Below are 230686 nucleotides of genomic sequence, written 5' to 3'. Positions count from 1 at the left end.
GGATCTTCGCTCTCATACTCGCAAAGCACTGTGGTAACACGCTGCTGCAAAACGTCGTTGCCAACAGCCCAACGATAAGCTTCGTCAATCTCTTCGCTAGAGCAAAGAGTAGAGAAAATAGAGGAGTAGGAGCGAGCGTGAATCGACTGCATAAAAGCAATATTCGTGTAAATAGCCTGCTCGTGCTCCGTGCGAGCGTGCTCAATTTGGCAAAGCTCGCCAATAGTTGCCTGGCTGGTATCGAGTAAAGTCAAGCCTGTAAAAACGCGAGTAGTGGTCTTGCGCTCAAGATCGGTGAGGGAACGCCAAGAAGGAATATCGTTGCTCAGCGGAACCTTTTCTGGAAGCCAGAAGTTAGCAATAAGGCGATTCCAAACGTCCAAATCCTTGTCGTCAACAATATTATTCCAATTAACTGGGCGTACGCGCGATCCGTGATGGTAGCGGTACTGAGATGGTGTGATAGAAGCTGCCATCATAGCGTCATCTGCGATTACGCGATTTGTGCCGAAAGGCTTATCGAGGCTACTTCTAAGCTCGGTTGGGCTGAGTTCTGTCATTATTACTCCTGATTCTGTGTTTACGTTTTATAAAATTTTTAAGTTTTTGATTTGGCGTGCGAAAAATTCACAGCGTTACGACTTACAGCGTGCAGCTTACGCAACCTTCGATTTCCGTACCTTCCAAAGCCTTCTGGCGAATACGAATGTAGTAAAGAGTCTTAATGCCCTTACGCCATGCGTAAATCTGAGCCTTGTTCAAATCGCGAGTAGTCGTAGTGTCTGGGAAGAACAAAGTAAGCGACAATCCTTGATCCACATGCTGAGTTGCTTCGGCATAAGTGTCAATAATTGCCTTCCAGCCAATCTCATAGGCGTCCTTAAAGTACTGCATATTGTCGTTCGTCATGTATGCAGCAGGGTAGTAGACGCGTCCAACCTTGCCTTCTTTGCGAATCTCAATGCGAGAAGCAATCGGGTGGATTGAACTTGTGGAATGGTTGATGTACGAGATTGAGCCAGTTGGAGGAACAGCTTGCAAATACTCGTTATAAATGCCGTCGCGCAAAATCTCGTCGCGCAACTGCTCCCAATCGCTGACGGTTGGAATCGCAACGTTAAAACGGGCAAACAAATCGCGAACTTTTTGAGTTTTAGGCTCAAGCGAGCGGCTGCCATCTGTGTACTTATCGAAGTAGTTGCCTTTTCCTGCAGGCTTAGCGTAAGCGCTCGTCTTAAAGTTTGCAAAAGCGTGGCCGCGCTCTACAGCCAAAGCGTGAGAAGCCTTATAAGCGTGGTAAGCAACCGTCATAAAGTACATGTCTGTAAAGTCAAGAGCTTCCTCGCTTCCGTACTGCATGTGTTCACGCGCAAGGAAACCGTGCAAATTCATTTGACCCAAGCCAATAGCGTGACCTTCCGCGTTACCGCGACGAATCGAAGGCACAGAATCAATAGAAGTATGCTCCGAAACAGAAGTGAGCGCACGCACAGCCAAATCAACGCTTGTGCCCAAGTCGCCATCCATTGTCTTAGCAATATTAAGAGAGCCAAGATTGCAAGAAATATCGCGACCGACGTGGCTATAAGACAAGTCGGCGTTATAAGTGCTTGCTTCCTGAGTTTGCAAAATCTCTGAGCACAAGTTGCTCATAGTAATGCGACCCTCAATAGGATTCGTGCGATTCACAGTATCCTCAAACAAAATGTAAGGATAGCCAGACTCGAACTGAATTTCTGCAATCGTCATAAAGAATTCGCGAGCGTCGATGTACTTCTTGTGAATGCGAGGATTTGCAACCATCTCATCGTAATGCTCGGTAACAGAAATATCTGCAAAAGGCTTGCCATATTCGCGCTCAACATCGTAAGGACTAAACAAAGCCATCTTTTCCTTACGCTTAGCAAGCTCGAAAGTAATATCTGGAATCACAACACCCAAAGAAAGCGACTTAATGCGAATCTTCTCGTCTGCGTTCTCGCGCTTAGTATCGAGGAAACGCATAATATCTGGGTGATGCGCGCTAATATACACTGCACCTGCACCCTGTCGAGCGCCAAGCTGATTAGCGTAAGAGAATGAATCTTCCAAAAGCTTCATAACAGGCACAACGCCACTCGACTGATTCTCGATTCGCTTAATAGGAGCGCCAAGTTCGCGCAAATTCGTAAGAAGCAGAGCCACGCCGCCGCCACGCTTAGAAAGCTGCAAAGCAGAATTAATTCCGCGCGCAATAGACTCCATGTTATCTTCCAAACGCACGAGGAAGCAGCTCACAGCTTCGCCGCGCTGAGCTTTACCAAGATTCAAGAACGTTGGGGTGGCTGGCTGGAAGCGGCCTGCAAGCATTTCGTCTAAGTAGTTGGTCGCTGCTTTTTCGTCACCATCTGCAAGTTCCAATGCAACAGCAGCTGCGCGCTGAGCGAAGTTTTCCAAATACTGCTTGCCGTCGAAAGTCTTCAAAGCGTAAGAAGTGTAGAACTTAAAAGCACCCAAGAATGTGCCAAAAGTGTGGTGGGCAGCTTCCGCATGCTCGTAGAACTTATCGAGAAACTCGTCGCTGTACTTTCCGAACACATTGCTGTTGTAGTAGTAGTTGTCAACCAAATAGTTCAAGCGCTCGCGAGTTGAAGCAAACTTCATGCTGTGTTCTTGCACGTAACCCGAAACGTAAAGCTTTTCTGCTTCCTGATCTTTATCAAACTGAATGCCTTTTTCTGGGTCAAAAAGACCGAGCATAGCGTTAAGAACGTGGTAGTCGCGACTGTTGCGAATGCGCTCTGCTGTTGTGCTGGCAGTTGTGCTTGCAGAATCAGTGTGATCAAGATTAAGCGAAGTAGATTCGCTCATCGGATCCGTGCTATTCATGGGGTTTGTTCCTTTCTTCATGCGTTATTTTTGCTTTTTTAAACGCTTTTTGTTTTGTTTCTTTTACTTGTTTCGTTTGTTTCGTTTGTTTTGTTTATTTTGTTTCTTCTGTTTCTTTGAGTTGTTTTAAAAATCTCGGTATGCCCTGCGCTACTTTTTCTATATCTTCTGCAGTTCCCGTAAGTTCAAACGAGTACATATTTGGGATTCCGCACTTTCCTGCAATTTGATCACCTGCAGCGCAATATGCTTCTCCAAAATTCGTATTTCCGGAAGAAATTACTCCGCGAATAAACGAACGATTTTCGCGATTATTTAAGAATTTGCGAACTTGCATCGGTATTGCTTTCGCAATATTTCCACCGCCGTAAGTTGGAACAATCAAAACGTACGGTTCGCGCACGTTTAATTCCGGCTCTTTAGGACGAAGCGGTATGCGATATACGTTCACGTTATTGCTTGGAAAATCGCAATTTTGCACAAATCTTAACGTGTTTTCCGAAACTGAGGAAAAGTAGACTACAGCTCCGATTGATTCGCCTTGTGCGCTAGATTCTGGTTCGCTTTGTTGTGTTATATTTTCTTGCTCACACATTTCTTATGCTTCTTTTGCTGTCTCTGCGGAAGTTCCGAGTTTATCCGCAATTTGCGCAATTAAATCTGGACGGTACCCACTCCAGGATGCGTCGGGAGCAATGACTACTGGAGCTTGACGGTATCCTGCATTTTTTAGCTGTTCGAGTGATTCGGGGCTTTTTGACAAGTCTACAGTTTCGAAGTTCACGCCAAGTTTTGTGAACTGTCGCTTAGTTGCATCACACTGTGGGCAATGAGGTTTAGTAAACACTGTGATAGTCATTTCAATCTCCTCTGGTGATGGGGAATTTTACAATTCCGTGTTGTATCGACAAAAGCCAAGTAGTTAGCTTACTCTGAATAAGCACTATTTATAGTGGTGTGTCGACTGTGTAAACACTATATATAGTTATTATTAAAATAGCTAAAAATAGCGTGTTTGTAAGCGTGTCGTGTTTTATGAAGTAAATATGAGCTTAGTTTTAACGATTAAAAATGTAATTTATTTCACAAAATTTATATTTAAAACTACTTAACTTGCATATTGTTAAGCCTTGTGCATATCCGCCTATAAAATTATTAAGTGCGTTTCTTGAAGGGGCGTAACGCAAAATAAAAAATTGTGTATTTTGTAGATAATGCAGATTGCTTGGGTGCGCAAAGCATGCGTGCAAATAACAAAACAAGTACAAGATAAGAGGTGTCATTATGACTCAAGCTCAGGCAAATATTGGTGTTGTTGGTTTGGCTGCCATGGGTTCGAATTTAGCGCGTAATCTTGCGCATCATGGAAATACAGTAGCTGTTTACAATCGTCATTATTCGCGCACTGAAACTTTAATGAATGAGCATGGCAGTGAAGGTGCTTTTGTGCCTTCAAAAACTGTTGAAGAATTTGTGGCTTCTCTAAAGCGTCCGCGCACCGCAATCATTATGGTAAAAGCTGGTGCTCCTACGGATGCTGTTATTGAAGAACTTGCAAATGCTATGGAGCCTGGAGATATTATCGTCGACGGCGGAAACTCTTATTTTGAAGATACGATTCGCAGAGAGCGTGACATTCGCGCGCGTGGTCTTCATTACGTTGGTTGCGGTGTTTCTGGTGGCGAAGAAGGTGCTTTGCGTGGTCCTTCGATGATGCCTGGTGGCACTGAGGAATCTTGGAAGACTCTTGGTCCTATTTTGAAGTCTATTGCTGCTGTTGCTGAAGGTGAGCCTTGCGTAACGCATATTGGTACCGATGGTGCTGGTCATTTTGTGAAGATGGTTCACAATGGCATCGAGTACTCGGATATGCAGCTTATTGCCGAAAGCTACGATTTAATGCTTCGCGGTTTGGGCATGAAGTCCGACGAAATCGCGGATGTGTTTAGCGAGTGGAATAAGGGCGAGCTTGATTCTTATTTGATTGAGATTACTGCGGATGTGCTTCGCCAGAAGGATGCTAAGACTGGTAAGCCTTTGGTTGAGATGATGGTGGATCATGCTGGCATGAAGGGCACTGGTACTTGGACTGTACAATCTGCGCTTTCGCTTGGCATACCAGTTACGGGTATCGCTGAAGCCGTGTTTGCTCGCGGACTTTCCAGTCAGGTTGCTTTGCGAGAAGCTGCCGAAAGTCAAGGTTTGACTGGTCCGGATGTGCATTTTGATTTGAACGATGCTGAGCGTAAGGCGTTTATTGAGGATATTCGCCAAGCTTTGTACGCTTCTAAGATTGTTTCTTATGCTCAGGGCTTCGATGAGATTGCGGCTGCTGCAATTGAGCATGATTGGAAGATTGACCAGGCTGCAGTTGCTCGTATTTGGCGAGGCGGCTGCATTATTCGCGCTCAGTTCTTGAACCGCGTTTCCGAGGCTTTTGAGTCCGGTGAAGCAAGCGTTTCTTTGCTTTTTGCACCGTACTTTAAGGCTGCAATTGAAAAGTCTCAAGCTGCTTGGCGTAGGGTTATTGCGCGTGCGGTGGAGCATGGTGTGCCTGTGCCAGCATTCTCTAGCTTGCTTGCATACTACGATGGTTTGCGTTCTAAGCGTTTGCCGGCTTCGCTTATTCAGGCTCAGCGTGATTTCTTCGGTGCTCATACTTACGGTCGTATTGACGAGCCAGGCGTATTCCACACTTTGTGGGCAGATCCTAATCGCCCAGAAGTAAAGCAAGATTAGTGCATGTAAAAGTGTATATATAAAATTTAAAATGTCAATTATGTAAAAAGCGTCACATGCGTTGTTATTCTGCATGCGACGCTTTCTTTTTACAATACAGAAGCCATGTAGTACGGTAGGTAAAGCAGTTTGCCTTCGCGCTTAATTTCTCCGTGGTGAAGCACGATTCCTTCGCTGCTGGTTTTACTAAAAGCTTCCATAAAGTTTGTAATTGACTTTACATTTTTACTGCTGCCAGATTTTACTTCTATCGGAATAATCTTGTTATTTTTTCTTAAGAGAAAATCTATTTCCATTACTGTCTTTTTGGTATTGGTATTTGTTTTTTTGTAAAAATACGCGTTGTGTCCATTTGCTTTTAGGCACTGTGAGACAATATTTTCTATTATCATTCCTTCATTAATGTGTAATTTGTCTAGCAGAATTGCCTTATAAAGTTCGTTTTCTAGGTAAGGCTTATCTTTGTATGCTAACGAAGTTAAGAGTCCTGTATCCATCATGTAGCATTTGAAAGAAGGATTGATAGTAGATAGATTCAAAGCTACACTCGGATCTTCAACGCTGTTTGCAATGTTTACTATCATCGCTTCTTCAAGCCAGCGTATTGGATCCCTATACTCTTTAATGCGCGCGTTGGAATCTACGTGAGATAGCATGTAACGTTTGTCATGTTTGGAAAGCTCTGCTGGAATTCTATCGAAAAAATTAGTTACGTAACTAGGGTTTTCTTCTTCCTGGTCTTGCATATCTTGCTTATAAAGATTGATTATTTGTTGTTTAGCAAAGTCAACCTTCGCAAAATCTTTTGTATCAACATATGCTTGAACAGCTTGTGGCATTCCTCCAACCAACATGTACTCTCTAAAAGACTTCATTATGCTCTGGTGCATACTGCCCATAGGTTTAAGTGATTCAAAGTGATCTTTAATAGTAGGGAAAATCATGTTGTTATTGTTCGCTAATAAATACTCTTCATAGTCAAGTGGAAGTACTTCTAGCGTGTACTCTTCTGAGGGTATGAGAATATCCTTGCTTTTCTTTGTAATAGAAGCAAGTGAGCCTGTTTCAATGTAATCATAGCGAGCGTCTTCAAGCAGAGTTTTTATTGCTTGCCGAGCTTGCGGAAATAGTTGTATTTCGTCAAGTATTATAAGAGATTCTCGCTTATAAAGTCTGGTATTATAAGCTAACTGTATTGTGTTAAATAGAGTATCTAAATCTCTTAGACTGTTTATAAAAAGTTGCTTAATGTCTTCTTCGGTTTGATCGAAACGAATAAGAATATAAGACTTATACTCTTCTTTGCCAAGTTTTTCAGCTAATGTTGTTTTGCCAACTCGTCTTGCTCCTTTAAGAAAAAGCGCATAATTTGGCGCATATTCATGCTTCCATTTCAGCATTTCTTTGTATATTTTTCTATCAAACATGCGATTTTTGTGCTCTTTCTTTTATTACAAATTTGCGCTTGATTTGTTCAAGTGTTGCCGAGTGCGGTTTTCCTTGTAATTTCAACGGTTTTATAAAGATTTTCCCAAATGCGACATATTTTGTCAAGCAGATTTTCCCAAATGCGCCATGTTTTTAGGGGTCGATTTTCCCAAATGCGCCATGTTTTGAACACGCTATTTTCGCATTTGCGCCAATTTGTGTAGCGCATTTAATCTTTGACTTGCTGAATATTATGCATATTGCTAGAAAACTATGCAGTTATTCAATAGCAGCTTGCAAAGTTTCTGCGGTGGTTAGCCAAGAGATTTCGTCTGTTCCGTTTGCAAAAGACGCAGGATATTCAGGATTATTAGCTCCCGAAAGTGAATTCATTAAAGCAGCGCCCTTTTCTGCTCCGGCAGTCAAAAACCAAGTGCAGTGACTGTGAGCTAATACAGGAACAGTAAGAGTTAAGCGCATAGGCGGCAACTTAGGGGAGTGATTTACTCCAACAACAATGCGATCGCGATTATTAACCTGCGGTAATCCTGGGAAAAGTGAAGCCATATGCGCATCCGGCCCCATACCGAGAATTGCTAAATCAAACACTGGCTCTTTGCCAAGTATGCTCACAATTTCTTCCTCATAGTCGCGCGCTGCAGCATCTAAAATAGCGTCATTTTCAGCGTCGCTGGCTGCTGCAATTTCCTCCGCATTACGCTCATCTGCAGGCATTTCGTGAATATGAGATTCTGCCAAAGCTTTGTTAGAAGTAAGTAAGTTAAGAAACATTTCGCGAGCCTTGCGTGCATTGCGATCCTCGCTATCATAAGCTACGAAACGCTCATCTGCCCACCAAATATGCACTAAATTCCAATTAATTGCTGGTAAAAGTGGATTGCTAGCAAGCATTTGGAACATGCGTATTGAATCTGTGCCACCAGTAAGAAGTAAATGGAATGGTTTATTGAGATTTTGCACATCATTCTGTGATTCCATAATAAGAGTCACCAAGCGTTGGGCTGCAACAGCTGCAAGCACATCGCGATTATCGTATCCGTAAATACTTGCGTTATGCGCAAAAGTAACTTCATTATTTGTCATAGTTGTTCCTTTTATGCCATTGAAAATGTTTCACGAATTGTTTCACGTAATGATTCACGCATTTTCTGCAGGATTATCTCGCACCAACTGCGCGTAAATTTCGTCAGGATCAATGCGTCGCAATTCTTCGCTTAAGCAATCATCCAGAGTGCGAATAGGAAGCGCAATAGGTTGTGCAGCCTGTCCAGGCAGACTAATCAAAGCTTGATCTCCGCCAGCAGGGCGAGTGAGTGACAATGTGCCATCCTCGCGTTCTAAAGTTACGGAAGTAATAGCTTGAGCTTCAGGATTTTCAACTATTTCTACAGGAACATGCAAGCTACTCTTAAGCCAAGCTGCCAGTAAGTGCAAAGATACGTAATGAGTAGGACCCACAATCTTCGCGCTAAGAATAGGCAAATGTGGAGGTTGATCGAGCATAGAAGCAAGTAACGCGCGCCAAGGAGTTAAACGCGTCCAAGACAAATCTGCATCTTGCGGAGACCAGTTTTTGCGCAAGTTTTGCACAGTTTTAAGAGTATCGTCTGCTCGCTGTGCGTCAGTAATTCTGCTACTTGCCATAGCTCCAAGCAAATCGTGAGCAGGATCTTCAGGAGCGTTTGTTGGCCACCATGCAACAATCGGCGCATCTGGCACGAGTAGTGGAATAACAAGCGTATCCGGATGACGAACTAAACCGTTGTGCGGATACAAAATAATAATTTCACCAGCTCCAGCATCTGCGCCAAAACGCACTTGAGCATCAAGATTTGGCACAACTTCACCGCGCTCAGCAGCGTGTTCGCTAGACCAATCTCGAACCATTGCAATAACTCGGCAAGGATGCTCGCGACTAGCTGCGTTTGCTGCATCAAGTGCATGCTCTAATTCTTTAAGAGTTGTATCAATAAGCAAAGTGAGCACTCGACCAGTAGCGGATTCGCCGCGCTCTTCGTGCAATTCGTCGATTTTTGCTGCAATTTTGCTTGTATTGGTATCAGGAAGGTTGATAATCATGGCAATCTCCAATGGCGATTATCTCGAGCAAGCATAGCATCAGCTTCTGCTGGACCCCACGTTCCAGCGCGATACGGTTGCGGTTGTGTGCCAAGCGAACTCCAGAATTCCTCAATAGGGTCAAGAATTTTCCAACTTAAATCTACTTCTTGCGTAGTTGGGAATAGCGGTGGTTCGCCAAGAAGTACGTCAAGAATTAATCGCTCGTAAGCTTCAGGGGAACTTTCAGTAAAAGAGCGTCCGTAACTAAAGTCCATAGAAACGTCTCGAACTTCCATAGCTGTGCCGCCAGGAACTTTTGCGCCGAAACGCATAGTAACGCCCTCATCCGGCTGAACTCGAATCACAATAGCGTTACTGCCAAGTTCGCGCACAGCAGTAGACTCAAACGGCAAATGCGGAGCGCGCTTAAAAATAACAGCAATTTCCGTAACGCGCTTGCCTAAACGTTTTCCGGTTCGCAAGTAGAACGGAACTCCAGCCCAACGGCGAGTATCAACGTCAAGTCGCACTGCAGCGTACGTTTCAGTAGTGCTTTGAGGATCAATGCCTTGTTCTTCCAAGTATCCAACAGCTTTGTAAGAGCCCTGCCATCCTGCTGCATACTGTCCTCGAGCAGTGTTGGCAGCCAAGTCTTGAGGTAGTCGGATTGCAGATAATACTTTTGTTTTTTCAGCAGTCAAATCGCTAGCGCGGAAGCTTACAGGCTCTTCCATAGCAGTAAGAGCCATAAGTTGAAGCAAATGGTTCTGAATCACGTCACGAGCAGCACCGATTCCGTCGTAGTATCCGGCTCTTCCGCCAATGCCAATATCTTCAGCCATCGTAATTTGCACGTGATCGACGTAATTTGCGTTCCAGATCGGCTCATACATTGCGTTAGCAAAGCGGAAAGCCAGCAAGTTTTGCACAGTTTCCTTGCCTAAATAATGGTCAATTCGGAATACAGAATTAGGATCAAAAACTTCAGAAACGACGCGATCCAATTCTCGTGCGCTCGCTAAATCGTGGCCAAAAGGTTTTTCAATAATTACGCGTCGCCAAGCATGCTCAGAAGAGTGCGAAAGACCTGATGCTGCAAGCTGTTGGGCAACAACTGGGAAGCTGGAAGGCGGAATAGACATGTAAAAAGCGTGATTTCCGCGAGTACCTCTGTCTCGATCAAGTTCGTTCACTGTTTTGCTTAAACGCTCAAATGCGGACGCATCATCAAAGGTGCCGCGTACGAAACGTATGCCTTTAGCGAGATTAATCCAAGTTGACTCACGAAATGGCGTTCTGCAATGCTGCTCAATATTTTCGCGCACAAAGTTTACGAAATGTTCATCCGTCCAATCGCGTCTCGCAAAACCAGTTAAACCAAATCCTGGAGGCAAAAGTCCGCGATTAGCTAAATCATATACTGCTGGCATAAGTTTTTTGCGTGCTAAATCGCCAGTAATGCCAAAAATTACTAGGCTGCACGGACCCGCAATGCGAGCTAAACGCAAATCACGCGGATCGCGCAAAGGATTCGTCCAAGTAGATACGCTTTCCCTAGCGTCTTGCGAATCACGTAGTGTCCTCAACTCAGTCATAGATACTATCGTAATATTTCGTAGCTATTTTCACCACGCAAAACGCAATTTATTATGCTTAATAACAGTATTAAAAAGTTTTAGCGCGTTATAACTCTAATTTTCAGCCGCCGCATACAGCTAAACGAATCATCTTCGCGTATTGTGGACCGCCGATTGGAGTTAAGTGAACTCCATCGTCAGTCAAATATTCCGAGTGACCATTACTCAAACCATGCCAGTCTATAATGCCAACATTATGATGAGTTGCTGCGAACTTGCGTAAGCTATCGTTCGTTGCATCCTGCCAAGGTTGCGGAACTCGTGTGGTAACGAAATAAACAGGTCTACCTTTTGCGACATCAACCATGTGTTGAAGCACGCTATCGTCATGAGGAGGACCGTTGGTTCCAAGAGCGAAAATCACCACATCTCCAGCGTGTTTTACCGAAATATCTTTCTCGTATTCATCAGCTCCGTGGAAAATTTGTCTACTCACTTTTCCATCTATATAAGCGTTAGGCATAACTTGCATCAAATATGGTTTAGCGCCTTCAGTAATAGAATCTCCAACCATAGTTAAGTTTACGGAACAAGTATTGCGTCGTTTGTCGATCCGCGTATGAGTAGTAACAAGATTTCGTGGAACTTTTTCTGCAATAGGGAAGAGAATGCGATACTTCGATGGTGTAGGTGGAAGAGACTGTTTTACTACATTCTTTTGCACACCTTTTGGAACTGCTTTTTCTTTTGTTTCTTGCTTAGAATTAGTTTTGTCAAAAGCAGTAGGTTTTTTATTTGACGATGAAGATTGCTCTACTTGTGCTGTCAATTCTGGGCGAAGCTGCATTGACCTATGCTTAGCTATATCCTGCCAATTTACTGGCAAGATAATTAACGACACAATAATTATGCAGCACAAAGTTAGTGAGACAGAGCGAATAAGCTTAAATAATTGTTGATCTTGTATTGGCTTTTCAAATAATTGATACAAGCATTCTGCAAGTACAACTATTACTAGTGCTTGCAAGACTTGCTCTCCTGTAGATACAGCAGTTGTTCTATTTGCTGGGTTGAATAATTCAAGAACAGGGAAGTGAACTAAATAAATTGCAAAAGAGCGTCTGCCGATATAAGCGAGCGGAGCCCATGCAAATATTCTCGAGCAAATATTATCAGTTTGCGTGCACGACCACAGTATTAGTGTGCAAGCGGCTGCTGTTATTGTGTATCCGCCAAAAACAAATACTGAAGATGTGCCTTCTGCATACACAAAGCAGTAGCACAACACAATTGTTGCCAACAGTCCAATGCAAGATCTCTGCCATGCATGAAGTGGATTATAAAAAACAGTTTTTGGCTTATTGAATGCGTTATTTGGAAGTTCTTGTATATCTGGAGCTACGCTATTATCTGATAAATCAATTTGTAATCCTTCGCGCAAGTCAGCAGGTATTCCATCTTCAATAAACTCTTTTTCTTTATTTGCGCAGGATTTATCTGATTTTTTCGTTAGTGCTGAATTATCTACACTACTGTCTAACTTAACTGATGAAGCTAAGCTGACCGATATGTTCTTTTTGCCCATTAGCAAATGTAATGCATGAATAAGCCACGCGTGGAATGAATGTTTTGCAAACCAAGCACCGTACATTGCTAGCATTGCACCCATTAAGAATTCTGATGCTCTCGTATCTAGAGAATAGTAGACGCGAGCTGGAGTTGTGTAATTGTTAAATAAGTAGGCAAAAGTAAAAGTAAGAATAGAAGAAAGTATGGCTAAACCTGCTGTGATATACATGCGTATTAGCTTGCTACGCACGAATTTAATAAGTGCAGCAAGGATAATAGGCCATATAACAAAAGCCTGCATTAAAAGTCCGAGATACCAAAGATGTTTGATAGGAGAAGGTAGTCCGGACTGTTCAAAATATGAAAGTTTACGGGCAACATACATTATATTGCTAAAGAATCCGGAGCCTGAAAGAGCATCCGCTTGTAACTTTGGTAGTAGACTTGGCGAAAAAAGCCACATAATTGGTGCTGTTATAGCGATAATTCCAAGTGTTGGCGGCCAAATTCTTTTTACGCGCTTTAGTAAATACTCCCAGTAATGCCTGATTCCTTGAGTATTTTTATTATTATCTTCGATATTTTTTGCATTTTTTGCGTTTTCATCTGCGTTTAAATAGCGCAGAACTGATCTCGTGCAAAAATATCCTGCCAATACCAAAAACAGTGTTACTCCAAGGAATCCTCCCATAAGAAGGCTTGGACGCATATGAAAGCATACAATACCAATAATTGCTAGAGCTCTTAAACCGTCTATTGCTTTATTTCGCTTCGAAACAGTATTTGTAGGTAAAGTAGATGATTGTTTATTTTCAGCTTTTGCGCTATTAATAGTTTTTTCTACGGTAATAGTTTTTTCTACGGTATTATTTGCGTTTGCTGAAAGATTAGTTGAGGTCGTTTTACTAGCATTTTTTTCTGTAGGAACCTTCTTTGTTTTGAAGGATTGACCTGCTTGTGAAGCAGTGGAAGTGTTCACGCATCTCTTTTTTGTCATCTTGCCTACGCTTCGGTAACCATACTGGTATGTATGCAACATATCGTGTGTAAAACGTAGCAATAGTAACTGTGTATTGAGACACTTTTATAGCTTAAAGCGTGTCTTGTTGCTATGCCTAGGATGTGCTAGAAATATGTGATTTTATGCTACTTCTGTAAGTGATACAAAACGTTTATTATTTAACGAAATTTGTTAACAAAATTTTGTTTTATATGCTCTATTGCTGTCGTTCGTCGGTGCGCGCTAAAGTGAGATAGAACAGTTATATGAATTGTTATTAAAGTTATCAAAGGAGCCAATATGGCAGAAACTTTTAACGTTGTGGTAGAGATTCCACGCGGTTCTAAGAACAAGTATGAAGTGGATCACGAAACTGGTCGCGTATTCTTGGATCGCACCCTTTTCACAGCTATGGGTTATCCAGATGATTACGGTTATATTGATGGCACTTTGGGCGAAGATGGCGATCCACTCGACGCTCTTGTTATGATTCCAAATTCTGTGTTCCCAGGATGCGTTGTTGAGTGCCGCGCTGTTGGCTTGTATCACATGGTTGACGAAGCCGGTGGAGACGACAAGGTTTTGTGTGTTCCAGCGGACGTTCGTTTCGACGACATCAAGGATATCGATGACGTGAACGAGTATCACAAGGCTGAAATCAAGCACTTCTTCGAGCAGTACAAGGCTTTGGAACCAGGTAAGGAAGTTCTTCCTGGTGACTTCTGGGCTGGCGTTGAGCAGGCTGAGAAGGAGATCGTTGCAGCTCGCAAGCGCTTGGAAGAAAGCGAAAAATAAGTTTCGCTTTTAATGAGTAAAACAATAAAAATTAAAAGTTAATAAATAAAACGTCGAAGACACATACTGTGTTTTCGACGTTTTTATGTAAGTGCGTGCTGCTTTCAGAAGTAAATTAAAACGTAACGTTGCATACGCTTTTAATAATTTTAAGCAGCTACTAGCATTCCAAGGCCTGCAATATACACGAGTATCCCTGAAAGCATTATTGGCAATATAGAAATAGCGATATCGTGTGAAACTATTCCAGTTTCGTATTCTTCATAATTGTTGCGAACCCATAAATATGAAAGTCCTGATAGCGCGATTAGCATAAATATGCACAGTACTATAACGAGTATTCCACCGTCTAAATTGCGAAGCGATGGCATAAAGCTAATAATTGACGGCAAAAATAGCCAACCCGGAAGTGCTGCACAAGCAATACTTGCAGTAAGCGTGTGCGAAAGATTTCGTACTAAATTTGTGCGATTCTCGCGCAGCATTTGCCTCAAGAATGTTACAAATGTTGCTGCTACAAGAATTAGAGCAAAAGATACAGCCCAGCGTTCGTAAGGGTGAATTGCAGCAATGAACTTACTCATTGACACAGTTTCGTTATCAATAATGACGCTTTTTGGTAGCCATCCCTTTAATACTCCGGTTGCAAACCATGTAGAAGCAATTCCTGCGCATAATGCAATAGCTCGGTCAATTACATTTCCGTGCAGTGGCCACAACGCTATAAATGTAAGCATTATGATAAGGCATAATATAAGTGTTATTTTTGCTGTTGCGATTGGCAATATTGCTGCAATTGCGAGAAGTACTACAACAAAAATTTGGCTTACAAACATCGCTAATGCGTTCATGCTAGGTATACGGGTATGTTTTTGAACATTTACGCAAGAATTATCATTTTTCTGCATCTTGTCATTGCAGATACGTGTTTCATTGCTCATACACACTCCCTAGTGCCGTAATTTTATATTTATAAAGCGTAATATGTCCGTAAAACATTAACAAATTACTTTGTTTATTTACTAATGTAGCCTATAACCTGCACTGCGCTTTATTGTGTTGATATTTTTTATCTTTGGAAAATGCAAGTGTTGCGCTTATCGCTATTTTTCGCAGTATGGTTTACAATTCCTGTAAAGGCTGAATTTGCTACTACATCAATTGTTTGTTGGAGGCATCATATGACTGATATCACATTGATGACTTCGTGTGCTTCTCCCTCTTCAGTTTTACCTTCACTTACTTTGTTATCTCATAAAGTGCGTTTACTTTCTTTGGATACGTCAAGTTTGGCAAAACTGCCCGCACAAACCATTCTTTTGCTTGATGCGCGTGAGGATTTAGCTCTCGCTAAATCAATGTGTTCTTCTCTGCGTGTTGCAAATATTACGGTTCCTGTCATATTAGTTATAACTGAGGGTGGTTTTACTGTAGTAAATCCTTCGTGGAACATTTCTGATGTTGTGCTGACTAATGCTTCTCCTGCAGAAGTAGAAGGTCGTTTGCGTTTGGCTTCTTTGCAACACGGATCTTCTGATGATTTATTTGTGCATTCGCAAGGCTCTGAAATTGATGATTCTTTCAATTCAGACAATGGAACTATGCGTTCTGGAGATCTCGTTGTAGATATGCGTAGCTACACAGTGAGTTTGCATGGTCATCCTGTTGATTTAGCTTATAAAGAATTTGAATTGCTGAAATACTTTGTGCAGCATCCGCGCAGGGTGTTTACTCGCACTCATTTGTTGCAAGAAGTATGGGGCTACGACTACTACGGTGGCACTCGTACTGTAGATGTCCATATTCGTAGGCTCCGTGCAAAACTTGGTGTTGAATATGAACATTTGATTGGCACAGTGCGTAATGTTGGCTATCGCTTCGATCCTTCGGAATCAGATGAGAATAGCGAGATTTCCGAAAGCAGCATTGAAGATGATTCTGAAAATGATGCAGATAAGCAGTCTGCGCAATAATGATTTATCAAAGTTCTAATATGCGAGAATCAAAACAAGCGAAATTAGCTCGTATTTATGCAGAGTACGATTTATTGTGCAAAGAAATACCGGAACCTAAGTGTGCATTAAATTTCAAAAATCCATTTGAGCTACTAATTGCTACTGTATTAAGCGCGCAAACTACAGATAAGCGTGTGAATATCGTGACGCCTGAACTCTTTTCTATTTTCCCCAACGCGAGTTCTTTAGCTGCTGCTCCTGTATCTCAAGTTGAGTCAATTATTTACCCTCTCGGATTTTATAGAGTAAAAGCACAGAACATTATTTCATTATCTGCATGTTTGCTTAATAATTTTTCTGGTATAGTGCCATCAAATATGGAAGCTTTAATATCGTTGCCAGGTGTTGGTCGTAAAACTGCCAATGTCGTTCTTGGCAACGCATTTGGATTACCGGGGTTTCCTGTAGATACTCACGTAATACGTGTTACAGGTCGTCTTGGTTGGCGTAAGGTTCAGAATCGTCCAAATCCTGTTGCTATTGAGCGCGAAATAACTGCTTATTTTGCTCCTAAAGAGTGGACTAATCTCTCTCATAGACTTATTTTGCATGGCAGAAAAATTTGCACTGCTCGGAATCCAAAATGTGTTTCATGCCCTTTAAATACAACATGTCCGTCGGCAATTATTTAAAGCGTGTTGTTCTCAATTCAGATATTGATATAGACTGTAGGTTATGTCAAGAACAGGCAAATATGCGTGTCACGCTTCCAGGTCATATCATACTCGTACTAGTGCAGACTGGATACCATGGGTTGTGTTTGTGGTTGTGTCTGTAATAATGAGCGGCATTTTGTGGTGTGGATGGCAAATGTACCAGGGTCATTCGCCTTTTGCTGCAATAATGCATCCAGCTAGTAACTCAGTGCTAAAAGTTGGTCTACGTACTGCTCCTGAATCTCTTGATATTAGAAACGACGACAGTGACGCTTTACAGCAAGCTTTAATTGGTAATGTTTACGAAACTCTTGTTAAACGTGGCGATGATAATAGTTTGCAACCAGGTCTCGCGAAGTCATGGGATATTTCGAAAGACGGCTTAACATATCGTTTTAATTTGCGTCAAGGTGTGCATTTCTCTAACGGTAGTGAGATGACTTCAAATTCCGTATTACAATCTTTGAAACAAGGCATCACAAATAATTATCCTGGTTATAGTGCACTTACAAATATTAAAACTGTTAATAATCCGGATGATTACACTTTAGTAATTACACTTAATAATCCAGATGCTTTACTTCTACGTCGTCTTGCTGGACGTGTTGGCATTGTCTATGACACAAAATCGATGATCGACTATGCAAGTGCTGCTCTTGGCACAGGTCCTTTCACTGTAAGTGACTACAATAAAGGCAATTCTTTAGTATTACTTCGCAACGATAAATATTGGGGAACCCCTGCTTCTTGTGCAAGTATTACTTTGCAATATTTCAATAGCGATACTGCTCTAGCTGAGGCAATGGAAAAGGGCAATATTCAAATGGCAGTTCCGCTTGAAGGTAACGAAAATAAGCGTCTTGCTGCTGTTGCTAATACGCAAATGGTAGAGGGTCAGAGCACAAGAGTGCGATTTATTGCAATAAATACAACAGTTTCGTCGATTTTCTGCGATGAGCAGGCTCGTAAAGCTGCGAGATACGCTTTGAATGCGCAAACTGTACTTGCAGCTGATGGCAATGGTGGTGTTCCAGTAGGAGGACCTATTGACCCTCTTTCAACTGGTTATGAAGATTTAAATGGATTGTATCCTTATAATCCAGGCAAAGCTGCTCCTTTGTTCCATTACTTTAGCGCAAGCTATTTAGGAACTATTAATTTTCTTGTTCCACAGGGCGAAGGTGGAGTTGGGGGCGAGCTTTCAAAACAGATTAGTTCCGTGAGCGGTTTTAAGGTCAATCTTGAAGAAGTTGATCAACAAACTATGCGTAAGCGTATTAGTGAAGGTAAGTATGATCTTGCGCTTACTACGAGCAATCGTACTTTAGATGAAGGCATGTTTGCAGAAAGCGGTTCTCCGTTCGTTTTGCAAGACGCGCGTGCTCAACAAGCTTGGACCGATGCGGTTCATTCTAAGAATGCAAACGAATATGAGGCAAATGCTCGTGCATATGCGCGCGAAGTAAGCAATAATGCTGCAGCTCACTGGTTATATGCTCGAAAGAGCATTATGGCTGTAAAGTCTAATGTAAGCGGCTATACGAAAAATATGACGGATCAGCTTCTGCCATTGCAGAGCATAGTGGTGAAATAGAAAAGCGTAAGATTTGCGTTGTCGCGCTGAGTTTCTAATATTCAGTTCATGAGTGAACAGGATAATAACGCAGTAAAACACGCACATTTAACACCATTGCCTAACAAGGTTGGTGTTGATGGTCTTGAAGACAAGTGGCGTAGTAATTGGGACGAAGCTAAGACTTACGCATTCCATAATTCTCGCGACCGTAAGGCCGTATATTCTATCGATACTCCACCTCCAACCGTTAGTGGTCACTTGCACGTAGGTCACGTATTCTCTTACACGCATACGGATGTCATTGCGCGATATAAGCGCATGCAAGGCTTTGACGTGTTCTACCCAATGGGTTGGGACGATAACGGCTTGCCAACAGAGCGCCGAGTACAAAATTATTACGGCGTTAGAGTGGATACTTCGTTGAAGTATGACCCTGATTTTAAGCCGCCTTTTGAAGGTACTGAAGGTAAGAAGATTGAGGCAAAAGATCAGGTTCCTGTAAGCCGACAGAACTTTATTGAACTTTGCGAACGCTTAACTTCTCAGGACGAGAAGCTTTTTGAAGCTTTGTGGCGTAGGCTTGGTCTTTCTGTGGACTGGTCGCAAACTTACCACACTATTGGTGAGCAGTCTCGCCGAGTTGCACAAAAAGCATTCTTGCGCAATCTTGCTCGCGGAGAAGCGTATCAGAAAGATGCTCCAGGTTTGTGGGATGTTACATTCCAGACTGCTGTTGCTCAGGCTGAGCTTGAATCGCGCGAATATCCTGGTTTCTACCATAAGATTGCGTTCCGTTTTGAAGATGGTACGCCAATTTATATTGAAACTACGCGCCCAGAATTGCTTGCTGCATGCACCTCTTTGATTGCAAATCCAGAAGATGAGCGTTATAAGAAGTACTTTGGTCAGGAAGTTTATTCTCCACTGTTTAAGGTGAAAGTTCCAATTTTGGCGCATTCTGCTGCTCAAATGGACAAGGGTGCAGGCATTGCAATGTGCTGCACTTTCGGTGATGTAACCGACGTTGAGTGGTGGCGTGACTTGAATCTTCCAACTCGACCAATCATTCAGCGCAACGGCCGCATTGTGATGACCACTCCTGATTGGATTACGGACGAGTCCGGCCGCGAAATGTTCGAGAAAATTGCCGGTAAAACCACGTTCTCCGCTCGCAAGGAAGTTGTTGAAGCTTTGCAAGCAGCTGGAGATATGGAAGGCGATCCAAAGCCAACAAAGCGTATGACGAACTTCTACGAAAAGGGTGATAAGCCTTTGGAAATCGTCACTTCTCGTCAGTGGTACTTAAAGAACGGTGGCACGGACGAAAAGTTGAATGCTGAGCTTATTGAGCGCGGCAAGGAACTTAATTTCCATCCGGACTTTATGCGCGTGCGCTATGAGAATTGGGTTCACGGCTTGAATGGTGACTGGCTTATTTCTCGCCAGCGCTTCTTCGGCGTGCCATTCCCACTTTGGTATCCAGTAAACGAAAATGGGGAAGTGGATTACGAGCATCCTTTGACTCCTAGCGAAGACCGTTTGCCAATCGATCCAACTATCGATGTTCCAGAAGGATTCGACGAGTCTCAGCGCGACCAGCCAAACGGCTTTACTGCTGAGCAAGACATTATGGACACTTGGGCAACATCTTCCTTAACTCCGCAAATTGTGACCCGTTGGGAAGAGCCTGGTGAGGAAAATCAAGCTTTGTTTAAGGCTACTTTCCCAATGGATTTGCGTCCACAAGGTCAGGATATTATTCGTACTTGGCTGTTTAGTACGGTTGATCGTGCGCATCTTGAAAATGGCTGCTTGCCTTGGAAGCATGCTGCGCTTTCTGGTTGGATTCTTGATCCTGACCATAAGAAGATGTCTAAATCTAAGGGCAATGTGGTTGTGCCAAATAAACCAATCGAAGAGTTTGGCGCGGATGCTGTGCGCTACTGGGCAACTTCTGCAAAACTTGGCTTGGATGCAACTTACGACGAAGGTCAAATGAAGATTGGTCGACGTTTAGCGATTAAGCTTTTGAATGCTACGAAGTTTGCGCTCGCAATTGGTCGCGAAGATGATGAGCATCAGGTTCTTGAGTCTGCCAGCGCGGATTGGGATTTTGCAGATGTTACGGAAGTTTTGGATCGCTCTGTTATGGCAAAGCTTGCATCCGTTATTCGTACTGCGACTGATGCGCTTGAATCTTACGAGCATTCTAAGGCTTTGGAAGCAATCGAAACATTCTTCTGGGAGTTCTGTGACGATTACATTGAGCTTGCAAAGAATCGTGCTTACGGTACTGCAGAATCCACTGGACGCACTCCAAGTGAAGCTGCTGTGAAGTCTGCTCGCACAACTCTTGGTCTTGCACTCGATGCTTTGGCTCGCTTGCTTGCTCCTTACTTGCCTTACGCTACTGAAGAAGTGTGGAGCTGGATGCATGACGGCGAAGGATCCGTGCATCGTGCTAGCTGGCCATGCGCTAAGGCGTATGAGTCTGCTGCAAACGGAGTTTCTGCAGACACTTTGGCTTACGCGGGTGAAGCTTTGGCTACTTTGCGCAAGATTAAGTCTGAAGCAAAAGTTTCTATGAAGACTCCTATTTTGCAAGTAACTTTGAACGTTGCAGAAAACGCTTACAAGGCTGTTGAGGAGACTTTGGATGACGTTGCTGAAGCTGGTCGCGTTACTGGAGAAGTAAAACTTAACGCTGTTAAGGCTGCAGTTGCTGGAGATTCTTCTGCTTCTGAATCTGAATCTGCTTCTGATTCTGCAGAATCTGATGCAGCTAACGTAAACGTTTCAGTTGCTCAAAGCGAACTCGGCGAAGCTCCTGCAAAAAAGAAGTAGTTGCAAGTAATCGAAAATAATGAATCGCAAAACAAAAGCGCTGGAAGTCAATCTTCGACTCCAGCGCTTTTTGTGTATTTAAAAACTAAGCATAATCACTTATTATAAATCCTGCTGCGATGGTCAATATCCACAACAAAAACGGTCAGTACATTATTTTCAATTGCACAAATTATTCTGTAATCCCTTACTCTATATCTCCAAAATCCCGAATAGTTGCCAGTTAGTGCCTTGCCTCTGATTCGAGGATTGTCGAGATTGCTAATTTCGCGAAGCTCCTTAACGATTTGCTTAGCAATCGTTTTGTCAATTTTCCCTAGCTGTTTTTCAGCTCTTTTAGATAAATTAATCTTCCAAATCAAGGCGCTTCACCACGTCGTCGAGTGGGGATGTTTCTAATTCTCCACGTTTGTATGCTTCAATATCTGCCATTAGACCATATTCATGTTCAAGTTCATCAATTTGAGCTTCTAGTGCTTGATTCATGTAAAATGAACGGGTGCGGTGAGTGGTTTTAGCGAGCTGATCATAACGATCTAAAACGTTAGAGGGTACTCTTAATCCTGTAATTGTTGCGACCATTTTTAATCTCCAATGTAAAACGTGTAAAACATATATTACCTTACACTCAGAATAATGCAATCCAATGGGTTGTAATCGCGAAGCATCGCGCGGTAACGCTAGACTGTAAACCATGAATCCAGAAAGCTTAAGTGAATTAATTGAAAAAATTGCTAAAGATTTAGTAGCAAGTGGTAAAGCTGGCAATCTAACAGAAGATTTGATTCCTGCTGCCGAAAAACTTGCAGTTATGCGACCAAAAGATCGTGCACACGGCGATTGGGCTACGAACGTTGCTATGCAACTCGCTAAAAAAGCTGGTATGAAGCCTCGCGATTTAGCAGAACTTTTTGCTGAGCGTTTGCAAGAAGCGGAAGGTATTGCGCGCGTAGAAGTGGCAGGTCCTGGTTTTATTAACATAACGCTTGATTCTGCTTCTGCGGCGGCGGTCGTAGACGAAGTCTTAAAGCAGGGTGCGGCTTTTGGCAAGAATACGCATTTGAGCGGCAAAACTTTGAATCTTGAGTTTGTATCCGCAAACCCAACTGGTCCAATCCACATTGGTGGAACTCGCTGGGCTGCAGTTGGCGATTCTATGGCTCGAGTTTTGGAAGCGAACGGCGCAAAAGTTGTGCGCGAATACTACTTCAACGATCACGGTGAGCAAATCAACCGTTTTGCAAAGTCTTTAGTTGCTGCAGCTCATGGCGAAGAAACGCCTGCAGACGGCTACAAAGGCGCGTATATTAACGAAATTGCGGACTCTGTTATAAAAGAAGCGAATGCGGACGGCGTTGATGTTCTTTCATTGCCGCGAATTGATCTTGGAAAAGACGAGGAAGGATTGCCTCTTGGCGAAGGCGATTCCGAGCAGCGCGAAGAGTTCCGCAAGCGCGCAGTTCCAATGATGTTTGCGGAAATTCGTAAGTCTATGCGCGATTTTCGTGTTAGTTTCGACGTGTGGTTCCACGAAAACAGCCTGTACGAGGATGGCGAAGTTGAGCGCGCTATTGCAGACTTGCGTGAGCGTGGAGATATTTTCGAAAAAGACGGCGCAACTTGGTTTGAATCCACTAAGCATGGCGACGACAAGGATCGCGTAATTATTAAGTCCGACGGAAACTACGCTTACTTTGCTGCTGATATTGCGTACTATCGCAACAAGCGTCACCGCGAGCAGAATCCTGCAGACGTAGCAATCTACATGCTCGGCGCGGATCATCACGGATATATTGGCCGAATGATGGCAATGTGCGCGGCTTTTGGCGACAAGCCGGGCGAAAACATGCAGATTCTTATTGGTCAGCTTGTAAACGTTATGAAGGACGGAAAACCTGTGCGCATGAGCAAGCGTGCTGGAAACGTTATTACGATTGACGATTTAGTTGATGCAATTGGCGTTGACGCTTCGCGCTACTCGCTTGCTCGCACCGACTACAACACAAGCGTTGATATTGATTTGGATTTGCTTGCTTCTCACAGCAACGATAATCCTGTGTACTACGTGCAATACGCTCACGCACGCAGCTGCAATGTGGCTCGCAATGCGGCTGACGCTGGAATTACGCAAGATGGCGCTGATTTAAGCTTGCTTAATACCGAGGCTGACGGCGAAGTGTTGGCTGCTTTGGCTCAATGGCCTGCTGCTTTGGCTCAAGCTGGCGATTTGCGCGCTCCTCACAGAGTTGCGCATTACCTTGAGGATTTGGCAGCAAGTTACCACAAGTGGTACAACCTTGAGCGTGTTGTACCAATGGAGTTAACTGACCCTGAAAATCGTTTGCCAGAAGCCGAGCGTGAAGCTCAGCGCATTGCAAAGTGCCCAGAGCCAGCTCGTGCTGCAGCTCGCTTAAAGCTTAACGCTGCTGTGCGCACAGTTATTGCAACTGGTCTTGATTTGCTTGGAGTTTCTGCTCCAGAAAAGATGTGATTTTGCTTATTTTATATAAGATTTAGAGCAAAGCTATAGAGCATTTTTGATTACATAGGACGTTGGTAGCTTGCCAGCGTCCTTTTTTATTTTTTATTAGAGACACGCACGAATTATAAGTTTCTATCGATTAAGTACATGCAATTTATTAATATACCCTCTAATATTATTTTTGCTTTAAATCCACAAAATTACAAGGTAAGAGATTTAGCTGAATAGTATGTAAATACAAATTTATCCTTATGGGAGGTGTAAGCATGAGCGTCACAACACAAAGTGTCAGCACAGATAGTGCCCCGAAAAAAAGGAACTTGACCATTATTGAGTCCGCGTACGTGGCGGTCATGTTGTTTGGTATGTTCTTTGGCGCAGGAAACCTGATTTTCCCTGTGTTCCTTGGAGCTAATGCAGGAACTAATTTCGTGCCTGCAACAATTGGCTTTATTGTTACTGGCGTTGGTTTGCCATTGCTTGGTGTTACGGCTCTTGCAATGAGTCGCGCAAACGGTCTTTTTGAACTTTCTAGTAAGCCGAGCAAAAAATACGGCATGTTCTTTACTTGTGTGCTGTATTTAACAATCGGACCATTCTTTGCAATTCCTCGCTGCGCAACAACTTCGTACACTGTTGGTTTGGAGCGCGTTATTCCACAAGACGGAAACGGTCAATTGTATTTGTTCTTGTTCTCTGTGGTTTTCTTCGCGTTAGCATTCTTCTTTGCTATGAAGCCTAGCGGAATACTTACATGGGTTGGTAAAGTTCTTACGCCGATATTCTTGGTTTTCTTAGGTATTCTGGTATTTACTGCACTGTTTTCTCCTGTAAGCGGCGCTTCTGCGGATGCTGCTCCTATAGGGAAGTATGTTAATGAATCATTCTTTACAGGATTCTTAGATGGCTACAATACAATGGATGCTTTAGCTAGCTTGGCTTTTGGCATTATAGTTGTTAGTACTATTCGATCCTTTGGCGTAAAAGATCCTAAAGATGTGGCAGTGAATACTGTGCGATCTGGATTCTTTAGCTGCTTGCTTATGGCGTTGATTTACGTCGCAATTGTTGTTGTCGGTGTGCGTAGCCGTGCACTGTTTAAGCCTGCTGAAAACGGTGGCGTAACTTTGGCGCAAGTTGCACGCTACCATCTTGGAAACGTTGGTTTGCTTGTTCTTGCTGCAACTGTTACTCTTGCATGCTTAAAGACGGCAGTTGGTTTAATTGTAAGCTGCTCGGAAACTTTCTCTAAGTTATTCCCTAAGGGTCCTAGCTATCGCGTTTGGTCTGTGTTGATTACGCTTGTTTCGTTTGGCCTTGCAAACTTTGGTTTGAGCACAATCATCGAATATGCAGTTCCAGTATTGATGTTCTTGTATCCACTGTCAATCGTATTGATTCTTTTGGCTTTGTGCGGTCGACTTTTTGGAAATTCCAAAGTCGTGTACGCTTGGACGCTTGGTTTTACTGGTGTTGCAGCGGTATATGATTTTTTGAATAGTTTGCCACAAGCTTTACGCAGTGCATTGCATATGAACGATATGTTGGTGGTTGTTCAAAACTGGCTACCGTTCTCAGAATTTGGCATGGCTTGGGTTTGCCCTGCTGTTGTTGGATTTGTTGTTGGTTATGTCCGCATGGTTTTATTTGAAAACAAGGACATGGAAGAGGTGGCTCGTCTAGCTGCTGGTCCAGATCTTGAAGGCAGTGTTGCTAGCGACGATTATTATTCTTCAAGCGATGCTGAGTTTAAGGAGCCTGCTGACTTCGCTGTATCCGCTAAGTCTACTGTTGACGAACCTAATTTTAGTGAGCAATCCTAAAGTTTTGTAGCGTCGCGTAGACGTCATAATAATCGCCATATTTTGATGCGTATTTTACGTAACAAGATATGGCGATTTTATGCGACTTGCTAATTGAGGCTTGCGACTTGCGCCTAGAAGTTGCCGCCGTTCCAACCCCAGTCAGTAGTTGCAGTGTAACGAATATAAGTGCGATCCTGTGGAATCCCAAGCTCTCGCTCTAAAGCTGCCATAATCTGCTCAGTTAACTTTTCCCAAGCAGACCCTGGCACGCTGGAACCAAACACGTTCACCTCAACGTAAGCTGCAGGCTTAGCATTGTCTCCTGCAAAATAAATCGGCATATTGTCCTCGAATGGGCACATGAGCCAATGCTCGCTTTTTCCTGGAACTGCGCTAATTGCTTTGCCATAAGCAGCTTTTAATGCGTCGCGCTGGGTAGGTGTTGTGCTTACAGAAACATGAGTATGAATAACTGGCATAATCGCTCCTTTGCTAAATTTAGTAAGCTTTATTACGTAACAATTATATGTTATTTGTTAGCAGCCGCGTGTTTAATGGATATTATGAAAAAGCTTATTGAACAGGTTGTAAAGTTTGGAATTGTGGGCGTTATTGCCCTTATTATTGACGTTGCGCTACTCAATTTATTAATGCTTGCGCACTTAAATAATGTGGTTGCGGGTACGATTTCTTTCGTAATTTCACTTATCTTCAACTATATTGCCAGTATGAAATACGTCTTTAAACATCGTGAAGATATGGCAAAGTGGATGGAGCTTCTGATTTTTGTTATTTCCGCAGTCATAGGTTTGCTTATAAATGATTTGATTATTTGGGCTAGTACGTTAGGAATGGTTGAAAGCTTACGCGGATCTGCAGTATACGTTTTGCGCACAAATATAGGAAAACTTGTAGCTACTGTTGTTGTTGCTGTGTGGAATTTTGTTATACGAAAGTGGCTGCTCGATGATACTAAATCTCAACAGCCTGGGTATGTTGCGCAAGAAGATACGAGTTTTGCTCACCGTTTGGGAATGTGGTCGCTTAATCATACAAAAAATCGCAAGTAATTGATTTAATCTTTTAAACAGAAAGTAGAACGCAATGCCAGCTACGACAATTCATTTTGTGCGTCATGGAGAAGTTGATAATCCAAATCACGTGTTGTATGAGCGTCTTTCTGGATTTCATCTTTCTGCTCGCGGAGTGAGAATGGCGCAAGCTACAGCAAAATATATTGCCACTGTTCCGCAAATGCGCGGAATTACTGCAATTTATTCGTCTCCTCTTGAGCGAACACGTGAAACAGCGCGTGAAATCGAAAATGCTTTGCGCAATATTGCAGATTCTGCCTATGTAAAAGCGCACTATGACGAAGATTCTGCGCAATCTCAAGAAAGCGACATTATTTTAGATAAACGCTTAATTGAAGCTGGAAATAATTTCCGCGGGAAACGCATAGGTTACGGTGAAGGCGCACTGTGGAAAAACAACAATTGGAAGCTTGTTGCGAATTTGTGGAAGCCAAGTTGGGGAGAAAGCTACAGAAGTATTGCCACTAGAGTTGGCGATTTTGTGCGCGAGCAGGTTCGTAAGCATCCGGGTGAGCAAATCGTTGCAGTTACTCATGAGTCGCCAATCTGGTCTTATAGACACCTACTGGAAACCGGCCACGCTGAACATAATATGCTTCTTCGTCACACGGCTTTAGCTTCGATTACTTCTATTACTTACGATTGCGAGACTTTGCGTGTGCTTTCAATTACGTATGTTGATCCTGCTGGGCGAGTGAAGTAAGTAACATATAATGCGAAGGAGCATTGAAATGGTTAGTTCTGTTGATTCTGTCAAAGATTCTGAAGATATTAAAAATAATGAAAAAAGTATGCTAATGCTGAATGATGCAGCGCAATCTGCCGCAAAACTAACGGAATTATGGCCATTGACGGAAGCGCGACACTTAGATAACGACGCAAAATATGCGGAAAATCTTGAGGTGCGCTCAATGCGAGCAATAGCACGAATACTCACGAATCTTGATGTTACTGTGCCGGATGCTGAATTTGTGTATGAAGGTGCGGATGAAATTCCTGGACGTCCGCAAGAAATAGTAGACGCGCTACTTGCTGCCGCCGATGCTTACGACAATATGGATTCATGCTATGAGCCTAACTATGATGAAGCAGAAGAAGCAATACTAGAAAATAGTAATAATATAAATTCTATTTTTAGTAAGATTGCATCTCATTCTGCCGAAGATTCTAATGCAATAAATGCAGCAGCCGATACGTTAAATGTTGAAGGTAATTGGAGTATTAACGATATTGACTTTGCAATTAATTATGCGAAACAAATGGTTTCTTGTTATGAAAATAAATCATTGGAAATGCAAAAAATTATTGTAGTTTTAAGCTTATTAACAAATCTAATTAAAAAAACTAACGAGATTTGCGAAACTTTACCAATCTTCTTATATATTAACGAAATATGTGAGTGTGCTGGTTTGCCGCGAATGATGTTCAAGGATGCTCAATGGCGTGAGATTGTTGATTGTGTGCGCAATTCTAGCGATAAGTGTAATTGTGATATAAGTGGCGATATAAGTGCGTTGGTCAATTTTATTTCGCCGCTGCTTATTTCAGAGTGGGGAAAGCATCGTGAAGACGTGCTGTGGGATCCTGAAGTTGCGAAGAAGCTCGCAAAAGAAGAGGATGATAGAAAGTCCCGCGAGGCTCTTGCTGCGAAGTTTGCGCACGTTGAGGGTAATAAAGAATCTACGCAGGCACTTGATTAGTTTTTAGGTTGACTTATGTTTGATGCGAATGCTGCACGTCCGTAACGCGCGGCACAATGGAACCTATGACTGATATCGAGGAAACTCAAGAAGTTGCTAATAATGCAACAAAATCCGCAAAGCCTGAACTTCCAAAGAATGTTCGCGTGCGTTTTTGCCCTTCGCCAACCGGTACACCTCACGTAGGTATGGTTCGTACCGCGCTATTTAACTGGGCGGAGGCTCGCCATACTCACGGCAAATTGCTTTTCCGTATTGAAGATACCGATAATGAGCGCGATAGTGAGGAAAGCTACCAGCAGATTATTGAGGCTCTTCGTTGGCTCAATATTGATTGGGACGAGGGCATTGATGTTGGCGGAGATAACGGACCGTATCGCCAGTCCCAGCGCATGGAAATTTATAAAGACGTAGCACAAAAGCTTTTTGAAGCAGGATACGCTTATGAATCCTTCTCTACTCCTGAAGAAATTAAGGAGCGTAATATTGCTGCTGGCCGTCCTGCTGAATTTGGTTACGATGGCTACGATCGCAATCTTACGGAAGAACAGAAGCAAGCTTTCCGCGACGAAGGTCGCAAACCTGCACTTCGCTTGAAGATGCCAAATGAAGACATTACTTTTAACGATTTAATTCGTGGTGAAATTACTTTTAAAGCCGGATCTGTTCCAGATTATGTGATTGTGCGTCCGAATGGCGATCCACTTTATACGCTTACGAACCCTGTTGACGATGCGTTAATGGATGTGAATGTGGTTTTGCGCGGTGAGGATATTTTGAGCTCCACACCTCGTCAGATTGTGCTGTACCGTTATCTTATGGAGATGGGTATTGCTAAGGAAACTCCGCTTTACGGACATATGCCTTACGTTATGGGCGAAGGTAAGAAGAAGCTTTCTAAGAGAGACCCTGAGTCCAACTTGTTCTTGCATAGGGATAACGGATTTATTCCAGAAGGCTTGCTGAATTACTTGGCTTTGCTTGGATGGTCTATTGCGCCTGATCGTGACGTGTTCACTATGGACGAGATGGTTGAAAAGTTCGATGTGCGCGACGTTAAGGCAAATCCTGCACACTTTGACTTGGATAAAGCAATTTCGATTAACGCTGAGCATATTCGCATGCTTGAGCCTCAAGATTTCTTGAACCGTTCTGTGCCTTACTTGCATAAGGATGGCGTAGTTAGTGCGGATAATTGGGATGCGTTAACTGACCGCGAGCGTGAAGTACTCACCGCTGCTGCACCTCTTGTACAGCCTCGCGTGCGTTTGCTTGGCGAGGTCGCTGGAATGGTTGGCAGCCTGTTAAGTGAAGATGGCTACATTGCTCCAGATGACGACGCTCGTAAGCAGTTGAAGGAATCTGCAGGAGAGGTTCTTGACGCTGCGCTCGCTGCCTTGAAGGACGTTGATGCTGCTGATTGGCATACTGATTCCTTGCACGAGCTTTTGAACAAGAAGCTTGTTGAGGAAGCTGGCTACAAGCCGCGCTTGGCGTTTGGCCCTGTGCGAGTTGCACTTTCTGGTCGTCGCGTTTCGCCTCCACTGTTTGAGTCCATGGAAATCGTGGGCAAAGACGTGACTTTGGCGCGTTTGGCTGGTTTACGCGAGCATTTGTAAATCACCAATAATTTATAAGCGCAAATAAAATTTGAATAAGGCGGAAGTGTGGCACTATTGCTGCATTTCCGCCTTTTTATTTGTTTTATGCTTAATATATTTTCGACACGCCGCGGTTGCAAGTATTTGCTTTATGTTGTAAAGTCGCTATTTGTTGCGTCAAGAGGCGTAGCTGATAAATGAAAGCCCCCGTCGTCTAGCGGTCTAGGACTACGCCCTCTCACGGCGCCAACACCGGTTCAAATCCGGTCGGGGGTACGAAGACGGAACGGTTCCAAGAGCCGCGAAGCTTGTCAATTGGGGTATGGTGTAATTGGCAACACAGGTGATTCTGGTTCATCCATTCTTGGTTCGAGTCCAGGTACCCCAGCGAATAGCTCTCGTAGAACGAGGGCTTTTTTGTTATCTATCTGTATTACTGCGATTTGTCTCAGCGCGCGACCTTTTCTGTACATGGCTGTAAAGTTTCTGCCGCTTGTTGGCGTGAAAGCGGCAGTTTCTTTACATACATGCTCAGTTTTTGCCGTTTACTCCCGTTTACCACGCTTGCCGCACGCTTCTTATGTAGCCTTAAAATCAAAAACCCCAGTGCGTGACCGGGGTTAGAGAAAGAAGAGAAGAAGAGAGGTTAAGTTATTAAAGTCAAATTCAACTACTTGCTTGTAGTTTATTTCCTTTTGATGTATATATAATAACCACCTTATGCTGAGTGCAGTAATGCGATTACCTGTGAATTGTCTGTGAATTTGTAACTATTTTACTGAAATTGCACGTTTTTATCGCCTTTAGGTTATTTATTATCAGTATTTGCTTAATTTAGTATTTTTGAATGTAAATAATTTATGTAAACTTGCGCACAAAATTGAGTGAGTCGCGGCATATCTGCCGTATGCTTAAAGTATGACTGATTCTGCACAATCTGAAGCTCATGTATCTGCGGCACTTCCTTTATCTGTTTCGGCGCGTTTAGGACGTTTGCAGTTCCATCTTTCTGGTAAATTCCGGGTGCTTCAGTGTGCAGATGTTCAAGATGGGTTACGTATTTCACAAGATACTATTCGACTTATTGCTTCTGCTTGCGATGCTGTGCGACCAGATCTTGTAGTTTTTACTGGAAACCAGATTGCAGGTTATGAAAGAGTATTTGCAAAAACTTTTCAGCGTAGACGCTGGCAGGAATCTTCCAATATTTCAGCTTCTGATAAGAAGCAATTGGTTGATAAGGTGCACGAATTTGTTGCTAAGTTAATGAAGCCACTAGAAGATCGCAGTATTCCGTGGGTTGTTACTTATGGGAATCATGATTTCCAGTGCGGTCTGAGTAATGAAGAGCTTGATAAGATATATCAAGATTTTCCATGTTGCATGAATCGCAGTGCTTCTAATGTATCTTCTGCAAGTGCTATGCAATCGACAAAATGTGTGTTGCCAAAGCAGATTATTTTTACATGTGAGCCTGGTACTTTTGCCTTGCCTGTTATGGATGAAAAGCATGAAAAGGTTGTTTTTTCAATAGTTTTAGTTGATTCTGGAGATTATGCTAAATCCGGCGGATATGGTAGCCCTTCTAAAAAAACTATTGAGTTTATTTCTGGTCTTCCTTCTTATTTGCCTGAGCATATTTGCGTTTTTCAGCATTTTCCATTGCCGCAATATTATCGTGTTCTTCGTGAAGTTCCGCAAGAACTTGCTGCGCGCGAACATGCTATTGAAGGGTATCGTACTTTTGCTGGTCGCTATTATGCTCTTGACGAAAAACATGTTCTGCCCGATGGGTATTTAGGTGAAGGAATCAGCTGCCCTGACGTCGATAGTGGTGAATACGCTGCTTTGCTTGATGCAGGAGCTTTTGCGCTAATTGCCGGTCACGATCACCGCAATTCTTTCGCAGCTAAAGATCACGAGAGTAATATGCTATTTGTTGCCACTCCTACATGTGGTTTTGGATCTTACGGCCCTGAACCTGCTAAAAGAGGCGTGCGCTTGCTCGAATTTGATATTCGTCACCCGTTTGAACCGCGTACGCAAATGCTTGAATTTGGGAATCTTGTTGGCAAACCTTCTTCCAAAAAAGCCTATACTTATGCTCTTACAGCTGAATCTGAGCATGAATTGCCAGAAGTGGATTTATTACGTAAACCATCATTACTTACTAGATTGATTCGTCGATGGCGTCAACGATCTACGCGCTAATTTAATCAGTTTTAATAGATTGCATGAGCGCGTTGGCAAATATGCCGGTATTATAGTGAATAGTGTTTTAGCGCGAACGAAAGAGGTAAATGTGTCCGCACACAATACGGCTGAACAGAACAACAATAGTGGCATTGACGCTGCAGATGTGTTGCATGTAGAAGGTGGTAAGCCGCTTAATGGCACTATTAAAGTGCGTGGCGCAAAAAACTTTGTTAGCAAGGCTATGGTTGCAGCTTTGTTGGCACCTGGCAAGTCTGTTCTAAAAAACGTTCCTGAAATTCGCGATGTTCATGTAGTTTCTGATTTGTTGCGTTTGCATGGTGTTGACGTTGAAGTTAATGGACCTGAAGGCATTGTGACAATTGATGCCACAAAAGTGCAGCTCGCAGATGTAGCTGACGTCGACACTCTTTCTGGTTCGTCTCGTATTCCAATTCTTTTCTCTGGTCCTCTTCTTCATCGTCTTGGAGAAGCGTTTATTCCTGCGCTTGGAGGATGCAATATTGGTGGCCGTCCAATTGATTTTCATCTTGAGACGTTGCGTAAACTTGGTGCAAATGTAGATAAAGATCACGAAGATGGTATTCATATTACTGCACCTAATGGCTTACATGGCACTAAAATTCATTTGCCTTATCCTTCTGTCGGCGCAACCGAACAGACTTTGCTTGCAGCGGTTCTTGCAGAAGGTCGTACAGAGCTTTCCGGAGCTGCAATTGAGCCAGAAATTATGGATTTGGTAGCCGTTTTGCAAAAGATGGGTGCGATTATTTCTGTAGATGTTGACCGTACTTTCCGTATTGAGGGAGTAAAAGAGCTTCAAGGATACACTCATACGTCATTAACTGATCGCATCGAAGCAGCTTCTTGGGCTTCTGCTGCTCTTGCAACACACGGAGATGTGTTTATTAAGGGCGCAACTCAGCCAGAAATGATGACTTTCTTAAATGTGTTCCGTAAAGTTGGCGGACAATTTGATGTTACAGATAAAGGAATTCGTTTCTGGCATCCGGGTGGGGATTTGCATCCGGTTGCTATTGAAACCGATGTACATCCTGGTTTTATGACTGATTGGCAGCAGCCTCTTGTCGTTGCGCTTACTCAAGCGAAGGGCTTGAGTATTGTGCATGAAACTGTTTATGAAAATCGTTTTGGTTTCACGAAGCCACTTGTGCAAATGGGAGCTATGATTCAGCTTTATCGTGAATGCTTAGGTTCGCTTCCTTGCAGATTCCAGCAGCGCAATTACAAGCATTCTGCAGTGATTTTCGGACCTACTCCGTTGACAGGTCAAGATATTGATGTACCTGATTTGCGCGGAGGCTTTAGCCATTTGATTGCAGCTCTTACTGCTCAAGGTCCGTCGAATGTGCGTGGAATTTCGCTAATTGATCGAGGATATGCAGATTTTAGAGGCAAACTTTTAGCATTGGGTGCTAATATCGACTGATATATTCTTCTACTTCTTCTACAAAACGTGAGTTTTGTAGGTTTATAAGCTTTTATCCACAATGCTATAAAAAGCTTTTTTACGCATAAATTTATCGGTACAGTAGTCGCAACTGTAATTCAATTACTCAAAAAATTAACTGAAATATTTGATGAGTAGTTGGAGTTTTCAATATTGCGGAGGCGTAACGATGGTTTGTGTAGGCGGACGCTATCAGCTGCTTGGTGAGCTGGGGCGTGGTGGCACTTCAACAGTGTTTCTTGCTGTTGACACCGTTTTGCACAAGCAATGGGCTGTTAAAGAAACGCTTCTGCAAGGAGATGAAGAGTATCAACAACATATTATTCAATCCTTACGCGCTGAAGCGAATGTTTTAAAGGAATGCGATCATCCAGCTATTCCGCGAATTGTTGATTTTTTTGAAGAAAATGGTAGAGCTTATGCTGTTCGCGATTATGTAAAGGGACGTTCTTTAAAATCTATTGTAGAAGAATCTGGATTGCAAAATGTTGAAACTGTTCTTGATTTAGGTATGCAACTTTGCTCAATACTTTCTTATTTACATTCGCATTATCCGCCAATTATATACGGTGATCTTAAGCCTTCTCAGGTTATGATTTCAGAAGATGGCACAGTCCGTTTGATTGATTTTGGTGCTGCAACGCAATTATATGCAAACGGGGGAGTGCTTGATTTGCGCACAATAGACCAGTGCGACGCGCGATTTGCTACTAATATTTTTACCGCTCCTGAAATTTTGAACGAAAACTCTGCAGCAACTACTTCAAGCGATGTGTATTCGATTGGAATGACATTGCGTTACGCATTATTACCAACTGAAGTGCCTAAAACAAACGTGCAATCTGCTGTACTATTGCCTCATGAGAATCGTGAAGTAGTAGAACAATTAGTGTCTGTGCTCGCAATAGCTACAGCTACTAAACCATCTCATAGATATAAAGATTGCGACGAAATGTTTTCTGCACTGGAAGCGTGTGAGCATACAGAAAAGCATTCGCAACAATGCGACACTTCTACGAATGTATTGCGACGCAAACAATGCAAAAATAGTTCTAAGCCTAGAAAAAAGCGCTATGCAATTACGGCATTAATTGTTGTAGTGCTAGTTTTTATAGTAATTTTATTCAACTGCTTAGGTTTATTTGTTGGGAATGCTTTTGTAAATCGAAATAAGCAATCTTTTGATGGTGAGCCAAGTAGTAAAAGAATTGAGGAAATACGCAAAAATAATAAAAGCTACGATTCTTACATGCAATTAGCTGAGCGCGAAAGCAATTCGGATATTGCGTGTCGCTATATTTCTCATGCAATGCAAGTGCAAAATAGTATGATCAAGAAGAAATATATAAGCAAAATATCATTTAAACCTCTCCAAATTTTATTGCAAATTCAACTTGCAGATCAGCAATGGAGTGCCAACGAAGAGCAATGTTTTGTTGGTTTGATTAATAAATACGAGCAAAACTTGCGTCCTGTAAATAAAGATTGGTTGAATATTTCTATAGAAATAGGCAAAGCGTATTGGTACTATTTTGCAGGATTTTCTGGAAAAGTTTCACAAACAGAACGATTATCTCGTATACGAGTAGCAAAAGTATGGTTCCAAGAGGCTCAAAAATATGAAAAAGATGCGAATAAAGCGTCTTCGCAAGCTGTAGAAACTAATTCTGATGGCATATCGCATACTGCTTCAAATCAAAAAATGTTAAGCGCGTACATCGCTATTTCTGACGCTTATGCGCAACTTGTTGATGTTTCTAAAGATTGTGCAAGCGTAGAAACGTATAAAAATTATGTGAATCAATTACAGCAGCTAATGCAAATTGTTGAGAAAGATCACGGAGACGTTTTATTTGTGGATACTGGAGAACTAGTTTTGCAATCAATTCATTCGTGGTTGCCGATGTTCCTAGAAAGCGGAGCCAGTAAACAAGAGATTCAGCAAATGTGCGACAAGGCAGAATATCTTCTTAAACAAGCGCATGCGTCAAATGATGAGGCTGTAAGTAGAAAGAAAAACGCAATCGATAGCGTCAAAAAAGTTCAAGACGAAATTAATCTAGCTTTTTTGCAAAAGAAATAAAAGAAATAAAAGGAATAATAAAAAGGAGGGAATAAATGTGTAAACAAAGAAATTTGGGGGATCTGTGGTTTTTCAAGCGATTTAAATGCGGCTGCGCTCGCATTGGCGTTTATATTGGGATTATTGTATTTATTAGTGCTGCTATAGTTGTTGCATTATTGCCACTTAATTCTATTGCGTATGCGAAAAGCAGCTATAACGCAGCCAAAGGATTGCATATAGCAAATGTTTCTGTTATGACAAAACAGAAAACTGTTCGCACTCAAGGCGAGTACATGTTTACTAAACGTGCTGCTTCGCTACTTATAACTTTTGATGGATTGGACGCTTCGGAAATTAGGAACGCGCATAAAGCTACTGTTAGCGTTGGAAGATATCAAATAGTGAGTGCCAAAGTTGATTTAGCTAAGATTGAGGCGGTGTCGTCGCTAGTTAATATTCGTTATAAGATCCGACCTCGAGTATTAGGAATAGTAAGAGTTGAATTGCAAAAAGAAGGAATATACGATTTGCAAGATATCTCTATAAGACTTGCTGCTGTAACAATGCATCCTAAACGCATATGGGGAGGAGTTGACTCTAATTCTCATGTTTCAAAGCAAACTAACTATATTTCTAATGAAAGTAAACTTTCTGGCAACAAATTGCGCTCTCGTAAGCCAATATTAAGTATTCCTGATTCAGTTTTGAATGCTTCAGATTTAACAAAAGATAATTCTTATAGCAAGCGTCCAAGATATATTGTTATTGACAAAACTGCTCCTCGCTTGAGTGTTAGTTATGACAACAACGCATCGTATGAAGGCAAATATTTTCGTAATAATCGAGCTTCAAGAATATTAATACAGGATGATTCGTTCGTTTTCTCGTATTTGCTTCACGATTCTTATCCTATTGCGAAAGTTTTTGCTGATGGTAAGCAGGTTATGGTACTTACAGCTAAAAGCTTTAAAAACGATGGTGTGCATACAAACGTGTGGTATGCTGATGTTTCTTTTTCGGGGGATGCTTCTTGGGATGTTCGCTATTGTGTTGAAGATTTATCGGGTAATGCGAGTTCTTCTATCAGTAATAAATTCATTATTGATACGCTTTCGCCAACTGTTTCTATTACTGGAGTGCAACAAGGCGGAGCGTATTCTCATGCTGTAGTTCCAACATTAGTTATAAAAGATCGTTGGCTAAAACCTGCAAGCGTAACGTATTCGCTGAGAAGAATGCGATATGCTAAGGAATTGCGTTCTTTTGTGTCTAGAAAAGCTGATTCGCAAAGCGTAAGTGTGCAATACGCAGGTTTTTATAATGGAATTCAAGACGATGACGTATATCAGCTTCAGTGGAGTGCTAAAGATTTAGTAGATCATGTTATTTCTGGTAAGTTGCAATTTTCTATAAATAGAAGCGGTTCCTCATTTAGTATAGATAGTTCCACTAAAGCAATGAATCGTAAACAATTGCAAAATGCTAAAGATATTCATATTGAAGAACTCAATCCTAGCGGACTGGCAAGTCCTGCAAAAATTAGTGTTATGCAAGACGGTGTAGAGAAGATTTTATCAAAACAGGATTTTTCTGTAAACAGTCGCACAGATCGTGGCTGGCAACGATTGACTTACACTATTTTTAAACGGAATTTTGCCGATAACGCTCATTATCGTGTGCGCATTATGTCAGTAGACAAGGCAGGCAATCATTCTTGTAGCGAAAATGCAGTTAGCAAAAAAGAAGGAATGTTGCAATTTGCACCAGCTTCCGTGCAATTTACAGTAGATAATCTTGCTCCAATCACAACAGTGTTTGATATGCAAAATAATTCTACTTATCGCACTAATAAAGAAGGAAAAACTTTACGCATTAGTGCAAAAGATAACATAGCATTGCAATATGTAACGATCGATGTTGATGGTAAAACAAATCGTATTTGGAGCGGTAAAGATGTGAATAAATCAGTTTTATCTACAAAACTAAAACCAGACGGTTTTACTCACGACGTATTAGTAAAAGCTGCAGATTATGCGGGAAATATAACAACTTTGCAATATAAAAATGTAAAAATTGTTTCTATTGCAAATAAGCTTGTAAAAAAATCTGAAGCAGATAAAAAATCTAAAAATAGCGAGAGTAAAGATGCTGATAGTTCTGATGATGGTTTAGATGATGATTCCGACAATAGCTCCGATAACGATGATTGGATAGCTCGTTCGCAAGTGAAAAAATCGGAAAAATCTTTTGAAAATGCTGATTCCTTTAAGCGAAAATCGGTAAATTATATAGAAATTGTGGCTTATATTGGCACTGGAATTATAGCAATTCTTTGTGCTGCATTAGGAATTAGCATTATTTTTAAAAAGAAAATTAGCAATCAGTAAACTATTCTAATTAGTTTTGCTAGATTTGACAGGCATTGTGCGAGAAAAATAAAAAGCCCACTGCGGTGGAATGAATGCAGTGGGCTCAGTGGAGCTAATGGTAATCGAAACCACGACCTCTTCGATGCGAACGAAGCGCTCTACCAACTGAGCTATAGCCCCAATGTCTAAGACAAATCATCTTACGACAACTCTGCACACTGTACTACAAAGCTTGTATAAAAACAACATTTCTTGTAGTGCAGCGTGCTTGAGTGTCGTAAGTTAAAATACTAGTTTATTTGTTTTCTTTATTAAGTTTTGCTGCTTTCTTTGCTTTGTGCGCTTTGTATAAACCAATAAAAGTTGGCACAAGCGAGATAAGCAAAATTGCAACAATTACTAATTCAAAATTCTTCTGTACGAAATCAATCTTGCCGAAGAAATATCCAAGAAATGTGAAAAGCGACGACCAAACGAGACCGCCTAGTACAGAAAATGGTGTGAAGCGTATCCAACGCATTCCAGAAATTCCGGAGATGAACGGCATAAAAGTGCGTATGAATGGGAAGAATCTACCCAAGAATACTGCCAGCGGACCCCATTTATCAATCATTTTTTCGGTTTTTGCAACTCGTTCTGGAGTGAGCGCTTTTACTTTCCCGGATTCTACAATCTTTCGTCCGAAGAAATGACCAATAAAGTAATTGCACTGATCGCCAATAATTGGGGCTAGCCACACTACGGCAAGTAATAGTGGAAGTGGAAGCGCGCTATGACCTGTTTGAGCGTCAGGAGCTGCAAAAAACCCTGCTGCGAAAAGAAGTGAATCTCCTGGAAGGAATGGGAAGAATACTACGCCTGTTTCAATAAAAACAATGAGAAAAATAAGGCCTAATGCTGGAGCTGTGCCCATTGCAATCCAACTTGCAATAGCTGAGCGTGGATCCTTGAGTAGGTTAACAATAAAATGAATAAATCCCATAATGTCCTGTCATAAATTTTGCGTATTTAGTGACGCTTGTTAATTAAAAATCAAGCGAAACAACTGTTATTTTGAGCCTAGCAGTCGCCATAAACGGTTGACACTTTTTGTGCACACGCTATCAGTTAATTGCGTTATAACATACAATAATAGTTAGTAATGTAATGTTGCATGGTTAAAACTTGAGAAATTGCTTGGCAATTAAAGATTGGCAGGAGAAGTAACGTATGAAGTTAAATGATGAGCATGATGGTGAATATCCACAAAGTTTTGCTCCGCTAAAGCCTAGGAAACGTTCTGCTCGTGTAATCAATGCTAATGAAGTTTTAAAAAAGAATGATGATTCGAAAAGCAAAATTCCTGACGAATATGTAAACATTGGTTTGCCGGAAACAGACTTGTCGATTGCTGATTTTTCTCGTAAGCATTCTAATCCAAAGAATTGGTGGATTTATTTTGGCGTTCTGCTTGTCGCTATTGTTATTCCGTATTGGATTGGTCGCACTATGGCAGCTCGTCATACTTCGTGGGTTATTTCGCATTGCTCTGGATTATCTTCGCAAGGTGTTGTTTTTATTTCGTGGGTAATCACAGTGTCTGCTTTTACAAGTCTTGCTATGGCGTTGATTGACACTCATCGTTGGATTTGGCGGATAATGTTTGCTGTTTTTCTGGCTTTAGAACAACTTATTGCCGGATTATGCATGCTAAACATGAGCTTCTGGTATTCGACGTATGTGGTCTATGGTCATGCTTCAGGTTTAGCGAATGCGGCAAATCTTGGCATTATTTCTGCAGGTATTGGAGTAGCTGTATTTGCTGTCATTTTTGTTGGTTTGCTTGTCATTGTTCCTAAAACCTCGGCTTTGAATGTTCTTACGCGTAGTTGGGCGTCGTTCATAATGTTTTATGCAATTGAGGTTTTGGCAATTCTAGTTGTGTTATTTGGTGGCTTTATGACCGCAATGTAATATTTGGATTTTGCGAAAATAAGTTGTTTGCAAGTGGTTGTATGATAGAGACTTGGCGTGTAACGCCCGCGGATTGAGAGCGCTACAGCAGAAGGTTGTGGCACCGCGCAGTGATATTAAGGAGGACGCCGTGGCATTAACGGCTGAAGATAAGAAGAACATTATCAACGAATACGCGACGCACGAGGGTGACACGGGTTCCCCAGAAGTGCAGGTCGCTTTGCTTAGCAAGCGTATTGCTGACCTTACTGAGCACTTGAAGGAGCACAAGCACGATCATCATTCTCGTCGTGGCTTGTTGCTCATGGTTGGTGATCGTCGTCGTCTTCTCGATTACTTGAAGCGTGTTGACATCAACCGTTATCGTTCTTTGATTGAACGACTTGGCTTGCGTCGATAGTCTTGTAGCCCGGGCTTAGCTCGGGCTTTTGTATTCTTTGTGCTGTACGCAGGTACGTGTACGCATAAAAATTGTTCACATATTCACAGATTTGGGGTAAGTGTTGTGAACAATATTTAAAATTTATAACTAAAAAGAATTAACGAATAATTCAAAAAATAATTAAAGATTGATGTATAACTGAATACGGATGATTGAAGTAACCGAAACAAAAAACACTACGAAATATTGACGTAACGCAAGTGTTGCAAAGAGTGCAAATATTCGCATATAAGTAATAATGCGAAGTCGTCAATGTTATTACGCATGTTGGTTGATTAGGTAAGTTAAGAAAAGGAGGAACCCGTGGAGGGTCCCGAAATTAAGGCTGTAGAAGCCGTTATTGATAATGGTTCATTTGGTAAGCGTACGCTACGCTTTGAAACTGGTCGACTTGCTCAGCAAGCAGATGGTGCTGTTGCCGCATATTTGGATGACGATTCCATGATTTTGTCGACGACGACTGCAGGATCTAGTCCGAAGGAAAATTACGACTTCTTCCCATTAACTGTTGATGTGGAAGAAAAAATGTATGCTGCTGGAAAGATTCCAGGTTCGTTCTTCCGCCGTGAAGGTCGTCCTTCTAACGAAGCAACGTTGGCATGCCGTATTATTGATCGCCCGTTGCGTCCGTTGTTCCCACACACTTTACGTAACGAAGTGCAAGTTGTTGAAACAATTTTGGCAATTAATCCAGATGATGCTTACGATGTTATTGCTTTGAATGCGGCGTCTGCATCTACTATGATTTCTGGTTTGCCATTTGAGGGCCCAGTTTCTGGCGTTCGTTTGGCTTTGATTGATGGCCAGTGGGTTGCTTTCCCACGTTGGAGTGAGCGCGAGCGTGCAGTATTTGAGATTGTTGTGGCTGGTCGTGTGATTGAAAATGGCGATGTTGCTATTGCAATGATTGAGGCTGGTGCTGGTAAGAATGCTTGGAATTTGATTTACAATGATGGTCAAACCAAGCCAGATGAGCAAGTTGTAGCCGGAGGTTTGGAAGCTGCAAAGCCATTTATTAAGGTTATTTGCGATGCTCAAAATGAGTTGAAGCGTATTGCAGCTAAGGAAACTAAGGAATTCCAACTCTTCCCAGAATATACTGACGAACTTTATGCTCGTATTGACGAGATTGCTCATGCTGATTTAAATGAAGCTCTTTCTATTGCTGAAAAGCTTCCTCGTCAAGATCGTATCGCTGAAATTAAAGAAGGCGTGCGTGCTGCAATCGCAGAAGAATTCACTGATATGGACGAAGCCGAAAAGGAAAAGGAACTCGGCAATGCGTTTAAAGAATTGCAGCGTCAAATTGTTCGCCGTCGTATTTTGACTGAAGATTATCGTATTGATGGCCGCGGTTTGCGCGATATTCGTACGCTTTCTGCAGAAGTTGATGTTGTGCCTCGCGTACACGGTTCTGCACTCTTCCAGCGTGGTGAAACCCAGATTTTGGGTGTGACTACTTTGAATATGCTTAAGATGGAGCAGCAGGTTGATGCGCTTTCTGGTCCACAGACTAAGCGTTATATGCACAACTACGAAATGCCTCCATACTCCACTGGTGAAACTGGTCGCGTTGGTTCTCCAAAGCGTCGTGAAATTGGTCACGGTGCTTTAGCTGAGAAGGCTTTGGTTCCAGTATTGCCTGGACGCGAAGAGTTCCCATACGCTATTCGTCAGGTGTCTGAAGCTATTGGTTCTAACGGTTCTACTTCTATGGGTTCCGTTTGTGCTTCTACGCTTTCTTTGCTTGCTGCTGGCGTGCCTTTGAAAGCTCCAGTTGCTGGTATTGCTATGGGCTTAGTTTCTGGCGATGTCGATGGAAAGCATATCTTTAAGACTTTGACTGATATTCTTGGTGCAGAAGATGCATTTGGTGATATGGACTTCAAGGTTGCTGGTACTTCTGAATTCATCACTGCTTTGCAGCTCGATACGAAGCTTGACGGTATTCCAGCTGATATTTTGGCTGCCGCTTTGCAGCAGGCACATGAAGCTCGTACAACGATTCTTGAAGTTATTAACGAGTGCATTGATTGCCCAGCTGAGATGAGCCCATTTGCTCCACGCATTATTACAACCACAATTCCTGTAGACAAGATTGGTGAAGTAATCGGGCCTAAGGGCAAGATGATTAACCAAATTCAGGAAGAAACTGGTGCTGAAATCGCTATTGAAGATGACGGTACTGTTTACATTTCTTCTGAAGGCGGCGAAGCTGCTGAGAAAGCTAAGGGAATCATCGACTCTATTGCAAATCCTCGCGTGCCAAAAGCTGGTGAAACTTTCACAGGCAAGGTTGTTAAGACCACAAGCTTTGGAGCTTTTGTGAATTTGACTCCTGGAATTGACGGTTTGCTTCACATTTCACAGATTCGCAATTTAGCAAATGGTGAGCGCATTGACACTGTTGAAGATGTGCTGAAGGAAGGCGATAATGTTGAAGTTATCGTACAAAGCGTAGATGAGCGTGGCAAAATTTCTTTGGCTATTCCAGGTTTTGAGGATCAAGAATCTTCTGCTCCAGCAGTGCGTGAAAATCGTTCCCGCGGTTCTCGCGACGATCGCGATTCTCGTGACTCTCGTGGCGATTACCGTCGTTCTCGCCGTGACGATCGCGATAATCATGACCGTGCGGATCGTGCAGATCGCGATGAGCGTCCTCGTCGCCGCATGCGCGATGATCGTGACGATCGAAATCGCATGGATCGAAATGACCGATACATGGATCGCGATAACCGTTATGATGACCGCAGCACTCGTCGCGACGACCGTCGTGCAGATCGTGATGACCGTTACAGCGATAACGATTTTGATGATCGTCCTCGTCGCCGTGTGCGCGATGACCGTGACAATCGTTACGAAAATCGTGACGACCGTGAAGAGCGTGCAGACCGTGACGACCGTGAAGATCGTTCAAATCGTCGAGATTCAGAAAATCGTCGCGTATCTGATAGAAAGCCGCGTTATGCAGCTGATGACGATCACTATGACGAGTATCGTTCGGCTCGTGAAGAGCGCGCAGAGCGTCCTCGTCGCCGCGTGCGTCGCGATTTTGATCCATTTGAGGAAGATTAATTGCGCAAATAGTATTAAAGCAAAATTATTGCTAGATACTAAATAAAAATAAATATTCGTAGAAATGCCTTCAAGCTGCGTTTGCGTTTGGAGGCATTTCTTTTAGATAGCTATTTAAATGTTTTATGTAATCTGTGCAATAAAATAAAATATAAAAAGTAGTAAAATATTGTGACTGCGTAAAGTAGCGTAATGCAATAATAAATACTTACGAAAAATATAAAACTTACAAAATAGGGATGAAATATGGTTATGCATCGCGCATTAGGTTCGTTTGATACAACCGCTATTGGTTTTGGCGAAATGCCATTGACAATAGAAAACAATCTTGGCCACGATATGGGAATTGAAACAATTCACGCAGCTCTTGATGCAGGTTGTACGCATATTGACACAGCTTGGGCATATTACTGCTCTGGTGGTGAAGAACAAACTGGCGAAAAGCTTGTTCGTGAGGCTTTAGAAAGCTGGAAAGGCGACAAATCTTCTATTTTGGTTGCTACTAAAGTCGGTCACTTCCGTAACTTTACTGACGGGCGACCAACGTGGGGTAAGGATGGTAAGCCAGAGCATTTGATTGCGCATGCCAAAGAGTCTGCAATGGCTCTAGGCGTTGACACTATTGACTTGCTTTACTTCCACAGGCCAGATCCAGAAGTTCCATACAATGAGTCTATTGAAGCAATGCAAGAGTTGCTTGATGAAGGTGTGGCTCGAGAAATCGGTATTTCTAACGCTTCTGTGGAACAAATCGATATTGCGCGCAACATTTTAGGAGAAAAGCTAGTAGCAGTACAAAATCAATATTCTCCAGTTCATTTAGAGAATGAAGATACGTTGCAATATTGCGAAAAGCTTGGAATTGCTTTTGTTTGCTGGAGTCCATTAGGTGGATTCCGTCATCCTTATGACGAGCATCTTTTCGATCCATTCCGCAAAGTTGCTGAAGATCATAACGTAAGTTATCAGCAAGTAGTTTTGGCTTGGGAGCTCGCTAAAGGCGATCACATATTTGTCATTCCTGGAGCTCACAGACCAGCTACAATTTTAGATAGTTTGAAAGCTTCCGATTTGCAATTAAGCAATGAAGAATTGGCTTATTTAGGCTGAAAGAAAACAATAAAATGCAAGAAACAAGCGTAACTGGTATGCCATTGCCTCACGAAGATGAGGATGGTACGCCAATTCCTGTAACCATTCCAGTGCCGTTAGGGTCTCGCACTCATGCAGTTTTTACTACTAGACTGGGTGGAATTTCTGAAGGTTCATTTGCTTCACTTAATTTAGGCGGACGCGCAGGAGATAGTGAGGAGGCTGTAGCAAGCAATCGCGCAGCTTTACAAAAAGCTTTGCAAGCTGACTTGTCGCTTGTTGCTCAAGTTCATAGCAGAGAAGTATTTGACGCAGATAGTGTAGTAGATTCATGGAATACTTCTTACGGCTTTGATGCAACAGGTTTTGCGGATTCGCAATTGAGAATTGAAGCAGATGCGCAAGTTTCAACTGCGTGCTCGCTTGCATTAGGAATGTTTGCTGCAGATTGTTTGCCAGTTTTACTTGCGGACGACGAAGCTGGAGTAATCGCTGCAGCGCATTGTGGACGAAAAGGATTGATGGCTGGAGTGCTTGATGCTGTCATCGAAGCAATGTGCGAAAAGGGAGCTGAGCGTTCTCGTATAGAAGCAGTGCTCGGTCCGTGTATTTGTGGAGATTGCTACGAAGTTGGTGAGAGTATTGCGCGCGATTTTGAAAAACGTTATCCGCAAACTGTAACAAAAACGCGTTTCGGTGGAATTGGTATTGATATTGCTGAAGCTGCACGCATTGATTTAGCGCTCGCAGGAGTTGCGAATATTGTTGACGCTTTGCCAAGAGTTACTGCAGCTACGCAATATTTGCAGGAAGATGAGGAATTGCGCACGATTTGCGAAGTAGATGGGGAAGGCGAGTCTTTGCCGGAACGTTTGCAAAATTTGCAAAACCCAATGTGCACTTTGGAAAATCCGCTATGGTATTCTCATCGACGTGCTAGTTTAGCTGGAAAATCGCATGAAGGTAGACTTCTTGCTTTAGTAATTCGCGACAAATAATCGCATATGCTATATAAACATTACTGTATTTGAGCTAGGTAGTAAGTGCAGTTGTGTGAGCTTAGCAAAAACGTGCGCAACACACGAGTGTTTTTTGCTTGTAAGTGATAGCGTTGATTCTGATGGTGTAGCACAGCGTTTTGTGCAGCTGTGTGGGGGCTTGTGAAAGGAATATTATGGTGGCTGATTTATTTCCAACCGCGTTGCGTGGGTACGATAAAGACAAGGTAAATGAAGCATTTGCAAACTATGAGCGTACTATTTCTCGTCTGCGTGAACAAGTGCGTTCAAGCGATGAATCAATTTTGCAATTACAAGCGCAATTGCAAGAAGAAAAAAATAATGTAAAACGTGCAAAAAGCGGAAATACTTTTGCATCCTTAGGTGCAAATGCGCAACAATTGCTGGCATCTGCAGAGCAGACTAGTTCTCAATTGCTTGAGCGCGCTAAGCAAGATGCTGCATCAATTAAAAAGAATGCACAAGCACAAGCTGGAACTTTGCTGAACAATGCAAAACTGGATGCTGCACATTTAATGCAAGAAGCACAAACTAAAGCAGACACAATGCTTTCCAATGCCACGCAAAAGTCGACACAACTTATGCAAGCTGCACAAGAAGATTCTGCACGTTTGCGCGATACTACTGCTAAAGATGTGCAAGCTCAAAAAGACGCTGCAGAATTAGCTTTACAAAACACTCAAGAAGAACATACGAAGCGCATGGCTTCTGAGCGCGCTCAGCAAGAAAGCAGCATTTCGCAACTTAAGTCGGAAGCTGCGCAAAAAATTGCTGAGCAGCGTGCGGCTGCAAACGAAGAGATTGCACGTGCTAAAGCTGAAACAAACGATCAGATTGAATCTGCTCTTGCAGAAGCAAATAAAAAGCTTGCTGATATGCGCGAACACGCTTCGAAGATGATGGCTGACGCACAGCGCAAAGCTGGCGAAATTACGGATGCTGCTGCTGCTAAAGCTCAAGAAATTGCAGATGATGCTCAAGTTGAACGCACGCGTACGTTAAGCCAAGTTAGTGCAGAAGTTGAGCAGATTCGAGCAGATATTGCTGCTCAACAGGAGGAAGCTACAAAGAAAGTCAATGCCTTGCTTTCTGGTTTGAAAGAGAAAGAAAGAGCAGCTCAGGAAGAAGCAGATGCTTTGGTTGATCGCGCAAAAACTGTTCATCAAGAAGCTGACGAATATGCAGCGCAAACGCATCAGGCTGCGGATAGTCAGGCTGCTGATATTGTGCGCAAAGCTATGCAGGAGGCAACTGCTCAGGTTGAAGAGCGTAGAGCTGCAGCGCAGCAAGAGCTTGATGGCATGACGACTCGATTAACCCAATTGCAGCATCGTGAGGCAACTATTACGCAGCGCGTTACGGAATTGCGTTCGCTGTTTGCGAATGCTTTCTCTGGATTTGATTTTGGGGATGCTCAACAAAACCAACAAGTTGCGCAAGCTTCTGACGATAATGAGGATTCGTCGGATGCTCAATCTTCTGCAGATGCGAAGCAGGCTCAGCGAGATGTTCAAGCTGCGTTGGCTGAATCTGAAGAAGCTAACGAGTCTCAAGAAGACCAAGACACAGATAACCAATAAAGAAAATATTGTAAAATTTGTAGATTGGCTTAAACATCGTACGCTAGAATGTGCTGGTATTTGAATAAATATTTGAAATAAATATTGATAATTAACAGGAAAGGTAGCATTGTGACTGAAATCACTGCTCTAACTGATGAAAAATTACAAGGTTTGCGTGAGGATTTTGACGCAAATCCTTTAAACCGTTTAGCTATGAATGGTGTGACTGCTGCTGGTATTGATAAAGTCGCGCGTAATTATGATCGTGCGCGCTTATTGCAGCGTCGTTTTTCTACCATTGTTGACAACGGAGATGCAACACATCAGGATCGTTCTGGCCGTTGCTGGCTGTTTAGCTCGTTGAACGTGGCTCGTTTCATTGCGAAGAAATCTCTTGGATTGAAGGAATTTGAGTTTTCTCAAAACTACGCAATGTACTACGACAAGCTTGAGCGAATTAACTACTTCTTGAAGGATGTTGCTGCTTTGGTGCGTGCAGGTGAGCCTTCAGATTCTCGCTTGATTCAGCATTTGTTGCATGACGTTATGGGCGATGGCGGCCAGTGGACCATGGCTATGAACGTTTACAAGAAGTATGGTGCTGTTCCTAAGGATTTGTTCCCAGAAACTGCTTCTTCTAAGAATACTGGTGCTATGAATACGCAGTTGCGTGCGCTTTTGCATACTGCTGTTGCTCATATGTATGTGAATGCCACTGAAATTGATGAGATTATTGCGGATGCTACTGCTGCAGGTCACAGGATTTTGACAATTCACTTGGGTGAGCCACCTAAGAGCTTCGATTGGGAGTGGACTGATAGCGACGGCAAGTTCCATCGCGATGGTGAGATTACGCCAGTTGAGTTCTGGAAGAAGTATGTGAATGCTGGTCTTGAGGATTATGTGTGCTTGGTTGACGATCCTCGCGCTGAACATCCTAAGGGCAAGAAGATTGCTATTGAGCACTTGGGTAATGTTGCTGGCGGAGACGCAACCGAGTATTTGAACGTGCCAAACCAGTTTATGAAGGATTGCGTGCGTAAGATTTTGGTTGAGAAGGGCATTCCAGTGTGGTTTGGTGCCGATTGCCATCCTATGATGGATCGCGAGAATGGCGCTTGGGCTACTGATTTGTTCGAGTATGGTCGCGTTTATGGCGTTGATTTTGATTTGGATAAGGAAGCGCGTGTGCGTTTTGCTGATTCTGCAATGAATCACGCTATGGCTTTTGCTGGTGTGGATGTTGCTGATGATGGTACGACTACTCGTCGTTGGCGCGTAGAGAACTCTTGGGGCACTGATATTGCAGATAAGGGTTACTTTACGATGAGTGACGATTGGTTCACTGAGTACGTGTATGAAGTTGCAGTGCCGAAGAATCTGCTTCCGGAAGAATATCGCAAAGCCCTAGAAGAACCAGCAATCGTATTACCGGCGTGGGATCCAATGGGCGCATTAGCATAGCTTGAAATCATTAGGATTTCAAGCTAACCTAATGTGCCGAGCTTGCTCAAAGTTGAAAGCACGGTGTGCTTTCAACGCAAGCTCGGCGGTGTACGCATCTTTATTTCAAGATGCGTACACCGACCCCACCAAGTTAGGTTGATTCTCTCCTCGCACCCACCGATCACACCAAGCACAGTTTTTATAGGATGGTGACAAATGGCTTCTACAGCTGAGCAGCGTACTTCTCGCGCGGTAAAGAAGGAAGTTGAGGAGGGGCGTAACCCTCTTAATTCTGCGAAGTTTCAGCGCTGGGAAGACCAGGTTGGCGTGGATCGCATAATAAACCGCCGCGTGCTTGAGCTGGAGCCTTTGCCAACTCCTGCTCAGGTGCTTGGTGAGTTACCATTGTCGCCGTATGCGCAGGATATTGTTGCTGAGTCGCGCGATGAGATTCGTAGCTGTTTGAATGGCGAAGATGATCGCTTGTTGGTTATTGTTGGCCCATGTTCTGTGCATGATCCTAAGGCTGCTCTTGATTATGCGAGTCGTTTAGCTAAGTTGCGTTCGGAGCTTGAAGATGAGCTTCTTATTGTTATGCGCGTGTATTTTGAAAAGCCGCGCACAGCTCTTGGCTGGAAGGGTTTGATTAACGACCCGGATATTGACGGAACGCATGATATTCATAAGGGTTTGTTGCTTGCGCGTAAGACTTTGCTCGGCGTGTTGGATGCTGGTTTGGCTGCTGCTACTGAATTTTTGGAGCCGACCAGCCCTCAGTTTATTGCGGATGCTGTGAGCTGGGGTGCGATTGGTGCGCGTAATACTGAGTCTCAGATTCATCGTCAGCTTGCTAGTGGTCTTTCTATGCCGGTTGGTTTTAAGAATGCTACGGATGGTTCTGTTTCTGCGGCTGTAAATGGCTGCTTAGCTGCGAGCCAACATCATACGTTCTTTGGTATTGATCATCTTGGTCGCGCTTGTGCTGTGCAGACTCTTGGCAACCCTGATTGTCACGTGGTTTTGCGCGGATCTAGTAAGGGGCCGAATTATGATGCTGCGTCGGTTGCTTCTGCTGTGGCTTCAATTCGTTTGCGTTTGGGCACTGGTTGTATGGCTTCGCACGGCGTGGTTGTGGATTGCTCGCATGGTAATTCTGGCAAGGATGAGCGTCGCCAGATTGAGGTTGTGCGTGAGATTGCGGATCGTTTGGCTGCGGGTGAGCAGGGCATTAAGGGCGTGATGATGGAGAGCTTCTTACAGGGTGGTAATCAGGATCCTGCTCCTCTTAGCGAACTTGAATATGGGAAGTCTATTACGGATCGTTGCATTTCTTGGGAAGATACTGCCAATTTGCTAAGAATTTTAGATAAATCTGTAGCAACTCGCCGTAGAGCTTAGAGCTTAGAGATTGTAGTAAGATAATCTCAATTAATTTCTACTTGGCTTATATTCCTTACTGTATTTGCCGCCTATTTTTGCATTATATTTTGCGTACAAGGGAGTGTGTTGAAATGTATAACGAAGACTTGAATAAAGCGAATAATGGGAATAATGCGAATAAAGGTTTTGCGTGTAAAGCGTTTCCGATTGTGAAATATGTGCTGTTTGCTTTGATTGCCACTGGCGTTATTTTACTTGCTTTTGCGTGGTATCGTGGCACTCATAGCGCAGGGTACACGTTTGTTACTGATTCTGCACTGTGGTTTAGCGTTTTTATGCCGTTTGTAACTGGAATTGTTTTGCTTGTTTTTGCTAACGGATGGCGTCGCATTGTTGGCACTTTAGTTTGTGTATTGCTTATAGCTGGATTTTTCGCTTTTCTTGCTCTGCAGAATCAAATTATTGCGTTTTTCAATGTTCCTGTTGTGAATCCTTGGTTTGATTTTACGTGCGAAGCATTGCTGAAGATTGCGACTTTAACTTTTGTTATTATGACTTTAGTATGCGTGTTTTTGGTTAAGAATAACGATAAATGCGTAAGTGGCGAAGTAAAAAAAGGATGATTCTTAATGTCTAATACTGAGAAAATTACTAAAGTCGCTGTTGTTGGTGCTTTAGAGGAAGAAGTTGCGCATATTGCCAGTGCGCTTGAAAACGTGACTCACGATCACTCTGCAAGTCTTGATGTATCTTGCGGCACTCTTGACTCGGCGAATGGCAGTAAAATCGAAGTCGCGGCTACTGTTGGCGGAATGGGTCTGGTTAATGCTGCTGCAACTGTGCAATATCTTATTGACGCATACAATCCTCAAGCCGTAATTTTTTCTGGTATTGCAGGAAATCTTAATAAAAATTTGCATACGAACGATGTTGTTCTTGGAAAAACTGTAAAATATCTCGATACCGATATGCGCTTAATCGGTCAATGGAAGCCATTTGCAAGCGAATTTCATTCGGATGATTATCTTCTTAAAGTAGCTAGTAAAGTGCTTACCGATATGAAAATCACGCATATCGCTGGCACTATTGCATCCGGCGGATATTTTGTTGATTCGCCAGAAAAAGTAGCGGAGGTAATTGCAGCTACTCAAGCGGATGCTGTGGAAATGGAAGGCGCAGCAGTCTTGCATGTGGCTGCTCGTAACGACGTTCCTGCACTTGTTGTGCGCGCAATGAGCGATAATGCGGATACAAAATACGAGGATTTTCACACTTTTGATATTTCCGAGTATGCGGACACTGCTGCAAAAATTACGGTAAATATTCTTCGCAATTTGTAGCATTTCGACACGCTGATGTGGTCGCCGACCTTCATTTTGCTTAAGTCGCGTTAAATATAGCGCCAAATACCGCCATTTTTGGTACCCACTTTATTTTTGCCGGTGAGGTTTTACCCACCTGTTTACGATGGTTGCGTTAATAAAAAAAGATAGGGATTAATTAAGAAAATGCGCCCAATTCGCAATACGGCTATAGGAACGCGAAAATGTGGTGGGGCGCAAGGCAATTCTTCGCGAAAGGAAAGAAGAATATGCGTAACGATATGAATAAGTCAAATATGAATAAATTTAATACGACTAAAAGCGCACTTAAGTTCCGCAGTATTGCTGCGGCGGCGCTAACTTTCGGCTTGTGTGCAACCTGCTCTGCTTGCGGAGACAATGTTCCTGCTGATAATTCCAATGCGTCAGGTTCGCAAAACACTAAGATCTCCGGCAATTTCCAAGGCTCGGGTGCTTCTTCCCAGCAGGTTGCAATGGAAGCGTGGATTGCAGGATTCCAATCTAAAAATCCGGGTGCAAAAATTGCTTACAATCCTACTGGTTCTGGTGCTGGCGTTACCACTTTTATGACTGGTGCCACGGCTTGGGCTGGTTCAGACAAAGCATTGAGTAACGACGAAGTTGAAAAGTCTAAGTCGGTTTGTGCTCATGGAACTACGGCTTTCGATGTGCCTGTGTATGTTTCACCAATTGCGATTATTTTCAACCTTAAAGGTGTTTCGGATGTTGGCAAGCATATTAATTTGGACGCTTCGACGATTGCTAAAATTTTCGACGGAAAAATTACGCGCTGGAATGATGAGGATATCAAGAAACAGAATCCTAAGCTAAAGCTTCCAGACACCCCGATTACTGTTGTTCACCGCTCCGATAAGTCCGGTACAACGCAGAATTTCTTAAGCTACGTGAAGGATGCAGCCCCGGACGATTGGAAATATGATCTTTCTGAAAACTGGCCGAATAGTGTCGGTCAAGGTGCAAAGGGCACTTCGGGCGTTGTATCTACTATTCGCATGGCAAATGGTGCGATTGGTTACGCTGATTTTTCACAGGTCGGTAAGCTCGGTACTGTTGCAGTGAAGGTGGGGGATACTTACAATGAGATTTCTCCGGAAGCTGCTTCTAAAACTTTAGCTGATTCTGAAATTGACGCAGACGCTTCTGCAAAATATCCTAATCGCGTTGTTATGAAAATTAATCACAATACGCAATCTAAGGGTGCTTATCCAATTGTGTTAGTTTCTTACGATATTGCTTGCCCGGTTTATAAAGATGCTGGAACTGCTCGATTTGTGAAGTCTTGGCTTAGCTACGTAACTAGCGCGGAAGGGCAGAATGCTGCTTCTTCTGCTGCTGGAACGGCTCCACTTCCACAAAATTTGGTAAGCAAAATTAACGCATCGATTAAGTCTGTTAAAACAGGAAAGTAAAAACTTTACAAACTGATATTATGAACGTATCGGTTATAAAGGAGAATGATTGAGTTCTACGAAAAATGCGAAAGCAGTTGCGAATAGTGCAAACGAAACTGCTCAAATTTCTGAGAGCAATAGCAAAAATTATGTTGGCACTCATCTTGTAGACCGTCTTTTTAAAGGCGTGGCTGCAGGCTGTGGCATGCTAATTTTGCTTGTTCTTACAGCAGTTGCAGTATTTCTGCTGTTTCGTGCTTTGCCGTTATTAAGTGGAAATCACGATCAAGTAAGTCATGTGTTTGCTGATTTTACTGGTGGTAAAGCGCATGATTTTATAAGCTATGTGGCTCCGCTTATTTTTGGCACAGTGCTTATGTCTGCGCTCGCACTGCTGTTCGCATTTTTTGTGGCAATTGGTATTGCTCTGTTTATTTCGTATTATGCGCCTAAAAAAATTGTTCCGCTTTTAAGTGGAGTAATTGATTTGCTTGCGGCGATTCCGTCCGTAATCTATGGTTTATGGGGTGGATTGGTTTTGGTTCCAGCTATGTATCCTTTCTGGGATTGGGTTTCTAAACTTTTTGGCTGGATTCCGCTATTTTCTGGTCCGGCGGCTAATCCTTCTCGTTCTGCTGCTACGGTTGCATTAGTTTTGGCTGTGATGATTTTGCCGATTATTACTTCTATGGCTCGCGATATTTTTCAGCAGGCTCCGCGTTTGCAGCAAGAAGGTGCGCTCGCGCTTGGCGCTACAAAGTGGGAGATGATTAGATTAGCGGTTCTGCCGTTTGCAAAGTCTGGTATTGTGTCGGCTTCTATGCTTGGGCTGGGCCGTGCTTTGGGTGAAACGATGGCAGTTTTGATGATTTTGTCTCCTGGATTTACTTTTGGTATCAATATTTTCAAGGCTTCTCAAAATCAAACTATTGCCGCAAACATTGCAGCGCAGTATCCGGAAGCGAACGGACTTGGCGTAAGTGCGCTTATTGCAACCGGCTTAGTTTTGTTCGTTATTTCTTTTGCAGTCAACTTTATTGCTCGCAAAATTACCGGAAAGGCGGGCGCATAAATGGAGCATCAAATTAATAAATCTAACGAAGGTGCTGAAGTCTTCGCAGAAAATTGCGTAGAAAATCGCGCAGAAAATTCTGCGGCTTCGGTTATTGACTTCAACAAATTCCGCCCAACTCGCTCACACATAGCTGCGCGCAAACGTAAAGACATGCTTATGCGCGTGCTGATTTTCTTGTCTTTTGTTGTGGCACTTATTCCGCTTATTTCTTTGCTTTTAACAACCATTATCAATGGTATTAAGCGTTTAAATTTTGATTTTCTCACTCATAACATGACTTACGTTGTGGGCGGAAATGCTACTGGAACTGGCGGTTACGGCGGAATTTTGCACGCGATTATTGGAACTCTTGAAATAACGCTAGGAGCTATGGTTATTTCAATTCCGATTGGTTTAATGTGTGCTGTTTATTTGGTTGAGTATGCTCGCGGAAACAAAATTTCGCGCATAATTAATCTGCTTGTTGACGTTATGAGTGGTATTCCGTCTATTGTTGCTGGATTGTTTGCATTTTCTATGTTTGCTCTTCTTGCTGGTCCTGGCACAATCAATGGTTTTGAAGGATCTGTGGCTCTTTCGCTTCTTATGATTCCAACAGTTGTGAAGTCTTCTCAAGAAATGCTAAAAATCGTGCCTAACGATTTGCGCGAGGCGTCTCTTGCTTTGGGAGTTACTCAGCAGCGCACAATTACAAAAATCGTTTTGCGCACTGCTCTTCCGGGAATTGTGTCTGGCTGTATTCTTGCGGTTGCGCGCGTTATTGGCGAAACTGCACCACTTCTTATGGCTTCAGGCTTTATTGCTTCCACGAATCTCAATTTATTTGATGGGCAAATGACGACTTTGCCGGTGTACGTTTACCAAGAATATTCCAAACTTTCTGCGAATTGTCCAGCTAATGCGCCGGCTTCTTGCGTAACGTCAATTCCAATGGAGCGCTCGTGGGCTGCAGCTTTAACGCTTATTGTGTTGGTGTTGTTGCTAAATATTTTGGGGCGAGTTGTAGCTCGAGTGTTTTCTGTAAAGGCGAAATAAAGCGAAGTAAATCTTAAATAAAGTGAGTTAAAGCAAAGCGAATTAAATTTTTAGAAAGTGAGCATAAAATGGGTCAACGAATTGATGTGAAGCATCTTAATATTTACTATGGTGATTTTCTTGCTGTAGAAGATGTGAATATTAATATTGAGCCAAATAAAGTGACGGCTTTTATCGGACCTTCCGGATGTGGAAAATCAACAGTTTTGCGCACTTTAGACCGCATGCACGAAATCACTCCTGGCGCGCGAGTAGAAGGTCAAGTGCTTCTTGAAGGCCGCGATTTATACGGTAAAGACGTGGATCCTGTGGCTGTCCGCCGCGATGTTGGCATGGTTTTCCAGCGTCCAAATCCTTTCCCAACAATGTCTATTCGAGAAAACGTGCTCGCTGGAGTTCGTTTGAATAATCGCAAAATTGCTAAGAGTGATGCTGACGATTTAGTTGAGTGGGCTTTACGAGGCGCGAACTTGTGGAATGAAGTTAAGGATCGCTTAGATAAGCCGGGTATTGGTCTTTCTGGCGGTCAGCAGCAGCGACTTTGCATTGCTAGGGCTGTGGCTGTGCATCCGCAAGTTTTACTTATGGACGAGCCTTGCTCAGCTCTTGACCCTATTTCTACGTTGGCTGTAGAAGATTTGATTAATGAGCTTAAGCGTGACTACACGATTGTGATCGTGACTCATAATATGCAACAGGCTGCGCGTGTTGCGGATTACACGGCATTCTTTAATTTGAAAGCTGTAGGTCAGCCGGGGCATTTGGAATACTTTGCAGACACGACTACTATGTTCAACAATCCGCGCAACGCTGAAGCTGAGCGTTATATTTCCGGTCGTTTTGGCTGATTTGTTATATACTTCTTTGATTTCGGTGTATTTCCTTGGTCAGCACGTGCGCGTAAGGTCAGAGCTGTTCGGTTGTTCAAAGGTTTCGTAATTTTCATAATTTTATGTGAGATTTTGTGATGCCTTCGTTCATTCGACGAGTCGCAGTAACCTCTGCGTGAATGCCCAAATGTAATTGCGTACGCGATTGCTCAAGTGCTTTCGCCGCGCTTTTCTGGTCTTTTGCGCTTGTAAACCAAGGAACAGAGAGTATATGGAAAAGTTCTTCCATCTCAAAGAAAACGGCACGAATGTATCAACGGAGATCACTGCAGGTCTCACTACATTCTTCGCAATGTCGTATATTATCGTCGTAAATCCAATGATTTTAAGCCAAACTGGCATGCCTAAAGGTGGCGTTTTCCTCGCTACAATCATCGCAGCAATCATTGGTACCCTTGTTATGGGCTTGTTTGCTAACGTACCTTACGCACAGGCTGCTGGCATGGGTCTTAACGCATTCTTTACTTACACAGTTTGCTTCGGCCTGCATTTTACTTGGCAAGAGGCCATGTGCATGGTGTTCTTGTGCGGTTTAATTAACATTATTATTACCGTTACCAAGATTCGTAAAATGATTATTCGTGCCATCCCGACTTCGCTTCAACAAGCAATCGGCGGTGGCATTGGTTTATTTGTGGCCTATGTGGGCATGATGAGTGTTGGCTTGATTACTTTTACTTCCAAGGATCCTGCCGCCGCTGCAAAGAGTAAACCAACTGCTGCTATTCCAGGTCTTGCTGTTATGAATAACCCTGTGCTTTGGTTATTCCTTATTGGACTTCTTTTTGCTATTGTTCTTACAGTTCTTAAAGTTCGCGCAAGCTTGCTTATTACAATTATTGCAACTTCTTTAATTGGTATTCCTTTGGGATTGACTTCTTTGAACAATGCAGTGTCTGTTACTGATGCTTTTGCTCAGCTTCCAACTACTTTCGGTGCTATTTTTAGCGATAAGGGTTTTGCATCTTTGTTTGCTGATCCTGCTCGTTTGCCGCTTGTGTTGGTAACTATTTTCGCATTCTCAATGTCGGATACTTTTGACACTCTCGGCACCTTTATTGGTACTGGCCGTCGTACAGGTATCTTCTCTGAGGCTGACGAAAAGGCTCTTGAAAACGGCTCCGGATTTAGCTCCAAGATGGATCGCGCATTGTTTGCTGATTCTATTGCTACTTCTGTTGGCGCAATTTGCGGTACTTCTAACACCACTACTTATGTAGAATCTGCTGCTGGTATTGGTGCCGGTGGTCGCACTGGTTTGACTTCCGTAGTTGTATCTATTTGCTTCGCGCTTTCTATTGTTCTTGCGCCTTTTGCTTCTGCAGTTCCTGCTGCAGCAACTGCAGGCGTGCTTGTTGTTGTTGGTTGCATGATGGCAAGCTCCTTGAAGGAAATTGCTTGGGACGATATTTCCGAAGCAATTCCTGCATTCTTTGCTGCCGTATTTATGGCGTTCTCTTACTCCATTTCTTACGGCATCGCTGCAGGCTTCATCATGTACTGCTTAGTTATGACTTGCAAGAAGCGTGCTAAGGAAGTTCATCCAATGCTTTGGATTGTTTCCTTGCTGTTCTTGCTTGATTTCGTTGCTAATGCAGTGCTGTAAAATGTGCATTTAATGTAAGGGTGCATTTTGCAAGTAGTGAACTTGTGAAACATAAAATATAAAAGTAAAAATTAAAAAATTCGAGGGTATGTAAATTACATGCCCTCTTTTTTATTTCTATAGTATTTCTCTTGACATTGTCCTAACGGCGTATTAGACTTGCCCAACGTAAACCACAGACCGTTGGCGGAATTAAAAATTCCTGAAATTGATGTGTCAGGCCAGCACAGGTTGAGCGATGATTTATAGCGAATTTCGTTATGAGTCGAAAATTTAAGCACATTTTAGTGTTTTTATGTTGCTCTGCCAGTGCGCAGGGCTTTTTTATTGCCCTGTTTATTACGCTTGATGCATTTCTTTCACCTACGGCCAATTTAGGAAGGAACGCCATGAAGAGGCCCGAAAAGGAAGCGGTAGTTGCCGAGCTTACGAAACTTTTCCGTAATGCAGACGCTATCTACCTCACCGAGTACCGCGGGCTTACCGTTCCGCAGATTTCTACTCTGCGCGAAAAGCTAGGCCGCGATACTTCCTACTCTGTGGCTAAGAACACGCTTGCTCGTATTGCTGCTAAGGAAGCGGGCATTGAAGGTCTCGACGAGCTTCTCGCCGGTCCAACTGCAGTCACCTTCGTTAAGGGTGATTTCATTGAGGCTGCTAAGACCTTGCGTGATTTTGCCAAAGAGAATAAAGCCCTCGTAATCAAGGGCGGTTTCGCAGATGGAACCGTTTACGATGCCGAAGGTGCAAAGCAGCTCGCCGACTTGAAGTCGCGTCCACAGTTGCTTTCCGAAATGGCCGGCGCGCTCAAGGGCACCATGTCCAAGGCCGCTTACCTGTTCAACGCATTGCCAACCAAGGCAGTTCGTACAATCGACGCTTTGCGCGAGAAGCAGGAAAAGGCCGCTTGATTCCCTTGCAGCTTGCTGCATGAGACCAACCAAATGTAAAAATGTTATGGTCGTAAGGCATAAGGTATGCCCGGCCAAGTAAGAAAGGAAGCCAATTATGGCTAAGCTCACTAACGAAGAGCTTCTTGAAGCTTTCGGTGAAATGACCCTCGTTGAGCTCTCTGAGTTCGTCAAGGCATTCGAAGATAAGTTTGATGTCGAAGCTGCTGCTCCTGTAGCCGCTGTTGCCGCTGCTCCAGCTGCTGCTGGTGCTGCTGAGGAAGAGAAGGACGAGTTTGACGTCGTTCTCACCGCTGCTGGCGATAAGAAGATTGCAGTCATCAAGGCTGTGCGTGCTTTGACCAGCCTCGGCTTGGCTGAAGCTAAGGCTCTCGTGGATGGCGCTCCAAAGGCTGTTCTTGAGAAGGCTAAGAAGGAAGACGCTGAGAAGGCTAAGGCTGCCCTCGAAGAGGCTGGCGCTTCCGTTGAACTTAAGTAGTTCTAACTTTTTGTTGCTTTGCGCGTAACGCAGTTTTATGCGTGCGTGCATAGTGAAAATTAGGCGGTAGGATTATTCCTGCCGCCTTTTTGTTGCGCTGCGACCTTTTCTTTACTTGCGCGTAAAGTTTCTGCCGCGCGTGTTATGCGAAGGTTGATGACAAGGCTAACGACAAGAAGGCTGATAAGAAGGCTGAAGCTAAGAAGGCTGATAAGAAGAAGGCTGCTCCATTGGCTAAGACCGGTGCTGCTGTAGCTTTGGCTGCTGTTGCTGCTTCTGTGCTTGCTGGCATGGGTGCTGCTCTTCGCAAGATCCGTCACTAAGCTGAAATCTGATTCAGCGATGAATCATTTGTGCTTTAGCTTACTGGTTGATCGTTGAATCGGTTTTACTGTGAATTACTTAGTCTAGTGTGCTGAAAGGTGCGCTAGACTAAGTGCTTTTGTAAAAAATTTTGTGCTCTGCACGCTGTGTAGATCTTTTAGTTTTATACAGCAATTAATTGGTTTGCGTTTGCTTGTTGATATGGTTTGCCAAATTTCCTTTTTTACTATTGATTCAGGCTTCGTTAACCGATTAATGCTGAGCACTTTGCGTTGTTGCTTTCCGCTAGGGACGGTTGGTAATATCGCAAGTTTCGAGGCTCGGAAGTTTCTTCCGAGCCTTTTGTTATTTCCATTTGCATAAAGATTTTAAAAATTATTGCAAATAAAATTCTTTGCAAAAGTTCTAGTAAAATTCCTTATAAATTTTCTTGTAAAATCTTCAAATATGAATATGTGATATTTTTATGCTTAAAATCAACAAATACTAGCGCAATATACACAAAGCATGACACAATAGTAAGTAATATGTTTTTTGAAGGGAGCAGATCACGTGAGTGAGCGACAAACCGTGCAGCGCTGGATGATTACAGTTGGTGGTGTCGAGCAGGCACGTGTGGGTGCAGGTCAGTCTGTAGAGATTGGTCGAAAGCCTATACGCCCGTTGCGTGAAGATGGTTTCGCGCGCGTCGACATAGTGGATAATAAACGTTCTATGTCAAAGAGGCATGCGCTGCTAATTGTAGACATGCGAGGCGTGGCAACAATACGAGATTTGCATTCAACTAACGGTACATATTTAGTCAGCGCAAATGGTGATTTGCTGCGTCTAGAGCCTGATGTTGATTTTCAGCTTCCAGATAACTTAATGCGCATGCAATTCGGTGATGTTCCTGTTGATTTTGTGCGTGTAGAAGAAGAATCTGCTGAAGTTGAAAAAGATAACGCAGTGCGTAATCTGTTCTCTTATGCTACAGATGAATCGCATGATGAGCCTGCAGCTTCAGATTTATCAGTAGATCAAATTCTTGATTTGCGCGCTGGTGAGCCAACAGGTGTTTTCCATGCTCAATCAGTTTCGCATCCTGGATTGTCTTGGAAACAAGGCATGCAGAATCATACTCAGCTCAATGATGATTCGCAAACAGATGTTGCTCCAATCAATCATGATGTAACTTTGCCTGTTATGCGAGAACAGCAGGAGGCTCCTGTAGAGCCGCGTAATTTATTTGCAGATGCGCAAGCGATTCAGCAAGAAAGTTCAACTAAAGAAGAACCTTCGCAACAAGATTCTGTGATTTCTTCGGTTTCTGCAGTTGATCAAGCTGATTCAGTTGCTCAGGTTTCTCCGGTTGCTCAAGCTTCTCCGGTTACGCCAGTTAATCCGGAAACAAATGTATTGCAAAACGAAAGTTCTCAAGAATTTCTAGTATCTCCATTAAATTCAACTGAAACTTTTGCTGAAAATATTGCCAATACTTCAGCTTTTAATGGTGCAAATACAGGTTCTAATAATCTCGATATTAACAGTTTTGGCTCTACGAATCTCGGTACTACAAATCTCGACTCTAATAATCTCGATATTAACAATTCTGATGCGGAGTACACACCTGCATTTGAGCCAGGCTCCGTATTTGAAAAAGTATCAAAAGGCGAATTTGACTCTCAAGAAAATGTAGTGGAAGCCGGCGGATTTACGTCAAAAGAAGCTGAAGAAAGTAGTGATTTTTCAAAGCAATTTGAGATGGCGCAATATTCGCAGTTGCTTCCGTTTTTGGCTGCAAACACTGGGTTATATGATGACTTATACGCGTGGCTCGCAGCTCAAGGTAATTCTGAAGTAGATGCTGCACTAGCTAGAAACAGCGGTTATAGTGCATATCGCAAAGCTATTGAACAGTAAGCAAGTAGGGTGGGAATATGAGTGATACAAACAACGTGGAGCAGGATTCGTCAGAGCAAGTTTTTACTGATACAGTAGTTGAAAATACTACGTCAGAAGATGATTCTTTAGAAAAATCTGGCTCTAACAATACCAACAGCGCTCGTACTAACGCTTTACAACATATAGTTGGGTGGAAGCAGCAATATCAGGCTCAGCTATCTCCTTCTCCACTAGAAGATATAACGCAACTTGCTGCACAATTAGAGTTGACGCATGCTCATCCTTCCGGAATTGCGCAACTTTTTGCAAGCGGAAAAGTAACATTAAAATCTTTATTCCGAGACGCTGGAATGTTGCGGGCTGCTGGGCGAAGGCTAGATCGAGTTTTTGAAGATAGAGACGCAAAAGCACACGAAAGTGGCGTTTCCGAACTTTCTTTAATAGTTGGTGTTGCATCGTGGAATGGCAACCATGTGCCTGTTCTTACGTATCCTGTGAAAGTTGTTCGTGACACTAATCAAGATGAGACCTCCGCCACTATTTATTTCTCTGGAAGTGTTGGGCTGAACAATTCGCTTGTGTCGCGTTTAAGTGAGCGTGGTGTTCAACTTAGGGAAGATGTTTTATTCGACGGATCTCAATATGAAAGTGGAACGCCAGAAACTTCTGTAGTGTTTGATGCTATTTGTAAGCAAGCTCGCTCAGCTTTTACAGATTTTGATATTGAGCGCGATATTATACTTGGCTGCTTTACAGATGCTGGTTCGCGTTTTGTAGCAGAAAGTGAACAAATTATTAACGCTTTGCAATCTGGCAATGTTGGAAATGCGATGATTGACGCTATGGCTGGCGATGATCGAACTATTCATAAGCTTCAGTCTGCAAATAAGCTAGAATATAGTCCTTTCGACGCAGATCCTCATAGCGAATGCGAAGTTGGTGAAGTAGATAACGTTGTGCGTTATGCAGCGGAGCTTGTTGCTTCTGGAAATTCTCTGTTCGTGGATATTGATTCGGGCTCAGATTCAGCTGCGATTGCTGCTGCGATTGCTTCTCGTTCTGTGATTGCAGGACATTCTGTGTTGTATGTGCCTAATGTTGTTGAGCAGCAGAGGCGTTTCCGTTACACGTTGAATACGCATGAAATTTCCTCATTAGCATTAGACGTTGCGGATGGTCATATTGCTAAGCATGTCGATGCGCAGTTGATTGCAGCAGTTGGTGCTAGACATAGTATTGCGACTTCACGATTTGAGCAGGTTGCAGATGAGTTGGTTGGAGTGCGTTCTCGCCTTACTCGTTATTTAGGCGATCTTCATGGTATCAACGAAACTTGGGGAGTATCTGCATATCAAACAATCCAGAATCTTGCAGCAATTGCAATGTCTCCAACCCATCCGTCTACGCATGTGCGTTTAGATGTTTCTGCAGCGCACGCCATGACCGGTCATATTGAAGAGTGGTCGAAAAAATTCCACCAAGCCGATGAGCTTGGAGAGTTTAGGATAAATCCTGAAGATACTCCTTGGTTTGGCGCGTCGATATTTGACGAAAATGAAGCTATATCTGTATATCAGCGTGTTGTAGACGTGCTTCTTAAGCTTCTTCCAGCAACTCGAGAACAAGTTAAAAGCACTGTGCAAAGCTGTGGTTTCCCTGTGCCAACAACAGCTCGTGAGTGGAGTCGTCAAGTTACAGTTCTCAAAAATTTGCGACGTGTACTTGACGTATTCCAGCCTGAAATTTTTGAGCGCGATTTAGATGCAATGATTGAAGCGAGTAAGCCGAAAGTTCAGCGTAAAGCCGAAGGCACAATTATGGGCTTCTGGGAACGTAGACATCATGTTCGAGAAGCGCGCAGCTTGCTAAGAGTTGGAGCTAAAGTCGATGATTTGCATGAGGCATTAAAGATTGTTGCGCAGCAAGCAGCTCAGTGGCGTACCTTCGTGCCTCACGGCGGATGGCCTGTTTTGCCGCCAAAATTGGATGATATTGTAAATACTCAAGAATTATTAGCAAGGCATTTAGTTGCTCTTGATGCAGTGTTAGCAACAACTCTTAAGGGCGCAGATCTTGAAAATATTGAATTTGCGCAGCTTGAAGCTCGTTTGCAAGATTTGCATGACGACAGAGCATCTCTAGATACTCTCCCTGGTCGTTGCAATTTGGAGCGTGAGTTCAGCAAAGCGGGCTTATCTGATTTAGTTAGCGATTTGCGTCGTCGCAACGTTACAGGTAATGCAATTGACGGTGAGTTGCAATTGGCTTGGTGGACTACTGTTTTTGAAGATATCGTTAATTCTTCTGCAATTATTTCTCACCAAGATGGCTCCGCAATGCAAGATGTCTCTGATCGATTCGTGCAAGTTGATACAGAACATGTGCGTTCAATCGGTCCAATGGTTCAGCAAGAAGCTATGAGGCATTTGTGCGATTTATTGTTCTCGCACACGCAAGAAGCTAATCAGTTACATACTATGCTTGCAGGAAACCGTTCTGGAATTACTTTTAATAAATTATTGCGCAATTATGCGGAACTTGTGTTGGCTGCGAAACCAATACTTGTAGCTATGCCATCTACTCTTACTATGATGACTCCGTTGAGACCTATTGCAGATACTGTAATAATTGATTCAGCATCTCATATATCAAATATTGAGTTGCTATCTATTTTGTCTCGTGCTCGTCAAGTAGTAGTTTTAGCGCATAAGCAAACAGTAAGTTCTGAAAGTTTGCGTTCGCTTATTTCATTACTACCATCTGTAACAGTAGTTTCTAGAGCAACAAGGCGCTCGCTTCGTTTAGCGCGATTCTTGGAAGAACATGGTTACGGAAAGTTGCGTCATGACGTTCCTGTTGAACGTTTGCAAGGTAAAGTTCGTTTGCATCAAATTGAAGCAACTGGAGTTCCAGTAATGTCTTCTGGGCTTATTGAAAGCAGCCAGCGTGAAATTGATGAAGTAGTTGAGCTTATTCGTCAGCGCGCGAATACGTTTACGGTTGTTCCTTCAAGCTATGTGCTTGTCGTAGTTACGTTGACAAACGTGTTCCGCAGTCGTTTAGGAGCAGAGTTGAAGTCTTTGTCTATTAAAGACGAAAACATGGCTAGATTCTTGCGACATGTGAGACTTTTGGGCGTTAATGAAGCTTCTGGAGCAATAGCAACAGATGTAATTATGTCGCTTTGCTATGCAAAAACATCTCATGGCAGACTTCTTCAGCAGTTTGGATTGCTTGAAGAAGAAGGTGGAAGCAGTATGCTTCTTGACGCTTTGGCTCTAGCTCGTCGTCATCTAGATATTGTTAGTGCGTTTACATCTAAAGATATGGAAGATGAGCGTTTGCACCAAGATGGTCCAAAGCTTTTGAAGAACCTTTTGCAATGGGCTGAGAAGTTAAGTGATAAGCCGCTTCGTCCAGAAGATGCCAACGATGTTGAAGCGCAAATTGCTGCAGAAGCTGCACAAAGAAATGTGCTATTTACTGATTTAGCTGAGCGTATTCGCTCGCGTGGATTAAAAGTTGCAGTCAACTATGGCTTCGATAATGGCGTTAGAATTCCTCTAGTAGTTGGACTTGCGGACAAGTCATTTGCTGTTGCTGTGCTTACGGATGATGCGCAATTTATGAGCGTGCAATCAACTCGTGAACGTCATCGCATGATTATTCAGGATTTGGAATCCTTGGGCTGGTCAGTTATGACAGTGTGGAGCGTTGGAGCTTTTGTCAATCCTGAAAAAGAGGTTGACCGTGTTGTTTCTCGTCTCGGGGAATTGTATGGTGACAACGAATGAGTAAATACGATCCCAATAGAAGATCTCCCCGCAGGTCAGTTAGGGTTGTTCGTGAAGGCTCGGAGCTTTTTGATGCAGATGGCGTTAAACTCGAGCCTTCTGACGAGCTTACTTTGCAACAGCGTAATCAAGACGACGATAATCGTATTTTAAGCGAATTGCCGCCTCACTGGGCGGTGTTTTCCGAGCGTATTAGTTGAGCTTGAAATACGCGAGAAGTAGCAGAATGATTTATTCTTGTTGCTGCTTGTTGCTGACTGGTCATTATCGCTAATTGCTAATAATTACCGCTGATTTCTACTAATCGTGTACGTATTCCATGACGGCAATCTCATTGTGACAATTTCATGGCAACAATTGCCAAAGAGGGGTTTGCAGACTGAGCTTGTAATAATCGCAACGCATCTGCAGCAGGCATAGCAAGAGTGGTAGTATTTTGCTGATTTTGTGAAACTTGGGTGCTTTGAGTTATTTGCATTACCGTAACATTATGAACTACGCTAACATAGTGTTCATCAATTTCTGAAATATTGTTTTCTTCAATATCCTGGTTTTTGTTTTTATCGTTATTTTCTATAGTGCTGCTTTTAGATTTTTCGTTGTTGTGACTTTCTGCATTTTTAGAGTTAGAAATTTCTTCATCTTGTACCGGCTTGCTAAAAGCTAGATCAATTTTTTCGCCAGGAAGCAGTGTGTGATCTGCACTAGCTAAATGAATGGTAATAGAAGTGAATCCTTCTGGAATGCGCGGAATTTTACTCAATAGTGTTTGCAAAATTGGCATGCCTTTACGTATTTCGCATGTTGCAATAATAGAAGCATTCGCGCTTATATTATTAGATAGCGCTTGATTAAATACTTTATGCTTAGGCACTCGAACGTATGCAATATCGTTTACGCTAACGCGTGAACCTTGCTGAATATTGTGTTTAGCTACTGCTATAACTTGAGTTTCTTGTGAGTCAATAATAGTTGACACAACGAGTAAAGCCATCATTCCAGCACATAGCACAATAATGATTTTCCGCACGAAAGCGCGTTGCCTTCGCTGCAATAACGCACTATTTTTTACGTTATTTTGAGATTTAAATAAAGAAAAATTTATGCTCATACCTGCATTTTGAAATATAAAAAATGCAAGAGCAAGAAAAATTGCGCGCTGTGGATAAAACCTATTAGCGCGCAATATTTAAACAATAATTAATATTTATAACTTTACAAAATCATTTATCGGTTCGATAAAAGCCTTTGCCTTTAAAGTTGATTGGAGGAGCAGAGTACACTTTGTGCACTGCATCTTTTCCGCACTGAGGGCAAATGGTAATAGGGTCATCTGAAAATGATTGATGTTCTGAAAAATCGTATCCGCATTGCTTGCAACGATAATGATAAGTAGGCAAAAGTCCCTCCGAAGTTACACGAGCACGTAAGTAGAAACTTACTGTTCCTTCACATATCCTAGTACATACTATGACAGTTATTATAGGTGTTAAATTTGCTTAGTGAATGATTGCGGCACAGCATATTGTGTGATGTCGTGCGCAATAATCCCACATTTTGGCGACACGCCGAAATGTTTATGTTGCTACACATCCTATGACTTCTTTATATTAATAGTTATGGGTTATGAATCGGTGAGTGCGGTACTCGTATTAGTCATCCTCGTAGCCTTATGGTTCGGGTGGTTGCCTAAACGCACGGTTAACGGCATGAAGTCTATGCTTGAACATCGCGAGGATAGGTTTTCACCAACACTTCATCTTGTAGGTGAGTGGAGTACTGCGCGCATTTGCGACGGTACTAGTATGTTGGCAAAAGGGGCTTGTATGCAACCGACACAACAAAAACGAACATTAACTCCTGAATATATTGCGCGCATTCGCGCTGCTAGGCGTGCTGCAATACGCCGTCGTTGTGTGTTGGTAGTTGCGCTTGCTGCCTTGACTTTTGTCGTATTCTTAGCAGGATGCTCTGGTATATTTTCTCCAGTTTTTGCTCTTATTCCTGGAGCTATATTGGCAGTAGTGCTTTATTTTGGAGCTCGTGCTTCTAAGCATGCTCGTGCTTGGGAGGCGCGTATTGCAACAATGCGCGCTGCTTCGAAATGCAAAGCTGAGGATGAGCTGTGCGAACGCCATAATAGTGCTGTTATACGCCAGTTGAAAGATTATTCTTCTGCATCTGATTCTGATTTTAATGGAGAAATCAACAGTAGTGATGCGATTTCTCAAAACGACAGTGCTGAATATTCTGTATCTCAGACTGTAGTGCCTGTTCGAAATGATGCGTCTCGTGACAATACTGAAACTTCGGTTATGGAGCAGAGCGAAATTCGTGTTGCGTTACATCGTGCGGAGCAAGAGCGCAATGCAGCGTTGCGTGAGCGTTTGTATAAAGAAGAATCTGAATCTAAAGAGTCTAATATCGTTGAGGCGGAAAATAAAGACGCATACGATTCTTCTAACGCTTTTGTGGCTTCGGAGCAAAACTATCAGTCTAATCAAGATTTAATTTCGTTCTCGCTTGATTCACAAACTAAGTCTGATTCAGGTAATGCTAATTTAGCATCTCGTACTCCAGAAAGTTTGGAAATTAAGTCAACTAAGCAAGTAGTTAAAGCTGTACCAGTTGCTAATGTTGATAATGCCGATGACGCTGCTAATTTTGCTGCTACAAACTCTTCTCAGTTCCACGAAAAAGAAAAAGTAAGCGAAGTGGATGCTCCAGAGAGTTCTGAGGACTCACTCGGCGTGGCAAATTTGCATGATGTTCTTGCTCGTCGAAATGCATGATTTAAGAGTTTTCTAAAAATTTTCTTAAAAGATTAGCACTCGAGTTGTTAGAGTGCTAAATTCGCGGTATTATGAGGCATAGAACGTAAGTGCGGTTGCGGACGTGATCGTCAGCCTCGTCGGATTGTTTCTTGCGTACGAAATAGTATCTCTTATGAAAGGGGTGGCAACAGTGTCGATTAAGCTCACACCGTTGGAGGATAAGATTATTGTTAAGCAAGCTCAAGCGGAAACTCAGACTGCTTCTGGCTTGTATATTCCAGATAATGCCAAGGAAAAGCCACAGCAGGGTGAAGTTCTTGCCGTAGGTCCTGGTCGTCGCGACGATAAGGGCGAGCGCATTCCTATGGATGTTAAGGTTGGAGACAAGGTTCTTTATTCCAAGTACGGCGGAACTGAAGTGCATTATGAAGGTGAGGACTACTTAATCGTGTCTTCGCGTGATGTGCTTGCAATTCTTGGCTAGTATTTAGCCGGTTGAAACAATAAAACTTACGCTGGAAATGACGGAAACGTTGTTCCCAGCGTTTTTTATTGCGGTACGTAAGAATGTCTGTGGAATATTTGGATAGGCGGCAGAAACTTTACGCGGTTGTAAGGTTTTGGTCGGATTTTTGCTATTGCACAGTTAAGGCATGTGTGGAGTATGATGGAGAAGTATGACATACAAACACCGCAATATTGTAGATACAATTCCTAGCTACAAGCAGGGTAAGCCAGCTCCTAAATTGGACGGCATTCGTGCGTATAAGATTTCTAGTAACGAAAATCCTTATGAGCCTTTGCAAAGCGTAAAAGAAGCGATTTCAAATCGCGCTCTTAATGTAATAAACCGTTATCCTAATATGCGTGGCACAGAAGTTGTTGAAGAACTTGCCAAGCGTTTTGGTGTGACTGCAGACGAAGTCGTGCTTGGTTGCGGCTCTACGGAAGTTATTACGCAGCTTGTTGACTTGGTTGCAGGTCCGGGAGATGAGGTCATATATCCTTGGAGAAGCTTTGAAGCTTATCCGATTATTGTGACTGGAGCTGGTGCTACAAGCGTTCAGATTCCTAACCGTGCTGATGGTTCCCATGATGTTGACGCTATGATTGCGGCTATTAGCGATCGCACGCGTTTGGTTATTTTGAATAATCCTAATAATCCAACTTCTGCTTCACTTAGCGAGGAGGAAGCTCGCAAGGTATTAGATGCTGTGCCAAGCGACGTTCTTGTACTTATTGACGAAGCTTATGTGCAGTTTAACACAGCAAAAGGCACTGCAAATGGCATAAAACTGTACCATGAGTATCCAAATGTAGTTGTTGCTCAAACGTTCTCCAAGGCTTATGGATTGGCAGGTTTGCGCATTGGTTATGGTATTGCTCCGGCTGAAGTCGTAGACGGTATGCGTAAAGTTGCTGTGCCATTTGGAGTGTCTCAAATAGCGCAGGTCGCAGCTTTGGCTTCTTTGGAAGATGACGCAAGCAAGGAGATGAGTACTCGTGTTGCATCTCTTGTTGCTGAGCGTGAGCGCATTCTTGAAGCTTTGCGCGAGCAAGGTTGGAATATTGAAGATGCGTATGCAAACTTCTTCTGGATGCCATTTGGGGCAGATACCGAGCGGGCAACAGAACATTTTATTGCTGCAGGATTGTCTGTTCGCGCTTTTGCTAGTGAAGGTATTCGCATTAGTATCGGCGAGCGCGAGGCTAATGACAGGGTTTTGACAGTTTGCGAAAATTTAAAAAAAGAAGGTTTTTCGCTAAATAACTAGCTTTTTGCATAAAAGTTTTGCTTTCGGCGTGTCTTAATCTTGCATTAGTCGCGATTTCGTGGCAAAATAACAAAGTTGCCGTTTGAAGTTCACTTCTTACGGAGACAGCTGGCGGGTTTCCCAAGTGGTCAAAGGGAGCTGACTGTAAATCAGCCGCTTCGTGCTTCAGTGGTTCGAATCCACTACCCGCCACGCCTCGATAGCTCAGTGGTAGAGCACTTCCTTGGTAAGGAAGAGGTCGTGAGTCCGATTCTCACTCGAGGCTCTCTGGCGGGGTAGCTCAGCTGGCTAGAGCGTACGACTCATAATCGTAAGGTCAAGAGTTCGAGTCTCTTCCTCGCTACAACGGCCAGTAGGAGACTGGCTGGCCAATAATGAATTGTAGAGGTGAACGAAATGGCAAGCAAGAGCGCCGACATCCGTCCGGGCATTACGATGGCATGCACGGAGTGCAAAGAGCGTAATTACATCACGACGAAGAATCGTCGCAATACGCCTGATCGTCTTGAGTTGAACAAGTTCTGCCCACGCTGTGGCAAGCATACGCTTCATCGCGAGACTCGCTGAATCTTCAGCTTACTGCGCTCACGATTTTGGCTTGTTTAAGCTTATTGCTAGTTGCGCAGATTTTATGCTTATTACCCCGCTTAATGCGGGGTTTTTGTTATTTATTGCTGTTAATATTTAAACCATGAGTATGCAAGCATCTTTAGTAAATAATCCATCCTTTGCAGATATAACAACTGTTGGCGTAGGTGGCAAAATTGCGCGTTTTATAGAGCCAAAAAGTCGCGTTGCTGTTATTGAAGCGGTAGAAGATGCTGATGAGCTTGGTCTGCCTTTATGCGTTATCGGTGGCGGCTCTAATATGCTTGTTAGCGATGAGAACTTCAATGGCGTTGTTGTGCGAGATGCTAGACGTGATATTCATGTGCTTGATGAAGCAGCACCTTCAGAAGATGGCATTGATTTGCAAAGTGGTGCTCATTTAGTGCATATCAATGCTGAAGCTGGTTGTAATTGGGATGATTTTGTTTCCCATACAATTTCTCTTGGCTTAGAGGGTGTAGAAGGTCTTTCTGGCATACCTGGCACTGTTGGGGCTTCTGTTGTGCAAAATATTGGCGCTTATGGTCAAGAAGTATCTCAAAGTGTTACTTCCGTAGAAGTCTGGGACCGCAAAACAAAATCAACTATGGAGTTGCAGAAGGATGCTTTAAATTTTGGGTATCGCACTTCATTGCTTAAAAAAAGCATGTACTCTTCAGTAGGAGTTCCTGCGGACTCGTATTTTCCTACTCCTCGTTACGTTGTGCTGTCTGTTACTTTTTGTTTGAAACATAATTCAACCGGCATTGTCTCTCATTCGCAATTAGCTAATGCTTTGCACGTAGAATTGGGTGAGCGCATGCAAACAGCAGCAATACGTCGTGAAGTTTTGCGCGTTCGTGCCTCTAAAGGCATGCTTGAGGATGCTTCTCGTTACGATAAGCTGTGGATGCGTGGTACAAAGTGTGCTGAAGGTGTTGAATTTGCTTTGCGATTGCAAAGTGAAGACTATGTTACTGGCGAATTTTTAGAGGGCGATAATATTTACAGTGATCGTCATAGTTGCGGTAGTTTCTTTATGAATCCAATACTTAGTACTAGTGAAGCCGATACTTTGCCAGAAGATGCTCCTAAATTTGATGCAATTATGCAAGATGGATCGCATGGTATAAAGACTTCTGCAGCTTGGCTTATTGACCATGCTGGATTCCATAAGGGTTTTAGGCTTATAGAAAATGGGAAACCTTCGCCTGCGGGGCTTTCTTCATTGCATACTTTGGCACTTACCAATCGTAATAATGCTTCTTGTGACGATATTGCAAATTTGGCAAAAACTATTATCCGTGGTGTGCAAAGTAAGTTTGGTGTAACGCTTATTCCTGAACCTGTTGTAATAAATATTTCTATAAACTGAAAATTTTACGAATATGATGCGTTTTATGCAGTAATATATAAGTTTATTATTTAAATTTTCACAAATAATAAAGGAACACACGGTAAAACTACCATGTAAGCAATGTTTTGTGTAATATTTACCTACATTATCTATATAAATTTTTTATTTAATTACATTTACAGGAATAAATAAAGAAAATTAAGTAGAAATTTTATATAGGTGAAGTCGCAACTGTTTCGCAAATTTGTCGATGCGCTTCTGATTGCGGCATACCTTTATACCTATACCTCAACGAAAGTGCGTTTATTATGCAAATATGGAGAAAAAAGTCTGTTGAACAGACTATCGCTGAGACTATGGATGGTGAACGCCATCTTAAACGTACATTAAATGCTTGGGATTTGGCAGTTATGGGTGTTGCTGTCGCTGTTGGTGCCGGTATTTTCTCTGTTGGTGCTCAGGCTGCAGCATTTCATGCTGGTCCTGCTGTAATTATTAGCTTTATTATTGCAGGCATTGTATGCGGTTCTGCTGCAATGTGTTACGCAGAATTTGCTTCTATGATTCCAGTTGCTGGATCTGCTTATACGTTTACATATACTACAGTTGGTGAGCTTATTGCTTGGATTATTGGCTGGGATATGATCCTAGAAATGCTGATGGCTGGCTCAGTAATTTCAAAGTATTGGGGCGTTTATCTTAATGATTTAATGAAGCTTTTCGGTTTGAATATGACCACAAGTTTTAACTTAGGTGGTTTCACTATTGATGTTGCTCCGATTATAATCGTTGCATTCTTTACAACTATGCTTGTCCTTGGAACTAAGCTTTCTGCACGCTTCGACGGCGCTTTAACAATCTTGAAGATTGGTATCGTTCTATTCGTGGTTGTTGTGGGCTTCTTCTACATCAAAGCTTCCAACTTTACGCCATTTGTGCCACCTGCAACCGACGCTGCAAGTGTAAAGGGAATAGAAGTCTCTGGGGTTATGGCACAGCCTTTGTGGCAGTGGGTAACAGGCATGCAGCCAGCTGTTTATGGCGTTCCAGGTATTCTTTCCGGCGCGGCTCTCGTGTTCTTCGCATTCATCGGTTTTGATGTTGTTGCAACAACAGCAGAAGAAACTAAGGATCCGCACAAGAACATTCCACGAGGTATTGGTCTTGGATTGTTTATTGTTACTGTTCTTTACATCCTCGTCGCAGTTGTAACAACTGGTATGGTTTCCTACAAGGATTTGGCAAAGCAAGCCGCTCCTTCGCTTTCTACAAGTTTCGAACTTGTGGGTGCTACTTGGGCTGCAAAGATTATTTCCCTCGGTATTGTTATTGGTTTAACAACCGTTGTGATGGTGCTTTTGCTCGGTCTTACGCGCATTATCTTCGCTGTGAGCCGCGATGGCTTGCTTCCACGTAGCTTCTCTAAGGTAAGCAAGCGTGGTATTCCTGCAAGACTTCAGATTGTTGCTGGTATTGTTGTGGCAGTCGTTGCTTCCACTCTCGATATTGGCATTCTTTCCGACATGGTGAACATTGGTACGCTTTCTGCATTCCTGCTTGTTTCTGCTGGTGTGCCGATTATGCGTATGCGCAGACCAGATTTGCACCGTTCATTTAGCGTTCCTGGCAATCCATGGCTTCCGCTGTTTGCAGCGCTTTCTACATTCTGGCTCATGCTTAACTTGTCTGTATTGACTTGGATTCGTTTTGCAGTGTGGCTGGCAATAGGCTTTGCGGTGTACTTCGGCTACTCTTACCGCAATTCTTTGCTTGGCAGGCAGTTGCGTAAAGCTAAGCAGCTCGGTGTTCCGGTTGAAACTTTGTTTGCTCAAGATGCTGCTGCTGCAGAGAAGGTAGCTGAAGGAGAAACAGAGGAGCAGGCTCGTGCAGAAGCTCAAGCTGAGGCGACTGCTGCAGCCTCGCAAGATAGTTATAATTAATAAATTATTTATTTAGCAAGAAGTCGGCATACGGTTATATCGCATGCCGACTTTTTGTGTCATAGACTTTTCAAAAATGTTCTATAATAGAAAAGTTGCATAAAAGCAGAAAGGAGGGCGTTATGCCATATGTAATCGCAGAGCCTTGCGTTGATGTAAAAGATAAAGCGTGTGTAGATGAATGCCCTGTAGACTGCATTTATGAAGGCGATCGAACGCTTTATATTAACCCAAACGAGTGTGTGGATTGTGGAGCTTGTGAACCGGCTTGCCCAGTAGAAGCTATTTTTTATGAAGATGATTTGCCAGAAGACTGGGAGTGGTATCGCGATGCTGCGGTTGATTATTTCGACAAGCTCGGAGATTTGGGAGGAGCTACAGATGCTGGAGCTTCCGGATGGGATGAAGCTCGCGTTGCAGCCTTGCCTCCGCGTTCAGATAAAGCAAGTAATTAATTATTTGCAAAGTATTATTTAATGTGGCGCGAGTTTACAATCCAATGTGGGCAGCGTTGTTGCCGTATTTTTTGCGAACGGCATCTAAAGCGTGTTCTGCGTGACGCAATCTAGTATTTTTATTCATTGTGGACATGATGTTTTGTGTAGGATTTTTAGATTCGCGAGTATTTTCCTCCAGAATATCGTTTAGAGAAGGCTGAAGTGAAACTTTGTTTGCTGGCACAAGATTATTCGCTGTAACACCAGCTAAACGAACTGGGCTTAAAAGCTTTGTGTTATTGCCTCCAAGAATGTAATTATGCACAGTTGGATTAGCTTTAGAAAGCAAAACAACGACATGTTCGTAAAACTCGTGTGTTGAATCAGTTGCGTTTTGCAAAGTAGAAGATCTAGTAACATAATGCAAGTCGCCAAAGCGTAGTTTTAACGTTATAGTGCGTGCCATAAGTTTTCTGTTTCGCAACTGTTGAGTTACTTCGCTGCAGCATTGCTGTAGTAATTGTTTAACAGCATTCTCGTTCGTGGTATCTGTATCAAGAGTTCGCTCAGTTCCAATGGATTTTTCAGGGGCATGTGCAGTCACAGTGCGCTCGTCTATGCCCCTAACTGATTGATATATCATTCTTGCTAAGATTTGCGAACCCGTTATGCGAGTAAGCGTTGCTTCGTCAACATTTTTAAGCGACGCAACAGTAGATAAGCCCCAATCCTCAAGCTTATGTATTAAAGATGAGCCAATTCCTGGTATTGCGCGCAATGGCATTATTGACACAAAATCTTCATTACATTTTTGCGGAATAAGAAGTATTCCATTAGGTTTTGCATTAGTTGAAGCCATCTTTGCAATAAGTTTATTGCTGGCAATGCCAACCGAGCATGTAATATGATACTTTTCAAATACTTCTTTTCGTACCCAAGTTCCAATATTTACAGGCGATTTCCACTGTAATAAAGCCGATTTAACATTCATATAGCATTCGTCAACAGAAACTTTTTCAACTTGATTAGTAATATGCAAAAAAATATTTTCAAAAATACTTTTGGAAACGCTTGAATAGTAAGGAATGTCAACTGGCAAGAAAACTCCTTGTGGACAAAGATTTCTAGCTTTAACAACGGGCATAGCGGAATTAACGCCGTAAGCGCGCGCTTCGTAGCTTGCTGCAGAAACAACAGCGCGATTGCCTGTGCCGATAATAAGCGGCTTTCCTTTAAGCTCCGGGTGTCTTGCAACTTCTAAAGAAGCATAAAATGCATCCATGTCGACGTGAAGTATGTTACAACCTGAGGTGTCGTGTCCCCAATCACGTTTCGCTGCTTGTACTCTCGGTGCTGTACTCATAAGTTTATAATAGAACAAACGTTCGATTTTATGGAAAAAATTTGTGGATTAAACTAATGTTTTTGTAAAAAAGCGTATGTCGGATCAATATTCATGTAGGGTTGTTGCTATGAAGCAATTTGTCGTCAATCTTTTACATCGCATGCCTGTGCTGCTTATTATCGTCATTGAGGCTTCAATGGTGTATACAGCAACTTCTGTTGCAAAAGTAGCTTTTAGCCAATTGGATCCTCTGTATGCAGTGTGGTATCGCGTAGGATTTATGACATTGTTGCTTTTGGCTTGGAGAAGACCATTTTCTCGCAGCAAACGTAGTCTTTTGCCAAAAACGCTACGAGAATGGGGGATTGTTGCAGCTGTTGGCGTGTCGTTAGTTGCTATGAACACTATGTTCTATGTTGCTATTAGTTGCATGGCTGTTGGTGTTGCAGTGACTATAGAATTCATAGGTCCTTTGCTTGTGGCTGTTATTGCAGGTCATGAATGGCGAGAGCGTGTGGGAATTGTGATTGCTGTTTGTGGCATTATGCTGTTGGCTAGCGCTTCTATACATAGTTCAGTAAGCCCGCATTTTCTAATTGGGTTATTCGCCATTCTTGTTGGCGGTTCAATGTGGGGCCTATATATTGTTTCAGGTCGCATGTTGGCAAAAAGTTCACACGCTATTGATCGTGTAAGTGTTGCAGCTCTTATTGGTTGGCTGCTGCAGTCTGTTGTTCTTGCTGTTCCTGCAGTGCAGCATGTTATTTCGCCTAAACCAGAAGCTACTTGGGCTGCTCGCCCTGGTGGTTCTTTTGCTTTACTTGCGTTAATGTTGGTTATTGCAATATGTGCTTCTTTCTTCCCAACTTTGCTTGATCAGGTTTTATTGAAACGTGTTACTTCTGCAAAATACTCTGTTATACAAGCGTTGTATCCTGCAATCGCAGTTATTATTGGAATGGGATTTGGTGAAATTCCAACATTGACTGATATTGCAGGAATAATTCTTGTTATGTTTGCTGTAGTTGTAACGTTTTCTGGAGATCACAATCCTGTGTAGCACTGGATATTGTTATATTAAATGTTATCTTAAAGTGTGTCGTCAAGCTTGTTTACAGTCCTTAAGAGGTGCTATAGTGTCAATCTGTTGCTGTTATGTACAGTAAACAAGTGGAGTCATGCCTGAGTGGCCGATAGGGGCACCCTGCTAAGGTGTTAGTCGCGTAAGCGGCTCGAGAGTTCGAATCTCTCTGACTCCGCGAATCACTCCGGATTGCTTTTTGCAGTCCGGAGTTTTTGTTTTTTAAAAATCTCCACATGAAAAAATTGGGTAAGCGGCGGGTAAGCGGCGGGTAAACGACAAAAATTTAGGCAAGAGATTTAAGCAAAATTGTGGATTTGTGCATAACTTTTATCCAAATACTACCTTTTAACCACAATACTAAAAAAATATTTACGCAAATCTTTTCTAAAGTCATAGTTGATGCCATGAGCGCTTACTCTAGTGCTCAATGCAAATAGAAAATTATTCTCATAATTCGCTATTGCATTAAGGGTTGGGTTAAAGGAGATTTTTATGGAAACATATTTTGGGAAGCATACTAGTTTTAGTTGTGCGAATAAATTGCGAAACCTCATGAAACAAAAAAATATTCGCAAAATGTTGGCATTGTTTACTTCCGCAGTACTAGTTCCTTCGGTGCTTTGTTCGCAAATTGCTATGGGATCTGTCGATAAATTAACGGGTTATTATTACAAAAAGTCGAATACTGTTGAATGGCTAAGCGAAAAGATTGCAAGGCTAAGGCTCGGTCCTGTTACGGATAAGTGGGAAGGTAGAAAGAATTCTATTTTTTGCATGGAATCTTCCGTGTTTATAGATTACAAAGGCAATATTAAGCAGATGAATGGTGAAGATTATCGTATTGCTGCAAATATTATTAAAACGCACAACAACAATGACGATGATTTAACTCAGGCTGCTTTGGCGTTTATGATTCATAATCATTTTGATATTAATCAAGATAGATGGAAGGAGGCTGTTGAAAACGGATTTGTAGACGTTGAAACAGAAACTTTAAGGAATAAGGCAGATAAGTTGTGGCAGCAGGGTGTTAAAGAAACTCCGGTTAAGACTGTGCTAAAAAATGATTACACTAAGGGCAAGCGCGTTGGCGTAATGCATATTAGTCTGCAAAATTCTAATGGAGATTCTTTAGGAGGAGTACCTATTAAAGTAAAATCCTCAAATAATCTTATTAAATTTGCTAACGGATCTGCATCTTTTGAAGGAAAATCTAAAAAAGAAGGTTTAGATATTACTTGGAACGCACTTGATGCTGGAAACGCTCGAATTGAAGTTTCTTTTAACGCTCCAAAAGCTGAACGTTTATTCTCTCCAAATGGTCAAGATGTGATTAGATCTTTTGAAAATACATGGTATTCACAAGAGTTTCCGTTTAGTGTAGAAAAAACTTTCCAGCCGTTACTTAAGTCGAAAATATCAAAGCATGAGCTGCGTGCAGGAGAGCAGGTAGATAGTACTGTAACTAGCAGTGTTGCAGGAAATGATTCTTGGCCAGAAAATGTTCGTCTTCGCGCGCAAGGCTACTATTTTGTAGGTTCAGCTGAAGATATTTTGCATATTCAACAGCGAAATAGTGGTGAATCTGCTAAAGAGTACTTGAATCGCATGCGTTCTATGCCTAATTTGCGCCAAGTTGCTGCGGCTAAAGCTAATTTCTCTAATTCTGGCGAAACTATAACTGCAGTAGCAAAACGCGCTAATGGCGATATTACAGCATCTGATCTTGATAAAGCAGAAGCTTATAAAGTAAATGATTTAGAAGCAGGTTTGTTTGGCACATGGGTTTGGATTATTTCTCGCGATTCTCAGAATAAATCTGACCGAGAGTTTCTGAAAGATGATGTTGTGCAGCTATTTGGTTCTACAGACACTACGGCTGTTCATCAAGCAACTGTGAGCTCAGATATTGTTGCTAAGCAGCAAACTGTTGGGCTTAATACGGAAATTGTTAATGAGATTACTGTAAGAGGTCTTCCTGAAACTTACGGATCTTTTAAGGGAAATAACAGTTACGGCTTTAATGAAGATAAAAAAGCGCATATTCGCGTTTGGTGGGCTGGTGCAGGTAGCGAAAATCCTACTAAAAAAGACAACGAAAATTATATGCCGGGATCTAAAGGCGAGCCGTCTTATCAAGAGCCAAAAGAAGATAGTCATCATCGTTTGATTGCTAAGTGGGATGTTCCTGCAGTTAATGGCGTGTACAAGATTGGCAACGGAAATATTACGCTTAGACCTATTGCTGGAACTGATAGGTCTACTACTGAGCCGAAAGTTTTGGAAAATAACGTGCATATTCGCGCTAATAAAAATAGTGAGTCAGGATGGTATGTGTTTGTTTATGATTTTCCTGGTTCTTCACGCGCTTTAGCTCATAAATCCGCGTATGACGGATTGTGGAGTCGTGCCTTAGTTGAACCGGATGTTTTAACTACCCCTGTATCTGTTACAACTAGAGTAAGCGATGAAAAAGTTAAGGCTGGTGAAAAGTTTCACGATAATGCTCGTATTACTGGCACGTTGCCAAAAGGAAGTTACGTAGTGTTTAGTGCATACGAGTATGAAGATGGTAAGGGGAATAAGAGTGATTCTAGTGGAGCTAAATGTAGCGATGCTAAGAATGGTGATGCTAAGAATGGCGACGTTAAGAAGGGCAGTGATTCTGAAGCTAAGGAGATTAAGGAAGCTAAGGAAACTAAAGAGACTAAGGAAACTGTAATATCTGCTGAAATTGAGAAAAAAATGCCTCAATCTCGCGTAAATATTACAAATAAACAAGCTGAAGAAAGTAAAAAGTCTTCTATTTCTGTAAGTTCTGCAGATATTACATTAGATCATGAAGGAACTGTTTATTGGAAAGCTGAAGTTTACGATGCTCAGGGTAATCCTTTAGCAACTCACGCATTGGGTGTAGAAGGAGAGACTGTGCAAGTTTCCGGCGGCGAGGATCGTTCTAAGAATGATGAAAATGAGGAGAATAATAAAGAAAACAAAGAAAATGTAGAAGAAAATCATAGTAAAACTGGCAGTGATGAAACGGCTAGCAGTGATGATTCAACTGATTCGAAAAATGATGTGAATGATAATGCTTCCAATCAACACGACAGCACAAATAGCAACGAAAATGCTAATAAGAATTATGTTAATCGAAGTAATACAATTCCAACATCGCTTGCTGTTACTGGTGCTTCTTCAGTAACTGTGATACTTCTGGCTGTTATTACGTTAACCTTTGCTTCAGGTTTATCGTTAGGTCGTTTTTCATCTATAGTTCCTAAGCATGGGAGAATGTCTGGTGGAGCGCGACATGGCGGGATTCCTCCAATGAGGCGTCGGTTAGTGAAATAGCGCATTTTTAATGTAGAATATTTGGCGCGTTAGTCTATTGAGATTTTTTTGAAGTAGATTAACGCGTCATTTTGCAATAAATAATACGATGATGCATAATATAGATACAACGATTTATTGTATTAATTTATATATGATGTTATAACCTTTATGTGGTTGTGTAATTGATAAATCGGAGTAACGATGAAAAATTATGATATTGATAAAGAAAAACTGATAGTACGCATGCATCGAGTACAAGGTCAGCTTGCAGCAGTCAATACTATGATTGAAAACGATGCGAAGTGTCAAGATGTTCTTATGCAGCTTTCCGCTGCAACTGCTGCTTTACATTCTTTAGCAGTGATAGTGGCAAGGGAACATGTCAATAAAGAAATACATGAATCTGTAAAAATTGGTACCGAAGAAGGTGCCGATGCAGCAATGGAAGATATTTCTGGTATCATTGACAGGTTATTGCGTTACGAAAAAGCGTAGTATTGGGTAGTATCTAGTGACTAATTCGCATAATATTCTGCACACTGTTCGTCAATTGCAATCGCAGCCTTTCGAGGCTTCTTTCGTAGAGAAAAAATCAGAGTTTATTGGATGTATTTGTCATATTGATAATCTTGACGATGCTGTGGAATTTATGCAATCAGTGCGTTTTAAGAATCCTAAAGCTCGTCATGTTGCTTATGCTGCAATTTGTGGCTCGTCGAAAGCTCAATTGCATGAGCGCATGAGTGACGATGGTGAGCCAACTGGAACAGCAGGAAAACCAATATTAGATGTACTCAGATCGTCAAATTTAACAGATTGTGTAGTAACAGTAACGCGATATTTTGGTGGTATTTTGCTTGGAGCTGGTGGTCTAACCAGAGCTTATGCGCGTGCAGCAAGTATGGCAGTAGAATCTGCGCAAATAGTTGATATTATTACGTGCACTCGTTTTACTTGCAAGTTGCAATATCAACAATTGCGAATGTTGCAGCATATTGTAAGCCAAATGGAAGGCATAATTGACAACGAAATTTATGGTGCTGAAATTTCTCTTAATATTGCTATTCCAACTTTAAAATCACAAGAATTTCTTGATATGGTTCAGAATACTTTTTCTGGAAGCGTTGTGCCGAAAGCAGATGGTACTCTAAGTAATAAGCTGATAGATACTAAGCGTTAAAGGTGATTTCATGGAAAAGACTAATGAAAAAACAAACACTATTGATGATTCATCTTATGAACCTTTAACTGCTGTATATGAGCATTTACGACATAGCGAAGATTCAGCTGAGCTTCATGAATTTGCTAGGAGAGAATTACCGGATCGATCAGACCAAGCGGCATTTTCTAGAGCCACCTCCTTGCTTGAAGCAGTTGCAGGTAATATCAATACTCCAGAAGAAGACCGTATTTATTTAGCTACAGAAATGCCTTTCCCAAACATATTAGTGAAACTTTCTGAAGATTCTGCTGATAAAGTACGTTTGGCTGTTGCTGAAAATAAAAATGCTAAAAATTGGTTAGTTGGAAGACTTACTAAAGATTCATGTAACGCAGTTCGAAATGCTGCATTATGCAATCCAAAAGCTTCTTGGAAAATGCGTTTAGAGGGTGCGCAATCGGATGGCATAAGTGCTGAAACATTGAAATATCTCGCCTCTCTTGGTGTTAGTGCAGAAGAAAACGCTCCAATTGTATTAGCTTCCATGGTACGAAGAGCTGTTGCGCTAAATCCTGGTGTTCCACAAAATGTGCTGCAAGAACTATGCAACGATAAATCTGAAGATGTATCATCAGCGGCGCGCAGTCGTTGCTAACGCGAATAATGGAGCGTATGGATAATACAACAGATGAAGAAGTAGCAATGAAGCCATTACACCGTCTTGCTGAATTAATGGGCGTTGGCGTGAGTTTTATTGGTTCGGATAATCAAAAACACGAGATTCAAGATAACGTATTAGTTTCTGTCTTAAGCGCATTAGGCGTAGACGCTTCCACAAATGAGACAATAGAAAGATCTACAAACGACGTTTTAGCGTATCGACACGGACGCATTATTGCGCCAACTATTTTGCACACTGTTGGCAAATGTGATGAAGTTACAGTTAATACGGGAATATTAGAATACCCAGTTGCAACATTGACATTGGAAAATGGTGAACAATATAAAGGCGATTTAACTATTGTTCCTAACGAAAATGATGTTGCATACCCTGTAAATGGAAAATTTGTTGCAACATCTCTTATAAAAATTCCTGAAGATGTGCCAATGGGTTATCACACATTGCGTGTGACAGTTGGTGAGAGACAAGAAGAAGCAACACTTATTAGTGCTCCAGAAAGCATTGATACGCTGAATTCCTTAGAGCCCAATGGAGAACAGCTTTGGGGATGGATGGCACAACTTTACTCAATCCGTTCTTCAAAGTCTTGGGGTGTTGGTGATTTTGCTGATTTGGCGACTCTTCTTACTGAAGCTAAGCAAAAAACTGGCGCTGACTTTGTGTTAATAAACCCAATGCATGCAGGTGAGCCTATAACTCCGCTTACTCCATCCCCATACCTGCCGGTTGCTCGAGGAATGGTAAACGTAACGTATATTCGCCCAGAAAGTATTCCTGAGTACGAAACGTTAAACGATAAAACTCGCAAAGAAATTGAAAAGCTTCATGGACAGGTTGAGCCGCTTAACAATGACGCGCAAATAATAGACCGTGATTCCATGTGGCGTGTAAAAATGCGTGCATTGTGGCTGATTTTCAAGGCTGGTATGTCTGAAGATCGCGCTCGCATTTTTAATGAGTTTAAGCATGAGATGGGTGACAGGCTTGAATCTTATGCCACTTGGTGCTTGTGCTACGACAAGTGGGGTGCTCCAAAGGGTGACGATTGCTGGGAGAAAACTCTTACTAAGGATTCTGATCAAGTTCGCGAATTAGCTAATCGTTTCCCAGATACTCTTGAGTTTTATCGTTGGCTTGAGTGGGTTGCTTTTACGCAATTGCATGATGCTCAAGTTGCTGCACGTAAAGCTGGTATGAAAATCGGCATCATGTCTGATATGGCTGTTGGCGTGCATCCTGCAGGATCTGAAGTTTGGTGGAATCCGGAGAGATTTGCTAACGGAGCTACTGTTGGCGCTCCACCTGATTACTTCAATCAGCAAGGTCAAGATTGGTCTCAGCCACCTTTGCACCCATTTGAGCTTGAGCGGACTGGTTTTAAAACATACCGAGATATGGTTCATGGAATGTTTGCTTCAGCAGGTGCTGTTCGCATTGACCATATTCTTGGACTTTTCCGCTTATGGTGGATTCCAGAAGGTTCAGCTCCAAGTGGCGGTGCTTATGTTTACTACGATGCTGATATTATGCTTGGCATTTTGGCAATTGAAGCCGCTCGTGCTCACGGTGTAGTTGTTGGCGAAGATTTGGGTGTTTTGCCTGCAAATGCTTTGGAAGTGTTGCGCAAGAAGGCTGTGCTTGGTTGCACGGTTGAATGGTTCGAAGAGCGTGACGGCGAATTCCGTACTCCAGACAAGTGGCGCGAAATGACGCTTGCATCTGTAAATACGCATGATTTGCCTCCTGCTGCCGGTTATTTGCGCTATGAGCAAGTTAATATTCGTGAGCGTTTGCACTTGCTTACTGGTTCTGTTGAAGAATTCCGCGCTGGAGCTGAGGCAGAGCATCGCGCTATGATGCGAATGTTGGTCAAAGGTGGTTATTTGGATGCTCAGTTGCTTGAGGATGAGGATGCTCATACTCAGGAGATTGTTGAAGCATTGTACCGCGCTTTGAAGGCTGCTCCTTCCAAATTGTTGGCTGCTTCTTTGGTCGATGCAGTTGGAGAGTGTCGTGTGCAAAATCAGCCTGGAACGAATGACGAGTATCCGAATTGGCGTATTCCATTAGCTGATGGTGAAGGCAATCCTGTGTCCTTGGATAATATGTTTGATTTGCCTCGAGTGCAGTCGCTTTCTGCGATTATGAATGCATAACATTTTGTGATTTATTTTGTTTGACAATTTGTTTAGCAATTTGTTTTGTATTCGTCTCAGCCTTATATAAAATATACATTTGCAAGTAGTCGCCACTTGGCGATATACTTGCAGATTGTTGTGTTTCCCTAAGGGGTCCTTCAAAGCGCTTTTCCCACTCGCCATCGAGGACTTTCAGGGAGCCCACGGATTATGAGTAAAATATTTTCTATAAACCAAGAAGATATACGCTCGAAACACAATAGAGAAAAGGTACGATTGTGAAGACTTTCACACCGAAACCAGCAGATTTAACTCATGACTGGTACATCATCGATGCCACTGACGTGGTACTTGGTCGTTTGGCCTCTCAGGTAGCAATCTTGCTGCGTGGTAAGAATAAGCCAACGTTTGCTCCTCATGCTGATTCTGGCAATCACGTTATTATTATTAACGCTGAAAAGATTGCTTTGACTGGCAACAAGTTGAGCAAGGAACTGTATTCCCACTCTGGTCGTCCGGGCGGCCTTCGTCGTGATAGCTATGCAGAGCTTTTGGAAAGGAATCCAAAGCGTATTATCATGGCTGCCGTTAAGGGTATGCTTCCAAAGAATCGTCTTGCTAAGGTGCAGCTTGACCGTCTTCGTGTGTTCACCGGAGCTGAGCATCCGCACACTTCGCAGAAGCCACAGGTCTTCGAGATCGCTCAGGTCTCTCAGCAGGCTAAGTGAGATCAAGGAGAATAGATATGGCAGAAAATAACAACTCCGCGGTTCTTGAGAACGAAGAAGAACTGACTAGCTACACCACTGAAACCAATGCTGGTGCAGGCACTGGTACTTCCGCCATCGAGCCAGGCTACGGCACTGGTCGTCGTAAGGAAGCTGTTGCTCGCGTGCGTTTGGTTCCTGGCTCCGGTAAGTGGACTATCAATGGTCGCACTTTGGAGGAGTACTTCCCATCTCGTTTGTTGCAACGCGAAGTGAATTCACCAATCGTGTTGCTCAAGCTTGAAGGCAAGTTTGATGTTGTAGTCCTCGTTGACGGTGGTGGTACCACTGGTCAAGCTGGTGCTATTCGTTTGGGTGTTGCTCGTGCATTGAATGCTATCGATTGCGATGCAAACCGTGTTGCTTTGAAGAAGGCTGGCTTCTTGACTCGTGACGCTCGCGTTGTGGAACGCAAGAAGGCTGGTTTGCACAAGGCACGTCGTGCACCTCAGTTCTCGAAGCGTTAAGTTTCGCGAATTTATATTTACAAATGGCTCCTGGTTTTGCTGGGAGCCATTTTTGTATTTTTTATTATTTATTAAATTTGTTGAGTAAATGTTATAAATAGTGTGTAATTATCTGTCAAAATTGACATTCTAGAAAAATTTATCTATTAATCGAACATAAATCATTACAAAAAAGAACAAATAACGAACAATAGAGGATAAAGCTCGCTCATAAATAGCGCAACTCGCTTCAAAGATGCGAAAGTACAGCAAAGAGACTAAATTGTGACTTGTATCACATATTTAGCGGTGAATACTAAATTAGTCTGCTCATAAGTCTATTGATACCGCTGGTGGAACTATCGAGGAGGATACTCATGGTTGAGGCACAACACCAAGCCGAAACTGGCAAAACTGCTAGTGCTGATGACATTGCGTTAGCTGCTCAAAATGAAGTTGATAAACTTGTTGAAAAAGCAACTGTCGCTTTGAATGAGTTTGAGAAGCTTAATCAGCAGCAAATTGATCATATTGTTGCTAAAGCTTCAGTGGCAGCGTTGAATAAACATTTGGTTCTTGCAAAGATGGCTGTTGATGAAACAGGTCGTGGTTTAGTAGAAGATAAAGCTACAAAAAATATCTTTGCATGCGAACATATTACGCATTATCTAGCAGGTCAAAAAACAGTTGGTATTATTCGCGAGGACGATGTTCTCGGAATTGACGAAATAGCTGAACCGGTTGGTATTGTTGCAGGCGTCACTCCAGTTACAAACCCAACTTCTACAGCTATTTTTAAGTCGCTTATTGCACTTAAGACTCGTTGCCCAATTATTTTTGGATTCCATCCTTTCGCGCAAAAGTGCTCTTCTGAAGCAGCTCGAATTGTTCGTGATGCTGCTGTGGCTGCAGGCGCGCCAAAAGATTGCATTCAGTGGATTGAGCATCCTTCAATTGAAGCTACTGGTGCATTGATGAAACATCCAAAGATCGCAACTATTCTTGCAACAGGCGGTCCTGGAATGGTTAAGGCGGCGTATTCTTCAGGAAAACCTGCTCTTGGTGTTGGTGCTGGAAATGCTCCTGCATATGTCGATAGTGATGTTGATATTGTGCGTGCTGCAAACGATTTGATTCTTTCAAAGCATTTTGATTACGGAATGATTTGTGCAACAGAGCAAGCAATTATTGCGCATAAGGATGTATATGAGCCATTGCTTCGCGAATTGAAGCGCAGGAAAGCATATTTTGTTAACGCTGACGAAAAAGCTAAGCTTGAACAATATATGTTTGGATGCACTGCATATTCTGGAAATACGCCAAAACTTAATTCTGTTGTTCCTGGTAAGTCTCCGCAATATATTGCGCACGAAGCTGGATTTGAAATTCCAGAAGATGCTGTGATTTTGGTTGCAGAGTGCAAAGAAGTTGGCGAAATGGAGCCGCTTACTATGGAAAAGCTCGCTCCTGTACACGCAATGCTTCGCGCAGAAAATAAGGAACAAGGCTTCAAGATGTGTGAACAGATGCTTGTGCATGGAGCTGGTCACACTGCTGTAATTCACACAAATAATCAAGATCTTGTGCGCGAATATGGTGTTCGTATGCATGCTTGCAGAATTGTTTGGAATTCTCCTGGATCTCTTGGTGGCGTTGGAGACATTTACAACGCGATTGCTCCTTCGCTTACTCTTGGATGCGGATCTTATGGTGGAAATTCCGTTTCTGGCAACGTACAAGCTATAAATCTTCTTAACATTAAGCGTATTGCACGAAGGAATAATAATATGCAATGGTTCAAGATTCCGGCTAAAACTTATTTTGAGCCGAATGCTATTCGTTATTTGAGGGATATGTATGGCGTTGAGCGCGCAGTTATTGTGTGCGATAAAGTTATGGAGCAGCTTGGCGTAGTCGATAAGATTGTTGATCAGCTTCGTGCTCGAGATAATCGCGTTAGCTTCCGTATTATTGATTATGTTGAGCCTGAGCCAAGCGTTGAAACAGTTGAGCGTGGCGCAGCAATGATGCGTGACGAATTCCAGCCAGACACAATTATTGCTGTTGGTGGCGGTTCTCCAATGGATGCTTCTAAGATTATGTGGCTTATGTACGAGCATCCGGAGATTTCTTTCGCTGATTTGCGAGAAAAGTTCTTCGATATTCGTAAGCGCGCATTTAAGATTCCGCCTCTTGGTAGCAAAGCTAAGCTTATTTGCATACCAACTTCTTCCGGAACTGGTTCTGAAGTTACGCCTTACGCTGTTATTACAGATCACAAGACTGGATACAAGTATCCTATTACGGATTACGCTTTGACTCCAACGGTCGCAATAGTCGATCCTGTTTTGGCTCGTACTCAGCCGCGTCGATTGGCGTGCGATTCTGGTTTTGATGCTTTAACTCATGCTATGGAAGCTTATGTTTCTGTTTACGCAAATGATTTTACGGATGCTATGGCTTTGCACGCTTCGAAACTTATTTGGGAAAATCTCAACGATTCTGTGAATTGTGAAGATTCTCAGCGCAAGATTGAAGCAAAAGAAAAAATGCATAATGCAGCTACTATGGCTGGAATGGCGTTTGGTTCTGCATTCTTAGGAATGTGCCACGCTATGGCTCATACTATTGGTGCTTTGTGCCACGTTGTACACGGTCATACGAACGCAATTTTGCTGCCTTACGTTATTCGCTATAACGGTCAAATTCCGCAAGAGCCAACTAGCTGGCCAAAGTACAACCGCTATATTGCTCTTGAGAGGTATCAGGAGATCGCTAAGAATCTTGGTGTAGATCCTGGTAAAACTCCTGAAGAAGGCGTTGAAAATCTTGCTCGTGCTGTTGAAGAGTATCGAAATGAAAAGCTTGGCATGGACGCTTCGTTCAAGGCTTGTGGCGTAGACGAAGAGTACTACTGGTCGATACTTGACAATATTGGCATGCGTGCTTATGAAGATCAGTGTGCGCCTGCAAATCCTCGCATTCCGCAAATTGAAGATATGAAGGATATTGCTATTGCTGCATATTATGGTGTTTCTCAAGAAGAAGGCCATCGCATGCGCTTGGAGCGTGAAGCGGCGTAATTATTTGCATATCTAGTTAAATAATGGCAGAAGCTCAACTAATTGTAGTTTCTGCCATTTTTTGTTGGAAAATAGCCGACACGCCCGGTTTTTAATAATCGAAGGTTGATGGTTTAATTACTTAGTTGCCTGTTTTAAGGCTCGCATATTGTAATTAAAAAAAGCGAGCGCGGAAGCAAAAACTTTGAATCGAAATCTTTTTGTATGAATAGGTTTTTGATGCCGCGCACTGATGTGGAATTACCCTAGGGGTTTATTCTCGCCGGTGCCCTTGAATTCAGGTTGGTAAACAGTAAACGAATCGCTAGAAAGGGCGGACGGCAATGGCGGGACAGAAAATCCGCATCAGGCTTAAGTCCTATGACCATGAGGTCATCGACCAATCGGCGAAGAAAATCGTCGAGACGGTGACGAACGCGGGCGCCACAGTAGTGGGTCCGGTTCCTCTGCCGACCGAGAAGAACGTGTTTGTTGTTATCCGTTCTCCTCATAAATACAAGGATTCTCGCGAGCATTTCGAGATGCGCACTCATAAGCGCCTCATTGACATCGTAGATCCAACGCCAAAGGCTGTGGATTCTTTGATGCACATTGACCTGCCTGCGGATGTAAACATCGAGATCAAGCTGTAGGAAGGGGGAGAAAGTAATGTCGCAGAATAAGAATCGCACTGCATTGCTCGGCCGCAAGCTGGGTATGTCGCAGGTTTGGGATGAAAACGGCTTCTTCGTCCCCGTAACTCTGGTTGAAGTTGCTACTAACGTAGTTACCGCTGTAAAGACTGTAGAGTCTGACGGTTATTGCGCAGTACAGCTCGGTTACGGCCAGATTGATCCTACCAAGGTGACTAAGCCATTGGCTGGTCATTTTGCAAAGGCTGGTGTAACTCCTCGTCGTCACCTCGCTGAGGTGCGCACCGAGAACGCGGCAGATTATCAGCCAGGTCAGGAATTGACTGCTGAATTGTTCGCTGAGGGTTCTGAAGTAGATGTCACTGGCACTACCAGGGGTAAGGGTTTTGCTGGCACTATCAAGCGTTGGGGCTTCAAGTCCTATCGTCGTACTCACGGCTCGCACAAGAACGAACGTCGCCCAGGTTCTGTGGGCGCTTGCGCAACTCCAAGCCGCATTTTGAAGGGCAAGCGTATGGCTGGTCGCATGGGTCATGTGACTTCCACCGCGCTTAACCTCACCATCGTTTCTTCGGATGTCGAGAACGGCATTCTCGCTATTAAGGGCGCTGTTCCAGGTCCTAAGGGCGCAATCGTTCTCGTCCGTTCGGCAGTGAAGGGAGCCTGATAATTATGGCAAACGTAACTCTGAACGTCACTGATACTAAGGGCAATGCAAACGGAACCGTTGAAGCTCCTGCTGAAATTTTCGGCATCTCCAACGAAGACGTTTTAGCTCACGGTCCACTGGTTCATCAGGTCGTAATCGCTCAGCTTGCTGCTGCTCGTCAGGGCACCCATGCTGTGAAGAATCGTGCTAATGTTTCCGGCGGCGGTAAGAAGCCATGGAAGCAGAAGGGCACCGGTCGTGCTCGCCAGGGTTCCATTCGTGCTCCTCAGTGGGTGCATGGTGGCGTTGTTCACGGTCCAGTTCCTCGTAAGTACGATCAGCGCACCCCGAAGAAGATGAAGGCAGCTGCTCTTCGCTACGTTCTTTCGGATCGTGCAAATGCTGGACGTATTGCTGTAGTTGACTTTGGTATTAAGGATGTTCCATCCACCAAGACAGCTGTTGCAGCACTTACTCCTGTGACCAATAACCAATTCACTACTGTTGTTCTTTCTCGTGAGAACATCAATGAGTGGATGTCTGTACGCAACATTCCAACTGTTCACGTGATCTTCGCTGATCAGCTCAACACTTACGATGTTGTTACAGCTCAGTACGTCGTCTTCTCCAAGGAAGGCTTCGAAGCCTTCGTTGCTGCTAAGACCGAGCCTGTCGTTAAGGAGGCCTGATTTAAATGGTCGCAGTCCATAACCCAGCACATGACGTAATTCTTAAGCCAGTTGTTTCTGAAAAAAGTTACGCAGCTTCTGATCGTGGTCAGTACACTTTCGTAGTGGCTCCAGATGCTAACAAGGTTCAGATCAAGCAGGCTATCGAAGAAATCTTCAAGGTCAAGGTGACAAACGTTAACACTTTGAACCGCGCTGGCAAGTTGAAGCGCTCTCGCACCGGTTTCGGCCGTCGTGTGAACCAGAAGCGTGCTATTGTCACCGTGGCTGAAGGTCAAACGATTGACATCTTTGGTAACTGAAGGCTAGCCGAGAAAAGTAAAGGAATACTATATTATGGCTATCCGCGTTTATAAGCCGACGACTGCAGGCCGTCGCAACGCTTCGGTTTCGGATTTTGCCGAGATCACGCGTTCTACGCCTGAAAAGTCGCTGGTACGCAAACTCAGCAAGACTGGTGGTCGTAACTCTTACGGCCGCATGACTTCTCGCCATCGCGGCGGTGGTCACAAGCGTCAGTATCGTCTCATCGACTTCAAGCGTTGGGACAAGGATGGCGTGCCAGCAAAGGTCGCTCATATTGAGTATGACCCTAACCGTTCCGCTCGCATCGCTTTGTTGCATTACGCAGACGGTGAGAAGCGTTACATTATCGCTCCTGAAGGCGTTGCCCAGGGTGATGTTATTGAGACCGGCGCTCAGGCTGATATTAAGCCAGGCAACAACCTGCCTCTGAAGAATATCCCAACTGGTACCGTGGTTCACGCAATTGAGCTTCGTCCACTTGGTGGTGCGAAGATTGCTCGTTCCGCTGGTGCTGCTGTTCAGCTCGTCGCTAAGGATGGTGCTTATGCGCAGTTGCGTATGCCATCTGGCGAAATTCGTAACGTGGACGCTCGTTGCCGCGCTACTGTTGGCGAAGTAGGTAACTCCGATCACGCCAATATCGAGCTTGGTAAGGCAGGTCGTGCACGTTGGCTTGGTCGTAGACCAATCACCCGAGGCGAATCCATGAACCCTGTGGACCATCCACATGGTGGTCGCACCCGTGGTGGTAAGCCACCAGTTTCTCCATGGGGCAAGGGCGAGGTTCGTACACGTCGTCCAAAGAAGGCTTCGAACAAGATGATTGTTCGTCGTCGCCCGAATGGTAAGAACCGCAAGTAAGGGAGTGTCGAATAGATGACTCGTAGCATCAAGAAGGGCCCTTTCGTCGACGCCCACTTGCAGAAGAAAGTCGACGAGCAAAACGACAAGGGTACGCACAATGTCATTAAGACTTGGTCGCGTCGTTCGATGATCACTCCTGATTTCATTGGACACACCTTTGCCGTACATGATGGCCGCAAGCATGTGCCGGTATTCGTTACCGAAGCCATGGTTGGTCATAAGCTCGGTGAGTTCGCCCCGACCAAGACCTTTAAGGGTCATGTGAAGGACGACAAAAAGGCACGCCGCTAAAGGAGAGTTAGGACACATGGAAGCTAAAGCAATCGCTCGTCACGTTCGCGTGACGCCGCGCAAGGCTCGCCGCATGGTCGACCTCATCCGAGGCAAGCGTGCAAGCGAAGCTATTACCATTTTGAAGTTTGCTCCTCAGGACGCATCATTGCCGGTGCGTAAGGTTCTTGAAAGCGCGATTGCTAACGCTCGCGTTAAGGCTGAAAAAGCCGGTGAACCATTCCGTGAGCAGGACTTGGTCATCAAGGAAACCTATGTGGACGAGGGTGTAACGCTTAAGCGTTTCCGTGCTCGTGCACAGGGTCGCGCTGCGCGCATTAACAAGCGCACAAGCCATATCACTGTTATCGTCTCGCTTAAGGAAGGAGCCCGCTAAAGATGGGTCAGAAGATCAATCCTTTCGGCTATCGCCTGGGCATCACCGAGAATCATCGCTCTAAGTGGTTCTCTGACTCCAACAAAGCTGGCGAGCGTTATCGTGACTTCGTCCTTGAGGATGACAAGATTCGCAAGGAAATGAGCCATGACCTCGAGCGTGCTGGCGTATCTCGTATCGTTATCGAGCGCACTCGTGATCGCGTTCGTGTAGATATTCACACTGCTCGTCCGGGTATTATCATCGGTCGTCGTGGCGCTGAAGCTGAGCGCGTTCGCGCAAAGCTCGAGAAGCTCACAGGCAAGCAAGTACAGCTCAACATCTTCGAAGTGAAGAACGCTGCACTTGACGCTCAGTTGGTTGCTCAGGGAATTGCGGAGCAGTTGACAAACCGTGTTACATTCCGTCGTGCTATGCGTAAGGCACAGCAAGATGCAATGCGTGCAGGTGCCAAGGGTATCCGTATCAAGCTCTCCGGTCGCCTTGGTGGCGCCGAAATGAGCCGCTCTGAGTTCTATCGCGAGGGTCGCGTTCCACTGCAGACTCTTCGTGCCTTGATTGATTACGGCTTCTTTGAAGCTAAGACCACATACGGTCGTATCGGCGTAAAGGTCTGGATCTACAAGGGTGATATGACCGAGCGTGAGTTCGAAGAGCAGCAGGCTCAGCAGGGTAAGCGTGAAGGTCGTCGTGGTGGCGATCGTCGTCCACGTCGTGGCGCACGTCCTGCTAACCAGCAGAAGGCTGCTGAAGCACAGGCTGAAAAGCCAGCTGAAGCTGCAGCTGCTGAAGCTCCTGCCGCAACGGAAACGAAGGAGTGAGCAGATGCTTATCCCAAAGAGGACTAAATATCGTAAGCAGCACCGTCCTACCCGTAGCGGCATGTCTAAGGGTGGCACCGAGATCGCTTTCGGCGATTTTGGTATTCAGGCGCTGGCTCCGGCTTACATCACTAACCGACAGATCGAGGCAGCTCGTATCGCAATGACTCGCTACATTAAGCGTGGCGGTCGTGTGTGGATTACGATCTTCCCAGATCGTCCATTAACCAAGCACCCGCTTGGTGCGCGAATGGGTTCCGGTAAGGGTGCTCCAGAATTCTGGATTGCCAACATCCACCCAGGACGCGTAATGTTCGAGATCGGTGGTGTTTCTGAGGACATCGCTCGCGAGGCTTTGCGCCGTGCTATCGATAAGCTCCCAATGAAATGCCGTGTTATTGCGCGTGAAGGCGGTGACATCTGATGCCAGTCGGAACTGCAGACTACACCATCAAGAATTTGAACGAGAAGACAAATGCTGAGATCGAAGGCTTCTTGAAGAAGTCTAAGGAAGAGCTATTTAACTTGCGCTTCCAGGCAGCAACTGGTCAACTCGAAAACAGCGCTCGCCTCAAGGCGGTCAAGCACGACATTGCCAGGATGTATACTATCCTGCGTGAGCGTGAACTCGGCATCAGCCAAGAGCCTGGCGCCACTGAGGTCAAGGAGAAGTAAGCATGGCTGAGAACCAAGAGCGCAACTTCCGCAAGGTTCGTCGCGGCTACGTCGTGTCCGAGGCCATGGACAAGACAATCGCCGTTGAGCTGGAGCAGCGTTCGACACACCCGCTTTACGGTAAAGTCGTTCGCTCCACCCGCAAGGTCAAAGCCCATGATGAACACAATGAGGCACATATTGGCGACCTCGTGAGTATTATGGAAACTCGGCCACTGAGCAAGACCAAGCGTTGGCGTCTCGACTCGATTATCGAGCGCGCCAAGTAAACAAGTTCGGCAAGGCTCCGCGCTTCACCTGTGTCTGCTAATGTGTAGACACAGGTGAGTGGGGAGAACCAGCTCGGCTAAGGAGAATCAATGATTCAGCAGGAAACGCGGCTTCATGTCGCCGACAACACGGGTGCTAAGGAGTTACTTGCCATCCGCGTGCTCGGTGGATCGAAGCGACGCTATGCCGGCATCGGCGACATCATCGTCGCCTCCGTCAAGGACGCGATCCCTGGCGGGTCGGTCAAGAAAGGCGACGTAGTTAAGGCTGTCGTCGTCCGTACTGTCAAGGAACATCGCCGTGTCGATGGTTCCTATATTAAGTTCGATGAGAACGCCGCCGTAATTCTCGGCTCCGGTCGTGAACCAAAAGGCACTCGTATCTTCGGACCAGTCGGTCGTGAATTGCGTGATCAGCGCTTCATGAAGATTGTGTCCCTTGCTCCGGAGGTGATCTGATATGGTAGCCAAGATTAAGTCCGGCGACCAGGTGAAGGTCATTCGCGGCAAGGATTGCGGTAAGGAAGGCAAAGTAGTTCGTGTACTAGCCGATGACCGTTTGATTGTAGAAGGCGTTCAGATCGTTAAGAAGCACGTTCGCGCCACCCAGCAGGGTCAGCAGGCGGGCATTGTTTCGGTTGAGGCTCCAATCCATCGCTCTAATGTGATGGTTATTGATCCAGAGACCAAGCAGCCTACACGCGTTGGCGTGATTGTTAAGCAAGAGGCTCGTGACGGCAAGGTTAAGACCGTGCGCGTGCGTGTCGCCAAGAAGTCCGGAAAGGAGCTGGCATGACCGATACTACAGTTGAGTTGCCGGCAACTCCGCGCTTAAAGCAACAATACAAGGATGAAATCGTACCAGCCTTGGAGAAAGAATTCGGCCACACTAATCCTATGCAGGTGGCTCGCGTGCAGAAGGTTGTCGTCTCTATGGGTGTCGGCGCTGCAGCTCGTGATTCTAAGCTCATTGAAGGTGCGATTAAGGATCTCACTTTGATTGCCGGCCAGAAGCCAAAGGTAACTAAGGCAAAGAAGTCTGTCGCTCAGTTCCATTTGCGCGAAGGTCAGGCTATCGGTGCTTACGTAACTCTTCGTGGCGATCGTATGTGGGAATTCTTGGATCGTTTGCTCACTCTGGCTTTGCCTCGTATCCGCGATTTCCGTGGTATCAATGGCAACCAGTTTGACGGTCAGGGTAATTACAACTTTGGTCTTACGGAACAGTCTATGTTCCATGAGATTGATCCTGACTCGATTGATCATCAGCGTGGTATGGACATCACCGTGGTGACTACCACCAAGGACGATGTGGAGGCCAAGTCTTTGCTTAAGCACCTCGGTTTCCCATTCAAGGAGAACTGAAATGGCAAAAACCGCTCTGAAAAACAAGGCGGCCGCCAAGCCGAAGTTCAAGGTACGCGCTTATACGCGTTGCCAGGTTTGTGGTCGTCCTCACTCCGTGTATCGCAAGTTCGGTCTGTGCCGCATCTGCCTTCGTGAGAAGGCTCATCGCGGTGAGTTGCCGGGTGTTACGAAGTCCAGTTGGTAAATATCGACGCTGAAGGTCCACTGCTTGAAGACAAAGTTCTCATATAGAGGCGGTGGAAACCACGGCGAGAAAGGGCGTTAGCCCACATGACAATGACAGATCCAATCGCAGACATGTTGACACGTCTGCGTAATGCGAGCGCGGCAAAGCACGATACCGTGGAAATGCCGTACTCCAAATTCAAGGCGAATATCGCCGAGATTCTGAAGCACGAAGGCTATATTAAGGACTTCGCTGCTAAGGAAGCTAAGGTTGGACAGACGTTGGAAATTACGTTGAAGTATGGCTCCAATGGCCAGCGTTCTATCCAAGGCATCAAGCGCATTTCTAAGCCAGGCTTGCGTCGTTACGCAAAGTCTGATGCTTTGCCAATGCCTCTTGGTGGCCTCGGTATTGCTATTATCTCGACCAGCTCGGGATTGTTGACTCAGAAGGAATGTCTCGATCGAGGCATTGGCGGCGAAATCGTCGCCTACGTATGGTGAGAAAGGAGAGCTGAAGATGGCATCGCATATTGGTAAGCTCCCCGTCGACATTCCTACAGGCGTGGAAGTAAAGATTGAAGGTCAGTCCTTCAGCGTCAAAGGCGCTAAGGGTTCTGATTCTTATGAAATTCCAGAGGGAATCACCGCAGCAGTCGCTGACAATCAGATTGTTCTGACTCCAGTTGACGATTTGCGTCCAACTCGTGCAAAGCATGGTTTGGCTCGTGCAATTGTTGCTTCTATGGTGAAGGGTGTACATGAAGGCTACACCAAGACTTTGGATATTGTCGGTACCGGTTATCGTGCAGTGATGAAGGGCAAGGGCATTGAGTTCTCGCTCGGTTATTCTCACACTATTACCGTTCAACCACCGGCAGGTATTGAGTTCGAGTTGCCAAATCCTAACCAGGTAATCGTAAAGGGCACCGATAAGCAGACTGTTGGTCAGGTTGCTGCTAACATTCGTAAGCTTCGTGCTCCAGAACCTTACAAGGGTAAGGGTATTAAGTACACCGATGAACGTATCCTGCGCAAGGCTGGAAAGGCTGGTAAGTGATATGAGCGTTAAGATTTTCGGTAAGGGTACCAAAGTCGCACGTTTGCGTCGTCACGCCCGTCTTCGTAAGCACATTGCCGGCACATCTGAACGTCCTCGTTTAGTTGTTTCCCGTTCTAACCGTCATATGGTTGCTCAGATTGTGGATGATACCAAGGGAATTACTTTGGTAAGTGCTTCCACTTTGACTGCTGACTTCGCTGGTTTCACTGGCACGAAGACTGAAGCTGCAACCAAGGTTGGCGAATTAGTAGCGGCTAAGGCGAAGGAAGCGGGTATCACCGCTGTAGTCTTCGACCGTGGCGGTAACAAATATCATGGTCGCGTCGCAGCAGTGGCTGAAGGCGCCCGTCAGGGAGGTCTGGCACTGTGAGCGACAACGAAAAGGAAACCCAAGTGGCTGAAGAAACTCAGAACACTCAGGCATCCGCTGAGGAGCGTAACGATGATCGTCGTTCTCGCCGTAACAAGGGCGAGGGTAAACGCGGCGAACGTCGTAATCGTCGTGAAGAAAACCGTGGCGAAGAGCTTCTGGATCGCGTAGTTACTATTAACCGTGTTTCCAAGACCCACAAGGGTGGTCGTACCTTTAGCTTTGCAGCACTTGTTGTTGTTGGCGACGGTAAGGGCACTGTTGGTGTTGGTTACGGCAAGTCTCGCGAAGTTCCAGCTGCTATTGCTAAGGGTCAGCTTGACGCTAAGAAGCATATGTTCACTGTTCCACGCATTCGTGGCACCGTCACTCATCCAGTGCTCGGTCACGATGCTGCTGGTACTGTGTTGCTCCGTCCAGCTGCTCCAGGTACTGGTGTAATTGCTGGTGGTGCTGTACGCGCTGTTATGGAATGCGCCGGCATTACGGACATCCTCACCAAGTCCATGGGCTCTGCAACTGCTGTAAACGTAGTGCGTGCTACTGTGGACGCTTTGAAGAAGCTCGAAGAGCCAGAAGAGATTTCTGCTCGTCGTGGTCTTTCTCTTGAGGAAGTCGCTCCTGATGCTTTGCTCCGTGAGCGTGCTGCCGGCATTGCCGAAGCTCGCAAGGCTCGCGAAGAAGCTCAGGCCGCCAAGGCATCTGAAGCAAAGGATGGTGAGTGATGTCAAATTTGAAGATCACTCTGGTGCATGGTTTAGTTCATACAACTGAGCGCCAGCGCGCGAATGTTCATACGCTCGGCCTTCATAAGATTGGTCACAGCGTAGTTCGCGAGGACACCCCCGTCAATCGTGGCTTGGTTATGGCCGTTCGCCACTTGGTGAGCGTCGAGGAGGTCGACTGATTATGGCTAACGAAGAACCAATGCTGCATATGCACACGTTGCGCCCAGCTCCAGGAGCTAAGAAGGATCGCATCCGTGTAGGTCGTGGTGAAGGCTCTAAGGGTAAGACCTCAGGTCGTGGTGATAAGGGCACAAAGAAGCGTTATCAGGTTCGTCCTGGCTTCGAAGGTGGTCAGCTCCCACTGTACATGCGCTTGCCTAAGTTGCGTGGCTTCAAGAGTCCTTTCAAGAAGGAATTCCAAGTCGTCAACGTTGCAGATCTTGCTGAACTTTTCCCAAAGGGTGGCGAGGTTACTGTAGCTGACCTTATTACTAAGGGCGCTGTACGTGATGGCTATCCTGTAAAAGTTCTTGGTGATGGTGAATTGACTGTTGCCTTGACTCTTAAGGGTATGAAGGCTTCTGCTTCTGCTAAGGCAAAGGTTGAGGCTGCCGGCGGCTCCATCAGCGAAGAGTAGTTAAAGGCTACTTAAAGCTTGATGCAGTTATAAATCTGTGATAGTCCCTCTAGCATTGTCTAGAGGGACTATTTTTATCACCAAAACTCACCAATAACCTATTTCAGTAGGTACCGTGGGTTAAACTATCGTCTCAGAGTTTGTTTTTTGCACTGTTGCGCCTAGGAGTGCGCGAAAAAAGGGAGGAAGACCCAGGTGAAAACGTTAATCCAGGCCTTCAGGACGAAGGAGTTGAGGAACAAGATCCTCTTCGTCTTCGCTATGATAATTATTTATCGTATTGGTTCATTTATTCCGATTCCGGGTGTGGACTATAAAGTTGTGCACGCTTGCACTGTTAAATTAGCTTCATCGAGCGAGAACTTTATTGGGTTAGTTAACTTGTTCTCAGGTGGCTCGCTGTTGCAGCTTTCTATTTTTGCTTTGGGTGTTATGCCTTACATCACTGCTTCCATTGTGATTCAGCTTTTGCGCGTGGTTATTCCTCGCTTCGAAGCTCTTCATAAGGAAGGTCAGTCTGGAGAAACAAAGCTTACGCAGTACACGCGTTACCTAACTATTGGATTGGCAATTTTGCAATCTACTACGATTTTGGTAACAGCACGTACGGGTGCTTTGTTTAATTATCAGTGCGGAAATAATATTATTCCAGACGGAAGCATGTGGAGCCTTATTGTCATGGTTTTGATCATGACTGGCGGCACTGGTCTTATTATGTGGATGGCAGAACTCATTACCGATAAGGGTATCGGTCAAGGCATGTCTGTCTTAATCTTTATGTCTATTTGCTCTGGCTTCTTGCCAAAGCTTTGGGAGATTGGTTGGGGAACCAACGGTTCTAATGGCGATTGGAATAAGTTCGCTATTGTTGGTGGCGTTTTGATTGTTATCCTCATATTTGTTGACTTTGTTGAGCTTGCTCAGCGTCGTATTCCTGTGCAGTATACGCGTCGCATGATTGGCCGAAAAATGTATGGCGGCTCTTCGACTTATTTGCCATTAAAGGTAAATATGAGTGGTGTTATTCCACCAATCTTTGCTTCGTCAATTCTTGCTGTTCCTACTCTTATTGCTCAGTTTGGAGATAAGAGCAAGGCTTGGGTGAATTGGATTGAAGCTAATTTGGCTAATTCCACTTCTGCTTGGTATATTGCGTTTTACACAGTAATGATTGTGTTCTTCTGCTTCTTCTACACAGAGATTACTTTTAATCCTGATGAGACTGCAGATAACATGAAAGAGTATGGTGGCTTCATACCAGGCATTCGCGCTGGTAGTGCTACAAGTCATTATCTTAGCTATGTTATGAATAGGTTGAATACTGTCGGTGCTATTTATTTGCTCTTTGTTGCATTGATTCCTACCGTTTTGATTATGGCTTTGCATTTGAATACAAAATTGCCATTTGGTGGTACAACAATTTTGATTATTGCTGGCGTTGGTTTGGATACGTTGCGTCAAGCAAAGGCTCAGACTGAACAATTCCAGTATGCTGGTTTCTTGTTCAAGCATGATGAGCAAAAGCAAGTATCTAAGTAACTACAGTTAGCGAGCTAAGGAGATGAATATGCGATTACTAATTATGGGTCCACAGGGCGTTGGAAAAGGCACTCAGGCCGCTTTGTTAAGTGAGCATTATGGCATTCCAGCGATTTCTACTGGTGATATTTTCCGCTATAACCTTAAGAATCATACTGAGCTTGGAAAACAGGTTCAGGGATATCTTGACAAGGGCGAGTTGGTTCCAGATGAGCTGACTAACAGCATTGTTAAGGATCGTCTTGCTCAGGACGATGCAAAGAGCGGCTGGATTCTCGACGGTTATCCTCGCAACGCTTCTCAGGTTCAAGCTTTGGATCGTATGTTGGAAGAGCTTGGCACTCCTCTCGATCACGTTGTGGCTCTCGAGGCTGAGCGCGATGTTTTGCTCGAACGCATGCAAAAGCGTGCAGTGGAGCAAGGTCGTTCTGACGATACTCCAGAAGTAATTGCTAAGCGTTTAGAAACGTATGAGAAGGAAACAGCTCCATTGCTTGATATCTATGATAGCCGCGGTCAGTTGGTTGAAGTAGATGGCGTTGGAGATATTAAGGAAATCAATAATCGCATTGTTGAATCACTTAATTAAGTAGTGCGTTTTTAAATTTAAAAAGTAAAATGCGTTCTGTTCGACACGCCGAGTGTTGAATGGGACGCATTTACTGTATTATAAAAGATTGGCGTGTCTTCGGATGCGCAAAGTAGTATGCCCAAGGAACGGAACGAGGCTCATGGCAAAAGACGGTGTGATTGAAGTCGAAGGCACGGTAGTAGAAGCACTACCAAATGCGATGTTTCGCGTTCAGCTTGAGAATGAGCACATTGTTTTAGCTACGATCTCTGGTAAGATGCGTAAAAATTATATTCGCATTCTTCCTCAGGATCGTGTAGTGCTAGAGATGAGCCCTTACGATCTGAATCGTGGGCGTATTACGTACCGTTATAAGTAAGGTACAAGCAAAGGAAAACCATGAAGGTCAGCCCTAGCGTGAAGAGGATCTGCGAAAACTGCCGCGTGATCCGCCGTCACGGCCGCGTCATGGTGATCTGCATTAACCCACGTCATAAGCAGCGTCAGGGCTGAGCAGATTTCCATCGCGGAATACAAAGAATAAGGCGCTAAGTCACAGCAGAAGCTGAACCCTGGGTGCGCAGGCCCAGGCCGCATTTAATTTCTATTAATGCGGAAGACTTGGTGCACGACCTGCGTAACAGTAAAGGAATTACAATGGCACGTCTTGCCGGAGTAGATATTCCCAATGAGAAGCGCATTGAGATTGCCCTCACCTACATTTTTGGTGTTGGTCGTACTCGCGCTAAGGAAACGCTTGCCGCGACCGGTGTTAATCCGGACACTCGCGTCAAGGATCTTACGGATGAACAGCTGATCACCTTGCGTGATTATCTTGAGGCCAATTACAAGATTGAAGGCGATTTGCGTCGTGAGATTGACGCTGACATCCGTCGTAAGATTCAGATCAACTGCTATCAAGGCCAGCGTCATCGCAAGGGTCTTCCTGTGCGTGGTCAGCGTACTAAGACTAATGCTCGTACTCGCAAGGGTCCGAAGCGTACTGTCGCCGGGAAGAAGAAGGCCACCCGATAGTAGTCGGTGGTCGGCTCTAGGCCACGGATATATTTCCATCGTCTAGACATACCAACTCATTCGTCATTAGGAAACGAGGGTCAATGGCAGCTGCAAAGCAAGCCTCGCGCAAGCCGCGTCGCCGGGACCGCAAGTCGGTGCCGGTTGGGCAGGCGCATATTAAATCAACATTCAATAACACGATTATCTCCATTACCGATCCATCCGGTGCAGTCCTTTCTTGGGCTTCCGGCGGTGATGTCGGCTTTAAGGGTTCCCGTAAGTCGACTCCTTACGCTGCAGGTATGGCTGCTGAGTCTGCTGCACGCAAGGCAATGGAGCATGGCCTCAAGAAGGTCGACGTGTTTGTTAAGGGTCCAGGTTCCGGTCGTGAAACCGCTATCCGTTCCCTCCAGTCCGCGGGTCTCGAAGTTGGTTCTATTACCGACGTTACCCCACAAGCGCATAACGGCGTACGCCCACCAAAGCGTCGCCGCGTCTGAGCACTCTTACGAATCCATCCATCCAACCCGCTTATGGGCGGCGAGTGCACCACCGACCAGAAGCTGAAAGGATACCAAAGTGCTTATCGCACAGCGTCCGACACTTACCGAGGAATCACTGAATCCCCAGCGTTCTCGCTTTACTATTGAACCGCTGGAACCAGGTTTTGGCTACACTCTCGGCAATTCGCTGCGTCGTACCTTGTTAAGCTCTATTCCAGGTGCTGCCGTTACTTCGGTTCGCATCTCTGGAGCTTTGCATGAGTTTACGACTCTGCCAGGTGTTGAAGAAGATGTCACTGAAATTCTGCTGAACATCAAGGGCATCGTGCTCACGAGTGAGTACGACGAGCCTGTAGTGATGTATTTGCGCAAGAATGGTAAAGGTGAGGCCACTGCTGGAGATATTACTCCTCCAGCCGGTGTTACTATTGCTAATCCTGACTTGCATATTGCTACACTCGCAGAAGATGGTGAACTTGAAATTGAGTTTACTGTTGAACGCGGTCGCGGCTACGTGCCAGCTCAGATGAACAAGCAGGAGAACAGCGAAATCGGCCGCATTCCTGTGGATTCGATCTACTCACCAGTTTTGAAGGTGAGCTATAAGGTCGAAGCTACCCGCGTGGAACAGCGCACGGACTTCGATAAGCTCATCCTGGATGTGGAAACCAAGCCAGCTATTACACCGCGTGATGCAGTTGCATCTGCAGGCTCGACTTTAGTTGAGCTTTTCGGTCTTTGCCGTGAGCTTAACGTTGATGCTGAAGGTGTTGAAGTTGGTCCAGCGCCAACTCATGATGAAGCTGATTCTCAGTTGGCTATACCGATTGAAGATATGAATTTTACTCAGCGTAGCTATAATTGCTTGAAACGTGAGGGTATTCATACAGTCGGCGAACTGGTAGTTCACACTGAGCAGGATTTGCTCGATATTCGTAATTTCGGCATGAAATCCATCGATGAAGTTAAAGAGAAGTTGCAGGCAATGGGTCTGTCTTTGAAGGCTTCACCGATTGGCTTCGACGCCAATAATCTCGAAGGTGGCACTTTCTTCTCGCCTGAAGACGAGTAAGTTCCGCCTGCAATCGTCGTAACGTTCGGATGTTCGGGTTGATGCCCACCTGAACGATGCGACAATAAGGAGTAATAATGCCTACACCGAAACAAGGCCCTCGTCTGGCTTCTAGCCCGGCTCATGAGCGCCTGATGCTGGCCAATATGGCGACCAGCCTCTTCCAGCACGGTCGTATCGTAACGACGTTGCCAAAGGCAAAGCGTCTTCGTCCGCTTGCTGAGCGTTTGATTTCGTTCGCTAAGCGTGGCGATTTGCATTCGCGTCGTCGTGTGTTGCGTGTAATTCGCAACAAGTCCGTGGTTCACGTGCTTTTCACTCAGATTGCTGAGCAGATGAAGCAGCGTGAAGGTGGTTACACACGTATCGTGAAGATTGCTCCACGTCGTGGTGATACCGCTCCTCAGGCAATTATTGAGCTCGTAACTGAGCCAGTAAGCCCAAAGAAGGCTGTTGTGAAGGAAGCTGAAGCAGCTACCAAGGTTGCAGCTAAAGAAGAAGCTGCCGAGTAGTCAGCATTTCAGCTTTACGCATCGGTAAAGTAAATCTTAAAGTTAAGCGTAAAATCGCTTCTTGAAGAATTGCTAAAACGAGTCGAGGATTTCCTCGGCTCGTTTTTTATTTGTATTATTATTGAATTATGTCGAATGTTATTGATTTGTTGCGCAACGATTTCTCTACCTTCGCTCAGCGCAAGTTTAATGCCGTAGATGCGCTGATTTTGTGCGAGCTATCTTATATAAATATGCCAACGTACGTGCCAAAATATTGCGATAATCCAAAGAATATTTCTACTGTATCTATTAACGAATTGCTTAGAATAGAAGAATATTCGTCAATGTTTGCTTCTGGGTCTCCTAAAGTAGATAAATTCCGTAGGAAGCTGCTTCTTGCTGTCGCTTCCAGCCCTAGGTATAGGGGAATTCGCGTAGGGGAGTATCTTGAGAGGTTTGATGAATCAAATATTGACGAATCATTAGAGCAGCAGTTTGCTGGAGTTACTTTTGATCTTAGCAATTGCGAGGGGATTGATAATCCTCATACTCTTGTTGTTGCGTATCGCGGCACTGACAGTACGCTTGTTGGGTGGAAAGAAGATTTCAACATGGCTTTCCGCTGCCCAGTGCCAGCGCAAGAATCTGCTGCTGAATATTTGACTTCTGTAGCGCAAAGATATAGCAAACGTTATCCTAATAAAAACTTCTTTAATAAAATTTTTGCGAACAAACTTTTTGCCCGCTTTTCAAAATCTTCCGTAGACTTGCAAAATAATAATCCAAATATTATTGTTGTCGGTCATTCAAAAGGTGGGAACATGGCTGCTTATGCGGCTATGCGCTTAGATGCTACAAGTCAAAAATTAGGTGATTTTGTATCAAAAATTTATTCTATGGACGGACCTGGTTTTGCGTCTGATGTAGTGGACACAAGCGTTTTTGCGAATGTTTCAAGTCGTATTGAAAAAGTAGTTCCGCAGTCTGCCTTTATTGGATTGATTATGGATACGGGAGTGCCGTATAAGGTTACATTTGCCGATTCGATTGGATTAATGCAACATCTTGGCATGTATTGGCAGGTTAAAAATGGTGATTTTGACTACTGTGATTGCGTAACTCCGCGCGCTCTGGCTATTTCTAAGGCTACAAACGAGTGGATGATGAATCTGCCATTTGAGGAGCGAAAGCGCAGAATTGACAGCGTTTACAGCATTTTTAGCAGTTTAGGTTACTCAACTTTTGATGAAATATCTTCGCATTGGTCGGATGTTGTTCCTAAATTATTGAAGATTACAATGCACATTGATTCAAAAACTTATGAGCTTATTCGTAGTGTTATGAGTGCTTTTGCGCTTGCGGGCGGCAGCTCTTCGGATAAGAAAAGCTAGTGTAAAGTCTGTTTGGAAAGGTTTTGAATGCGACTTCGCTTAGATTTAGCTTACGATGGTGGCGGATTTTACGGTTGGGCTAAGCAGCCTACTTTGCGAACTGTGCAGGGTGAAATTGAGGGGGCTTTGCACACAGTATTGCGTGTGCCAGAAGGGGATGTTGCTGAGCCGCTGCGCCTTACTGTGGCTGGTCGTACGGATACGGGTGTGCATGCGTCGCATCAGGTTTGTCATCTTGATGTTTGTGAAGAAACTTTATTGCGATGCGTAGGTCATACCGGATTGGACGGTGTTTGCGCGCTCGAGTACAGGCTTAAGCATGTTTTGCCACAAGATATTTCGTTGCATAAGGTTAGCGTTGCGCCCATTGGTTTTGATGCACGCTTTTCTGCGTTAGAGCGCACGTATGTATATCGTATTTGCGACGCTTCTGATTATTGTGATTATGACCCTCGTATGCGCGGTTTTGTTTTGAAACTTGATGATGTTTTGGATGTTGATGCAATGAACCAGGCTGCGAGGCTTATGATTGGCCTTCACGATTTTGGATCTTTTGCGCGCCCTAATCCTGGAGGTACTACTATTCGCGATGTAAAAAGTGCCTGTTGGGAACGCGTGGGAACGCGTGCTAATGACGTGCGCGTTAAGCTTAAAACTGGATGCGTGCCGCCTGTTGAGCAGGGTTTGCTTGAATTTACTATTGTTGCTGATGCTTTTGCGCACAATATGGTGCGTTCTCTTGTGCAAGCTTGCGTGCAGATTGGGCGTGGTAAGCGTTCTTTTGATTGGTTTGAGGAAAAGATCAATGTTCCTCTTCGTGAAGGCTCGACGGGTCCAATTGATCCTCATGGATTGACATTGGAATATGTAGCTTATCCTCCTGATGAGGAGCTTGCTTCTCGCGCTGAAAAAATTCGCGCTCGCCGTGATTCGTCTGAGTTATAACGTTTCAACTCGCCATAAATTTATATTCGTGGCATGGTTTACAATTGAAAAGTTGCGTTTGTATGCGCTTTCAGTGCGACAAATCGTAAGTGGATGAATGTCCGAGCGGTCTAAGGAGCACGCCTCGAAAGCGTGTGAGGGTAAAATCCTCCGCGAGTTCGAATCTCGCTTCATCCGCGAATTAACCAAGCCTAAAGCATGTAAAAATTGCTTTAGGCTTTTTAATTCGCCGAGCTTGCTCAGGTTGGAAGCACAGTGTGCTTCCAACGCAAGCGAGGTCTTTCTGCGTCAATAAAGACACAGAAAGTGTGGGCTAGTGTGTTTAACGTAGTGTGTTAGGTTTGTGTTGCCGTATTTCGCGCTTGAAGCTTTTTTATTCTGCCGAGCTTTCTCAAAACTGAAAGTGCAGTGCACTTTCAGTGAAAGCGAGGTCTGCCTGCGTCTCGATTGACGCAGGCAGGGCAGATTAGTGTGGTTGTTTTTGCTTTAGGCTTTTTTAATTCGCCGAACTTCGTAAGCGATCGTAATCCGTGCGAACTTTCTCTCGCGTTTGAAGTCGAGTCCTATTTTGTGTGTAAAGGGGAATGCCCTATAGGCTAAAAGCCCCAAGGTTAAGTTTTACTTCAAAATAAGCTTCGTATCAGTAGGATACCCAAGTTCATAAGCTCTTAGCAGTCTAGATGTGATTAATTGCACAGTTGCATTTTTAAGAGTTTGTTGAGCGCGCATTACAGAATCGTTATCATCGCTTTTTGCAGTAACGTTATTCTCGGATGCATTATTATTTTTTGACGTAATAGTTATTATTTGATTAAAAGCAGCTAGCTCTTCTCTAGCGCAATCCATATAAGCTATAGCGGTAATCGACAGATCTTTTCCGCTTGCTGAATCATGTGTTTTTCCGCTTTCTAACGCCTCTTGAGGAATATCGTAAACTTTTTTGCGCAAGTCTGTTCCTTCTCCTGCAACTCGCATAAGAGTTTGAGCGTTTGTCGACGCCATATCGCTGTATTCCAATGCTATATTTTGCTCTTTTCTCGCTGCTAGTGTTTGTAAAATAAAAGCAAGTTTGTCTTCAGCTTCTGCAGCTTGAGCTAAGGGTTGATGTGTCCATTTGAAGTTTTTGTAATGATTTATTACTTCTATAAGATTCGCGTATGAATCGTGCTCCATTTGTTGCGCTGTTGTAGTTTTTGTATTTTCTGAGCTTTCGTTTCCGCTTTTATTGCTTACATTATTTGAATTTTCGTTACTATTTTTCTTCGAAAGCATTTCCCATTGAGCTTGCGTGCTGTATATAATGCTTTCGCTTAATCTTCCTGGGCATTGCTGAGCGACAGTTTTCCAATATTTTGCTGCGGTTTCAAAATCCTTAATGGATGTGTCGTTTTGGTTCTTTTTGATTTCGCGCTGCTTTTTTTGCGCAAGTCTGTATGCTTTAGCACATGCATTTTCTGGAGCTGCTGTGTGAACTGTATGCTCGACGTGAATGTTTTGTAATGTTCCACAGGCTGTTAGCAGTGGAGATATTAAAACGCATATAAGAAGCACGAGTGCTCTGGCAATACTGCGTTTTACTTGTTTGCGCATGTCATTTAACAAAACATAAAGTGTCTGCATAATCTACTAAAATAGCCACTGACTGTGACCAATATCGATTTATTAATTTGGTATTTGTTCTAAGTCTGCAACAATTAAAGCTAACTGTCGTTAGAAGAAAAAATAAGTGTGCTTTAATAGTTACAATTAATAATCATAAATTAATGCGTTATAACGAGAGGACGTGCGCGATGGAATTGGATTTGGCGGGAATGCATCAGCTTGCGGCACAGCAGGGGATTAATGCCGAGGAGCTGGACGAGGCGCTCGCCGAGGCCTTGCGTCTTGCGTATATGAAAACCGCTCATCCTGCAAAGCATGTGCGAGTTGAATTGGACGAACGTGCAGGTTCGTTCACTGTGTGGGCTAGGGATGAAATTCCTGGTAAACCTACTGAAGATAACCCGTATCCAGCTCCAACGCTGGGAGAGGAGTATGACGATACTCCTCATGATTTTGGTCGTTTAGCTGCTGCAACGGCTCGTCAAGTTATTAGTCAAATTTTCCGTAAAGCTGAAGATGATCGCGTGTTTGGTGCGTTTTCTGGTCAAAAAGGAAAGCTTATTAACGGCATTATTCAACAAGACGCAAAAGATAACACTAATATCCACGTTGCTGTTGGAGACGTTGAAGCTATTTTGCCGCGTCGCGAGCAGGTTCCAGGTGAACGTTACCGCCATGGTGAGCGTATTCGCGTATATGTCGTAAATGTTGCTCGTGGTTTGCGTGGTCCGGAAATTGTTGTTTCACGTTCACATCCTGAATTAGTCCGTCGTCTTTTTGAGCGAGAAGTGCCGGAACTTGTTTCTGGAGCAGTTTCTATTATGTCGATTGCACGTGAAGCCGGAGCTCGCACAAAGATTGCTGTTAGAGCTAATACTGAAGGTGTGAATCCAAAGGGTGCTTTAATTGGTCCTGGCGGTTCACGCGTGCGTGCTGTAATGGAAAACTTGGGTCAAGAGAAAATTGATATTGTCGATTGGTCGTCTGATCCAGCAAAGTTTGTTGCTGCTGCTCTTTCGCCTGCTACTGCTACACAAGTGCAAGTAGTGAGTGAAAAGAATCAAACTGCAGTTGCTTTTATTCATGATGCTCAGCTTTCTCTTGCTATTGGTAAAGAAGGTCAGAACGCTCGTTTGGCTGCAAAGTTGACTGGTTGGAAGATTGGTATTGAGTCTGCGGAAGAGCATGCTAAGAAGGTTGCTGCAGCTCAAGCACAAAATGCTCAGCCTGCTTCAGCTGATTTGAATAATAACGCATCTGCTGCTGAATAGATTGTTAATTGAGAAGTGCTAAATATTTTTAGATTGATATTTCCGCAATGTTTAGCACTTCTTGATTGTTTATTTTGCTAGTGGTGTGCAAATAAAGTAGTCTCTCGCGTGGCATTTAGCGACACTCGAGTCAATCCAACGTTTCGAGTATGCTAAAAGCTGGAATCTGGGCGAAAGGCAATCGCCATCGTCCGGCGGGAGACGAGGTATAAGATCATGGTCGCACGATGATATATCGCACGATAATAAATAATAAGCTCGCAATAATGTAAAGTGGTCGCGTGTACTAGCGCTGCCACAGACAGAGGAGAACACTGAGTGGTTAAAAAGCGCGTGTATGAACTGGCCAAAGAATTTGGTGTAGACAGTAAAACCGTGTTGGAGCGTTTGAAGAGCATGGGCGAATTTGTTAAGTCTGCTTCTTCAACAGTTGAGGCTCCAGTAGTTCGTCGTTTGCAAACAGCGTTAGCATCTGACGGAAATAAGTCCGAAAAGGCATCTAGTGCAAGTAAGCCTGCTGCGCCAAAAGCTAAGTCTCAAGCTAAGCCGCAGGCTAAACCTCAAGCTAAAGATTCGTCACACAGTGATTCTGTAGCTGGCTCTTCTGCTAACCAGCCTGTGCACAACACAGCTTCTCATTTTGTTCCAAAGCCGGGTGCAAATCATACTCGTTCAAACAATCCTTCGCGTTCTAATGCTGCTGCCGGCGAAAATAGAAAAAATGATCGTCGCAATGATAATCGTGATAATCGCGGCGAATCGCGACAGCAAGCTCAAGGTCAATCTCACTCAGATCGTTCACAGATGCCTCCTCGCCCTCGTCCGCACCAGAATGCACAAGGTGCAGGCGCATCTGCTCCACGTCCTGGTAATAATCCGTTTAGCCGTAAGCAAGGTATGCGTGCTCCTACACCTGGAGATATTCCACGTCCTCATCCGATGTCTCGTCCTGGTGCTGAAAATGGCCGCGGTGGTCGTCCAGGTCAAGCTGGCTCTGGACATCAGGGTTCGCGTGGTGAACGTGCAGAACGCGGTGGCCGCTCGCGTGGTGGCCGCTCTGGTCAAGGTGGCGCACGCTCATCGCAGTGGTCGGGTCAGCGTCGTGGTCAAGGTGGCGCAGGTGCTGGCTCTGGTGCATCTTCTCGCCCATCTGCAGAATCTCGTTTTGCATCTCAAGGAGCTAGCTTCCAGGCTGCTGCAGCAGGCGCACCTAATGGTGGTCCATCGCGTGGCGGCGGTCGCGGTCGTGCAGGAGCTGCAGGCGCATTCGGTCGTCAAGGTGGTAAATCTTCTAAGGCTCGTAAGAATCGTTTAGCGAAACGTCGTGAATACGAAGAGCTTAAAGCACCAGTGATTGGCGGCGTGCGTATTCCTTCTGGTAACGGCGCTACGATTCGCTTGCGTCAAGGCGCAACTCTTTCTGATTTGGCGGAAAAGATTGATGTAAATCCAGCAGCTTTGGTAACTGTGCTCTTCCACTTGGGAGAAATGGCAACATCTACACAATCTTTGGATGAATCAACATTCCAAATTTTGGGTGAAGAAATCGGCTGGAATATCAGCATTGTTTCTGCTGAAGAAGAAGATAAAGAGCTTTTGCAGCAGTTTGACATCGATTTGGACGAAGAAGAGCTGCAAGAAGATGACGATTTGCAATCTCGTCCGCCTGTTGTTACTGTTATGGGTCACGTCGATCACGGTAAAACTCGCTTGCTTGATACCATCCGTAAGTCGAATGTTATCGATCGCGAAGCAGGTGGCATTACTCAGCGTATCGGTGCTTATCAAGTAACTGTAAATCTTGAAGGAAAACCTCGTAAGATTACGTTCCTCGATACTCCAGGTCACGAAGCGTTTACTGCTATGCGTGCTCGCGGTGCTGAGCTTACAGATGTTGCAATTCTTGTTGTTGCAGCAGACGACGGCGTAATGCCTCAGACTGTTGAAGCTATTAACCACGCTCAAGCTGCTCATGTGCCAATTGTTGTGGCTGTGAACAAGATTGATGTTGAAGGTGCTAATCCTGAAAAGGTTCGCGGTCAGCTTACAGAATACGGTTTAGTTGCTGAAGAATACGGCGGCGACACCATGTTTGTGGATATTTCTGCAAAGCAGGGCACTAACGTCAATAAGCTTCTTGAAGCTGTGTTGTTGACTGCTGACGCTGAGCTTGATCCTAAAGCAAATCCAAATATGGATGCTCGCGGTGCAACTATCGAAGCTCGACTCGATAAGGGTCGTGGTGCTGTTGCTACTGTTCTTGTGCAGCAAGGTACTCTTCACGTTGGTGATTCTATCGTTGCTGGCACTTCTTATGGTCGTGTGCGCGCTATGCTTGACGAGAACGGCAAGCATTTGCAGGATGCGGCTCCTTCCACTCCTGTTCAGGTGCTTGGTTTGACTTCTGTTCCAACCGCTGGCGACTTGTTCTTGGTTACTTCGGACGACCGTTCTGCTCGTCAAATTGCTGAAAAGCGTGCAGCTACAGAGCGTGCAGCTCAGCTTGCTAAGCGCCGCAAGGTTGTGTCTCTTGAAAGCCTTAAGGAACAGTTCGCTAAGTCTGAAGTTGACATGCTGAACATCGTTATTAAGGGCGATTCTTCTGGTTCTGTTGAAGCTTTGGAAGATTCCTTGATGAAGATTGAGGTCTCTGAGGAAGTTGGCATCCAGGTTATTCACCGCGGTGTTGGTGCAATTACTCAGAATGATGTGAACTTGGCAACTGTCGATAAGGCTGTGATTATTGGCTTCAACGTGCGTCCAAACCGTCAGGTTGCTGATTTGGCTGAACGCGAAGGTGTGGAGGTTAAGTACTACTCGGTTATTTACAAGGCAATCGAAGATATCGAAGCTGCTTTGAAGGGTATGCTTAAGCCAGAATTTGAAGAGGTTGTCACTTCTCACTCTGAGATTCGCGAAATCTTCCGTTCTTCCAAGTTCGGCAATATTGCTGGTGTTATGGTTCAAGATGGCGAAGTCAAGCGCGGTACGAAGTGCCGTATTTTGCGCGACGGCGTTGCTACAGTCAACGACTTGGAGATTTCCAGCTTGCGTAGGTTTAAGGATGACGTGCAATCCGTTAGCGAAGGTTACGAAGCTGGTATTAATCTCGGCAGCTTTAATGACATTGAGCTTGGCGATATAATCGAAACCTTTGAAATGAAGCAGATTGAGCGCAAGTAATTATGGCAGGAACGAATCCTAGAGCTGCACGTATTGCAGCATTAATTCAGCGCGTAATCGCTTCTAATATGGAATCGCATTTGCATGATAAGCGTTTGGCAAGTGTGACTATTACGGAAGTGCGTGTTACGAACGATTTGCAAATTGCAAAGGTTTACTGGACTCAACTTGGTCACGAAGGCAAAGAGCAGGGCGAGCGTCAGCGTGCAGCACAAGCTTTGCAGCAGGCTCACGGTCGACTGCGCTCTTTGGTCGGTGCAAAAGCTGGATTGCGTTTGACTCCTCAATTGCAATTCATTTATGACGAAGTGCCGTCTGAAGCGCACGAAATTGAGGATATTCTTGTTGCAGCTCGTCATCGTGATGAAGAATTAGCTAAGTTGCGTGAAAATGCTAAGTATGCTGGTGATGTCGATCCGTATAAGAAGCCACGCGAAGTTGAAGAATCTGACGATGATTTCGAAGAGGGCGACGACTTTGAAGAGGGCGACTTTGAAGACATGTCTGAATCGTCTGACAACAATTAGATCTCAAAGCAAACTCAATGTGAATCGTATAGTAGTTAGATTTAACTTATGTGCATACCAGATTCGGGATTACTGCTTGTAGATAAGCCGCAAGGTGTTACAAGTCACGATATTGTTGCATGCGCTCGTCATTTGTTGCATACAAAGCGAGTTGGGCACGCAGGAACGCTTGATCCTATGGCAACAGGATTGCTAATCATAGGTTTTGGCAATGCAACGCGACTTTTAAATTACATGTTGGGGCACAATAAAACCTATGAAGCAGTAATCCGCTTAGGAGAAGCAACTACTACTGATGACGCAGAAGGTGAGATTCTTCCGGATAATGCATTAAATATAGGTCCGGGGGTTCATGTCGATAATGACGACACGTCTTTTGAAAAGTCACTGTCTTTTGAGCGAATTAAGCAAGTTGTTAGCGAAAATTTAGTAGGCAAAATTATGCAAGCTCCTACTGCTTTTTCTGCTATTAAAATTAATGGTCAACGAGCTTATGATTTAGCGCGCGAAGGAAAATCAGTAGAGATTGCTCCTCGAGAGATATTTGTTAGTGATTTTTCAGTAAGTAATCCTCGAATTACTAGGGGAGTGAGTGGGAAACTCGTATGCGATATATCTGCAAAAGTTTCTTGCAGTAGTGGAACATATATTCGCGCTTTAGCTCGCGATTTAGGTCGCTTACTAGGAGTTGGTGGACATCTTACTCAGCTTCGTCGCACTAGCATTGGTGATTTTTCGGTTACTGATTCGCGAGTTCTTAAACTTCGCGCTCAAATGCGAGAATTTACTGATCGCAATGGAGTATTGCAGCATCGCTCAAAAGCAGTTCCTAGTGACGATTTTGACGCAAATAATATGCTTCCTAAAATTTGCTTAAATATGATGGATGCAGCTTCGCATTCGCTTCCAACTTTAAGCATTGATGAGAATCAAGCTAAAGACTTACGTTTTGGGCGCTGGATTGAGCTTAAATCTGGCATAAATTACGAAAATTATCCTGCAATAGCGTACGTTCAAAACGCAAATACTGAGGAATGTGACGTTGTTGCAGTAGTTGAATTGACAAAAAATATAAAAAGTAATCAAATCAAACCAATTGTGGTATTTCCGGCAAGCGAGAAGACTGGTAAACTAGATAAGTATTTAAAATAACGAATTGCGTATTTTGCGTAGTTTGCTTGAGTAATGCTTGAACGCGGATAGTAAGGATATCATGAAGGTCATCGACATTCGACCAGATGCCAACGGCATGATTAATTGGCCAACGTTAAGTGCGGAGCGTAAAGCGGTTGTTACCATTGGCGTATTCGACGGTATGCACAAAGGTCATCGCGAGGTTATTCGTCGTACTGTGGATCTTGCGCATCGTCATGGAGCGTTTTCAGTAGTGATTATGTTTGATCCACGTCCAAGCGTAGTGCATGCTAATCCTGATTTATACGATGATTTTGGCGACGTTAATTCTAAACTTCCGGACGATCCTGATGCTCTTACAAGCGTGCGTCAACGTTTGCGCGTGATGTCGCAGTTGGATGTTGATCATGTTGTGATTGTGCGCTACAGCCTTGCTTTTGCTGCAAAATCGTACCGTTTCTTCTTAGGTCAGCTCGTTGGAAAGCTTGGTATGCGAGCATTAGTTCTTGGCTCTGATGCTGCGCTTGGTGCTCGTCGTGCTGGTGATATCAAAGCAATTCGCGAGTTGTCTCAAGCAACTGGAGTTTTTGAGCTTATTGAAGTAGAGGATTTGGGTCCAGACGACGTTCGCGTGCCTGATCCTATTGTTCGTGAGGTTCCACAGGAGCCTGGAGACCCTAAAGATCCTTCTGATGGCATGAATAAAGCTGAATATCGTGCTTGGAGCAAGAGCATGCCAAATAAGAAAGTGCGTGCTTGGAGTTCTACAAATGTGCGCTGGATGTTGGCTACTGGTCGAGTCAAAGAAGCGCGTGAAATTTTGGATCAGCCGCATCGCGTTGAAGGAACAGTAGTTCATGGAGACGAGCGTGGGCGCGAGATTGGATTCCCAACAGTAAATCTTGGCGAAAAAATTGAAGGCTATGTGCCAGTTGATGGCGTGTACGCAGGCTGGGTTGTTGATTTAGATGCTGACAATAAGAACGATGTCAGACCATCGAAAAATGCTGTTCCGGATGTGAGTGTTTTGCGTCGTGACGAGCTTCATTTAGGCGTTCATTCTCCGTGGCGTTGGCCTGCTGCGATTTCTATTGGAACTAAGCCAACATTTAATAAAGATGGCGAAGAAGATGCAGAGCGCACTGTTGAAGCTTACGGATTGTTCGACGATTGGAAAGACTTGTACGGGCATCGTGTTTGCATCGAGTTTGCTAGTTTCTTGCGCCCGCAGCAGACTTTTGATTCGGTTGATGCGCTAAAAGATATGCTCAAAGCTAATGTTGAGCAAGTGCGCGAGATTACAGATGCTGAGTCTGAAATCTGATTTTGATATTTGTTTAGCTGCGTTTAATTGCGTTTAGCTTATAGCCCAAGTGCTTTTAAAATTGTGTCTGCGAAAGCATAAAATATACTTATGATAAACGCAGCAATCAATCTTGAGCAAAGTGAAACATATAATCGCGCGTTTGGAGCTATTGTTGGTCTTGCTATAGGCGATGCGCTTGGAATGCCAACTCAAAGCATGAGTGCTCAAAGCATACGCCGTTTTTATGGCGGTCCAATTACAAAATTAATGGACGCTGTAAGTCAGCAGCCAATCGCGCCAAATATGAAAGCAGGTTCTGTAACAGACGATACGGAGCAAGCTTTTTTACTTGCTGAACGCATAATCGCAGATAATGGCAATATTGACAACAACAAGTATGCGCAAAATCTTCTAGATTGGGAAGATGCAATGCGCGAAAAAGGTTCCTTGGATTTGCTAGGACCGTCAACTAAGTCAGCTTTAAAAGCACTTGTAAATGGAGTAATTCCTGAAGAAACAGGCAAATTTGGCACAACTAATGGTGGTGCAATGCGCGCGACACCAATTGGCATTGCTTTCAAACCAGGTGAATCGCTTGCTAAGGCAGCCAGAAAATCATGCTTAATTACTCACAATACGACTCAAGGAATTGAATCTACAACACTCGTTGCTGCGGCAGTAAGTTTAGGTATTGAAGGTTGTGAAAATCCGCTTAAAGAAGCAATAAAATTCGTAAAATTGCTTCCAAAATATGGTAATTGGAGCGCAAAAGCAAGCGTTATAAGTAGGGTCGAATTTTTCACTAAAAAAGCTGAGGAGTTGAGTTGCTTATCTGTAAGTGACGATGATTTTGCTGAAATGTTGCAAAATGATTGTGGTACAAGTGTTGAAGCTAATGAATCCGTAGCTGCAGCTTTCGCAATTGCAACTCGCTTTGCAAATGAACCAACCAAAGCTGCGTGTTTTGCAGCATCGATTGGCGGAGATACCGATACGATTGCTGCAATGTGTTCTGCGATGTTGGGCTCACAGTATGGGTTGCAAGTGTTCGATGAAAAAATACGAGAACGCGTTTTAGAGAATTTGCGAGTCGATCACTGCTACGACGTAGAAAAGATAGTGTATGCTTTGTGCTTAATGAGAAAAAATTAGAAGATTGAGAAAAGTAGAGAATATGCTGCATAGTAGCTTTCAGAGGCGATTGCAATGTACGAATCAAACATAAGCTTGAATGAAAAAGCAAGTTTGGTCGTGCCGCAAGTAATCTCACTTGGTCAAATTATTGTAGATGTAACTATGAAAGTTAGCTCTGTTCCTAAACCAGGTGAAGACATATTTGCAAACTCGTATAGTATGAGCGCTGGTGCAAGTTACAACATGCTATTTGCTGCAAGTCAAATGGGAGCTAAAGCGCAATGGGCTGGCGTTTTGGGTGAAGGATATTTTGCAAATATTATTTCTAAAGCTTTAAACGAAGCACGTATTTCGCATATTGGCACAAAAAATTCCATGCTTGATTCAGGATTTTGCATAGCTCTTACGGATAAAAGCGCAGAACGAACTTTTATATCTACTAAAGGTGCGGAAACTAGTGGTGACGAGCATGCTTTTGACTTTGTAAATCCTAATCCGGAAGATGTTGTGTACATTAGTGGATACACGTTTGTGAGTCCTATAAAACGTGCGCTTTTGCGGTTTATGCTAAGAACAAGCGGTTTGTGCGGTTTAAGTAGTAGTGCTTTAGAGAGTTCTTTTGATAAACACAAGCGCCGGTTTACAGCGATTTTTGATGCGTCGCCAATGATTGCAAATATTTTAGATGAAGATTTAAAAGCCTTGATTGACTACGCGCCAATTTGGTTGTGTAATGCTAGAGAAGCTGAGATTTTAGCAAAAAGGCTTAACGCTTGGGGAAATGACGAAATCGAAGATGATTGCAGCGAAGATGCTGACGAAAGCAAAGATGCTGATAGCAAAAACTTTAATGACGAAACAAATAATCAACTTACAAAACGAAAGATTGAGCGTTTACAGCGTGCGCTAAGAGCTCCCCTCATCGTTCATGCAGGATCTCACGGAGCTTGGGTGTGTGATTTAGGTAAAGAAGCCGAGCATATTAAAGGATTTCAAGTAAAAGCAGTAGATACGAATGGAGCTGGCGATGCGCATACTGGCGTACTTGCGGCTTGCATAGGCTACAAAATGACGCTTAAGCAGGCTGTTTTATGCGCGAATGCTGCAGCTGCTATTGCTGTCACAAAATATGGGCCTGCAACGTGTCCTACAAAAAAGGTGATAGAAGATTTTATTAAAACAAATGTTTATTAATACCAACATTTATTGGATTTTCTTAAATTATTCACAAATCTATAAAACAAAATCAATATAAAAAGAAGCTAGGTGAAAAATGAGTAAATCTCAAGTAGGAGAATCTAAAACTCAACAAGCCACAGACTCGTCGAGTCAACATTCCTTAAGCATTGAGGAACAAGGCATAGACACAATCAGTGAAAGCGAACGTAAAGGAACGCCATCAAGCCTATTCTGGCCGTGGTTTGCATCAAATATTTCTGTATTTGCAATGTCGTACGGAGCGTGGGCGCTTGGTTTTGCAATATCCTTCTGGCAGGCAACGCTGATGACAATAATCGGCGTAATCGTATCATTCTTGCTGGTTGGGGTAATCTCAATAGCCGGCAAACGCGGAAACGCTCCAACAATGGTATTGACTCGCGCAACGTTCGGCGTACGTGGAGCAAACATTCCAGCAGCACTAAGTTGGATTGCAACGCTCGGATGGGAGATTTCTCTAGCAATAACTGCCGTTCTTGCAATGGCAACAGCCGCAGAAAAGATCGGCTGGGGTAGTGGTACGAGTGTTAAAATCGTGAGCACAATCATCGTAGTTGGATTAATTGTAATTGTTGGAATTTACGGCTACGACTTAATTATGAAGTGTCAGCAAGTTATAACAATTGTAACGGGAATAATCACTCTTGGATTCTTCGTACTAGGTTGGGGACACATAAACTTTGCTGCGATTGGTCAAATTCCAAACGGATCTCTTCCTGCAATGCTCGGTTGCTGCTTCTTCGTTATGACTGGCTTCGGCGTAGGCTGGGTTAATGTTGCGGCTGATTACTCTAGATACTTGCCTAGAAAATCTTCAAATAGCGGAATCGTTTTTTGGACTACTTTTGGAGCGTCAATTGCAAACGTGTTCCTAATTTTCTACGGTCTTCTACTCGCAGCTTCTAATATGGAATTAGCTCAAAACGTTGGAAACGACCTGATTGGAGCAATTGCTGCAATCTTGCCAGCGTGGTATTTGATTCCGTACACGATTGTAGCGGTTCTAGGACTTATGTCTGGAGCAATTATGGACAATTATTCAAACGGTCTTGCGTTGCTATCTTTTGGAATACGTATTCCTCGAACTGTTGCAGCAATTATTACTGCAATTCTAACTACTCTTGGCGTTGTTTATGTCACGTTCTTCTCCGACACATTTATTGGACCATTCCAAGGCTTCTTAACGACTTTGGGAGTGCCAATGGCTGTTTGGGCTGGAATGTTTACTACGGATGTGCTTGTTCGCAAAAAAGATTATTGCACTGAGGACTTGTATAAGCCGGAAGGTCGCTACGGTGCTTGGAATGTTAAAGCTTTTGCAATTCTTTGCGTTGGAACGATTGTTGGATGGGGTTTGGTCGTAAACTCTGCAGCGAAATGGCTTACATGGCAAGGTTATTTGCTTTGGTTTGTTGGCGGAAAATCAAGTAGCTGGGCTGGTGCAAACTTGGGCGTAATAGTTGCGCTACTAATCGGCTTAATTGGCTCTTTAATTTTCCAGCGCAAAGATATTGCTAAGCAGGAAGCGGATTTGCCAACAAGTGAAGTAGGTTTGCAGACAAGCGAAATTGCAGAATAAAAATAAAAATGAAAAAGGATATTCGTATGAAAGGATATTCAAATGATTAAAGAAGACGAATGGTTAGTGGTAATCGACAGACAGCGCGTTTTTTGCGAAAGTGAGTGGTCGACTTGGGCGTGTGCAGATCACACTTACGATTCAACAACAGAAGCTTTTACAAAACTTGCAAAAGCTTATGGTAATCGAGTAATTTACACGCGCTATGTAGCACCGCTTAAGCCAGAAAACGCTTGGATTGACTATTTTAAAGATTGGCCACAATTCCTCGTAAAACCTGATGACCCAATGTATGACTTCACTCCAGAAACAGCAGAACTTGCGGAAGGTCACACTGTAGTTACTTGCGAAACTTTCGGAAAGTGGGGTAGGAAACTTAAGGCTGCATTAGGCGAATGTCGCAAAATAACAATTTGCGGAGTTGCAACAGATTGTTGCGTATTAACAACTGCTTTAGCTGCAGCGGATAATGGCGTTGCTGTGCGTATTGCAGAAGATGCTTGTGCAGGAAGCACGCCGGAAAATCATAAGCTAGCTCTTAAAACTATGGAGCTTTTTACACCGCTTATAACAGTGTGCAGCACAAGCGAAATTCTTTAAAGTAGTAGCACTTGGGCATTTGCTTAGCTTATAGCCCAAGTGCTTTCAACGCTTCTCGCACTGTGCTAACTTCAATAATTTCTAATCCTGGAATATTAACATTTTTCCACATATGGCAAACTATTGCGCGCTTATATCCTATTCGCGCAGCCTCGCGCAATCGCGGCTCTATTCTTGGCACTGGGCGAACTTGACCAGTTAAGCTCATTTCACCAATTGCGCAAGTTTTAGGAGTTACTGCTTTCCCGGCAGCAGTGCTAGCTAAAGCTGCTACGATTGCTAAGTCGCAAGACGGCTCTTTTGCCAACGCTCCTGCAATAGTAGATACGTACAAATCTTTTGCAAGCAAATTAACGCGTCCGTGACGATACAAAACTGCTGTAAGCATTGCAAGACGGTTAGAATCAACACCAGAAACTGCGCGGCGAGGAGTAGGCAGAGCTGATTGCGTTACAAGTGCTTGTATTTCAATCGGCAGGCTTCTGTGTCCTTCAAGCGTAAAAGTGACGCAAGTTCCGTCGTTTGTGCAATCTTGCGCATTTTTACCTTGATTAGCGTTTTCTGTAGAAGACAAAAACAGTCCGGAAGGATCCGGCACTTCCTCAATTCCTTCACCGCTCATGTCGAAGCAGCCAACTTCGTCTGTAGGACCAAAGCGATTCTTTACAGCTCTTAGCATGCGTAGCGCTGTTTGTGTGTCGCCCTCAAATTGGCATACTGTGTCGACTAAATGCTCAAGCGTACGCGGCCCTGCTATTGAACCATCTTTTGTAACGTGCCCAACTAAAAGTATCGGAATATTGTTAGCTTTAGCAACGTCGATAAGTGCACTCGCAACTTCTCTAACTTGTGTAGAACCGCCTGTAATACCATCTACTTCTTGTGCGGAAATCGTTTGCGCAGAATCGACAATAGCAAGCGTAGGGTGATGCGTTTCAATAAGATCTAGTACAGTGTCAAGATCGCCTGTTGTTGCAAGTAATAAATAATCGTTTACAGCGTTAATTCTAGACGCGCGCAATTTAACTTGCGCTGCTGATTCCTCGCCGGAAATATACAATACAGGGGGAGTGTTGCTTTCTTTTGATTGCTTAGATACGTAAGCTGCTGCTTTTAGAAGTAGTGTTGATTTTCCGATACCTGGCTCTCCTGCTATAAGAGTTACGGAGCCTGGCACAAGTCCTCCGCCTAATACGCGATCGAATTCGCTAAAACCAGTATGGATGCGCATTGCGTCGTCTGCTTGAATTTCGCTAATTGGTTGCGCGGATGTTGCTGAATCGAGAGTTGAATGTGCGATATTGCGATTAGAAGTAGTTATGCTATCTGGTGAATATGCGCGCGATGCTGTTGTTGCGCGCGGTGTACGTGTTGTACGAGATAATCCGCTAACTCGTGCCTCTCTAAACTCGTTCACTGTGCCCCATTCGCCACATTCAGGGCAGCGACCGTACCATTTTGAGCCGCTCCAACCGCATTCGGAACATAAATAGTGAAGAGTAGATTTACTAGCCATATCTCGACGCTATACGCTTTATTAGACAATCATATTTTGTATTTGTTTTTGATTGTAAAGCGCTTTTGCGTACTAAAAGCGTCATCGCGATGTGACATAATGCAAGTATGTCGAAATCGAATGCTTCAAGTATGAATGCTTCAAAGATGGGTGCGTTGAATATGAATTCCTCAAGTGTCAATAATTCATCACACAGCAAATTATTAGTTGTGTTGACTTCAGCTGCAGTAATTGTGGTTTTGGCTCTAATTTCAGCATTTATGTGGCCAGGTTGGGCATTGAATCACGAAAATGTTGCGAGCAAAAATCATATGGTAATGCCTAAAACGCCTTCTATACCATCGAAACCTTTGCCAGCATCTTCTACGGCATTGCTTAAGGCTATGCCTGATAGCGTACTTGATTTCGCTCGTGTTGACGCTATACCTAGTGCAACTTGGACTGAATCGTCGCCTTTGGAGGAATATTCTGTTAAGTACTCAACTGGTCAGCCAGATGGGGAAGTGTCTGTAACTGTTGCTCAATGGTCGAATCGCGATTCTGCGAACAAGCAGTATGAAGCGTTAGTTGATGGACTTAAGGGTTCTGATATCGCAAGTGGAAAAATTCAAGTTTCTGGTAAGACTTCCGGTAGCTATGTGTTGCGAAATGATGAAAATGATAAATCACAGGCTAGTGCATTGTGGCAGAACGATACCGCTGTTTTTGAAGTGAACGGCGCAAAGCAAGCAGTAGAGCGTTTTTATCACAGATTCCCAATGTAAATGTTGTAAAAAATGATGTTCTTTGTAATATCACTCCACAAAGTCGTTAAAACGGTGTAACATTAGGCAAGTTGCACACTTTACATAGGAATGGAGGCTTCAGATGGGTTCTGTCATCAAGAAGCGCCGCAAGCGGATGAGCAAGAAGAAGCACCGCAAACTGCTGCGTAAGACTCGTCACCAGCGCAAGTAATTTTCTTGCTATGCGTTGATGCGTGTCTGAACGTTTAGGCACGTAAGACTTTTTTTGAAGCGTCGGTTTTCCCGGCGCTTTTTTATATACAAAAAAATAGAGCCCGTGTTTACAGACTCTACTTTTCGCTTAGTTTCGCTACTTATTTGGGTTGGTAAGCGTGCGAGGGCCGTTAGGATCGCCGACGATCACGGTGTCAACCATGTTCAAGAACAAGCCGTGTTCCACAACGCCAACAGTTTCAATCAAATCCTTCGCCAACTCCTGTGGATGCTCAATGCGCTCCATATGCAAATCAACCACGAAGTTGTTCTCGTCGGTGCGAACTTCTTTGCCGTCTGCATCAAGACGCAAAACTGGCTTATATCCGCGCTTTTCGAACTTACGAATCACTTGCGCGGAGCCGAATGGAATCACCTCAACAGGAAGTGGGAACTTGCCAATCGTGTCGACTACCTTGCTTGCATCAACAATCCACACAATGCGGTCAGAGTTAATAGCCACAATCTTTTCCCAAAGAAGAGCTGCGCCGCCGCCTTTAATTCCGTTGAAATTCTTGTCAACTTCGTCGGAGCCGTCGATTGTAACGTCAATGTGATCCACTTCGTTAATGTCGAGAATCTTAATGCCGTAGCCTTCTGCTTGCTCTTGTGTGCGACGAGAAGTGGTAACTCCCGTAAAGCTCAAGCCTTCTTCCTGAACTCTGCGGCCAAGCTCGTCAACCAAGAAGCGCACTGTAGAGCCGGTGCCAAGACCAACCATCATTCCATTCTTTACAATCTTTGCGGCTTCAATGCCTGCTGCTTTTTTAAGCGCGTCTTGTTGTGCTTTATCCATTATTCCTGCTTTCTTATGTTTTGTTATTCCCGAGTTCGTCGATGAACTTCCATCGCATTTGCGGGAGAGGCGCTTATGCTTTTATGCGTGCCTCGTTTTCGTACATTTCCATATTAGTCTGCGTGCAGATTTTTTGAACGGAGCTGGGCGCTCGCACCCTCCAAACGCGGGCGTGACGACCTGCTTTCGCGCTCAAAGTGTAACGCGCGAAAGCAACTCGGAGCGTGAGCTTGCTCAAGTTGAAAGCACGGTGTGCTTTCAACGCAAGCTCAGTAGCGAGCGCGCCTAGACCGCGCGAGCGATCTACTACGTTTGGAGCTCAACGCCGAGCAAATTCCAAAGTAACCTATGAAAGGTAGAAGGCGGTTGGAGATAAATGCAAGGTGCCGTCTGGTTCTACGTAGCCGTTTACGTTGATTGTGCCGGAAATAAAGCGCGCCTCGCCGTTAAAACTTGGGCTTGTGTTTGGTGGTGGAGTAAATTGCAGCACGCCAGAAACACTTAATCCTTGAACTGGTTTAGATGCAGTTTGCGTAACATTTTGCTTTGTTTTTGGAACTTCTTGAACAATAGTTATAGCATCTTGCTGGTGTGCAACTTGCTGGTGTGCATCTTGTTCATTTTCTATTGATAGTGCATCTTTTTCGCTATTTTCTAACGTTTCACGCTTTGTTTCACGCGCTTGTTCGCGCGCTGATTCATTTGCAGATTCAGTTAGATCACTAGTGTTTTTACTATTTTGTGCAGAAAAATCAGGATTAATATCTTCGCCAACTGTGCGTTCAAGATGGTATTTTGCATGAGAAATTTTGCCGTCTAAAAGCATTTTCGCATCACTTGGCACATTCGTACCTTTTGCATATTCAGAAGCAAGAAGCGACTTCCAGCCTTCTAAAGGCAAGTATCCGTCCTTCAAACCATTTCGGCAATCTTCCGCATATCCGCGCGCTAATGTATCAACTTTTTCGTTTCCTTCGTTTCCTGCGTGACCCTTAACCCACACGAATTTTACGGCGCCTTCGCGCTTAGTAATTTCCGCGTCGATTGCTCGAATCAGCTCGGCATTTTTAACAGGTTCATTTTTAGAGTTTTTCCAACCGTTCTTTTTCCATCCGTGAATCCACGTAGTTGCGCAGTTAATAGCGTATTGTGAATCACTTTCGATTGTGAGCGGCTCTCTTCCAGGATGTGCTCGTAAAGCTTCCAAAACCGCGCATAATTCGCCAATTTGATTTGTGCCATTAGTTGCGCCTCCAGCATCTGCATTGCCTGTGTGATGATGTTCGTTAGAGCTACCAGACTCGTCAATGTGATCTGCCCACGCCCAACCCATTGAACCATTCGGGTTTCCGAGCGCGGAACCGTCTGTTGAAACAACAATCATGACAAAACCTTTCAAAAATGCGCCGGCTGCAGATTGCAACCAGCGCAATTAGTAGATTTCTTTATTTACGCAAGATTATTACGTTACGCTAAAGCCTTGTCGACTACAGCAGTAGCTTCCTCAAGCACCTTGTCAAGTGCTTCTGGAGAAACGAAGGATTCTGCGTAAACCTTGTAAATATTCTCGGTACCAGATGGGCGAGCAGCGAACCAGTTGTTCTTAGTCGTCACCTTCAAGCCACCAATCTTTGCGCCGTTTCCAGGAGCTTCCGTAAGCTTTGCGGTAATATCCTCACCAGCAAGCTTAGTTGCTTCAACGTCGTCGCCGCTCAAAGCTGCAAACTTCTGCTTTTGCTCAAGTGTTGTTGGGGTATCGACGCGCTTATACCAGCTTTCGCCAAAACGAGCTACCTGATCCTGGTGAAGCTGAGCTGGGTTCTTGCCAGTCTTTGCAGTAATTTCCGCAGCGAGTAAATCAGGAATCAAACCATCCTTATCGGTGGTCCACACGCGACCATCTTTGCGCAAGAAGCTCATGCCGGAGCTTTCCTCTCCGCCGAAAGCAACTTCGCCGCTAAAGAGTGGGTCAACGAACCACTTGAATCCAACTGGAACTTCCACAAGCTTTGCGTTAATAGAAGCAGCCACGCGGTCGATCAAGGAAGAAGACACAAGCGTCTTGCCGATAGCAGTATTCTTTGGCCAATCCGGGCGAGCACCGCCGAACAAGTACTCCACGCACACCGCGATGTAATGGTTCGGGTTCATAACGCCCCAGTTCGGGCACACAATACCGTGACGGTCAGCATCTGGATCGGTGCCGCCAACCAAATCGTACTTATCCCAAGCGCCAGCGTTAAGCTGATCAACTAAGCCCTTCATTGCGTAAGGAGAGCTTGGATCCATACGAATCTTGCCATCGTGGTCAATAGTCATGAATCGCCAAGTTGGGTCAACTTCTGGACGCACAACGCCAATGTTCAGGCCATACTTTTCGTTCATAAGTGGCCAGTAGTTTACGCTTGCGCCGCCGAGTGGGTCAATTCCCAAACGCACGCCGCTAGAGCGAATCACATCAAAATCGATTACATTAGCCAAATCGCTAACGTAGTGTTCGCGGTAATCGAATCCTTCAACCAAATCAGACTTGATTGCTTCCTCGAAAGGTACGCGCTTTACAGACTTGTAGTTGTCGAGCAATTCATTTGCTCGAGCTGCAATTGCGTTAGTTACATCTGCAGGGGCAGGACCGCCTGTTACAGGATCGTACTTAAAACCGCCGTCGGTTGGTGGGTTGTGCGAAGGAGTGACGACAATGCCGTCAGCCAAGCCGTCGCCGCTAAAACGCTGAGTGCCGTCGGCTGCGCGATTATGCGTCAAAATAGCTTGGGATACAACAGGAGTTGGCACGAAATCGCCGCGAGAATCCACGCGAACGTGAACTCCGTTAGCAACCAAAACCTCAATAGCGGTTTTTTGAGCAGGCTCAGAAAGAGCATGCGTATCGCGACCAATATAAAGAGGGCCAGTTACGCCAGCTTTTTTGCGATATTCAGCAATAGCTTGTGTAATTGCCACAATATGAGCTTCGTTAAACGAAGTTTTTAAAGCAGAACCACGGTGACCGGACGTGCCGAAAATCACGCGCTGTTCTGGAATGTTGGAATTTGGAACTTCATCATAGTAAGCGCCAACCAAAGCGTCGACGTCGACTAGATCTTCTGGGGTGGCGGGCATTCCCGCATTTTTTGCTACCATAATTTTTTATTTTGCCACGGCGCTTGTATTTTATATTTTTTCTGAAGCAACGCTAGTTTTTACGCTTGCCGGCACGCGCACGCACAGTGCTTGTTTGTCAACAGTGAATCGCAAATGTTTTGTGTAACCCAAAATGTCGCCGTCCACCTGCACTGGCGCCGCTTTTTCTAATTGCACTTCTGCGCTAAAACCTTGCGTTTGGTCAATTCTTGAGCCTGCAGAAAGCGAATCCTGCTGGAGCGCGCGCCCTGTTAGCGTTTGGTGTATTACTCCTCGGAACAAATTAGCCCAACCAATTAAACCGCCCGAAGTGTCAATAATCTCAAAATCAAGCACACCATCGTCATATGCTGCTTCTGGCATAAGCGAAAACATAGGAATCTGACCGCAATTTCCAGCCATAAGTGTGCGGAAAGTCAATCCTTTTAGCACGCTTTCGTCGCCATTTGAACGCTGTAAGGTAACGGTTGCGCGATATTTTGGCATAAACAAATGCTTTACGCCAGAGACAAAATAAGCAAGCCAACTAATATTCTTTTTTAAGTTTGGATCAGTGTCGTCAATCATTAACGCGTCAAAACCAATGCCTGCAATAATTAAGAATGCGTGTCCATGATCTTCTTCTGGATTGTCGAGAATCGTTACGCGCCCAACGTCAACCTGCCTAGAGCCGTGAGAAGTCGCAACACGCAACGCAGCATCCACGTCGTTTACTGGAATTCCCATATTTCTAGCAAAAAGATTGCCAGTTCCAATAGGAATAATTCCCATCGCGTGACCTTTACCGCTTACTGCGCTCGCAACAGTACGAACCGTGCCATCTCCGCCTACTGCTACTACTACGTTAGCTCCGTTTGAAAGTGCTTCTAAAGCGCATTCGCGTCCATCTTTATCTAACTGTGTATCAATAATTTCGTAGGTTAAATTGCGTTCTTTGCAATAATTTTTAATACTTTCGCGATACGATTTCGCTTGTGGTTTTGAAGGATTAAGTATGAATGCGTAATGCACTGAGTCGCCATGTCGTTGAGCAAGTTTTTCTGCCAAATGATGACGTTTTAAAGCGCGCGAAACAATCATGATGACGAATGGAGCGAGTACAAGCGCGAATACAATCATCATAAGAGCAATAGTCGCTTGAATAGGCATAGTTGGCATACCTCCTATTCTTGCACATTATTTTTTCTACAATACTAAATTTTGCGGCATATTGCGAATATTTACGTTTTTTACACATTTGTATAGTATGTATTGTTTTTATAAATATCGTTTATTGCTTGTATTAGATGTTTATTAGTTACTCATCAGGTGTCGGCTAGTTGCTAGTTAATTGTGCATTTTGCTGCTTTTGCTTGTTCTTTGCTCGTTTTTCACGTGTATTATTCGCATTAATTCTGTACTAAATATTTAGTTAGTTATATAGCTAGTTATGTAACCAGTTATGCTCTCCTGCTTCGCTAATACTAATTTCGTGCGTCGCTAGTGGTAAACTATGCAAGCGTGTCTGTCGCATATAATTATTAAGCAGAGGTTTTGAATATGGCTGAATTACAGCAAAATTTTGAGGGAGATGAATCCCTCAATATTACACCTAGTAATATGCCTGATGATGCTAGTGACGATACTGTTGCTTTTATGCAGGTTCCTCAAAGTCATGTAGAAGATCAAATAGCTGATAATTCTGTTAATTATGAGGGAACTCTTGCTGATAATTTAGGCGAAGTCGCCGATGAAGAAGATACTTCTGGAGACATTGTTGACGATATCGTTGAAGATATTGCGGGTAATAAGAAGAATGTGTTTGGTAATAATGCTGCATCTTATGGCATGTATGCAAATGCAACTCCTGCCGATTCAACTGCAACCGATTCATTTAGAGTAGTAGAGCCGAAAGCAAAGAAACATCGTACGAATCGTTCCGCACTGGCGTTGATGTATTCGCTTCTTATCTTTGTTATTTTGTTAGCAGCAGCATTTTTTGCACTTCATTTGTATTTCAACAATCGAGTTGCTCCAGGTGTTGATTTTGGTGATGCTTCTATTACGCGCAATCTCACTGGCTATCAGGAAGATTCTGTAAGCAAGACTGTTCAGAATGCTGTGGATCATAGCGAATTAGAAATTAGTGACGATCAAGGAAATAGTATTGATGCAGATTTGAGTCAGCTTGGTGTCAAGATTGATAAGAACGCAACTGTAAAAGCTATTATGAATGCTAAGCGAGATAATTTATTTACTCGTATTATGCCTTGGGTTCATCAAACTGTGAGCTTGAAAGCTGTACGTGATGATTCTGCTTTGGATTCGTACTTATTGCATAAGTTTATTCGTGAGAAGGATCGTGCTGTACCTTATAGTGCAGTTTTCGACAAGGATTCTGAATCTTACAAGGTAGAGGATGGCATACCTGGTCGCACTATAGAAACTATGTCTGTTCGTGAAGCAGTAAAAAAGTTAATTGCTTACCCTGGTAAAACAGTAAAAGTTTCTGTTACATCTCGACGCACTGACGCTCCTATTAAGCTTGATGCAGCGCAGAAACTTGTAAATGATTTAAATAAACTTCTTGAGAAAAAAATCACGTTTAATAACGGTGACGGTAAAGATTTTACGGTTCCAAAAGAAGCGATTGCGTCTTGGATCAGTATAAAAGCAGATACGACTCGCCGTAAGCTTTCTTACACAATTGATGCAGATAAAGCAGATTATTATTTGTCTCAAGTTCTTCCAAAAGAACTTAATCAGCAAAAAATTAATCAAGAAGATGCAATTGATAAAGAAGGTAGGTTTATTTTCACAACGCTTAAAGGTTCTAATGGTGTTGAAATTAACTATTCCAATAGTGTTGCGAAAAAGGCTGTAGAATCTTTGCGCAATGGCAATGATTTCAAGATGGCTGTTCCTGCGAAAATCACTAAGTTTACCGTTGAAAAGAAGCTTGTTGAAATGCGCATTGTTGTTGACAAAACAACCCAAACGGCTTCTGTTTATAAGAATGATGAACTTGTAAAAACATTCCCTGTTTGCACAGGTAAGCGCGGTGCTGATGATTCAGCTTCCGGCACATTCTTTATTTACTTGCGTTATGCTTCACAAGATATGCGCGGTAGGAACGGCGATGGCTCTCCTTACTTCTCTCCTGGAGTGCGTTGGGTTAGCTATTACCATGGTGGAGAAGGCTTCCACACTGCTTCTTGGAATTATAAGGGTATTGCAACTGGCGATGCTGCAAATCACGGCTCTCATGGTTGCATAAACATGTATGAGCAGGATGCTCGCTGGATTTTTGAAAATTGCCCACGTGGCACTATTGTACAAATTGTTGGCACGACTCCAGATGGTCCGGTACGCGAATGAGCGAATCTGTGGGTAACTCACTTAACAAAGATGAACGCGCCGAAGAACTTTTGCTTTCTGCGCGTTCTAATCTTGAGTGTGTGCAAAGTCCACAATCTACTCCGAAGTTAGCTGCGTCTAGACGAATTAGCAGCGCGCCAATTCCTGTGCATGTTACTGCAACATTGTTTGACACTCCGTCTAAAGCTGAGTGTATTGACAATAAGCCATTGCTTGTGCGTTTTGGTCGCAGGCTCGTTACGTCTATTGTCGGCATGTGGATGCGTCTTGCTGGTCGTGTTGCTCGTCGTCTTGGCTGGTTTCCAAGTGTTGAGCCATATATTGGGTATGGAACGCATAGATATGCTCGCTTGATTTGCAGAACTGTGTATGCTCCAAAGCTTGGTCATCATTCTGCTCTAAAACGCGGAATTTACGCAATGCTTGTTGTTCCTGCTGTGCGTGTGCGCGTGGCTTTGTCTATTGACGGTATTCCTGTAGAAACAGCTCAAATTGGCGATTCTGAAATATACGATAAGCCTGAAGGTTCGCGCGATGGTAGTGCAGAGTATTGTATTTCTGACCGTGCAGGGTATTTAGATTTAATTACTGAGCGCGCTTTAGAGCCTGGTCGTCACGTTGTTTCGTATTCTGTTAGTGATCGTGAGCCTGTAAAAGCGAGCTTGTTTGCTATTGACGCAAATGTTCCTGTTGGTGTTATTTCGGACGTTGACGACACTATTATGGTAACTCAAGCGCCTTCGCCAATTCGTGCTGCTTATAATTTGCTTATTATGAATCCTGCTCATCGTTCGCCAGTTACTGGAATGTCTGAGTTTTTCCAGTCTTTAGAGCGTTTACGTGACGATATTCCATTTTTCTATCTTTCTACTTCTCCGTGGAATGTTGAGGCTTCAATTCGTCACTTTATTGATCGCGAAAAGTTTCCTGAGGGTCCTCTTCTTCTTCGTGATTTGGATCCACGTCCTAAAACTTTTATCCCAAACGGACCGCAGCATAAATTAGAATTTGCAACTCAGCTTATGGATGATTTTCCGGGTATGCGTTTTGTGCTTATTGGCGATGATGGTCAAAAGGATCCTTTAACGTATGCGAATATTATTCGTAAGCATCCAGGTCGTGTGCTTGCAGTAGGTATTAGGCAATTGCGTAAGCATGCTACTGTTGAGGATTTTCGTCGTAAATTATCTCGTGATTTTGCGGTTGCTTTAAGTGCGTCTAAGCGTGCATATGTTTTTTCGGATGCTCTTGATACTACGTGTGAAGATGCACAAGAAATTCCTACTATGGCGATCGAAAAATTACATAATGCTAACGAGTTTTCTGGTGATATTGATGATTTTGATGATGCTCAAATGCGCATAATTGAAGCAGAAGGTGCTGTTGGTACTTTGCAAGGCGTGCCATTTTTTGCAGCTCCTCAAGGCAAAGATTTAGCTAAAGTAATGCTTCCGTTTATAGAGGAAGCAATCGCGAAATAGTATAAAAATAATTGTAAAATAATTTTGTAATATTAAAGAATTGCAGAAAATATTTCGTTACTAATATATAAAAGCTGAAGAAAATACTTAATGAAAATTAAAAGAGGTGTAGCTATGAGTAATCAAGATTTCGCAAAGCCAAAAGCAGCAGAACGCATACCGTCGGCACGTGAATTCCATGGCGACACTTATATAGACGAATATGCTTGGATGAAAGATCGCAATAATCCTAAGCTTATGGAATACGTCAATAGTCAAAACGCTTATACTGAACAGCGTGTAAAGCACTTAGAAAACTTGCGTTCTACATTGTTTGACGAGTTGCGTTCAAGAGTTCAAGAAACAGACATGTCTGTTCCTGTGCGCATGAATAATTATTGGTATTACGTGCGTACTGAAAAAGGCAAACAATACGCTGTGCAATGCCGTATGAAAGTCAAAAATAGTGACGATTGGAATCCGCCAATTATCGACAATTCTGCAAAACCTGGCACAACTGATGGTGAAGAGATTTTATTTGATGCAAACTTTGAGTCTGAGCACTCTGGTGGCAAGTTCTTTAGAGTCGGTGGAATGGATTTGAGCACCGATGGTTTGAGAATGCTGTACGGTGTCGACACTCAAGGCGATGAACGCTTTAACTATTTTATTCGTGACTTTTCTACAAAAACATGTTCTTGGTTGCAGTTAGAAGAATCGTGGGAAAATCTTGCTTCTGCTTCACTTTCTCCAGATGGAAAATGGGTGTTTTATGTAAAGCTTGATGATGCTTGGCGTCCTTATCAAGTTTGGAGGCATAAGGTTGGCACTAGCGTTTCTAATGATGTAAAAGTTTTTGAAGAAACTGACGAGCGATTTTTTGTTGACGTGTATGAAAGTTTTGACGAACGATACATGATGATCAGTAGTAGTTCAAAGACTACGTCGCGCGTGCTTATGCTTCCTTTGAGCAATCCTGAAGGCGAATTCAGCATGGTTATTGAGCCGGTTGAGGGGGTGGAATACGATATTTCTTTCGCTTGCTTTGAGAATGCTGGCGAAAATGGTGAAGATATTCCAATTGCGATTGTGTGCCATAACGCTAAAAATCCTAATTTTGAAATTGACATTATTGATATGAGAGGAAATTCCGGCAAGTTTGATGAGCATATAACGTATAAGCTTTCGGATGGAGTATGTGTTGCGTCGGGTTCTCCTTATGGTTGCGAGCAGGGAGATGCTTGGCAACAAGGTGCTGGAAGTGAGCCTATTACAAAGCCTTATAATTCGCCTCAAAATCCTGAAATATTGCAAAATGCAGTTGGATTGAGCATAAGCGGATTGTCAATGTACAAAAATTATGTGGCACTAGCTTATCGTTCTCAAGGTTTGCCGCATTTGGCTGTAATGAGCAAGAAGCGCGCTGTTGAAGATTTTTTGCAAGCAAAACCGTGGCGTTTTTGCGAAGTGCGACCGCTTTCTTCCCAGCTTGCGAATCAATTTACGGATCAACTTTCTTCCCAGCTTGCGAATCAATTTACGGATCAACTTTCTTCTCAACTTGCGGATCAAGCGCAAGCCGAACCACGTGCTGCGCTCGCAAATATTTCACAAGAAGAAATCAACAATAATCGCCTATTGAGTATTTCTATGACTGGAAATCCTTCGTACGAAGCTCCGCGTATGCGTTACGCTTTTGGTAGTTATGCGACTTTAGGTCAACTTCGCGAGTTGGATCCTTTAACAGGCGAAGATGTGTTGCTCAAGCAAGGTAAAATTTTAGGTGAATTTAATGAGCGCAATTATGCTGAAAAGCGCGTTTGGATTACTGCTCGAGATGGTGAGCGTGTGCCAGTGTCTCTTGTGTGGCGTCCGGATAAAATTTCTCAAACTGACTCAATGTTTATTACTGGTTATGGAGCGTATGAAGTTAGTTCAGACCCTACTTTTTCTGTCGGTCGCTTGAGTTTGCTGGATCGCGGCGTGTTATATGCGCAAGTGCATGTGCGAGGTGGCGGCGAAATGGGTCGTGCGTGGTATGAACAGGGTAGGCGCGTTAATAAAAAGCATACTTTTGAAGATTTTGTTGATGCCACGCGTGCTTTGCAAAATGCTGGTTTTGCTTCCGCTTGCCATACTGTTGCAAACGGTGGTTCAGCAGGAGGCTTGCTTATGGGTGCTATAGCAAATATGGCTCCGGAATGTTATGCAGGAATTGAAGCAGACGTGCCTTTTGTAGATGCCCTTACGTCTATGCTCGACTCTTCTTTGCCGCTTACTGTAACAGAGTGGGATGAGTGGGGCAATCCGCTCGATGATCCTGAAGCTTATGCTTATATGAAATCGTATACTCCTTACGAAAATGTGCCTTGCGTAAAAACGGAAGATGGTCGCAAAAAGTTAGCTGATTTTCCGAAAATCTTAATCACGTCCTCTATTTACGACACGCGCGTGCTTGTTACGGAACCTTTAAAATGGCTCGCTAAATTGCAAGCTTCTGGAGTTGACGCAATTGCTCGTATTGAAACTGACGGTGGTCACGGTGGCACTTCTGGCAGGTACAGGCAATGGCAGGAGTTAGCTTATGAAAACGCATGGTGCTTGCACGTTATGGGTATAAACAGTTAGTTGGAAGCGGCAGAAACTTTACTGCGTTGTAAAGTAAATGTCGTTTCCACGCCTTTCGTGATATCATGGGTCAAGTGATGTGCGTTTTTCGCTTGCGTTTTTCGTTTGCGTTTGTGCTCATTTACATACAGGTAGTTCAATGGAGATATCTACTTATTGCTTAATGAAGGGGTAGAGCAGCAATGGCAACACTCAACGTTGACAGCGATGAATTTTCACTGCAACATACCGCATTGTTTAAGCAAGTTCCAGCTGATCAAGTAAAAGAATTGATGCAGTATTTACAAGAATCAACATTTAAAAAAGGTTCTGCAATTTTTAATGAAGGCGATACTGACCATCGAATGTACTTGCTTGAGCGTGGAAGAGTAAAATTAGTTCGTCATTCAAACGACAATCGTGTGCAATTGTTAAGTATTCACACTCCTGGCGAAATTCTAGGCGAAATTCCCGTTTTTGACCCTAGCGGCGGTCCTCGTACAGCTTCAGCAATATCTATTACCAACAATACTAGAGTTTTATGGCTAGAAAATGACGTGTTATTCCATTGGTTAAACAATCACCCTAGTGTTGCAGTAGATATGCTTCAAGTGCTTGCAGCGCGCATGCGAGCAAATAATGAGCGAATTTCCGATTTAGTTTTTATGGATGTTCCTGCTCGTTTAGCAAAGACTTTGCTGAATTTAGCTTCAAGATTTGGTGAGCCTATGAGCGATGGCTTGCTTGTGCCGCATGATTTAACGCAAGAAGAGCTTGCGCAACTTGTTGGCTCGTCACGCGAAACAGTTAACAAAGCGCTTATGGATTTTGCAAACAGGGGTTGGATTATGCGCCAAGGCAGGTCAATTATTATCTACAAGCCTGGCATGCTTATTCGTCGAGCTGAACGTTAAAATGCGAATGTTTATGATGTCAGTTTTCAAGTAGAGGCAAACCTTTAAAATAGTACGCATGCCGAAAAAGAATTCACTGACTGTTCGCCGTGTGTTAGCACTGTTCCTTACCTACATCACTTTGTGTGTTGCAGGAGGTATTGCAGCAAGTATTATGTTTGTTCCTGGCGTAATGAGCGTGAATAGTGTAGTGAAAACAGTAGTGCCTTCACTTCGCGTTGACGGCATCGATTTTGATGTTACCGCGTTGCCGCAAAAATCGCGACTTTACGCTTCTGATGGCAAAACTATTATTGCAACTTTTTATGCTCAAAATCGCACTGTAGTGCCGCTTCGACGCATATCGCAATATATGCAGCGAGCAATGGTTGCTCGTGAAGACCGTCGATTCTTTGAGCATTCCGGCGTAGATATGCAAGGTGTTATTCGCGCATTCGTGCAAACATTCGTTAAAAAGGGAGATATGCAAGGTGGCTCTTCCTTAACTCAGCAATATGTAAAAAATGTGCTTATGATTAAAGCTCGCGAAAATAACGATCCTTTAGCTGAGTATCACGCTTCTGAAGGCACTATTGCACGTAAATTACGCGAAATGCTTATTGCAATTCAAATGGAGAAAAAATACTCTAAACTTGAGATTTTGCAGGGATATTTAAATATTGCGCAGTTCGGTAGCAATAATATTTACGGCGTAGAAACTGCAGCTCATCGCTACTTCAATACGAGTGCTGCAAAACTTAATCTTGTGCAATCGGCAACTATTGCTGCAATTACAAAGAATCCTTCGCGTTACGATCCTTCTATTGAAGCAAATCAGCCTGAAGCGCAAAAGCAGCGCAATATTGTGCTTGATTTAATGCTTCGTCAAGGTTTTATTACTAAGAGCGAGCATGATTCCGCTGTTGCTATTCCTCTTAAAAGCACTCTTAACATACAGAGGGAAGTTTCTAAAATTGGATGTCAAGCTGCAGGCGACGCAGCATTCTTCTGCGATTATGTGACGAAGAAAATTTTGCACTCCCGCGAGTTTGGTAAAACTGCTGCCATGCGCGAGAAGTTGCTTACTGAGGGTGGTCTTGATATTTACACAACTATGGATTTGCGTGCTAGTAAGGCTGCTATGAAAGCTGCTAGGGATACGATTCCTGTAAATGATAAGAGCGGTTTTGAGGTTTCAATTGCGGCAATTAAGCCTGGAACTGGTGAAGTTTTGGCGTTTGGTAGCAATCGTATTTATGATGCTACGGATGCTGCAAAATCAGATCCTACGCATACGGCTTTGAACTACGCTGTCGATGAACGAGATGGTGGCGGTCTCGGTTGGCAAATTGGTTCTACTTGGAAGCCAATTAATATGGTTGCGTGGATGCTTGCTGGAAAGTCAATTAATCAGCCTCTTCGCACTTCTATGCTTTATAATAATGCTGATTTTAATTGCAGCAAATTCCGCGGAGTTGGTAGTTGGTCAGTTCAAAACTCTGGTGGTGGCACAACTAATCCGGAAACTCCTTTGCAAGGTCTTGTGCGCTCGCATAACACCACTCAGGCTTCTATGGCTCAGCAAATTAAGCTGTGTTCAATCGCGGATGCTGCTCGCATACTTGGCTACCACAATTCGCCTCTTGGTCAGGAAAGCGTGTATTCTGCTAACTCGCTTAATCCGCCTATGACGATTGGTTCTGTGCAAGCTTCGCCTTTAACTGTGGCGAATGTGTATGCAACTATTGGTGCTGATGGCGTGGCATGTGATCCTATTGCTATTAAGCGAGTTGTTGACAAAAACGGTAAGCGTTTGAAAGTTCCTAGTGCGCATTGCCATCAAGCAATTCCAAAGGGAATCGCTCAAACTGCTGCTTATGCGCTGAATCAGGGTGTTGTGCAACCTGGTGGCGAGGCTTCAACTACACAACTTGATGGCGGTCGCAAGACTTTCGCAAAAACTGGTACTAACGAGCAGTACTACATGACTACAGCTGGTTTTGTGCCGTATCAAGTTGCTTCGTTTGTGGCAGTTGGTAACGCTGAATCACAGAAAAGCTTTAATGGCATGACTATTAACGGTCGCACAATGGCAGCTTGGTACGGTATGTATATTGCAACCCCAGCGTGGAAACAGTTTATGAACGACTATTTGAAAGCTGCTAACATTCCTGTTGACAACGATTATGGCAAGCCTGATCCAAAGTATACTGCCGGTGGAACTCTGCCCGGCACGCCTAAAAATACTGTTAAAACTGATCAGCAGAAGCGAGATGAAGACGCCAGAAAGCAGGCAGCACAAGAACAGCAGGAAGAAGCTAAGACGCAAAAGAACACGCAAGATCAGTACGGCACTGCTCGCCGCGACGACTATGGTGATTCAGAAACTGATAATTACTAAATGGTATTTGTTAACTCGTAATTGCTAGTTAACTTACTAAATACTAAGTTGTTTTGTGCTGTTCCTTACGAATAGACCCTTACTTATGCTACTTGATTGTGAGCAAAGTAAGGGTCATTTTTAGTGCAAATACGCACTGTGCTAGTTCAAATCCGCACCAACTGCGTCTGCAACATGCTCGAAGCCGTCGCGTTTCAAAAGGTCCGCAAGTCCGCGTTTCAGCGTTGTGATTTGCTGTGGTCCTCTGTACATAAGTGACGTAATAAACATAACCAAGTCAGCGCCTGAGCGAATCTTCTTATATGCTTGCTTTGGCGTAAATACTCCGCCAATGCCTGCAATAGCAAAACGTTCACCAAAAGCTTTGCGCGTGCGTCGAATAAGATCGTTGCTTGCGCTGTAGGTAGGACCTCCAGAAAGTGCTCCTTGCCAATCTTCCGGAACATCAAGTCCTGCGCGATTCTTTTGCAAGTTTGCAATACTTACTCCGTCAACTTTATGTTCGGCAAGTACGTCAAGCAGAGATTTGAACTGTTCCCAACCGCCGTGTAAATTAAGCGGCATCTTAACTAACGTTGGCTGAGGTCGCTTAATAGTGTCAAGATCGGTGAATAATTTGTCAAGTGCTTCCGGCTGACTAAATGGTTCACCCACACGCGTGTTCGGGCATGAAATATTTACTTCAATTATTGAGCTTTTTCCGGCTGCACGTTCCATAGAAATATGGTAGTCTTCAATTCCTTCTTCCAAGTCGCCAACTAAGTCGTCGTTTGTGCGCGCAATAGAAATAGACATATTCATAGATTTTGCGTGCGTCCAAGCTTTCTCGGCTCGTGCAACAACGGCTTCGCTGCCATCGTTTGCTAGTCCTGCGTGTACAAGAATAGAGTCATATTCTGGAAGGCGATGATACCAAGGTTTTTGATTTCCTTCGCATGGTCGGCTTGTGGTAGAGCCAACTGTTTCAAATCCAAAGCCGGCGTTGTCTAGCACGGTTGCCATTTGGCAATTTTTATCTAGTCCTGCACTTAAGCCAAACGGGTTTGCAAAATTCACACCCATAACGTTAGTTTCTAGCACCGGGTCTGTGTAGTTAAGCATTTCGCGAAGAAGCCACATTAACCCAGGAGTGCGCTCGCTAAATTTGCAAAAATTAATCATGCGATCATGCGCTTCGTCTGGAGGAATGTTAAAAACGAAATGCGGTTTAATAATGTGTTTGTATGAGAATGTAAAAAGGTCTGTCGTTGTTTTATTGACGACATTGTGTAATGAGTGTTCAGAAACGTAATACATATTTATATAGTAGGGCATTATTGTTATATACGCCATTCCTTAGTGTATTTTGTGCGTTTTCTTCCTTAGTACGCGTTCGTTTTTGTGCGATTTTTCACAAAACCTGCTTTACTTGACAACAAAATGTGCGTTCTTTTCGTTTTAATGCCCTGAAACGCTCAATTACGTTTGTTTTTTGCGTTTACGTGTGCGATAATGTTCGTATGATTTCTTCACAGCGTCAACATTTGATTTTAAGTCGTCTCCGTACGCGCGGTGCTGTTCGCATTACTGCGCTTTCTAAAGAACTGAACGTTTCTGCTATGACGGTTCGCAGGGATATCGCAGAGCTTTCGGATCGTGGGCTTTTAAAGCGCGTTCACGGCGGTGCTGTAACGACTAATACTCTGCTTTCGGAGCCGCTGTTTTCTGTAAAGTCGCAAATGGACATTGGTTTGAAGGATGCGATTGCGCGTTTGGCTGTGGACTATGTTTCTCCTGGGGATGTGATTGCTATTGGCGGCGGTACCACTGCTTATGTGTTTGCGCAGCATTTGCTCGAGTCTCGCAGGGCTTCTGGCATTACGATTTTGACTAATTCGATTCCTGTTGCGGAGCTTGTGCAAGCTTTAGAGTCGAAGGATGTCGAGGTTATTGTTACCGGCGGCGTGATTACGCGTTCCAATTCGCTTGTTGGGCCTATTGCAGATAAAGTTGTTGCTTCTCTTCGTGTGAATACCGTTTTTCTTGGCACGCATTCTGTGTCTCTTCCTCGCGGATTCCTTATGCCAAATTCTTTGGAAGCTGCTACTGATATGGCGTTAATGGATATTGCGGATCGCACGATTATTTTGACGGATCATACTAAATGGAGTTGTACGTCGCTTTCGCTATTTGCTCGTTTTGATCAGGTTGATACTGTTATTACCGACGATGGTTTGGATGCTGATTCTCAGCTTCGCACGCGTGAGCTTGTAAAGGATTTGGTTTTGGCACCTGTTATTGACGAGCGAGATGTTCTTGATGCATCTAATGGTGACGATTTAGCGAATTCTGAAGATTCTGACGATTTGCTTGATTAGTATTTTGCAAGTATTTTTGCAAAGTTTGATTTTGCGCGCTGATGATTTTAATGCCCGAGTGAGTTATTTACTCGGGCATTTTGTTCTTGCTGTTTGGTTTGGTTTCAAGTGTGCCGATGTTTAAACAAATTTTGCTATGTTTAAATAAAGCGTGCCGATGGTTAAATATTGCGTTTTTTGTTGTTTTATAAGGCTGTTAGAGAAATCACAAAACTCAAACCTTAAAGAAAGCTGAAAAAATGTTAAAAAAATCCAGTATATGGCGTGTCGTGTAATTTTTATCAAAAAATACAGAAAAATGCCGTAAATATTTCTGCTTTTTAATGAATATAACGAATATTTATCAAGATTTTTTGTATTTTTGATGCTGAGAAACCTGAATTTTAGTGTTGAGTTTTCTGAGAGCTTGCGGTAAGTTTTAACTCAGTTACCGGTTGAATCCCTAGTTCACTGGTACGAGCGGGAAACCGCAAATGGCAAATTTTTCTTCGCATACCCTAGTGCGGAGGAGAAGAAGAAAGGAAAATATTATGTTGAATAAGAAGGCTATCGCCGCATTCGCTGCTGGCGCCACCCTCCTCTCTGGTTTCGCTTTTGCTGTCCCAGCAATGGCTGAGGCTCCTGCTGCTCCTGCAGCTCCTGCAGCTCCTGCTGCTCCTGCAGCTCCTGCAGCTCCTGCTGCTCCTGCAGCTCCTGCAGCTCCTGCTGCTCCTGCAGCTCCTGCAGCTCCTGCTGCTCCTGCAGCTCCTGCAGCTCCTGCTGAACCTACTTATAATAGGTCATTCTATAAGACTGAAGACGCTGGAGAGCTTGATGCTCGTTTGGCTAAGGAGAAGGCTGATAAGGAAGCTAAGGCTAAGGCTGAAGACGAGAATGATAAGTATGAGCATTCTCCATTTGGCAATAAGGACATGGATTACGCGAAGTGTGTGAAGCTTTACGGTAAGGATTCTCTCGAGTGCAAGGCTGTCGCTGACTACCTCAAGCGTCATGGTCAGAAGGTTGATGACAAGGCTAACGACAAGAAGGATGACAAGAAGTCTGATAAGAAGGCTGCTCCATTGGCTAAGACCGGTGCTGCTGTAGCTTTGGCTGCTGTTGCTGCTTCCGTGCTTGCTGGCATGGGTGCTGCTCTTCGCAAGATCCGTCACTAAGCTGAAATCTGATTCAGTGATGAATCATTTGGGCTTTAGCTTATTGGTTGATTGTTGAGTCGGTTTTTCTGTGAATTACTTAGTCTAGTGTGCTAAAAGGTGCGCTAGACTAAGTTTTTTTATGACAATTTTGTGCTCTGTACGCTCGTGTTCACGTCTTCGTCCTCTTTTTACGCAACTGTAAAGTTTCTGTCGTTATTTGCTGGTTTCGCGGCTTTTTCTTTACGCTGCTGTAAAGTTTCTGCCGCCTGACACCATCGTTTAAGCGCGTAACTCTCGTCGTCACGAGCGTGCTGTAAAATAGCAAAGTTGTGTGCGGTTTTGGTGCTTATCATCAAACATATCGCGCATATTTTGCAAACACACTCCTGCTGTGGAAGGTCCACAGCCGATAGTCCGAAGGAGGTGGGTGATGTCTGCACATAAGTATGAACTGATGTTCATTGCAAATCCTGAGCTGGATGAGCACGGTCTTAAGAAGTTGACCGAGCAGTATCTTGAGCTTGTCACCAACGAGGGCGGTTCCGTTGACGGCACCGATTACTGGGGTCGCCGCAAGTTTGCCTACGAAATTGAAGGCAAAACCGAAGGTAACTACGTTGTGGTGAACTACACTGCCGAGCCATCTGTAAGTGACGAACTTGACCGTGTTTTGAACCTTAATGAATCTGTAATCCGCACGAAGATTCTTCGCAAGGACGCTAAGTAAAAACTAGCAAAACTAAGTAAGCTCTAGTGAATTAAATAAAAACTAGTTAAGCTAAATAAATACGTAAACAACCGCGCATAAGTTGCGCACAAAATTGCCAGTAATCACTGATATGTGATTACGAGTAAAGCGAGAAAGAAAAGGCACGATATGGCAGGTGAAACGATTATTACCGTCGTGGGAAATCTCACTTCGGATCCTGAATTAAGGGCACTTTCCAATGGTGCTTCTGTTGCGAGCTTTACCATTGCATCCACACCTAGAACGTTTAATCGTAATACGAATCAGTTCGAGGATGGGCCTGCATTATTTATGCGTTGCTCAGCGTGGAGAGACTTGGCAGAACATTGTGCAAACAGCCTTTCTAAAGGCACGCGCGTGATTGCTCAAGGCAGGTTGTCGCAGCGTTCGTATCAAGCGCAAGACGGCTCGAATCGCACAGTTGTTGAACTTACGGTTGACGAAATTGGTCCATCTTTGCGTTATGCAACTGCGCAAGTTAACCGCCAAAGCTCTTCAACAGGTTTTGCTGGTGGCTCGCGCGCATCAAATGCTGCTGGCGCAGGTTATGCTGGCGGAGCAAATTATGCTGCTAGCCAGGCTGCTTCTCAGCATGCCGCAAATTCTTCAGCGGCTGATCCGTGGAGTGCTGCTGCGCCAACAAACGATAGTTTTTCAACTTTCGGCGCCAATTCTGATTTTGGCGGCGATTCTGAAGAACCTGAGTTCTAACGTTTCAGTTGAGCTATAGATAGCATATTTATTTGTTTATTTACGCGCTTACTTAATCCTTATAAATACATCATCAGTTACATGTTATGCGAACAAAAAGCATAACGGATTTGAGAGAGGACATCTTATGTCACGCAAAAGGCCGCAACCACCGGTCAAGCCTTTCAAAAAGAAGCCAAATCCTTTGAAGGCTGCCAAGATTACTGAAATTGATTATAAAGACGTTGCTTTGCTGCGCAAGTTCGTTTCTGACCGCGGCAAGATTCGTTCCCGTCGTATCACCGGCGTAACCGTGCAGGAACAGCGCAAGATCGCGAAGGCAGTGAAGAATGCTCGCGAAATGGCTTTGCTTCCTTACGCCACTACCGGTCGCTGATTGAGAGGATAGGAATATGGCTGAAACCAAGGTTATTCTTACCAAGACTGTTGCCAACCTCGGTCACTCTGGTGACGTTGTTGAAGTTAAGGCTGGCTATGCTCGCAACTACCTGATTCCTCAGGGTCTTGCTTTTGCATGGAACAAGGGTGCTGCTTCCCAGATTGAAGCAATGCGTCGCGCTCGTCTTGCCAAGGCTGTTGCCACTCGTGAAGAGGCAGTTGCAGCTAAGGCTCAGATTGAAGGCACCGTTGTGGAGCTTTCTGCTAAGGTTTCCGAATCCGGCAAGCTTTTCGGTGGCATTTCTGCCGAGAAGATTGCTGCCGCTTTGGCTTCCAAGGCTCAAGTTGAGGCTCGCGCAATTAAGGTTGCTACTATTAAGACCACTGGTGAGTTCCCAGCAACCGTAACATTGCATCCGGAAATCACCGCTTCCTTCACTGTTAAGGTTGTGGCTGAGTAAGTAGCTTTGTGAATTTTACAAAACATGTTGTAGCAAGCAGATTCTTGCTTTTAGTGGTTTTCTGCTTGTAATACATGTGGATTGAACTTAAGCATTAGCTCTGCGTTTGCGTTGTATTGAGTTTTCTCATTGCGATGCTGCGCAGAGTTTTTTTATGCTGCAATATTTTGAAAATGTGAATGTGTTGTAAGTGTCACGTGCGTAACGTAGTTTTTTAAGTTCTACTCGACTAAATTAGAACAGTTGGAAAATTGCGAAATTATCAAGGAGATGCAAACTGTGCTGGAAAGCAAATATGAACTGGCCGACGAGCTTAGTATGAACGCAAAAGCGCAAGATGCCAGCATATCTGCTATTCGCAATGACGAAGAGTATGCTTGTAAAAATTCCGTAAGCGCAAATCTTGAAAACGCAATAAAATACAGCAATCACAAAGGTTATGGCGAAACTTGCGCGAAGGTTATTCTTTTTGGCGAACATTCCGTGGTTTATGGCCATTCTGCAATAGCTTTGCCGCTTAAAAACTTGCGTATGCGCGCTGTCGTAACTAATTGCAATGAATCTTTAGCACCTGCTTCGTGTAAATCTTTATCTTCTGCATCACGCGAATCTTTAGCATCTACGACGAATCTCGATTCACATATAACTCTTTCGTGCCTTGACTTTACTGGCAAACTTTCCGAAATTCCTACGCGCTTTAATAGCATACGAACAGCAATTCGCGCGTCGCTAGAGTTTGCAGGGTGGAGCGGTGAGAATTTGCACATTTTTACCGAGTCTGATTTTCCAGCAGAACGAGGTCTTGGCTCGTCTGCGGCTGCTGCTGGTGCTATAATTCGTGCGATTCTTGACTATTATGGCGTTTCAGCTAGCGATGATGAGATTTTTAAGTTGACGCAGACTGCTGAGTGCGTGGCTCACGGACGTTCTTCAGGCTTGGATGCCACTGCAACCGCTGCTTCCTGGCCTGTGCGTTTTAGTCGTGGCTGTTTTGATCGCATGGAAATTAACATGCGTGCGTGGCTTGTTTTGGCGGATTCTGGATGCAAAGGAATGACTCGCGAAACAGTTGAAGCTTTGCGTTCTCGTTTAGAATCGAATCCTGTTGAAGTTGGAGCGCAACTCAATAAATTGGGGGAGATTGCTGCTGCTGCAGAAGATGATTTGGCGTTTGGTCGTATTGAAAATATGGGTAAGCAAATGACTTTCGCACACCGTATTTTGGCGGATTTGGGCGTAAGTACTGCGAAACTTGACACTTTGGTAGATGCTGCTTGCAAACATGGCGCGTTGGGTGCAAAACTTACTGGCGGAGGTGGTGGAGGATGTGTCATTGCGCTGGCTGATAGTGAGGATGCTGCTAAGCGAGTGAGTGAAGCTTTTAAAAATGCAGGAGCTTGCGATACGTGGATTGTGAATATAGGTGATTCTGCAATAAATTGAATCTTATTTTTACTTGAAATGTAGCATAAACTTTACAGTTATTTAAAGAAAAGAAGCTTGTGCGCACTGTTTTGCTAAAACATTGACTAGCACATTAACAAACGAGAATTACGTATCTGCCGCAAAAGGAACAGTATGCAAAATGTTGAAATTCAGCCAAAAATAACGTTTGACGCTAATCTTTCACCCAACTCAGCTTTTGCTAAAGCAAACGCGAATATTGCGCTGATTAAGTATTGGGGTAAGCGCGATGAAAAGCTGATTTTGCCTTATACTTCCTCGCTTTCGCTCACCCTTTCGGATTTGTTTACAACTACAAGCGTAAGTTTTGCGAATAATCTTGAACAAGATACTTTTACTTTAGATAATGAAAAGATTTCGCCGTTTGCAAAACCTTTTCGTCGCGTAGTCGCTATGCTCGATTTGGTGCGTGAAATTGCAGGAATTTCAACGAAAGCAAGCGTTATTTCGCATAATATTGTGCCAACTGCTGCCGGTCTTGCATCGAGCGCGTCTGGTTTTGCAGCTCTTGCGTCTGCTGCCTCGTACGCTGCTGGATTAAACCTAACTCCACGAGAACTTTCTAGACTTGCAAGACGTGGTTCTGGTTCAGCTTGTCGTTCGATTTTTGGAGGACTTTCAATTTGGCATGCAGGCTGCGACGACGAAACGTCTTACGCAGAGCCTATTGAAAACGCACAAGTTGCGCTTAAAAATTTAAACCTTGCTATGATTGTTGTTACTTTGGACGATAGCAAAAAGCCGATTTCTAGCCGGGAAGCGATGCGCAGAACGGTTGAAACTTCGCCAACGTATATGCAGTGGGTTGAGCAGTCGAAAGACGACCTTGAAATTGCTAAAAACGCAATTAAGCGAGCAGATATTGAGCAATTGGGTGAGGTTGTTGAACGCAATGCTTTTGGAATGCACGAAACTATGCATAATGCTGTTCCGTCGGTGAATTATTTAACTAGCAGCACGCATATTGTGCTTGAAGCGGTTAAAAATATGCGAAAAGATGGTTGGCTGGTGTGGTCTACGATGGATGCTGGTCCAAATGTGAAGGTGCTTACTTCTGGAGATGATGCTTATCGTGCGATGTGTCAGTTGCGCTCGCGAGTTGAGGATGGTTTACGTAATTCTAGCGTTTTTTGTAATACAGAATATTGCGAGCCGAAATTTGCGATTGCGCTGCCAGGTGACGCTGTGACGGTGAGTACGAGTTTAAAATAGGCGGATAATATGACTCAAGTGCGCTCTAGTGCCCCAGGAAAGCTTTATATTGCTGGCGAGTATGCTGTTGTTGACGGCTGTGCTGCAATTGTTGCTGCTGTTAATCGTTATGTAACAGTTAGCATAAGTGATGAAACCTTAAACGAAGAGTTACGCGAAAATTTGCAGAAAAATGCGCCTAGCAACAGAAATTATTGTGGTGTAATTACCTCAGATGGTGAAAAATATGAACCGCTTCTTTGGGCGCGTGCATCCGACGGAAGTATTGAAATACAAAACGACGGAAAATATGCTTATGTGCTCGCTGCAATGTGCGTAGTCGACGCTTATGCTAGTGAGAGATGTGCGCCAAATATTAACCGAAAAAGTTACAATGTGCATATTTCTAGCGAACTTGATGATGCAAAAACTGGTAGAAAATACGGTCTTGGCTCGTCTGCTGCAGTAACTGTTGCAGTTATTCGCGCGTTGTGCAAATGGTATGGTTTGAATCTTTCGACTCCAGAAATTTGCAAGCTAGCGTTGATTGCGTCGTCGAGTGTTAAAAAATCCGGAAGCGGTGGAGATGTTGCTGCCAGCTCTTATGGCGGTTGGATTATGTATCGCGCGTATAGCCGAGAGTGGCTTGAAGCTGAGCTGACGCTAGTAAAATCCGGATGCTCTGATTTCGGTGAGTTGTTGCACAAAAAGTGGCCACGACTGGAAGTTAAGCGTTTAAATGTAGATAAGTCGCTAAAACTTTTAGTCGGGTGGACTGGTTCTCCTGCGTCTAGCGCAAAGCTAGTAAGTAGCGTAGAAAGTAGCGTTAAAACTAGTGCTGAAGGTAGTACGGAAAGTAGCGTCGAAACTAGTGCTTTTGACAATAAAAATCAACTTTTTACTTACGAAGATTTTTGCAAACAAAGTGAGATTTGCGTGCAAAAACTTGCGCGCGCAATTGAAAAGTTTGAAATAAGCGAAATTTCTAGCGGTTTTGCTCAAAATCGTGCGTTGTTACAAAAATTAAGTGCTCTTACTGGAACTGTTATCGAAACGCATGAACTTACAAAATTTATTGAAATTGCGACTTGTGCCGGTGTTCCTGCAAAAACTAGCGGTGCAGGCGGGGGAGATTGTGCAATTGCACTGTCGACAATTTATGACAATAATGTAATTGAAACTATGAAATCTACTTGGGAAGCCAATGGAATAAAGCCATTGAATATTGATGTTACGGAAATTTTTGGAACTGGTAAGCCTTCTGAAAATATTGTATTAGACGCGTTTGCTAAGAGTCGCGAACCTAATGCACAATCTGCTCAATCTTGCACAATACAAAACCGCAAAGACGCGCATATTGCGCTTGCGGACAAGCAGTATAAAACTCGTGCAGATTCAGATTTTGACAAAGTGCGTTTTGTGCCGAATGCTTTGCCGCAAGTTGTGCTTGAAGAAATTGACGCTAGCGTGAACGTGCTAGGAAGCGAAGTATGCGATTCTGTGCATTGGTGCGCGCCGATATATATTAACGCAATGACCGGCGGAAGTGATGCTGCTAAAAAAGTGAATGCAAGTCTTGCTAGAGTTGCTGCAAAAAATTCTGTTGCTATGGCGAGTGGATCTTTGAGTGCTGCTCTTCGAGACGAAACTTTACTCAGCACTTTCAGTGTCATAAGAAGCGAAAATCCACATGGATTTGTGATGGCAAATGTTAGCGCTGGAACTAGTGCGTCTGATGCATTGCGTGCTGTAAACATGATTCAGGCGAATGCGTTACAAGTGCATTTAAATGCTGCACAAGAGTTGGTTATGCAAGAAGGCGATCGCGATTTTCGAAATTGGTTGCTCAATATTGAGTCTATTGTCAGTGTGTGTGAAGCTCTAAAGGTGCCTGTGATTGTGAAGGAAACTGGATGCGGAATTTCTGCTAAAGATGTTCATCGTCTTAAAGATGTTGGAGTGCGCACTGTAGATGTTTCTGGTCGTGGTGGAACTAATTTTGTAACGATAGAAAATGCTCGCAGGAACTTAGGCGACTGTGATTATTTGGCTGATTGGGGGCTTACTACTGTTGAGTCGCTGGTTGACATACGCAAGTGTAATTCGTTAAAAAATATGGAAGTTTTCGCAAGTGGAGGAGTTCGCACGCCTTTGGATGTTGTGCGTGCGTTGGCTTTGGGTGCTTCTGCAGTTGGTGTCGCTGGCGAGTTTTTGCATACGCTTATGCATGAAGGTGAGGATGCGCTTTCTTTGCAAATTGATAACTGGAAGAAGCAAATTAGGGTGATTATGGCTCTTCTTGGATGCAAGACAGTCAAGGATTTACAAGAAAAGACTGAGTTCGTGCGCGCGGATTGTCTTGGTAAGTGATATACTTGTGTAGTTGTGCGTTCAAGCGTGCTTATTTGTTTATGCAATGTGCGTAAGTAATTTGCGTAAGTAGTTCGTGTGTTTGAATGACGCAAGACTTGCAAGTCAAAGAAAATAGGAGTCCAATTATGGCAGCTCGTTGCGCAGTATGTGGCAAGGGACCTCAGACTGGTTTCACTGTTTCACATTCGCATATCCGCAATAAGCGCACCTTCCGCCCGAACCTTCAGCCGGTTCGCACCACCATTGATGGCGAGAACGTTCGCCTTCGTGTGTGCGTGAAATGCATTAAGGCTGGCAAGGTTCAGCGCGTTGAGGCGTGATTCGCGCATTGTATTGCGTTTAAATTGTAAGGCCCTGAGTGTTGCTCGGGGCTTTTTTGTATTCGCATATTTTCGTTGCGCTCGCGTTTCCTCGCGTTTGGAGGGTTTGGTCTGGTGTATCGCTCCAAATGTGCGCAACTTTCCTCGCGTTTGGAGCGCGCTTAAGCAAACGCTTTGCGGATGATTTATAATCGAAATATGCTAAATACGCCCACGAACTCAGCCAAAATGCATACTTCGCTTTCTACGATAATCAGCAATAAGCGACGCGTTTCTGCATTAAAATCTTTGGGCATAGTCACAGTCGAAGACGCGTTAACTTACTACCCGTTTAGAGTTACAAGTCCACTGAGAATTGTGAACTTAAAAGATATAAAAATTGGCGAAGAAGTGGCTTTCTATGCGCAAGTTCAGTCAATTAACGTTGTGCCTATGAACGCTCGTCGCGGATTTAGAATCGAAATTAACGTTTTGCAAGATATGCAAGCAGTAGCTCAACTTATTTATTTTTCTAAAAATCGTCAATACACTCAGTGGCTTTCTGCAAAGATGCATGTTGGCGAAATGGTTGTTGTTGGCGGCACATCTAGCGCTTTTAATGGTAAATTGCAATTTACGCATCCTCAAATTCTAACTGTATCTGCTGTAGAAGAAAGCGATAGCTTACATCAATCTCGCGATACTGTAAGAAGTGTGGAAGATGGTTTGGCGCGTATGAGTGCTCCTATGCCCGTGTATCATGCAAATTCGCGAATCTCTAGTGAGCATATTCACGAAACTATACTTTCTATACTTTCTGCACTTTCTAAAGATTCCGCAACTTGCACTACTGAATCCCTGCAAATCCCAAACATTACACCTGAATCAGTGCTAAAAAAACGTAACCTCATGACTAGAGCGTCAGCAATATACTCAATTCATAATCCGCAATCAGTTGACGAATTTTATAAAGCTGTTGACTCGTTGCGCTATGAAGAAGCTTTTATTTCCCAAGTAGCTGTATTGCAATCTCGTGAAGATTCTAAAGATAATCAAGCAAAATCTTGTAATAATTCTCTTATAAGAAATGAATTTGTGGAAAGTTTGCCGTTTGAGCTTACTGCAGGTCAAAAAGATGTAATTGATGAGATTGTACGTGACATGCGTGAGCACCATCCGATGCGTCGCTTGCTTCAAGGTGAAGTTGGTTCCGGAAAAACAGTTGTTGCGCTCGCTGCAATGCTCGAGGCAGTTGGATCAGGCTATCAGGCTGTGCTTGTGGCTCCTACTCAAGTTCTGGCGTCTCAACATGCCGAAAATTTGCGCCAAATGATTGCGCGCGCGAATCTAAAAGTGCCTGTAATCGTCGTAACTGGAGACATGAGACTTGCGGATCGCAGACGTGCGCTAGCGAGTGTGGCAAGTGGAGAGCCTTCGCTTATTGTTGCAACTCATGCAGCGTTCTCGTCGACTTTTAAGCCGACTAATTTAGCTTTGGTAATTATTGACGAGCAACATCGTTTTGGTGTTGAGCAGCGCGATGTTTTGTTGCGCAAAATGAGCGTAGATTCGCATAATAGTGCTGAAAAGTCTTTTACACCGCATCTTTTAGTAATGACTGCAACGCCTATTCCGCGCTCTGCTGCTATGACGTGGTTCGGTGATTTGGATGCTTCGTATTTAACTGAACTGCCTGGAGGTAGAAAACCTATTCGCACTTTTGTTGTGCAAGAATCGGATGCGAATACTATGGCGAGAATGTTTGCGCATATTCGTGCTCGCATTGATGCAGGTGAGCGTGCGTATGTTGTTTGCGCGCATATTGATGATGATTTTAATGAGGATTCTGGTAGGGATTCTGGTAGTGCTTCTGTTAGTAATTTTGGTAGGGATTTTGATAGCGATGAATCTGAAGGTTTTGAAGATGTTTCGCAATCTGTGCAATCTAATCAATCTGAAGAAAATAACGCAGATTCTTTGCGCAAACTTCATACAGTTAACGGCATTTTGAAGCGGCTTTCAGCTTTGCCGCAATTTAAAGGCGTTACTTTTGCTAAGCTTACTGGTCGCGACGATGATGCTACGAAACGCGAAACGATGGAACGTTTTGCGCGCGGAGATGTGCAAGTTCTCGTAGCTACAACGGTTATTGAGGTCGGTGTTGATGTGCCTCAAGCGAGTTGCATTGTGATTTTTGACGCGGATCGTTTTGGTCTTGCGCAATTGCATCAGTTGCGTGGACGTGTTGGGCGTGGTGGCACGAATTCTTGGGCATTTTTGGTTGCGCAAACTGAGGATGGAAGTCTTGCTCAAGAACGTTTGCAAGTTGTTGAAAATTCGCTAGATGGTGCCGTAATTGCTAAGAAAGATTTGGAATTGCGCAATGTTGGCGATGTTCTTGGCGATAAGCAGTCGGGTGGTCGCTCGAGTTTGAAGATTTTGCGAGTTGTTAAGGATGCAAAGATTATCGCTATGGCTCGTGAAGATGCGTTGGAGACTTTGCAAAAAGACACTCATCTTGTTTCGTTGCCGTATCTTGCAGGTGCAGTGCTTGATTTTACGAGAGGTGGAAGTGCGCAAATCGTAAGCAATTAAAATTCTAAAGTTCTGAATTTGCGCGCAAAATATCTTATAAAGATTACAATATTGTATGAATAAATTATCCTATAAAAAAAGTATAAAGAAAAAATTATTGCATATTTATGCACTTAATTTAGTAAAAAATACGGTAAGAAACTATTTTTAATTGATAATTAATATCAACTTTTGTTGGATATAATATAAAAAAACAACAAAATTACATAAATTTACGTGCATATTATGAGAATTGTGAATATCCTAGATAGTAGGCATCATTTGTAATCACAATAGAGATGAGGCGACAATGACCGAACGCGAACAACAAATCTTGACTTGGATTCAACAAAACCCGATGATTAGCCAACAGGAACTTGCAAATCTCGCAGGAATTACTCGTTCAGGTGTGGCTGCTCATATTTCCAATTTAATTCGCAAAGGATATTTACGAGGTAAGGGATATATTGTTACTCCTCCAAGTTATGTGACTGTTGTTGGCGGAATTAGCATGGATGTTCTTGGCATTGCTTGCGGAGATTTGATGGATTACACGTCTAATGCTTCCCGTGTGCGCTATATGCTAGGCGGTGTTGGAAGGAATATTGCAGTCGCGTTGGAACGTCTTAATATTCGCACAAGCATGGTTTCTGTCTACGGTGGCGATCACAACGGAGAGCTTTTCCGCATTGATGCTGCTGCAAACGGCTTAGATATTGGTTATGCGAAGCAACTTCCTGAGTCGATGACTGCTTCGTATATGTATGTTGGTGACGCTTCTGGTCAGCGTTTGCTTGCTTTAGACGATATGAGTATTTACGACCACATGACTCCTGATTTTTTGCGTGAGCGCATGTCCATTATTGAAAATGCTGATATTTTGGTGTTGGATACTAATATTCCGCAAAAGTCAATTGAGTGGCTATGTGACCGTTATCGCCGTCCTATTGTTGTTCGTGCAATTACGGATGCAAAAGCTCCTCGAGTGCTTTCTAGATTGTCTCGTATTGACACTCTTATTTTAGATACTGCTGAATCGCAGGCTTTAACTGGCGTTAATGCTGTTGACGAGCGTTCTGCAATTCGCTGTGCAAATGTGCTTCTCAAGCGTGGAGTAAAACGTGTATTTGTAAATGCCGGTCGCGCAGGAGTTGCTTATGGTGTTGCAGATGAGGGAGTGTCGTTCTATCCTGTCCCAGTTAAGCGCGTCCAGAGAATGATGTTAACTCGCGGAAATAGCAATGTTGGTGTTGAAGCAGTCGGCAACGACAACGGCTCTAGCGATGCTGCTACTGCGGCGCTTATTTACGCGCGATATAACGAATTTGATTCTTCAAAAACTGGCAGATTTGCGGTTGCTGCTGCAGCTTTGAATACTGAATCTATGCAGCCTGTACATGAGTTGTTTAATCCAGAACTTATTTCTCAACGCATGACGAATATTCATGAGCGCATTTAATTAGTGCTTTTTGCGCTGATTTTATTTCTTTTATTTAATTTACGAATTAATCTTGTAAATTTTTCTTGCATACAATAGTAGGTCTGCTATACTTGTTATTAGTCATTTGTTTAGTTATATAAACAAATGTTAGGTAATTAGTGTTGTATGATGCAATGGAGCGTATGTGCAGCGAAATGCGTAGTGGCGTACGAGCATGGATCATAGAGCAATTTACGCATAAATTAACAGCAGTTAGTAGCAAACGTAATAGCAAAAATAACTGAAAACTATTTACGTAAGTTATTAACAAGAAGTTAGTTATCTACGAAGGAGTAATGATGACTTCAATCATCCTAGATTGCGATCCTGGCCATGATGACGCCATGGCTATTCTGTTGGCACTTGGTAACCCAAATATTGAGTTGCTCGGCGTAACTACAGTTGGCGGCAACCAAAGCCTTGAAAAAGTCACGTATAATGCGCGTGCAACTCTCGAAATGGCTCGTGCAACTCACATTCCAGTTCACGCAGGCTGCGACCGACCAATGGTCCGCCCTCTGGAAGTTGCGGCTTCCGTGCACGGCGAAAGCGGCTTAGACGGCGTAACGCTTCCAGAACCAACGCGACCATTGGACGAAGGCCACGCTGTAAATTGGATTATTGATACGATTATGAGCAACGAACCTGGCACGATTACGCTTGTACCAACTGGTCCGCTCACCAATATTGCTATGGCAGTGCGCCTTGAGCCACGAATCGTAAGACGTGTGAAGGAAGTTGTGCTCATGGGCGGCGGATATCACGTTGGTAATTGGAGCGCGGTTGCTGAGTTTAATATTAAGGTTGATCCAGAATCTGCGCATGTTGTGTTTAATGAGGATTGGCCTATTACTATGGTCGGTCTTGATTTGACACATCAGGCACTTTGCACTCCTGAAGTGCAAGCAAAGATTAATGCTATTGGCACGCCTCTTTCTGCGTTTGCTAGCGGTTTGATGGACTTCTTCCGTAAAGCGTATAAGGATAATCAAGACTTTATTGATCCGCCAGTTCATGATCCTTGCACGATTGCTTATTTGATTGACCACAGTGTGGTGGCTACTCGTCGCTGCCCTGTAGACGTTGAAATTAAGGGCGAATTAACAGTTGGTATGACCGTTGCAGATTTGCGCGGACCAGAACCATCCGCAGAAGAATGCCATACGCAAGTTGCAACCAAACTTGACTTCGATAAATTCTGGGATTTGATTATTGACGCGCTGAAGCGTATCGGCTGATTTGTACTAGAATTATTCACGATATTTTGCGCAACAATACTGCAAATTTACCGAAAGAAAATAAAGCGGTAAAGTTGCGCAAAAATAAAATTTATACGAAATTTGATATGAGGCTATTATGACTGAAGTTTCATCTCCAACGCCTTCCATGCTAGACAAGGGTGGGCGATCAATTGTTGCGCTAATGACGGCGCTACTCGTTGCTATTTTTGCTTTCCAGCTCAACGCTTCAATGCTTTCTCCAGCATTAGCAACAATGACAAAAGAGCTTCACGCAACCGATACGCAAATTGGCTTAACTCAAACAGTGTTCTTTACTGCTGCTGCTTTATTCTCACTGTTTTTGCCGCGTTTATCTGATTTAGTCGGTCGTAAGAAGGTGCTTATTGGCATTTTGATTTCAACGATTGCGGGCTGCGTAGTGTCTGCGCTTGCTCCAGATGTGAATATTTTGATGCTTGGACGTATTTTGCAGGGTGCTTCTGGTCCTGTAGTGCCGATGTGCTTGATTATGCTTCGCGTGCGCGTAACTGAAGAAAAGCGTTACGCAAAGCTAATGGCAATTTTGACATCTGTAAACGGTGGTATTGCTGGCGTTGATGCGTTGCTTGGCGGTTGGCTTGCTGGAAAGTTTGGTTTCCGTTCGGTGTTCTGGACTATGGCAGGTATTGCTGTAGCGGCAGTGATTATGGTGATTGTTGCTGCTGAAGAATCTTATGCGGAGGAAACTTCAAAGATGGATTGGTTGGGCGTTGTGACGCTTGGTATTGCGTTCCTTGCAGCATATCTTGCTATTAATGAAATTGATAAGCTTGCAAATGCTAACTTGACTATGGTTGCAGGCCTTGTGGTAGTGGCTGTAATCTTCTTCGCGATTTTCTGGAGAATTGAAGGAAAGATTGCTGCTCCTTTGGTTTCGACGCATTACATGAAGCAGCGTCGCACGTGGGGCTTGCTTTCTTGCACGCTGCTTACCATGACTGGCGTTTTTGCTTTGATGAATGGTGTAGTGCCGCAGCTTGCTCAGGATGCTAAGTTTGGTGCTGGCTTGGGTGCTGACGTGGTGAGCTTTGCAACGTTGACGCCTTACGCAATTATTGGCTTCTTGTTTGGGCCTGTGGCTGGTATGCTGGCTGCCAAGTTTGGTTACCGTTTGGTACTTCGTGCTGGCATTATTGTCAGTGTGATTGGCGTTGTGTTTGGTATGTATGTTGCTAATAATCCATCGGTGTGGTCTTTGGTTGCGCTTTCGCTGGCTTTGGGCGTAAGCTACGCAGGTGTTGCAAACATTATGCTTAACGGACTTGGTATTGTGCTTTCTCCAAAGGATAATCCAGGATACTTGCCAGGCATGAACGCTGGTGCTTTTAACTTGGGTGCTGGCTTAAGCTTTGCAATTCTTTACGCTGTGATGACGAATGTTGCAGGAACTAATGGTGCAACAGGCGGATACATGGCTTCGATGGTTGCGGGCATTGTGTTACTTGCGCTTGCGTTTGCTTGCTCCTTCTTAATCCCGAATCCTGAAGAAGTAAATAAGTAAGATTGACGCGTGAGTTTGCGTAATCTTAAGTGAATAAAATTAAGCGGTAAAGCTAGGATTTCCTATGCTTTGCCGCTTTTTGCTTTCTGCGCGCGACACTTCCTTTACACAGCTGTAAAGCGAGTATCGAAACCGAAAACAAATGCCAGTAAATTCTCCAACAAATGTGTTTAAAACTCATAGACAATACTAAATAATCACAAAATCGCATTGAGTAACAATGACTGTCGGGAGGGGGAGGATAAGCTAGAAGAATGCACATTATTGCTGGACGTTTTAAATCTTTGCCGCTTACTTCAGCGCAGTCGTGTACAAGACCTACTACAGATCGCACGAAAGAAGCGATATTTTCTAGGCTCGATTCGTGGGATGTTATGCACAATGCTCGCGTTCTTGATTTATTCGCCGGCACAGGTGCGTTAGGAGTTGAGGCGCTATCTCGTGGCGCGCGTGAGCTTGTTTCTGTTGAAGCAAATTCGCAAGCGGCTGCGCTGATACTTCGTACGTCGAAAGCGTTGCAGAGTTCAAAGGCTTGGGATTCTGCGCTTTCTATGAGGGTTCTTCGAAAGCGCGCGGAGCAGTTCGTTGCGGATTATAGTGGGGAAGCGTTTGACTTGGTTTTTATTGATCCGCCTTATGCTTACGAAACTGCTGATTGCGAAAGTTTATTGGCTTCGATGATTGCGAGCGGAGTTGCGAGCGTTTCTGCGGATACGTTGATTGTGTTGGAGCGTAGCGCGCGAAGTGTTTTGCCGACTATGCCTGAGGGCTGGGAGCTGTTTGATACGCGTAATTACGGAGAAACTTCCGTGCTGTTCATTCAGCCTAAGCGCGATTGATCTGATTCGGCTTCGTTACAATCTGTTTTTGTACTCAGGATATGGCGCGAGTTTCGGGGGATTTCTTTCCTCGCATGCGCGACGACCTGCTTTCACACAGCATTGCGCGCGTGAAAGCAACTCGGAGCGTGAGCTTGCTCAAGTTGAAAGCACGGTGTGCTTTCAACGCAAGCTCAGTAGCGAGCGCGCTTTGCGCGTGAGTGTTCCTTCGTCGCTCTATTCTTAAACTTTTTTAACGATAAGCTCGCGTTTTATTACGCTCGCTTATGAAACTCGCGTTGGAAGTCCACTGGACTTCCAACTTTAGCGAGTTTCCGCATTGAAGTGTCTCCGCGCGCTACGCTTTAAGCGCTCCGGCAAGTCAATGCGCCCAGTCCTCTTTTAGTGCTCGTAAAGAAATCCCCCAAACTCTGCGTGCTAATTCGTTAATAACCGTGTCTATCGCAGAGATTTTGTGTTGTGCGTGCGGCAGCAATAATGTTAGTGTTCTCTAATCAACAAGTAATTAACGCTAGCATAGCAATACTGTTGCCGGAGTATTTCCGGCTTTTGCTGCTAGCGCGAGTTTTTGCGCGGATGATCGCCAGAAACTTCCCATCCGAGCGACATAAGCGTTTTTCGATCCGCTTTATCTATCTTGTGGCAGTCCAATTTTTCAATCAAATCAGGTCGAATTTCGCTTGTGCGAGATATAGCTTCATCTCGACGAAAACGATCAACTTTGGCGTGATTTCCGGAAGTGAGTATTTCCGGAACGCTTATACCGCGCCAAGTAGTTGGACGCGTGTATTGATGGTGTTCCAAAAGTGCGTCCGAGCCTGTGTACGACTCTTCAACAATCGACTCAGGATTTCCCATAAACCCCGGGATTAAGCGTGTAATTGCCTCAAGCATAACGCTTACTGCAACTTCTCCGCCATTTAGCACGTAATCGCCAATTGAATACTCGCGTACGTCAATTCCTTGCGCTCGGTAATATTCTGGAATCCTAGCGTCGTAGCCTTCGTATCTGCCGCATCCAAATACTAAATGATTTGCGTTGCTTAATTCTGTTGCGTCTTTTTGCGTAAATAGTGGGGCAGAAGGGTTCGGGAATATAAGAATTGGTCTAGTTGAGTCTATTTTATTAGTCGCGATTTTTGCTTCTTCGCAACTATCGCACGTATCGCACGTATTTTTTACTTCAGATTTTGGCAAGCTAAGCAGCTCGTCTAAGCATTCCGCCCAAACCTCAGGCTTCATAACCATGCCAGCACCACCGCCAACCGGCGTGTCATCAACAGATTGATGCACATCGTGAGTCCATTTGCGTAAATTGTATGCGCGAATTTGCAATAAACCATTATTTTGCGCTTTGCCTAACAAACTTAGGTCTAGCATGCGAAAATATTCTGGGAATACGGAAATAATATCGATGTCCATCATAAGGCACTCTACTACGAAAACTACAAAACTACGAAACTACAAAAGCCCCGGAATTAAACCGCCAGGAGGATCAATAGTCAAATACCCGTTTGCAACATCAACTTCCGGCACAATAGCTTCAACAAATGGCACGAGCACTGTTTTATTCTCTTCGTCAATCGGATGATCTAAACGGATTTTCAGTAACGATTGCGCGCCGTCGAGCACATCCACGACTTTTCCAATAACTTTAGGAGTAAGCCCAAGCTGATTTTCTTCGCACAAACGCGCTTGCAAACCGACCAAATCCTTAATATACCAAGCATTTTCAGCAGCAAGTTCTTGCGCATCTTCTGCATGCACATACAATTCAGTGCCATTAAGTGCTTCCGCATCGTTGCGATTTTGTGATTCTTCGAATAGTAAAATCCAACGGTTTTTGAACGTTCTTGCGTTCTCAATAACGAACTCGCGTTCGCCGTCTGCAGTGCACAATACATTTCCTGGCTCAAAACGTTCGTAAGGCTCATCTGTAAAAATTTGTACAGTAACTTCGCCTTTTAAACCTTGGGCTTTACCGATACGACAAACCCTCAGCAGGTCATTACGACTTTGCTGAGGGTTGTCAAAAGATTGTTGGTCTAATGCCACGTTCATCTCACTTACGTACGTCCATAATGTCAACGCGCACATTGTGGTTGCTCAAAGCTTGCACAACAATGCGAATTGCATTAGCGGTACGACCATTGCGTCCAATAACGCGACCAATATCTTCAGGATTCACGCGTACTCGAAGCAATTCGCCGCGAGCATTTTCGTGAGAACGTACCGACACGTCATCTGGAAAATCCACGATGTTCTTAATGAGATGTTCAACAGCTTGAGCCAGCATGATTACTCAGCCTTTTCCTCGGCTTCGGCAGCTTCCGCAGCTTCAGCTGGGGCTTCTTCGGCTTCGTTTGCAGCGGCTTCAGCTGCATCCTGAGCCTTAGCAGCGGCTTCAGACTTAGCGGCCTTCAGCTTCTGAGCTTCAGCTTCAACAGCTTCAACGCGAGCCTGTGCGTCTGGACCAGCTTCAGAAGTCTTCAACGTGCCTTCGGCACCGTCGAGACCCTTGAACTTCTGCCAGTCACCAGTGATCTTCAAGAGCTTCAACACTGGTTCGGTTGGCTGTGCGCCAACGCCAAGCCAGTACTGTGCGCGCTCAGAATCAATCTGAATCATAGATGGCTGCTTGTTTGGATCGTAAACGCCGATCTCTTCGATGGACTGACCGTTGCGCTTGTTGCGTGAATCAGAAATGACTACACGGTAGAAGGCATAGAACTTCTTGCCCAATCGCTTAAGACGAATCTTGGTTGCCAAAATGGCTCTCCTTATAACTAGAGTCGTGGAATTTCGTTCGGGTGTGGGGCACTCCTTGCGAGCTTCCACATGTTCCTCACGTGGTCGGGAAGAGGGCGCCGATTCACGCGAATAACTTATCTATTATGCCTGCGCGCTTGGACGTTTTTATCTAGTGATTGTAGGTCGATTGCTGCGATGTATGCTAAGTGATCAGTGCCGTCGACAACTATATTCTTTTGCCATAGTGCGTTAGATTTACAGTTTTTTGCGCAAAATAGCACATGGTCAAGTGTAAGATTTGGCCACTTAAGCCATGTAGGCCATGTGCGTAGACGCTTTCCAAGCGAAAGCGCAACGTCTGTAAATCCGTATTTCAAAAGCGAGCGAAAGCTTGGGTGGTCGACTGTGGAATTAAGATCGCCAGTAACAATAGTAAGAGTTGCTAAATCGCAAGTTTTCGAAGTAGATTCGTCAGCGCATTCGTTAGTGCAATCGGCGAAAGAATCAGTAGTAAAATCAATAGTCGCAAGTGCGCGAATTCCATTACTCCAAGCAGCACACCCACGCATCGGTGACTTTGGATGTGCAGAAGCAAATTTCACCAAAACTTTTTCATTTGCACCAAAATCTAAGCAAGTTGTAACGCTTGGTACGCTTGCAGCTTCAATTTTTACGGAATTATTGCAAGTAGAAATCGCGGAATATTGCGTAAAAATAGCGTTGAATCCGCCGTTATTATGCTCACTTTGCGCACCTACGCACGAAGTTGGAAAAATTTCGTATATTCCAAGTTTTTCAAGATTTTTTACTAAAGACTCGCTTAATTCTTGTAAAAGTAACGTATTTACGTGATATTTTTTCGTTATTTCTATTATTTCGGATGCACTCGCTTTTCCGTATCTGCAGTTAAGAGTCATCACGCGTATTTCTTGATGCCGTTCCTTGCAGCTTTTGCGCGACGATTTGCTTTCGTGCAACCTACGCAATTTTGCAAACCAGTACGGCGTATGCGACTTAAGCGAAATCAAAAATAGCGCAGCGTAAGCAACGCATAAATATCCGTAAGATTTCGCGTAAGATTGTGCTAAATTAAGCGATTTCGTTACTTTCTCTGCGCAGCATGTATACAGCAAAAAAGCGCCAAAATTACACAAAAACAGTGCTCCCACAACGTAAGTTGCAAGTGGAAGCAACGCAATAACATACGGAAGTGGGTTATATTTATCCGCACCTGCTGGCAGCCAACGCATCAGCTGCCACAAAAGAAGCGGCACAAATATAACCCACAAAAACGCCAATACTAAAATCATCGACCGAATAAGCCAGCTAATCCGCCGCCAAAGTTAGGTGGCAGTTGATTATCTTGATTTGCGTCTTCGGAATTCATAAGTTCCTTAAGTCCTTCAGGAAGATTCTGAAGATTTGGTTGCTGTGGCTTTGCAAAAGCAGAACCTGCAACATCGTCGCTAGTAGATTCGCCAGAAAGACGCTCACGCAACGCGCGCTCTTCAGCTTCCCTGCGCATTGGATTTCCGGACTTTCCGCCCTTCTTCTTGCCTTTCTTGTCTTTGCGCTTCGACTTACTGCCGGCTCCACCGAATCCAGGAATGCCGCCCATGCCAGGCATTCCAGCTCCACCGCTCATTCGCTTCATCATTTTTGCAGCCTGTTCGAAACGTTGCAAAAGTGCATTAACTTGCGAAACGCTCACACCTGAGCCGGCAGCAATTCTCGCGCGGCGAGATCCGTCAATAATCTTTGTATTTCTACGCTCTTGAGGAGTCATAGAGCGAATAATCGCCTCAGTGCGGTCAATTTCCTTATCGTCAAACTGCTCAAGCTCTTGACGGTGGGCAGCCATTCCAGGCATCATGCCCAAAAGCTTCTTCATTGAGCCAAGCTTACGAACTTGCTGAAGTTGCTCCAAAAAGTCATCCAAACCAAAGCTGCCTTCAGCTATTTTTGCAGCAGCCTTGCGCGATTCTTCTTCGTCGAACTGCTTCTGTGCGTGCTCAATAAGCGTTAAAATATCGCCCATATCGAGTATGCGTGAAGCCATTCGATCAGGATGGAAGATTTCAAAATCTTTCAAACCTTCACCTGTAGAAGCAAACAAAATCGGCTTTCCAGTAACGCTTGCAACCGAAAGTGCAGCACCGCCTCGAGCGTCGCCATCAAGCTTAGAAAGCACAACGCCAGTAAAGTTCACGCCATCGTTAAAAGCTTGAGCAGTGCGAACAGCATCCTGACCAATCATTGCATCAATAACAAACAGCACTTCTTGCGGTTGCACGGCATCGCGAATATTGCGTGCCTGCTTCATAAGCTCTTCGTCAACACCCAAACGACCTGCGGTATCAATAATCACAGTGTCATACATTTTTTCGCGCGCATAATTAATAGAATCGCGCGCAACCTTAACCGGGTCGCCTTTAGTGAACCATGGCAAAGAAATCGCGCTTCCGCCTGTTTGCACGCCCTTTTCTGGAGCAAATACAGGAACTCCTGCGCGCTCGCCAACAACTTGCAGCTGCGTGACTGCATTAGGTCGTTGCAAATCTGCTGCTACAAGCAAAGGAGTATGACCTGCATCCTTCAGCCAGTAGCCTAGCTTTCCAGCAAGCGTAGTTTTACCCGCACCTTGCAAACCTGCAAGCATAATTACAGTTGGAGGATACTTCGCAAAATTAAGCTGCCTATCTACACCTGCGCCCAATACTTGCGTAAGCTCGTCGTTTACAATTTTCACAACTTGCTGAGCTGGGTTTAAAGCGTGCGAAACTTCCTCACCAAGAGCGCGCTCGCGAATTCGAGCAGTGAATGAGCGGACTACTTCCAACGCAACGTCTGCATCGAGAAGTGCGCGGCGAATCTCGCGAATTGTGCCGTCAATATCGGATTCTGATAGCTTGCCTTTGCTGCGCAAATGCTTAAAAGCATTGGAAAGGCGGTCTGTTAACGAACTAAATGCTGCCATAGTTTTCCATTCTACCTGTTGTTGCTAACGTAACTTTAGTGCAATTGCTAACTTGATTTGCTAATTAATACTTTCGCGTTTTCTTTTGCTTTTGCGTTACTTTCGTTTATTGCAAATGCCAAGATGATTCTTGCGAAGTATCGACAATTACAATTCCTGCGTTATTTAACGCGTCGCGAATAGCATCTGCAGTAGCAAAATCCTTTGCTTTTCTAGCATCTGCTCTAGCTTTAAGTTGCAAAGTAATTAAAGAGTCCAAAGCTGAGTGTTCTTTGCTTTCCTTGCCGTTTGAGCCTTCTGCAGGCGATTGATTATCGTTCGAAGCCCACGTTTGTGCGTAAGGATCCAAGCCCAAAGTATCTAACATAGCTCGCACTTGCAAAACAGCGAAATATATGAGCTTTTGTACGCTTTCGCTTTGTGCTTGTGAAGAATCTTTGCTGCAGTCGTCAATAAGAGCATTTCCTTGACGAATTGTAGTAAATATTTCTGCGATTGCGCCAGAAACGTTAATGTCATCGTTCATAGCGCGAGTGAAATCTTCCGGAAGCTCGTCTGCGTTAACAGAGCGCACTTCTTCGCAAGTTGGCTTCTTGTCAAGCAATCTGTCAGCTCTCTCGAGGAAGTTCATAATGCGATCATAAGCCGATTTTGACTCCACCAAAGCTTGGTCAGACCACTCCAACATTGCGCGATATTGCACTGCTCCCAAAGCATATCGCACAACCCAAGCCGAATTATTTGCCAAAACTACTGGTACGGAAAGACCATTTCCCAACGATTTTGACATTTTTTCACCTTTGGCGGTAACCCATGCTGAATGCATCCACACATTGGCGCTTTCCCATCCAGCAGCACGCGTTTGTGCCATTTCGTTTTCGTGGTGAGGGAAACGCAAATCCAGGCCGCCTCCGTGAATATCGAAATCATTTCCAAGATAACGATGGCTCATAGCAGAGCATTCAATATGCCAACCAGGGCGTCCCTCGCCAAAAGGAGTTTTCCAGCGTGCATCCGGCTGATCGAAATCGCAAGGTGCTTTCCAAAGTGCGAAATCCCTAGGATCGTGTTTGTCTGGTGAAGTGTCTGCAGGATCTGTTGGATTGTAAATATCGTTTTCAGCAGCGTCTACGCTTGGACCCTTTGCGTCTGCAATAGCTGCTGCTTCGTCTGCGCAAGTTTCATTTTGGTTCTGATTTTGGTGCGTTAATTCGCCGTAATGCTCCCAACTTGGCACGTCAAAATAAACATTTCCAGTAGGATTTCCGTCATTGTCTTTAATAACATATGCGTGACCGCGTTCGATTAAGCGTTCAATCAGCTCAACCATGTCTGTAATATGACCTGTTGCGCGCGGCTCAACTGTTGGCGCAAGCACTCCTAAAGTATTGTAGGATTTTGTAAATTCGCGCTCGTAAATATATGCTCGTTCCCACCAATTTTGCCCTGATTCGTTGGCTTTTTTCATAATTTTGTCGTCAATATCTGTGACGTTTCTAACAAACGTGACTTTGTATCCTAAACGCAGCATCCAGCGACGGATTATATCGAATGCGATTGCTGCGCGAATATGACCAATATGCGGAGAACTTTGCACTGTTGCGCCGCACACGTACATGCCTACTTGACCATGCTTTTTAGGTACGAAAGTGTTCGTTGAATGTGAAGCCGTGTTGTATAAGTGCAGGTTTTCTGCGGCTTTAGTAACTTTTGCAGTCTCTTCGTTCAAACTCTTATTAAGCATAATTGCTATTATAAATGCTTCTTTATACTCAGAGTGACTTTGAGAAGTTGTATTTCGTGCGTCGGCTCTTTAGTTAGCGATACAATTATTGCGATTTGGTTTTAGATTTAGCTTTAGTAATCCAATTAGATTCATATCTATTACCTGTCTATTACCTAGCTGTTTTTATTTTGTTCGTTACTGAAAGGAATATCATGGCTGAGATTTCATCTGCTCTTATGACGGACATGTATGAATACACTATGCTCGACGCTGCTCTTAAAGACGGCACTGCAAATCGCAAGTGCGTTTTTGAAATTTTTACGCGCCACTTGCCTCAAGGTCGTCGTTACGGAGTCGTTGCCGGCATGGGTCGCATTTTGGAAGAGCTGCAAAAATTCCATCTTTCGGAAGATGATTTGCGTTTCTTAAGTGATCGTAAAATTGTTAGCGCAGAAACCATTGAATGGCTGGAAAATTTCCGATTCCACGGTAAAATTTCCGGTTATCGCGAGGGGGAGATGTTCTTCCCGAATTCGCCAATTTTGCAGGTAGAAGGTACTTTTGGTGAGTGCACTTTGCTTGAAACTGTGCTTCTTTCTGTGCTTAATTACGATTGCGCGGTTGCCTCTGCCGCAGCACGTATGGTTTCAGCCTCCGCAGGTCGTCCTTGCATGGATATGGGCGGCCGTCGCACAAACGAATATTCTGCAGTTGCTGCATCTCGCGCAGCGGTTATTGGCGGTTTTAAGGGAACCGCAAACTTGCTTGCTGCAAAACTTTACGGATTGAAGGCAATCGGAACCGCAGCTCACTGCTTTACTCTTGTTCACGACACTGAGCGTGACGCTTTCACTTCTCAAATTGCCGCTCTTGGCAAAGGCACTACGCTTCTTGTTGACACTTATAATATTGAGGAAGCTGTAAAGACAGCTGTGGAAGTTGCAGGCCCTGATCTTGGTGGAATTCGTATTGATTCTGGAGATTTGTGCGCTTTGGCTCGTCGCGTAAGAAATCAGCTCGACGAGTTGGGTGCTAAAAACACAAAGATTACAGTTACTAATGATTTGGACGAGTATGCTCTTGCTTCCTTACAAAATGCGCCTGTGGATTCTTACGGCATCGGCACAATGCTTGTAACCGGCTCCGGTGCTCCAACTTGCGCAATGGTTTATAAGCTTACTGAGCGCGAGGGAGCAGATGGTGTAATGCAACCTGTTGCTAAGCGTTCTAAGAATAAAGCGACTGTGCCTGGACGTAAGTTGGCGTATCGTTCATACGATTACAGCAACGATTCTTGCGGTGTAGCTGATTGCGAACGCGTGATTTCTGGTTCGGAAGTTGCGCTCGCTCAGTTTAAGCCTAAGGATTCGTGGGAAAATCTGCTAGTTGATTACATGGTCGACGGTGAAGCTGACGAACAGTTTATGGGTCACGATGCGATTATGCGCGCACAGGATTATTGCGCTTCTGCTTTGAAGCGACTGCCTTTGGCTGCGCAAAGTTTGATGCGCGGAGACCCTGCAATACCAACAGAAATTCAAGTACTGTAAAAGTACTATAAATTAATCTTTTTAAAACTAAACTTTACTAAATAACTAAATAAGATTCGCAAATAATTTTCGCGAATAATTCGTAAATAATTCATGCGTAAAGACTAACGTTTCTGACAGCTTTTTTTGAGCGTTTGTTGCGATAATGCTTTATGCTTGATTTTGCTAATAAAATTCAATTAAATTTTAGTGCGCTACGAAATTCGTTACACAATGCGTTACGAAAGGATGCGATATGTTTTCATCTTTAGAAGCAGATAATGCGTTAGATGCTGTTATGGAATCTGGTTCGCAATCCGCAGATCCAGATTCTGGTTCCGGCACAAGCACTTCTGTTCTAGAACGTCCAGAAGTTGACGAAGATGCTCGTCTAGATGATGGTGGTAATGCAGATCGTTTTGCGCACTATGTGTCAAAAGACAGAATTGAAGAGTCGCGCTTAACTGGTCGACCAGTGGTAGCTTTATGCGGTAAAGTGTGGATTCCTCGACACGAAGCAAATGACTACCCAGTTTGCCCTGAATGCAAGCGCATATACGAGGAATTAGGAAAGTTTAATTTTTAAGTAATTATGTTGCGTATTTAAGTAGTTTATATTGCGTATTAGCGTTACTTCTATCTTTAACGATAAAAGTAACGCTATTTTTTAATATATTTTTGTTCTGAGCGCAATGGGTGATAATCTAAAAGCATGACTATAGCTGTGTGCCCCGGCTCGTATGATCCAGTCACTGCCGGCCATTTAGACGTAATACAACGTTGTACGCATCTATTTGATGAAGTACATGTGCTAGTTGCGGTAAATGCTGCAAAGACTCCGTTATTTTCTGAATCTGAGCGCGTAAAAATTATTCAAGAAGCAATAAATAATTTGCCGCAATCTCAAAATAGCTTCAATCGCGATTGCAAAATAGTAGTAACTTCAACAGCTGGTTTGATTACTGACTACTGTACAAAAGTTGGTGCTACAGTAATCGTAAAAGGCTTACGTCAAAACGGTGATTATGAGGCAGAACTTGGAATGGCACTAGTGAACCGCAAATTAGCAGGTATCGAAACGCTTTTCCTGCCTGCTGATCCTGTGCTTGAGCATGTTTCAAGCTCTGTGGTTAAAGATGTTGCTCGTCATGGGGGAAATGTTACTGGCATGGTTCCAGATAACGTAATACCCTTATTAAAAAAGCTTTTTAATGAACAATCATTAGGCGTAGATAACAATTCACCTATGCTGAACAATTGAACAGGAGAGTAGAAGATGACAAATAAAAATGAACTTACTGACGCAACTTCTGGATTATCTAGTGAAGGAGACGACACGATGGAGCGCGAAGTGCAAGTTGATCGCAATCAAAAGCTTCCATTGCATCCGGTTCTCGCAGATGAAGAAGATGCTCAAGACGGCGTTGTAAATACAACACATTCCGACGTGCGAAGTGCGCGTGAAGGCGACCTATTAGTTGATGCGGATGCTGATAATACAGAAACGTCATCTGTTGCGGCAGTTGGAAGTGTTTCTACTGCGGAAGATGTGCAGGATAATGGTGCTGATAGTGCAAATAAGAACAAGAAAAATAGCAAAGCAGCTTCTTCGCCAGCATCATTTTCTCCTTTCCCTCTTCCAGATTTACGAGAGCGAGAAGATGGTGGCGTTATCGACTTTGAGGAAAATGAATCTGAAACTTCAAAAGTAGCTGCAGAAACAATAAGCGATGAAGCGCGTTCAAAGAGCCGCGCTGAATTTACTACAGTTTACGACATTATTGACGCAATGGAAGCAACTCTTTCGGAAGCCAAGAATGTTTTGTTTGCTGCAGGAATGGTAAAAATTGATCGCGATGAGTTCGTTGACCAGTTAGCGCGTTTGAAAGATATGCTTCCTGTGCAATTGGAGCGAGCTTCTGCGTTAATGCGAGAAGCAGAGCGACGTTTGCGTACAGCGCAAGCACAAGCAAGCTCTATTGTTTCTTCAGCGCAATCTCAATCTGCAGAAATAATTGAAGAAGCGCAAGAGCGTGCTCAATTTTTAGCAGGTCAAGAAAACGTAACGGCTTTAGCAAAACAGAAAGCTCGCGATATTCTCGCTACTGCGCAAGCAAAATCAGACAAGCTTACGCAAGGTGCGGATCAGTATTGCGCGACTGTTATGGAAGGCTTAAAGCAGCAGCTAGATAAATTAGAACAAGATGTGCAAGCGGGTCAGCGAGTGTTGGAAGATCGTCGTCGAGCTGCAGCGCACGTACAAAATGACATTAGCTCATCATTGTATGACGATGATGAAGAGGAAAGGAATTAGTAATGGCTTCGCATCCATCCCAATCAGCATGGGCTGTTCCAGTAGCGCAAATGGCTGCGCGCGCTGGTAGTAGCATGTCGTTGCATCGCGTATTTCCGGCGCCGGAAGGTATTGGAGATTACGTTATTGGCGTAAAGCCAGGCAGTGATGTTATGGTTGATGGCGATTTTGATGCTGTGGTTGACGGCTTAATGTTTCAGGGCAGTATTACTGCCCCGGTGCATGCAGAATGTACTCGATGCTTGATGCCGCTTCGTCGCGATTGGAAAGTGGATGTGTGCGTATTCTTTCCATATGCTGACTCGCGTTCTAATCGTTCGGATAATCGCAATACTCGTGGCGATGCGGATGAAGCTGAATCGCAAATTTGGGATGAAAATGACGAGTCAGGCAATGTGTATCCTCTAGTTGCGGGTGGTGATTTTGCGGATATTGAGGCTCTTATTCGCGACACGATGGTAAGTGAGCTGCCGTTGCAACCGTTGTGCGAGCCGGATTGTCGCGGACTTTGCTCTCAGTGTGGCGAAAACTTAAACGAGCATCCAGATCATCATCATGACGTTACGGATATTCGTTTTGCTGCTTTAGAGGATTTGAAAGCTCAGCTTGAGCAGAATGAAAAGCGCGACGACCTGCCTGAGCGCTGCGATTTAGCGCGCGAAGGCAACTCGGAGCGGAAACTCGCTTAGGTTGGAAGTCCAGTGGACTTCCAACGCGAGTTTCGTAGCGAGCGCTTAGAGCGCGAGCTTTTGCGCAAAACAGATTTCGCTTAAATCTCACTCAAGTTCACGTAAATTAGTAATTTGTACGGCGCTTGCTGTAATATACAGAACGCTTAAGCTCAATCGATTGAACGAAATAGAGGAAAGAATTATGGCACTGCCTAAGTACAAGACCTCGCGTGCTAATACGCATTCGCGTCGCGCTAATTGGAAGGCGTCTGCCGTGCAGACTGTGACTTGCCCGAACTGCGGTTCTCAGGCATTCCCACACATGGCTTGCCCATCTTGCGGAACCTTCCGTGGTCGTGTTTATCGTGAAGCTATTCGCTCCGAGCACACCAAGTAGGTTTTATTAACAGAAACCCTGCCATCGACGGGTGGCAGGGTTTTTCTTTTTATTTACGCGCGTCGAGTGCGTGCCAAGCGATTTCGGCGGCTGCGAGTTGCGCTTTTCGTTTGCTAGAGCCACTTCCGACTCCCAACACTTCGTCGCCATCCTTATGTGCCAAAACCGCGCGAGCTTCAAATACTGGAGCGTATTCTGGCCCAGAAACAGCCATTCGATACTCTGGATCTTCCAAACCCATATCGTGAGCTTTGACAGTAAGCGAAGTCTTCCAATCGAGAGCTGGTCCTTCAGTTAGCACTTCCGCCAAAGTGTCGTCAATCAAACGATGCACAACTCTGCGAGCTTCATCAATTCCATGTTCAACAAAAGTTGCACCAATAAGTGCTTCAACAATATCGCACAAAATTGAATCTTTATTATTTCCGCCCTGCTCCATTTCTCCGCGACCGAGAAGAATATACGCGCCAACATGCAGCTTTTCGCGCGCAACAGCAGAAAGCGCCCATTCAGACACAGCTTTCGCTCGCATCTTCGCAAGCTGACCTTCAGTCATGTCTGGGTGTGCAGAAAACAGCGTTTCTGTAGAAACTAACTCAAGCACAGCATCGCCCAAAAACTCAAGTCGCTCATAATTTCGTGTGCCAGGATGCTCGTGCGAGAACGAGCGGTGGGTGAGTGCTTCTACCAAAAGATCCGGCGAAATAGTTGTGCCTAAAGCGTTTAAAAGTTCCTGTGTTGGGTCTCCAGGACGTGTTTCACCGCCATCTAATCTCAAAACTCCATCTTCGTTGTGTTGCACATGCGAGTTGTTTTGATTATTTTGATTGTGTTTGCTCTGCATATTCTGTTGATTCTGTTGATTGTTCTGAGTTTTCATAGCACGTATTATTATAGTCCTACTACCAACACAAGCGCTTTTAAGCTTCGCGTTCGCATTTGCGATCGCATTTTTCCATATTCCTTCTATATCCTTTCGTATAAGTGTTCAGCTATATTTGTGGATTATGCCTACGTATGATTTGGGATTAGAACGAGTTTCGCTAGAATTTGCTACAAAAACGATTTTTAAAGACGTTACTATTGGAGTTTTTGAAGGTGACAGAATCGGTATTGTTGGAAAAAATGGCGACGGAAAGTCAACGCTACTTCGACTACTTGCCGGTAAAATGCAGCCTGATTCTGGTCGCGTTACGAAGCGCGGAGGGCTTACTTTTGGCATGTTGGACCAGCGCGATCCATTGGACGATAACGCAACTGTGCGCGAGGCTGCTCTTGAAAATCGCGAAGATTACGAGTGGGCTGCAGATCAGCGTTCGCGCGAAATTGTAGAAGCGCTTCTTGGCGGCATAAATTTGGAAGCGAAAGTTGGAACGCTTTCTGGAGGTCAGCGCAGGCGCGCAGATTTAGCAAGATTATTGTTGCACGACTGGGATATTTTGGCTTTGGATGAGCCTACGAATCATTTGGACGTTGTGACGATTCATTGGCTTGCAGAGCATCTTCTTCACCGTTGGCAGGACGGTCAAGGTGCGCTTTTGATTGTGACGCACGACCGCTGGTTCTTGGACGAGGTTTGCACTTCGATGTGGGAAGTGCACGACGGCGTAATTGATCCTTTCGAGGGTGGTTACAGCGCTTATATGATGCAACGTGTGGAGCGCGAACGCCAAGCGGATGTGCGCGAAGAGCGTCGCAGGAATTTGGCGAGAAAAGAGTTAGCTTGGCTTTCCAGGGGTGCTCGTGCGCGTTCTACTAAGCAAAAGTTCCACGTAAAGCAAGCGCGCGAGCTTATTGCAGATGTGCCGCCGCTAAGAGACACTCTTGAATTGAAGAAAATGGCAACTTCGCGTCTTGGTAAGCAAGTTGTTGATTTAATTGACGTTACGCAAATTTTCGATAACGCTCAGCAGTTAAAAAATATCGATCCGGATATTGCAGAAAACGCATCTTTAGGTGAAGATAATGCAGAAAAATCAAATAAAGTCGATATCGTAGAATCTGCTTTTGCGCAACCAACTCACGTGGGAAGCGTTACTATTGCCGTTGACGAAAATCAAGAAAATTCTCTTGAAAATTCTGCGGAAAATACTTCGGAAAATACTGCTACGAGCGTAGAAAACATTGCAGAAACTTCAGCTGCATCGCGCAAAACTATTACTGGACGCATGATTTTAGACGATGCAACTTGGCTTATAGGTCCAGGCGATCGTTTTGGAATTGTGGGTGTGAATGGAGCAGGAAAATCAACATTATTAAACATTATTGACGGATCTCTAAAGCCTACGCTTGGACACGTAAATATTGGCAAGACTGTAAAATTTGCCGTGCTTTCGCAGCGGCTAGAAGAGCTTGAAAAGCTTGGAAAATATAAAGTAAAAGAAGTTTTAAGTCGCTATAAGCCTAGCTATATTATTGATGGCAAAGAAGTGACCCCAGGTCAGCTTATGGAAAGGCTTGGTTTTAAGCCCGAGCAGCTTATGACACCAATTGCGGATCTTTCGGGCGGTCAAAAGCGACGTATGCAGCTGCTGCTGATTTTGCTAAACGAACCAAACGTGCTGATTATGGATGAGCCTGGAAACGATCTCGATACTGACATGCTTGCAGTTATGGAAGATTTGCTCGATACTTGGCCTGGCACTTTGATTGTTGTTTCGCACGATCGCTACTTGCTTGAGCGCGTAACAGATCAGCAATTTGCGCTTATTGACGGCAAAATTCGTCACCTTCCAGGCGGTGTAGATGAGTATTTGCAAATTGTAGAAAAGCTGCAACGCGATCACGAAAATAGTAGTGGTACTACTGGTACTGTTGGCGCTTCAAGTACTGCGAATGCTTCGAGTGCTGCAAATTCTACAACTAAAGAAAGTTCAGAAAGTACAGTAATTGAGCCCAAACTTACCGGCAAAGCCTATCACGATGCTGCAAGGCGAGTTTCAGCAATCGAGCGAAAACTTACAAAGCTTGAAGAAGAAAAGTCGCAAATTGAAGCGCAAATGGCTGCGCATAACCCAAGTGACTTTGTTGGACTTCAATCTCTTAACGAAGATCTCCAAAAAAACGAGCAAGAAGCAAGTGCTCTTGAGGATGAGTGGATGGAGCTTTCTGAGCAGCTTTAGTACAAAATTGCTGCGTGCTAAGAAGATGAAATAGAAGATAACAGCCACGTGCTAAATTTGTGAGGTATGACTCAAATCAAGGATATGTTGGAATCTGTAAAACCAATTCGCGTTGACGGTCGTGATGTTGACGAGCTCCGACCTGTGCACATAACACGTAAATTTACTGATGTTCCTGAAGGCTCTGTGCTTATTGAGTGTGGCAATACGCGCGTAATGTGTACCGCAACTTTTACGGTTGGTGTGCCTCGTTGGCGTAGAGATTCCGGTTTGGGTTGGGTAACTGCCGAATATTCTATGCTTCCTAGAGCAACAGCTGAGCGAACTGATCGCGAATCTGTGCGTGGAAAAATTGGTGGTCGCACTCACGAAATTAGTCGTCTTATTGGTCGCTGCTTGCGCGGTGTAGTCGATATGAAAGCGATGGGTGAGTGCCAGATTCAAATTGATTGCGACGTGTTGCAAGCGGATGGTGGAACTCGTACTGCTTCCGTAACTGGAGCTTATGTAGCTTTGGTAGATGCGCTTCATTGGGCAGAAAAGAATGGTCATATTCGCTCTGCTGCAAATGTTATTAAGGATTCTATTTCCGCTGTCTCTGTAGGCGTTATTAACGGCACTCCTATGCTGGATTTGCCTTATGTTGAGGACAGTCAAGCTATGACAGATATGAATGTAGCTATGACAGGTTCCGGTACTTTCATTGAAATTCAGGGCACTGCAGAACATCGTCCATTTAATCGCGACGAATTAAATACGTTACTTGATTTGGCAACTAAAGGTAATCGCGAATTGCAAGCTGCTCAAAAAGCCGCTTTAGCAAAATAGAAGAGATTGAAGGAGAACGGGCGTGAAGCTTATTGTGGCAACACATAATGAGGGAAAACTCGTTGAAATCAAGCAAATTTTAGAGGAGCAATTGTCGAAACTTGCAGACAGTTTCGAGTTAGTAACTGCAGGTTCTCTTGGCTTGCCTGATCCTGTGGAAACTGGCGTGACTTTTGAACAGAATGCTTTGCTCAAAGCGCGTGATGTTGCTGCAAGAACAGGTTATCCCGCTATTGCAGACGATTCGGGTCTTATCGTTGATGTGCTTGGTGCTGCCCCTGGTATTCTTTCTGCTAGGTGGAGTGGTGTGCATGGAGATGATAAAGCTAATAATGAGCTTCTTTTGCGCCAACTTTCTGATATCCCAGATCAATGTCGTACTGCTCGTTTTCGTTGTGCTGCAGCTCTTGCTATTCCGGATGGGTGCAGTGAGGTTCCTGAAGGCAGTGTTATGTCGCATTCTCACGGCTTTGAGACTGTTCGAGTCGGAGAAATGGTTGGTCACTTGTTGCGCGAGGCGCACGGAATTAATGGTTTCGGCTATGATCCGCTATTTGTGCCAGATTTTCAGCCTATTCGCGATGGTGTGCAAATGAAAGGTTTGACTAGTGCAGAGCTGACTCAAGAAGAAAAGAATGCTATTTCGCACAGAGGTAATGCTTTGCGCGCACTTTTGCCGGAGTTGCAGGCATTATTTATTACTGAATAAGCGAAAAATTTCGTGCGCGAGATGGGACTTGAACCCACACGTCGTAAGACACAGGAACCTAAATCCTGCGCGTCTACCATTCCGCCACTCGCGCATAGACTCATATAAACAATCGAGCGAATAAAAACAAATCAAAAGTATTAATACACTCGAGTGAGTCAGAGAGCCACTTGACAGAATCGAACTGTCGACCTTCTCATTACGAGGGAGACGCTCTACCGACTGAGCTAAAGTGGCATGTTGCCTGAGACGCATTCGCGACTCGCGCACAAATCAAACACTATATATCATATTTTTGAATTTGTCCAATTTGGCGCGTCGTGCAATAGATAATGTTCCAAATGTGAGATAATTTCCTCGCGTTTGGAGTGATAAACCACAGATAACCCTCCAAATGCAGGGTAGGTTGCGCGCGTTTGGGGCACTGCACATCCTCAAACTACAAATTTTTATGTGTAAATTATCAGTGTGATTGTGTTCATTTTTGTGTTAAGCTTCGCGTGTTTCTGTCTGCTTTTGTGAGTATCTTGTGAATTGGACTATAGTGACGGTTGCTGTCACGTCAGTTGAAGAAATGAAAGGACCTTACAATGGCCATCAATCCGCCAGTTGACGCCGTAAAAACCCCAGAGTGGGCTGCATTGCAGAAGCATTACGACGAGTTGCAATCAGAAGGCGTTTGCCTGAAGAAGTGGTTTGCCGAGGACGCAAATCGCGTGGATAAGTTGAGCTTCGAAGCTGGAGATCTCCACTTCGATCTTTCTAAGAATTTAATTAAGCCTGAAACTCTTAAGCTTTTCGCAAACCTTGCAAAGGCAGTCAAGCTTGACGAGCGCACTAAGGCAATGTACACCGGCGTGCACATTAACAATACTGAAGATCGTGCAGTTTTGCACACTGCTTTGCGTCGTCCTGCAGAGGATGCTGGCAAGTTCATTGTTGACGGTCAAGATACCGTTGCAGACGTGCGTGAAGTGTTGGGTCGCATTTACGATTTTGCTAACGAAGTTCGTTCTGGCGCTTGGAAGGGCGTTACCGGCAAGAACATCAAGACTGTTGTAAACATTGGTATTGGCGGTTCCGATTTGGGTCCAGTCATGGTTTACGAAGCCTTGAAGCCATACGCTGACGCCGGCATCAGCGCTCGCTACGTTTCTAACATTGATCCAAACGATATGGCAGAAAAGACCAAGGATTTGGATCCAGAAACCACTTTGTTCATCATTGTTTCCAAGACCTTCACCACTTTGGAGACTTTGACCAATGCTCGTACCGCTCGCACTTGGTTGCTGAACAAGCTTCAGGAGTGCGGTGCTATTGACGGAAGCGACGCAAAGAAGGCTGAAGCTGTTGCTAAGCACTTCGTGGCTGTTTCCACCAACCTTGAGAAGGTTGAAGAGTTCGGCATCAACCCAACCAACGCTTTTGGCTTCTGGAGCTGGGTTGGCGGCCGCTACTCTGTGGATTCCGCTGTCGGCACTTCTTTGGCTGTTGTCCTCGGTCCAGAGCGTTTCGAAGAGTTCTTGAAGGGCTTCCACGCAATCGATACCTACTTCGCTGAGACTCCATTCGAGAAGAACGTTGTTGTGCTTCTTGGTATGCTCAACGTTTGGTACCGCAATTTCTACAAGGTTGCTTCTCACGCTGTGCTTCCATACGATCAGTACTTGCACCGCTTCCCAGCTTATTTGCAGCAGCTCACCATGGAATCTAACGGTAAGTCTGTGCGCTGGGACGGCACTCCTGTAACAAGCGAAACCGGCGAAATCTTCTGGGGCGAGCCAGGCACCAACGGTCAGCACGCTTTCTACCAGTTGATTCACCAGGGCACTCAGCTTATTCCAGCTGATTTCATTGCTTTCGTGAACACGCCAAATCCTACTAAGGATGGCGATCAGGATGTGCACGAGCTCTTCTTGGGCAACTATCTTGCACAGACTAAGGCTCTTGCTTTCGGCAAGACTGCTGATGAAGTTCGCGCTGAAGGCACTCCAGAGGAGATTGTGCCAGCTCGCGTGTTCAAGGGCAACCGTCCAACCACGTCCATTTTCGGCGATGCTTTGACTCCATTTAGCTTGGGTGAGTTGATTGCTCTCTACGAGCACATCACCTTCGTTGAAGGTACCGTGTGGGGCTTGGATTCCTACGATCAGTGGGGTGTGGAGCTTGGAAAGCAGCTTGCAAAGCAGATTACTCCTGCAATTTCTAAGGATGATGAAGCTTTGGCAGCTCAGGATGCTTCTACGCAGAGCTTGATTCGCTTCTATCGCGCTCATCGCAAGTAAGATAGTAGTCATATAGGCAATCGTTTTTAGTGATTGTTGGTTTATAAGTCTCTTGGCGTTAATTCGTCAAGAGACTTTTTGTTTAGCATCTGTCGCTGAGTTTTATAGGTCTCAAGTGCATTGCAATGTGTTTTGCTGCATATTGACACAACTGCAACAATAATTTATAATGAGCACGGTCGGTAGGTAAGGCTACCACGGGGATAAGGGTTGCTGCCGCAACACAGTGGAGACACTGCACGCTGGTTAACAGTCGTTGTCGAATTTAAGGCTTCGACTAATGCAACGCCACCGCCCTGCGAAGCTGAAGCTTGAACGACGTGGCACGCTTAACATGCATTTGTGTGTTTTGGTGCGTCTCTGTTCTCTTGTAAACCTCCGATTCAATGATGAAGATTTGCGCCGGCAGCGCACTAACTTAAGGAGGTGATTTGCCGTGAAACATGACAGTAAAAGCCATAATTCTAGTACTCGTACTGATGAAGGCTCCGACACTATTGGCAGTAGTAGTTCGGATGTTCCTCCTGAATATATGAAGCCGGCAATCATCGAATTTAGGTTGCAAAACTTGCGAAATATATAACTTACGAATACAACTTGCGAAATATAATTTACGAAGTTAAAACGTGAGTTCTAGTTATTTGCGCCTGTAACGTAATCAATGGTGATACGGCTACGCAAGAATTTACACAAGAAAAGTTACGCAGATCTTTACGCAAGAATTTACGAAAATCTAAATAGAAATCCGCATAGAAATCTCAATAGATATCTGCGTAATAAATGAATAGAAATAAAAAATACACGAAGGTGAACCCACTTATTGCCTATTCGAGGACTTTATTATGACCGTATTTACAACTTCGCGCAAAGAAAGCGCAGGTGTGCAAGTCGACGAGAACACTCGTTTCTGGTCGGATATTATTGTGTGCGTTGGCATTATTGCCGTTTTTGGCGTAACTGCCTTCCTTATTCAGCGCATAAATCAGCCGATTGGTCCAAGTGGCATACCATCTAAGGTATCCACGGACTTAATCAATCTGCCTTACTACACTTTGCGCTCAGTATTTCGCATGCTGATCGCATTAGTTGCATCTCTTATATTTACTATTGTTTATGGCTCTCTTGCAGCTCGCAGTCGTAGGCTTGGCAAGGTGCTTATTCCTCTTCTAGATATTTTGCAATCAGTTCCAATTCTTGGCTTCCTTTCGGCAACTGTCACTATTTGGTTGGTAATTTTTCCTGGATCAATGCTTGGTGTTGAAGCCGCTTCGATTTTTGCTATTTTTACGAGTCAAGCATGGAATATGACTTTTTCGTTCCACCGTTCGCTGCTCAGCGAGCCAAAGGAACTGGATGAGGCAGTTCGTAGTTTGCAACTCACGCATTGGCAACGTTTCTGGGTGCTAGACATGCCTAACGCAATGATTCCGCTGCTTTGGAATTGCATGATGTCTGTTGGAGGCGGATGGTTCTTCCTTACAGCTTCGGAAATGATTTCCGTAAATAATCACACTTACGCTCTTCCTGGCATCGGTAGTTTTGTGGCACAAGCTGCTGCCGAAAATAAGCTTGGTCTTATTTGGTGGGCTATTGTGTCGATGGTGATTGTTGTTTTGGCACTTGACTTCTTCTTGTGGAAACCGCTTACAGCTTGGGCTGAGCGTTTCCGCATTACGCAAAGCGCATCTGATAATGAGCGTCACAGTGCTATTTTGACTCTTATTCGTCACTCTCATGCAGATGAAGTTATTAGTAAGCTGTTTTTGCCAATTCGCGAGTGGCTTGAAAAAGTAACGCGCCCATTCGGTCGCACAGGCTCCAAGTGGCCTCATAAGGCTGCTCAGCATAAGCTTGGTGATTGGGTATTCAACGTTATTATGCTAATTATTGTGGCTGCTGGCGCCGCCCATATGCTTTACTTTGTGTATACAACTGCAGGTTTGCATGAGTTCATTACTGCAGGCATGCTTGGTGGCATCACTTTTATGCGCGTTGCTGCGTTGATTTTAATAAGCTCGCTTATTTGGGTTCCTGTTGGTGTTGTAATCGGCATGAATCCTAAGATTTCGCGTATTATGCAGCCTATAGTGCAAATTCTTGCTAGCTTCCCAGCAAACTTCATCTTCCCGTTTGCTATGGCTTGGTTTATGTCTTGGCATATTGATCTTGGTTGGGGAAGTATTATTTTGATGGCTCTTGGTACGCAATGGTACATTCTGTTCAATGTTATTGCAGGTGCTAGTGCTATTCCGGATGATTTGCGTGAAATGACGCGCAGCTTCCGCTTGGATCGTACTTTGCGATGGAAGACGCTTATTTTGCCGTCTATTTTCGGTTCATGGTGCACTGGCGGTATTACAGCTGCAGGCGGTGCTTGGAATGCTTCGATTGTGTCTGAGATTGTGGAATATGGAAAGAACCACATGGAAACTCAGGGTTTGGGTGCATATATTACTAATGCAACTACTTTAGGAGATTCTGCGCGCACTTTAGTTGGCGTAACTGTTATGAGCTTGATTGTTGTTTTAAGCAACCGATTATTCTGGTCGCCAATGCAACGTATTTCCGAAAAACGTTACGTATTGAATTAGATCGACTAACAAATCGACTAATAAATTTACTAATAAATCGCTTAAAATAACAAAATTTTATGGAAAAGATTGGCAAAATTATGAATACTTTAAAGAGCAATGCAAAAAAAGTGCAATCCTCAATTACAAGCGATATTATCGACGCAAAGCACATCAGTCAAAGCTTCACTTCTGACAGTGGCACTACTCAGCACGTTTTGCACGATATTTCTTTCACTCTTCGCGAGGGTGAAATCGTGGCAATATTGGGACGTTCTGGTGCTGGAAAATCAACTTTTCTACGCACAATGGCTGGTCTTGTGCAGCCAACAGAAGGCACAGTAACATATCGCGGACGCGAGCTGACAGGCCCAAACCCAGGAGTTGCAATCGTATTTCAAACCTTCGCTCTTATGCCGTGGCTTACAGTACAAGACAATGTGGAACTTGGCTTGCGTGCTAGAGGTGTTAGTAAAGAAAAGCGTACTGAGCTTGCTTTAGCTGCAATTGATGCAATCGGTTTGGATGGCTTTGAAACAGCGTATCCTAAGGAACTTTCCGGCGGTATGCGTCAGCGAGTTGGTATTGCGCGCGCGTTGGTGCTGAGACCAGATGCATTGTTTATGGACGAGCCGTTCTCTGCTCTCGATGTGCTTACTGCTGAAAACTTGCGTCAGGAAGTTCTTAAGTTGTGGTCTAGCGAGGAGCGAGATATTAAGTCTGTGCTTATTGTGACGCACAATATTGAAGAAGCTGTGCAAATGGCTGATCGCGTTGTGGTTCTTGGATCTCATCCAGGTCACTTAATTGCTGATGTGAATGTTGATTTGCCTCGTCCTCGAGATAAGCACAGTGCTGAATTTGAAGCGATGGTTGATAATTTGTATGCTATTTTGACTGGTTCTGCTCCAGAAAGCACTGCAGAGCAAGACGCTTCCGAAGATGCTGATTCTCAAGATCAAGCAAATAATGCAACTAATGAAGATGCTGAAGATAACGAAGCTGCAGCAATTGCAGATATGCTTATTCAGCGCCACCATGACGATGAAGATGAAGATAAGCAAAGTGAGGATGAAGCTGAAGCAGGTGAGGCAAAGGCAGAGCCTGTGGCTGTTCGTTTGCTTCCAAACGCTACACCAGGTGGTATGGCTGGTTTGCTTGACGTGATTTCTGAAAGCCCAGATGGTATTGATTTGGCTGATTTGGCAGCTGATTTGTCGTTTGAGATTGATGATTTGTTCCCACTTGTTGATGCTGGCACGATGCTTAATTTGCTTACTGCAGAAAATGGTCATATTACTATCACTTCTGAGGGTGAAGAGTGGCATAATGCCGATATTTTGCACAGTAAGCAAGTTTTTGCTCGTCTTGCGATTGAACATGCGTCTCTTGTGCACGCAATTGATCAAGCTTTGAGTAGGAATCGTAACGGAAAGCTTCGTGGCGAGCTGATTTTGGATTTGTTGCGCAGTAAGCACACGGATGCTTTGGCGCGTCAACAGTTTGATATTGCAATTAGCTGGGGTCGTTACGGCGAGTTGTTTGATTATGACGCTGATGATGACGAGTTGACTCGTACAGTTGAAACTGCTCCTCTCGATGGAGTTGTGCGCTGAAATAGTGCGGAATAGTGCGGAATTATGCTCAATAATGTCCATTATTGAGCATAAATTTGGTACTTGTATGCTTTCGATAAAGGGATGCCGCATAGTTCTTTTATCTTTTAGGTCTAGTCGCTTCTTATTTAAGATTGCGCGGATCGGAAGCCCCCTAAAAAGCGAACTTTTTGGGGAAAGATTTGCGTAGCACATTTGTTGCTAACGCTTACTATGCGTCGATATGCGGCGGCGATGGAGGAATATTATGGTAAATGCTGTAGAAGCATTTGATGCTAAGCATCTTAAGGCTGCTGAAGAAATTCCAGCTTTCCGTCCTGGCGATACCGTTGACGTCAACGTTAAGATTCAGGAAGGCAACAACACTCGTATTCAGACTTTCACCGGCGTTGTGATTGCTCGTAAGGGTGCTGGCGTGCGTGAAACTTTCGTTGTTCGTAAGGTGAGCTTCGGCACTGGTGTTGAGCGTCGTTTCCCACTTCATTCTCCAGCTATCGATTCGATTAAGCTGGTTCGTAGCGGTCGCGTTCGTCGCGCTAAGCTGTACTACTTGCGCGCTTTGCGTGGTAAGGCTGCTCGTATTGCTGAGCGTCGCGATAACTCTGCTAAGTAAAATAGAACTTATGTGAAGGGTATTTGTTATGACTGATGACACGCAAATTAGCGATACTCATATCGTTTCAGTAGCGGGTCATGGTATAGATCCTTCACCGGTTCCGCCAGAGCCGGAAGGAGATTTACCTTCCGGCTCTCGCATGTTTAAGCGCAAAAATAGAAAAGGTAAGCATTTTGCACATTCTAAGCGTGCTAAAAATGACCGCCTAACTTTGCGCGATGCTATAACATGGTTCGGTATTCCAGTATTAGTAGTGATACTTATTCGTGTGTTCCTATTTGGAGCTTACACAATTCCTTCTGGCTCTATGCTAGATACTATTCATATTGGCGATTATGTTATTACGACTAAGCTAACTCCGCGCTTATTCCCATTAAAGCGTGGAGATATTGTTGTTTTTGAGGATCCTGCACATTGGTTGAGTGGTGAAAACTCTTCCGGTGTTGTTGGCAAGGATTTAATTAAGCGTCTTATTGGTTTGCCTGGGGATACTGTTGAGTGTAAAGGCGCTGGGCAGCCTATTGTTGTAAACGGTGTTCCAATACGAGAATCTTCCTATATTCGTCCTGGTGTTGACCCGAGTGCTTTTCCGTTTAAAGTAAAAGTTAAAGCTGGTCACGTGTTTGTTTTGGGCGATAATCGTTCTAATTCTGCGGATTCACGATATCATCGCAATGATGGCGATGATGGCTTAGTTCCGATTTCCAAAATCGAGGGCGTTGCTGTGTTTAGATCGTGGCCGCTTGATCGAATTGGTCTTTTAGACGAACACCATGATGATTTTAAAGATGTGCCTGATCGTCCTGCAAAATAAAAGTATTAACGCAATGTTGTTAACGCAATGTTATTAACACAATCGTATTAGAGCAATTGTATTAGCAAAACTTATACAAACTAATTTTAATTATGTCAAATAAATCATCCAATATACCGCTTGTTCCATCATTTAAATATGAGCAAGATTTGCTTTGCGAAGGCTATGATTGGGTTATTGGTCTTGATGAAGTAGGAAGAGGCTCTCTTGCAGGTCCTGTGATGGTAGGAGCTGCAGTTATTGGAATTAAGCAAGTAAAAGAAAACTATATGCCTGAAGGCTTAGCTGATTCTAAATTGCTGAGTGAAAAGCGTCGAGGAGAGCTTTATGAACCGTTGCAAAAATGGTGTACTTCTTGGGCTGTTGGATCTTGTACTAATAAAGAAATAGATGAGTGGGGTATTAGTTATACGCTTGGCGTTGCGGCTTTGAAAGCAATCGCAAAAGTCGAGGAAGATATTCAAATAAGTAAAAAAGAAAACACTCGTATTGCAGCAATATTGGATGGACCTTGCGATTATATTGACAAAGTCGCAAATACTTTTGACGCTCCTTACATTCCTGAGCCTGTAAAAGTCCATACTTTAGTAAAAGCAGACAGACAGTGTGCGAGCGTAGCTGCAGCTGCAGTTTTGGCAAAAGTTACTAGGGATAATCTTATGGTATCTCTTGCTAAAAATCCGAAATATGCAGCCTACGATTGGGCAAGTAATAAGGGTTACGGCTCTTTAGCTCATCGCAATGCCATTAAAAAAGTAGGACCTAGCGATTTGCATAGATTGTCTTGGCATTTATAAGCGAGGGGTATATATGGCAGAAAATGAAGCAAAACGCGTGTCAATGATCGATGTTGCGCATGCTGCTGGCGTAAGTCATCAAACTGTTTCTCGCGTTATTAATAATTCTCCTGATGTTTCTGCTAACACGCGAATTAAAGTTCTGCGAGTTATTGAGCAACTTGGGTATTATCCAAGTAATTCAGCGCGCGCATTAGCGACTAAGAGGTCGCGTACTTTAGGGCTTATCGTTGGTGCAGAAAATAGAACATCTCGAAACATCATTGCTCCTATAGAAGCGCAAGCAAAATCTCGTGGTCTTTTTCTTTCTATTAGCATGGTCAACGAAACGTTATGTGAACAAAGTGATATTCAAGATTTATGCGAGAGTTTTGAAGAGCAAAATGTCGACGGATTAATAATTGACGCTCCAACAGACGCAATATTTACGTCACTGTGTCGTACGCGTATTCTTAAGCCGTGCGTATGTGTTACTGCTACTCATGGTGCAATAAGCGCGCATGAAGGCATGAATATGTTGCGTTCTCATAGCAACGTTGAGTATTCAATGATTGGGATTAATCAATCTCGCGCAATGAACGATATTGTGTCACTTATTGCGCATTATGGACATCGAAATGCCATTTATATAGCAGGTCCTTCACAATGGAGAGGTGCTGCAACGCGACTCATTGCATGGCGTTCACTTTCAACTGCTCAAGGTATTCATTCGCATATTGTGCAATGTACTTCGTGGAAGTCTTCTGAAAGTTACGCGCGAATGAATCATATGATTGAGAAATTTGGTATAGATGGCATTGCATTGCCGACTGTTATTGTTGCTTCAAGCGATGAGCAGGCAGTAGGAGTTGTGCGTTCCTTGTATGAGCACGGTTTGAAAATTCCGAGTGATATTAGTGTTGTTGGTTTCGGCGATATTCCGGCAATAAGTGATTTTTTCCCACCTCTTACAACTGTGAGTCTCGATATGCAGCAATTAGGGTCGTTGGCAGTGCGTGAAGCTTTGAGATTAATGAATCATGGGCCTGAACCAGCATTCCCAGATATGTCTCATGGAGTTGGACAAATACCTGCTAGCTTAAAATTGCGTTCTTCTATTGGTGCAGTATTGAGATAATTTTGCGATCGTGAAAAATTGTATTAAAAAATTATTGAGAATAGAATTAAAAATGGTATTTTTAATTATTTTTTTGATTATTTAAATATTGCGTGAAACAGTTGTGAAACAACTTTATTTTCTTAATGCTAATATCTGGCAAAATGGCTTAAAATCAGCATAATTACGCGGCTGTCGGCGTGTTGATGGTGTGTGTGAAGCGTAATCTTAACATCTGTTGGGAGTGTGTGGTTTTTGAATAAATATGGAATAAAGAAAAGGATCAGGAGATGATAAATCGCTGCTTTGCGTTCGTGCCAGGAATTAAGCATCTAGTTGTTTTAAGGTCGGCGTGTCTTGCGATTTCTTATCTTGTAAACATAGCTTTTGTCTACGTTTGCGTTGGGATGTTGTCTCCAGTATTAAGACCTGTTCGTTCTACTGGAACTTCTTTAATGAGTTCTGTTGAATTTACGTCTTACATTATTGTTTTAGCTGCTATTATTTTGCTGAAATATGCAGTTTTTTACTGGTCGTGTACTGTTTGTGCAGAAATTGAGTCGCGAATAGCTATGCGTTTGCGCCCTAAAATGTTGCGCGCAATATTATCTCTACGCTCTGTGGATGTTGAAGATTCTCATGGCATTACTTCTTTGCGCGTAAATGAAGATATTTTTGCAATACAAAGTTTTGTTGCTTCTTTAGTTCCACAAATTATTGCATCTATTCCTGTTCCTGTAGTCGTTTCTGCAGCACTATTTACAGTTAACCCTGCTATAGCTGGGATTTGCACATTAGCTGCATTGTTTAATGTTGCTTCTCTTATATTCTCGTTGGCACTAAGCCCAGTATCGTGGCGTTGTGTAAGTGCATTATTTGCCTATGTTATTGCTGGACTCGCAATTGTTGCAACTGTTTGGTTATCTTCCGTTAAAGGTGTAGGTCTTGCTGCAGCTCTGTTAACAATGCCTTTGTTAATGTTAAGCGTCCAGCCACTGAGAATTGTTGGTAAGAATATGCATGTAGTTAAACATGCTGTTCATGGTTTGAATCATGTTGAAGCATTGTTGCAAATGGTTACTGATTCTCCTGCTCCAATAGCATTTAGTGACGATGGTTCAACATTATCTTTGCCTGATGGCTCAACCAATATTGCTTTGCGTATGCGATGCAATATTTCGGAAAATAATGCGAATACTAATGAAGCTCAGCGTTTATCGATAATTGCAAAATCTGGTGAATTGCAAGTTATTCCAAGTAAATATCATCATGTTATGCGTGAGAAAATACTTTCTGGAACAGGTTTTAATAAATCTGCTGACATATTGCTTTCTTATAGCGACCGTTATGATATTCATGAAGACGACGTTTCTCCATTTGTAGTTTCTGAAGTATTTGACGCAAACGATAGTGCATCTTACTTGTCGTTGAACGATGCAAGTTCTGCAGCTTTAGCAGATATTGTTACTATAGTTAGCGAGCGAAGTCATCTATTTTCCACAACATTGCGAGAAAACTTACTTTTGGCTGCTCCAACAGCTACGACTACTGCGATGTGGGATGCATTGCGAGCTGTGCGAATAGATGGTGTTGTTTATGCCGATTATGACGGTCTAGATATGCCAATAGATAGACTTTTTAATAATCCTGAAGCATCCTATAATTCTGAAGATTTAAAGCGTCGCGTTATTCTTGCTAGAGCAATTTTAAGACACACTAAAGTGTACGTTTTTGATTATTCCCAATGTGATATTAGCAATCATGAAGCTGAAGAAATTGTTAAAATATTGCGTCGCATAGCGCGTTATGCAAATGTAATAGTGTTAATGCCAAATGATGCTGGAATTAGCTCAACGGACGAAATAGCAACTGTAGAATCGTATCGTCATATTGCTAATGATGGTTCTAAAAATATTACGCAACTAAATCAATTAAACGAATCTCAAAACTCGCAAAACTCGCATAATGTTGAGCAAGCTCAGCAAGATTCTAATAAAAACAAGCATATTTCTTCTATTGCAAGTATTGCTTACACTTATGAAGTGAGAACAATCTCAAAGTTCAAACGTGCTATTTTTGCTTTTATATCAATGTTTAGTACTGCTCTCAATCTTGTTTCTGCAGTATGTATTCCTGTTGCTATTGTTTCAGCGATGTTTGCTGTTGCAGGACGTCCAATATTTGGTTTTGTAATGCAACAGTGCGTGCTTGTTGCTGTTGCTTGTATGGCAGTTCGTGCATTAACTCTTGTTACAACATTTGCAGGTGTAGATATGCATCACGAACATTGGCATAAAGCTCATATCAGCATGAATGTTGGAATGATATTTGCAGTTGTACCTCTTATGGTTGTTTTGTACTATTTCGATGCGAATTTGTCTTATGTAGCTATTGTTTCATGCGTGTTTATTATGTTTATTGTTCCTCGATACTTACTTATACGCTCCAAGCATATTGCAAATAAAGTGCGCATTGAACAACATGAAGTTGAGAATGAAGTAAGTGATATTGAGCTTGGTATCGATGAAGTACTTGCATTTAGGCAAGGTGAGCATTGCGTTAATCGAATGGTTACTTCAATGCATAAAGTTTCTCAACAAAGAATGCGTTTGGCTCGTAAAAGTGGAGGTATGTCGGCACTTGTTCTTGCTATATCGTTAATTAGCATTTCTGTAGCCGCACTAGTGGTTTCTCACACCATTCATCCGGTGCCAGCTAATATTCCCGCATGGAGTACGGTTTATGCTGTTATGGCAATGGTTTTGCTTGTAATTATGATTCAGCAAGTTGTAGATGTTGTTTTACAAAGAATACCGTCTGTTATGAGAGTTAAGAGCAGTAACTAACTTTAATTTAAAAAATATTGAATATGCATAAGTTGAGTTGGGGGACTGAACATGCGTAATCGTTGTAACAAGAGGCAGTTTCTTGCGCTGTTTTGGATGCTGCTGTTTGCAGTTTTATGTGGGATTGTTATTGGCTTGTTGCTTCCTAAAATAAACAGTAGCGTTGGGAAGATTACAGGAGAATATGAAGCAAGCGGAGAAGCTGCGCAAGCATTGAAAAAATTGCGTATATCTAAGCCTTATCGTTACGGGTACGAGCGTCAAGTATTCGGATATCGTACTACTGACGATGATGGTAACGGATGTGACGTTAGGGAAGACGTTTTAGCGCGTGATTTACAAAATGTGAAATACAAGTACGCAGGATCCTGCCAAGTGCGTTTCGGCTTGTTGCATGATCCGTATACTGGCAAAGATATTAACTTCGTGCGTGGGCGAAAAACCAGTGCATTAGTTCAAATAGATCATGTTGTTGCATTACAAAATGCGTGGGAATCTGGAGCATGGAAATGGAATCGTGCAAAACGATTAAAATTTGGCAACGATATGATGAACCTACTCGCGGTTGAAGGAGCTGCTAATCAAGAAAAAGGTTCCGCGTCCGCAGCTTACTGGCTTCCTTCAAACAAAACCTTCAGGTGCGAATATGTTGCTAGGCAAATAGCTGTTAAGTATAAATATGGTTTAACTGTAACTCGCGAAGAAAAGCAGAGCATGGAAAGCGTATTGCATAACTGTTCTGCACAAAAATTACCAAAGTAAGGATTTCTCAGTTTGGTATTCGTAAAGCGACTTAGTAAGCGTTTAATAAGCGTTTAGTAATGATTATGAGTGTGATCGTGCATTACGTCGTGATGCTCTGCTGAATGAGGAATATGCAACACGCGCATGCGATCAATAGCTCTACGCGCAAGATTGTGAGCAGAACCCGTGCCTTCGCCCTTGACTCCAAAAATAACGATAAGAGCCATAATTCCTGTAATAATAGCACTAATGCGCAAAGTCCATTGAACTCCGAAAATACTAGCAGCAACATCGGCAGCGTGACCTGTGCCAGAATGGTGAAGAGTTGTCAATACTGTCATTGTAACTACTAAAACAGGTGCTCCAATAGCGCCCCAAAGTTGACGCATAGTATTAGTTACAGCCGAACCGTCGCCAAGCTCTTCCTTACGCAAACAATTAAGCGACCACGTAGTTATTGGCATAAGCAAGAATCCCATGCCAATTTGGCGAGTAAACTGCCAAATGGAAATCCACCAAATCCACGTATCCATGTCAATAAGACTCATCATTACAGTGCCAAAAAACAGAATAATAGAGCCTGCCATAGCAACTGGGCGCACTCCAAAGCGATCTAGCATACGACCGCCAAAATACTGCGAAATAGCCATGCCGAACGCTCCAGGAAGCAGAATTAAGCCGCTCATAGTTGCTGAAAAACCACGATCAGACTGAATATAAAGCGGAATAAGCACCATAATTGAGCTGAAAGCAAAAAATGTAAGGCAAGCGCAAATAGTACCTACCATAAAGTAGCGGTTTTTAAGCACATTAAGACCAAGAAGAGGAGTGTGACCGCGTTTTTGCGCTCGCAACTGCCTTGTAACAAACCAAGCAATTCCAAAAGCACCAATAATCATAGGAGCCCAAGATAATGGGTGTGAAATTCCGCATCCTTCAATATTAGTGAATCCAAACATGAGCCCGCCGAAGCCAATAACCGAAAGGCCAACCGAGAAGAAATCAGCATGCGCGTTAAGATCGTGTTCTCCAAAATTATGCAAGAAAAATACTGCCAAAACGACGGATATTGCTCCGATAATAGTAAGAGAGCAGAAAATAGAACGCCATCCATTAATATCAGTTTGCAAACCGCCAATAGTAGGACCGATTGCTGGAGCAATACTCATAGCCATGCCAACGCTTCCCATTGCCATACCTCTGCGAGTAACAGGGTAGACGGAGAATACGGTAATTTGTAAAACAGGCCACATTACGCCAGTGCCAATAGCTTCAAGAGTTCGACCAACAAGTGCCATCATAAAGTCGTTACTAAGCCATGCAAGTACGGATCCAAAAGTAAAAAGCGACATGGAAGTAATAACAATTTGGCGAGTAGAAAAGCGTCTTGTTAAAAATGCTGTAAGTGGAACCATAATTGCCATAATCAGCTGGAAAATAGAAGTAAGCCACTGACCAGTTGTGACGCTTATACCAAATTCTTGAACTATTGTTGGCAATGCTGCAGTAAGTTGTAATTGTGCGAAATTGCCGATAAATGTAATAAACGTAAGAATAGCGAGAGAAATTAAAGCAGGACGTGTAAGACGATTGTTATTGTATGCTTCTTCGCCTGTTAGTGCATGACTGAGATCTTGGCTTTTATTAGACAGCCATGTTGAGTGCGTCAAAATAAAACATCCTTTTTTGTTCTTAAACATAGTTTTTCTTAAGCGTATTTTTAAGCATAGGTGGCAAAAGTCAATCGACTTAAGTCTATTCTCTTATCTATTACAACAAAAATTGCAAAACTTAATTTACGCAAAACAAAAGTTATTTAAAAATTTATTTTGCGCAAAACAATGATATTTAGACTGATTCTAATCAGTAGCTGTGGTAGGAAAGCCAATGATTGTAAGCGCCTTGAATGGAGCCATAACGACCATTGCAATAATTCCAGAACCAGCGGAGCTGCGTTTGATAGTTAGTTGCCCAATCAGCGCCAGCAGAAGCCATTTTTCCGCCTGGCAAAGCTTGAGGTAAACCGTAGGCCCCAGAAGGATTCATTGCGTTTACGCGCCAACCGGACTCATGAGAAATAATAAATACTGTTGCAGTAAAATCAGCTTCACTATAACCGTTAGAGATAAGCCAGTCGTGAGCCCATTGTTGCATCTCGCCAGCAGGAACAGTCGTACCGATAGAAGCAGCTAAGCCAATTGCGGCAGAAGAGCCGCCAGTTCCAACAAGAATAACCTTATCTTTTGGAGCTTTTTTAACATAAGAAGCAAAAATATTAGAGGAAACTATTTTTCCCTTAGTTCGAGTAACTATTTTTGCTGTTTCCATTACGCCGTTAGCGCCTTCACTTTGCACCTTCTCAGTACCTTTTGGAAGTGCAGCAGTTTCCTTTTTGACGACGTTAAACGCGATTGGGTCGTCGGAATTTTCTAATTTTGCGCCTGCGCGATTAATCGTAATAACAGTTGATTCGCTGACTTTAGTTGTAAGAGATGGAGTAACAACATCGTGTGGCTCAAGAGTGATATCTCCAGCATCAAGAACGGATTTTACATCAGTGAAATTAGTGCCCAAAATAGTACGATGATGACCATTTATAACAACGTTAATATATGAAGTCGCGCCATTATGCAACATACTACGGCTAGCACTACGAGAAACTTGCGAAGAATCGGTTGCTGAATAAGAAGTAACCTGAACAGCGTGACCTTTAGACGAAGCGTAAAAATCTCGCGAGGCAAAACCAAGTATCACCAAAGCAACGAAGCCCAAAATAACCGCGCTAACTCTAGCCCACTGTCGTAAACTGAGTGAACCAAGCGTAACAGTATGCTTACGGTGACTGGTCATAACCCTCCTTATTTCTGCAATTACTCTATTGATACTTGCAAACGCTCGCAACGTAGACTAATAAAACATGAGAAACATGCGTTAAAATGTATGTGCAAAACGTATATGCAAAACCTCACGTATTATATCTCATGGCATAGTCTATAAATCAGGATTCAGAATCATCAGATTCGTAAGATTTAGCTTGTTCAACCAAATCTTCCAAATCAGAAGCTAGTAATGCTCCAGCTTGTCTATAAATAACTTCGCCGCGCTTAATAACCATTACTGTTGGGACAGCTTGGATTTGAGCAGCTGCAGCAATCTCGTTGCTTTTGTCAATATCAACTTTTACGAAAGGAATTTCGGGATATTTTTCGCTGACCTTCTCAAAAATAGGACCAAAAGACCTGCATGGACCGCACCATGTTGCCCAAAAATCAACAACAACTATTTCATTTGTCGAAGCAATCTTCTCAAAATTTTCTGTAGTAGCATGTATTGCTGCCATATTACCCCCTCGATATTTTGCATATTTGCTTTATTGTACGTGCCGCCTTGCATAAAGTTGCCGATAGTGCGCTTATCTGTCGTCTTGCGGCACTAGGCTAGGAGTCATGCTTGATATCCAATTTATTCGTGAACATGCCGACGTAGTTAAGGAATCGCAGCGCAAGCGCGGTGAATCCGTTGAGCTCGTCGATGAAGTATTGCGCAGCGATGATTTGCGCCGAACCGCTCTTAAGGCTTTTGAAGAAGCTCGCGCCGAGCAGAAAGCTATTGGTAAGAAGGTTGCAACAGCTAGCGCGGAGGAAAAGGCTGCGCTTATTGCCGAAACTAAAGAATTAGCTTCGAAAGTTGCGGAATACAAAGCTGAATCCGAAAAAGCTACTGCCGACTACACTACGGCAATGTGGCAGCTTTCTAACATCGTTGAAGATGAAGCTCCAGAAGGCGGAGAAGACGACTATGTTGTAGTTAAGAAGGTTGGTACGCCTCGCGATTTTGCAGCTGAAGGTTTCGAACCAAAGGATCATTTGACTCTTGGAACTGGAGTTGCTGGAATTGATATGCGTCGCGGCGTGAAGGTTGCAGGATCTCGCTTCTACTTCTTGCGCGGTGCTGTGGCTCGCTTGCAAATCGCAATGCTTACTATGGCTGTTGATCAAGCTGAAGAGCACGGTTTTACGCTTGCGATTACGCCAACGCTTGTGCGCCCGGAAGTAATGCGCGGAACTGGCTTCTTGAATTCTCACGCGGACGAGATTTACCGTTTGCGCGAACCAGATGATCAGTATTTGGTCGGTACTTCCGAGGTTGCTTTGGCTGGCATGCATGAGGATGAGATTCTTGACTTAAGCAATGGTGCTTTGCGTTATTGCGGTTGGTCGAGCTGCTACCGTCGTGAAGCTGGTGCTGCTGGAAAGGATACTTCTGGTATTATTCGTGTGCATCAGTTCGATAAGGTTGAGATGTTCGTTTATTGCAAGCAGGAAGATTCTCGCGCTGAGCATCAAAAGTTGCTCGGTATGGAGCAGGAAATGCTTGCTAAGGTGGAAGTGCCTTACCGCATTATTGATACTGCTGCAGGTGACCTTGGTTCTTCTGCCGCTCGTAAGTTTGATTGTGAAGCTTGGGTTCCAACGCAAGGACGTTACCGTGAGCTTACTTCTACTTCTAACTGCACTGAGTATCAGGCTCGCCGATTGAATGTGCGCGAACGTATGGAAGATGGCGGAACTCGCCCAGTTAGTACGCTTAACGGCACTTTGGCTACTACTCGCTGGCTTGTGGCTATTTTGGAAAATCATCAGCATGAAGATGGTTCGATTGATATTCCAAAGGCAATGCAGGCTTATATGGGTGGCAAGGAAGTCATTGAGCCAACTAAGTGGGAAGCGTGAGTTTACTCGTGCACAAACACGGCGTTTGTTTCAAAAAACCGTTTAATTAGCTACAAAGCCCGGGAAATTGCCTGGGCTTTATTTTTTAGTTGATAAGCTTTTTGAATCTGGGTGTTGTGTTCTATACGTGATGATATGCTTACCACTTGTGCGTTGAAAGCGGCAATTTGATTGCTTTCGTGCGCAAATGGATGGGTGTCCGAGCGGTCTAAGGAGACGGTCTTGAAAACCGTTGTAGGGAAACCTACCGCGAGTTCGAATCTCGCCTCATCCGCGAATTAACTAAGCCTAAAGCATGTGAAATTGCTTTAGGCTTTTTTAATTCGCTGAGCTTGCTCAGGGTTGGAAGCACAGTGTGCTTCCAACGCAAGCGAGGTCTTTCTGTGTCAATAAAGACGCAGAAAGTGTGGGCTAGTGTGTTTAACGCAGTGTGTCAGGTTTGTGTTGCTGCATTTCGCGCTTGAAGCTTTTTTATTCTGCCGAGCTTTCACTGAAAGTGCGCTGCACTTTTAGTGAAAGCTCGGTCTGTCTTCGTCTCGATTGACGGGAAAGGGCGTGAAGGTGGCGGAAAGTTTGCAGTCGTGTAAAGGAAGGGTCGTTTGCGAGCGAGAATCCGATCGAAACGTGCGCTCGCTCGATTTTAGCGCGCGGAGTAGTGACGCTCTTGTGATGTGATGTCGTCCAGGAAGAAGCTTGCACCTTCGCGGCAAGACGTGCTGCTTTCGAAATCTTCCGGAGCGTAAGGCGCAACGCTTTCAAACATCTCCTCGTAATCAGCAACGCTTAAATGCACGCGCGAATCAAGCATATCCGCATGCTCGCGCGCAAACAGCGCATCTCTAAATCCTGGCGCAATCGTGCCGCTGAAAAATTCACCAACAGCGCCGGAACCATAAGAAAATAGTCCAATCTTATCGCCGCTTTTAAGTGCAGTAAGATCACTATTTTCGCAAGTAAATTCGTCTAACTCAAGTAAAGACAGCAATCCCAAATACAGGGAACCCGTATAGATGTTGCCTACACGACGGCTGTACTTCGTGCTGGTTTCGTAGCGCGAAAGTAAGCGATTGCGCGACGACTCGCTTAGGTTGCTATTATCGCAAGAATCAGAGCAAGAATTTGCGCAAGAATCCATCGCAGCCTTAAGTGCTTTCAAACCCATTTTCGTATATGGCAAATGGAAGCACAATCCGGCGAAATCGCTGAAATTGCAATCGTTTTGCGCGCAATACTTTTGCCAAACTTCGCAGAAAAATTGTATGTATTGCTCGGTTGAAAACTTGCCGCGAGCAAGAGCGGTGTCTTGGTAAACAGGTCGCCAAAAGTCCTGAATATCCGCGGATTTTACAACGCTGTCGTCGTTAATTTTAAGCACGTGCGGATTCGCGCTCACAAGCATTGCCACAGCCCCAGCGCCTTGCGTAACTTCGCCAGGGGTAGCAAGCCCGTAGCGCGCAATATCGGCTGCAATAACAAGCACTTGCGGATTTTTTTCTGCGTGCGCGCGCACGTAATCGCATGCCATCATCAAAGCTGCCGTTCCGCCGTAGCAAGCCTCTTTTACTTCAATAGAGCGCACCCACGGCGTGAGTTTTAGCAGATTTTGAACGTATAGCGCGCTGGATTTACTTGCGTCGACTCCGCTTTCTGTGCCGACGATGAGCATTTTGAGGCGATTGCTATCGATGTATGGTAGTAGTGGGAATGCGGCTTGCGCGGCGAGAGTGACGATGTCTTGGTGATTTGGTGGCACGGATTGTTCGCTTTGACCGATTCCGATTGTGAATTTGTTAGGGTCGATTCCGCGGTGTTCCGCCAATTCTTCGAGGTTTAGGTAATAGTGCGGCGTTGCGAAGGAGATGCGGTCAATGCCGACGGTAAGGGGAGTGGTTGCGGAGGTTGTGGTTGTGTTGGCTGCTGCGGTTGCTGATATTTTGATATTTTGTGTGCTCATTTGTCCTAAACCCTTAAATTTTCTTAATTTTTACTTGATTCTCGTAACTTTTGAAGTAATTGCGTAACTTTTTCTGTAGTTCTTTCTGCAGGGCTAAGTTGCAAAATATTATGCGTGATTTCTGCGATTTCCGCACCTTTGGCACCTGCTGCAATTGCCAGGTTTGAAGACTGCAATGCCATGTGACCTGCTTGAATTCCAGGGCCTGCTAGTGCGCGAAGAGCCGCAAGATTTTGTACCAAACCGAGCGCGGCAAGCGTGTTTCTAAAGTCGTTTGCGTTTTTGTAATTGCCGATTTTGATCGCGAGTTTTGCCATTGGAAGCGATAAGATTGAGCCGCCAACAATGCCGATCTGTAGCGGAATTTCAATACTGCCATGGAGTATGGTTTTTCCGTTTACGGTTTCGGTGTTCCACTTTGACAGTGGTAGGTAGTGACCGGAGCGCGCCGCCCACGCGTGTGCTGCCGATTCTAGCGCTCGCGTATCATTTCCTGACGCGAGCGCGGCTCCTGCGATTCCGTTTAGGATTCCTTTGTTGTGCGTGGCGGCGCGTGCAGGGTCGCTGGCGGCAAGCGCGCTCAATGCCGCGATTCGGCGCGCAAGGCACTTTCCCTCGCGCTCTCGTTCAGAGTCTTCCAGCCGCCTGGATGCTAGTGCTTCAACCGGTATATGCACTTCTGCTGTGGTTGCAACGCGGCTGGTGTTTGTGAGTATTGCAACTAGCGCCTGCACGCCGAGCCAGCTTTCCAGCTGGGCTTTGACGGCTTCGCCCATAGTGTTCACTGTGTTTGCGCCCATTGCGTCGCATGTGTCTACGTCAATCTCGAGCTTTGCGAAGCCGTGCAAAGCTGAAGCGCGGCATTTTCGCGCGCCGCCACCCCTTTTACTTATTGATGGGTGTGACGCGTTTGCAATGCGCAACAGTTCTGCAACCTTTTCTTTATCTTCAACGATTCTGCTCAAGCGCGCCGCCACGCTTCCGTCTGCGTCCTCAAAAGCTATTTGTGCTGTAGTCACGTATTGTGGGGAGCGCGCAATAATTCCGTATCCAACGTCAGTCGCTGCAGCAATTCGCGCCCCATTGCACGCAGCTGCAATCACGGATGGCTCCTCAGTTGCAACCAGCACGTCACACACTTCGCCGTTCACAATCAGCCCACGCACAACGCCAACCGGCAGCGTATACTTTCCAATTTGATGCTCAATCATATGATTTGCAACGTCTGCAGGAATTGTAGTATCAGAACTTTCCGCAAACTGTTTAAGCAAAAATGCTGCCTCAGTCTCGTTAATTGCGCCCTCATTTTGCAAGGTTTTTATGCGATTTTCCACGCTTAATTCACGAAAAGCAGCCATCGAAATCACCTCATGATTTGTAGACTACGAATGCTTCTGATCGCTTTGCATTCTGACTTGGTTGTTTGCATTCTGACTTTATTGTTTTACATTCTGACTTTATTGTTTCGCATTCTAATTTGCATAGAAACGCCGATTCCGCCGCCGACGCACAGCGCAGCAACTCCATTTAACTTATTTCTATCTCGCAAAGCGTATATAAGCGTCGTCAAAATCCTCGCTCCGCTAGCACCGAGCGGATGTCCGAGTGCAATTGCTCCACCGCGTACGTTGAGTTTTGACTCGTCAATATGGAGTTGCTCCGAAACGGCAATGCTTTGCGCTGCAAACGCTTCGTTTATTTCGAATAAGTCAATGTTGTCAACGTTGCTGCCGGTCGCATTTAGCATGCGTTCCATCACATGTTTTGGAGCGTATCCCATTAAATCTGGGTCGATTCCGCCTTCTGCGAATCCCACAATTTGCGCAAGATATTCAATTCCGTGCGCTTGCGCGTAATCTTTGCTCATAAGCACTAGAGCTGCAGCTCCGTCGTTAATTCCGCTTGCGTTTCCTGCAGTTACAGTCGATTCGTGCTTGCAAACTTCGTTTTCGCCAACTTCGCGCTTGTCAACTTCGCAAGTCGCGTCCGCAGTTTCTCCCGACGCTTTAAAAAGCGTGCGCAATTTCGACAACTGCTCTAAAGACGTATCTTCGCGAGGATGCTCGTCTTGAGTTATAACAGTTCCGTTTGCAAGCGTTACTGGCACAATTTCAGAAGCAAGATCGCCTCTTTTAATAGCGGCAACAGCTTTTTGGTGAGATTTAAGTGCAAAAATATCTTGTGCTTCGCGAGTGATACCAAATTTTGCTGCAACATTTTCTGCAGTAACGCCCATTGCGTCGCCAGTAAAAGCGTCGTTTAAGCCGTCTCGTTGCAAACCGTCAATAAGCGCAAAATTCCCGTATTTGTGTCCGCTAAATCGCGAATTAGTTGCGTAAAACGGTACGTTGCTCATGCTTTCAGTGCCGCCTGCAACAACAACTTGCGCATCTCCCATAACGATTGCGGATTGTGCTAAGCGCACTGCTTTTAAGCCGGATCCGCATACTTCGTTAATTGTCATTGCGCAGCTAGAAGTATCTAATCCTGCTTTTAACGCAATTTGGCGAGCAACGTTTTGTCCGCTGCCTGCTTGTAATACGTTTCCAAAAATAGCTTGATCCACGTCGTGTGAGCTAATTCTAGCGCGTTCTATTGCTGCTTTTGCTGCGATTGTTCCTAAATCAACTGAGGAAAGCGAAGATAAGCTGCCGCCGAATTTGCCAATAGGCGTACGTACAGCGCTTGCAATCACCACTTCAGTCATATGTTTAGCCACCTAATCAATTGTTTGTTGCAATACGTGTTGAAGTATACCAACCGGACTACTTTATCGTATTTTTCGACAAAATTACCATTTGCGAAAAATTTTTCTCGTTTCCTTCACAATTAGACTTACTTCAGTGAGTTTATGTTTTTGTGAAAAGTGATTACTTGTTGATTAGCGAACGCTATCATTAATGCTGCTGCACACACCACACCGGGCATACATATCACACACCAAACCGCAGCTTAATTTCGTGACTTTAGTTGCACGAATACCAGTGTGGTAGAGATTTGAGATTTTTCGCACTGAGCGAAGGACGCTCGCGCAGCGCTTTGACCGAGCTTGAAATCATTGGGATTTCAAGCTCCTTCAAAGCGTGATTTGGCTCAATTGTGAAGCACGGTGTGCTTCACATGCCAAATCAGCCGAACGGCTACCAATAGCCGTGAGGAATAAGCTCGCTACGAAACTCGCGTTGGAAGTCCACTGGACTTCCAACTTTAGCGAGTTTCCGCTCCGAGTTACTTTCGCGCGCTACGCTCTAAGCGCGAAAGCAGGTCGGAGCGCTACTTACGGAACGAAATCGACCCATCAACAGGATCCATCGCGTCAACAATCGCCAGCGAATCCAAGTCATATCCAGCTTCACGAAGCGCATCTCCACCACCTTGGAAGCCCTTTTCGATAGCGATTCCAATGCCGGCAACGCTAGCTCCAGCATGATTGCAAATGTCGATTAATCCTTGCAAAGCTTTGCCGTTCGCCAAAAAATCATCCAAAATAAGCACGCGATCTTCCGCACTTAAATACTTACGTGACACAATCACCGGAAACTCGCGCTGCTTTGTAAAAGAAAATACCGTAGATACGTATTGGTCGCCATCGAGATTAATCGACTGAGCTTTCTTTGCAAAAACCACAGGAACTCCACCAAAATGGCGTGCTGCAACACATGCAATTCCAATACCAGAAGCTTCAATCGTAAGAATCTTAGTAATATTTGCGTCGCGGAAATGCTCAGCCCAAGCGGCTCCCATATGATCAAATAAATTCACATCGCACTGGTGGTTCAAAAAAGCGTCTACTTTTAATACATTGCCTGGTTTTACGATACCATCTTGGAGAATGCGTTCTTCCAGTTCTTGCACGATGCGCCCCTTCTTACGAACAATTACATTGCAGTACGCTCAAGCATACCCAAGTTCGTGACACAATATGAGTAAAAACGACTGCAGCATGTGGTAAACCTGATTAAATACGTGCGCAATTAAAACGTGGGGGCGTTTTATTGCTGAAGCTAAAACGTAGATAATTGGCAGCATTAATGGAGTACAAGTATGAGCGTAAGTATGGGCGCAAGTATGAATGCAAATATGAGTGCAAAGGATAGCGATTACGGATATGTAAGTGATTTGTTGGGGAATCCAGTTGATTCGTTCGATTCTGACGATCGTTTTTACGAGAATGTTGCGGATGCGAATGATTATGCCAACTACAGTTACGACGAGTATGCTGACGCTTACGCTAAAGAGCCTGATTTTACGCAGCAAGAATATGCGTCTGATCAAGAATCAGTGCCTCCTCAAGAATCAGTGCCTCCTCAAGAATCAGTGCCTTCCCAAGAATCAGTGCCTTCCCAACAAGAAGCTCTTGCCCAACAAGAACTGCTTCCTCAAGAATCTCAAGAATATTCCCAAAATTTCGCACATTCTAGAGTTGCAGTTGACGCGCAAAAACTACTCGACGGCTTAAATCCGCAACAATCTCAAGCAGTCCAGTACGACGGACCGGCACTGCTTATTGGAGCAGGAGCTGGAAGCGGCAAAACGCGAGTTCTTACGCGAAGAATAGCTTGGATATTAAGCCAAAAAGGTGCCTGGCCAAGCCAAATTCTTGCCATCACTTTTACAAACAAAGCAGCTGCCGAAATGCGTGAACGTTTAAGCAAACTTATTGGTAGCGAAGCAAATACTATGTGGGTTTCGACGTTCCACTCTGCATGTGTGAAAATACTTCGCAGATCAGGACAGTATATTGGCTTAAAATCAGGCTTTTCTATTTACGATACTTCCGATTGCGAGCGATTAGTAAAAATTATTGCAACAGAGCTTAACGTTGATATTAAGCGTTTTACGCCACGCAGCATTTTGGGCAAGATTTCGGATTGCAAAAATAGTTTAATCACTTGGCGTGAGCAACTAGACATGTATGCTAACGATTACAAGCCTGGTGTTGCAGGTCAACAAATTGCGCACGCTGGCAATTCTGAAGCTGTTTACGCAACTATTTATGCGGAATATCAGCATCGTTTATCTCAAGCAAATGCGGTTGATTTTGACGATTTAATTATGCGAACTGTGCAACTCATGCGCGAAGTACCAGAAGCTGCGCAATATTACCGCCATAAGTTCCGCTATATTCTTGTAGACGAGTACCAGGATACGAATCACGCTCAATACGAGCTTATTCGCGAGCTTGCTGGAGTGGATGTAAAGCAAAATAGTGCAAATCCATCTCAGCAAAATAACACTCCTGCATCAATCACAGTTGTAGGCGACTCCGACCAGTCGATTTACGCTTTCCGCGGAGCAGATATTCGCAATATTCAAGACTTTGAAAAAGATTTCCCAAACGCTACAACTATTATGCTTGAGCAAAATTATCGCTCTACGCAAACTATTTTGGATGCTGCAAATGCAGTTATTTCGCATAATCAAGGACGAAAGCCTAAAAAATTGTGGACGGCATTAGGTAAGGGCACTCCAATTACTGGTTATGCAGCAGACAGTGCTCAACAGGAAGCAGCTTGGGTTGCGCAAGAAATAGCGCGATTAGCAGGTGAAGAGGGCGTTGCTTATTCGGATATGGCGATTATGTATCGCGCTAATGCACAGTCTCGTTCGCTGGAAGATGCGCTCGTTAAAGCAGGTCTTCCGTATCAACTTGTTGGCGGCACGAAGTTTTACGAGCGTCGCGAAGTAAAAGATGCGCTCGCATACTTGCAATCTATGGCAAACCCAGATGACGATGTGAATATGCGCCGAATTTTGAATGTGCCTAAGCGTGGGCTTGGAGCGCGTGCGGAGGCTTTGCTAACGCTTTACGCTCAAACACAAGGAGTTAGCTTCTGGCAAGCTTTGGAGCATTTGGAGTCAATCGAAGGCATGCCAACTCGCACTGCAACCAAGCTTAAAGAGTTCCGCGAGCTTATGCACAATTTAATTACTTGTATGCAAAACGATGACTCGAAACCTTCTAAAGTTATTGACAGCATACTGAACGACAGTGGTTTGCTGGAGGATTTGCAACGTTCTGAAGATCCTCAAGATGCCGCTCGCGTGGATAATTTGTCGCAATTGCAGTCGGTTGCAGCTGAGTATGAGCAGAATACGCCGGATGCTAGTGTTGCTGGATTCCTTGAAACGACGGCGCTTGTGGCTGATTCGGATCAATTGCCGGATGAAAATGAGGACACTGGTAAAGTTACGTTGATGACGCTTCACACGGCTAAGGGCTTGGAGTATCCGGTTGTGTTCCTAACTGGCATGGAGCAGGGAACTTTTCCGCATTCTCGCGCTTTGGAAGACGATGGCGAGCTTTGCGAGGAGCGTCGTCTTGCTTATGTTGGTATTACTCGAGCTAAGCAGCGTTTGTATGTTACTCGTGCTGCTGTTCGTGCGCAATGGGGGCAGGCTCAAGATATGCTTCCAAGCCAGTTTTTGGATGAGATTCCAGATAATTTGATTGATTGGAAGCGCAGAGAGTCTGATGTTGAGCGTTGGGGCGCTTCGTCTAGGCGTGGCGATGATTTCGATAGCGATTTTGATAGTGATTTTGGCGGCTGGGATGACGATTATAGCGATGCGTTTAGTGAAAAAACAACTTATGGTGGAAGCATTTACGGTTCTGAAAAATCGCATGGCTCTAAGTCTTACGGAAGAAATAAATCGTATGGCTCGAGTTCTTACAGCTCCTCTTACGAAAAGTCTTATAGCAAGTCTTACGGTTCTTCTTACGGCTCGTCTTACGGTTCTTCTTACGGCTCGTCTTACGGTTCTTCTTACGGCTCGTCTTATTCTAAATCGAATTGGTCTAAGTCAAGTGCAGTAAAAACGCGCAAAGTTACTGCAAAAACTGCGACTTCAACAAGCGCAACAAAAGTTGGTTCAACTTCTGCAGTTATGAATAAAGACAATCATCTAAATATTCAAGACTTCCAAGTTGGCGACAAAATTACTCACGATACTTACGGCTTAGGAACCGTGTTAGCAACGCAAGATAAGGGCAGAAACTCAATTATTACAGTCGATTTCGGCTCCGATGGAGTAAAGCGACTAATGCTTAGAGTTGCACCAATCGAAAAATTGTAAAATCTTTTATTTATGCACTTTAATGTAAGATAAATTTTTAACAAGGACGTGGCGTTTGCTGGTGTGAGCGCTGAGAAGCGTGTTGCATTAACGAAAATGTGACACTAAAAAATAAAAACATACATTTCATGAGGTATAAATTATGAAAAACAAATTATTCGCATCAATTCCTGCAATTATTTTCGGCTTGCTTATTGTCGTTGCGCCATTGACGTTTGCAAAGCCATGCTCAACCGGAGGCATGCAAAAAATGCATATGATGATGCAACCTATGGCATGCTACTACACAGGTCGTGCAGCCGTTGGAATTGGCTTAGTTATTGCAGTACTTGGAATTATTGCGCTATTCGTTAAAGAAAATGTTCGCATTGGTTTAAATATTGCTGTAGTTGTGAACGCTTTACTTATGCTTGCTGTTACAACATTCCTTATTGGCGTGTGCAAGAGCCCAATGATGCATTGTGCATCAGTTATGCGCCCAACGCTGATTGTTCTGTCTGTGCTCGCATTGGTATTCGCAGCTGTTTCCGTGTATTTGCATAATAAAGAAGATTAATAGTTCAAATAGTTCGAAAAGCTTACTAAAGCAAAATTATGCGCACTATTACGCTAAAGCGATTGCCGCTGGAAAATCTTAAACGCAAGCCATTGCGCACTGCTGCACTTATTGTTGTATCTGCGTGCTTGTCTGCAATATTTTTCGGCGGCTCGCTGATTTCTATGAATCTTGAACGCGGCTTGAACAGTATGCGAGAACGCATGGGAGCCGATATTATGGTTATCCCTCAAGGTACGCACACTAAGGCAGAAGCGTTGCTTACAAACAGTGGTTCAAGCACTTTTTATTTCACTAACGATATTGAGAATTTAGTAAGACACTCTCCGGGTGTGCAAAAGGCGAGTGTACAAACGTATATTTCTTCGCTTTCTGCAGGATGTTGCGCTGAAAAATTGCAAATTATTGGTTTTGATCCCGATTCTGATTTTGTTATAGGTCCTTGGATTTATTCTCAACATAAGCAGAAGTTACAAAAAGGTGAGATGATTGCTGGCGCAAATGTAATCGTGTCTTATATGAATACTGTTCGTCTTTTTGGACACCAATGGCCTGTAGCTGCACAGCTTGCAAAAACCGGCACAAGCATTGATAATTCAGTGTTTGTGCGACGCGAAAGTGTGCCGCAAGTAGTTGAGTATTCAACGAAAGTAGGGCACACTGCTATTCCAAAGGAATATGCTAAAAAAGCAGTTTCTGCAGTACTTGTAAAAGTACAAAAGGGTTACAGCGCGCAAGAAGTTGCAAAAAATATTCGCAAAACAACTGGTCTTTCAAGCATTGGCATAGTTTTTCCGGGCGGAATTACAGCAACTACGCAAGCTAATCTTGGTGTTTTTACTCGCACGTTGACTTTTATAATTGCTGCGTGCTGGCTAGTTGGATTGCTAGTTTTAGTTGCAGTGTTTTCAACATCTGTAAACGAGCGCAAAAAAGAGTTTGCTTCTCTTCGCATACTTGGCACAACAAGAAATATGCTTTTAGGCGTTGTCGTTAGGGAATCTGCGATACTTGGCTTAGTTGGTGGAGTATTGGGTGTTGCGTCTGCAAGTCTTATATTGTTCCCTTACAGTTCTCTTATTTCTGAACAATTGCAGCTTCCGTATTTGGAAGTGACTGCGCTACCAGTAGCAGTGCTTATGTTAGCGTCTGTGCTACTTGCGCTTGTTGCAGTTGTTGTAGCTTCAGCACTTACCACATTGCGCATTGCTATGCGCGAAACGTATTTGACACTTAGATCAGGTGAGTAAGTATGGAAGATAAGAGTCAAAAACTGCCAAGTAATGAGTTTGATATTTTACCTGTTGTTGAGCTTACTCGTGTAACTCGCGAATTTATGCGCAGAAAACACAAATTTTTTGCAGTAAATAACGTGAGTTTTGCGCTAAATAGCGGCGATTTTGTGGCAATCGTTGGAAAGTCAGGTAACGGAAAATCTACTTTACTAAATTTGATTGCTGGGTTATTGAAGCCAACGCATGGAAGTGTAAAAGTTTGCGGCGAAGAGATTTCTGAACGCACTTTTAGTGATGCAAAAATGTCTCGTTTGCGCGCATGTGATATAGGTTTTGTGACGCAATCGCAGACGCTTTTACAAAATCTTACTGTGCATGACAACATACTTTTACCTGTGCAAATTGCAGCTAGTGCTTGTGAAGTAAGTAAGTCTGGAATAAGTAAGGCTGAAGTAAGTAAGTCTGAAGTAAGCGAAGATTTAAACGAGACTCGCGCGTTAGAACTTTGCAAGCAATTGCATATTGAAGATTTACTGTGGTGCTACCCAAATGAGCTTTCGGGTGGTGAAATGCGTCGCGTAATGATTGTGCGCGCGCTAATAAACAATCCAAAGCTTCTTATTCTTGACGAGCCTACTGGCGATTTGGATGTAGAGCATACTCGCATAGTTGTGAAAATGTTGCGCGAGGCTGCAAAAAATGGTGTGGCAGTGCTCATGGTAACTCACGATGTTGAGGCTGCTCGCTGTGCGGATCGCACATACACAATGGATTGCGGATTGACTTGCCGGAGCGCTTGAAGCGTAGCGCGCGAAGGCACTTCAATCCGGAAACTCGCTAAAGTTGGAAGTCCAGTGGACTTCCAACGCGAGTTTCGCAAGCGAGCGCGTTACTCGCGCGAGCGTTTTGGCTGGTTTGTGGAACATTTGCCGAGGAACTTACAACGTGAGTTTCGCGCTCAGTACGAAAAATATCAACAATTATTCTTAGTGGTGTGTAGAATCAGAAACGATGCCTATTTTGTGTAAGCATCATCTGGAGCCTTAGCCCATCAGTGGGTCGGCGCGCGGTAGTTATGGCGTTATTTCAACGTTTTAATACTTGCGCGTTCGTGTGTTAGCACGAAGAAGCACTGGAGAGGCCGGCTCAGCGTGAATAATTTTTAGGCGATTTTGCGATTGACTAAAAACTTGGTTCACGTTCCGTTCAGATAACGACAGAATTAAAGGATTAGTTATGACTAATATTCAGCGTTCTCGCCGTCAGGTGCGTCTTTCTCGCGCCCTCGGCATCGCTTTAACCCCAAAGGCTCAGCGTATCTTCGAGAAGCGTCCATATGCTCCAGGTGAGCACGGTCGCACTCGTCGTCGCACCGAGTCCGATTACGCAGTACGTCTTCGCGAGAAGCAGCGTCTTCGCGCTCAGTACGGCATCTCCGAGAAGCAGCTTCGTGCTGCTTACGAGAAGGGTACGCACACTGCAGGCCAGACCGGTGACGCAATGCTCACCGATTTGGAAACTCGTCTTGATGCTTTGGTTTTGCGTGCAGGCTTTGCTCGCACCACCGCCCAGGCTCGTCAGTTTGTTGTGCATCGTCATATTTTGGTTGATGGCAATCTTGTCGATCGCCCATCTTACCGTGTGAAGCCAGGTCAGACCATTCAGGTTCGTGCCAAGAGCCAGACCATGGTTCCATTCCAGATGGCTGCAGAAGGCGTTCATCGCGACGTTTTGCCAGCAGTTCCTGGTTACCTCGATGTGAATCTTGCCTCTTTGAAGGCTACTTTGACTCGTAAGCCGGAAGTCGATCAGATTCCAGTTGAAGTCAACATTCAGTACGTCGTCGAATACTACGCTCGTTAATTCGCCGATTTAATTCTTAAGGACATACCGCTTGACCCCTGTTGCGCATTCGCGTGGCAGGGGTCAATGCGTTTTTGTCGATTTCATCGGTTTGTTTGGTGTTTTCGACAGTTATGTACCGCTTAGTGCAATAATGGAGCTATGTTGCTGCATCTTTATTTAGTGCGTCACGGACAGACGCTATTTAATCGCTATAATCGACTGCAAGGCTGGTCAAATTCTCCGCTTACTGAAAAAGGTTTGAAAGATGCGGATACTGCCGCAAAAAAGCTGCAAAATATTACTTTTGCTGCAGCTTACTGCTCGGATACTACGCGTGCGCAAATCACGGCTCAGTGTATTCTCGACGTAAATGAAGCTGCCGGTAACGCGCGTCCAAAGCTTGTAAGCGATATGCATTTTCGTGAGCAATGCTACGGCTATTTTGAAGGTCAAGATATGCAAATGGCTTGGTGGGCTGCAGGAGCGCCTCACGGAGCGCACACTTATAACGAAATTGTTGAAAAATTTGGGCTTGCAGCCACTCGTGACATGCTTAAAGAAGCGGATCCTTTCCACGATGCCGAGTCAGATATCGAATATTGGACTCGCGTAGAAGAAGGTTTTGCGTTAATCGCTTCAAATTCTTTGCTTAACGATGGAGATAATGTTTTGCAAATTTCGCATGGCAACACTTTGCTAAGTCTTATGCACCGTTTTGCGCCTGCAGGCTACGATTTAAGCGAACGCCCTCAAAACGGAAGCGTAACTAGGCTCGATTTTGACACTACTAAACCTATTGATAACGCTATTACTATTCAAGGCTACAACGAGTAGCTTTTTGCTACAGCTTTCTTAACGTATGCGTCGTTACCGTTCGTTAGTCTTAAGTCATTGCGAATGGTTTTAACTGTAGTCTGATTTGCTGTTGTATTAGCTTTCAGCGCGGTGAAGTCTTAAGCAAAAATGGTACAGAAAGAGGTTACGATGAGCGTTGGAGACATAGCTGCTCTTATTGCCGCGATTGCGTTTACTGTGCTTTCGGGTTTTTTGATTTATCCGCTAATTAGATTGGGCAAGTTGTTCGATCAGATTGCGAAAACTGTCAAAGAGTCGGGTGAGCATGCGATGCCTGCAATTGACGAGTCTGTGACGACGATTAAGCAAGTTAATAAGACTCTTGACGATGTAAACGCTGTTTCAGGAGCTACGCGCACAACTGTTACGAATATTGGTGCTCTTACTGATTTGTATGGTGCTTTCCTTGGAAAACCGCTCGTAAAAATTGCAGCTGCTGGTTACGCTCTAAAAGATACTGTTTCTTCTTTCTTCAATAAGCCGACTGTGCCAACAGACAAGAATAGTGCCAATCGTAACGTTTCAAAAGAATCCTCTGATAAGAATGCAACTAATAATGCAGGCAGGGGAGAGTAATGTTCAAGCGTTTATTTTGGATGTTTATTGGCATTGTAATTGGTGTTCTTACAGTTACGAAGGCTCGTGCATATGTTAAAGCAAAAATGCCGTCTTCTGCTAGTCGTTTTATTTTTGATGAGGAACCGAAAAATATCACATTGCGCACAGTAATGGGATTGTTTAAAGATTTCAATACTAGCCGTAAAGAGCATGAAGCTGAGCTTAATTCTCGTTATGCTAATCGTAGAAATAGGGAATTTTAAATAAAAAACAAGTTTTTCATAATTTCGTTACTTTGCTAAGTTTAGTTAAGTTAAGTATTGAAGTACTATATTGAATGTTTGCATGATTGCGTCGTGCGTCATGCGGCACGATTTCGTGTGGGCGTTGCATGTGGCTTTTGTTTGTGACGGTTATTTGTGACGGTTTGCGTGGGTCTTGCTAAAAATTACACAAGGAGTTCGTACGTATGCGCACAGCAGAAATTGCAAAGCGTTATCTTGACTATTTTGCTAAGAATGGTCATATGGTTGTTCCTTCGGCTTCTCTTATTTCGCCGAACCCAACTACGTTATTTACTATCGCAGGCATGGTGCCGTTTATTCCTTACTTGCTCGGAGAGCAGACGCCTCCTTCGCGTCGTATGGCTTCGAATCAGAAGTGCGTTCGCACTCTAGATATTGACGAAGTTGGTAAGACTACTCGTCACGGCACTTTCTTCCAGATGGTTGGTAACTTCTCGTTTGGCGATTATTTTAAAGAGGAAGCTATTCACTACGCTTGGGAGCTTTTGACAACTCCTCAAGATAAGGGCGGCTACGGTTTTGACCCTGAAAAGCTTTGGGTTACTACTTATACTGACGACGATGAAGCCCGCGCAATTTGGAAGAACGAAGGCTTCGACCCAGAGCATATGCAAGTTTTCGGTATGGAAGATAACTTCTGGACTACCGGCGGTCCTGGTCCTGGCGGTCCATGCTCCGAAATCTACGTGGATCGCGGTCCTAAGTATGGTCGCGATGGAGGTCCGGCTGCTGACGAATCTCGTTTTATTGAGATTTGGGATTTGGTTTTTGAAAACTACCAGGTAGATAACGTCAAGTCTAAAACTGATTTGCATATTGCTGGCGAGCTTGATCAGAAGAATATTGATACCGGCGCTGGTTTGGAGCGTTTGGCTTACCTTATGCAAGGTAAGGAAAATATTTACGAAACTGACGAAGTTTACCCAGTTATTGAAGCTGCGGAAAAGCTTAGTGGCGTAAAGTACGGCGATAATAATGATGCTGACGTGCGTTTCCGCGTTGTAGCAGATCACGTGCGTTCCGCTTTGATGATTATGAGCGATGGCGTGCGCCCAAGTAATGTTGGCCGCGGCTATGTGCTTCGTCGTCTTCTTCGCAGAACTGTTCGCGCAATGCGTATGCTCGGCGTTCAAGATCCAGTTTTGCCAACGCTGTTCCCAGTTTCTAAGGCTGCTATGGAACCAAGCTATCCAGAGCTTAACGATACTTTCCACGAGGTTAGCGAAGCGGCTTACGGTGAAGAGGACGCTTTCCGTCGCACTCTTGAAAAGGGCACAACTATTCTCGACTTGACTGTTGAAAAAGCTAAGAAAGAGCACAAGGATGACCCTATGGTTGGCGGCTCCGACGCGTTTACTTTGCACGATACTTACGGCTTCCCAATTGAGCTTACTCTTGAGATGGCAGCCGAGCAGGGTGTTAAGGTCGACGAAGCTAAGTTCCGCGAGCTTATGAGCGAGCAGAAAGGTCGCGCTCGCGCGGATGCTTTGAAGAAGCGCCACAATGTGGATGTTAGCGTTTATGACGACATTAAGAAGGCTCTCGAAAAGCCAATTGACTTCCTCGGTTACACTGACTTCTCCAGCCGTTCTAACGTTTTGGCAATTGTTGAAGCAGGTAAAGGCTCTGTTAAAAGCGTTACTGCTCCTGCAAACGTTGAGATTATTCTCGACCGCACGCCATTCTACGCTGAGCGCGGCGGCCAGATTGCTGACCAGGGCGAGATTATTTCCGATGACGGCGCGATTTTGGAAGTTGACGATGTTCAGCGACCAATCAAGGATTTGATTGTTCACAGCTGCCGACTTACCGAAGGAACTCTTAGCGTTGGTGCTCCTGTAAACACCAATATTGACCAGGTTCGTAGAGCTGCTTTGGCTCGAAGCCACACTGCTACGCATACCCTTCACAAGGCTTTGCGAGAAGAGCTTGGTCCACAGGCAACTCAGCGCGGTTCCGTGGTTGATCCAGACCGCTTGCGCTTCGACTTCCAGTGGCCAAAGGCTGTTGATAAGGATGCGCTTTCTCGCGTTGAAGCTCGCGTAAACGAGCGTATTCGCGACGATTTGCAGGTTGTTCCTAAGGAAATGCCAATCGACGACGCTTTTAAGCTTGGAGCAATGCACTTGTTCGGCGAAAAGTACGGCGATGTTGTGCGCGTTGTTGAAATCGGCGACGGTTGGAGCCGCGAGCTTTGCGGTGGCACTCACGCTAAGAGCACCGGAAAGATTGGTATGGTTACAATCCTTTCCGAGTCTTCTATTGGCTCTGGTGTGCGCAGAATCGACGCTCTTTGCGGCGAGGCAGCGTACGAGTATGGCGCCCGCGAGCACACTTTGGTTGCGCAATTAGCAGACATGGTTAATGCTCGCCCAGACGAGTTGGTTGAACGTTTGGAATCTTTGCTTAACAAGATGAAGGATTCTGATCGTAAGCTTGCTTCTGTTTACGAAGCTCAATTAAATGAAGCTGTACCAACATTAGTTGATGAAGTAAAGAATAGTAACGAAAAAGTTAAGTTGGCTCTTAAGAATGTTGGCAACTTTGGCTCATTCGATGCTTTGCGCAAGACAGTCCTAGATATTCGTGCTCGTTTAGGTGAAGATGCTCCAGTGGTTGTTGCACTTGCTGGTGTTAATGAAGACGATCGACCAATGATTGCAGTAGCTACAAACGAAGCTGCTCGCGGTCTTGGTGCTAAGGCTGGCGACTTGGTTCGTACTGCTTCCAAGGTGCTTGGTGGCGGCGGTGGCGGCAAGCCAGACTTCGCTCAGGGCGGTGGTACAGATGCTTCTAAGCTTGATGAAGCTCTCGAAGCTGCGAAATCAGAAGTAGCTAAGCTCGCCTAGTGCGTGTTTTACAGCTTAAAAATTTACGAATCTATACCAAAAGCAACACGAAATATGGTGTGGTTAGGTATTGATTTAGGTGACGCAAGGGTCGGACTTGCACTTTCCGACCCTGGTCTCACCTTTGCACATCCTATTGGTAATGTGCAAGTGTTTGGAGATTCCTTCCATGCTATAGATGAAGTGCTTGAAGTTATTGAAGATAACAATGTAGAAAAAGTTGTTATAGGCTTGCCTTTGCAACTTGATGGCACTGAAGGAAAATCTGCTAAAAAAGCTCTGCGCTGGGGGAAGAATCTAATAAAACGCATGCAAATATTGCATGACGAAAAAGATTGGGCGTTGGATTATATGCCAGAAGTAGTTTGGAAAGATGAGCGTTTGACAACAGTAAGTGCTCATCGTCAGCTTTTGCAAGCGGATCTTTCTACTAAAAAGCATCGTCCAATGGTAGATCAGCAGTCGGCAGTGTTGATTTTGCAGTCTGCGCTTGACGCAAATAATGCAGAGTAGTTTTGAAAATCGAATAAAAGCAGAAATAGCGAAGAGGAGAATAGCGTGTCTGACAATTTTGATGAATTTTTTGACAAACATGCAAAGTGGACTGAGCATGATGGCGAGCCGTCGTCAGAATCATCTAATTCTTCTAAATACAAGTCTTCGACTGTTAGCTCCAGAAAACGTGCTAAAGCTCGTCTTGAAGCAAAAAAACGCAGGCGTAGAGCAAAAGTCGTTTTATCTATTCTGCTCGTATTCGTATTAGCTGTTGTTGGATATTTTGGATACAGTGCGGTTCGCGCGTGGAAATTATCTCAAAATAGCGAGTCTGTTGCAGATTGGCCAGGCCCAGGCTTTGGAACGGTTGAGTTTACTATTGACACCGGCGAGGGTGCTATTAGCGTTGCCAACAAATTAGTTAAGGCAAATGTTGTTAAATCTCAATCAGCTTTTACTTCAGCTGTTTCTGCAAATAATAAAATTTTGTATCCTGGCGTTTACTCACTGAAAAAACATATGGCTGCTATTGATGTAGTTGATATTCTTTCAGATCAAACAAAAGCAGGCGGATTCCTTGAAGTTCGTGCAGGGGATCACGCAGCAGACGTTTTGCAAAAAGCTTCAACATTATCTGGAATAAGTTTAGATAAATTCAAGGCTGCGTTAGCTGATGGTGCTGCAGGAATTCTGCCTGCTGAAGCAAACGGTAGTGTTGAAGGCTGGCTAGAGCCTGGAGTTTATAACGTAAAAGCTATGAAAAGTGCGGATGCTATTCTTTCCGCAATGGTAAAAAAGCGTATTGAAAAACTTGATTCTCTTGGAATTCCTAAAGGTAAAGATAGAGAAAAAGCCTTAATTATGGCATCTATTGCCGAAGCTGAAGTGAATAATCGCGAATATTATGGCAAAGTTATTCGCGTAATACTGAACCGTTTGGCAAAAGATATGTCGTTAGGAATGGATTCTACTGTTGGTTACGGCGCGGGAGTAAAACCTATTAAACTCACGCAAGCAATGCTTGACGATGCAAATAATCCGTATAATACACGTATTCATAAGGGTTTGACTCCTACGCCTATTGGCATTGCTGGAGACAACGCTCTTCTTGCTACTATTAAGCCTCAAGACGGTCCGTGGCTTTACTTCGTCACCACGAATTTGAAAACTGGCGAAACGAAGTTTGCGGATAACAAAGACGACTTTTTGAAGTTCCGCGACGAGTACAAGCGTAACAATCCCGAAGGTAACTAAACTGTTAAATAAAAATATAGCTTTTAACCACATAGATGTGTTGAGGTTGTAACAGTTTCGCAAGTTTTCGTAATCTGCTTTAATGAAGCAATTAATTATTACGATACTATCGGTGCTGCCAACGCTCACATGTTTAATTTCAGTTTGCGCAACTGACATAAAAAGTCGCGTAGTGCCAAGACTTTGGGTTGTTATTGCAGGAATTTTTCAATCTTTTGCGAATCTCATATATTCGGTTATTTTGTTTAGAAATATTAGCGTGCTTATTTTCGGCTGGATTTCTTGCGTAATTATTTTTGTAATTTACTGGAGTATGCGAAAAATTTCCGCAAAAAATGCTATTGGCTTCGGAGATGTTACGAGCGCGTCGATGATTGCGCAAGCCTTGGTATTATTCGGCTTTTACTGCTTAATTTACTGGTTCGCTTTAGTTGGAGCAGTTGGCTTACTTTGGCTTTTGCTATGGAAAATTTACTGCAAAATCTGCTCGCCAATCAACGCATCAATACCATTCGTACCAGTAGAAGCAATATCTGCAATACTCGCAGCATTGCTGTCAATAACAACCCAATCAATACTTGGTAGTTAGTAGAGTAGAGTACTTAGACGCGTAAATTGCTTGAGAATGGAGAAATGGCATGCTTAGATGGCAAACGGCAGGGGAGTCGCACGGTGAAGCATTAGTAGCCATGATTGAAGGTTTGCCGGCAGGCGTGCACATTACTAGCAATGATGTAGTTTCGGCACTTGCTCGCCGTCGCCTTGGTTATGGTCGTGGCGCGCGTATGAAGTTTGAGCAAGACAAAGTGCGTCTTTTAACTGGAGTTCGCCACGGAGTAACGCTTGGTTCTCCGATTGCTGTAGAAATCGCGAATACAGAGTGGCCAAAGTGGACCGAAGTAATGAGTGCAGATCCTTTGGATCACGAGGTTGAGCAAGTTGGCAGAAATGCTCCTTTGAGCCGCCCTCGTCCAGGGCATGCGGATTTAACTGGCATGCGCAAGTACGGTTTTAATGATGCTCGCGAAGTTTTAGAGCGTTCGAGCGCTAGGGAAACAGCTTCGCGCGTTGCTTTGGGTGCTATTGCTGATGCGTTTTTACAGCAAGCTTTAGGCGTGCGCACAGTTGCGCATGTTATCGGCATCGGCGGCGAATACACTAACAAAAGTTTAGCTTTACCAACACCAGATGATGTTGCTGCTTTGGATGCTTCTCCAGTTCGCACTCTTGACAAAGATGCGCAAGCGCGAATGATGGCTCGCATCGACGAAGCAAAAGCAAATGCAGATACGCTCGGTGGAGTAGTGGAAGTGCTTGCTTACGGCATGCCTGCAGGAGTTGGCACATACGTTGAGTCGGATCGTCGCTTGGATGCGGCTCTCGCGAGCGCGCTTATGGGAATTCAGGCTATTAAAGGCGTGGAAATTGGTGACGGTTTTGCAGAAGCAGATCGCCCCGGATCGGCCGCGCACGACGAAATGGTAACAGACGAAAATGGGAAAATTAAGCGTCTTACTAATCGAGCTGGAGGAATTGAAGGCGGAATGTCGAACGGCGAAATTATTCGCGTGCGCGCTGCAATGAAGCCAATTCCGTCTATTCCACGCGCTTTGCGCACAGTGGATGTGCTTACTGGCGAAGCTGCTCAAGCTATTAATCAGCGCTCCGATTTCACTGCTGTGCCAGCTGCTTCTGTAGTTGCAGAAGCGATGGTAAGGCTTACTTTAGCTAAGTATGCTTTGGAAAAATTCGGCGGAGATTCTTTGCAAGAAACGCGCCGAAATGTGGAGTCTTACGTAGCTTCCTGGCCGGAGAATATGAAATGAGCAACACTAAACTTCCGCTAGCTGTTATTATTGGCATGCCTGCTGCTGGAAAAACGCGTGTTGGCCGCGAAGTTGCGCATCTTATGAATCTGCCTTTTTATGATACAGATGACATGATCGAGTGCGATATTGATATGTCAATACCGCAATATTTCGAGGAATATGGCCAGGATGCTTTTCGTAAAATAGAAGCTCGCATAGTGCGAGAGGCAATTTTGGGAGATACACCTATAGAAGATTCTACAAAGGGAATAGTTTCGCTTGGTGGCGGTGCGCCTATGCGTGAAGAAACTCAAAAAGTTTTGCGTGAGTATATGCGCTGTGGCGGTCGCGTTGTGTATTTGCAAGTCAATGCTAAAGAGGCTATTGAGCGCGCAAGCTGGAATAATAATCGTCCTATGTTTTCTGGAGAAGATGCGCAAAAGCGTTGGATGGAATTATTTGAGCAGAGAGACCCTGTTTTTAGAGCGGTATCGAATATCCACATGCAAACAAAAGGTTCGACTCCGTATATGGCTGCAGAAAAATTAAGGAGCATGATTATGCAACGTATTGTGCACGTAACAGGTGAAGGAATTGAACCATACGATGTGCGAATTGGTGACGGTGCAATGCAACTTCTGCCGCAAATGCTTGGAACTAAGCCAGTTAAAGTGGCGTTAGTTCACACGCAACCTGTTCAGCGTCATAGCGACAAAGCTCGAACTATTTTGCGCCAATCTGGTTACGAAGTTTTCGACATGTTAATTCCGGATGCAGAAGCTGGAAAAACTATTAAAGTTGCAAGTGGATTGTGGGCTAACCTGGCAGAAGCTGGTTTTACTCGTTCGGATGCAATTGTTGGTTTAGGCGGAGGAGCAGCAACGGATGTCGCTGGATTTGTTGCTGCAACTTGGATGCGTGGAATTCGCTATGTAAACTGCCCTACTTCGCTTCTTGCGATGGTTGACGCGTCTACGGGCGGTAAAACTGGTATTAATACGGATGCTGGAAAGAATCTAGTCGGCAGCTTTTACACTCCAGCTGGCGTTTTAGCAGATACTTCTACGCTTGCAACTCTTCCAAACGATATTCTTATTGAAGGCTTGGGCGAGGTTGCAAAATCTGGTTTTATTCGCGACGGCGAAATTTTGAAGATTCTTAGCGATGCCAATAACGCAAGGCTTTTGCGTGAATTTAATGGGGATGATTTAGAAAATAATAACGAACTTCATGAACTGCTCGTGGAGCTTATTGAACGCACAGTTAAAGTAAAGGCGTATCACGTATCGAGCGATTTAAAAGAGCAGGGTTTGCGCGAGTTTTTGAACTACGGGCATACGCTTGGTCACGCTATTGAGCAGATTGAGCACTTCCGTTGGCGTCATGGAAACGCTGTAGCTGTTGGCATGGTTTTTGCGGCGGAGCTTGCGCAAATTTTAGGATATTTGGATGCGGGAGACGTTGCGTATCATCGTTCGCTTTTGGATTCGCTTGGATTGCCAACTTCGTGGCAGTGTGCCAAAGATGCGGATGCTGCTTTTGAGTGTGTGCTTAACCTTATGCATCGCGACAAGAAAGCGCGCGGCAACATGCTACGTTTCGTAATTTTGGATGGTATTTCTAATCCTATGCATTTAGACAATCCGCCTATTGAAGCTGTTCGTGAAGCTTTTGAGCGCGTTTATAAGCAAAAATAATTAATCTTGCGAGGTAAAAATGGAAAATCAGCATACAAAAAAAGTGCTTGTTGTAAGCGGACCGAATTTAGGTCGTTTAGGCGTGCGTCAGCCGGACGTGTACGGTAGCGAGAACTTTGAAACTTTGCGCGAGAAATGCGAAAAGTGGGGTGCGGAACTTGGGTTTGAAGTAGAAGTGCGCCAAAGTGACGACGAAGCGCAAATGGTTCACTGGATGCACGAAGCTGCCGATACTCATACGCCTGTTGTTATGAATCCTGCCGCTTTTACACACTACAGTTACGCGCTCGCGGACGCTGCTCACATGGTTTTGGATGCTGGAGTTCCGCTCATGGAAGTGCATATTTCTAATCCTGCTGCGCGCGATGCTTTTCGTAAAATTAGTGTAATTAGTCCTGTTGCAACCGGCACTATTACAGGCATGGGATTATACGGCTATAAGCTCGCTTTGGAAGCTGTTGCGCATCTTGTTTGATTTTGTTCGATTTTTTGCGAATCAACACCCAGCGTCGAGGCTCGAAGATACCATGGAGTTCCATGGTTAGAAGACAACATGGTAACTCTCAGGAGCATATTACAAAGCATATTTTTGTCACAGGTGGCGTAGTTTCGTCCCTCGGAAAAGGCCTTACAGCATCATCTTTAGGTCGACTTTTACGCAGTCGCGGATTGCATGTATTACAACAAAAACTTGACCCTTATATCAATGTTGACCCGGGTACAATGAACCCATTCCAGCATGGCGAAGTCTATGTTACGGAAGATGGTGCAGAAACAGATCTCGATATTGGTCATTACGAGCGATTCCTCGATGTTTTCTTAAGCCAGAAAGCGAATGTAACTACAGGTCAGATTTATCAATCTGTGCTTCGTAAGGAGCGCGCTGGCGAATATTTGGGTCAGTGCGTGCAAGTTATTCCGCATATTACTGGCGAGATTAAGTCGCGTATGCGCGCGCAAGCTTCCGACGATGTAGACGTGATTATTACGGAAATCGGCGGCACAGTTGGCGATATTGAATCCCAGCCATTCTTGGAGGCTGCTCGCGAAGTTCGTCGCGATTTAGGTCCTGAAAACTGCATGTTTGTGCACGTTTCTTTGGTACCTTATATTGCTGCAGCGCACGAGTTGAAGACTAAGCCAACTCAGCATTCTGTGATGATGCTGCGTCAGCTTGGTATTTCTCCAGACGCGCTTGTTTTGCGCTCCGATCGTCCGCTTAATCAGGCTATTAAAGACAAGATTTCGCTTATGTGCGATGTCGATGCTGAAGGCGTTGTGAACTGCGTCGACGCTCCAAGCATTTACGATGTGCCGAAGATTTTGTTCAACGAGGGCTTGGACGCTTACGTTGTTCGCGAGCTTGAGCTTCCATTCCACGATGTTGATTGGAACGAGTGGGAAGATTTGCTTGAGCGCGTGCATCATCCAAAGCATGAGCTAAACATTGCAATCGTTGGAAAGTATATTGATTTGCCGGATGCTTACCTTTCTGTTACCGAGGCTATTAAAGCTGGCGGTTTTGCAAACTGGGCTAAGGTGAATGTGCGCTGGGTTGCTGCCGACAAGTGCGAAACTCAAGAAGGTGCAGCTGCGGCTCTTGACCAAATGGACGGCATGGTTATTCCAGGCGGCTTCGGCATTCGCGGTATTGAAGGTAAGATTGGCGCACTTCGTTACGCTCGCGAGCATGGTTTGCCAACGCTTGGTCTTTGCCTTGGCTTGCAATCTATGGTTATTGAGTACGCTCGTCACGTGCTTGGGCTTGAGGATGCTAATTCCACTGAGTTCGAGAAGGATTGTGGCGATCCAGTAATTGCGACTATGGAAGAGCAGAAGGATATCGTGGCTGGTAAGGGAGATATGGGTCACACAATGCGACTTGGCTCTTACCCTGCAATGCTTGAAGAAGGTTCTATTGTTGCTGAGCTTTACGGCACTACGCATGTTACTGAGCGTCATCGTCACCGTTACGAAGTGAACGTGGCATATAAGGATCGTTTGCGCGAAGCTGGCTTGCGTATTAGCGGCCAAAGCCCAGATGGTAATTTGACTGAGTTTGTGGAGCTTCCAAAGGAAGCTCACCCATTCTACGTAGCAACTCAAGCTCATCCAGAGTTTAAGTCTCGTCCAACTAAGCCTCATCCACTGTTTGCTGGATTGGTTGCGGCAGCACTGGAACATCAGGAAGCTGCTGCTAGTAGTAAGGCTGATAAGTAAGGCTTAAGTAAGAATTAAGTAAATAGAAATAAGCGGTAAGACTGGGTTTTCCTAAGTTTTGCCGCTTTTTCATTCGCAACCGATCTTTTCTTTACACGCGCGTAAAGTTTCTGCCGTTTTTGTTTTATTAGATTGTGATAAACATTACGTTTTGCGCGTAACACGGCTATACCAAGAAATCGCATTACGAGGTAACCTTAGATAGGTGATAATTGAGTGGGGAGAGTGCAAAAGTAGCGCTTGGGGAGCAGCTTTTGCCAATTGATACGTACCGCGCGCAGGTGTGCGTTAAGTATGGAGGTGTTACAGGCTTTATGAGCGATACTGGCAATATGAATGATACTGGCGTTACTGGCGATACAAGCGTTGCAGCAAGCGATGGTAATCTAGCAAAAAATAAAGCTGCAGACGTTGAAATGAGCCAGTATGTGGCAGATCGCGCTCGCGTAAACGAAGAGAAAATCCGCCAAGATGAGCAAATTGTTGCTGAATTTGGTGATTACAATTACGGCTGGCACGATTCGGACGCTGCAGGCGAGGCTGCAAAAAAGGGTATTGACGAGTCGGTTGTTCGCGCAATTTCTGCCGATAAAAACGAGCCGGAGTGGATGCTAGATCTTCGCTTGCAAGGCTACCGCGCGTTTTTGCAAAAGCCAATGCCGGATTGGGGCGTGGATTTAAGCGGTTTTGACGCTGACGATTTTAAATACTACGTGCGCCCGGTTCACGATCAAGCAAAAACTTGGGACGATTTGCCGGAAGATATTCGCAAAACTTACGATCGCTTAGGCATTCCGGAAGCGGAGAAAAAGCGCTTAGTTTCAGGCGTTGCAGCACAGTACGAGTCGGAAGTTATTTACAATTCGATTCGCGAAGACTTGGCAGCTCAAGGCGTGATTTTTGTTGACACGGATACGGCAGTGCAAAAGTATCCGGAGCTTGTAAAAAAGTATTTCGCAACCGTGATCCCTGTTGACGACAACAAGTTTGCGGCTCTTAACACCGCGGCTTGGAGTGGCGGCTCGTTCGTGTATGTTCCAAAAGGCGTGCACGTGGATATTCCGCTTCAAGCTTACTTTAGAATTAATACGCCGAACATGGGTCAGTTTGAGCGAACGCTTATTATTGCGGACGAAGGCTCTTATGTGCATTACGTTGAAGGTTGCACGGCTCCAATTTATTCCACGGATTCGCTTCACGCTGCAAACGTTGAAATTGTTGTGGAAAAGCATGCGCGTGTGCGTTACACAACAGTGCAAAACTGGTCAAATAACGTGTATAACTTGGTAACTCAGCGAGCTTACGTGCGCGAGGGCGGCACAATGGAGTGGGTTGACGGAAACATCGGCTCCAAAGCTACTATGAAGTATCCTGCTTGTATTCTTGCCGAGCCTTACGCAAAAGCGGAGACTATGTCTTTGAGTTTTGCTGGCCGCGGACAATATCAAGATACTGGTGCGAAGATGATTCATTTAGCTCCTCACACGAGTTCTACGATTGTTGCTAAGTCGATTTCGCGCGGCGGCGGACGTTCAGCTTACCGCGGTCTTGTGAAGATTATTAAGGGTGCGAAGGGCTCTAGTTCGTCTGTTGTGTGCGATGCTTTGCTTGTTGACGATTTTTCCAGGTCCGATACTTATCCGCATGTTGACGTGCGCGAAGATGACGTTTCGATGGCTCACGAGGCCACTGTTTCCAAGGTTTCGGAGGATCAGCTTTTCTATTTGATGAGTCGAGGGCTTGAAGAAAAAGAGGCTATGGGCATGATTGTTCGCGGCTTCGTGGAGCCGATTAGCCGCGAGCTGCCAATGGAGTACGCGCTTGAGTTGAATCGCTTAGTTGAGTTGCAAATGGAAGGATCCGTGGGCTGATGAGCGAAGATTTAAAAGAGAATTTAGGCAATAAAATGACGGAAAAAGAAATTACTATTCCTATAGCAGACCCTAATGATCCGTATGCGGTTCCTGCAGCAATGCCTTCTAGCGCAGATAAATCCGTGCGCTCGTTTAATGTGGAAGATTTTGCGATTCCAACTAGAAAGCAGGAAGATTGGCGATATACTCCAGTTGAGCGAATTTCCGAGTTTTTCGAGCGTTTTGAACCATCTAATAGTATTCAAGTAACTCTTGAAGGTGTTGGTGGAGCTGCATTGGATGATTCTTACGTTGGTAGCGACGGTTCCGTAAGTTTGCAAGTAAAGCCGAAAAACGAGGCTCCTCATACCGATATGAAGCCGTCTGATCGCGTAGCTGCAGTCGCGTGGAATACAGCGAAATCTGCATACGTGCTTCACGTATCTGGCGAAATCAAAAAGCCAATCGTACTGAAAATTCAGGGTGATAATGTTAATACGCTTGACGCATTGCACTTAGTAATCGAAGCGGATTCTCGCTCGAATGCTGACATTATTATCGAACATACCGGCTGCGCAAAACTTGCTGAAGGTGTGGAAATCATCCTCGGAAAGCACGCGCACGTTTCTACTACCTTTATTCAAGAGTGGGATTCGGGCAGTAAACACGTTGGAAATCAGCGTATTCACGTTGGTGAGGGAGCTTCGCTTCGCCACACGATGGTCACTCTTGGCGGAGATGTTGTGCGCATTCGCATGGATCAGGATTTTGGCGGCGAACAGGGTGATTTGAACATGCTCGGCATGTATTTTGTGGATCCAGGCGAGCATGTTGAGCACCGCACAATGGTTGTGCACAATTATCCGGAATGCAAGTCCAGAGTAGTGTACAAGGGTGCCTTGGAAGGGAAGGGAGCGCATTCAACTTGGGTTGGAAACGCGCTTATTAAGCCGGAAGCTCCTGGCACAGATTCGTACGAGTTGAACCGTAATTTGGTGCTCACTCCTGGCGCAATCGCCGATTCTGAGCCAAATTTGGAAATTGAAAACGGCAATATTATTGGCGCGGGTCATGCAAGTTCAGTTGGACGATTTGACGACGAAGAGCTTTTCTACCTGCAGTCTCGCGGAGTTAGTGAGGTTGAAGCCAGAAAGCTTGTTGTGCGTGGATTCTTTAACGAGCTTATTGAAGAAATTGGCGTTCCGGAAATTGTTGATCACTTAATGAAGGCGATTGAGCGCCGTCTTGCAAGAACGGAAGAATAGGAGAAAAACATGTCAACTTTGGAAATTAAGGATTTGTACGCTTCTGTAGAAACAAAAGAAGGTCGCAAGCAAATCTTAAAAGGCGTAAATCTTACAGTTAATTCTGGCGAAACTCACGCAATTATGGGTCCTAACGGATCTGGAAAGTCTACTCTTGCTTACACTTTGGCAGGTCACCCGAAGTATGAAGTCGATTCCGGCCAGGTGCTTTTAGACGGCGAAGATATTTTGAAAATGACTCCTGACGAGCGCGCGAAAGCGGGATTGTTCCTCGCAATGCAATACCCAGTAGAAGTACCGGGCGTGTCTATGACGAACTTCCTTCGCACTGCAAAAACAGAAGTCGAAGGCAAAGCTCCATCTTTAAGAAGCTGGGTGAAAGAACTTAGCGAGGCTATGAAAAAGCTTCGAATGGATCCAAAATTTGCGTCTCGTTCCGTAAACGAAGGCTTCTCTGGCGGCGAAAAGAAGCGCGCGGAAGTTTTGCAACTAGAGCTTTTGAAGCCAAAGTTTGCAATTTTGGACGAAACTGATTCTGGCTTGGATGTTGACGCTCTTCGAATCGTGTCGGAAGGCGTGAATCGCGCCAAAGAGAACACCGGTTTGGGCATTATGATGGTTACACATTACACGCGAATCCTCAAGTATATTAAGCCGGATATTGTGCACGTTTTTGCGCAAGGTCACTTTGTAAAGACGGCAGGACCGGAGCTTGCGGACGAGCTGGAAGAAGAAGGCTACGACAAGTATTTGCCGGAAGGTGCAACAGAGTCGGCGCTGGCTTAAGCGCGGTTCATAAAATAATAGTTTTAACTAACGGCTTAGAATATGACTACAGTGACTGAAGAAAATATTATGCGAGAATTTAGCGATTTGCGCTCGCAGTTTCCGATTTTAAGTCGCACAGTTCATGGCACTTCGCTTCACGATACTGTGCACGGAAAACCCTTGATTTACTTGGATTCTGCAGCTACTTCGCAAAAGCCGCAAGTTGTAATCGATGCCGAAAAAGAGTTTTACGAAACAATTAACGCTGGTGTGCACAGGGGAGCGCATGAGTTGGCGGCGCTTTCCACGGTTGCGTTCGAAGAAGCGCGTGCGAAAGTTGCGCGTCTCGTTGGAGCTTGCGCGGACGCTGGCAGCGAGGAAATTATTGTTACTCCGGGCGCGACCGGCGCGCTTAATCTTCTCGCAACTGCTATTGGTAACGCTAGTGCGAAGGCGAGAATTTGCAAAAAAGACAGCGATGATTCTGCTGATTTCCGCCAAAATTTTGTGCTTCGAGAAGGCGATGTAATAGTCGTATCTCGCGCAGATCATCACTCTGTTTTGCTACCATTTCAAGAGCTGGCTCTTCGCACTGGAGCGGAGCTTCGTTGGATTGACGTAACAGAGGACGGCCGCGTGCGCACGGACGCGGATTATTTGCGAACAATTATTGACGAGCGCACGAAAATCGTTGCAGTTACGCATATTAGCAACGTTACTGGCGCGATTACGGATGTTTCGTCGATTTGCAAGCGCGCTCACGAAGTTGGTGCGATTTTTGTGCTCGACGCATGCCAGTCAGTGCCTCATATTCCGGTTGATTTTCACGCTTTAAACGTTGATTTTGCGGCATTTAGTGCGCATAAAATGTATGGACCTACGGGAGTTGGATTCTTGTATGGTCGCCGCGAGCTTTTGAACGCGCTTCCACCTGCCAATTTTGGCGGCTCAATGGTAGAGCTTGCGTGGCTTAACAAGCCGGCGCAATACATGGATGCGCCTTACCGTTTTGAGGCTGGAACTCAGCCGGTTGCGCAAATGGTTGCGGCTGGCGTTGCAGCGGATTGGTTGCGCGCGGTGGGCATGAATAAAGTTGCAGAGCATGAGCGGGAAATTGCTGCAGAATTGCTAAAATTGCAAGACGTTCCGAGAGTTCGCGTTTTGGGTCCAACTGATTTGAGTCAGCGAATTGGCACAGTTGCTTTTGAAGTTGAAGGTGTGCATCCGCACGATGTTGGACAGTTTTTGGACGCGCAGGGCATTGCGATTCGCGTCGGACACCATTGTGCTCAGCCGATTCACCGTCATTTTGGCGTGTATGCTTCGAATCGCGCTTCTGTTGGCGTTTACAACACAGTTGACGAGGCTCGCGCGTTTGTTGAAGCAGTCTCACACGTTTGCGCCTACTTTGGCGCATAATATTGTTAGCAAGCAAGTTGGATAGTTAGCAAGTTAGTTAAGAAGGTTAGCAGTTAGCGAGCATTGATTATCCAATAACCTTATGCCTTGTTTCTTTTAATATGCCTTTTTTAAAGTCAGACCACGAACCGAAAAATTTTTCGTCTGTCTTTGTTATGCGTTTATTTTCGTATTTGAGTTTTGTAAGTTCTATCATACAAATGTAATCTGCTATTTGTGCTAGCCGATACTGTGATTGTTTTGCGTATCTGTATATGGTTGCATTTTTTGACAAACTATATTCCATTGCTTTGTGTATTGCATTAACTATTGATTGTTGACCATTGTCATAGTATATTTTTACTTTTTCATATTGTTGCATATATGCCATATTGTCGAATAAAAAATTAATTAAATCTTTGCGCATTGCAGCAGACAATTGACTTGTTGATTCGTATTTTCTGTTTGTGTATACAAAAGTATGGTAACAAATATCAACATGTCTGAAGAATGTTCTAAACGACTGCAATAATTTTTTTCTTATAACCATATCCAAACATTTATAATTATCTTTTTTGTTCATAAGAGGTGAAGCATGAAAGGGTATATTAGGAAGGTGTTTTTGCTTAAGTGAGTTTTCGTAAAGTTTTATCGAATAATCTAAATTATTTGATTGGTCATGAAGTACGATAGTTAGTATGTAATAATAGTCCGATAAGTTATCGCTGCCTGATTCATCTATGAATATGCTAAGTTCTCTCATGCTTTCCCCAACTTTTTGACTTATAACCCAACTACACTGATAAGTAAGTAAAATAAAAGCCGGGGAAAACGTCCCCGGCACTTGGAAGCCTTTACAAAAGACCTCTTACAATTGTATCACATATACGACACTATTAAATACTTATTTTCTTGCGGCTATTACTACGATTGTTTAAAAATAATATTTGAAATAATTGAATTTGACAATATAAAGCATAAACTTGATGAAGTTGATATGTTATTGAAAAAGTTGTTGAGTTTTCTAACGATGAATCGTTTATTAAAAAATAAGTGATTAAATATTGTTAGCGAGCGAGTTGGAGAGTTAGCGAGTTAGGAAGTAGGTAAGGAGTGCGTATGTTTGATATGAGTTTTGGTGCAGATGCTGGTTTTGGTGCAGGTGATGCGGCTGGTGACGGCTTGGAAAGCATGTATCAAGAAGTGATTTTGGATGCTGCGCGAAATCCGCATGGCAAAACTCATTTTGAAAGCACGGATGCGCTCGCACAAGCGGAATTGCAGGAAGAATTTCAAGAATCTGCTGAATCTGCCGAATCTGCAGAAAATACAGAATCTTCCGAAAATAAAGAATCTGCTGAAAATACAAAATCTGCCGAAATCACCCTAAATAATACTCACGAAAGTTGCGCTGTTACATCTGACGAAAACTCTGCTTTAGGTCAATCGCACCAATTCAATCCAACTTGCGGCGACGAAGTTACCATGCGCGTGGAGCTTTCACGCAGCGCAAATAATGACGAAACACCAATAGTGTCAAGTATTAAGTGGGACGGTCACGGCTGCTCAATTTCGCAAGCAAGCCTTTCAATGATGGTTGATCTAGTCGAAGGAAAATCAGTTGACGAAGCCTTACAATTAGACGCGCTTTTCCACAAACTTATGGAATCTCGCGGAGAAGGTTTGCAAAGCGAAGAGGACGAAGATGCGCTGGAAGATGCAATGGTTTTGCAAGGCGTATCGCGCTACCCAATGCGAATTAAGTGCGCGCTTTTGGCGTGGGAAGGCTTAAAAGACAGCATTGCAAAGGCTATGAAAGAACTATAAAATCTTTATGTAACGTAAAAGCAAGGAATATTATGGCAGAAAATCAATCGGCATCTGAGGTGATGTATGAAACGCATCCTGCGAATTTAAGCGCGAATGACATTGGCCGAGTTACAGAAGATGATATTTTAGACGCTTTACACGATGTTGTGGATCCTGAGCTTGGCATTGACGTGGTTGATTTAGGCTTGGTTTATGGTATTGAAATTGATGAGCTTGGGCGCGCAATTATTACTATGACGCTTACTACGCCTGCATGTCCGTTAACTGAATTGATTGAGGATGAGTGTGCGAATGCGCTCGCAGGCTTGGTGGAAGAGTTTCGTATTGATTGGACGTGGAAGCCGCGTTGGAGCGTTGAAAACATTAATGAGGACGGTCGCGCGCAGCTTGAGGCGCTTGGCTACAATCTCAACAGTTTGCAAGCGAATTTTGCTGCAGGAATGTACGGTTCTGGCGTAGTTGGCGATGCGTCAATGAGTGCTGGTATTCCGCCAACTGTGTGAGTATTTGGTTTGTGTGTTGTTTCTGTTTTGCTGTTTTGTTTTGAGAGCAACGTATTGCACAAGTGGGAATTATGGGCGCTGAAATAAAGGCAGTTAGTGCAAGCGGTATCTGTGATATTCGCGAAATAAGTGATGTGCGCGAAAATAGTATCCGCGAGTATGCTTTGCGCAGAATAACTGACGTTGTTTTCGACTTGCAATTGCTTGTGGATTGGGATGCGCGCCGCACTCTGGATGCAGATTATCCGGATTTTATTGGGGAAGTGCTTTTTAGTTTCGAGCCTGAGTGGGGATTTGAGTTTCACGAGTCATTGCGCGAGGCTGGGTGGAGCAGCAAGCAAGCGCTGGATTCGTTTGATGAGCATCACGGACCGGCAGTTACGTGGCTATATCGCTTGTATTTTGAGCGTTTCGAGCGCGGTTTTGCAGGCGAGCTCGCGGATGCTTCTGCCGCGGCGCGCGAGTTGATTGCGAGCGGCGTGCGCGTGTGGGCACTTGGTAACGCTTCTTGCGATTGGGTAAACTGCGCGCGCAAAACTTGCCCAATACTCAGCGAGCTTAACGGCGTTTGTGCATCTTACGAAACGCATTTGCGCAAACCTGACGTAATGCTTTACCGCACGTTTTTGCAACAAACCGGTCTTTCCGCTGCTTCCGCGCTTTTTCTTGAAAGTGACTCTCGCGCAGCTTCTGCAGCGTCGCTGCTTTATTCTTAAGCTGCATTTCTAATCTGCGCGCGCTCGGCCGCTTCGAGCGAATCGTAGCCATACATGTGCACGGTATTCGCGATTATCGTTTGTGTAAGATTTAGGTTTTCCGCGCGCAAGTTATGTACAAAACGCTGGTATTTAGCGAAAGTTGCGTCAGAATACGTGTTTAATTCGCCTCGCAAATACGTTTCAAAAGACGTATTCTCTGCCGTATCTTCGCTAGTTTTAAGCACGCGCATCGCAAAACCCAAATGCGGGTAGTGCTCGCGAAAATCCGCAGCCCACTCAACTTGAGTTAAAATAATCTGCTCCTGCGCGCTTTTTCTAGGCTCCAAAATTGGCTTAATATAAGGCTTAATCGTGCGCTCAAAAATTTCCGGCGCAGTCGACTCCATCATTCGCGCATACTTTTCCGTAATCAAATTGCGGCCGTCTAGATTTGCGCGCTCAAGATCCTGTTTATAAGACTCCTGCAAATCAAGCGGCCACGCCAAAAACTGACTCATGCGCATAATGTGAAAAGTTGGCCAGTTTCCTTGGCAATTCGCGCGTCCGCCTTCGTTTTCTGTAAGCTGGAACTGATCCCACTCGAGTTTGGTGATTTCTTCCGCAAGTTTTTCTGATTTCTGATTTTGCGCTTTCTGATTTTGCACTTCCGTATTTGCTAATAAATCGCACATCATAAGCTCCTTAAGCACGCAGCGCGCGAATTAATATGCGCTTCAACGTACGGCCGCTGCCATTCCAAAAAAGTTTCGTCGCAATCGCTTAAGCCTTGATATTGCAATTCTCGCACAATATCTTCGCAAATGCTGTCAATTATTTGCGTAACTTGCTTTTGCGCAATTCCCGCTCCTTTGCCGCCTTCGCCAAAACCGTCGCCGCCGGAACCGTCGCCGCCAAAACAAGCAGCGGAAGAAAGTCGCATTACCGACTCAAGTTTTCCGCACACTTCCGGAAGCCTAGAAGCCATGCGATTGCTGAGCTTGCGCAATGCCGCAAACTGCCACTTGTAGTAAGGCAAGTAGCCTGCGGTTACGGGATTGTTGAGCAGAAAAACGAGGGAAGCAGTTGCGCGCACGAATTCGTTGATAGAAAGCCATGCTGCGGAAGCGTCTTTGCGCGCGACCATGCGTGGGAAATTGTACTGGCCAGCTTGAGCCATCATTCCAAGTCTGCGCGAGATTAGTGAGATTCGCACATCGTCCGGCATGAGCTTGAAGCTTTGGCGCGCTTTTGAGAACTCGCCAAGAGGATCTGCGAAAATTTTTCCGTTCGTCGCTGCTGCAAGCGTTGACTCGCTTAATGAGAGCCATAAGTGCGGCTCGTTTGCGGCCGGGGCAGTGGGGAAGCCGGTTATATTTTCGAAAAATTCGCTTATGCGAAATATTCCGACGCGCTTGCTGCTTTCGCATGATTTGGCGCGCGGCGTTTCGTTGCGAGATTCAAAACCGGCGTATTTTTGCGGAAGTGCGTTGTAAGCGTTTTGCAAATCCGCGCCAATTTCCGCGTAATCTTCGTCAGTAAGCCACAAGCAGAATCCGGGACCAAAATCGTGGTCGCGCGAAATTTCGTCGTCAAAACCGTAGCATTCCGAACCGTGACCAACTAATCCTGCTGCAATGCGATTTTTGTACCTCGCGAATTTTGGCTGATCAAGTAACGGCTTTCCGTAAGTTTGCCAGTATGATTGCGCTAATTGCATGCCGGTTTTTATGTTATTGTTTGCTGGGTTATTCTTTGCTGTGTGTTGGTTTTCTGTTTGTTGGCTTGATGATTCTTGAATTTTTGTAGATAATTTTGCAGATACTTTTTCGGATATTTTCGTAACTTTTTCTGCCAACTCGCGCGTCTGTCGCAAATTTTCCGCCGTAATTGCGTAAGATTCGCTATCTTTTCCGTAGCATCTCGCAATCAAATCAAATGCCTTACTGTAACTCTCCTCAGCCTGAGCGTACTCGCCGCGCGCGCACTGTACTTGCGCAAAACCTGCCAATGCAGAAGCGTAGTGCGGCTGATTTTCGTTATTCCCCGCAATATACATGCGAACGCTGGTCGAAGCGTGTTCAAAAGCGGATTCAAGAGTTGCGGATTTGCTGTTTGTGCTGGTGTTGGGATGCGAGCACTCCTTCGTATGCTCCTTCGTACACTCCTGCAGCATCGCAAGCGCAAGATTCGTGTGCGTGGCGGCAATATCGATGTCGCGCTCAGGATCCGTGCTCGTATTTTGCAAAATTTCAAGCGCCTGATTAAGCTCCTCAATTGCATCATGCGTGCGACCGGTTTCGCTGTAAAGCATCGAAAGATTGTTGTGAAGCGCGGCAAGCTTGCGGTTTTTAGTGCCGAGCGTTTCAGCGGATTCGTTAAGAGCTTGAGTGTAAATTTTTTCGGCGCGATCGTAGTCGCCAGCCGCGCGGAGGCTAGTAGCAGCGTTAATTAGCGTAGTTGTGCCAGCTTCGGTGCCAGCTAATTGCATTTTGTTTGCAAGATTTAGAGCGCGATTGATGATTGGCTGATTTTTTGTGTGTTCTCCGCGCGAACGGTAAAAGCCCATGAGTTCGTTGAGAATAGACAGTTGCAGGGGATTGGTTTCGGCAAGTTTTCGCAAAAGATACGTTTCAATCGCGTCTGCGCTCGCGTGATTCGCGAACATTTCGTCAAGCTCGCTATAAAATTGCGCAGCGTTCTGCATCAAAGCCCCCTTGCTATTGCGCCTGTTCACAATCAATCGACTTCAATTTTACAGCCATGTAAAGAAACTGCCGTTTTTACGCCAAATTGCGGCAGAAACTTTACGCACGTGTAAAGGAAATATCGCCTACGCGCCTTAATTCGGCAGAAATTTTACAACCGCGTATAGGAAATGTCGGAATTGCGTGTGCGTGGGTGGAGGGTGATTCTAGAAATCAAAAGTCGGGCTGGCGGGATTTGAACCCGCGGCCTCTTCGTCCCGAACGAAGCGCGCTACCAAACTGCGCTACAGCCCGATGCTGAAACTAGCGAAAGCATATGCGCATAAAAGTTCCAACAACGTCCGTAATGTTACATGTTGGCTAATACAAATTATTGTAAAGCGTGTGCAAGTCACGCAAAGCAAGTCACGCAAAGTAAGTCCCGCGTAAGCATATTGCTACAGGCTGCGGAATTCCTTTGTAAATATATCGCAAATTATCGCTACAGCTTCTGTGCAAACATATTACAAATTATCGCTGCAAGTCGCGTATAAAACCTGTATTACCTACTGGCTACAATTAGCGTTTATGACTGACACCAATACTGCAATGTCTGCCGCGCAAAGTGCCGCAGAATCTGCCGCTAAAAATGCAGCAGAAAACGAAGCAACAGATACCGTCAATGAAATTGACACTGTTGAACATGCCGAAATGTTACTCGCTCAAGACGAGGCAATCGCCAAGCGCGTAAACGAAGGCGCAACCCTGGATGAAGCAATCGACCCAAGCAATAAAGAATTTGGGCCACAAGCTCATCCTGAGCAGGTACAGATGCGCGTTGCTAAGCGCGCAATGATGCTTAAGGAGGGTGTGCAGCCTTATCCTGTGCATCTTAACGTTACTGACACAATCGAAAAGGTGCGTGCTGATTTCGATGGCAAGCTTGAAGCAGGCGAAGAAACCGATACCGAGGTTGGTATTGCAGGTCGCGTGCTTTTCTTGCGTAACGCTGGCGGCTTGTGCTTTGTTAAGCTTTCTGCCGGTGACGGTACTACGATTCAGGCGATGGTTTCCAAGAAGGAAATTGGTGAGGAGTCCATTAAAAGTTTTAAGCAGATGGTGGATTTGGGTGACCACTTGTACGTTCGTGGTCGCGTGATTTCTTCTAAGACTGGCGAGCTTTCTGTATTTGCAACCGAGTGGGCGATTGCGGCTAAGGCTTTGCAGCCGCTTCCGGCTTTGCATAAGGAATTAAGCGACGACACTCGTACGCGCAAGCCTTATATTGGCATGATTGCGGACGAGAAGATTCGCGATATGGTTCGCAGGCGTTCGCGCGCTGTGGCTTCGCTTCGCCGCACTTTCGACAGTCATGACTTCTTGGAAGTCGAAACTCCAATGTTGCAAACGGTTCATGGCGGTGCTGCTGCTCGTCCATTTACAACTCACATGAACGCTTTCGACATTGATCTTTATTTGCGCATTGCGCCTGAACTTTTCTTGAAGCGTTGCTTGGTTGGTGGCATTGAGCGCGTGTTCGAAATCAACCGCGATTTCCGCAACGAAGGCGTGGATGCAACTCACGCTCCAGAGTTTACAATGCTTGAGGCTTACCAAGCTTACGGCACCTACGATACGATTGCTGCTCTTACCAAGGAGTTGATTCAGAAGGCTGCACTAGACGCATTCGGATCTACTAAGGTGACTTTGCTCAACGGCGAAGAATACGATTTTGGTGGCGAATGGAAGCAGATTACCATGTACGGCTCGCTTTCTGAGGCTTTGGGCGAGGAGATTACTCCGGAAACTTCTGTTGAGCATTTGGGTGCGATTGCAGACAAGCTTGGCGTTGAGCGCGATGACGTGGAAAATCACGGCAAGTTGGTTGAGCACTTGTGGGAGCACTTCTACGAGGATAAGCTTTACGAGCCAACGTTTGTGCGCGACTTCCCAGTGGAGACCAGCCCTCTTGTTAAGGGTCACCGCACAAAGCCAGGAATGGTTGAAAAGTGGGATTTGTATGTGCGTGGATTTGAGCTTGCAACCGGCTACTCCGAGCTTAACGATCCTGTTGTGCAGCGCGAGCGTTTTGTTGCTCAAGCTAAGGATGCTTTGGCTGGAGACGTTGAGGCAATGGATATTGACGAGGACTTCATTGAGGCTCTCGGCGTCGGTATGCCTCCTGCTGGCGGCATGGGAATGGGTATTGATCGCTTGCTGATCGCTCTTACGGGCGCAACTATTCGCGAGACGATTACCTTCCCACTCGTGAAGCCTCTTCGCTAGTTGGTAAGTTTTAAGGGATATAAAGCCGTTGGATGTTGGTTAACATTCAGCGGCTTTTTTGTATGCGATGAGGTTGTTGCGTAGTGCTCCATTTGCGATGGGACGCTCGCGCTATAAGCGCTCGCTTACGAAACTCGCGTTGGAAGTCCACTGGACTTCCAACTTGAGCGAGTTTCCGCTCCGAGTTGCTTTCGCGCGCTGTGCTGCGCTCAAGCATGTCGTCGCGCCCGCGTTTGGAGTGTTTGGTGTGGTGTATCGCTCCAAATGTGCGCAACTTTTCTCACATTTGGAGCATTTGGGTCTGTCGTCGTAAGGCGTTAATAAACTAGGTGACTATGACATACAAATTAATATTGCTCCGACATGGTCAGAGCGCATGGAATAAGACCAATCAGTTCACTGGTTGGGTTGATGTACCGCTGACTGAGCAGGGTGTTGAGGAAGCTAAGCATGGTGGCGAGCTTCTTAAAGAGAAGAACGTTCTTCCAGACATCGTGTTCACTTCTTTGCTTCGCCGCGCTATCAATACCGCGAATTACGCGCTTGATGCAGCCGACCGCTTGTGGATTCCAGTTCGTCGCAGCTGGCGTTTGAACGAGCGTCATTATGGTGCTTTGCAAGGTAAGAACAAGTCTGAGATTCGTCAGGAATATGGCGATGAGAAGTTCATGATTTGGCGTCGTTCTTACGCAACTCCACCTCCTGAGATTGATCCAAACGATGAGTATTCTCAGACGAATGATCCTCGTTACGCAGGCGATCCAGTTCCAGAAACTGAAGCTTTGGCAAACGTTGTGACTCGCGTAACTCCTTACTGGGAGTCGGATATTATTCCAGAGCTTAAGTCCGGCAAGACTGTAATGATTGCTGCTCACGGCAACAGCTTGCGCGCAATCGTTAAGATGCTCGACAACTTGAGCGAGGAAGAGATTTCCAAGGTGAACATTCCAACCGCTATTCCTCTGCTTTACGAGTTGGATGAGAACTTCAAGCCAATCAAGCCTCGCGGTGAGTATTTGGATCCAGAAGCTGCTGCTGCCGGCGCTGCTGCCGTGGCTGCTCAAGGTCAGAAGTGAGACTCTGATTAAGTTAGCTTTGAACTGCTTAAGTTAGCTTTTACAATAAAAGTAGGTTTGCAATTGATTTGCAGACCTACTTTTTTATTCACGTTTTATTTTCGTGCGCACTTTTGAGTAACTTGAAATTGCGTAGCGTGTTTTGCTGTAACCGCGTTACGCTACAACAGTGTCTTTATCTGGCTCTGGTTTCTTGGACGGATCGAATCCGGAAACAATAAACACAATTTGCCTTGCGACAGCAACGCAATGGTCTCCAATTCGCTCAATAAAGCGGCTAAGCAGAACGACATCAATTAACTGCCTGCGTGTACCCTTCCAATTTTCGCCTTCTACCAGCTCAAAAATCTTCTCGTGCAATTTGTCGAGTGCATCGTCGCCAGCAATAATAGTTTCCGCAATTTGCACGTCGCGATTTGCAACCATGGTCGTTAAGTGACCTGACAGTTCGCGCAAGAAATCAACCATTGCAACAATAGTTTCGCGTCCTTCTTGTGCAATAGCAGATTCAGGCCAGGTTCGTCTAGTAATTTGAGCGATATGACTTGTTAAATCGCCCATGCGTTCAAACGTTGCAGCTAATCGCATTGTAGCTACAACTTCGCGCAAGTCCGTTGCCACAGGGTTTTGACGAGCAAGCAAAGTCAAGCATTGGTCAATAGTGTTTGCTTCTAAAGCGTCTAAGTCTGCGTCTTTATCGATAACAGTTTGAGCAGCTTCCAAATCCGCGTTTAAAAGCGCGCTTCCAGCATCGTTCATAGCTTTTGCTACAAGTTCTGCCATGCGTTCGATGTTTGAAGCAATCGCCTTCATTTCTTCGTTGAAAATTACTCGCATGGTGCGTCCTTTCTCAGTGCTGTGAGTTTATTTGAACGCCTAGTTTGCACGTCGCTATAAGTCAGGCATCCTATGTAATTATAGACGACGCTGGTAACGAAGCGACCGAAACTTTACAGCCGTGTAAAGTTTCTGCCGCTTTTTAGTTGCATAGTTACAAAAGCGCGCAAAATATGAGATTATAGGAGTATGCCTCAAGGTTCTTCTGCGGTTGTGATCGTTGTATTTGTTGCTTTCGGCGTGCTTGCGTTGTGCGTTGTGCTTTCGTTGTGTGTGTTGATGTCTGATTGGTTTTCTACAGTTTTGCGTCTTTTTAAGCGAGCGTTTAATTATATTCGTGGCGCAAGGTATGGCGCAAAGTATGACGAAAGCGACGACATAACCGACGACATCAGCGACAACGCAAGCGACGACATCAGCGACGACGCGTCCCAAGTTTTGGCAATGCTCGACATGCCAACTGTTGTCATTGATGCCAACAATGACGTAATTCGCGCAAGTTCTGAAGCTTATTTGCTAGGTGTTGTTAGCGATGATTCGCTATGTCAGCCTCGCGTTCTTCAAGCTGTTAATTCCGTACGCGCTTCTGGCGGATTCGAGCGCTTCTCTTTGGTTACTTCGACCCCTGAGCGTTATGTGTCAATAACCGCAAATCCTCAAGAGTCAACCACTGTTTCGCGCCCTAATTGGCTTACTGTTACGGCTGGAAGCATTGGAGGCGGTATTGTAGTTGTAATTATTGAGGATACGAGTGCAGCTCACCGTTTTGCGCAAACTCGCGACGACTTTATTTCCAACGTTTCTGAGCAGTTAATGCGATCTACTCGCAACTTAACTCAGCTTACGAAAGTTTTGCAAAACGAACAGGTATCTGCGCAAAAAATTAAAGATATTGCGCAAATTGCCGGTAAATCTTCCAAGAAACTTGAGCACATGCTTGAAGATTTGTTATGGCTGGTTCGCGCTCAAAATCCTATTGATTTAGATTCTGCGCAAGTATTTTCTTTGAATGATGTTTTGTCGTATGTGCAAAATCAAGTTGCTGCGTTTGCTAAGGATTGTTGCGTACGCGTCGTGTCAAAAGTCGATTCGCACCTATGCGTGCGC

202 protein-coding genes, 12 tRNA genes, 3 pseudogenes and 1 riboswitch (2 of these 218 cut by a window edge) are annotated in these 230686 nt (G+C 44.3%); of the genes and pseudogenes, 170 read left to right on the top strand and 47 right to left on the bottom strand.

Annotated features, from left to right (window positions below; translation table 11 throughout):
- From nrdF to nrdH, 4 genes are all read right to left on the bottom strand, one after another.
- A protein-coding gene (nrdF, locus tag P0108_RS01535; protein ID WP_012913780.1) for a class 1b ribonucleoside-diphosphate reductase subunit beta crosses the window boundary here: on the bottom strand, nt 1–560 show its 5' portion. Its footprint begins 520 nt before the window's first position; only the first 560 of its 1080 coding nucleotides appear in the window; the start codon lies at nt 558–560; its stop codon lies beyond the left edge, outside the window.
- Between the two features lie 82 nt (nt 561–642).
- Nucleotides 643–2868: a class 1b ribonucleoside-diphosphate reductase subunit alpha gene (gene nrdE / locus P0108_RS01530; RefSeq protein WP_119504606.1), complete on the bottom strand. Its 2226-nt coding sequence runs from the start codon at nt 2866–2868 to the stop codon at nt 643–645.
- A gap of 94 nt (nt 2869–2962) precedes the next feature.
- On the bottom strand, nt 2963–3463 hold the full coding sequence (gene nrdI, locus P0108_RS01525; protein WP_004109846.1) for a class Ib ribonucleoside-diphosphate reductase assembly flavoprotein NrdI: 501 nt from the start codon (nt 3461–3463) through the stop codon (nt 2963–2965).
- A 3-nt stretch (nt 3464–3466) separates the two neighbouring features.
- Nucleotides 3467–3727 carry a glutaredoxin-like protein NrdH gene (nrdH, locus tag P0108_RS01520; protein WP_033888558.1) on the bottom strand — a complete coding sequence of 87 codons (261 nt, stop codon included), beginning with the start codon at nt 3725–3727 and terminating at the stop codon, nt 3467–3469.
- A gap of 425 nt (nt 3728–4152) precedes the next feature.
- Between nrdH and gndA the strand changes: the two genes are divergently transcribed.
- A complete protein-coding gene (gene gndA, locus P0108_RS01515; RefSeq protein WP_004109841.1) occupies nt 4153–5607 on the top strand; it encodes an NADP-dependent phosphogluconate dehydrogenase in 1455 nt (484 codons plus the stop codon).
- An 89-nt stretch (nt 5608–5696) separates the two neighbouring features.
- Here the strand turns inward: gndA and P0108_RS01510 are convergent, their stop codons facing one another.
- The 5 genes from P0108_RS01510 to P0108_RS01490 all read right to left on the bottom strand — a co-directional run bounded on the left by P0108_RS01510 (nt 5697) and on the right by P0108_RS01490 (nt 13242).
- Nucleotides 5697–7034, bottom strand: coding sequence for an ATP-binding protein (locus P0108_RS01510; RefSeq protein WP_004109838.1), 1338 nt, complete (start codon nt 7032–7034; stop codon nt 5697–5699).
- A 280-nt stretch (nt 7035–7314) separates the two neighbouring features.
- Nucleotides 7315–8139, bottom strand: coding sequence for a 6-phosphogluconolactonase (gene pgl / locus P0108_RS01505; RefSeq protein ID WP_004109833.1), 825 nt, complete (start codon nt 8137–8139; stop codon nt 7315–7317).
- A 54-nt stretch (nt 8140–8193) separates the two neighbouring features.
- The gene (locus P0108_RS01500) at nt 8194–9135 is read right to left on the bottom strand and encodes a glucose-6-phosphate dehydrogenase assembly protein OpcA (RefSeq protein ID WP_004109831.1); all 942 of its coding nucleotides are present in this window, start codon (nt 9133–9135) and stop codon (nt 8194–8196) included.
- Nucleotides 9132–10712: a glucose-6-phosphate dehydrogenase gene (zwf, locus tag P0108_RS01495; protein WP_064621464.1), complete on the bottom strand. Its 1581-nt coding sequence runs from the start codon at nt 10710–10712 to the stop codon at nt 9132–9134. The genes P0108_RS01500 and zwf overlap by 4 nt, the downstream gene beginning before the upstream one ends.
- 103 nt (nt 10713–10815) lie before the next feature.
- A complete protein-coding gene (locus tag P0108_RS01490; protein ID WP_119504654.1) occupies nt 10816–13242 on the bottom strand; it encodes an acyltransferase family protein in 2427 nt (808 codons plus the stop codon).
- Nucleotides 13243–13563: 321 nt separating this feature from the next.
- Between P0108_RS01490 and P0108_RS01485 the strand changes: the two genes are divergently transcribed.
- Nucleotides 13564–14058, top strand: coding sequence for an inorganic diphosphatase (locus P0108_RS01485; protein ID WP_004105658.1), 495 nt, complete (start codon nt 13564–13566; stop codon nt 14056–14058).
- 149 nt (nt 14059–14207) lie between these two features.
- Here the strand turns inward: P0108_RS01485 and P0108_RS01480 are convergent, their stop codons facing one another.
- Nucleotides 14208–14999, bottom strand: coding sequence for a hypothetical protein (locus tag P0108_RS01480; RefSeq protein ID WP_004109821.1), 792 nt, complete (start codon nt 14997–14999; stop codon nt 14208–14210).
- Between the two features lie 240 nt (nt 15000–15239).
- On the opposite strand from P0108_RS01480, the gene P0108_RS01475 reads away from it, so the two are divergent.
- The 4 genes from P0108_RS01475 (at nt 15240) to valS (ending at nt 21149) form a co-directional block, all read left to right on the top strand.
- On the top strand, nt 15240–16031 hold the full coding sequence (locus P0108_RS01475; RefSeq protein WP_033888627.1) for a response regulator transcription factor: 792 nt from the start codon (nt 15240–15242) through the stop codon (nt 16029–16031).
- Nucleotides 16031–16705 (top strand): endonuclease III, encoded by a 675-nt coding sequence (nth, locus tag P0108_RS01470; RefSeq protein ID WP_004109815.1) that lies wholly within the window; start codon nt 16031–16033, stop codon nt 16703–16705. The genes P0108_RS01475 and nth overlap by 1 nt, the downstream gene beginning before the upstream one ends.
- A gap of 130 nt (nt 16706–16835) precedes the next feature.
- Entirely contained in the window at nt 16836–18323 is a 1488-nt protein-coding gene (locus P0108_RS01465; RefSeq protein WP_102703325.1) for an ABC transporter substrate-binding protein, read from the top strand.
- Between the two features lie 48 nt (nt 18324–18371).
- Nucleotides 18372–21149, top strand: coding sequence for a valine--tRNA ligase (gene valS / locus P0108_RS01460; RefSeq protein WP_473730699.1), 2778 nt, complete (start codon nt 18372–18374; stop codon nt 21147–21149).
- Nucleotides 21150–21244: 95 nt separating this feature from the next.
- On the opposite strand, the gene P0108_RS01455 is transcribed toward valS, so the two are convergent.
- Both P0108_RS01455 and relB read right to left on the bottom strand, forming a co-directional pair.
- On the bottom strand, nt 21245–21511 hold the full coding sequence (locus P0108_RS01455) for a type II toxin-antitoxin system RelE family toxin (RefSeq protein WP_012913788.1): 267 nt from the start codon (nt 21509–21511) through the stop codon (nt 21245–21247).
- A complete protein-coding gene (gene relB, locus P0108_RS01450; protein WP_041160461.1) occupies nt 21495–21731 on the bottom strand; it encodes a type II toxin-antitoxin system RelB family antitoxin in 237 nt (78 codons plus the stop codon). The genes P0108_RS01455 and relB overlap by 17 nt, the downstream gene beginning before the upstream one ends.
- A 112-nt stretch (nt 21732–21843) precedes the next feature.
- Here relB and argS point away from each other — a divergent pair, with 112 nt between their 5' ends.
- Complete coding sequence (gene argS / locus P0108_RS01445; RefSeq protein WP_415697930.1) at nt 21844–23640, top strand: arginine--tRNA ligase; 1797 nt, start codon at nt 21844–21846, stop codon at nt 23638–23640.
- 257 nt (nt 23641–23897) lie between these two features.
- Complete coding sequence (brnQ, locus tag P0108_RS01440; RefSeq protein ID WP_102704518.1) at nt 23898–25454, top strand: branched-chain amino acid transport system II carrier protein; 1557 nt, start codon at nt 23898–23900, stop codon at nt 25452–25454.
- A 113-nt stretch (nt 25455–25567) separates the two neighbouring features.
- On the opposite strand, the gene P0108_RS01435 is transcribed toward brnQ, so the two are convergent.
- Nucleotides 25568–25915 (bottom strand): phenylpyruvate tautomerase MIF-related protein, encoded by a 348-nt coding sequence (locus tag P0108_RS01435; RefSeq protein ID WP_064622123.1) that lies wholly within the window; start codon nt 25913–25915, stop codon nt 25568–25570.
- An 84-nt stretch (nt 25916–25999) separates the two neighbouring features.
- Between P0108_RS01435 and P0108_RS01430 the strand changes: the two genes are divergently transcribed.
- The 10 genes from P0108_RS01430 (at nt 26000) to P0108_RS01385 (ending at nt 37968) form a co-directional block, all read left to right on the top strand.
- The gene (locus tag P0108_RS01430) at nt 26000–26506 is read left to right on the top strand and encodes a GtrA family protein (RefSeq protein WP_064622127.1); all 507 of its coding nucleotides are present in this window, start codon (nt 26000–26002) and stop codon (nt 26504–26506) included.
- Nucleotides 26507–26540: 34 nt separating this feature from the next.
- A complete protein-coding gene (locus P0108_RS01425) occupies nt 26541–27233 on the top strand; it encodes a histidine phosphatase family protein (RefSeq protein WP_064622125.1) in 693 nt (230 codons plus the stop codon).
- A gap of 28 nt (nt 27234–27261) precedes the next feature.
- The gene (locus P0108_RS01420; protein WP_102704517.1) at nt 27262–28230 is read left to right on the top strand and encodes a hypothetical protein; all 969 of its coding nucleotides are present in this window, start codon (nt 27262–27264) and stop codon (nt 28228–28230) included.
- A gap of 56 nt (nt 28231–28286) precedes the next feature.
- Complete coding sequence (gene gltX, locus P0108_RS01415; protein ID WP_116431948.1) at nt 28287–29849, top strand: glutamate--tRNA ligase; 1563 nt, start codon at nt 28287–28289, stop codon at nt 29847–29849.
- A 185-nt stretch (nt 29850–30034) separates the two neighbouring features.
- Nucleotides 30035–30107 (top strand) — tRNA-Glu (locus tag P0108_RS01410).
- Between the two features lie 40 nt (nt 30108–30147).
- Nucleotides 30148–30219 (top strand) — tRNA-Gln (locus tag P0108_RS01405).
- 530 nt (nt 30220–30749) lie between these two features.
- The gene (locus P0108_RS01400) at nt 30750–32042 is read left to right on the top strand and encodes a metallophosphoesterase (protein ID WP_102155474.1); all 1293 of its coding nucleotides are present in this window, start codon (nt 30750–30752) and stop codon (nt 32040–32042) included.
- 91 nt (nt 32043–32133) lie between these two features.
- Nucleotides 32134–33495: a UDP-N-acetylglucosamine 1-carboxyvinyltransferase gene (murA, locus tag P0108_RS01395; protein ID WP_004109784.1), complete on the top strand. Its 1362-nt coding sequence runs from the start codon at nt 32134–32136 to the stop codon at nt 33493–33495.
- A gap of 190 nt (nt 33496–33685) precedes the next feature.
- Nucleotides 33686–35599, top strand: a complete 1914-nt coding sequence (locus P0108_RS01390) for a serine/threonine protein kinase (protein ID WP_473730698.1) — start codon at nt 33686–33688, stop codon at nt 35597–35599.
- Nucleotides 35600–35634: 35 nt separating this feature from the next.
- Nucleotides 35635–37968 (top strand): hypothetical protein, encoded by a 2334-nt coding sequence (locus tag P0108_RS01385; protein ID WP_473730697.1) that lies wholly within the window; start codon nt 35635–35637, stop codon nt 37966–37968.
- 89 nt (nt 37969–38057) lie between these two features.
- Here the strand turns inward: P0108_RS01385 and P0108_RS01380 are convergent.
- Nucleotides 38058–38130, bottom strand: a tRNA-Ala gene (locus P0108_RS01380).
- 115 nt (nt 38131–38245) lie between these two features.
- The gene (locus tag P0108_RS01375; RefSeq protein ID WP_004109778.1) at nt 38246–38932 is read right to left on the bottom strand and encodes a DedA family protein; all 687 of its coding nucleotides are present in this window, start codon (nt 38930–38932) and stop codon (nt 38246–38248) included.
- A 227-nt stretch (nt 38933–39159) separates the two neighbouring features.
- On the opposite strand from P0108_RS01375, the gene P0108_RS01370 reads away from it, so the two are divergent.
- The 21 genes and pseudogenes from P0108_RS01370 to P0108_RS01270 all read left to right on the top strand — a co-directional run bounded on the left by P0108_RS01370 (nt 39160) and on the right by P0108_RS01270 (nt 64871).
- Nucleotides 39160–39903: a hypothetical protein gene (locus P0108_RS01370; RefSeq protein ID WP_004109776.1), complete on the top strand. Its 744-nt coding sequence runs from the start codon at nt 39160–39162 to the stop codon at nt 39901–39903.
- A gap of 130 nt (nt 39904–40033) precedes the next feature.
- Nucleotides 40034–40303 carry a 30S ribosomal protein S15 gene (gene rpsO / locus P0108_RS01365; protein ID WP_004109774.1) on the top strand — a complete coding sequence of 90 codons (270 nt, stop codon included), beginning with the start codon at nt 40034–40036 and terminating at the stop codon, nt 40301–40303.
- A gap of 345 nt (nt 40304–40648) precedes the next feature.
- Complete coding sequence (locus P0108_RS01360) at nt 40649–43420, top strand: polyribonucleotide nucleotidyltransferase (RefSeq protein ID WP_473730696.1); 2772 nt, start codon at nt 40649–40651, stop codon at nt 43418–43420.
- A 246-nt stretch (nt 43421–43666) separates the two neighbouring features.
- Nucleotides 43667–44530: an aldo/keto reductase gene (locus tag P0108_RS01355; RefSeq protein ID WP_076002605.1), complete on the top strand. Its 864-nt coding sequence runs from the start codon at nt 43667–43669 to the stop codon at nt 44528–44530.
- A gap of 14 nt (nt 44531–44544) precedes the next feature.
- Nucleotides 44545–45510 carry a purine nucleoside phosphorylase YfiH/LACC1 family protein gene (locus P0108_RS01350; RefSeq protein WP_064622117.1) on the top strand — a complete coding sequence of 322 codons (966 nt, stop codon included), beginning with the start codon at nt 44545–44547 and terminating at the stop codon, nt 45508–45510.
- A gap of 176 nt (nt 45511–45686) precedes the next feature.
- Entirely contained in the window at nt 45687–47111 is a 1425-nt protein-coding gene (locus tag P0108_RS01345) for a coiled-coil domain-containing protein (RefSeq protein ID WP_064622115.1), read from the top strand.
- 111 nt (nt 47112–47222) lie between these two features.
- A complete protein-coding gene (locus tag P0108_RS01340; protein WP_064621721.1) occupies nt 47223–48557 on the top strand; it encodes a C1 family peptidase in 1335 nt (444 codons plus the stop codon).
- Nucleotides 48558–48755: 198 nt separating this feature from the next.
- Nucleotides 48756–49937 (top strand): 3-deoxy-7-phosphoheptulonate synthase, encoded by a 1182-nt coding sequence (locus P0108_RS01335; RefSeq protein WP_064621722.1) that lies wholly within the window; start codon nt 48756–48758, stop codon nt 49935–49937.
- Nucleotides 49938–50050: 113 nt separating this feature from the next.
- Complete coding sequence (locus P0108_RS01330) at nt 50051–50542, top strand: hypothetical protein (protein ID WP_064621723.1); 492 nt, start codon at nt 50051–50053, stop codon at nt 50540–50542.
- A gap of 6 nt (nt 50543–50548) precedes the next feature.
- Complete coding sequence (mtnN, locus tag P0108_RS01325) at nt 50549–51259, top strand: 5'-methylthioadenosine/S-adenosylhomocysteine nucleosidase (protein WP_064621724.1); 711 nt, start codon at nt 50549–50551, stop codon at nt 51257–51259.
- 206 nt (nt 51260–51465) lie between these two features.
- Nucleotides 51466–52692 carry a phosphate ABC transporter substrate-binding protein PstS gene (gene pstS, locus P0108_RS01320; protein ID WP_473730695.1) on the top strand — a complete coding sequence of 409 codons (1227 nt, stop codon included), beginning with the start codon at nt 51466–51468 and terminating at the stop codon, nt 52690–52692.
- 106 nt (nt 52693–52798) lie between these two features.
- Complete coding sequence (pstC, locus tag P0108_RS01315) at nt 52799–53746, top strand: phosphate ABC transporter permease subunit PstC (RefSeq protein WP_473730743.1); 948 nt, start codon at nt 52799–52801, stop codon at nt 53744–53746.
- Nucleotides 53747–54784: a phosphate ABC transporter permease PstA gene (pstA, locus tag P0108_RS01310; RefSeq protein WP_473730694.1), complete on the top strand. Its 1038-nt coding sequence runs from the start codon at nt 53747–53749 to the stop codon at nt 54782–54784.
- Nucleotides 54785–54852: 68 nt separating this feature from the next.
- Nucleotides 54853–55632 carry a phosphate ABC transporter ATP-binding protein PstB gene (gene pstB, locus P0108_RS01305; RefSeq protein WP_004109757.1) on the top strand — a complete coding sequence of 260 codons (780 nt, stop codon included), beginning with the start codon at nt 54853–54855 and terminating at the stop codon, nt 55630–55632.
- Between the two features lie 253 nt (nt 55633–55885).
- A complete protein-coding gene (locus P0108_RS01300; protein ID WP_012913808.1) occupies nt 55886–57280 on the top strand; it encodes an NCS2 family permease in 1395 nt (464 codons plus the stop codon).
- Nucleotides 57281–57669: 389 nt separating this feature from the next.
- Nucleotides 57670–58191 (top strand): 50S ribosomal protein L10, encoded by a 522-nt coding sequence (gene rplJ, locus P0108_RS01295; protein WP_004109752.1) that lies wholly within the window; start codon nt 57670–57672, stop codon nt 58189–58191.
- Nucleotides 58192–58288: 97 nt separating this feature from the next.
- On the top strand, nt 58289–58669 hold the full coding sequence (rplL, locus tag P0108_RS01290) for a 50S ribosomal protein L7/L12 (protein WP_004105575.1): 381 nt from the start codon (nt 58289–58291) through the stop codon (nt 58667–58669).
- A gap of 149 nt (nt 58670–58818) precedes the next feature.
- Nucleotides 58819–58992, top strand: a pseudogene (locus tag P0108_RS01285) (peptidase); the annotation flags it as partial.
- A gap of 553 nt (nt 58993–59545) precedes the next feature.
- On the top strand, nt 59546–60895 hold the full coding sequence (locus tag P0108_RS01280) for a variant leucine-rich repeat-containing protein (protein ID WP_415693337.1): 1350 nt from the start codon (nt 59546–59548) through the stop codon (nt 60893–60895).
- A 17-nt stretch (nt 60896–60912) separates the two neighbouring features.
- Complete coding sequence (locus tag P0108_RS01275; protein ID WP_473730693.1) at nt 60913–64671, top strand: helicase; 3759 nt, start codon at nt 60913–60915, stop codon at nt 64669–64671.
- Nucleotides 64668–64871 (top strand): hypothetical protein, encoded by a 204-nt coding sequence (locus tag P0108_RS01270; RefSeq protein ID WP_004109746.1) that lies wholly within the window; start codon nt 64668–64670, stop codon nt 64869–64871. The genes P0108_RS01275 and P0108_RS01270 overlap by 4 nt, the downstream gene beginning before the upstream one ends.
- A 131-nt stretch (nt 64872–65002) precedes the next feature.
- Here P0108_RS01270 and P0108_RS01265 read toward each other — a convergent pair whose 3' ends face one another.
- Both P0108_RS01265 and P0108_RS01260 read right to left on the bottom strand, forming a co-directional pair.
- On the bottom strand, nt 65003–65782 hold the full coding sequence (locus tag P0108_RS01265) for a CpaB family protein (protein WP_473730692.1): 780 nt from the start codon (nt 65780–65782) through the stop codon (nt 65003–65005).
- Between the two features lie 112 nt (nt 65783–65894).
- Nucleotides 65895–66071 carry an FmdB family zinc ribbon protein gene (locus P0108_RS01260; RefSeq protein WP_004574103.1) on the bottom strand — a complete coding sequence of 59 codons (177 nt, stop codon included), beginning with the start codon at nt 66069–66071 and terminating at the stop codon, nt 65895–65897.
- A gap of 309 nt (nt 66072–66380) precedes the next feature.
- Between P0108_RS01260 and P0108_RS01255 the strand changes: the two genes are divergently transcribed.
- The 10 genes from P0108_RS01255 to fdxA all read left to right on the top strand — a co-directional run bounded on the left by P0108_RS01255 (nt 66381) and on the right by fdxA (nt 73560).
- Complete coding sequence (locus P0108_RS01255; protein ID WP_116431937.1) at nt 66381–67463, top strand: hypothetical protein; 1083 nt, start codon at nt 66381–66383, stop codon at nt 67461–67463.
- A gap of 172 nt (nt 67464–67635) precedes the next feature.
- Nucleotides 67636–67929, top strand: a complete 294-nt coding sequence (gene groES, locus P0108_RS01250; protein WP_004114319.1) for a co-chaperone GroES — start codon at nt 67636–67638, stop codon at nt 67927–67929.
- Between the two features lie 193 nt (nt 67930–68122).
- Nucleotides 68123–69220 (top strand): histidinol-phosphate transaminase, encoded by a 1098-nt coding sequence (gene hisC, locus P0108_RS01245; protein WP_004109741.1) that lies wholly within the window; start codon nt 68123–68125, stop codon nt 69218–69220.
- A gap of 110 nt (nt 69221–69330) precedes the next feature.
- Nucleotides 69331–69412, top strand: a tRNA-Tyr gene (locus P0108_RS01240).
- 1 nt (nt 69413) lies between these two features.
- Nucleotides 69414–69485 (top strand) — tRNA-Thr (locus tag P0108_RS01235).
- A gap of 4 nt (nt 69486–69489) precedes the next feature.
- Nucleotides 69490–69563: transfer RNA gene (locus P0108_RS01230), tRNA-Met, on the top strand.
- Between the two features lie 53 nt (nt 69564–69616).
- On the top strand, nt 69617–69787 hold the full coding sequence (gene rpmG / locus P0108_RS01225) for a 50S ribosomal protein L33 (protein WP_004105548.1): 171 nt from the start codon (nt 69617–69619) through the stop codon (nt 69785–69787).
- A 124-nt stretch (nt 69788–69911) separates the two neighbouring features.
- On the top strand, nt 69912–71183 hold the full coding sequence (locus tag P0108_RS01220) for an FAD-binding protein (protein ID WP_012913815.1): 1272 nt from the start codon (nt 69912–69914) through the stop codon (nt 71181–71183).
- Between the two features lie 290 nt (nt 71184–71473).
- A complete protein-coding gene (locus P0108_RS01215; protein WP_119504594.1) occupies nt 71474–73105 on the top strand; it encodes an APC family permease in 1632 nt (543 codons plus the stop codon).
- Nucleotides 73106–73227: 122 nt separating this feature from the next.
- The gene (gene fdxA / locus P0108_RS01210; protein WP_004109733.1) at nt 73228–73560 is read left to right on the top strand and encodes a ferredoxin; all 333 of its coding nucleotides are present in this window, start codon (nt 73228–73230) and stop codon (nt 73558–73560) included.
- 34 nt (nt 73561–73594) lie between these two features.
- Here the strand turns inward: fdxA and dinB are convergent, their stop codons facing one another.
- Nucleotides 73595–74905, bottom strand: a complete 1311-nt coding sequence (dinB, locus tag P0108_RS01205) for a DNA polymerase IV (RefSeq protein ID WP_473730691.1) — start codon at nt 74903–74905, stop codon at nt 73595–73597.
- A gap of 109 nt (nt 74906–75014) precedes the next feature.
- On the opposite strand from dinB, the gene P0108_RS01200 reads away from it, so the two are divergent.
- From P0108_RS01200 to P0108_RS00995, 42 genes are all read left to right on the top strand, one after another.
- The gene (locus P0108_RS01200) at nt 75015–75947 is read left to right on the top strand and encodes an EamA family transporter (RefSeq protein WP_119504593.1); all 933 of its coding nucleotides are present in this window, start codon (nt 75015–75017) and stop codon (nt 75945–75947) included.
- A gap of 112 nt (nt 75948–76059) precedes the next feature.
- A tRNA-Ser gene (locus P0108_RS01195) sits at nt 76060–76146 on the top strand.
- A gap of 317 nt (nt 76147–76463) precedes the next feature.
- A complete protein-coding gene (locus P0108_RS01190; RefSeq protein ID WP_473730690.1) occupies nt 76464–79322 on the top strand; it encodes a peptidase in 2859 nt (952 codons plus the stop codon).
- A gap of 183 nt (nt 79323–79505) precedes the next feature.
- The gene (locus P0108_RS01185; protein WP_004109707.1) at nt 79506–79799 is read left to right on the top strand and encodes a metal-sensitive transcriptional regulator; all 294 of its coding nucleotides are present in this window, start codon (nt 79506–79508) and stop codon (nt 79797–79799) included.
- Nucleotides 79800–79815: 16 nt separating this feature from the next.
- Entirely contained in the window at nt 79816–80484 is a 669-nt protein-coding gene (locus P0108_RS01180; protein WP_116773824.1) for a YigZ family protein, read from the top strand.
- 10 nt (nt 80485–80494) lie between these two features.
- Nucleotides 80495–81121: a hypothetical protein gene (locus tag P0108_RS01175; RefSeq protein WP_004109701.1), complete on the top strand. Its 627-nt coding sequence runs from the start codon at nt 80495–80497 to the stop codon at nt 81119–81121.
- An 8-nt stretch (nt 81122–81129) separates the two neighbouring features.
- Nucleotides 81130–83304, top strand: coding sequence for a 4-alpha-glucanotransferase (gene malQ, locus P0108_RS01170; protein ID WP_473730689.1), 2175 nt, complete (start codon nt 81130–81132; stop codon nt 83302–83304).
- Between the two features lie 260 nt (nt 83305–83564).
- Nucleotides 83565–84014, top strand: coding sequence for a 50S ribosomal protein L13 (rplM, locus tag P0108_RS01165; protein WP_012913824.1), 450 nt, complete (start codon nt 83565–83567; stop codon nt 84012–84014).
- A 17-nt stretch (nt 84015–84031) separates the two neighbouring features.
- Nucleotides 84032–84520, top strand: a complete 489-nt coding sequence (gene rpsI / locus P0108_RS01160; RefSeq protein ID WP_473730688.1) for a 30S ribosomal protein S9 — start codon at nt 84032–84034, stop codon at nt 84518–84520.
- 356 nt (nt 84521–84876) lie between these two features.
- Nucleotides 84877–87582: a bifunctional acetaldehyde-CoA/alcohol dehydrogenase gene (gene adhE, locus P0108_RS01155; protein ID WP_116773821.1), complete on the top strand. Its 2706-nt coding sequence runs from the start codon at nt 84877–84879 to the stop codon at nt 87580–87582.
- Nucleotides 87583–87905: 323 nt separating this feature from the next.
- A complete protein-coding gene (gene rpsJ / locus P0108_RS01150) occupies nt 87906–88214 on the top strand; it encodes a 30S ribosomal protein S10 (RefSeq protein WP_003808013.1) in 309 nt (102 codons plus the stop codon).
- A 16-nt stretch (nt 88215–88230) separates the two neighbouring features.
- A complete protein-coding gene (gene rplC / locus P0108_RS01145; protein WP_102703345.1) occupies nt 88231–88881 on the top strand; it encodes a 50S ribosomal protein L3 in 651 nt (216 codons plus the stop codon).
- A gap of 5 nt (nt 88882–88886) precedes the next feature.
- Nucleotides 88887–89552, top strand: a complete 666-nt coding sequence (gene rplD / locus P0108_RS01140; RefSeq protein WP_012913826.1) for a 50S ribosomal protein L4 — start codon at nt 88887–88889, stop codon at nt 89550–89552.
- 5 nt (nt 89553–89557) lie between these two features.
- The gene (gene rplW, locus P0108_RS01135) at nt 89558–89854 is read left to right on the top strand and encodes a 50S ribosomal protein L23 (protein WP_004105515.1); all 297 of its coding nucleotides are present in this window, start codon (nt 89558–89560) and stop codon (nt 89852–89854) included.
- A 34-nt stretch (nt 89855–89888) separates the two neighbouring features.
- Nucleotides 89889–90719, top strand: coding sequence for a 50S ribosomal protein L2 (rplB, locus tag P0108_RS01130; RefSeq protein ID WP_004574091.1), 831 nt, complete (start codon nt 89889–89891; stop codon nt 90717–90719).
- A gap of 15 nt (nt 90720–90734) precedes the next feature.
- Entirely contained in the window at nt 90735–91013 is a 279-nt protein-coding gene (gene rpsS, locus P0108_RS01125; protein ID WP_004114357.1) for a 30S ribosomal protein S19, read from the top strand.
- 16 nt (nt 91014–91029) lie between these two features.
- A complete protein-coding gene (gene rplV / locus P0108_RS01120; RefSeq protein ID WP_004105510.1) occupies nt 91030–91389 on the top strand; it encodes a 50S ribosomal protein L22 in 360 nt (119 codons plus the stop codon).
- A gap of 2 nt (nt 91390–91391) precedes the next feature.
- Nucleotides 91392–92210, top strand: a complete 819-nt coding sequence (gene rpsC / locus P0108_RS01115) for a 30S ribosomal protein S3 (RefSeq protein ID WP_004574090.1) — start codon at nt 91392–91394, stop codon at nt 92208–92210.
- 4 nt (nt 92211–92214) lie between these two features.
- Nucleotides 92215–92634 carry a 50S ribosomal protein L16 gene (gene rplP, locus P0108_RS01110; protein ID WP_004109684.1) on the top strand — a complete coding sequence of 140 codons (420 nt, stop codon included), beginning with the start codon at nt 92215–92217 and terminating at the stop codon, nt 92632–92634.
- Nucleotides 92634–92885, top strand: coding sequence for a 50S ribosomal protein L29 (gene rpmC / locus P0108_RS01105; protein WP_004105502.1), 252 nt, complete (start codon nt 92634–92636; stop codon nt 92883–92885). Before rplP ends, rpmC begins: the two co-directional genes overlap by 1 nt.
- A gap of 2 nt (nt 92886–92887) precedes the next feature.
- Complete coding sequence (gene rpsQ / locus P0108_RS01100) at nt 92888–93154, top strand: 30S ribosomal protein S17 (protein WP_004114365.1); 267 nt, start codon at nt 92888–92890, stop codon at nt 93152–93154.
- Nucleotides 93155–93244: 90 nt separating this feature from the next.
- Complete coding sequence (gene rplN, locus P0108_RS01095) at nt 93245–93613, top strand: 50S ribosomal protein L14 (protein WP_004574089.1); 369 nt, start codon at nt 93245–93247, stop codon at nt 93611–93613.
- 1 nt (nt 93614) lies between these two features.
- Nucleotides 93615–93950 (top strand): 50S ribosomal protein L24, encoded by a 336-nt coding sequence (gene rplX / locus P0108_RS01090; RefSeq protein WP_473730687.1) that lies wholly within the window; start codon nt 93615–93617, stop codon nt 93948–93950.
- Complete coding sequence (rplE, locus tag P0108_RS01085; RefSeq protein WP_004109679.1) at nt 93947–94519, top strand: 50S ribosomal protein L5; 573 nt, start codon at nt 93947–93949, stop codon at nt 94517–94519. The genes rplX and rplE overlap by 4 nt, the downstream gene beginning before the upstream one ends.
- Before the next feature lies 1 nt (nt 94520).
- A complete protein-coding gene (locus tag P0108_RS01080; RefSeq protein ID WP_003808046.1) occupies nt 94521–94706 on the top strand; it encodes a type Z 30S ribosomal protein S14 in 186 nt (61 codons plus the stop codon).
- Nucleotides 94707–94792: 86 nt separating this feature from the next.
- Nucleotides 94793–95191, top strand: coding sequence for a 30S ribosomal protein S8 (rpsH, locus tag P0108_RS01075; RefSeq protein ID WP_004105495.1), 399 nt, complete (start codon nt 94793–94795; stop codon nt 95189–95191).
- Nucleotides 95192–95207: 16 nt separating this feature from the next.
- The gene (gene rplF / locus P0108_RS01070; RefSeq protein ID WP_119504592.1) at nt 95208–95747 is read left to right on the top strand and encodes a 50S ribosomal protein L6; all 540 of its coding nucleotides are present in this window, start codon (nt 95208–95210) and stop codon (nt 95745–95747) included.
- Nucleotide 95748: 1 nt separating this feature from the next.
- Nucleotides 95749–96120: a 50S ribosomal protein L18 gene (gene rplR / locus P0108_RS01065; RefSeq protein ID WP_004109670.1), complete on the top strand. Its 372-nt coding sequence runs from the start codon at nt 95749–95751 to the stop codon at nt 96118–96120.
- Entirely contained in the window at nt 96117–96845 is a 729-nt protein-coding gene (rpsE, locus tag P0108_RS01060) for a 30S ribosomal protein S5 (RefSeq protein WP_004574087.1), read from the top strand. The genes rplR and rpsE overlap by 4 nt, the downstream gene beginning before the upstream one ends.
- Nucleotides 96845–97027 (top strand): 50S ribosomal protein L30, encoded by a 183-nt coding sequence (gene rpmD, locus P0108_RS01055; RefSeq protein WP_004105491.1) that lies wholly within the window; start codon nt 96845–96847, stop codon nt 97025–97027. The genes rpsE and rpmD overlap by 1 nt, the downstream gene beginning before the upstream one ends.
- A gap of 2 nt (nt 97028–97029) precedes the next feature.
- Nucleotides 97030–97485, top strand: a complete 456-nt coding sequence (rplO, locus tag P0108_RS01050; RefSeq protein ID WP_004105490.1) for a 50S ribosomal protein L15 — start codon at nt 97030–97032, stop codon at nt 97483–97485.
- Nucleotides 97486–97680: 195 nt separating this feature from the next.
- Nucleotides 97681–99024 carry a preprotein translocase subunit SecY gene (gene secY, locus P0108_RS01045; protein ID WP_004574086.1) on the top strand — a complete coding sequence of 448 codons (1344 nt, stop codon included), beginning with the start codon at nt 97681–97683 and terminating at the stop codon, nt 99022–99024.
- 28 nt (nt 99025–99052) lie between these two features.
- Nucleotides 99053–99613 carry an adenylate kinase gene (locus tag P0108_RS01040; RefSeq protein WP_012913828.1) on the top strand — a complete coding sequence of 187 codons (561 nt, stop codon included), beginning with the start codon at nt 99053–99055 and terminating at the stop codon, nt 99611–99613.
- Between the two features lie 142 nt (nt 99614–99755).
- Nucleotides 99756–99974, top strand: a complete 219-nt coding sequence (gene infA, locus P0108_RS01035) for a translation initiation factor IF-1 (protein ID WP_004105485.1) — start codon at nt 99756–99758, stop codon at nt 99972–99974.
- A 20-nt stretch (nt 99975–99994) separates the two neighbouring features.
- The gene (gene rpmJ, locus P0108_RS01030; protein WP_003842636.1) at nt 99995–100108 is read left to right on the top strand and encodes a 50S ribosomal protein L36; all 114 of its coding nucleotides are present in this window, start codon (nt 99995–99997) and stop codon (nt 100106–100108) included.
- Nucleotides 100109–100252: 144 nt separating this feature from the next.
- Nucleotides 100253–100630: a 30S ribosomal protein S13 gene (gene rpsM / locus P0108_RS01025; RefSeq protein ID WP_004105472.1), complete on the top strand. Its 378-nt coding sequence runs from the start codon at nt 100253–100255 to the stop codon at nt 100628–100630.
- An 83-nt stretch (nt 100631–100713) separates the two neighbouring features.
- Nucleotides 100714–101112, top strand: coding sequence for a 30S ribosomal protein S11 (rpsK, locus tag P0108_RS01020; RefSeq protein ID WP_004105468.1), 399 nt, complete (start codon nt 100714–100716; stop codon nt 101110–101112).
- 79 nt (nt 101113–101191) lie between these two features.
- Nucleotides 101192–102187 (top strand): DNA-directed RNA polymerase subunit alpha, encoded by a 996-nt coding sequence (locus P0108_RS01015; RefSeq protein ID WP_004574084.1) that lies wholly within the window; start codon nt 101192–101194, stop codon nt 102185–102187.
- Between the two features lie 77 nt (nt 102188–102264).
- The gene (gene rplQ / locus P0108_RS01010) at nt 102265–102699 is read left to right on the top strand and encodes a 50S ribosomal protein L17 (protein ID WP_004129014.1); all 435 of its coding nucleotides are present in this window, start codon (nt 102265–102267) and stop codon (nt 102697–102699) included.
- 128 nt (nt 102700–102827) lie between these two features.
- Nucleotides 102828–104072, top strand: a complete 1245-nt coding sequence (locus P0108_RS01005; protein WP_064622102.1) for an Mbeg1-like protein — start codon at nt 102828–102830, stop codon at nt 104070–104072.
- A gap of 27 nt (nt 104073–104099) precedes the next feature.
- Nucleotides 104100–105017 carry a tRNA pseudouridine synthase A gene (locus tag P0108_RS01000; RefSeq protein ID WP_064622099.1) on the top strand — a complete coding sequence of 306 codons (918 nt, stop codon included), beginning with the start codon at nt 104100–104102 and terminating at the stop codon, nt 105015–105017.
- Nucleotides 105018–105108: 91 nt separating this feature from the next.
- A tRNA-Ser gene (locus tag P0108_RS00995) sits at nt 105109–105194 on the top strand.
- Between the two features lie 441 nt (nt 105195–105635).
- Here P0108_RS00995 and P0108_RS00990 read toward each other — a convergent pair.
- Nucleotides 105636–106637, bottom strand: a complete 1002-nt coding sequence (locus tag P0108_RS00990; protein ID WP_064622096.1) for a hypothetical protein — start codon at nt 106635–106637, stop codon at nt 105636–105638.
- Nucleotides 106638–106807: 170 nt separating this feature from the next.
- Between P0108_RS00990 and nusA the strand changes: the two genes are divergently transcribed.
- The 10 genes and pseudogenes from nusA (at nt 106808) to P0108_RS00940 (ending at nt 118571) form a co-directional block, all read left to right on the top strand.
- Complete coding sequence (gene nusA, locus P0108_RS00985; RefSeq protein WP_004109632.1) at nt 106808–107890, top strand: transcription termination factor NusA; 1083 nt, start codon at nt 106808–106810, stop codon at nt 107888–107890.
- A gap of 318 nt (nt 107891–108208) precedes the next feature.
- Nucleotides 108209–108356, top strand: a pseudogene (locus P0108_RS00980) (translation initiation factor IF-2 N-terminal domain-containing protein); the annotation flags it as partial.
- A 176-nt stretch (nt 108357–108532) separates the two neighbouring features.
- Nucleotides 108533–111073: pseudogene (gene infB, locus P0108_RS00975) on the top strand (translation initiation factor IF-2); the annotation flags it as partial.
- 2 nt (nt 111074–111075) lie between these two features.
- Entirely contained in the window at nt 111076–111600 is a 525-nt protein-coding gene (rbfA, locus tag P0108_RS00970) for a 30S ribosome-binding factor RbfA (RefSeq protein ID WP_103013795.1), read from the top strand.
- A 48-nt stretch (nt 111601–111648) separates the two neighbouring features.
- Nucleotides 111649–112752: a tRNA pseudouridine(55) synthase TruB gene (gene truB / locus P0108_RS00965; protein ID WP_103013796.1), complete on the top strand. Its 1104-nt coding sequence runs from the start codon at nt 111649–111651 to the stop codon at nt 112750–112752.
- A 61-nt stretch (nt 112753–112813) separates the two neighbouring features.
- Entirely contained in the window at nt 112814–114058 is a 1245-nt protein-coding gene (gene ribF, locus P0108_RS00960) for a bifunctional riboflavin kinase/FMN adenylyltransferase (protein WP_199172871.1), read from the top strand.
- 90 nt (nt 114059–114148) lie between these two features.
- Complete coding sequence (locus P0108_RS00955; RefSeq protein ID WP_473730686.1) at nt 114149–115192, top strand: ADP-ribosylglycohydrolase family protein; 1044 nt, start codon at nt 114149–114151, stop codon at nt 115190–115192.
- A 54-nt stretch (nt 115193–115246) separates the two neighbouring features.
- Entirely contained in the window at nt 115247–116368 is a 1122-nt protein-coding gene (locus tag P0108_RS00950; RefSeq protein ID WP_103013798.1) for a PfkB family carbohydrate kinase, read from the top strand.
- 79 nt (nt 116369–116447) lie between these two features.
- Complete coding sequence (locus P0108_RS00945) at nt 116448–117971, top strand: purine-cytosine permease family protein (RefSeq protein WP_473730685.1); 1524 nt, start codon at nt 116448–116450, stop codon at nt 117969–117971.
- A 42-nt stretch (nt 117972–118013) separates the two neighbouring features.
- A complete protein-coding gene (locus P0108_RS00940; RefSeq protein WP_102155434.1) occupies nt 118014–118571 on the top strand; it encodes a cysteine hydrolase family protein in 558 nt (185 codons plus the stop codon).
- A 28-nt stretch (nt 118572–118599) separates the two neighbouring features.
- Here the strand turns inward: P0108_RS00940 and radA are convergent, their stop codons facing one another.
- Nucleotides 118600–120087, bottom strand: a complete 1488-nt coding sequence (gene radA / locus P0108_RS00935) for a DNA repair protein RadA (RefSeq protein ID WP_012913839.1) — start codon at nt 120085–120087, stop codon at nt 118600–118602.
- Between the two features lie 107 nt (nt 120088–120194).
- Between radA and P0108_RS00930 the strand changes: the two genes are divergently transcribed.
- Together P0108_RS00930 and P0108_RS00925 are read left to right on the top strand one after the other, a co-directional pair.
- The gene (locus P0108_RS00930) at nt 120195–120851 is read left to right on the top strand and encodes a hypothetical protein (RefSeq protein ID WP_004109607.1); all 657 of its coding nucleotides are present in this window, start codon (nt 120195–120197) and stop codon (nt 120849–120851) included.
- 103 nt (nt 120852–120954) lie between these two features.
- Nucleotides 120955–121044, top strand: a complete 90-nt coding sequence (locus P0108_RS00925) for a 30S ribosomal protein bS22 (protein WP_004268639.1) — start codon at nt 120955–120957, stop codon at nt 121042–121044.
- Between the two features lie 138 nt (nt 121045–121182).
- Here the strand turns inward: P0108_RS00925 and rpiA are convergent, their stop codons facing one another.
- The 4 genes from rpiA to P0108_RS00905 all read right to left on the bottom strand — a co-directional run bounded on the left by rpiA (nt 121183) and on the right by P0108_RS00905 (nt 126180).
- A complete protein-coding gene (gene rpiA / locus P0108_RS00920) occupies nt 121183–121881 on the bottom strand; it encodes a ribose-5-phosphate isomerase RpiA (RefSeq protein WP_004110197.1) in 699 nt (232 codons plus the stop codon).
- Between the two features lie 346 nt (nt 121882–122227).
- Complete coding sequence (locus P0108_RS00915) at nt 122228–123313, bottom strand: ribonuclease H family protein (RefSeq protein WP_103013801.1); 1086 nt, start codon at nt 123311–123313, stop codon at nt 122228–122230.
- 35 nt (nt 123314–123348) lie between these two features.
- Nucleotides 123349–125022 (bottom strand): phosphoglucomutase (alpha-D-glucose-1,6-bisphosphate-dependent), encoded by a 1674-nt coding sequence (pgm, locus tag P0108_RS00910; RefSeq protein ID WP_004134346.1) that lies wholly within the window; start codon nt 125020–125022, stop codon nt 123349–123351.
- 30 nt (nt 125023–125052) lie between these two features.
- Nucleotides 125053–126180 (bottom strand): diacylglycerol/lipid kinase family protein, encoded by a 1128-nt coding sequence (locus P0108_RS00905; RefSeq protein WP_102703356.1) that lies wholly within the window; start codon nt 126178–126180, stop codon nt 125053–125055.
- A gap of 381 nt (nt 126181–126561) precedes the next feature.
- Between P0108_RS00905 and P0108_RS00900 the strand changes: the two genes are divergently transcribed.
- The 5 genes from P0108_RS00900 to P0108_RS00880 all read left to right on the top strand — a co-directional run bounded on the left by P0108_RS00900 (nt 126562) and on the right by P0108_RS00880 (nt 135740).
- Nucleotides 126562–128379, top strand: a complete 1818-nt coding sequence (locus P0108_RS00900; RefSeq protein WP_004110203.1) for a L,D-transpeptidase — start codon at nt 126562–126564, stop codon at nt 128377–128379.
- Nucleotides 128376–129860 (top strand): App1 family protein, encoded by a 1485-nt coding sequence (locus P0108_RS00895; RefSeq protein ID WP_415692895.1) that lies wholly within the window; start codon nt 128376–128378, stop codon nt 129858–129860. Before P0108_RS00900 ends, P0108_RS00895 begins: the two co-directional genes overlap by 4 nt.
- Nucleotides 129861–129950: 90 nt before the next feature.
- Nucleotides 129951–132467: a S9 family peptidase gene (locus P0108_RS00890; RefSeq protein ID WP_473730684.1), complete on the top strand. Its 2517-nt coding sequence runs from the start codon at nt 129951–129953 to the stop codon at nt 132465–132467.
- 182 nt (nt 132468–132649) lie between these two features.
- Nucleotides 132650–133360: a Crp/Fnr family transcriptional regulator gene (locus tag P0108_RS00885; RefSeq protein ID WP_004110206.1), complete on the top strand. Its 711-nt coding sequence runs from the start codon at nt 132650–132652 to the stop codon at nt 133358–133360.
- Between the two features lie 58 nt (nt 133361–133418).
- Nucleotides 133419–135740, top strand: a complete 2322-nt coding sequence (locus P0108_RS00880; protein ID WP_103013804.1) for a transglycosylase domain-containing protein — start codon at nt 133419–133421, stop codon at nt 135738–135740.
- 141 nt (nt 135741–135881) lie between these two features.
- Here P0108_RS00880 and P0108_RS00875 read toward each other — a convergent pair whose 3' ends face one another.
- Nucleotides 135882–137036, bottom strand: coding sequence for a quinone-dependent dihydroorotate dehydrogenase (locus P0108_RS00875; protein WP_473730742.1), 1155 nt, complete (start codon nt 137034–137036; stop codon nt 135882–135884).
- A 203-nt stretch (nt 137037–137239) separates the two neighbouring features.
- Between P0108_RS00875 and P0108_RS00870 the strand changes: the two genes are divergently transcribed.
- From P0108_RS00870 to rsmD, 15 genes are all read left to right on the top strand, one after another.
- Nucleotides 137240–138097 (top strand): DeoR/GlpR family DNA-binding transcription regulator, encoded by an 858-nt coding sequence (locus P0108_RS00870; RefSeq protein WP_064621441.1) that lies wholly within the window; start codon nt 137240–137242, stop codon nt 138095–138097.
- Between the two features lie 530 nt (nt 138098–138627).
- On the top strand, nt 138628–139251 hold the full coding sequence (locus tag P0108_RS00865) for a peptidase (RefSeq protein ID WP_473730683.1): 624 nt from the start codon (nt 138628–138630) through the stop codon (nt 139249–139251).
- A gap of 412 nt (nt 139252–139663) precedes the next feature.
- The gene (gene rpsF, locus P0108_RS00860; RefSeq protein ID WP_004574062.1) at nt 139664–139960 is read left to right on the top strand and encodes a 30S ribosomal protein S6; all 297 of its coding nucleotides are present in this window, start codon (nt 139664–139666) and stop codon (nt 139958–139960) included.
- 150 nt (nt 139961–140110) lie between these two features.
- Nucleotides 140111–140692, top strand: coding sequence for a single-stranded DNA-binding protein (locus P0108_RS00855; RefSeq protein ID WP_004110230.1), 582 nt, complete (start codon nt 140111–140113; stop codon nt 140690–140692).
- Between the two features lie 127 nt (nt 140693–140819).
- Complete coding sequence (rpsR, locus tag P0108_RS00850; protein ID WP_004105399.1) at nt 140820–141068, top strand: 30S ribosomal protein S18; 249 nt, start codon at nt 140820–140822, stop codon at nt 141066–141068.
- 16 nt (nt 141069–141084) lie between these two features.
- Nucleotides 141085–141531: a 50S ribosomal protein L9 gene (gene rplI, locus P0108_RS00845; protein ID WP_004110231.1), complete on the top strand. Its 447-nt coding sequence runs from the start codon at nt 141085–141087 to the stop codon at nt 141529–141531.
- Nucleotides 141532–141849: 318 nt separating this feature from the next.
- Nucleotides 141850–142974: a mevalonate kinase gene (mvk, locus tag P0108_RS00840; protein ID WP_473730741.1), complete on the top strand. Its 1125-nt coding sequence runs from the start codon at nt 141850–141852 to the stop codon at nt 142972–142974.
- Nucleotides 142975–143109: 135 nt separating this feature from the next.
- Nucleotides 143110–144207: a diphosphomevalonate decarboxylase gene (mvaD, locus tag P0108_RS00835; RefSeq protein ID WP_116773812.1), complete on the top strand. Its 1098-nt coding sequence runs from the start codon at nt 143110–143112 to the stop codon at nt 144205–144207.
- Nucleotides 144208–144216: 9 nt separating this feature from the next.
- Entirely contained in the window at nt 144217–146556 is a 2340-nt protein-coding gene (fni, locus tag P0108_RS00830) for a type 2 isopentenyl-diphosphate Delta-isomerase (protein ID WP_473730682.1), read from the top strand.
- A gap of 128 nt (nt 146557–146684) precedes the next feature.
- Entirely contained in the window at nt 146685–146879 is a 195-nt protein-coding gene (gene rpmB / locus P0108_RS00825; protein WP_012913853.1) for a 50S ribosomal protein L28, read from the top strand.
- A 180-nt stretch (nt 146880–147059) separates the two neighbouring features.
- On the top strand, nt 147060–149453 hold the full coding sequence (locus P0108_RS00820) for an ATP-dependent DNA helicase RecG (RefSeq protein WP_473730681.1): 2394 nt from the start codon (nt 147060–147062) through the stop codon (nt 149451–149453).
- Nucleotides 149454–149742: 289 nt separating this feature from the next.
- Nucleotides 149743–150891 carry a PfkB family carbohydrate kinase gene (locus P0108_RS00815; RefSeq protein ID WP_033888575.1) on the top strand — a complete coding sequence of 383 codons (1149 nt, stop codon included), beginning with the start codon at nt 149743–149745 and terminating at the stop codon, nt 150889–150891.
- Between the two features lie 320 nt (nt 150892–151211).
- Nucleotides 151212–152150: a uridine-preferring nucleoside hydrolase UriH gene (uriH, locus tag P0108_RS00810; protein ID WP_033888576.1), complete on the top strand. Its 939-nt coding sequence runs from the start codon at nt 151212–151214 to the stop codon at nt 152148–152150.
- Nucleotides 152151–152268: 118 nt separating this feature from the next.
- Nucleotides 152269–153693 carry a uridine transporter UriT gene (uriT, locus tag P0108_RS00805; protein WP_004110247.1) on the top strand — a complete coding sequence of 475 codons (1425 nt, stop codon included), beginning with the start codon at nt 152269–152271 and terminating at the stop codon, nt 153691–153693.
- A gap of 254 nt (nt 153694–153947) precedes the next feature.
- Nucleotides 153948–154532: a 16S rRNA (guanine(966)-N(2))-methyltransferase RsmD gene (gene rsmD / locus P0108_RS00800; protein WP_103013810.1), complete on the top strand. Its 585-nt coding sequence runs from the start codon at nt 153948–153950 to the stop codon at nt 154530–154532.
- Between the two features lie 555 nt (nt 154533–155087).
- Here rsmD and trmD read toward each other — a convergent pair.
- The 7 genes from trmD to cysS form a co-directional block, all read right to left on the bottom strand.
- Entirely contained in the window at nt 155088–155954 is an 867-nt protein-coding gene (gene trmD, locus P0108_RS00795; RefSeq protein ID WP_473730740.1) for a tRNA (guanosine(37)-N1)-methyltransferase TrmD, read from the bottom strand.
- Nucleotides 155955–155993: 39 nt separating this feature from the next.
- Nucleotides 155994–156593: a ribosome maturation factor RimM gene (gene rimM, locus P0108_RS00790; RefSeq protein ID WP_076002637.1), complete on the bottom strand. Its 600-nt coding sequence runs from the start codon at nt 156591–156593 to the stop codon at nt 155994–155996.
- A 1-nt stretch (nt 156594) separates the two neighbouring features.
- Complete coding sequence (locus P0108_RS00785) at nt 156595–156828, bottom strand: RNA-binding protein (RefSeq protein WP_004105376.1); 234 nt, start codon at nt 156826–156828, stop codon at nt 156595–156597.
- Nucleotides 156829–156830: 2 nt separating this feature from the next.
- Nucleotides 156831–157301 (bottom strand): 30S ribosomal protein S16, encoded by a 471-nt coding sequence (gene rpsP, locus P0108_RS00780; protein WP_473730680.1) that lies wholly within the window; start codon nt 157299–157301, stop codon nt 156831–156833.
- Between the two features lie 116 nt (nt 157302–157417).
- Nucleotides 157418–158593 carry an endonuclease/exonuclease/phosphatase family protein gene (locus tag P0108_RS00775; RefSeq protein ID WP_473730679.1) on the bottom strand — a complete coding sequence of 392 codons (1176 nt, stop codon included), beginning with the start codon at nt 158591–158593 and terminating at the stop codon, nt 157418–157420.
- The gene (ffh, locus tag P0108_RS00770) at nt 158590–160260 is read right to left on the bottom strand and encodes a signal recognition particle protein (RefSeq protein WP_004105368.1); all 1671 of its coding nucleotides are present in this window, start codon (nt 160258–160260) and stop codon (nt 158590–158592) included. The genes P0108_RS00775 and ffh overlap by 4 nt, the downstream gene beginning before the upstream one ends.
- A 106-nt stretch (nt 160261–160366) precedes the next feature.
- A complete protein-coding gene (gene cysS, locus P0108_RS00765; RefSeq protein ID WP_285089462.1) occupies nt 160367–162004 on the bottom strand; it encodes a cysteine--tRNA ligase in 1638 nt (545 codons plus the stop codon).
- Nucleotides 162005–162198: 194 nt separating this feature from the next.
- On the opposite strand from cysS, the gene P0108_RS00760 reads away from it, so the two are divergent.
- From P0108_RS00760 to rpmF, 6 genes are all read left to right on the top strand, one after another.
- A complete protein-coding gene (locus P0108_RS00760; protein WP_004110271.1) occupies nt 162199–163536 on the top strand; it encodes a nicotinate phosphoribosyltransferase in 1338 nt (445 codons plus the stop codon).
- Nucleotides 163537–163771: 235 nt separating this feature from the next.
- A complete protein-coding gene (locus P0108_RS00755; RefSeq protein WP_004110275.1) occupies nt 163772–164101 on the top strand; it encodes a DUF3039 domain-containing protein in 330 nt (109 codons plus the stop codon).
- A gap of 126 nt (nt 164102–164227) precedes the next feature.
- On the top strand, nt 164228–164776 hold the full coding sequence (gene coaD, locus P0108_RS00750; RefSeq protein WP_119527010.1) for a pantetheine-phosphate adenylyltransferase: 549 nt from the start codon (nt 164228–164230) through the stop codon (nt 164774–164776).
- Nucleotides 164777–164791: 15 nt separating this feature from the next.
- Entirely contained in the window at nt 164792–165829 is a 1038-nt protein-coding gene (locus P0108_RS00745; protein ID WP_473730678.1) for an SPFH domain-containing protein, read from the top strand.
- 2 nt (nt 165830–165831) lie between these two features.
- Entirely contained in the window at nt 165832–166518 is a 687-nt protein-coding gene (locus tag P0108_RS00740; protein ID WP_473730677.1) for a YceD family protein, read from the top strand.
- Nucleotides 166519–166702: 184 nt separating this feature from the next.
- Nucleotides 166703–166897 carry a 50S ribosomal protein L32 gene (gene rpmF, locus P0108_RS00735; RefSeq protein WP_004574042.1) on the top strand — a complete coding sequence of 65 codons (195 nt, stop codon included), beginning with the start codon at nt 166703–166705 and terminating at the stop codon, nt 166895–166897.
- A gap of 49 nt (nt 166898–166946) precedes the next feature.
- On the opposite strand, the gene rnc is transcribed toward rpmF, so the two are convergent.
- The gene (gene rnc / locus P0108_RS00730) at nt 166947–167777 is read right to left on the bottom strand and encodes a ribonuclease III (RefSeq protein ID WP_285089465.1); all 831 of its coding nucleotides are present in this window, start codon (nt 167775–167777) and stop codon (nt 166947–166949) included.
- 127 nt (nt 167778–167904) lie between these two features.
- On the opposite strand from rnc, the gene P0108_RS00725 reads away from it, so the two are divergent.
- From P0108_RS00725 to P0108_RS00715, 3 genes are all read left to right on the top strand, one after another.
- Complete coding sequence (locus tag P0108_RS00725; RefSeq protein ID WP_473730676.1) at nt 167905–170019, top strand: ABC-F family ATP-binding cassette domain-containing protein; 2115 nt, start codon at nt 167905–167907, stop codon at nt 170017–170019.
- Between the two features lie 66 nt (nt 170020–170085).
- Nucleotides 170086–170847, top strand: coding sequence for a ribonuclease PH (rph, locus tag P0108_RS00720; protein WP_012913873.1), 762 nt, complete (start codon nt 170086–170088; stop codon nt 170845–170847).
- Nucleotides 170848–170869: 22 nt separating this feature from the next.
- Nucleotides 170870–171556, top strand: a complete 687-nt coding sequence (locus P0108_RS00715; RefSeq protein ID WP_012913874.1) for a non-canonical purine NTP pyrophosphatase — start codon at nt 170870–170872, stop codon at nt 171554–171556.
- A gap of 13 nt (nt 171557–171569) precedes the next feature.
- Here the strand turns inward: P0108_RS00715 and P0108_RS00710 are convergent.
- Both P0108_RS00710 and P0108_RS00705 read right to left on the bottom strand, forming a co-directional pair.
- Nucleotides 171570–171650, bottom strand: a tRNA-Leu gene (locus P0108_RS00710).
- 70 nt (nt 171651–171720) lie between these two features.
- Nucleotides 171721–171793: transfer RNA gene (locus P0108_RS00705), tRNA-Thr, on the bottom strand.
- Nucleotides 171794–172146: 353 nt separating this feature from the next.
- Between P0108_RS00705 and pgi the strand changes: the two genes are divergently transcribed.
- The 10 genes from pgi (at nt 172147) to P0108_RS00655 (ending at nt 184958) form a co-directional block, all read left to right on the top strand.
- The gene (gene pgi, locus P0108_RS00700; RefSeq protein ID WP_004110292.1) at nt 172147–173841 is read left to right on the top strand and encodes a glucose-6-phosphate isomerase; all 1695 of its coding nucleotides are present in this window, start codon (nt 172147–172149) and stop codon (nt 173839–173841) included.
- A 171-nt stretch (nt 173842–174012) separates the two neighbouring features.
- Nucleotides 174013–174173: riboswitch (M-box (ykoK) riboswitch) on the top strand.
- A gap of 104 nt (nt 174174–174277) precedes the next feature.
- The gene (locus P0108_RS00695; RefSeq protein WP_004110294.1) at nt 174278–174424 is read left to right on the top strand and encodes a hypothetical protein; all 147 of its coding nucleotides are present in this window, start codon (nt 174278–174280) and stop codon (nt 174422–174424) included.
- Nucleotides 174425–174683: 259 nt separating this feature from the next.
- Complete coding sequence (locus P0108_RS00690) at nt 174684–176432, top strand: ABC transporter permease (protein WP_004110296.1); 1749 nt, start codon at nt 174684–174686, stop codon at nt 176430–176432.
- A gap of 80 nt (nt 176433–176512) precedes the next feature.
- A complete protein-coding gene (locus P0108_RS00685; protein ID WP_076003134.1) occupies nt 176513–178027 on the top strand; it encodes an ABC transporter ATP-binding protein in 1515 nt (504 codons plus the stop codon).
- A 247-nt stretch (nt 178028–178274) separates the two neighbouring features.
- Nucleotides 178275–178640, top strand: a complete 366-nt coding sequence (gene rplS, locus P0108_RS00680) for a 50S ribosomal protein L19 (protein ID WP_004105329.1) — start codon at nt 178275–178277, stop codon at nt 178638–178640.
- A 28-nt stretch (nt 178641–178668) separates the two neighbouring features.
- Complete coding sequence (gene lepB, locus P0108_RS00675; RefSeq protein ID WP_004110299.1) at nt 178669–179457, top strand: signal peptidase I; 789 nt, start codon at nt 178669–178671, stop codon at nt 179455–179457.
- Between the two features lie 92 nt (nt 179458–179549).
- The gene (locus tag P0108_RS00670) at nt 179550–180254 is read left to right on the top strand and encodes a ribonuclease HII (RefSeq protein WP_064621818.1); all 705 of its coding nucleotides are present in this window, start codon (nt 179550–179552) and stop codon (nt 180252–180254) included.
- A gap of 13 nt (nt 180255–180267) precedes the next feature.
- Complete coding sequence (locus P0108_RS00665; RefSeq protein WP_012913876.1) at nt 180268–181371, top strand: LacI family DNA-binding transcriptional regulator; 1104 nt, start codon at nt 180268–180270, stop codon at nt 181369–181371.
- A gap of 269 nt (nt 181372–181640) precedes the next feature.
- The gene (locus P0108_RS00660) at nt 181641–184196 is read left to right on the top strand and encodes an ABC transporter (RefSeq protein ID WP_473730675.1); all 2556 of its coding nucleotides are present in this window, start codon (nt 181641–181643) and stop codon (nt 184194–184196) included.
- Between the two features lie 51 nt (nt 184197–184247).
- Nucleotides 184248–184958, top strand: a complete 711-nt coding sequence (locus P0108_RS00655) for an HNH endonuclease family protein (protein WP_415707414.1) — start codon at nt 184248–184250, stop codon at nt 184956–184958.
- 53 nt (nt 184959–185011) lie between these two features.
- On the opposite strand, the gene P0108_RS00650 is transcribed toward P0108_RS00655, so the two are convergent.
- The 3 genes from P0108_RS00650 to trxA form a co-directional block, all read right to left on the bottom strand.
- The gene (locus tag P0108_RS00650) at nt 185012–186640 is read right to left on the bottom strand and encodes an MDR family MFS transporter (RefSeq protein ID WP_102155413.1); all 1629 of its coding nucleotides are present in this window, start codon (nt 186638–186640) and stop codon (nt 185012–185014) included.
- A 163-nt stretch (nt 186641–186803) separates the two neighbouring features.
- Nucleotides 186804–187790 carry an aggregation-promoting factor C-terminal-like domain-containing protein gene (locus P0108_RS00645; RefSeq protein ID WP_174182658.1) on the bottom strand — a complete coding sequence of 329 codons (987 nt, stop codon included), beginning with the start codon at nt 187788–187790 and terminating at the stop codon, nt 186804–186806.
- 148 nt (nt 187791–187938) lie between these two features.
- Nucleotides 187939–188280, bottom strand: a complete 342-nt coding sequence (gene trxA, locus P0108_RS00640; RefSeq protein ID WP_012913881.1) for a thioredoxin — start codon at nt 188278–188280, stop codon at nt 187939–187941.
- Nucleotides 188281–188386: 106 nt separating this feature from the next.
- Between trxA and serS the strand changes: the two genes are divergently transcribed.
- Both serS and P0108_RS00630 read left to right on the top strand, forming a co-directional pair.
- Nucleotides 188387–189673: a serine--tRNA ligase gene (gene serS, locus P0108_RS00635; protein WP_174182657.1), complete on the top strand. Its 1287-nt coding sequence runs from the start codon at nt 188387–188389 to the stop codon at nt 189671–189673.
- Nucleotides 189674–189862: 189 nt separating this feature from the next.
- Nucleotides 189863–189947 (top strand) — tRNA-Ser (locus P0108_RS00630).
- A gap of 366 nt (nt 189948–190313) precedes the next feature.
- On the opposite strand, the gene P0108_RS00625 is transcribed toward P0108_RS00630, so the two are convergent.
- The 4 genes from P0108_RS00625 to P0108_RS00610 form a co-directional block, all read right to left on the bottom strand.
- The gene (locus P0108_RS00625) at nt 190314–191627 is read right to left on the bottom strand and encodes a hydroxymethylglutaryl-CoA synthase (RefSeq protein WP_004110316.1); all 1314 of its coding nucleotides are present in this window, start codon (nt 191625–191627) and stop codon (nt 190314–190316) included.
- A gap of 23 nt (nt 191628–191650) precedes the next feature.
- Nucleotides 191651–192985, bottom strand: a complete 1335-nt coding sequence (locus tag P0108_RS00620) for a hydroxymethylglutaryl-CoA reductase, degradative (protein WP_473730674.1) — start codon at nt 192983–192985, stop codon at nt 191651–191653.
- An 86-nt stretch (nt 192986–193071) separates the two neighbouring features.
- Nucleotides 193072–194334, bottom strand: a complete 1263-nt coding sequence (locus P0108_RS00615; RefSeq protein WP_012913886.1) for an acetyl-CoA C-acyltransferase — start codon at nt 194332–194334, stop codon at nt 193072–193074.
- A gap of 566 nt (nt 194335–194900) precedes the next feature.
- A complete protein-coding gene (locus P0108_RS00610; protein WP_004110321.1) occupies nt 194901–195482 on the bottom strand; it encodes a xanthine phosphoribosyltransferase in 582 nt (193 codons plus the stop codon).
- A gap of 189 nt (nt 195483–195671) precedes the next feature.
- Here P0108_RS00610 and P0108_RS00605 point away from each other — a divergent pair, with 189 nt between their 5' ends.
- The 20 genes from P0108_RS00605 (at nt 195672) to P0108_RS00510 (ending at nt 219686) form a co-directional block, all read left to right on the top strand.
- The gene (locus tag P0108_RS00605; RefSeq protein WP_473730673.1) at nt 195672–198704 is read left to right on the top strand and encodes an ATP-dependent helicase; all 3033 of its coding nucleotides are present in this window, start codon (nt 195672–195674) and stop codon (nt 198702–198704) included.
- A 142-nt stretch (nt 198705–198846) separates the two neighbouring features.
- Nucleotides 198847–199260 carry a DUF4418 family protein gene (locus P0108_RS00600; RefSeq protein ID WP_410310980.1) on the top strand — a complete coding sequence of 138 codons (414 nt, stop codon included), beginning with the start codon at nt 198847–198849 and terminating at the stop codon, nt 199258–199260.
- 38 nt (nt 199261–199298) lie between these two features.
- Nucleotides 199299–200510, top strand: a complete 1212-nt coding sequence (locus P0108_RS00595; protein ID WP_473730672.1) for an FtsX-like permease family protein — start codon at nt 199299–199301, stop codon at nt 200508–200510.
- Nucleotides 200511–200512: 2 nt separating this feature from the next.
- Entirely contained in the window at nt 200513–201295 is a 783-nt protein-coding gene (locus P0108_RS00590; RefSeq protein WP_004110329.1) for an ABC transporter ATP-binding protein, read from the top strand.
- Nucleotides 201296–201731: 436 nt separating this feature from the next.
- On the top strand, nt 201732–202358 hold the full coding sequence (rpsD, locus tag P0108_RS00585; protein WP_004105277.1) for a 30S ribosomal protein S4: 627 nt from the start codon (nt 201732–201734) through the stop codon (nt 202356–202358).
- 141 nt (nt 202359–202499) lie between these two features.
- Nucleotides 202500–203174 carry a histidine phosphatase family protein gene (locus tag P0108_RS00580; RefSeq protein WP_076002649.1) on the top strand — a complete coding sequence of 225 codons (675 nt, stop codon included), beginning with the start codon at nt 202500–202502 and terminating at the stop codon, nt 203172–203174.
- A gap of 150 nt (nt 203175–203324) precedes the next feature.
- Nucleotides 203325–203771, top strand: coding sequence for a DUF948 domain-containing protein (locus tag P0108_RS00575; protein WP_116431895.1), 447 nt, complete (start codon nt 203325–203327; stop codon nt 203769–203771).
- Nucleotides 203771–204016, top strand: a complete 246-nt coding sequence (locus tag P0108_RS00570; protein WP_116431894.1) for a hypothetical protein — start codon at nt 203771–203773, stop codon at nt 204014–204016. The genes P0108_RS00575 and P0108_RS00570 overlap by 1 nt, the downstream gene beginning before the upstream one ends.
- Before the next feature lie 206 nt (nt 204017–204222).
- Complete coding sequence (gene alaS / locus P0108_RS00565; protein WP_473730671.1) at nt 204223–206907, top strand: alanine--tRNA ligase; 2685 nt, start codon at nt 204223–204225, stop codon at nt 206905–206907.
- 54 nt (nt 206908–206961) lie between these two features.
- The gene (ruvX, locus tag P0108_RS00560; protein ID WP_004110340.1) at nt 206962–207420 is read left to right on the top strand and encodes a Holliday junction resolvase RuvX; all 459 of its coding nucleotides are present in this window, start codon (nt 206962–206964) and stop codon (nt 207418–207420) included.
- Nucleotides 207421–207465: 45 nt separating this feature from the next.
- Complete coding sequence (gene mltG, locus P0108_RS00555) at nt 207466–208656, top strand: endolytic transglycosylase MltG (protein WP_012913894.1); 1191 nt, start codon at nt 207466–207468, stop codon at nt 208654–208656.
- A 172-nt stretch (nt 208657–208828) separates the two neighbouring features.
- On the top strand, nt 208829–209245 hold the full coding sequence (locus P0108_RS00550; RefSeq protein WP_012913895.1) for a hypothetical protein: 417 nt from the start codon (nt 208829–208831) through the stop codon (nt 209243–209245).
- Between the two features lie 49 nt (nt 209246–209294).
- On the top strand, nt 209295–210482 hold the full coding sequence (gene aroC / locus P0108_RS00545; RefSeq protein WP_248893142.1) for a chorismate synthase: 1188 nt from the start codon (nt 209295–209297) through the stop codon (nt 210480–210482).
- Nucleotides 210479–212161: a bifunctional shikimate kinase/3-dehydroquinate synthase gene (locus P0108_RS00540; RefSeq protein ID WP_004110702.1), complete on the top strand. Its 1683-nt coding sequence runs from the start codon at nt 210479–210481 to the stop codon at nt 212159–212161. The genes aroC and P0108_RS00540 overlap by 4 nt, the downstream gene beginning before the upstream one ends.
- Nucleotides 212162–212180: 19 nt before the next feature.
- Nucleotides 212181–212636 carry a type II 3-dehydroquinate dehydratase gene (locus tag P0108_RS00535; RefSeq protein WP_004110700.1) on the top strand — a complete coding sequence of 152 codons (456 nt, stop codon included), beginning with the start codon at nt 212181–212183 and terminating at the stop codon, nt 212634–212636.
- Between the two features lie 62 nt (nt 212637–212698).
- Complete coding sequence (locus tag P0108_RS00530) at nt 212699–214381, top strand: CTP synthase (RefSeq protein ID WP_012913898.1); 1683 nt, start codon at nt 212699–212701, stop codon at nt 214379–214381.
- Nucleotides 214382–214797: 416 nt separating this feature from the next.
- On the top strand, nt 214798–216252 hold the full coding sequence (sufB, locus tag P0108_RS00525) for a Fe-S cluster assembly protein SufB (protein WP_180955176.1): 1455 nt from the start codon (nt 214798–214800) through the stop codon (nt 216250–216252).
- Nucleotides 216252–217499 (top strand): Fe-S cluster assembly protein SufD, encoded by a 1248-nt coding sequence (gene sufD, locus P0108_RS00520; protein ID WP_064621560.1) that lies wholly within the window; start codon nt 216252–216254, stop codon nt 217497–217499. Before sufB ends, sufD begins: the two co-directional genes overlap by 1 nt.
- A gap of 9 nt (nt 217500–217508) precedes the next feature.
- Nucleotides 217509–218285, top strand: coding sequence for a Fe-S cluster assembly ATPase SufC (gene sufC, locus P0108_RS00515; protein WP_004110671.1), 777 nt, complete (start codon nt 217509–217511; stop codon nt 218283–218285).
- A gap of 69 nt (nt 218286–218354) precedes the next feature.
- Nucleotides 218355–219686 (top strand): SufS family cysteine desulfurase, encoded by a 1332-nt coding sequence (locus P0108_RS00510; protein ID WP_064621563.1) that lies wholly within the window; start codon nt 218355–218357, stop codon nt 219684–219686.
- Nucleotides 219687–219753: 67 nt separating this feature from the next.
- On the opposite strand, the gene P0108_RS00505 is transcribed toward P0108_RS00510, so the two are convergent.
- Complete coding sequence (locus tag P0108_RS00505; protein WP_064621561.1) at nt 219754–220428, bottom strand: DUF3800 domain-containing protein; 675 nt, start codon at nt 220426–220428, stop codon at nt 219754–219756.
- 356 nt (nt 220429–220784) lie between these two features.
- Between P0108_RS00505 and sufU the strand changes: the two genes are divergently transcribed.
- The 3 genes from sufU (at nt 220785) to P0108_RS00490 (ending at nt 222714) form a co-directional block, all read left to right on the top strand.
- The gene (gene sufU / locus P0108_RS00500) at nt 220785–221492 is read left to right on the top strand and encodes a Fe-S cluster assembly sulfur transfer protein SufU (protein ID WP_064621919.1); all 708 of its coding nucleotides are present in this window, start codon (nt 220785–220787) and stop codon (nt 221490–221492) included.
- A 32-nt stretch (nt 221493–221524) separates the two neighbouring features.
- Entirely contained in the window at nt 221525–221998 is a 474-nt protein-coding gene (locus P0108_RS00495) for a metal-sulfur cluster assembly factor (RefSeq protein WP_004110664.1), read from the top strand.
- Nucleotides 221999–222069: 71 nt separating this feature from the next.
- Nucleotides 222070–222714: an HAD family hydrolase gene (locus tag P0108_RS00490; RefSeq protein WP_180963749.1), complete on the top strand. Its 645-nt coding sequence runs from the start codon at nt 222070–222072 to the stop codon at nt 222712–222714.
- On the opposite strand, the gene P0108_RS00485 is transcribed toward P0108_RS00490, so the two are convergent.
- The 3 genes from P0108_RS00485 to P0108_RS00475 form a co-directional block, all read right to left on the bottom strand.
- Nucleotides 222711–223388: a DUF4125 family protein gene (locus P0108_RS00485; protein WP_410310983.1), complete on the bottom strand. Its 678-nt coding sequence runs from the start codon at nt 223386–223388 to the stop codon at nt 222711–222713. The genes P0108_RS00490 and P0108_RS00485 overlap by 4 nt on opposite strands.
- Nucleotides 223388–225400, bottom strand: a complete 2013-nt coding sequence (locus P0108_RS00480; RefSeq protein ID WP_473730670.1) for a DUF4037 domain-containing protein — start codon at nt 225398–225400, stop codon at nt 223388–223390. The genes P0108_RS00485 and P0108_RS00480 overlap by 1 nt, the downstream gene beginning before the upstream one ends.
- A gap of 221 nt (nt 225401–225621) precedes the next feature.
- A tRNA-Pro gene (locus P0108_RS00475) sits at nt 225622–225695 on the bottom strand.
- Between the two features lie 273 nt (nt 225696–225968).
- Here P0108_RS00475 and lysS point away from each other — a divergent pair.
- Nucleotides 225969–227666 carry a lysine--tRNA ligase gene (lysS, locus tag P0108_RS00470; protein ID WP_012913904.1) on the top strand — a complete coding sequence of 566 codons (1698 nt, stop codon included), beginning with the start codon at nt 225969–225971 and terminating at the stop codon, nt 227664–227666.
- Nucleotides 227667–228001: 335 nt separating this feature from the next.
- A complete protein-coding gene (locus tag P0108_RS00465; protein ID WP_410310986.1) occupies nt 228002–228742 on the top strand; it encodes a phosphoglyceromutase in 741 nt (246 codons plus the stop codon).
- A 156-nt stretch (nt 228743–228898) separates the two neighbouring features.
- On the opposite strand, the gene phoU is transcribed toward P0108_RS00465, so the two are convergent.
- Nucleotides 228899–229579: a phosphate signaling complex protein PhoU gene (gene phoU / locus P0108_RS00460; protein ID WP_012913905.1), complete on the bottom strand. Its 681-nt coding sequence runs from the start codon at nt 229577–229579 to the stop codon at nt 228899–228901.
- 189 nt (nt 229580–229768) lie between these two features.
- Here phoU and P0108_RS00455 point away from each other — a divergent pair, with 189 nt between their 5' ends.
- On the top strand, nt 229769–230686 hold the 5' portion of the coding sequence (locus tag P0108_RS00455) for a sensor histidine kinase (protein ID WP_012913906.1). 351 nt of this gene lie beyond the right edge of the window; the window shows 918 of its 1269 coding nt (coding positions 1–918); the start codon lies at nt 229769–229771; its stop codon lies beyond the right edge, outside the window.

It is taken from the genome of Gardnerella sp. c10Ua_244 (assembly GCF_055818055.1).
The sequence above is the reverse complement of the archived record's forward strand: the minus strand, read 5'-3'. Positions and strand labels throughout refer to the sequence as shown.

What these genes read in the sequence shown, in the direction of transcription:
- nrdE (WP_119504606.1), bottom strand. Translation starts at nt 2,868, where the DNA reads ATGAATAGCACGGATCCGATGAGCGAATCTACTTCGCTTAATCTTGAT.
- nrdI (WP_004109846.1), bottom strand. Translation starts at nt 3,463, where the DNA reads ATGTGTGAGCAAGAAAATATAACACAACAAAGCGAACCAGAATCTAGC.
- nrdH (WP_033888558.1), bottom strand. Translation starts at nt 3,727, where the DNA reads ATGACTATCACAGTGTTTACTAAACCTCATTGCCCACAGTGTGATGCA.
- gndA (WP_004109841.1), top strand. Translation starts at nt 4,153, where the DNA reads ATGACTCAAGCTCAGGCAAATATTGGTGTTGTTGGTTTGGCTGCCATG.
- P0108_RS01510 (WP_004109838.1), bottom strand. Translation starts at nt 7,034, where the DNA reads ATGTTTGATAGAAAAATATACAAAGAAATGCTGAAATGGAAGCATGAA.
- pgl (WP_004109833.1), bottom strand. Translation starts at nt 8,139, where the DNA reads ATGACAAATAATGAAGTTACTTTTGCGCATAACGCAAGTATTTACGGA.
- P0108_RS01500 (WP_004109831.1), bottom strand. Translation starts at nt 9,135, where the DNA reads ATGATTATCAACCTTCCTGATACCAATACAAGCAAAATTGCAGCAAAA.
- zwf (WP_064621464.1), bottom strand. Translation starts at nt 10,712, where the DNA reads ATGACTGAGTTGAGGACACTACGTGATTCGCAAGACGCTAGGGAAAGC.
- P0108_RS01485 (WP_004105658.1), top strand. Translation starts at nt 13,564, where the DNA reads ATGGCAGAAACTTTTAACGTTGTGGTAGAGATTCCACGCGGTTCTAAG.
- P0108_RS01480 (WP_004109821.1), bottom strand. Translation starts at nt 14,999, where the DNA reads ATGAGCAATGAAACACGTATCTGCAATGACAAGATGCAGAAAAATGAT.
- P0108_RS01475 (WP_033888627.1), top strand. Translation starts at nt 15,240, where the DNA reads ATGACTGATATCACATTGATGACTTCGTGTGCTTCTCCCTCTTCAGTT.
- nth (WP_004109815.1), top strand. Translation starts at nt 16,031, where the DNA reads ATGATTTATCAAAGTTCTAATATGCGAGAATCAAAACAAGCGAAATTA.
- valS (WP_473730699.1), top strand. Translation starts at nt 18,372, where the DNA reads ATGAGTGAACAGGATAATAACGCAGTAAAACACGCACATTTAACACCA.
- relB (WP_041160461.1), bottom strand. Translation starts at nt 21,731, where the DNA reads ATGGTCGCAACAATTACAGGATTAAGAGTACCCTCTAACGTTTTAGAT.
- argS (WP_415697930.1), top strand. Translation starts at nt 21,844, where the DNA reads ATGAATCCAGAAAGCTTAAGTGAATTAATTGAAAAAATTGCTAAAGAT.
- brnQ (WP_102704518.1), top strand. Translation starts at nt 23,898, where the DNA reads ATGAGCGTCACAACACAAAGTGTCAGCACAGATAGTGCCCCGAAAAAA.
- P0108_RS01435 (WP_064622123.1), bottom strand. Translation starts at nt 25,915, where the DNA reads ATGCCAGTTATTCATACTCATGTTTCTGTAAGCACAACACCTACCCAG.
- P0108_RS01430 (WP_064622127.1), top strand. Translation starts at nt 26,000, where the DNA reads ATGAAAAAGCTTATTGAACAGGTTGTAAAGTTTGGAATTGTGGGCGTT.
- P0108_RS01425 (WP_064622125.1), top strand. Translation starts at nt 26,541, where the DNA reads ATGCCAGCTACGACAATTCATTTTGTGCGTCATGGAGAAGTTGATAAT.
- P0108_RS01420 (WP_102704517.1), top strand. Translation starts at nt 27,262, where the DNA reads ATGGTTAGTTCTGTTGATTCTGTCAAAGATTCTGAAGATATTAAAAAT.
- gltX (WP_116431948.1), top strand. Translation starts at nt 28,287, where the DNA reads ATGGAACCTATGACTGATATCGAGGAAACTCAAGAAGTTGCTAATAAT.
- P0108_RS01400 (WP_102155474.1), top strand. Translation starts at nt 30,750, where the DNA reads ATGACTGATTCTGCACAATCTGAAGCTCATGTATCTGCGGCACTTCCT.
- P0108_RS01390 (WP_473730698.1), top strand. Translation starts at nt 33,686, where the DNA reads ATGGTTTGTGTAGGCGGACGCTATCAGCTGCTTGGTGAGCTGGGGCGT.
- P0108_RS01385 (WP_473730697.1), top strand. Translation starts at nt 35,635, where the DNA reads ATGTGTAAACAAAGAAATTTGGGGGATCTGTGGTTTTTCAAGCGATTT.
- P0108_RS01375 (WP_004109778.1), bottom strand. Translation starts at nt 38,932, where the DNA reads ATGGGATTTATTCATTTTATTGTTAACCTACTCAAGGATCCACGCTCA.
- P0108_RS01370 (WP_004109776.1), top strand. Translation starts at nt 39,160, where the DNA reads ATGAAGTTAAATGATGAGCATGATGGTGAATATCCACAAAGTTTTGCT.
- P0108_RS01355 (WP_076002605.1), top strand. Translation starts at nt 43,667, where the DNA reads ATGGTTATGCATCGCGCATTAGGTTCGTTTGATACAACCGCTATTGGT.
- P0108_RS01350 (WP_064622117.1), top strand. Translation starts at nt 44,545, where the DNA reads ATGCAAGAAACAAGCGTAACTGGTATGCCATTGCCTCACGAAGATGAG.
- P0108_RS01345 (WP_064622115.1), top strand. Translation starts at nt 45,687, where the DNA reads ATGGTGGCTGATTTATTTCCAACCGCGTTGCGTGGGTACGATAAAGAC.
- P0108_RS01335 (WP_064621722.1), top strand. Translation starts at nt 48,756, where the DNA reads ATGGCTTCTACAGCTGAGCAGCGTACTTCTCGCGCGGTAAAGAAGGAA.
- P0108_RS01330 (WP_064621723.1), top strand. Translation starts at nt 50,051, where the DNA reads ATGTATAACGAAGACTTGAATAAAGCGAATAATGGGAATAATGCGAAT.
- mtnN (WP_064621724.1), top strand. Translation starts at nt 50,549, where the DNA reads ATGTCTAATACTGAGAAAATTACTAAAGTCGCTGTTGTTGGTGCTTTA.
- pstS (WP_473730695.1), top strand. Translation starts at nt 51,466, where the DNA reads ATGTGGTGGGGCGCAAGGCAATTCTTCGCGAAAGGAAAGAAGAATATG.
- pstA (WP_473730694.1), top strand. Translation starts at nt 53,747, where the DNA reads ATGGAGCATCAAATTAATAAATCTAACGAAGGTGCTGAAGTCTTCGCA.
- pstB (WP_004109757.1), top strand. Translation starts at nt 54,853, where the DNA reads ATGGGTCAACGAATTGATGTGAAGCATCTTAATATTTACTATGGTGAT.
- P0108_RS01300 (WP_012913808.1), top strand. Translation starts at nt 55,886, where the DNA reads ATGGAAAAGTTCTTCCATCTCAAAGAAAACGGCACGAATGTATCAACG.
- rplJ (WP_004109752.1), top strand. Translation starts at nt 57,670, where the DNA reads ATGAAGAGGCCCGAAAAGGAAGCGGTAGTTGCCGAGCTTACGAAACTT.
- rplL (WP_004105575.1), top strand. Translation starts at nt 58,289, where the DNA reads ATGGCTAAGCTCACTAACGAAGAGCTTCTTGAAGCTTTCGGTGAAATG.
- P0108_RS01275 (WP_473730693.1), top strand. Translation starts at nt 60,913, where the DNA reads ATGAGTGATACAAACAACGTGGAGCAGGATTCGTCAGAGCAAGTTTTT.
- P0108_RS01270 (WP_004109746.1), top strand. Translation starts at nt 64,668, where the DNA reads ATGAGTAAATACGATCCCAATAGAAGATCTCCCCGCAGGTCAGTTAGG.
- P0108_RS01265 (WP_473730692.1), bottom strand. Translation starts at nt 65,782, where the DNA reads ATGAGCATAAATTTTTCTTTATTTAAATCTCAAAATAACGTAAAAAAT.
- P0108_RS01255 (WP_116431937.1), top strand. Translation starts at nt 66,381, where the DNA reads ATGAAGTCTATGCTTGAACATCGCGAGGATAGGTTTTCACCAACACTT.
- hisC (WP_004109741.1), top strand. Translation starts at nt 68,123, where the DNA reads ATGACATACAAACACCGCAATATTGTAGATACAATTCCTAGCTACAAG.
- rpmG (WP_004105548.1), top strand. Translation starts at nt 69,617, where the DNA reads ATGGCAAGCAAGAGCGCCGACATCCGTCCGGGCATTACGATGGCATGC.
- P0108_RS01220 (WP_012913815.1), top strand. Translation starts at nt 69,912, where the DNA reads ATGAGTATGCAAGCATCTTTAGTAAATAATCCATCCTTTGCAGATATA.
- P0108_RS01215 (WP_119504594.1), top strand. Translation starts at nt 71,474, where the DNA reads ATGCAAATATGGAGAAAAAAGTCTGTTGAACAGACTATCGCTGAGACT.
- fdxA (WP_004109733.1), top strand. Translation starts at nt 73,228, where the DNA reads ATGCCATATGTAATCGCAGAGCCTTGCGTTGATGTAAAAGATAAAGCG.
- dinB (WP_473730691.1), bottom strand. Translation starts at nt 74,905, where the DNA reads ATGAGTACAGCACCGAGAGTACAAGCAGCGAAACGTGATTGGGGACAC.
- P0108_RS01200 (WP_119504593.1), top strand. Translation starts at nt 75,015, where the DNA reads ATGAAGCAATTTGTCGTCAATCTTTTACATCGCATGCCTGTGCTGCTT.
- P0108_RS01190 (WP_473730690.1), top strand. Translation starts at nt 76,464, where the DNA reads ATGGAAACATATTTTGGGAAGCATACTAGTTTTAGTTGTGCGAATAAA.
- P0108_RS01185 (WP_004109707.1), top strand. Translation starts at nt 79,506, where the DNA reads ATGAAAAATTATGATATTGATAAAGAAAAACTGATAGTACGCATGCAT.
- P0108_RS01175 (WP_004109701.1), top strand. Translation starts at nt 80,495, where the DNA reads ATGGAAAAGACTAATGAAAAAACAAACACTATTGATGATTCATCTTAT.
- malQ (WP_473730689.1), top strand. Translation starts at nt 81,130, where the DNA reads ATGGAGCGTATGGATAATACAACAGATGAAGAAGTAGCAATGAAGCCA.
- rpsI (WP_473730688.1), top strand. Translation starts at nt 84,032, where the DNA reads ATGGCAGAAAATAACAACTCCGCGGTTCTTGAGAACGAAGAAGAACTG.
- adhE (WP_116773821.1), top strand. Translation starts at nt 84,877, where the DNA reads ATGGTTGAGGCACAACACCAAGCCGAAACTGGCAAAACTGCTAGTGCT.
- rpsJ (WP_003808013.1), top strand. Translation starts at nt 87,906, where the DNA reads ATGGCGGGACAGAAAATCCGCATCAGGCTTAAGTCCTATGACCATGAG.
- rplC (WP_102703345.1), top strand. Translation starts at nt 88,231, where the DNA reads ATGTCGCAGAATAAGAATCGCACTGCATTGCTCGGCCGCAAGCTGGGT.
- rplD (WP_012913826.1), top strand. Translation starts at nt 88,887, where the DNA reads ATGGCAAACGTAACTCTGAACGTCACTGATACTAAGGGCAATGCAAAC.
- rplW (WP_004105515.1), top strand. Translation starts at nt 89,558, where the DNA reads ATGGTCGCAGTCCATAACCCAGCACATGACGTAATTCTTAAGCCAGTT.
- rplB (WP_004574091.1), top strand. Translation starts at nt 89,889, where the DNA reads ATGGCTATCCGCGTTTATAAGCCGACGACTGCAGGCCGTCGCAACGCT.
- rpsS (WP_004114357.1), top strand. Translation starts at nt 90,735, where the DNA reads ATGACTCGTAGCATCAAGAAGGGCCCTTTCGTCGACGCCCACTTGCAG.
- rplV (WP_004105510.1), top strand. Translation starts at nt 91,030, where the DNA reads ATGGAAGCTAAAGCAATCGCTCGTCACGTTCGCGTGACGCCGCGCAAG.
- rpsC (WP_004574090.1), top strand. Translation starts at nt 91,392, where the DNA reads ATGGGTCAGAAGATCAATCCTTTCGGCTATCGCCTGGGCATCACCGAG.
- rplP (WP_004109684.1), top strand. Translation starts at nt 92,215, where the DNA reads ATGCTTATCCCAAAGAGGACTAAATATCGTAAGCAGCACCGTCCTACC.
- rpmC (WP_004105502.1), top strand. Translation starts at nt 92,634, where the DNA reads ATGCCAGTCGGAACTGCAGACTACACCATCAAGAATTTGAACGAGAAG.
- rpsQ (WP_004114365.1), top strand. Translation starts at nt 92,888, where the DNA reads ATGGCTGAGAACCAAGAGCGCAACTTCCGCAAGGTTCGTCGCGGCTAC.
- rplN (WP_004574089.1), top strand. Translation starts at nt 93,245, where the DNA reads ATGATTCAGCAGGAAACGCGGCTTCATGTCGCCGACAACACGGGTGCT.
- rplX (WP_473730687.1), top strand. Translation starts at nt 93,615, where the DNA reads ATGGTAGCCAAGATTAAGTCCGGCGACCAGGTGAAGGTCATTCGCGGC.
- rplE (WP_004109679.1), top strand. Translation starts at nt 93,947, where the DNA reads ATGACCGATACTACAGTTGAGTTGCCGGCAACTCCGCGCTTAAAGCAA.
- P0108_RS01080 (WP_003808046.1), top strand. Translation starts at nt 94,521, where the DNA reads ATGGCAAAAACCGCTCTGAAAAACAAGGCGGCCGCCAAGCCGAAGTTC.
- rpsH (WP_004105495.1), top strand. Translation starts at nt 94,793, where the DNA reads ATGACAATGACAGATCCAATCGCAGACATGTTGACACGTCTGCGTAAT.
- rplF (WP_119504592.1), top strand. Translation starts at nt 95,208, where the DNA reads ATGGCATCGCATATTGGTAAGCTCCCCGTCGACATTCCTACAGGCGTG.
- rplR (WP_004109670.1), top strand. Translation starts at nt 95,749, where the DNA reads ATGAGCGTTAAGATTTTCGGTAAGGGTACCAAAGTCGCACGTTTGCGT.
- rpmD (WP_004105491.1), top strand. Translation starts at nt 96,845, where the DNA reads ATGTCAAATTTGAAGATCACTCTGGTGCATGGTTTAGTTCATACAACT.
- rplO (WP_004105490.1), top strand. Translation starts at nt 97,030, where the DNA reads ATGGCTAACGAAGAACCAATGCTGCATATGCACACGTTGCGCCCAGCT.
- P0108_RS01040 (WP_012913828.1), top strand. Translation starts at nt 99,053, where the DNA reads ATGCGATTACTAATTATGGGTCCACAGGGCGTTGGAAAAGGCACTCAG.
- infA (WP_004105485.1), top strand. Translation starts at nt 99,756, where the DNA reads ATGGCAAAAGACGGTGTGATTGAAGTCGAAGGCACGGTAGTAGAAGCA.
- rpmJ (WP_003842636.1), top strand. Translation starts at nt 99,995, where the DNA reads ATGAAGGTCAGCCCTAGCGTGAAGAGGATCTGCGAAAACTGCCGCGTG.
- rpsM (WP_004105472.1), top strand. Translation starts at nt 100,253, where the DNA reads ATGGCACGTCTTGCCGGAGTAGATATTCCCAATGAGAAGCGCATTGAG.
- rpsK (WP_004105468.1), top strand. Translation starts at nt 100,714, where the DNA reads ATGGCAGCTGCAAAGCAAGCCTCGCGCAAGCCGCGTCGCCGGGACCGC.
- rplQ (WP_004129014.1), top strand. Translation starts at nt 102,265, where the DNA reads ATGCCTACACCGAAACAAGGCCCTCGTCTGGCTTCTAGCCCGGCTCAT.
- P0108_RS01005 (WP_064622102.1), top strand. Translation starts at nt 102,828, where the DNA reads ATGTCGAATGTTATTGATTTGTTGCGCAACGATTTCTCTACCTTCGCT.
- P0108_RS01000 (WP_064622099.1), top strand. Translation starts at nt 104,100, where the DNA reads ATGCGACTTCGCTTAGATTTAGCTTACGATGGTGGCGGATTTTACGGT.
- P0108_RS00990 (WP_064622096.1), bottom strand. Translation starts at nt 106,637, where the DNA reads ATGCAGACACTTTATGTTTTGTTAAATGACATGCGCAAACAAGTAAAA.
- nusA (WP_004109632.1), top strand. Translation starts at nt 106,808, where the DNA reads ATGGAATTGGATTTGGCGGGAATGCATCAGCTTGCGGCACAGCAGGGG.
- rbfA (WP_103013795.1), top strand. Translation starts at nt 111,076, where the DNA reads ATGGCAGGAACGAATCCTAGAGCTGCACGTATTGCAGCATTAATTCAG.
- truB (WP_103013796.1), top strand. Translation starts at nt 111,649, where the DNA reads ATGTGCATACCAGATTCGGGATTACTGCTTGTAGATAAGCCGCAAGGT.
- ribF (WP_199172871.1), top strand. Translation starts at nt 112,814, where the DNA reads ATGAAGGTCATCGACATTCGACCAGATGCCAACGGCATGATTAATTGG.
- P0108_RS00955 (WP_473730686.1), top strand. Translation starts at nt 114,149, where the DNA reads ATGATAAACGCAGCAATCAATCTTGAGCAAAGTGAAACATATAATCGC.
- P0108_RS00950 (WP_103013798.1), top strand. Translation starts at nt 115,247, where the DNA reads ATGTACGAATCAAACATAAGCTTGAATGAAAAAGCAAGTTTGGTCGTG.
- P0108_RS00945 (WP_473730685.1), top strand. Translation starts at nt 116,448, where the DNA reads ATGAGTAAATCTCAAGTAGGAGAATCTAAAACTCAACAAGCCACAGAC.
- P0108_RS00940 (WP_102155434.1), top strand. Translation starts at nt 118,014, where the DNA reads ATGATTAAAGAAGACGAATGGTTAGTGGTAATCGACAGACAGCGCGTT.
- radA (WP_012913839.1), bottom strand. Translation starts at nt 120,087, where the DNA reads ATGGCTAGTAAATCTACTCTTCACTATTTATGTTCCGAATGCGGTTGG.
- P0108_RS00930 (WP_004109607.1), top strand. Translation starts at nt 120,195, where the DNA reads ATGTCGAAATCGAATGCTTCAAGTATGAATGCTTCAAAGATGGGTGCG.
- P0108_RS00925 (WP_004268639.1), top strand. Translation starts at nt 120,955, where the DNA reads ATGGGTTCTGTCATCAAGAAGCGCCGCAAGCGGATGAGCAAGAAGAAG.
- rpiA (WP_004110197.1), bottom strand. Translation starts at nt 121,881, where the DNA reads ATGGATAAAGCACAACAAGACGCGCTTAAAAAAGCAGCAGGCATTGAA.
- pgm (WP_004134346.1), bottom strand. Translation starts at nt 125,022, where the DNA reads ATGGTAGCAAAAAATGCGGGAATGCCCGCCACCCCAGAAGATCTAGTC.
- P0108_RS00905 (WP_102703356.1), bottom strand. Translation starts at nt 126,180, where the DNA reads ATGCCAACTATGCCTATTCAAGCGACTATTGCTCTTATGATGATTGTA.
- P0108_RS00900 (WP_004110203.1), top strand. Translation starts at nt 126,562, where the DNA reads ATGGCTGAATTACAGCAAAATTTTGAGGGAGATGAATCCCTCAATATT.
- P0108_RS00895 (WP_415692895.1), top strand. Translation starts at nt 128,376, where the DNA reads ATGAGCGAATCTGTGGGTAACTCACTTAACAAAGATGAACGCGCCGAA.
- P0108_RS00890 (WP_473730684.1), top strand. Translation starts at nt 129,951, where the DNA reads ATGAAAATTAAAAGAGGTGTAGCTATGAGTAATCAAGATTTCGCAAAG.
- P0108_RS00885 (WP_004110206.1), top strand. Translation starts at nt 132,650, where the DNA reads ATGGCAACACTCAACGTTGACAGCGATGAATTTTCACTGCAACATACC.
- P0108_RS00880 (WP_103013804.1), top strand. Translation starts at nt 133,419, where the DNA reads ATGCCGAAAAAGAATTCACTGACTGTTCGCCGTGTGTTAGCACTGTTC.
- P0108_RS00875 (WP_473730742.1), bottom strand. Translation starts at nt 137,036, where the DNA reads ATGTATTACGTTTCTGAACACTCATTACACAATGTCGTCAATAAAACA.
- P0108_RS00870 (WP_064621441.1), top strand. Translation starts at nt 137,240, where the DNA reads ATGATTTCTTCACAGCGTCAACATTTGATTTTAAGTCGTCTCCGTACG.
- P0108_RS00865 (WP_473730683.1), top strand. Translation starts at nt 138,628, where the DNA reads ATGTTGAATAAGAAGGCTATCGCCGCATTCGCTGCTGGCGCCACCCTC.
- rpsF (WP_004574062.1), top strand. Translation starts at nt 139,664, where the DNA reads ATGTCTGCACATAAGTATGAACTGATGTTCATTGCAAATCCTGAGCTG.
- P0108_RS00855 (WP_004110230.1), top strand. Translation starts at nt 140,111, where the DNA reads ATGGCAGGTGAAACGATTATTACCGTCGTGGGAAATCTCACTTCGGAT.
- rpsR (WP_004105399.1), top strand. Translation starts at nt 140,820, where the DNA reads ATGTCACGCAAAAGGCCGCAACCACCGGTCAAGCCTTTCAAAAAGAAG.
- rplI (WP_004110231.1), top strand. Translation starts at nt 141,085, where the DNA reads ATGGCTGAAACCAAGGTTATTCTTACCAAGACTGTTGCCAACCTCGGT.
- mvk (WP_473730741.1), top strand. Translation starts at nt 141,850, where the DNA reads ATGAACGCAAAAGCGCAAGATGCCAGCATATCTGCTATTCGCAATGAC.
- mvaD (WP_116773812.1), top strand. Translation starts at nt 143,110, where the DNA reads ATGCAAAATGTTGAAATTCAGCCAAAAATAACGTTTGACGCTAATCTT.
- fni (WP_473730682.1), top strand. Translation starts at nt 144,217, where the DNA reads ATGACTCAAGTGCGCTCTAGTGCCCCAGGAAAGCTTTATATTGCTGGC.
- rpmB (WP_012913853.1), top strand. Translation starts at nt 146,685, where the DNA reads ATGGCAGCTCGTTGCGCAGTATGTGGCAAGGGACCTCAGACTGGTTTC.
- P0108_RS00820 (WP_473730681.1), top strand. Translation starts at nt 147,060, where the DNA reads ATGATTTATAATCGAAATATGCTAAATACGCCCACGAACTCAGCCAAA.
- P0108_RS00815 (WP_033888575.1), top strand. Translation starts at nt 149,743, where the DNA reads ATGACCGAACGCGAACAACAAATCTTGACTTGGATTCAACAAAACCCG.
- uriH (WP_033888576.1), top strand. Translation starts at nt 151,212, where the DNA reads ATGACTTCAATCATCCTAGATTGCGATCCTGGCCATGATGACGCCATG.
- uriT (WP_004110247.1), top strand. Translation starts at nt 152,269, where the DNA reads ATGACTGAAGTTTCATCTCCAACGCCTTCCATGCTAGACAAGGGTGGG.
- rsmD (WP_103013810.1), top strand. Translation starts at nt 153,948, where the DNA reads ATGCACATTATTGCTGGACGTTTTAAATCTTTGCCGCTTACTTCAGCG.
- trmD (WP_473730740.1), bottom strand. Translation starts at nt 155,954, where the DNA reads ATGGACATCGATATTATTTCCGTATTCCCAGAATATTTTCGCATGCTA.
- rimM (WP_076002637.1), bottom strand. Translation starts at nt 156,593, where the DNA reads ATGAACGTGGCATTAGACCAACAATCTTTTGACAACCCTCAGCAAAGT.
- P0108_RS00785 (WP_004105376.1), bottom strand. Translation starts at nt 156,828, where the DNA reads ATGCTGGCTCAAGCTGTTGAACATCTCATTAAGAACATCGTGGATTTT.
- P0108_RS00775 (WP_473730679.1), bottom strand. Translation starts at nt 158,593, where the DNA reads ATGATTTTAGTATTGGCGTTTTTGTGGGTTATATTTGTGCCGCTTCTT.
- ffh (WP_004105368.1), bottom strand. Translation starts at nt 160,260, where the DNA reads ATGGCAGCATTTAGTTCGTTAACAGACCGCCTTTCCAATGCTTTTAAG.
- cysS (WP_285089462.1), bottom strand. Translation starts at nt 162,004, where the DNA reads ATGCTTAATAAGAGTTTGAACGAAGAGACTGCAAAAGTTACTAAAGCC.
- P0108_RS00760 (WP_004110271.1), top strand. Translation starts at nt 162,199, where the DNA reads ATGGCTGAGATTTCATCTGCTCTTATGACGGACATGTATGAATACACT.
- P0108_RS00755 (WP_004110275.1), top strand. Translation starts at nt 163,772, where the DNA reads ATGTTTTCATCTTTAGAAGCAGATAATGCGTTAGATGCTGTTATGGAA.
- coaD (WP_119527010.1), top strand. Translation starts at nt 164,228, where the DNA reads ATGACTATAGCTGTGTGCCCCGGCTCGTATGATCCAGTCACTGCCGGC.
- P0108_RS00745 (WP_473730678.1), top strand. Translation starts at nt 164,792, where the DNA reads ATGACAAATAAAAATGAACTTACTGACGCAACTTCTGGATTATCTAGT.
- P0108_RS00740 (WP_473730677.1), top strand. Translation starts at nt 165,832, where the DNA reads ATGGCTTCGCATCCATCCCAATCAGCATGGGCTGTTCCAGTAGCGCAA.
- rpmF (WP_004574042.1), top strand. Translation starts at nt 166,703, where the DNA reads ATGGCACTGCCTAAGTACAAGACCTCGCGTGCTAATACGCATTCGCGT.
- rnc (WP_285089465.1), bottom strand. Translation starts at nt 167,777, where the DNA reads ATGAAAACTCAGAACAATCAACAGAATCAACAGAATATGCAGAGCAAA.
- P0108_RS00725 (WP_473730676.1), top strand. Translation starts at nt 167,905, where the DNA reads ATGCCTACGTATGATTTGGGATTAGAACGAGTTTCGCTAGAATTTGCT.
- rph (WP_012913873.1), top strand. Translation starts at nt 170,086, where the DNA reads ATGACTCAAATCAAGGATATGTTGGAATCTGTAAAACCAATTCGCGTT.
- pgi (WP_004110292.1), top strand. Translation starts at nt 172,147, where the DNA reads ATGGCCATCAATCCGCCAGTTGACGCCGTAAAAACCCCAGAGTGGGCT.
- P0108_RS00690 (WP_004110296.1), top strand. Translation starts at nt 174,684, where the DNA reads ATGACCGTATTTACAACTTCGCGCAAAGAAAGCGCAGGTGTGCAAGTC.
- P0108_RS00685 (WP_076003134.1), top strand. Translation starts at nt 176,513, where the DNA reads ATGAATACTTTAAAGAGCAATGCAAAAAAAGTGCAATCCTCAATTACA.
- rplS (WP_004105329.1), top strand. Translation starts at nt 178,275, where the DNA reads ATGGTAAATGCTGTAGAAGCATTTGATGCTAAGCATCTTAAGGCTGCT.
- lepB (WP_004110299.1), top strand. Translation starts at nt 178,669, where the DNA reads ATGACTGATGACACGCAAATTAGCGATACTCATATCGTTTCAGTAGCG.
- P0108_RS00670 (WP_064621818.1), top strand. Translation starts at nt 179,550, where the DNA reads ATGTCAAATAAATCATCCAATATACCGCTTGTTCCATCATTTAAATAT.
- P0108_RS00665 (WP_012913876.1), top strand. Translation starts at nt 180,268, where the DNA reads ATGGCAGAAAATGAAGCAAAACGCGTGTCAATGATCGATGTTGCGCAT.
- P0108_RS00660 (WP_473730675.1), top strand. Translation starts at nt 181,641, where the DNA reads ATGATAAATCGCTGCTTTGCGTTCGTGCCAGGAATTAAGCATCTAGTT.
- P0108_RS00655 (WP_415707414.1), top strand. Translation starts at nt 184,248, where the DNA reads ATGCGTAATCGTTGTAACAAGAGGCAGTTTCTTGCGCTGTTTTGGATG.
- P0108_RS00650 (WP_102155413.1), bottom strand. Translation starts at nt 186,640, where the DNA reads ATGTTTAAGAACAAAAAAGGATGTTTTATTTTGACGCACTCAACATGG.
- P0108_RS00645 (WP_174182658.1), bottom strand. Translation starts at nt 187,790, where the DNA reads ATGACCAGTCACCGTAAGCATACTGTTACGCTTGGTTCACTCAGTTTA.
- trxA (WP_012913881.1), bottom strand. Translation starts at nt 188,280, where the DNA reads ATGGCAGCAATACATGCTACTACAGAAAATTTTGAGAAGATTGCTTCG.
- serS (WP_174182657.1), top strand. Translation starts at nt 188,387, where the DNA reads ATGCTTGATATCCAATTTATTCGTGAACATGCCGACGTAGTTAAGGAA.
- P0108_RS00625 (WP_004110316.1), bottom strand. Translation starts at nt 191,627, where the DNA reads ATGAGCACACAAAATATCAAAATATCAGCAACCGCAGCAGCCAACACA.
- P0108_RS00620 (WP_473730674.1), bottom strand. Translation starts at nt 192,985, where the DNA reads ATGGCTGCTTTTCGTGAATTAAGCGTGGAAAATCGCATAAAAACCTTG.
- P0108_RS00615 (WP_012913886.1), bottom strand. Translation starts at nt 194,334, where the DNA reads ATGACTGAAGTGGTGATTGCAAGCGCTGTACGTACGCCTATTGGCAAA.
- P0108_RS00605 (WP_473730673.1), top strand. Translation starts at nt 195,672, where the DNA reads ATGAGCGTAAGTATGGGCGCAAGTATGAATGCAAATATGAGTGCAAAG.
- P0108_RS00600 (WP_410310980.1), top strand. Translation starts at nt 198,847, where the DNA reads ATGAAAAACAAATTATTCGCATCAATTCCTGCAATTATTTTCGGCTTG.
- P0108_RS00595 (WP_473730672.1), top strand. Translation starts at nt 199,299, where the DNA reads ATGCGCACTATTACGCTAAAGCGATTGCCGCTGGAAAATCTTAAACGC.
- P0108_RS00590 (WP_004110329.1), top strand. Translation starts at nt 200,513, where the DNA reads ATGGAAGATAAGAGTCAAAAACTGCCAAGTAATGAGTTTGATATTTTA.
- rpsD (WP_004105277.1), top strand. Translation starts at nt 201,732, where the DNA reads ATGACTAATATTCAGCGTTCTCGCCGTCAGGTGCGTCTTTCTCGCGCC.
- P0108_RS00580 (WP_076002649.1), top strand. Translation starts at nt 202,500, where the DNA reads ATGTTGCTGCATCTTTATTTAGTGCGTCACGGACAGACGCTATTTAAT.
- P0108_RS00575 (WP_116431895.1), top strand. Translation starts at nt 203,325, where the DNA reads ATGAGCGTTGGAGACATAGCTGCTCTTATTGCCGCGATTGCGTTTACT.
- P0108_RS00570 (WP_116431894.1), top strand. Translation starts at nt 203,771, where the DNA reads ATGTTCAAGCGTTTATTTTGGATGTTTATTGGCATTGTAATTGGTGTT.
- alaS (WP_473730671.1), top strand. Translation starts at nt 204,223, where the DNA reads ATGCGCACAGCAGAAATTGCAAAGCGTTATCTTGACTATTTTGCTAAG.
- ruvX (WP_004110340.1), top strand. Translation starts at nt 206,962, where the DNA reads ATGGTGTGGTTAGGTATTGATTTAGGTGACGCAAGGGTCGGACTTGCA.
- aroC (WP_248893142.1), top strand. Translation starts at nt 209,295, where the DNA reads ATGCTTAGATGGCAAACGGCAGGGGAGTCGCACGGTGAAGCATTAGTA.
- P0108_RS00540 (WP_004110702.1), top strand. Translation starts at nt 210,479, where the DNA reads ATGAGCAACACTAAACTTCCGCTAGCTGTTATTATTGGCATGCCTGCT.
- P0108_RS00535 (WP_004110700.1), top strand. Translation starts at nt 212,181, where the DNA reads ATGGAAAATCAGCATACAAAAAAAGTGCTTGTTGTAAGCGGACCGAAT.
- P0108_RS00530 (WP_012913898.1), top strand. Translation starts at nt 212,699, where the DNA reads ATGGTTAGAAGACAACATGGTAACTCTCAGGAGCATATTACAAAGCAT.
- sufB (WP_180955176.1), top strand. Translation starts at nt 214,798, where the DNA reads ATGAGCCAGTATGTGGCAGATCGCGCTCGCGTAAACGAAGAGAAAATC.
- sufD (WP_064621560.1), top strand. Translation starts at nt 216,252, where the DNA reads ATGAGCGAAGATTTAAAAGAGAATTTAGGCAATAAAATGACGGAAAAA.
- sufC (WP_004110671.1), top strand. Translation starts at nt 217,509, where the DNA reads ATGTCAACTTTGGAAATTAAGGATTTGTACGCTTCTGTAGAAACAAAA.
- P0108_RS00510 (WP_064621563.1), top strand. Translation starts at nt 218,355, where the DNA reads ATGCGAGAATTTAGCGATTTGCGCTCGCAGTTTCCGATTTTAAGTCGC.
- P0108_RS00505 (WP_064621561.1), bottom strand. Translation starts at nt 220,428, where the DNA reads ATGAGAGAACTTAGCATATTCATAGATGAATCAGGCAGCGATAACTTA.
- sufU (WP_064621919.1), top strand. Translation starts at nt 220,785, where the DNA reads ATGTTTGATATGAGTTTTGGTGCAGATGCTGGTTTTGGTGCAGGTGAT.
- P0108_RS00495 (WP_004110664.1), top strand. Translation starts at nt 221,525, where the DNA reads ATGGCAGAAAATCAATCGGCATCTGAGGTGATGTATGAAACGCATCCT.
- P0108_RS00490 (WP_180963749.1), top strand. Translation starts at nt 222,070, where the DNA reads ATGGGCGCTGAAATAAAGGCAGTTAGTGCAAGCGGTATCTGTGATATT.
- P0108_RS00485 (WP_410310983.1), bottom strand. Translation starts at nt 223,388, where the DNA reads ATGTGCGATTTATTAGCAAATACGGAAGTGCAAAATCAGAAAGCGCAA.
- P0108_RS00480 (WP_473730670.1), bottom strand. Translation starts at nt 225,400, where the DNA reads ATGCAGAACGCTGCGCAATTTTATAGCGAGCTTGACGAAATGTTCGCG.
- lysS (WP_012913904.1), top strand. Translation starts at nt 225,969, where the DNA reads ATGACTGACACCAATACTGCAATGTCTGCCGCGCAAAGTGCCGCAGAA.
- P0108_RS00465 (WP_410310986.1), top strand. Translation starts at nt 228,002, where the DNA reads ATGACATACAAATTAATATTGCTCCGACATGGTCAGAGCGCATGGAAT.
- phoU (WP_012913905.1), bottom strand. Translation starts at nt 229,579, where the DNA reads ATGCGAGTAATTTTCAACGAAGAAATGAAGGCGATTGCTTCAAACATC.